The 230,686-nt window shown below is 44.5% G+C and carries 224 protein-coding genes, 5 tRNA genes and 4 pseudogenes (1 of these 233 only partly in view); 147 read left to right on the top strand and 86 right to left on the bottom strand.

The features are described 5' to 3' along the window. From gap to eno, 4 genes and pseudogenes are all read left to right on the top strand, one after another. Window positions 1-735, top strand: partial view of a type I glyceraldehyde-3-phosphate dehydrogenase gene (gene gap, locus H6759_03900; protein USN52149.1) — the 3' portion only. 273 nt of this gene lie to the left of the window's left edge; only the last 735 of its 1,008 coding nucleotides appear in the window; its start codon lies off the left edge, out of view; it ends in the stop codon at window positions 733-735. Between the two features lie 9 nt (window positions 736-744). Next, window positions 745-1,932, top strand: coding sequence for a phosphoglycerate kinase (locus H6759_03895; GenBank protein ID USN52148.1), 1,188 nt, complete (start codon window positions 745-747; stop codon window positions 1,930-1,932). A gap of 29 nt (window positions 1,933-1,961) precedes the next feature. Then, complete coding sequence (locus H6759_03890) at window positions 1,962-2,717, top strand: SIMPL domain-containing protein (GenBank protein ID USN52147.1); 756 nt, start codon at window positions 1,962-1,964, stop codon at window positions 2,715-2,717. A gap of 24 nt (window positions 2,718-2,741) precedes the next feature. Next, window positions 2,742-4,004: pseudogene (gene eno, locus H6759_03885) on the top strand (phosphopyruvate hydratase). Window positions 4,005-4,017: 13 nt separating this feature from the next. On the opposite strand, the gene H6759_03880 reads toward eno, so the two are convergent. Continuing rightward, a complete protein-coding gene (locus H6759_03880) occupies window positions 4,018-4,194 on the bottom strand; it encodes a hypothetical protein (GenBank protein USN52146.1) in 177 nt (58 codons plus the stop codon). A 56-nt stretch (window positions 4,195-4,250) separates the two neighbouring features. Between H6759_03880 and H6759_03875 the strand changes: the two genes are divergently transcribed. The 20 genes from H6759_03875 (at window position 4,251) to pyk (ending at window position 30,430) form a co-directional block, all read left to right on the top strand. Then, a complete protein-coding gene (locus tag H6759_03875; GenBank protein USN52145.1) occupies window positions 4,251-4,673 on the top strand; it encodes a hypothetical protein in 423 nt (140 codons plus the stop codon). Between the two features lie 11 nt (window positions 4,674-4,684). Beyond that, window positions 4,685-5,611 (top strand): tRNA (adenosine(37)-N6)-dimethylallyltransferase MiaA, encoded by a 927-nt coding sequence (gene miaA, locus H6759_03870; protein ID USN52144.1) that lies wholly within the window; start codon window positions 4,685-4,687, stop codon window positions 5,609-5,611. 4 nt (window positions 5,612-5,615) lie between these two features. Then, the gene (locus tag H6759_03865) at window positions 5,616-6,029 is read left to right on the top strand and encodes an EVE domain-containing protein (protein USN52143.1); all 414 of its coding nucleotides are present in this window, start codon (window positions 5,616-5,618) and stop codon (window positions 6,027-6,029) included. Window positions 6,030-6,077: 48 nt separating this feature from the next. Continuing rightward, window positions 6,078-6,686, top strand: a complete 609-nt coding sequence (lepB, locus tag H6759_03860) for a signal peptidase I (GenBank protein USN52142.1) — start codon at window positions 6,078-6,080, stop codon at window positions 6,684-6,686. A 4-nt stretch (window positions 6,687-6,690) separates the two neighbouring features. After that, the gene (locus H6759_03855) at window positions 6,691-8,073 is read left to right on the top strand and encodes a histidine--tRNA ligase (protein USN52141.1); all 1,383 of its coding nucleotides are present in this window, start codon (window positions 6,691-6,693) and stop codon (window positions 8,071-8,073) included. Window positions 8,074-8,269: 196 nt separating this feature from the next. After that, a complete protein-coding gene (locus H6759_03850) occupies window positions 8,270-8,512 on the top strand; it encodes a 30S ribosomal protein S21 (protein ID USN52140.1) in 243 nt (80 codons plus the stop codon). Between the two features lie 90 nt (window positions 8,513-8,602). Further along, on the top strand, window positions 8,603-9,040 hold the full coding sequence (locus tag H6759_03845; GenBank protein ID USN52139.1) for a GatB/YqeY domain-containing protein: 438 nt from the start codon (window positions 8,603-8,605) through the stop codon (window positions 9,038-9,040). 9 nt (window positions 9,041-9,049) lie between these two features. Beyond that, a complete protein-coding gene (locus H6759_03840; GenBank protein ID USN52138.1) occupies window positions 9,050-10,981 on the top strand; it encodes an Ig-like domain-containing protein in 1,932 nt (643 codons plus the stop codon). 6 nt (window positions 10,982-10,987) lie between these two features. Then, window positions 10,988-19,666: an IPT/TIG domain-containing protein gene (locus H6759_03835; GenBank protein ID USN52137.1), complete on the top strand. Its 8,679-nt coding sequence runs from the start codon at window positions 10,988-10,990 to the stop codon at window positions 19,664-19,666. Further along, entirely contained in the window at window positions 19,558-20,685 is a 1,128-nt protein-coding gene (locus tag H6759_03830; GenBank protein USN52136.1) for a hypothetical protein, read from the top strand. Before H6759_03835 ends, H6759_03830 begins: the two co-directional genes overlap by 109 nt. 6 nt (window positions 20,686-20,691) lie before the next feature. Further along, window positions 20,692-21,231 (top strand): hypothetical protein, encoded by a 540-nt coding sequence (locus H6759_03825; protein USN52135.1) that lies wholly within the window; start codon window positions 20,692-20,694, stop codon window positions 21,229-21,231. Window positions 21,232-21,248: 17 nt separating this feature from the next. After that, the gene (locus H6759_03820) at window positions 21,249-22,187 is read left to right on the top strand and encodes a hypothetical protein (GenBank protein ID USN52134.1); all 939 of its coding nucleotides are present in this window, start codon (window positions 21,249-21,251) and stop codon (window positions 22,185-22,187) included. Between the two features lie 3 nt (window positions 22,188-22,190). After that, window positions 22,191-23,570, top strand: coding sequence for a fibronectin type III domain-containing protein (locus H6759_03815; GenBank protein ID USN52133.1), 1,380 nt, complete (start codon window positions 22,191-22,193; stop codon window positions 23,568-23,570). Then, entirely contained in the window at window positions 23,567-24,004 is a 438-nt protein-coding gene (gene ybeY, locus H6759_03810; GenBank protein ID USN52132.1) for an rRNA maturation RNase YbeY, read from the top strand. Before H6759_03815 ends, ybeY begins: the two co-directional genes overlap by 4 nt. After that, window positions 24,001-24,372, top strand: a complete 372-nt coding sequence (locus H6759_03805; protein ID USN52131.1) for a diacylglycerol kinase — start codon at window positions 24,001-24,003, stop codon at window positions 24,370-24,372. Before ybeY ends, H6759_03805 begins: the two co-directional genes overlap by 4 nt. Then, on the top strand, window positions 24,369-25,628 hold the full coding sequence (gene ftsA / locus H6759_03800) for a cell division protein FtsA (protein USN52130.1): 1,260 nt from the start codon (window positions 24,369-24,371) through the stop codon (window positions 25,626-25,628). The genes H6759_03805 and ftsA overlap by 4 nt, the downstream gene beginning before the upstream one ends. A 130-nt stretch (window positions 25,629-25,758) precedes the next feature. Continuing rightward, window positions 25,759-27,285 carry a cell division protein FtsZ gene (ftsZ, locus tag H6759_03795; protein ID USN52129.1) on the top strand — a complete coding sequence of 509 codons (1,527 nt, stop codon included), beginning with the start codon at window positions 25,759-25,761 and terminating at the stop codon, window positions 27,283-27,285. A 5-nt stretch (window positions 27,286-27,290) separates the two neighbouring features. Then, the gene (gene nrdR, locus H6759_03790; GenBank protein USN52128.1) at window positions 27,291-27,776 is read left to right on the top strand and encodes a transcriptional repressor NrdR; all 486 of its coding nucleotides are present in this window, start codon (window positions 27,291-27,293) and stop codon (window positions 27,774-27,776) included. 15 nt (window positions 27,777-27,791) lie between these two features. Further along, window positions 27,792-28,985, top strand: a complete 1,194-nt coding sequence (locus tag H6759_03785; protein USN52127.1) for a trypsin-like peptidase domain-containing protein — start codon at window positions 27,792-27,794, stop codon at window positions 28,983-28,985. Window positions 28,986-28,996: 11 nt separating this feature from the next. Then, on the top strand, window positions 28,997-30,430 hold the full coding sequence (gene pyk / locus H6759_03780; GenBank protein USN52126.1) for a pyruvate kinase: 1,434 nt from the start codon (window positions 28,997-28,999) through the stop codon (window positions 30,428-30,430). 24 nt (window positions 30,431-30,454) lie between these two features. On the opposite strand, the gene H6759_03775 is transcribed toward pyk, so the two are convergent. From H6759_03775 to H6759_03765, 3 genes are all read right to left on the bottom strand, one after another. Further along, window positions 30,455-30,868 carry a histidine phosphatase family protein gene (locus H6759_03775; GenBank protein USN52125.1) on the bottom strand — a complete coding sequence of 138 codons (414 nt, stop codon included), beginning with the start codon at window positions 30,866-30,868 and terminating at the stop codon, window positions 30,455-30,457. 44 nt (window positions 30,869-30,912) lie between these two features. After that, window positions 30,913-31,761 (bottom strand): DUF4105 domain-containing protein, encoded by an 849-nt coding sequence (locus H6759_03770; protein USN52124.1) that lies wholly within the window; start codon window positions 31,759-31,761, stop codon window positions 30,913-30,915. A 73-nt stretch (window positions 31,762-31,834) separates the two neighbouring features. After that, window positions 31,835-31,911, bottom strand: a tRNA-Asp gene (locus tag H6759_03765). A 78-nt stretch (window positions 31,912-31,989) separates the two neighbouring features. On the opposite strand from H6759_03765, the gene H6759_03760 reads away from it, so the two are divergent. Together H6759_03760 and H6759_03755 are read left to right on the top strand one after the other, a co-directional pair. After that, a complete protein-coding gene (locus H6759_03760; GenBank protein USN52123.1) occupies window positions 31,990-32,430 on the top strand; it encodes an NUDIX hydrolase in 441 nt (146 codons plus the stop codon). A gap of 247 nt (window positions 32,431-32,677) precedes the next feature. Beyond that, a complete protein-coding gene (locus H6759_03755) occupies window positions 32,678-33,502 on the top strand; it encodes a C39 family peptidase (GenBank protein USN52122.1) in 825 nt (274 codons plus the stop codon). Window positions 33,503-33,555: 53 nt separating this feature from the next. On the opposite strand, the gene H6759_03750 is transcribed toward H6759_03755, so the two are convergent. From H6759_03750 to H6759_03725, 6 genes are all read right to left on the bottom strand, one after another. Beyond that, a complete protein-coding gene (locus H6759_03750) occupies window positions 33,556-34,533 on the bottom strand; it encodes a transketolase family protein (GenBank protein ID USN52121.1) in 978 nt (325 codons plus the stop codon). Between the two features lies 1 nt (window position 34,534). Beyond that, window positions 34,535-35,398, bottom strand: a complete 864-nt coding sequence (locus tag H6759_03745) for a transketolase (protein ID USN52120.1) — start codon at window positions 35,396-35,398, stop codon at window positions 34,535-34,537. Window positions 35,399-35,455: 57 nt separating this feature from the next. Beyond that, a complete protein-coding gene (locus H6759_03740) occupies window positions 35,456-36,244 on the bottom strand; it encodes a cupredoxin domain-containing protein (protein ID USN52119.1) in 789 nt (262 codons plus the stop codon). Between the two features lie 72 nt (window positions 36,245-36,316). Further along, entirely contained in the window at window positions 36,317-37,765 is a 1,449-nt protein-coding gene (locus tag H6759_03735) for a hypothetical protein (protein USN53048.1), read from the bottom strand. Window positions 37,766-37,781: 16 nt separating this feature from the next. Then, a complete protein-coding gene (locus H6759_03730; GenBank protein ID USN52118.1) occupies window positions 37,782-38,447 on the bottom strand; it encodes a hypothetical protein in 666 nt (221 codons plus the stop codon). 1 nt (window position 38,448) lies between these two features. Further along, window positions 38,449-38,895 (bottom strand): RpiB/LacA/LacB family sugar-phosphate isomerase, encoded by a 447-nt coding sequence (locus tag H6759_03725; GenBank protein ID USN52117.1) that lies wholly within the window; start codon window positions 38,893-38,895, stop codon window positions 38,449-38,451. A 49-nt stretch (window positions 38,896-38,944) separates the two neighbouring features. Here H6759_03725 and H6759_03720 point away from each other — a divergent pair, with 49 nt between their 5' ends. Next, entirely contained in the window at window positions 38,945-41,854 is a 2,910-nt protein-coding gene (locus H6759_03720) for an isoleucine--tRNA ligase (protein USN52116.1), read from the top strand. A 67-nt stretch (window positions 41,855-41,921) separates the two neighbouring features. Here H6759_03720 and H6759_03715 read toward each other — a convergent pair. Beyond that, a tRNA-Lys gene (locus H6759_03715) sits at window positions 41,922-41,998 on the bottom strand. A 118-nt stretch (window positions 41,999-42,116) separates the two neighbouring features. Between H6759_03715 and H6759_03710 the strand changes: the two genes are divergently transcribed. After that, entirely contained in the window at window positions 42,117-42,527 is a 411-nt protein-coding gene (locus H6759_03710; GenBank protein ID USN52115.1) for a hypothetical protein, read from the top strand. Between the two features lie 42 nt (window positions 42,528-42,569). Here H6759_03710 and H6759_03705 read toward each other — a convergent pair whose 3' ends face one another. Next, window positions 42,570-43,691, bottom strand: coding sequence for a protein phosphatase 2C domain-containing protein (locus H6759_03705; protein USN52114.1), 1,122 nt, complete (start codon window positions 43,689-43,691; stop codon window positions 42,570-42,572). A gap of 71 nt (window positions 43,692-43,762) precedes the next feature. On the opposite strand from H6759_03705, the gene H6759_03700 reads away from it, so the two are divergent. Continuing rightward, window positions 43,763-45,034 carry a hypothetical protein gene (locus H6759_03700; protein ID USN52113.1) on the top strand — a complete coding sequence of 424 codons (1,272 nt, stop codon included), beginning with the start codon at window positions 43,763-43,765 and terminating at the stop codon, window positions 45,032-45,034. A gap of 44 nt (window positions 45,035-45,078) precedes the next feature. Here H6759_03700 and H6759_03695 read toward each other — a convergent pair whose 3' ends face one another. From H6759_03695 to truB, 3 genes are all read right to left on the bottom strand, one after another. Beyond that, window positions 45,079-45,393, bottom strand: a complete 315-nt coding sequence (locus tag H6759_03695) for an HU family DNA-binding protein (protein ID USN52112.1) — start codon at window positions 45,391-45,393, stop codon at window positions 45,079-45,081. 81 nt (window positions 45,394-45,474) lie between these two features. Beyond that, window positions 45,475-47,010, bottom strand: a complete 1,536-nt coding sequence (rny, locus tag H6759_03690; protein ID USN52111.1) for a ribonuclease Y — start codon at window positions 47,008-47,010, stop codon at window positions 45,475-45,477. A gap of 115 nt (window positions 47,011-47,125) precedes the next feature. Continuing rightward, a complete protein-coding gene (gene truB, locus H6759_03685) occupies window positions 47,126-47,917 on the bottom strand; it encodes a tRNA pseudouridine(55) synthase TruB (GenBank protein ID USN52110.1) in 792 nt (263 codons plus the stop codon). A 62-nt stretch (window positions 47,918-47,979) separates the two neighbouring features. Between truB and H6759_03680 the strand changes: the two genes are divergently transcribed. From H6759_03680 to trxB, 3 genes are all read left to right on the top strand, one after another. Beyond that, complete coding sequence (locus tag H6759_03680; protein USN52109.1) at window positions 47,980-49,986, top strand: translation initiation factor IF-2; 2,007 nt, start codon at window positions 47,980-47,982, stop codon at window positions 49,984-49,986. Window positions 49,987-50,056: 70 nt separating this feature from the next. Next, a complete protein-coding gene (trxA, locus tag H6759_03675) occupies window positions 50,057-50,380 on the top strand; it encodes a thioredoxin (GenBank protein ID USN52108.1) in 324 nt (107 codons plus the stop codon). Between the two features lie 11 nt (window positions 50,381-50,391). Continuing rightward, window positions 50,392-51,309, top strand: coding sequence for a thioredoxin-disulfide reductase (gene trxB / locus H6759_03670; GenBank protein USN52107.1), 918 nt, complete (start codon window positions 50,392-50,394; stop codon window positions 51,307-51,309). A gap of 347 nt (window positions 51,310-51,656) precedes the next feature. Here trxB and H6759_03665 read toward each other — a convergent pair whose 3' ends face one another. Then, window positions 51,657-53,519, bottom strand: coding sequence for a VanW family protein (locus tag H6759_03665; protein USN52106.1), 1,863 nt, complete (start codon window positions 53,517-53,519; stop codon window positions 51,657-51,659). 50 nt (window positions 53,520-53,569) lie between these two features. After that, entirely contained in the window at window positions 53,570-53,950 is a 381-nt protein-coding gene (locus H6759_03660; GenBank protein ID USN52105.1) for an Hsp20/alpha crystallin family protein, read from the bottom strand. A gap of 92 nt (window positions 53,951-54,042) precedes the next feature. Here H6759_03660 and H6759_03655 point away from each other — a divergent pair, with 92 nt between their 5' ends. The 10 genes from H6759_03655 to H6759_03610 all read left to right on the top strand — a co-directional run bounded on the left by H6759_03655 (window position 54,043) and on the right by H6759_03610 (window position 64,920). Then, window positions 54,043-54,756, top strand: a complete 714-nt coding sequence (locus tag H6759_03655) for a hypothetical protein (GenBank protein ID USN52104.1) — start codon at window positions 54,043-54,045, stop codon at window positions 54,754-54,756. 54 nt (window positions 54,757-54,810) lie between these two features. Beyond that, the gene (locus H6759_03650; protein USN52103.1) at window positions 54,811-60,048 is read left to right on the top strand and encodes a hypothetical protein; all 5,238 of its coding nucleotides are present in this window, start codon (window positions 54,811-54,813) and stop codon (window positions 60,046-60,048) included. Between the two features lies 1 nt (window position 60,049). Next, entirely contained in the window at window positions 60,050-60,994 is a 945-nt protein-coding gene (locus H6759_03645) for a hypothetical protein (GenBank protein USN52102.1), read from the top strand. Further along, entirely contained in the window at window positions 60,991-61,359 is a 369-nt protein-coding gene (locus H6759_03640) for a hypothetical protein (protein ID USN52101.1), read from the top strand. The genes H6759_03645 and H6759_03640 overlap by 4 nt, the downstream gene beginning before the upstream one ends. Then, on the top strand, window positions 61,322-61,939 hold the full coding sequence (locus tag H6759_03635; protein ID USN52100.1) for a hypothetical protein: 618 nt from the start codon (window positions 61,322-61,324) through the stop codon (window positions 61,937-61,939). Before H6759_03640 ends, H6759_03635 begins: the two co-directional genes overlap by 38 nt. Beyond that, a complete protein-coding gene (locus tag H6759_03630; GenBank protein USN52099.1) occupies window positions 61,912-62,277 on the top strand; it encodes a hypothetical protein in 366 nt (121 codons plus the stop codon). The genes H6759_03635 and H6759_03630 overlap by 28 nt, the downstream gene beginning before the upstream one ends. Then, a complete protein-coding gene (locus H6759_03625; protein ID USN52098.1) occupies window positions 62,274-62,870 on the top strand; it encodes a hypothetical protein in 597 nt (198 codons plus the stop codon). The genes H6759_03630 and H6759_03625 overlap by 4 nt, the downstream gene beginning before the upstream one ends. Window positions 62,871-62,894: 24 nt before the next feature. Next, the gene (locus H6759_03620) at window positions 62,895-64,046 is read left to right on the top strand and encodes a hypothetical protein (protein USN52097.1); all 1,152 of its coding nucleotides are present in this window, start codon (window positions 62,895-62,897) and stop codon (window positions 64,044-64,046) included. Beyond that, a complete protein-coding gene (locus tag H6759_03615) occupies window positions 64,021-64,380 on the top strand; it encodes a hypothetical protein (GenBank protein ID USN52096.1) in 360 nt (119 codons plus the stop codon). The genes H6759_03620 and H6759_03615 overlap by 26 nt, the downstream gene beginning before the upstream one ends. Window positions 64,381-64,524: 144 nt before the next feature. Then, window positions 64,525-64,920 carry a hypothetical protein gene (locus H6759_03610; protein USN52095.1) on the top strand — a complete coding sequence of 132 codons (396 nt, stop codon included), beginning with the start codon at window positions 64,525-64,527 and terminating at the stop codon, window positions 64,918-64,920. A 170-nt stretch (window positions 64,921-65,090) separates the two neighbouring features. On the opposite strand, the gene H6759_03605 is transcribed toward H6759_03610, so the two are convergent. Further along, a complete protein-coding gene (locus H6759_03605) occupies window positions 65,091-65,792 on the bottom strand; it encodes a hypothetical protein (protein USN52094.1) in 702 nt (233 codons plus the stop codon). A 367-nt stretch (window positions 65,793-66,159) separates the two neighbouring features. On the opposite strand from H6759_03605, the gene H6759_03600 reads away from it, so the two are divergent. From H6759_03600 to H6759_03585, 4 genes are read left to right on the top strand one after another with little or no spacing between them, the layout of a single operon-like run. Further along, window positions 66,160-66,840 (top strand): class I SAM-dependent methyltransferase, encoded by a 681-nt coding sequence (locus tag H6759_03600; protein ID USN52093.1) that lies wholly within the window; start codon window positions 66,160-66,162, stop codon window positions 66,838-66,840. Window positions 66,841-66,849: 9 nt separating this feature from the next. Continuing rightward, on the top strand, window positions 66,850-67,398 hold the full coding sequence (cyaB, locus tag H6759_03595) for a class IV adenylate cyclase (GenBank protein ID USN52092.1): 549 nt from the start codon (window positions 66,850-66,852) through the stop codon (window positions 67,396-67,398). 37 nt (window positions 67,399-67,435) lie between these two features. Next, complete coding sequence (locus H6759_03590; GenBank protein USN52091.1) at window positions 67,436-67,915, top strand: hypothetical protein; 480 nt, start codon at window positions 67,436-67,438, stop codon at window positions 67,913-67,915. Beyond that, window positions 67,912-68,463, top strand: a complete 552-nt coding sequence (locus H6759_03585; GenBank protein ID USN52090.1) for a hypothetical protein — start codon at window positions 67,912-67,914, stop codon at window positions 68,461-68,463. The genes H6759_03590 and H6759_03585 overlap by 4 nt, the downstream gene beginning before the upstream one ends. 158 nt (window positions 68,464-68,621) lie before the next feature. Here H6759_03585 and H6759_03580 read toward each other — a convergent pair whose 3' ends face one another. Together H6759_03580 and H6759_03575 are read right to left on the bottom strand one after the other, a co-directional pair. Next, window positions 68,622-69,200 (bottom strand): GNAT family N-acetyltransferase, encoded by a 579-nt coding sequence (locus tag H6759_03580; protein USN52089.1) that lies wholly within the window; start codon window positions 69,198-69,200, stop codon window positions 68,622-68,624. Between the two features lie 62 nt (window positions 69,201-69,262). After that, a complete protein-coding gene (locus tag H6759_03575; protein USN52088.1) occupies window positions 69,263-69,670 on the bottom strand; it encodes an NUDIX domain-containing protein in 408 nt (135 codons plus the stop codon). 433 nt (window positions 69,671-70,103) lie between these two features. On the opposite strand from H6759_03575, the gene H6759_03570 reads away from it, so the two are divergent. Further along, window positions 70,104-70,862, top strand: a complete 759-nt coding sequence (locus tag H6759_03570) for a hypothetical protein (protein USN52087.1) — start codon at window positions 70,104-70,106, stop codon at window positions 70,860-70,862. Window positions 70,863-70,911: 49 nt separating this feature from the next. Beyond that, window positions 70,912-71,835: a succinylglutamate desuccinylase/aspartoacylase family protein gene (locus tag H6759_03565; protein ID USN52086.1), complete on the top strand. Its 924-nt coding sequence runs from the start codon at window positions 70,912-70,914 to the stop codon at window positions 71,833-71,835. A 58-nt stretch (window positions 71,836-71,893) separates the two neighbouring features. Here H6759_03565 and H6759_03560 read toward each other — a convergent pair whose 3' ends face one another. Continuing rightward, a complete protein-coding gene (locus H6759_03560; GenBank protein ID USN52085.1) occupies window positions 71,894-72,700 on the bottom strand; it encodes a hypothetical protein in 807 nt (268 codons plus the stop codon). A gap of 272 nt (window positions 72,701-72,972) precedes the next feature. Between H6759_03560 and nusA the strand changes: the two genes are divergently transcribed. From nusA to H6759_03515, 9 genes are all read left to right on the top strand, one after another. Further along, the gene (gene nusA / locus H6759_03555) at window positions 72,973-74,322 is read left to right on the top strand and encodes a transcription termination/antitermination protein NusA (GenBank protein ID USN52084.1); all 1,350 of its coding nucleotides are present in this window, start codon (window positions 72,973-72,975) and stop codon (window positions 74,320-74,322) included. Window positions 74,323-74,340: 18 nt separating this feature from the next. Beyond that, the gene (locus tag H6759_03550; protein USN52083.1) at window positions 74,341-75,105 is read left to right on the top strand and encodes a membrane protein insertase YidC; all 765 of its coding nucleotides are present in this window, start codon (window positions 74,341-74,343) and stop codon (window positions 75,103-75,105) included. 38 nt (window positions 75,106-75,143) lie between these two features. After that, window positions 75,144-77,189: a protein translocase subunit SecD gene (gene secD, locus H6759_03545; GenBank protein USN52082.1), complete on the top strand. Its 2,046-nt coding sequence runs from the start codon at window positions 75,144-75,146 to the stop codon at window positions 77,187-77,189. Between the two features lie 11 nt (window positions 77,190-77,200). Then, window positions 77,201-78,100 (top strand): protein translocase subunit SecF, encoded by a 900-nt coding sequence (secF, locus tag H6759_03540; protein ID USN52081.1) that lies wholly within the window; start codon window positions 77,201-77,203, stop codon window positions 78,098-78,100. 63 nt (window positions 78,101-78,163) lie between these two features. Then, window positions 78,164-79,489: a hypothetical protein gene (locus H6759_03535; protein USN52080.1), complete on the top strand. Its 1,326-nt coding sequence runs from the start codon at window positions 78,164-78,166 to the stop codon at window positions 79,487-79,489. Between the two features lie 72 nt (window positions 79,490-79,561). Beyond that, complete coding sequence (locus H6759_03530; GenBank protein ID USN52079.1) at window positions 79,562-81,826, top strand: type IV secretion system DNA-binding domain-containing protein; 2,265 nt, start codon at window positions 79,562-79,564, stop codon at window positions 81,824-81,826. Next, window positions 81,823-82,644 carry an undecaprenyl-diphosphatase UppP gene (gene uppP / locus H6759_03525; protein ID USN52078.1) on the top strand — a complete coding sequence of 274 codons (822 nt, stop codon included), beginning with the start codon at window positions 81,823-81,825 and terminating at the stop codon, window positions 82,642-82,644. Before H6759_03530 ends, uppP begins: the two co-directional genes overlap by 4 nt. 28 nt (window positions 82,645-82,672) lie before the next feature. After that, the gene (locus H6759_03520) at window positions 82,673-83,227 is read left to right on the top strand and encodes a L,D-transpeptidase (protein ID USN52077.1); all 555 of its coding nucleotides are present in this window, start codon (window positions 82,673-82,675) and stop codon (window positions 83,225-83,227) included. Between the two features lie 3 nt (window positions 83,228-83,230). After that, window positions 83,231-84,334, top strand: coding sequence for a peptidoglycan-binding protein (locus tag H6759_03515; GenBank protein ID USN52076.1), 1,104 nt, complete (start codon window positions 83,231-83,233; stop codon window positions 84,332-84,334). 67 nt (window positions 84,335-84,401) lie between these two features. Here the strand turns inward: H6759_03515 and H6759_03510 are convergent, their stop codons facing one another. Beyond that, window positions 84,402-85,415 carry a hypothetical protein gene (locus H6759_03510; GenBank protein USN52075.1) on the bottom strand — a complete coding sequence of 338 codons (1,014 nt, stop codon included), beginning with the start codon at window positions 85,413-85,415 and terminating at the stop codon, window positions 84,402-84,404. 143 nt (window positions 85,416-85,558) lie between these two features. Here H6759_03510 and rlmN point away from each other — a divergent pair, with 143 nt between their 5' ends. The 29 genes from rlmN (at window position 85,559) to H6759_03365 (ending at window position 114,543) form a co-directional block, all read left to right on the top strand. Continuing rightward, the gene (rlmN, locus tag H6759_03505; GenBank protein USN52074.1) at window positions 85,559-86,656 is read left to right on the top strand and encodes a 23S rRNA (adenine(2503)-C(2))-methyltransferase RlmN; all 1,098 of its coding nucleotides are present in this window, start codon (window positions 85,559-85,561) and stop codon (window positions 86,654-86,656) included. 1 nt (window position 86,657) lies between these two features. Continuing rightward, a complete protein-coding gene (mnmA, locus tag H6759_03500; protein ID USN52073.1) occupies window positions 86,658-87,818 on the top strand; it encodes a tRNA 2-thiouridine(34) synthase MnmA in 1,161 nt (386 codons plus the stop codon). After that, the gene (locus tag H6759_03495; protein ID USN52072.1) at window positions 87,808-88,536 is read left to right on the top strand and encodes a hypothetical protein; all 729 of its coding nucleotides are present in this window, start codon (window positions 87,808-87,810) and stop codon (window positions 88,534-88,536) included. The genes mnmA and H6759_03495 overlap by 11 nt, the downstream gene beginning before the upstream one ends. 60 nt (window positions 88,537-88,596) lie before the next feature. Then, window positions 88,597-89,811, top strand: coding sequence for a hypothetical protein (locus H6759_03490; protein USN52071.1), 1,215 nt, complete (start codon window positions 88,597-88,599; stop codon window positions 89,809-89,811). 293 nt (window positions 89,812-90,104) lie between these two features. After that, window positions 90,105-91,364, top strand: coding sequence for a rhodanese-like domain-containing protein (locus H6759_03485; protein ID USN52070.1), 1,260 nt, complete (start codon window positions 90,105-90,107; stop codon window positions 91,362-91,364). Then, complete coding sequence (locus H6759_03480) at window positions 91,348-93,144, top strand: hypothetical protein (GenBank protein ID USN52069.1); 1,797 nt, start codon at window positions 91,348-91,350, stop codon at window positions 93,142-93,144. The genes H6759_03485 and H6759_03480 overlap by 17 nt, the downstream gene beginning before the upstream one ends. Window positions 93,145-93,183: 39 nt before the next feature. Further along, window positions 93,184-95,034: an alanine--tRNA ligase gene (locus H6759_03475; GenBank protein ID USN52068.1), complete on the top strand. Its 1,851-nt coding sequence runs from the start codon at window positions 93,184-93,186 to the stop codon at window positions 95,032-95,034. 79 nt (window positions 95,035-95,113) lie between these two features. Next, window positions 95,114-95,737 carry a hypothetical protein gene (locus H6759_03470; GenBank protein USN52067.1) on the top strand — a complete coding sequence of 208 codons (624 nt, stop codon included), beginning with the start codon at window positions 95,114-95,116 and terminating at the stop codon, window positions 95,735-95,737. A 28-nt stretch (window positions 95,738-95,765) separates the two neighbouring features. After that, window positions 95,766-96,425 carry a histidine phosphatase family protein gene (locus H6759_03465; protein ID USN52066.1) on the top strand — a complete coding sequence of 220 codons (660 nt, stop codon included), beginning with the start codon at window positions 95,766-95,768 and terminating at the stop codon, window positions 96,423-96,425. Between the two features lie 440 nt (window positions 96,426-96,865). Then, a complete protein-coding gene (infA, locus tag H6759_03460) occupies window positions 96,866-97,096 on the top strand; it encodes a translation initiation factor IF-1 (protein USN52065.1) in 231 nt (76 codons plus the stop codon). A 39-nt stretch (window positions 97,097-97,135) separates the two neighbouring features. Continuing rightward, entirely contained in the window at window positions 97,136-97,252 is a 117-nt protein-coding gene (gene rpmJ, locus H6759_03455; protein USN52064.1) for a 50S ribosomal protein L36, read from the top strand. A gap of 15 nt (window positions 97,253-97,267) precedes the next feature. Continuing rightward, complete coding sequence (gene rpsM, locus H6759_03450) at window positions 97,268-97,654, top strand: 30S ribosomal protein S13 (GenBank protein USN52063.1); 387 nt, start codon at window positions 97,268-97,270, stop codon at window positions 97,652-97,654. A gap of 18 nt (window positions 97,655-97,672) precedes the next feature. After that, window positions 97,673-98,119, top strand: coding sequence for a 30S ribosomal protein S11 (gene rpsK, locus H6759_03445; GenBank protein ID USN52062.1), 447 nt, complete (start codon window positions 97,673-97,675; stop codon window positions 98,117-98,119). A gap of 28 nt (window positions 98,120-98,147) precedes the next feature. Next, window positions 98,148-98,762: a 30S ribosomal protein S4 gene (gene rpsD / locus H6759_03440; GenBank protein USN52061.1), complete on the top strand. Its 615-nt coding sequence runs from the start codon at window positions 98,148-98,150 to the stop codon at window positions 98,760-98,762. A 15-nt stretch (window positions 98,763-98,777) separates the two neighbouring features. Continuing rightward, window positions 98,778-99,485: a DNA-directed RNA polymerase subunit alpha gene (locus tag H6759_03435; protein USN52060.1), complete on the top strand. Its 708-nt coding sequence runs from the start codon at window positions 98,778-98,780 to the stop codon at window positions 99,483-99,485. A gap of 21 nt (window positions 99,486-99,506) precedes the next feature. Further along, window positions 99,507-99,860: a 50S ribosomal protein L17 gene (gene rplQ, locus H6759_03430; GenBank protein USN52059.1), complete on the top strand. Its 354-nt coding sequence runs from the start codon at window positions 99,507-99,509 to the stop codon at window positions 99,858-99,860. 4 nt (window positions 99,861-99,864) lie between these two features. Next, window positions 99,865-100,245 (top strand): 50S ribosomal protein L13, encoded by a 381-nt coding sequence (gene rplM, locus H6759_03425; protein USN52058.1) that lies wholly within the window; start codon window positions 99,865-99,867, stop codon window positions 100,243-100,245. 1 nt (window position 100,246) lies between these two features. Next, on the top strand, window positions 100,247-100,768 hold the full coding sequence (rpsI, locus tag H6759_03420) for a 30S ribosomal protein S9 (protein ID USN52057.1): 522 nt from the start codon (window positions 100,247-100,249) through the stop codon (window positions 100,766-100,768). Window positions 100,769-101,535: 767 nt separating this feature from the next. Continuing rightward, the gene (locus H6759_03415; protein ID USN52056.1) at window positions 101,536-102,342 is read left to right on the top strand and encodes a prohibitin family protein; all 807 of its coding nucleotides are present in this window, start codon (window positions 101,536-101,538) and stop codon (window positions 102,340-102,342) included. Between the two features lie 83 nt (window positions 102,343-102,425). After that, entirely contained in the window at window positions 102,426-103,298 is an 873-nt protein-coding gene (locus tag H6759_03410; GenBank protein ID USN52055.1) for a hypothetical protein, read from the top strand. A 6-nt stretch (window positions 103,299-103,304) separates the two neighbouring features. Then, entirely contained in the window at window positions 103,305-105,662 is a 2,358-nt protein-coding gene (locus H6759_03405; protein USN52054.1) for a methyltransferase, read from the top strand. 46 nt (window positions 105,663-105,708) lie between these two features. Continuing rightward, window positions 105,709-106,917, top strand: coding sequence for a hypothetical protein (locus H6759_03400; protein USN52053.1), 1,209 nt, complete (start codon window positions 105,709-105,711; stop codon window positions 106,915-106,917). Window positions 106,918-106,965: 48 nt separating this feature from the next. After that, window positions 106,966-108,423 (top strand): flippase, encoded by a 1,458-nt coding sequence (locus H6759_03395; GenBank protein ID USN52052.1) that lies wholly within the window; start codon window positions 106,966-106,968, stop codon window positions 108,421-108,423. Between the two features lies 1 nt (window position 108,424). Then, window positions 108,425-109,261 carry a glycosyltransferase family 4 protein gene (locus H6759_03390; GenBank protein USN52051.1) on the top strand — a complete coding sequence of 279 codons (837 nt, stop codon included), beginning with the start codon at window positions 108,425-108,427 and terminating at the stop codon, window positions 109,259-109,261. Continuing rightward, window positions 109,180-109,512, top strand: coding sequence for a glycosyltransferase (locus H6759_03385; GenBank protein USN52050.1), 333 nt, complete (start codon window positions 109,180-109,182; stop codon window positions 109,510-109,512). Before H6759_03390 ends, H6759_03385 begins: the two co-directional genes overlap by 82 nt. A gap of 2 nt (window positions 109,513-109,514) precedes the next feature. After that, complete coding sequence (locus tag H6759_03380; protein USN52049.1) at window positions 109,515-111,695, top strand: glycosyltransferase family 2 protein; 2,181 nt, start codon at window positions 109,515-109,517, stop codon at window positions 111,693-111,695. Between the two features lie 43 nt (window positions 111,696-111,738). Then, entirely contained in the window at window positions 111,739-112,188 is a 450-nt protein-coding gene (locus H6759_03375; protein ID USN52048.1) for a hypothetical protein, read from the top strand. A 65-nt stretch (window positions 112,189-112,253) separates the two neighbouring features. After that, window positions 112,254-113,039: a hypothetical protein gene (locus H6759_03370; GenBank protein USN52047.1), complete on the top strand. Its 786-nt coding sequence runs from the start codon at window positions 112,254-112,256 to the stop codon at window positions 113,037-113,039. Between the two features lie 37 nt (window positions 113,040-113,076). After that, complete coding sequence (locus H6759_03365) at window positions 113,077-114,543, top strand: CCA tRNA nucleotidyltransferase (GenBank protein ID USN52046.1); 1,467 nt, start codon at window positions 113,077-113,079, stop codon at window positions 114,541-114,543. Window positions 114,544-114,549: 6 nt separating this feature from the next. Here the strand turns inward: H6759_03365 and H6759_03360 are convergent, their stop codons facing one another. The 6 genes from H6759_03360 to H6759_03335 all read right to left on the bottom strand — a co-directional run bounded on the left by H6759_03360 (window position 114,550) and on the right by H6759_03335 (window position 119,921). Further along, complete coding sequence (locus H6759_03360; GenBank protein ID USN52045.1) at window positions 114,550-115,455, bottom strand: methionyl-tRNA formyltransferase; 906 nt, start codon at window positions 115,453-115,455, stop codon at window positions 114,550-114,552. Next, on the bottom strand, window positions 115,439-115,933 hold the full coding sequence (gene def / locus H6759_03355) for a peptide deformylase (GenBank protein ID USN52044.1): 495 nt from the start codon (window positions 115,931-115,933) through the stop codon (window positions 115,439-115,441). The genes H6759_03360 and def overlap by 17 nt, the downstream gene beginning before the upstream one ends. 15 nt (window positions 115,934-115,948) lie before the next feature. After that, window positions 115,949-116,191 carry a hypothetical protein gene (locus H6759_03350; protein ID USN52043.1) on the bottom strand — a complete coding sequence of 81 codons (243 nt, stop codon included), beginning with the start codon at window positions 116,189-116,191 and terminating at the stop codon, window positions 115,949-115,951. 297 nt (window positions 116,192-116,488) lie between these two features. Continuing rightward, a complete protein-coding gene (locus tag H6759_03345) occupies window positions 116,489-117,649 on the bottom strand; it encodes a hypothetical protein (GenBank protein USN52042.1) in 1,161 nt (386 codons plus the stop codon). A 3-nt stretch (window positions 117,650-117,652) separates the two neighbouring features. After that, window positions 117,653-118,444, bottom strand: a complete 792-nt coding sequence (gene amrB / locus H6759_03340) for an AmmeMemoRadiSam system protein B (GenBank protein USN52041.1) — start codon at window positions 118,442-118,444, stop codon at window positions 117,653-117,655. A gap of 1 nt (window position 118,445) precedes the next feature. Continuing rightward, window positions 118,446-119,921 (bottom strand): hypothetical protein, encoded by a 1,476-nt coding sequence (locus tag H6759_03335; GenBank protein USN52040.1) that lies wholly within the window; start codon window positions 119,919-119,921, stop codon window positions 118,446-118,448. Between the two features lie 18 nt (window positions 119,922-119,939). Between H6759_03335 and H6759_03330 the strand changes: the two genes are divergently transcribed. From H6759_03330 to H6759_03305, 6 genes are all read left to right on the top strand, one after another. After that, window positions 119,940-121,463, top strand: a complete 1,524-nt coding sequence (locus tag H6759_03330; protein ID USN52039.1) for a hypothetical protein — start codon at window positions 119,940-119,942, stop codon at window positions 121,461-121,463. After that, window positions 121,430-121,606 (top strand): hypothetical protein, encoded by a 177-nt coding sequence (locus H6759_03325; protein USN52038.1) that lies wholly within the window; start codon window positions 121,430-121,432, stop codon window positions 121,604-121,606. The genes H6759_03330 and H6759_03325 overlap by 34 nt, the downstream gene beginning before the upstream one ends. Next, entirely contained in the window at window positions 121,603-123,075 is a 1,473-nt protein-coding gene (locus H6759_03320; GenBank protein ID USN52037.1) for a hypothetical protein, read from the top strand. The genes H6759_03325 and H6759_03320 overlap by 4 nt, the downstream gene beginning before the upstream one ends. Window position 123,076: 1 nt before the next feature. After that, on the top strand, window positions 123,077-123,427 hold the full coding sequence (locus tag H6759_03315) for a hypothetical protein (protein ID USN52036.1): 351 nt from the start codon (window positions 123,077-123,079) through the stop codon (window positions 123,425-123,427). Continuing rightward, on the top strand, window positions 123,402-123,812 hold the full coding sequence (locus H6759_03310; GenBank protein USN52035.1) for an HIT family protein: 411 nt from the start codon (window positions 123,402-123,404) through the stop codon (window positions 123,810-123,812). Before H6759_03315 ends, H6759_03310 begins: the two co-directional genes overlap by 26 nt. A gap of 753 nt (window positions 123,813-124,565) precedes the next feature. After that, window positions 124,566-125,123, top strand: coding sequence for a hypothetical protein (locus tag H6759_03305; protein USN52034.1), 558 nt, complete (start codon window positions 124,566-124,568; stop codon window positions 125,121-125,123). Between the two features lie 62 nt (window positions 125,124-125,185). Here H6759_03305 and H6759_03300 read toward each other — a convergent pair whose 3' ends face one another. Continuing rightward, on the bottom strand, window positions 125,186-126,478 hold the full coding sequence (locus tag H6759_03300) for a PEGA domain-containing protein (protein USN52033.1): 1,293 nt from the start codon (window positions 126,476-126,478) through the stop codon (window positions 125,186-125,188). Window positions 126,479-126,514: 36 nt separating this feature from the next. Between H6759_03300 and murA the strand changes: the two genes are divergently transcribed. The 6 genes from murA (at window position 126,515) to H6759_03270 (ending at window position 133,088) form a co-directional block, all read left to right on the top strand. Next, complete coding sequence (gene murA, locus H6759_03295; protein USN52032.1) at window positions 126,515-127,807, top strand: UDP-N-acetylglucosamine 1-carboxyvinyltransferase; 1,293 nt, start codon at window positions 126,515-126,517, stop codon at window positions 127,805-127,807. After that, window positions 127,804-129,171, top strand: coding sequence for a S41 family peptidase (locus H6759_03290; protein ID USN52031.1), 1,368 nt, complete (start codon window positions 127,804-127,806; stop codon window positions 129,169-129,171). The genes murA and H6759_03290 overlap by 4 nt, the downstream gene beginning before the upstream one ends. Continuing rightward, entirely contained in the window at window positions 129,065-129,658 is a 594-nt protein-coding gene (locus H6759_03285; GenBank protein USN52030.1) for an NUDIX domain-containing protein, read from the top strand. Before H6759_03290 ends, H6759_03285 begins: the two co-directional genes overlap by 107 nt. Window positions 129,659-129,709: 51 nt before the next feature. Further along, complete coding sequence (locus H6759_03280; GenBank protein USN52029.1) at window positions 129,710-131,083, top strand: hypothetical protein; 1,374 nt, start codon at window positions 129,710-129,712, stop codon at window positions 131,081-131,083. A gap of 61 nt (window positions 131,084-131,144) precedes the next feature. Then, entirely contained in the window at window positions 131,145-132,515 is a 1,371-nt protein-coding gene (locus H6759_03275; protein USN52028.1) for a hypothetical protein, read from the top strand. A 54-nt stretch (window positions 132,516-132,569) separates the two neighbouring features. Next, window positions 132,570-133,088 carry an HD domain-containing protein gene (locus tag H6759_03270; protein USN52027.1) on the top strand — a complete coding sequence of 173 codons (519 nt, stop codon included), beginning with the start codon at window positions 132,570-132,572 and terminating at the stop codon, window positions 133,086-133,088. A 378-nt stretch (window positions 133,089-133,466) separates the two neighbouring features. Here the strand turns inward: H6759_03270 and H6759_03265 are convergent, their stop codons facing one another. Then, on the bottom strand, window positions 133,467-133,955 hold the full coding sequence (locus tag H6759_03265) for a hypothetical protein (protein USN52026.1): 489 nt from the start codon (window positions 133,953-133,955) through the stop codon (window positions 133,467-133,469). A gap of 6 nt (window positions 133,956-133,961) precedes the next feature. Then, entirely contained in the window at window positions 133,962-135,101 is a 1,140-nt protein-coding gene (locus tag H6759_03260) for a hypothetical protein (GenBank protein USN52025.1), read from the bottom strand. 91 nt (window positions 135,102-135,192) lie between these two features. Between H6759_03260 and H6759_03255 the strand changes: the two genes are divergently transcribed. The 29 genes from H6759_03255 to H6759_03115 all read left to right on the top strand — a co-directional run bounded on the left by H6759_03255 (window position 135,193) and on the right by H6759_03115 (window position 162,674). After that, on the top strand, window positions 135,193-137,874 hold the full coding sequence (locus tag H6759_03255; protein USN52024.1) for a valine--tRNA ligase: 2,682 nt from the start codon (window positions 135,193-135,195) through the stop codon (window positions 137,872-137,874). 21 nt (window positions 137,875-137,895) lie between these two features. Then, window positions 137,896-139,107, top strand: a complete 1,212-nt coding sequence (gene tyrS / locus H6759_03250) for a tyrosine--tRNA ligase (protein USN52023.1) — start codon at window positions 137,896-137,898, stop codon at window positions 139,105-139,107. Next, window positions 139,104-140,048: an arginine--tRNA ligase gene (gene argS / locus H6759_03245; GenBank protein ID USN52022.1), complete on the top strand. Its 945-nt coding sequence runs from the start codon at window positions 139,104-139,106 to the stop codon at window positions 140,046-140,048. Before tyrS ends, argS begins: the two co-directional genes overlap by 4 nt. A gap of 212 nt (window positions 140,049-140,260) precedes the next feature. Beyond that, window positions 140,261-140,854, top strand: coding sequence for a hypothetical protein (locus tag H6759_03240; protein ID USN52021.1), 594 nt, complete (start codon window positions 140,261-140,263; stop codon window positions 140,852-140,854). 26 nt (window positions 140,855-140,880) lie between these two features. Further along, a complete protein-coding gene (locus H6759_03235) occupies window positions 140,881-141,288 on the top strand; it encodes a polymer-forming cytoskeletal protein (protein ID USN52020.1) in 408 nt (135 codons plus the stop codon). Then, complete coding sequence (locus tag H6759_03230; GenBank protein USN52019.1) at window positions 141,260-142,015, top strand: hypothetical protein; 756 nt, start codon at window positions 141,260-141,262, stop codon at window positions 142,013-142,015. The genes H6759_03235 and H6759_03230 overlap by 29 nt, the downstream gene beginning before the upstream one ends. A 58-nt stretch (window positions 142,016-142,073) precedes the next feature. After that, window positions 142,074-142,160 (top strand) — tRNA-Leu (locus H6759_03225). A gap of 1 nt (window position 142,161) precedes the next feature. Next, window positions 142,162-142,238: transfer RNA gene (locus H6759_03220), tRNA-Val, on the top strand. 93 nt (window positions 142,239-142,331) lie between these two features. Next, entirely contained in the window at window positions 142,332-142,805 is a 474-nt protein-coding gene (locus tag H6759_03215) for a hypothetical protein (GenBank protein ID USN52018.1), read from the top strand. 106 nt (window positions 142,806-142,911) lie between these two features. Further along, a complete protein-coding gene (locus tag H6759_03210) occupies window positions 142,912-143,400 on the top strand; it encodes a DM13 domain-containing protein (GenBank protein ID USN52017.1) in 489 nt (162 codons plus the stop codon). An 11-nt stretch (window positions 143,401-143,411) separates the two neighbouring features. Next, window positions 143,412-143,873 (top strand): DUF1905 domain-containing protein, encoded by a 462-nt coding sequence (locus H6759_03205; GenBank protein USN52016.1) that lies wholly within the window; start codon window positions 143,412-143,414, stop codon window positions 143,871-143,873. A gap of 491 nt (window positions 143,874-144,364) precedes the next feature. Next, on the top strand, window positions 144,365-145,888 hold the full coding sequence (locus H6759_03200) for a hypothetical protein (protein ID USN52015.1): 1,524 nt from the start codon (window positions 144,365-144,367) through the stop codon (window positions 145,886-145,888). A 227-nt stretch (window positions 145,889-146,115) separates the two neighbouring features. After that, complete coding sequence (locus H6759_03195) at window positions 146,116-146,745, top strand: VTT domain-containing protein (protein ID USN52014.1); 630 nt, start codon at window positions 146,116-146,118, stop codon at window positions 146,743-146,745. Beyond that, window positions 146,699-147,169 carry a tRNA-guanine transglycosylase gene (locus H6759_03190; protein USN52013.1) on the top strand — a complete coding sequence of 157 codons (471 nt, stop codon included), beginning with the start codon at window positions 146,699-146,701 and terminating at the stop codon, window positions 147,167-147,169. Before H6759_03195 ends, H6759_03190 begins: the two co-directional genes overlap by 47 nt. A 10-nt stretch (window positions 147,170-147,179) precedes the next feature. Next, entirely contained in the window at window positions 147,180-147,716 is a 537-nt protein-coding gene (locus tag H6759_03185) for a tRNA-guanine transglycosylase (GenBank protein ID USN53038.1), read from the top strand. A 270-nt stretch (window positions 147,717-147,986) separates the two neighbouring features. Then, window positions 147,987-148,376 carry a hypothetical protein gene (locus tag H6759_03180; protein ID USN52012.1) on the top strand — a complete coding sequence of 130 codons (390 nt, stop codon included), beginning with the start codon at window positions 147,987-147,989 and terminating at the stop codon, window positions 148,374-148,376. A 76-nt stretch (window positions 148,377-148,452) separates the two neighbouring features. Continuing rightward, on the top strand, window positions 148,453-151,437 hold the full coding sequence (locus H6759_03175) for an ATP-dependent helicase (protein ID USN52011.1): 2,985 nt from the start codon (window positions 148,453-148,455) through the stop codon (window positions 151,435-151,437). Between the two features lie 18 nt (window positions 151,438-151,455). Next, complete coding sequence (locus H6759_03170) at window positions 151,456-151,773, top strand: DUF721 domain-containing protein (protein ID USN52010.1); 318 nt, start codon at window positions 151,456-151,458, stop codon at window positions 151,771-151,773. Further along, window positions 151,770-152,159, top strand: coding sequence for a hypothetical protein (locus H6759_03165; protein USN52009.1), 390 nt, complete (start codon window positions 151,770-151,772; stop codon window positions 152,157-152,159). The genes H6759_03170 and H6759_03165 overlap by 4 nt, the downstream gene beginning before the upstream one ends. 53 nt (window positions 152,160-152,212) lie before the next feature. Next, window positions 152,213-153,265, top strand: coding sequence for a rod shape-determining protein (locus H6759_03160; GenBank protein USN52008.1), 1,053 nt, complete (start codon window positions 152,213-152,215; stop codon window positions 153,263-153,265). A gap of 130 nt (window positions 153,266-153,395) precedes the next feature. Next, entirely contained in the window at window positions 153,396-154,070 is a 675-nt protein-coding gene (locus tag H6759_03155) for a rod shape-determining protein MreC (protein ID USN52007.1), read from the top strand. Next, window positions 154,067-154,585, top strand: a complete 519-nt coding sequence (locus tag H6759_03150) for a hypothetical protein (protein ID USN52006.1) — start codon at window positions 154,067-154,069, stop codon at window positions 154,583-154,585. The genes H6759_03155 and H6759_03150 overlap by 4 nt, the downstream gene beginning before the upstream one ends. Next, on the top strand, window positions 154,575-156,488 hold the full coding sequence (gene mrdA, locus H6759_03145) for a penicillin-binding protein 2 (protein ID USN52005.1): 1,914 nt from the start codon (window positions 154,575-154,577) through the stop codon (window positions 156,486-156,488). Before H6759_03150 ends, mrdA begins: the two co-directional genes overlap by 11 nt. Window positions 156,489-156,589: 101 nt before the next feature. After that, on the top strand, window positions 156,590-157,048 hold the full coding sequence (greA, locus tag H6759_03140) for a transcription elongation factor GreA (protein ID USN52004.1): 459 nt from the start codon (window positions 156,590-156,592) through the stop codon (window positions 157,046-157,048). Window positions 157,049-157,060: 12 nt separating this feature from the next. Next, a complete protein-coding gene (gene lysS, locus H6759_03135) occupies window positions 157,061-158,527 on the top strand; it encodes a lysine--tRNA ligase (GenBank protein ID USN52003.1) in 1,467 nt (488 codons plus the stop codon). A 4-nt stretch (window positions 158,528-158,531) separates the two neighbouring features. After that, the gene (gene serS / locus H6759_03130) at window positions 158,532-159,800 is read left to right on the top strand and encodes a serine--tRNA ligase (GenBank protein ID USN52002.1); all 1,269 of its coding nucleotides are present in this window, start codon (window positions 158,532-158,534) and stop codon (window positions 159,798-159,800) included. Window positions 159,801-159,803: 3 nt separating this feature from the next. After that, window positions 159,804-160,910 (top strand): alanine racemase, encoded by a 1,107-nt coding sequence (gene alr, locus H6759_03125; GenBank protein USN52001.1) that lies wholly within the window; start codon window positions 159,804-159,806, stop codon window positions 160,908-160,910. 37 nt (window positions 160,911-160,947) lie between these two features. Further along, window positions 160,948-161,898, top strand: coding sequence for a D-alanine--D-alanine ligase (locus H6759_03120; GenBank protein USN52000.1), 951 nt, complete (start codon window positions 160,948-160,950; stop codon window positions 161,896-161,898). Between the two features lie 2 nt (window positions 161,899-161,900). Next, on the top strand, window positions 161,901-162,674 hold the full coding sequence (locus H6759_03115) for a hypothetical protein (protein ID USN51999.1): 774 nt from the start codon (window positions 161,901-161,903) through the stop codon (window positions 162,672-162,674). A gap of 852 nt (window positions 162,675-163,526) precedes the next feature. Here the strand turns inward: H6759_03115 and H6759_03110 are convergent. Both H6759_03110 and H6759_03105 read right to left on the bottom strand, forming a co-directional pair. After that, window positions 163,527-164,296, bottom strand: a pseudogene (locus tag H6759_03110) (ABC transporter permease). Continuing rightward, window positions 164,293-165,015: pseudogene (locus H6759_03105) on the bottom strand (ABC transporter ATP-binding protein). Before H6759_03105 ends, H6759_03110 begins: the two co-directional pseudogenes overlap by 4 nt. Window positions 165,016-165,096: 81 nt before the next feature. On the opposite strand from H6759_03105, the gene H6759_03100 reads away from it, so the two are divergent. After that, the gene (locus tag H6759_03100; protein USN51998.1) at window positions 165,097-165,354 is read left to right on the top strand and encodes an MscL family protein; all 258 of its coding nucleotides are present in this window, start codon (window positions 165,097-165,099) and stop codon (window positions 165,352-165,354) included. Between the two features lie 301 nt (window positions 165,355-165,655). Here H6759_03100 and H6759_03095 read toward each other — a convergent pair whose 3' ends face one another. After that, window positions 165,656-166,132, bottom strand: coding sequence for a YdcF family protein (locus tag H6759_03095; GenBank protein USN51997.1), 477 nt, complete (start codon window positions 166,130-166,132; stop codon window positions 165,656-165,658). A 2-nt stretch (window positions 166,133-166,134) separates the two neighbouring features. Beyond that, on the bottom strand, window positions 166,135-167,187 hold the full coding sequence (locus H6759_03090; GenBank protein USN51996.1) for a DNA recombination protein RmuC: 1,053 nt from the start codon (window positions 167,185-167,187) through the stop codon (window positions 166,135-166,137). Window positions 167,188-167,260: 73 nt separating this feature from the next. On the opposite strand from H6759_03090, the gene H6759_03085 reads away from it, so the two are divergent. Together H6759_03085 and H6759_03080 are read left to right on the top strand one after the other, a co-directional pair. Further along, the gene (locus H6759_03085; protein ID USN51995.1) at window positions 167,261-167,584 is read left to right on the top strand and encodes a hypothetical protein; all 324 of its coding nucleotides are present in this window, start codon (window positions 167,261-167,263) and stop codon (window positions 167,582-167,584) included. Between the two features lie 95 nt (window positions 167,585-167,679). Continuing rightward, complete coding sequence (locus tag H6759_03080; protein ID USN51994.1) at window positions 167,680-168,048, top strand: hypothetical protein; 369 nt, start codon at window positions 167,680-167,682, stop codon at window positions 168,046-168,048. Window positions 168,049-168,158: 110 nt separating this feature from the next. On the opposite strand, the gene H6759_03075 is transcribed toward H6759_03080, so the two are convergent. The 14 genes from H6759_03075 to H6759_03010 all read right to left on the bottom strand — a co-directional run bounded on the left by H6759_03075 (window position 168,159) and on the right by H6759_03010 (window position 183,917). Beyond that, window positions 168,159-168,746: a pentapeptide repeat-containing protein gene (locus tag H6759_03075; protein ID USN51993.1), complete on the bottom strand. Its 588-nt coding sequence runs from the start codon at window positions 168,744-168,746 to the stop codon at window positions 168,159-168,161. A gap of 627 nt (window positions 168,747-169,373) precedes the next feature. Further along, entirely contained in the window at window positions 169,374-171,281 is a 1,908-nt protein-coding gene (locus tag H6759_03070; GenBank protein USN53012.1) for a ribonucleoside-diphosphate reductase subunit alpha, read from the bottom strand. Window positions 171,282-171,337: 56 nt separating this feature from the next. Continuing rightward, complete coding sequence (locus tag H6759_03065; GenBank protein ID USN53011.1) at window positions 171,338-172,300, bottom strand: ribonucleotide-diphosphate reductase subunit beta; 963 nt, start codon at window positions 172,298-172,300, stop codon at window positions 171,338-171,340. Window positions 172,301-172,328: 28 nt separating this feature from the next. Next, entirely contained in the window at window positions 172,329-172,805 is a 477-nt protein-coding gene (locus H6759_03060) for a hypothetical protein (protein USN53010.1), read from the bottom strand. 258 nt (window positions 172,806-173,063) lie between these two features. Continuing rightward, complete coding sequence (locus H6759_03055) at window positions 173,064-173,651, bottom strand: ribonuclease H-like domain-containing protein (GenBank protein ID USN53009.1); 588 nt, start codon at window positions 173,649-173,651, stop codon at window positions 173,064-173,066. A gap of 208 nt (window positions 173,652-173,859) precedes the next feature. Then, window positions 173,860-175,668 carry a translational GTPase TypA gene (typA, locus tag H6759_03050; protein USN53008.1) on the bottom strand — a complete coding sequence of 603 codons (1,809 nt, stop codon included), beginning with the start codon at window positions 175,666-175,668 and terminating at the stop codon, window positions 173,860-173,862. Between the two features lie 58 nt (window positions 175,669-175,726). After that, complete coding sequence (locus H6759_03045; protein USN53007.1) at window positions 175,727-176,749, bottom strand: hypothetical protein; 1,023 nt, start codon at window positions 176,747-176,749, stop codon at window positions 175,727-175,729. A gap of 15 nt (window positions 176,750-176,764) precedes the next feature. Beyond that, window positions 176,765-177,673, bottom strand: coding sequence for a hypothetical protein (locus H6759_03040; GenBank protein USN53006.1), 909 nt, complete (start codon window positions 177,671-177,673; stop codon window positions 176,765-176,767). Beyond that, the gene (locus H6759_03035; GenBank protein ID USN53005.1) at window positions 177,670-179,019 is read right to left on the bottom strand and encodes an MBL fold metallo-hydrolase; all 1,350 of its coding nucleotides are present in this window, start codon (window positions 179,017-179,019) and stop codon (window positions 177,670-177,672) included. The genes H6759_03040 and H6759_03035 overlap by 4 nt, the downstream gene beginning before the upstream one ends. A gap of 72 nt (window positions 179,020-179,091) precedes the next feature. Beyond that, a complete protein-coding gene (locus H6759_03030; GenBank protein ID USN53004.1) occupies window positions 179,092-179,568 on the bottom strand; it encodes a hypothetical protein in 477 nt (158 codons plus the stop codon). A 24-nt stretch (window positions 179,569-179,592) separates the two neighbouring features. Beyond that, a complete protein-coding gene (locus H6759_03025; GenBank protein ID USN53003.1) occupies window positions 179,593-180,531 on the bottom strand; it encodes a hypothetical protein in 939 nt (312 codons plus the stop codon). After that, entirely contained in the window at window positions 180,513-183,152 is a 2,640-nt protein-coding gene (dnaE, locus tag H6759_03020; GenBank protein ID USN53002.1) for a DNA polymerase III subunit alpha, read from the bottom strand. The genes H6759_03025 and dnaE overlap by 19 nt, the downstream gene beginning before the upstream one ends. Before the next feature lie 196 nt (window positions 183,153-183,348). After that, window positions 183,349-183,687, bottom strand: a complete 339-nt coding sequence (locus H6759_03015; protein ID USN53001.1) for a hypothetical protein — start codon at window positions 183,685-183,687, stop codon at window positions 183,349-183,351. Window positions 183,688-183,779: 92 nt separating this feature from the next. Further along, on the bottom strand, window positions 183,780-183,917 hold the full coding sequence (locus H6759_03010) for a hypothetical protein (GenBank protein ID USN53000.1): 138 nt from the start codon (window positions 183,915-183,917) through the stop codon (window positions 183,780-183,782). A gap of 12 nt (window positions 183,918-183,929) precedes the next feature. Between H6759_03010 and H6759_03005 the strand changes: the two genes are divergently transcribed. Continuing rightward, window positions 183,930-184,259: a hypothetical protein gene (locus tag H6759_03005; GenBank protein ID USN52999.1), complete on the top strand. Its 330-nt coding sequence runs from the start codon at window positions 183,930-183,932 to the stop codon at window positions 184,257-184,259. Here the strand turns inward: H6759_03005 and H6759_03000 are convergent. From H6759_03000 to H6759_02925, 16 genes are all read right to left on the bottom strand, one after another. Next, entirely contained in the window at window positions 184,249-184,635 is a 387-nt protein-coding gene (locus tag H6759_03000; GenBank protein USN52998.1) for a pentapeptide repeat-containing protein, read from the bottom strand. The two genes, H6759_03005 and H6759_03000, sit on opposite strands and share 11 nt — an antisense overlap. Window positions 184,636-184,727: 92 nt before the next feature. Continuing rightward, entirely contained in the window at window positions 184,728-185,168 is a 441-nt protein-coding gene (locus tag H6759_02995) for a hypothetical protein (GenBank protein ID USN52997.1), read from the bottom strand. 89 nt (window positions 185,169-185,257) lie between these two features. Continuing rightward, the gene (locus tag H6759_02990; protein ID USN52996.1) at window positions 185,258-185,776 is read right to left on the bottom strand and encodes a hypothetical protein; all 519 of its coding nucleotides are present in this window, start codon (window positions 185,774-185,776) and stop codon (window positions 185,258-185,260) included. A gap of 161 nt (window positions 185,777-185,937) precedes the next feature. Beyond that, the gene (locus tag H6759_02985) at window positions 185,938-186,501 is read right to left on the bottom strand and encodes a hypothetical protein (protein ID USN52995.1); all 564 of its coding nucleotides are present in this window, start codon (window positions 186,499-186,501) and stop codon (window positions 185,938-185,940) included. Between the two features lie 127 nt (window positions 186,502-186,628). Beyond that, window positions 186,629-187,471, bottom strand: a complete 843-nt coding sequence (locus tag H6759_02980; GenBank protein ID USN52994.1) for a hypothetical protein — start codon at window positions 187,469-187,471, stop codon at window positions 186,629-186,631. Between the two features lie 414 nt (window positions 187,472-187,885). After that, window positions 187,886-188,845: a hypothetical protein gene (locus H6759_02975; GenBank protein ID USN52993.1), complete on the bottom strand. Its 960-nt coding sequence runs from the start codon at window positions 188,843-188,845 to the stop codon at window positions 187,886-187,888. A 207-nt stretch (window positions 188,846-189,052) separates the two neighbouring features. After that, the gene (locus tag H6759_02970; protein ID USN52992.1) at window positions 189,053-190,435 is read right to left on the bottom strand and encodes a hypothetical protein; all 1,383 of its coding nucleotides are present in this window, start codon (window positions 190,433-190,435) and stop codon (window positions 189,053-189,055) included. A gap of 180 nt (window positions 190,436-190,615) precedes the next feature. Then, window positions 190,616-191,203: a hypothetical protein gene (locus H6759_02965; protein ID USN52991.1), complete on the bottom strand. Its 588-nt coding sequence runs from the start codon at window positions 191,201-191,203 to the stop codon at window positions 190,616-190,618. Beyond that, window positions 191,179-191,790, bottom strand: coding sequence for a hypothetical protein (locus H6759_02960; GenBank protein USN52990.1), 612 nt, complete (start codon window positions 191,788-191,790; stop codon window positions 191,179-191,181). The genes H6759_02965 and H6759_02960 overlap by 25 nt, the downstream gene beginning before the upstream one ends. Continuing rightward, window positions 191,754-193,031, bottom strand: coding sequence for a phenylalanine--tRNA ligase subunit beta (locus H6759_02955; GenBank protein ID USN52989.1), 1,278 nt, complete (start codon window positions 193,029-193,031; stop codon window positions 191,754-191,756). Before H6759_02955 ends, H6759_02960 begins: the two co-directional genes overlap by 37 nt. Before the next feature lie 345 nt (window positions 193,032-193,376). After that, window positions 193,377-194,444, bottom strand: a complete 1,068-nt coding sequence (gene pheS / locus H6759_02950; GenBank protein ID USN52988.1) for a phenylalanine--tRNA ligase subunit alpha — start codon at window positions 194,442-194,444, stop codon at window positions 193,377-193,379. Between the two features lie 12 nt (window positions 194,445-194,456). Then, the gene (locus tag H6759_02945) at window positions 194,457-195,614 is read right to left on the bottom strand and encodes a site-2 protease family protein (protein ID USN52987.1); all 1,158 of its coding nucleotides are present in this window, start codon (window positions 195,612-195,614) and stop codon (window positions 194,457-194,459) included. A 259-nt stretch (window positions 195,615-195,873) separates the two neighbouring features. Continuing rightward, window positions 195,874-196,641 (bottom strand): glutamate racemase, encoded by a 768-nt coding sequence (murI, locus tag H6759_02940; GenBank protein USN52986.1) that lies wholly within the window; start codon window positions 196,639-196,641, stop codon window positions 195,874-195,876. A gap of 1 nt (window position 196,642) precedes the next feature. After that, the gene (locus tag H6759_02935; GenBank protein USN52985.1) at window positions 196,643-197,998 is read right to left on the bottom strand and encodes a phosphomannomutase/phosphoglucomutase; all 1,356 of its coding nucleotides are present in this window, start codon (window positions 197,996-197,998) and stop codon (window positions 196,643-196,645) included. Between the two features lie 202 nt (window positions 197,999-198,200). Continuing rightward, window positions 198,201-198,407: a hypothetical protein gene (locus H6759_02930; GenBank protein USN52984.1), complete on the bottom strand. Its 207-nt coding sequence runs from the start codon at window positions 198,405-198,407 to the stop codon at window positions 198,201-198,203. A gap of 11 nt (window positions 198,408-198,418) precedes the next feature. Next, complete coding sequence (locus H6759_02925) at window positions 198,419-198,694, bottom strand: hypothetical protein (GenBank protein USN52983.1); 276 nt, start codon at window positions 198,692-198,694, stop codon at window positions 198,419-198,421. A gap of 586 nt (window positions 198,695-199,280) precedes the next feature. Between H6759_02925 and H6759_02920 the strand changes: the two genes are divergently transcribed. The 9 genes from H6759_02920 to radA are packed head-to-tail and all read left to right on the top strand — an operon-like array spanning window position 199,281 to window position 209,123. Further along, the gene (locus tag H6759_02920; GenBank protein ID USN52982.1) at window positions 199,281-199,835 is read left to right on the top strand and encodes a LemA family protein; all 555 of its coding nucleotides are present in this window, start codon (window positions 199,281-199,283) and stop codon (window positions 199,833-199,835) included. A 3-nt stretch (window positions 199,836-199,838) separates the two neighbouring features. Further along, the gene (locus H6759_02915; protein ID USN52981.1) at window positions 199,839-200,729 is read left to right on the top strand and encodes a M48 family metalloprotease; all 891 of its coding nucleotides are present in this window, start codon (window positions 199,839-199,841) and stop codon (window positions 200,727-200,729) included. Between the two features lie 10 nt (window positions 200,730-200,739). Beyond that, window positions 200,740-203,271 (top strand): ATP-dependent Clp protease ATP-binding subunit, encoded by a 2,532-nt coding sequence (locus H6759_02910; protein USN52980.1) that lies wholly within the window; start codon window positions 200,740-200,742, stop codon window positions 203,269-203,271. Between the two features lie 12 nt (window positions 203,272-203,283). Further along, a complete protein-coding gene (locus H6759_02905; GenBank protein USN52979.1) occupies window positions 203,284-203,892 on the top strand; it encodes a hypothetical protein in 609 nt (202 codons plus the stop codon). Then, window positions 203,865-204,116: a hypothetical protein gene (locus tag H6759_02900; protein USN52978.1), complete on the top strand. Its 252-nt coding sequence runs from the start codon at window positions 203,865-203,867 to the stop codon at window positions 204,114-204,116. Before H6759_02905 ends, H6759_02900 begins: the two co-directional genes overlap by 28 nt. A gap of 4 nt (window positions 204,117-204,120) precedes the next feature. Further along, window positions 204,121-205,359, top strand: coding sequence for a hypothetical protein (locus tag H6759_02895; protein USN52977.1), 1,239 nt, complete (start codon window positions 204,121-204,123; stop codon window positions 205,357-205,359). A 1-nt stretch (window position 205,360) separates the two neighbouring features. Further along, a complete protein-coding gene (locus H6759_02890) occupies window positions 205,361-206,032 on the top strand; it encodes a DsbA family protein (protein ID USN52976.1) in 672 nt (223 codons plus the stop codon). Between the two features lies 1 nt (window position 206,033). Further along, entirely contained in the window at window positions 206,034-207,701 is a 1,668-nt protein-coding gene (locus H6759_02885) for a hypothetical protein (protein ID USN52975.1), read from the top strand. A 45-nt stretch (window positions 207,702-207,746) separates the two neighbouring features. Next, complete coding sequence (gene radA / locus H6759_02880; GenBank protein USN52974.1) at window positions 207,747-209,123, top strand: DNA repair protein RadA; 1,377 nt, start codon at window positions 207,747-207,749, stop codon at window positions 209,121-209,123. On the opposite strand, the gene H6759_02875 is transcribed toward radA, so the two are convergent. Further along, on the bottom strand, window positions 209,106-211,175 hold the full coding sequence (locus tag H6759_02875) for an ATP-dependent DNA helicase RecG (protein USN52973.1): 2,070 nt from the start codon (window positions 211,173-211,175) through the stop codon (window positions 209,106-209,108). The genes radA and H6759_02875 overlap by 18 nt on opposite strands. Window positions 211,176-211,261: 86 nt before the next feature. Between H6759_02875 and H6759_02870 the strand changes: the two genes are divergently transcribed. Together H6759_02870 and H6759_02865 are read left to right on the top strand one after the other, a co-directional pair. After that, window positions 211,262-211,771: a hypothetical protein gene (locus tag H6759_02870; protein USN52972.1), complete on the top strand. Its 510-nt coding sequence runs from the start codon at window positions 211,262-211,264 to the stop codon at window positions 211,769-211,771. Between the two features lie 19 nt (window positions 211,772-211,790). After that, window positions 211,791-211,867: transfer RNA gene (locus H6759_02865), tRNA-Arg, on the top strand. Between the two features lie 102 nt (window positions 211,868-211,969). On the opposite strand, the gene H6759_02860 is transcribed toward H6759_02865, so the two are convergent. The 7 genes from H6759_02860 to H6759_02830 form a co-directional block, all read right to left on the bottom strand. Continuing rightward, on the bottom strand, window positions 211,970-212,725 hold the full coding sequence (locus H6759_02860; protein ID USN52971.1) for a hypothetical protein: 756 nt from the start codon (window positions 212,723-212,725) through the stop codon (window positions 211,970-211,972). Window positions 212,726-212,727: 2 nt separating this feature from the next. Then, the gene (locus H6759_02855) at window positions 212,728-213,261 is read right to left on the bottom strand and encodes a hypothetical protein (GenBank protein ID USN52970.1); all 534 of its coding nucleotides are present in this window, start codon (window positions 213,259-213,261) and stop codon (window positions 212,728-212,730) included. 367 nt (window positions 213,262-213,628) lie between these two features. Then, complete coding sequence (locus tag H6759_02850; protein ID USN52969.1) at window positions 213,629-213,988, bottom strand: hypothetical protein; 360 nt, start codon at window positions 213,986-213,988, stop codon at window positions 213,629-213,631. A gap of 2 nt (window positions 213,989-213,990) precedes the next feature. Then, on the bottom strand, window positions 213,991-214,464 hold the full coding sequence (gene bcp, locus H6759_02845) for a thioredoxin-dependent thiol peroxidase (GenBank protein ID USN53037.1): 474 nt from the start codon (window positions 214,462-214,464) through the stop codon (window positions 213,991-213,993). 219 nt (window positions 214,465-214,683) lie between these two features. After that, on the bottom strand, window positions 214,684-214,947 hold the full coding sequence (locus tag H6759_02840; protein USN52968.1) for a helix-turn-helix transcriptional regulator: 264 nt from the start codon (window positions 214,945-214,947) through the stop codon (window positions 214,684-214,686). 95 nt (window positions 214,948-215,042) lie between these two features. Further along, on the bottom strand, window positions 215,043-216,818 hold the full coding sequence (locus H6759_02835; GenBank protein ID USN52967.1) for an ABC transporter ATP-binding protein: 1,776 nt from the start codon (window positions 216,816-216,818) through the stop codon (window positions 215,043-215,045). Then, a complete protein-coding gene (locus H6759_02830; protein USN52966.1) occupies window positions 216,805-218,544 on the bottom strand; it encodes an ABC transporter ATP-binding protein in 1,740 nt (579 codons plus the stop codon). The genes H6759_02835 and H6759_02830 overlap by 14 nt, the downstream gene beginning before the upstream one ends. Window positions 218,545-218,657: 113 nt before the next feature. Here H6759_02830 and H6759_02825 point away from each other — a divergent pair, with 113 nt between their 5' ends. After that, on the top strand, window positions 218,658-219,401 hold the full coding sequence (locus H6759_02825; protein ID USN52965.1) for a hypothetical protein: 744 nt from the start codon (window positions 218,658-218,660) through the stop codon (window positions 219,399-219,401). 73 nt (window positions 219,402-219,474) lie between these two features. Further along, window positions 219,475-220,383: a hypothetical protein gene (locus H6759_02820; protein USN52964.1), complete on the top strand. Its 909-nt coding sequence runs from the start codon at window positions 219,475-219,477 to the stop codon at window positions 220,381-220,383. 40 nt (window positions 220,384-220,423) lie between these two features. On the opposite strand, the gene H6759_02815 is transcribed toward H6759_02820, so the two are convergent. Next, window positions 220,424-220,822: a cupin domain-containing protein gene (locus tag H6759_02815; protein ID USN52963.1), complete on the bottom strand. Its 399-nt coding sequence runs from the start codon at window positions 220,820-220,822 to the stop codon at window positions 220,424-220,426. 71 nt (window positions 220,823-220,893) lie between these two features. Between H6759_02815 and H6759_02810 the strand changes: the two genes are divergently transcribed. Next, complete coding sequence (locus tag H6759_02810) at window positions 220,894-221,286, top strand: hypothetical protein (GenBank protein ID USN52962.1); 393 nt, start codon at window positions 220,894-220,896, stop codon at window positions 221,284-221,286. 182 nt (window positions 221,287-221,468) lie between these two features. Here the strand turns inward: H6759_02810 and H6759_02805 are convergent, their stop codons facing one another. From H6759_02805 to rsgA, 6 genes are all read right to left on the bottom strand, one after another. Beyond that, a complete protein-coding gene (locus H6759_02805; GenBank protein USN53036.1) occupies window positions 221,469-221,591 on the bottom strand; it encodes a hypothetical protein in 123 nt (40 codons plus the stop codon). Between the two features lie 20 nt (window positions 221,592-221,611). After that, on the bottom strand, window positions 221,612-221,794 hold the full coding sequence (locus H6759_02800; protein USN52961.1) for a DUF1697 domain-containing protein: 183 nt from the start codon (window positions 221,792-221,794) through the stop codon (window positions 221,612-221,614). A gap of 13 nt (window positions 221,795-221,807) precedes the next feature. After that, the gene (locus H6759_02795) at window positions 221,808-222,638 is read right to left on the bottom strand and encodes a GIY-YIG nuclease family protein (protein USN52960.1); all 831 of its coding nucleotides are present in this window, start codon (window positions 222,636-222,638) and stop codon (window positions 221,808-221,810) included. Window positions 222,639-222,730: 92 nt separating this feature from the next. Further along, window positions 222,731-222,994: a YdeI/OmpD-associated family protein gene (locus H6759_02790; GenBank protein USN52959.1), complete on the bottom strand. Its 264-nt coding sequence runs from the start codon at window positions 222,992-222,994 to the stop codon at window positions 222,731-222,733. A 9-nt stretch (window positions 222,995-223,003) separates the two neighbouring features. Next, on the bottom strand, window positions 223,004-223,630 hold the full coding sequence (locus H6759_02785) for a DUF4386 domain-containing protein (protein ID USN52958.1): 627 nt from the start codon (window positions 223,628-223,630) through the stop codon (window positions 223,004-223,006). Window positions 223,631-223,643: 13 nt separating this feature from the next. After that, window positions 223,644-224,582: a ribosome small subunit-dependent GTPase A gene (gene rsgA, locus H6759_02780; GenBank protein USN52957.1), complete on the bottom strand. Its 939-nt coding sequence runs from the start codon at window positions 224,580-224,582 to the stop codon at window positions 223,644-223,646. Window positions 224,583-224,884: 302 nt separating this feature from the next. Between rsgA and H6759_02775 the strand changes: the two are divergent. Then, window positions 224,885-225,103, top strand: a pseudogene (locus tag H6759_02775) (VOC family protein). A gap of 51 nt (window positions 225,104-225,154) precedes the next feature. Here H6759_02775 and H6759_02770 read toward each other — a convergent pair. Further along, a complete protein-coding gene (locus tag H6759_02770) occupies window positions 225,155-225,673 on the bottom strand; it encodes a hypothetical protein (protein ID USN52956.1) in 519 nt (172 codons plus the stop codon). A gap of 575 nt (window positions 225,674-226,248) precedes the next feature. On the opposite strand from H6759_02770, the gene H6759_02765 reads away from it, so the two are divergent. Then, entirely contained in the window at window positions 226,249-226,620 is a 372-nt protein-coding gene (locus H6759_02765) for a DUF1801 domain-containing protein (GenBank protein USN52955.1), read from the top strand. 75 nt (window positions 226,621-226,695) lie between these two features. Here H6759_02765 and H6759_02760 read toward each other — a convergent pair whose 3' ends face one another. The 5 genes from H6759_02760 to H6759_02740 form a co-directional block, all read right to left on the bottom strand. Beyond that, window positions 226,696-227,178 carry a hypothetical protein gene (locus tag H6759_02760; protein ID USN52954.1) on the bottom strand — a complete coding sequence of 161 codons (483 nt, stop codon included), beginning with the start codon at window positions 227,176-227,178 and terminating at the stop codon, window positions 226,696-226,698. A 521-nt stretch (window positions 227,179-227,699) separates the two neighbouring features. Further along, window positions 227,700-228,008: a hypothetical protein gene (locus H6759_02755; GenBank protein USN52953.1), complete on the bottom strand. Its 309-nt coding sequence runs from the start codon at window positions 228,006-228,008 to the stop codon at window positions 227,700-227,702. A gap of 114 nt (window positions 228,009-228,122) precedes the next feature. After that, window positions 228,123-228,416 (bottom strand): hypothetical protein, encoded by a 294-nt coding sequence (locus H6759_02750; GenBank protein USN52952.1) that lies wholly within the window; start codon window positions 228,414-228,416, stop codon window positions 228,123-228,125. After that, window positions 228,413-228,793: a hypothetical protein gene (locus H6759_02745; GenBank protein USN52951.1), complete on the bottom strand. Its 381-nt coding sequence runs from the start codon at window positions 228,791-228,793 to the stop codon at window positions 228,413-228,415. Before H6759_02745 ends, H6759_02750 begins: the two co-directional genes overlap by 4 nt. 439 nt (window positions 228,794-229,232) lie before the next feature. Then, the gene (locus tag H6759_02740; GenBank protein USN52950.1) at window positions 229,233-230,213 is read right to left on the bottom strand and encodes a hypothetical protein; all 981 of its coding nucleotides are present in this window, start codon (window positions 230,211-230,213) and stop codon (window positions 229,233-229,235) included. Window positions 230,214-230,686 lie beyond the last annotated feature (473 nt).

Genomic DNA, 230,686 nt, shown 5'->3' with positions numbered 1-230,686 from the left:
GTGCTCGAATGCACCGGACGTTTTACGGATTTAGAAGGTGCTTCTAAGCATATTGAGGCTGGTGCAAAACGCGTCATTATTAGCGCGCCGTCAAAAGGCGGTGAGATCCCAACACATGTTATTGGTGTAAACGAAAAAGGTGCAGGCAAAAAAGCAAAAGTCATCAATAATGCGAGCTGTACCACAAATTGCATTTCGCCTGTTGCCGCGATCATGAATGATGTCTTTGGTGTAAAAAAAGCCATGATGACAACCATCCATGGGTACACCGCAGATCAAAATCTTCAAGATGGACCACATCGTGATTTGCGTCGTGCACGTGCCGCGGCAGAAAACATCATCCCTACAACAACGGGTGCTGCCATCGCCACAACCGAGGTTATTCCTGAGCTCAAAGGATTGTTTGATGGCTTATCGATTCGTGTTCCGGTACCTGTGGTTTCACTCTCAGATTTTACCTTTCTCTTAAAAAAGAAAACGAGTGTCGAAGATGTAAACAAGGCGCTCAAAAAAGCGGCCAGTAATATTCGTTACAAGGGTATTCTAGAAGTAACGAATGAACCCCTTGTCTCTTCTGATTTTATTGGCAATCCAGCAAGTTGTATTGTAGATCTAGAGCTCACCAAGGTTGTTGATGGTGATATGGTAAAAGTCATCGCTTGGTATGATAATGAGTGGGGATACTCAAATCGACTTGCAGAGATGTCGCTCGAGGTTGGTAAAAACCTTCGTTAATATCACACCATGAAACTTCGTACATTATCGGCAAAACATAAACTCGACCAACAGCCTGTCTTAGTACGGGTTGATTGGAATATCCCGCTCAATGGCTCGCTCGAAGCTGAGCATCATCTCAAGTTACAGCGTTCTAAGGTGCTTATTGGTGAGTTAGTGGAGCGTGGTGCAAAGCCAATTTTTTTAACGCATATCGGCAGGCCAAAAAAACGTGAAGCACCATTTTCTACCAAGAGACTCGTTCTTATTGTAAAAAAAGCGATTGGGATGAATATTGTTTATCTTGAGGGATCGGTCACGAAAGCAAAAGATCTAAAAGCGATGCAAAAACAGATCCAAGATGCAGAGCCGGGAACCTGTTTTCTCTTAGAGAACGTACGATTTGAAAAAAAAGAGATGCTGAATGATAAGTCGTTAGCAAAAGCTTACGCGTCATTAGGTGGGATATTTGTTAATGACGCCTTTGCTTCATGTCATAGAAAGCACACAACGGTCGTAGGTCTTGCATCGCTCATGGAGAGTTATGCGGGACCCGCTCTTATTGATGAAGTTACGAATTTGAGTAAATTGTTAAAGAAAACAGCTTCGCCTTATTTAGCGATCCTCGGAGGTAAAAAACTAACTACAAAAGCAAGTATCATTAAGTCATTAACAAAAAATGTGGATACGCTTTGTATTGGTGGAGCAATGGCAGCGTTATTTATAAAAATGCACAATCATTCGATTGGGGCGTCTTATTATGAGGCAGAGGCATTGCCGATAGTAAAAAAATTACTCAAAGAAAAAACGATTTTGTTGCCAGTAGATGTAATCGTAACAAAAAAACTTTCATTGCAGCCACGACTTCGCAAAGTAACGATAGACCAAATAGAAAAAGACGATATTATTGTTGATATTGGTCCAAAAACACTCCGTGAGTGGCACGGTCATATTCAAAAAGCAAAGACTATTGTTTGGAATGGACCTCTCGGATTAAGTGAGGTGTTCTCAACGGGATTTGGTTCGAGATTTATTGCAAAAAGTATCGCAAAACGCTCTGATGCTGCCTTAAGTATTTGCGGCGGTGGTGATACGATCCCGGTTATCGCGCAAGCGAAGGCATTATCACAGATAGATTTTGTCTCTACGGGCGGAGGAGCGATGCTTGAATTCCTTGCAAATAATGGTGACCTACCTGGATTAAAACAATTACGTTAAGATGTAGGTAAGATTCTTAAACGCACCTTATGGCTACTACAACAAAATCACCTTCAGCTGTTCATATTGCTGGGAGCATCGCACTAAGCGCTCTCACATTGTTTTTATTGGTGAGTACATTGAAGGTGTATAAAGAAACAAATGAAGTCGGTCAGGCTCCGAGAAGCCGTGATACGATTACGATTGACGGAAGCGGCTCCATTTCGAGTAAGCCCGATCTTGCTGATATTGACCTCGGTCTTTATAGCGAAGGAAGCGATGTTCCAACCATCCAAAACGAAAATACACAAAAGGTGAATAGTATTATCGCAGCATTACAACAGATGGGTATTGCCGAAGAAGATATCCAAACAACGAACTACAATATCTCACCACGTTACGATTATACAGACGGTGCGCAGCGCATTAGTGGGTACGCCGTCTCGCAAAACCTCCACGTAAAAGTACGTGATTTAGGCGAGGTAGGTAATGTGCTTGCTAAGGCAGGTTCATTAGGCGCAAATCAAGTAAATGGCGTCCGTTTTTCTGTAGATGATCCAACGGCATTAAAAGTACAAGCTCGTGCCGAAGCAATAGCTGATGCCCGCGAAAAGGCAGACATGCTTGCAAAAGCCATGGGTGTTTCTATCGTCCGTATCGTAACGTTCTCTGAGAGTTCTTCAAATGCACCAACACCTCCGATTTATACCTTCCGTGCTGAAGACGCTGTTGCACAAGCTCCTGATATTAAGCCAGGTTCACTTGATGTAGAAGCAGATATCTCGGTGACCTTTGAAATTCGTTAATAGGGTAATGAGTAAGCGTCCTTTATGTTTATTAATACAAAAATAAAATCTATCGTTGCACGAGAAATTCTCGACTCTCGAGGCAATCCAACCGTCGCGTGTCGCGTGACACTCTCTTCTGGTGCGTCAGCAGAATCGAGAGTACCAAGCGGAGCTTCTACAGGCTCACATGAAGCTTTAGAGCTTCGTGATGGTGGTAAGCGCTATGGTGGCAAAGGTGTTCTTAAAGCGGTAAAACACGTCAATGGACCTATTGCGAGCGCCTTAAAAGGCATGAATGCGGCAAAACTCACCTCTATTGATGAAAAAATGAGAGAGCTGGATGGCACAGCAACAAAATCCCATCTTGGAGCAAATGCGATGCTTGCGGTTTCGATTGCTTGTGCCGAAGCGGTAGCGATGCATCGTAAAGAACCATTGTGGAAAACCTTAAGACGTATCTACGCGTTTCCGCGTGCAGCAAAGATGCCTATCCCTACCATGAACGTTTTAAATGGTGGCGCTCATGCAAACTGGTCACTCGATGTCCAAGAGTGCATGATTGTTCCAAAACAACGCACTATCGAAGAGCGTATTCGAGCAGGCTCTGAAGTATTTCATGCCCTAGCGGGGATCTTAAAGCAAAACGGTTTTACAACGACGGTAGGTGATGAAGGTGGTTTTGCGCCACAGCTTCACACAATAGAAAATGCTTTTGATGTGCTGGTTCAAGCTATTAAAAAAGCGGGTTATAAACCCGGTAAAGATATCACGCTCGCTACAGACATTGCCGCCTCTGAATTTTATAACGCCAAAAAGGTGTCTACGAGATGAAGACTGAGGGTAAGACCTATACATCGGATGAGTTAACGCAACGGTATCTCGAGTTACAAAAAAAAGTATCCTCTCGAATCTATAGAAGATCCATTTGCCGAAGATGATTGGGCTGCCTGGATCAAAGCGTTACCAAAACTTAAAAAGAAGTCTGTTATTGTTGGTGATGATTTCTTTGTCACAAATGTCGATCGTCTTAAGCGTGGAATAGAAGAAAAAGCAGCAAATGCTATTCTTATTAAGCCAAATCAAATCGGTACAGTCACAGAAACGGTCGAAGCCATTATCATGGCTCATACCAATGGTTTTAAAACAGCGATCTCGCATCGCTCAGGAGAAACGTCGGATACGTTTATTGCTGACCTTGCTTATGCTTGCGGATCAGACTATATCAAAACCGGTAGTCTCTCTCGTTCTGAGCGCGTCGAAAAATACAATCGTCTCATGGAGATCTCGCTCGAGACACGCAAATAAAAAAACACCTCGGTTACTCCGAGGTGTTTTTGATGTGATCACGTATCGCTTGTTGGGTTTTTTCGTCTAGTTGATCAAGAACGGGGAGTGAACGCTCGATAAATGTTTTTTTTACGTCATGCAAGTCTTTATTGAGTTTTAGGTAGGCTTGCTTTAAGGCGGCTTGTTGTTGAGGGGTGGGGGATGCCATAGGTCTTTATTATAGCGCTTTTTATTGTCGTTGAGAATGTGTTACACTGTAGGCATATGCGTATACCAATGTTTTTGACCGAATCTCGTCAACGAGCAATTGCTATCTTGGTCATGAGTGCCCTTATTTTGGGAGGACTCTTTGTTTATACGTTCACCGCCTTACCTTCGGTTATTAACGGTGACTCTTACCAGGCTGTTTTTTTAACAAATGACCAAGTGTATTTTGGTAAGCTTGTCTCAACAAGAGGTTCGTACAAGCTAACGGATGTTTACTACTTGCAGTCAAAGCAACCCGTGCAAGCACAAGGTACCGAAGTTGGTTCAGAAGGAGACATGGCTCTCATTAAACTAGGTAAAGAGCTTCATGGCCCAGAAGACTGGATGCTCATCAATCGCGAACATGTGATTTTTGTAGAACAGCTCAAGAGCGATAGTCGTGTTGTGCAAGCCATCAAAAAAGCAAAAGCGGGTAATTAGTCAGAGGTAATGTGAGCTTACCAAAAATCCTCTGTATCGTTGGTCCAACAGCAAGCGGTAAAACTTCGCTGGGTCTTTTGTTAGCAAAAAGATTTGATGGAGAAATTGTGAGCGCTGATGCTCGTCAACTCTATAAAGATTTTTCTATTGGTACTGGTAAGCCCGAATGCGAAAGCGAATATCACCACGACGAACATATCTGTTGGGTAGATGATGTCCCGCATTATTTGATGGATTCGCAAGACCCTCGTGAGCCAATCAGCGTTGCCGAATATAAAGCGCTCGCTGAAGAACGTATTGAAGATATTTTATCACGTAATAAGCTACCTATCATTGTTGGTGGCACAGGTTTGTATATCAGCGCTTTGATCGATCAACCATTATTACCAGAGGTTCCACCAAACGAAGAGCTACGCAAAGAACTTGAGCAAAAAGACCTGCCTGAGCTTGTTCATGAGCTGCTAGAATTAGATGAAGATGCAGGCAATAGCATCGATTTACAAAATCCTCGACGTATTATTCGAGCGATAGAGCTTATAAAAGCACTCGACCTTCCAATAAACGAAATTCGTAAAAACGGTGATCCAAAATATGATGCATTGCAGTTAGCATTAAAACATGAGCCAGAGGTATTGCGTAATCGCATCGATACAACCATTGAACGGTTCTTTCATGATGGCTGGTTACAAGAGGTTCGTGATTTATTAACAAAAGATATTCCGCTCGATGTGCCGGCATGGTCTTCTATTGGGTATCCAGAGTTACGCCAAGTGCTTGAGGGACAATTAACAGAAAACGAAGCAAAAACCGCTATTCAATTAGCGACATGGCATTATGCAAAACGCCAACTTACTTGGTTTAAGCGGGATCAGCGCATCAAGTGGTTAGAGAGTGATCAAGAAGCACTTACCGAAGCAATTCGTTTTTTAAGAACATAAATCTATGAACTATTGGCTTATTAAATCCGACCCCGAAGAATTTGGTTGGAAAGAATTGCTTCATGATGGCAAAACGGCTTGGACAGGTGTACGCAGTGCGGCAGCAGCTTTGAATCTAAAAAAGATGAAGGTAGGGGACATCGCGCTTTTTTATGAAAGCCAAGGTCCCAAAAAAGTGGTAGGCCTCGCTTCAATAAAAAAATCCGCTTATCCGGATCCAACGAATACTGATCAAAAGCGAGATTGGGTGGCTGTGGACATCGTTCCAGTTAAAGCATTAAAGAAACCAGTGACACTAGCTGAGATTAAGGCAGATGCTTTTTTTGTTGACTTTTCGCTCGTACGTCAATCGAGGCTTTCGGTCATGCCGGTGACGATAAAACAATACGAAAAAATCATCGAAAAAAGTCAAAAGTAGAGGCTCGACAAGGGGTCTTTTTTAGGGTATGATAGGCCGTATTCCGCTATGTTTACACTATTTCGCAAAAAGACGGATGACTCGGTAAGCGAGGCATCATCATCTCCGCTAGGAGTTATCCTTGAAGTTGTTCAAGTATTGGCCATTTCTTTAGCGCTTATTATTCCGATTCGTTTTTTTCTCATCCAGCCTTTTTACGTTCAGGGTGCTAGCATGGAGCCAAATTTCTTTGATCATGAATACTTGATCATCGATGAACTCTCCTATCGATTGCATACGCCTGCGCGTGGTGATGTCGTGGTATTCAAGTATCCAAACAATACGAAAGAATTTTTCATTAAACGCATTATCGGTTTGCCAGGTGAAACGGTAGAAATCTCAAATGGTAAGATTAAGATCTACAATGATAAACATCCTAACGGGATGCTTATAAACGAAACAAGCTACCTCGATCAAGACTTCACGGCAAATTCACAAACCGTAACGTTAAAAATGGATGAGTATTATGTCCTTGGAGATAATCGTTCATCAAGTTTAGACTCTCGTTTCTTTGGACCAGTAAATAAAAGCTATGTCGTTGGTCGAGTCTGGCTACGCGGATTTCCGTTTGATCGCTGGAAACACTTCACTTCATTTGATTACGAATTAGACAAATAAACCTATGCCATCCAAACCAGTAAAAAAGACCGTTGCAAAAACAACGGCAACCGCAAAAGCCTCTGCAGAAGCAGCGACATCATCCAAAAAAGCTCCGCAACCGATTCAGATCATGCGCGGTATGCGTGATCTTGTGCCAAATGATCAGCCTTATTGGCAAGAAGTGCGTGACACCGTTGCAAGCATTGCAGGGTCATACGGCTTTGATCGCATTGATACACCAATCGTAGAAGAGACGGCTCTCTTTATTCGTGGCGTAGGTCGTGCAACGGATGTCGTTGAAAAAGAACTCTATCGCTTTGATACACTCGGTGGCGAAGACGCAGCATTACGTCCAGAAGGTACAGCGGGCGTTGTTCGTTCTTACATTCAACACGGCATGTTAAACGTGCCACAACCCGTAAAACTTTGGTACGAAGGTCCAATGTTTCGCTATGATCGTCCACAGTCTGGTCGATTTAGACAATTCTACCAAGCAGGTTTCGAATGTATTGGCGAAGAAGACGCGATTGTCGATGCGCAACTTATTGTTCTTGGCTGGAATGTGTTAAAGAGCTTAGGTATTGATGCAGTATTACGTATCAACTCACTCGGTACACCAGAATCTCGCGCAAACTATAAGAATGCTCTCGTTGCCTATTTCCGTGCAAAGAAAGCCAAACTTTCAGACGAAGACAAAAAACGTTTATTAAAAAATCCATTGCGTTTACTCGATTCAAAAGATCCAGTCATTCTTGAGTTAAAAGCTGAAGCACCGCAACTCGTTGATTGGTTGGATGAGGATTCAAAAGCGCACTTTATGCGAGTGCTCGAGTATCTTGATGAGTTAGGTGTGCCGTATCAGCTTGATCCATACTTGGTTCGCGGTCTTGATTACTACACCAAAACCGTTTGGGAGTGGTATGCAAGCACAGAGGATGCAGAACAATCACAGTCTGCTCTTGGTGGCGGTGGACGCTATGATGGTCTCGTTGAGTTACTCGGTGGCCGCCCTACACCAGCTGTGGGTTGTGCCTTTGGTGTCGATCGCATCATCTCTCGCCTAAAAGAAAAGAACCCACCTTCTCCTGATCAGCATCGTTATGCATCGGTAGATGTCTTTATCGCTCAACTTGGAGATATGGGTCGCAAAAAAGCCCTCGCTCTCTTTGAAGAGTTCCGCGAAGCAGGTATTCCTGTTGGTGAAGCCTTTGCCAAATCCAATATCAAAGCACAGATGGAAGTAGCAAATAAACGTCAGGCAAAATGGGCGCTCGTCTTGGGCCAAAAGGAAGTTCTTGACGGTACCGTCTTAATCCGTGATATGGATGCTGGTTCTCAAGAAACGGTAGATATCAAAAAAGCCGTCCACGAAATCAAGAAAAAACTACAGAATTTAAAGCCTTAAGAGAATCATCTCCCTCATTCCCTCTTCTTTATTAAAAGAAGAGGGAGGTCAGAGTCAGTCGCCCTTCTTTAAATAAAGAAGGGGCAGGGGATGATTCAGGCCCAATTTGACTTATTGACGTTTTGGCTAAGTTCAGCTATATTCTGGGCCAACGTATCAATTAGATACGAATTTACCCAGAAAGGAGCGTGTCACCATGGTACAAATCAATCGCAAGAAAAACGAAACATTTGACGCTATGTTGCGCCGCTTCCAGCGTCGCTTTCAGTCCAGCGGCAAACAAATCGAAGCCAAAAAACGTCGTTTCCACGATGGCGGTCCAAACCGTAATGGTCGCCGCTTCGGGGCTCTTCGCCGCGAATTCATGAGTCAACAGTACGAATACCTCATGAAAACAGGTCAGCTCAAAGAAGAAAAACGCAAAAAAGGACGCCGTTAAACGCATCCAAGAAGCTAGAGATTAGCCACTAGGTTACTAGTCGTTAATAGCTAGCTTCTTTTGTTCTTATCCGTTAAAGTAGTTCATACTATGACCGTCATCGAACGTATTGACCAAGACTTAAAAGAAGCCATGAAGGCAAAAAGCGAACAGCGCCTTTCGGTGCTACGCATGGCTCGCACTTCGTTAAAAAACAAACAAATAGAAATGCAAAAAGATCTCGATGATCAAAGCGCCTTTGCTGTTTTGAAAACCATGATCAAGCAATATCAAGACGCGATCTCAGATTTTCAGACCGCAGGACGCCAAGACCTTGTAGAAAAACAACAGCAAGAAATCGATATCCTTTCTGCCTATTTACCCCCAGCAATGCCGGTAGAAGAAGTAGAAAAAATCGTGAAAGAAGCTGTTGCAGGTATGCAGGCAAGTGATATGGGTAAGGCCATGGGAGCGGCAATGAAGGCTGTGGATGGAAAGGCCGACGGAAACACTGTCAGAGCCATTGTCCAGAGACTGCTTTCGGAGTAAGATGTGTACATGTTTGGATCCCTCCTTCCCATGCTTTCGGATGGTTCCGTAAGAAGCACCGCACGATCACGGATGGCGAGTATTTTCGCTGTCGTGATTGCGGTGTTTTTTTGCGTCGCTTTTTTTGCCGCCCCATCCGCCGTCTTTGCACAAACCGTTGACCCAGGTCTCACCGAAGTTGGTGCTGCCACCGGTTTAGAAACGCAAACGGATCTTCCTACGATTATTGGTCGTATCATCAATATCTTTTTGGGTTTCATGGGTATCGTATTGCTCGTTATTATCATCTATGCAGGTTGGTTGTGGATGACGGCGGGTGGCAATAATGAACAAATCGAAAAAGCAAAACTCTGGATTCGTAACGGTATTATTGGGTTAATTATCATCGTTTCTTCTTTTGCGATCACCGCATTTGTTATCGGGCTTTTAGCGGGCGATGGTGGTCTTGGCGGCGGATCCGGTACAGGTGACCCGTTTGGTAATAATGGTGGATTTCCTGGTTCTGCCGGTGCGCTCGGTGCAGGGATCGTCGAGTCTCATATTCCGGCTCGTGATGCAACCGGTATTGCGCGTAATACAGCCATCGTTATCACCTTCAAAGAACCAATCAAGCTTTCAACCATGATTGCTGGTTATGACGACAATGGGACACCTTCAAATCTTGCTGATGATGCTGGTCGCACGACAACCATCGGCTTAAATGCGGACATTGTAAAAGTATATCCATCCGGTAAACGTGATCAGGCTTTATCCACAACCGAGGCGCGTGTAAGTTTTACCGACGATCGTCAGACCTTTGTGATTCGTCCCGTGCAATATCTCGGTAGCCCAACCGTAGACACGGATTATACGGTTGAGTTTGTTGGAGGATTAAACGGTTTGCGTCGAGAAGATAATTCAGCTGCATTCGGAGGGAGTTTTAGCGCAGGATATAAATGGCAATTTCAAGTATCGACCATCATCGATAATACGCCTCCACGTGTAACTTCGGTTATTCCTACTGACGGCGGCTCCTATGCGCCAAACGTGATTGTGCAAATGCAGTTTAGCGAAGCGGTTGATCCTGTTTCTGCATCAGGAATGTTTCAAAATGGTTCAGGATTTACCAATGTTCAGGTGACGGCTGGCGGGACAACGCGTCCTAATGGCTCATTTAAATTATCAAATCAATACCGAACCTTAGAATTTGTCACCGATCAAAGCTGTGGCACAAATTCTTGTGGTTCAACAATCTATTGTTTGCCTGCGAGCACGGCTATTGCTGTGGTCGCAAAAGCAGCAACCTTGAGTGATAATCCACCAACAGCTGCCGTATCAGGTTCTCTGTATGATGGTATTGTAGATCTTGCGAGCAATTCTTTAGATGGTAATGGCGATAATCAAGCCCAAGGTTCTGATAGCGATGCTGTAGCAGGTAATGATGACTACGGTTGGACATTTCAGACGACGGACAGACCAAACTTAGATGCTCCGGTTATTCGCTCAACAAATCCACGCGCCGGTGATGCTGGTGCTTCGAGTAATCTTTCAGTTGATGCAATGATTGATGCGACGTTTGATACGCCTTTACGTGCATCAACGGTCAATAGTGACGAAGTTGTTCTGCAGACAAATGAGCCAGCACGTATGGCGGATACTTTTTGGTGGTCGGCATCCTATCAACCGCTTACATCCGCAGGTTCTGTAGCAGGCGTTGGTGACACAACATCGCTTGGTAAGATTACGATCGATCATCGTCTCTTTGTTGCGGCTACTGGTACAGGCGCTACAGCAATTGTGCCGATTTATCAACCGGTGCTTAATTCTGGCATTCAGAATCTGTATCAAAATTGTTATGTACCAGCCGCATCCGTGAGCTGTGCTGCAAATACGCAAAATCCTAATTGCTGTAATGGTCGTCCACAAGCGGGTGGATGTGTTGCTCCTATAAGACTTCCGTAATTTCACATGAAAAACAAACGTTTATTGGGCTGGATCGCCCCACTTGCCGCCATCATCGTCATGATGGCTCTTGCTGTTTATGCGCCATCAGTTCTTGCGCAAACACAAGACACGCTTGGCCTCAACGAAGTGGGTCAAACGGTAAACCTATCAGGAACAGATCCGCGCACCATTATCGTGCGTATTATCAATGCAACACTCGGAATTATCGGAATCATTCTTGTTTTGATTATTTTGTATGCGGGTTTTACATGGATGACTTCTGGAGGAGATGCAGAAAAAATCGCAAAAGCAAAACGAACCCTTACCAATGCCGTTATCGGTTTAGTGATTATTTTGTCAGCATGGGGGATCACGGCTTTTGTTATTAGTACGTTATTGTCTGCTACCAATGGGAATAATGGTGGTAGTGGCGGCTCTGGTGGTTCTGGCTCCGGTGGTGGCTTAGGTGGGGGAGGCTCAAGCCAATCTTTTCAAGTTCAAAGCATAACACCTACGGGTTCAGTGCCTTTGCGTAATGTTGAGCCTCGTATCGTTTTTTCTCGCGAAGTAGATGCGACGAATGCTGATATTCAGGTTGTTAAAACATCGGATCAATCAGCTGTCGAAGGTGAGTGGTTGCTTATCGGTTCGGTAGCAACCTTTGTCCCTACGGCAACATGTCCAGCACCAAACGAAGATCGTAAATGTTTAGAGGCAAATACAGGTTTTACCATTCGTGTTGGAAGCGGTACGCGTTCAGTATCAGGACTCGCGATTACATGTGGCGGTTTTGCACCAGCATGTACAGCGGATTTTGAAACAGGTGATCTTGTGGATACACAAGCGCCAAGCGTTAGTCTTGTCACACCATTAAACGGAGCGATTTTTGTGCAGGGCGACTCGGTTTCTGTATCTGCTACAGCAACCGATGATTCGGGTATCTCAATGGCAGAAATTCTTTTAGACGGCAGCACGAGAGGTAATGCCGTTATTTCTGGCACTGATAATGGGGTTACGACGCTTTCTGGTCAGATTGACTCAACGATTTTAACACCAGGAAGCCACACGCTCTCTGTAAAAGTCTTTGATTTAGATTCAAACTTTACCAATTCAAATTCAATAACAATTACCGTTCGTCCTGCTTACTGTGCTGATGGTTTATTGAATGGTGATGAAACGGCGATTGATTGTGGAGGATCTTGCGGCGCTTGCTCAGGCACTAGTTGTACTGGTAATAGCGATTGTTCTTCGGGCGCTTGTGTGAATAATATCTGTGTCGATGCGCCGCTCATTACAGGTATCTCACCTCTAGATGGTCGCCCAGGAACCGTCGTGTCAATTACGGGTCGTGGATTTGGTAATTCGCCTGGAACCGTTCGCTTTACGAATGGTGTCGTGGCGCAACCGGCGCAGGCTTGTCTTGCAAGCGGTGTTGCAACGTGGACGAGTAATTCAATTCTTGTAGAGGTACCTGCTGGCGCTGAGACGGGTGGACTTGATGTGCAACATGCAACAAATAATCTTACGGATTCTTCAATTGATACAAACGGTCCTGTTTTAGAGCCTTTTGTTGTTAATGATGTTGCTCATCCTGCGATATGTCAGATTTCACCAGACTCAGGTTTTAGTGGTGATCGTATCGAGATTCGTGGTATTGGCTTTGGTGCAACAGCCGGAAAAGTCTTTTTTGCTGATCGCGAAGCATCAACCGTGCAAACATGGTCCGACACATCGATTATTTTAAATACCCCTGTTTATACTCCGGCAAACTATCCGGTTTCTGTCGTATCAAACAATATCTCTTCAAATCAACGAGCCTTTAGAATCGATACGAGAACAGCTGCATCAGCGCCAAAAATTAATAGTATTACGCCGGATCGTGGTGCTATCGGGCAATATATTACCCTTCAAGGTACGGACTTTGGTAATACGGTAGGTAAGGTAACCTTTAAACGTGCTGATGGTGCAACGGGTATTGCAGATACAAATTTTCCAGCAGCTTGTGGTACAGGCTTTTGGTCAAATACAGCGGTCACCGTTAAGGTTCCTGCAAATGTCAGTGCGGGTATTGGAAACGAAGCAGTTGCTCCTGGGCCTTATACTGTTGTTCTTGAGCGTTCTGATGCTGTCGCATCTTCGGCGGCGAGCTTTGTGGTTGAGAGTGGTACGCCTACTCCTGGTATTTGTGCGATTCGCCCAGCATCAGGTCCTGTTGGAACACCTATCGACGTCGTTGGTGAGAATTTTTCAAATGCTGGTCAACTTACCTTTACGGGTACAGGCACCGCGCGCGTTGATGCAACAGTTGAAAGCGGGGATTGGACGAGTCAGACGGTTTCGTCTTTTGTGCCAGCGGGTTCACGAACGGGCAATGTGTCGGTAGCCGTCAATGCCGTAAACTCAAATGCGGTGCCTTTTGCCGTGCAAAGCTGTCAAGAAAATGCCGGTATTTGTGGTGCAAGCGAACAATGTTGTGCTTCAGGTGCTTGTTCGGTTGGTGGTGTCTGTGCGGCTGCTGTTACATCGGCTCAATTTGCTTGGACGGTTTCTACGGGTATTATCCCGGTTAATCCTTTGGTTATCGAAGAATGTAGCCAAAATAAACCTCCATCACCTTCGCCATGGAGTAACCATCAAGGCGGAAATAATGTTTGTGTAAATAGTGACGTGTATTTGCGCTTTAATACTCATCTAGATGAGACAAGCATTGTAGGGACCGGCTCATCCCGTACCATTCAGCTTTATCGTTGTACAGGATCAGGTGCTGACGCTTGTGTCACAAAAGAGTTGGTTGATTTTGCCCCAAACTACCCACGAGTAGGTACTAATGGTGACGAAGGATATATTCAAGCACAGGTTGTTGGTGGTACTTGGATCGAACAATCAACCTATCAAGTTGTTCTTACTACAGGCATCTTGTCCTCAACAGGTATTCCAATGGCAGAAAATACCGAGTGTGGCGCTGGTAATGCATACTGTTTTACGTTTAAAACACGTAACGAAGCGGATGTTTGTCTCTTAGGAAGTATTGATGTATTGCCAAATACAGCAGAGATGAGCACCTTAAATGAAACACGTGACTATACCGTTATTGGTTATCCAAGAGAGGATGCTTGTATCGTGATGAACTGGAATGGTCTTACGTATACAGCACAATGGTCTACTTCAGATGGTCGTGCATCTATCACAAATACTATTGATGGCCAAACACAGTCTCTTGATCAAGTTGCAACAGGTCTTGCTGATACGGGTAATGACCCTGTCAAAGTTGAGCTTGCTATCGTACTTGGTGGTGAAGATTATCTTGATACAGCCGATCTCTATATTCGTCCACAGCCTCCAACAATAGTTAATTATGGTCCGGGTTGTGACAGCGCCTGTAGCAATGCTGCCGTATGGGCTGAGTTCAGTGTGCCAATGAATGCCGCTTCTGTAGCAAATGCCTTTGAAGTACGTCGTTGTACCAATGAAAATTGCCGCACCTTTGATCAAATTTGGATGCCAAGTCAATTACCTTCGGCAACGCTTTCGGCGGTACCTGGCTCAAATGATCCAAAGCTACGTTTTGCAAAGCTAGACATGTTGGATAACCAAGGCAATACACTGCTTCAACGTGGTAAGTTCTATAAAGTTACGGTTCGTGGTGGTACTTTGCAGGGTGTGCGATCGGTTGATGGCTTACTCCTTACCGACTTAAATAGCCCTGAGGGATATACATGGACCTTCCGTGTAAAAGACTCAGATGACACGATGTGCGGTATTGCGGCTGTTGATGTTTCGCCGATGAAAAAGATCGAAACAGTTGTTGGTCAACGACAATTGTTTGCGGCAAGCACAAAATCCGCTCCTGATAGCTGTTCACAAAAAGGACAGATCCTCTCAAATAACCAGTCTTACAATTGGTCTATTGATCAAAGCGGTGACGTAAGTCGCTTTATTAATGGTGGTAACGGAAACGCTCCTTCTACAGGCTTGGTGAGTACATCAAAAAATCGTGCAGCAGGTTGTACAGACCGTTGTATCCAAACCGGTGCTACAGGTGTCGCAGGAAAAACGGCTTCTTGCGGAAACCGTATCGTCGAAACAAAAAATGCCGCCTACTGTATTAATGGGCGTACGATTTTTGGAGATAATTGTGTCATCTTGTCTGCAGATGCTATAGGTGGCGAAGAGTGTGACGAAGGTTCAGAAACAGCAACCTGTTCTTCGCAGTGTCTTTGGAAGCCTTCAGCGAGCGCACAATGTGGTAATGGAACTATTGATCGTGGGGAGCAATGTGACCCAGGTCCAAATGGTACACCGGGCTGTTCAGCAGATTGTCAGGTATTGGGAGCAAACGAAGGTGGTTCTACTTGTGGTAATGGAGACATTGCTGACGGGGAGTCTTGTGATGACGGTAATACGCGTAGCGGTGACGGCTGTAGCAGTATTTGTACCAACGAAGGATCAACAGCGGTTGTTGCGCTTTGTGGCAATGGTATTCAAGAAGCCGGTGAGACCTGTGAAAAAATCGGCGGTGTATGGCCTATCGCAGGCTGTGATGCAAACACCTGTCTCAAGACGGGTACGCAAGCATGTACCAGTACCAGTATCGGTGCTTGTTGTGGCAACGGTAATACAGATCTTACTGCAGGCGAAACCTGCGATGACGGAAATTCAGTAGCAGGTGACGGCTGTTCGAGTAGTTGTCTCTTAGAGGGTTCGTCTGCATCCTATATCAACCCTTCTTTCTGTGGTGATGGTGTCACAGGTATCGGTGAATCCATTATGTGTGAAAGTGCAGGTGCTGGTACAAGCCCAGATGCCATTCAGCTAGCTGAAATCGTAGGCGAAGCCAACCCAGATGCAAGCGGACTTATGAGCTCGGTGCTAAACGCAACCGTCACACAAAAAACAGGTTCAGCGGTCTATGGGTTAAAATGTGGTTATACGACGGAGCTGTCTTGTCCTAGTGGGACTGGCCTTGATCAATCGGGTTGCTGTGCGCCACGTCCGGATATTGTCTCGGCGACACCAGCTTCAGGCGCAACGGGTGTATGTCGCAATACAGCTTTCACTCTTAAGTTCAATACGCTAATGGATGAGCAGTCTATTACGAATCATTTGATTATTACTGAAGTACATTCAGGTACTGCGTGTCCTGCTGGTCTTGAGGATGTCACTATCGTACAAGCTTCTCCGCAAGGTTGGTTTGCAAAAATCAAAAACTGGGTAACCGCGTTCTTTGTAAAGCCAGCTCAAGCGGATGTGTATTGTGCAGGCAGTGTAAAAGGAACGATTTCTACAACAGAATCAAATGGTCAAACGACGGCATACTTGTATATCTCTTCGGCATTAAAAGCGAATACACAATACGGTGTATTGGTACGTGGCGACGTAAATCTTACGGATAACCCAGATGGTAAAACGGGCATTATGTCTAAGCGCGGTGTTGTAATGTCAGGATCACAATTCTGGCCATTTACTACAGGTGCAAGCATTTGTACGATATCGGATATTCGTGTTTCGGATACAAACGTTGATTCACCAGCTACCTTTACAAAAGTAAACGAGACCCATCGGTACAATGCTCAAGTTGTTTCGGTTCAGGCAGGGTCCGCTTCGCTCTTGTCACCTGTTACAGAATATAATTGGGAGTGGCAGCCATGGAGCTCTTCTGAAGAGCCGGTATTCTCTGTTGCTGGTATCGCCGGAAATCAGGTCGGTGGCACACAGGCAGATGTTTCTTCAAAAGACAAGATGGGAAGCTCGTATATTTCAGCTGAGTTACGTATTACAAACGATGCCGTCACAACACCTTCGTCAACAAATCAAATTATTCGAGGAGCATTATTGAGTACAGCTCTTCTTTGTGAAAATCCATGGCCAGCACGTAATCTGGGTGCATTTGCTGATGTAGAAAACTCTGATGCTCTTGCTCATTATGCTCCTGAAATAGCTAATGGCCCAACATTCTTTAACTTCTCTACGATGTATTGTCGCGATGGAGAGAGTCTTGATCTCACAGCAGATGATCTACCTTCGATGAATGCTGTTCATGTGGAGCTATCAAATGCTGATCGTGCACAAGGTGTATTACGTCAATATCTTCTTAGTTTTGATACAGCTAGCTCACCAGAATTAGCAGGGGATGGTATCGGTATTCGTGTGATGTCTAATCCACTGCACTTAAATATACGTGATTGGTTTGCATCAAAAGGGTTCTCGGGTTCACCGCAGTCAGCAACGGTCGATGGTTACGAGGCACTCAAAGATGGAGCTACTGTTTATGTTTCGGCAGCAAATACAAACGATCTTGCTAATGGCGACGTTTATCCAAATATCTACATCATTTCACGTAACCCCGATGCAAGTAAGATCACGCAAGGTATTTTTGATCAGCTTGTTGCAAACTTCTTCTTAAACGCAAATCTTCAAGATGATGTTCAAAATGCTTGTGAATATGCCATCGCTGAACCAGGTCATTCGGTAAGCGAAACCTATCGTGAAAACGGTGCTCGCGTCACTTGTACGGCAGATTGGGAGTGTTTACAAAAGAATACCAATCTACGTTGTGCGAGCTTTAAGCCTAAGTTACAGCGTGATCTTAAGCGTATCGCCGATATTTCTCGCATGAGTAATAATCTTGAGCTTACAAAAGAGCAAAACGGCACCTATCCAACGCTTGATAGTGGTAGCTTTATTCAGGGTATGTCGACGAGTCGTTGGCCGAGCTGGCAAACCGTCTTTGGTGATAACGGTGCTACGGATCCTGTAAATCGCTTCTTGTCTTGTGGATTCTGTTCTACGTCACAATCAGCGTGTATGACCGATTCAGATTGTGGTACTGGTCAAACTTGTAATGTACCTGCAAATCAAACAGGCCTCGAGGCGACAACGTGTTGGAACACAATCTCAAAGAGATATATGTGTCCTGTTTTGAATACCTCGTCACCACAAGCATCGGTATCACGTATTTATCAATATCGTGCCGTAGATGGTGGCCGTCGATTCGAACTCGGAACAGAGCTCGAAGCAGCAGATGCCTCACGTTATGTGCCATCACTACAAACAGAAGCTAAGCGTTGTACAAATATCGATAGCCCTTGTTCTGTTGATGCGAATTGTACCGTTACAAGCCCAACGGGCGCTCAAGTTTCTACGGGTCAATGTCTCACGGTTGGTGGCACTTGGAAGTACAGCGGTATTTGCCAAGGTACCGAGTACGGCCAAGACGATGTTTGTGGTAATGGTGTTATCGGTACAAACGAAGTCTGTGAAGTAGGGGATACGCGTGGCGCTTCTTGTTCTACAGCCTCCGGTGCAGCAGGGACAAAACTACAAGTCTGTAACGATTGTAAAGGCTTTGTTGATTCATCAAATGCTACCTGTGTTGCACAAAGCATGTGTGGCAATGGTCGTATTGACCGTGCACAGTGTCTTGGTGGTGAGGGGTTAAAGTATGGTCAAGCATGTACTAACGCAGGCAATGCAGCCGAATGTCAGTCACCGGGTGATCCGGTAGGTTCGAATATCACATGTACAGAACTACCTACTCTCGAAGTTTGTGATGACGGAAGTGCGCTTAATGGTACCTATGGTCGCTGTAATCGTACCTGTACAGGCTATGATAGTTACTGTGGTGACAACAAATTAGCACCGGGTGAGCTCTGCGATTTGGGTAATCGTAATGGTGAGTATTGTGGCCCGGGTTGTAATGCGGCATTAACCTGTTCTCAATCATGTCAGGGTGTTGCGCCATTTTGTGGTGATAATAAAGTCGACGCTCCGTATGAGAAGTGCGATGGTAATGTCGAAACAACAAAAGAAGGCTGTTCTCCTGTGAAATATTGTACCGTTAAAACTCCAGAGAATAACTTTGTTTCGTGTAATACAAATAGCGATTGTGCCTCTGTAGGCGGTACTTGCGCAGAGTACGAAACACAAAATATGCGTGTTTGTACGTCTCCAGGCTTGCAGAATCAGTGTCAATTTGCTGACTGGTCTGGCTGTAAACCAGTCGGCTCTTGTGGAGACGGTAACGTCGACCAAGGCGAAGAATGCGATGACGGTAATCGTAGCGATACCGACACGTATACAAATTCGTGTAAAAAGAATATTTGTGGTGACGGAAAAATTAACGCAGGCGTTGAGCAATGTGATCTCGGCTCACAAAACGGTGGCGCATGTCCAGATGGTGCCGACTATGGTTCAACGTGTCTCGCCTGTACGACTTCTTGTCAGCAAGTAGCGCAGTCAGGTGGGTACTGTGGCAATGGACGTGTTGATGAAAATAGCCCAGAGCAATGTGAAGCAGGTGTTGCTATTGATCCAAATGTAAGCTGTAAGGCGCTTGGGTATGACTTTGCGAATCGTCAGGTGAGTGGACGTGATGAAATTACTTGTAACAATACGTGTCAGTATTCTGGTTGTGCTAAATGTTCGGATGCAATTGGAGACGGTGTGATTGAAGGTCAGGTGCTTGATGCGTTGTATCGATATTACCCTATACCTGGAGCACGCGTTACACTCTTTAGCCGTGGGCTTCGTGTTAAGGATGTGATAGCAGATAAAGATGGCAAATATAGATTTGAAAACATTCTGAAAAATCCCGCATGTTCAAGCTACAAAATCGTGGTCGATTATTACAAAGACAATATTTGTACGGGGTCAAAACCGGAAGACCTTTTAATGGATGTGATGGACAGCCTTGGGGTGTATTGAAATACACAGTAAACAATAGCCCATACAGAATGCCTATCCCTGGGACAAACCCTGTTAAATTTACAGATTATGATCCAGCAATAAGCCCAGATGAACCATTCAAAAATATCCCAGAACCAGATGAGGGAGCTAATGGAGGTTACTGGCCATATGAATCAAATCAATTTTCGTTCAATAGTAGATCGGAGATTGCAAAGTTATATCTTGCGCCAAAAGTAGCTCAAAACGAAACCTACGTTATTCTTGATGGTACTGAGACTAGTGGTAATGAGCATCTAACCCAATACTTTACAAATAGGTTGTACTTGCCACCAAGTATGGGGCATCGTGATGGTAATGACGTAGCTTATGGTACTCGCTTATCAGCTAGTCCTTACAAGTTTGAGCCAAGTCACCCATGTAATTGGACATCGCAAAATAATCAAGACAATATTGATTGTTTCCGTGATTTTTATAGAGGAGATATGAATATAGATCTAGGGCATTGGCCACATGCCTATCTGGCTTGTTATACGCCTTGGTCACAAAAAGATAAGGTAAGTCCAGGTAGATATGTGTTACCAGATAATGCGTCTCCAAATGATAATTCAAATATAAATTTACACTGTAATTATCCATTTGGAATATCTAATTCTTTCCCACGTACAGACGCCTATCGTAGAGACCCTAGCTGGAATACAGGCACGGGCAACTATCAATATATCGTAGATTTCACTTATAAGACTGAGTATAATGATGGGACGTTCAGATTGCGTTACCCTGAAACCTATGCAGGATTGTTAGGGCTACGTGTTCGTGTGATCACATCGCAAAATATGTATACTCTAAATTATAAAGATATTGCGTCAAAGACATCGTGTGGTATAGGTACGTCTACGGACGTTCATGCGTGGCATGTCTTTTCACAGAACGAAAAAACAGGGGATATAACAATACAGAACAAGCTTATCAATTCTCAATGCCGGGTCACTGGAGAGGATTCTGGAGTGACGTACCTAAATTTCAGGGATGCAAGATAAAGTAATATGATCAATACAATCAACAAAAAAAACGTTTTTATCTTAACAGTGGTTACAGGAATTTCATTATTGTTGACGGGTATCTATTGGCTTAGAAATAGAGAGATAGCCGATGAAGGAGTGTCGGTTACGGTATCTGATGTCATATCTGGCACAAATAAAGCAACCTCAACGAATGATATACCGGTCTTGTCCGTGGAGAGGATAGCTAATCCGCCAAGCGAAGGGTTTTATACAGAAGGTCATGTAGAAGCTACTGAAGAAAACATTGCTACCACCATCAATGAACAATTAGCAAAAGCAGCCCTAAATCCACAGCCAGATGTATTAGAAGAGGTAAACAGTGATTTAAATGTGGATGAATCTAATAGCATAGATAGCTCGCTTGACTCAGACTCCGACTCCATCCCCGACACCGAAGAAGCCCGCTACGGCACCGATCCAAATAAGGCTGATACCGATGGTGATGGCTTCAATGATGCGGATGAAATCAAAAACGGGTATAATCCATTAGGAGAGGGAGATGCGCTGTATCAACCTGTATAATCAACGAATAAACGCCTATGAATCCGCCAAACAATTTACCATTTGCACCCGACGATGTATCGGACGAAGCATTAGAATCCATGGCAGCACCTGAGCCAACTCAGGTAGCAACACCTAGACCAGCATCAAACTCACCGACACCAACGCCGGTGCGCCCTTTGCCTGATGCGCTTAATGCTCCTGCGCCTGTTGCAGCTCAACGTCCAGAAATTCAGTCTATGCCTACGGAGGCTATGACAGATAAAGACATGTCTTCAAAGCCACAAGAGCCAGAAGATATGTTTGCGGATTCTGCGCCAACCCGTGCTCCTGTGCGTACACCGGTGATGCCTGCAATGGCGCCAGTACCGTCATCAACGGGCCCATCTATGGTGAAGGTCGCGCTACTTGCTTTATTGATTTTGGTTTTACTAGGTGGAGCTGCTTTTGGTATCTATACATTGATCAATAAAAACTCTAATGACACAACGTTAAAAGATCCTGTTGTAAACACCGTTCCACAGGCGACAACAACAAATGTGGTAACACCTATCCCAACTACGCCAACGAGTAATGAGACTACGTCAACGGATACAGAGGTTGATACAACAAAGGGCGGATTAACATTACCACCTCCGGTCACGATCCCTCCTTCTGGCGTTAATATCCCTTTACCATCCACATCAACACCTGTAGTGGTACCATCACCATCTACAACGAGCGTTGTTGATACTGATAAGGACGGTTTATCTGATCAACAAGAGATCGAGCTAGGCTTAGATCCAAATAATCCAGATTCTGACGGTGATGGTTTAACAGATGGTGATGAAAATAAAATTTACGGCACCAATCCTTTAAATAGAGATACCGATAAAGATACATATCCGGATGGTGACGAGGTTAAGAATGGTTATAATCCCCGTGGAGACGGAAAGTGCGCTACACCAACGTGTGAGGTGCCAAAACTCAACCCCTAATGTATGAATCCCTTTGAAGCGACAAAAGCGCCCACAGAAGCGCCATCGTCACCAAAACGATCCCCAGAGATCGTGGTGATGCCGGAGAAATACTACGGCGTCGCTTTAAAGATGGATGCGCGCGAAATGGAGGCCAAAGAAGCAACACCAACACCTGCTCCCGCTACACCACCGCCACCACCAAAGCCAAAACAGGCTTTGGTTCCTATGGCAGAAGAAAAGCCTTCGCCTTGGCCATATATTGCTCTTGCGCTGATTATTTTGCTTTTGATCGGTGGTGGTTTTGCTTATGTAAATCGCGAAGCGCTTTTTGGTAAAAAAGAACCTATTGTAACAACGCCTCCCGTTATTGAAACTCCTGTAAAGTCACCTCCACAAACGCCAGCAAATATCATGGCGACATCAGTGAGTGGTACACAAGCTATTACCTTAACTTGGTTGGATGCAACCAATGACGAAACAGGTTTCCGTTTAGAGCGCGCTACGGCGGATGGAGCTTTTGCTATTTTGACGAATCTACCTGCAAATAGCACATCTTTTCTTGATGTAAGTGTTTCGGCTGGTTTGAGTTATCGATATCGTATTTCTGCTGTTAACGAAGGCGGGGCTTCTCCTGCTTCTGCAGAAGCATTAGCGACGGTAGCTTCGGCGCAACCCGTGACGCCGTCTTTGCCACCTGGAGGACTTGATTCTGACTCGGATGGTTTGTCTGATAGCGAGGAGCTTGTCTTCTCAACAGATCCTCGTAATCCCGATACGGATCGTGATGGGTTCTTAGATGGTAACGAAGTATTCCATCTTTATAATCCTGCGGCACAAGCACCAGTAAAAATTTTAGATACAACCTTAGTAAAATCGTTTAAAGGCTCGATTGGTTGGTCGATTATCGTGCCATCCGCTTGGACGAGCTCGATGGATATCGCGGATGGCGAGAGAGCAAGTATTGTTACGGGACAAGGAGAAAGATTTTTGATCGAGGTAGTACCAAATACACAGCAGCTCTCGGCAAAAGATTGGTATCTTACAAAAAGTCCTACAACAACGGCTGATATGTTGCGTTCATTAACCACAAAGCAAGGTCTAGAGGGGATTTTGAGCCCAGATCGCTTAGAGGCGGTATTCACCTGGGGAGAACGCGTCTTTATCTTCAAATACAATCCAGATAGTAAGCCGTATATCAATTACCGCACGATTTATGAGATGATGTTGAACTCGCTAGAGCTCGAAGGCGCACCGGTACAAATGATCCCTCCAGAAGAATCTTTGTTAAATGGTCCTGGTGATGTTGTGGGTGCTACAACTACCACTACAGCAATAACAGAAAATACCGTCACGACAACAAGTACCGTCGATATTCCTAATGTCACAACAACATCACCATGATCCAATTCACACGAGTTACGGCTTTGCCAAAAGTGCTTTCTGAACGCGATATCACGCGCGCTGCAGAATTATTATCAAAAAAATTAAAAATACGAAAGGCAACCTTAGTGAGTCTTTCTTTTGTCACGCCAAAACGAATTCAGACATTAAATAAGCAGTATCGCAAGATAAATAAACCTACAGATGTGCTTTCATTTAACGCAGATCCAGCGATGCAATCACCCGTAGAATTTGAGTTAGGGGATATTGTTATTTGTCCTTCTTATGCCACAAGAGAAGCCAAGCGTCGTGCTATCTCAGCACGAGAAGAATTGCTTCGATTGATGATCCATGGGGTTTTACACCTTAAGGGATACGATCATGCTACTGAAGATGAGGAGATGGTGATGTTTCGCTTGCAAGAAGAGCTCCTAGAGAGGATCATGAACGTATGAACGGACGCAGTCTTTGGCGTAGCTTTCAGAATGCTTTACGAGGGATCGTAACTGCTTTTAGAACAGAGCGTAATTTTCGTATCCACAGCCTTGCTGCCGTCTTGGTAGTAATTGTTGTTTTTGCCTTGCCTTTTGAGCTTTGGGAGAGATTCGCGCTCTTGCTTGTGACAGTGCTTGTGCTCGTGCTAGAATTGGCGAACAGTAGTTTAGAACGCTTGGTAGATCTCGCGAAGCCACGCCTGCATGAATATGCCGGTGAAGTAAAGGATTTAATGGCCGCTTCGGTATTGATTGCCTCCGTTTTTGCCCTTTGTGTCGGCATTTTTATTGCCGGACCACGGGTTATTGATGTCGTATTTTCACTATGAGAGATCGCTTTATTGCCGCCATTGACCTAGGAAGTTCCGCAATCCGTCTTGCCGTTGGGCAAGTGACGGTAGATTCGGATCGCCGCGAAATTCTCTCAATGATTGGAGCGGACGAGGTATTGTCCGTAGGTATTTCGAAAGGCGCCGTTCAGTCTTTGGATGATGTAACAAGCGCTGTATCAGCTGTTTTGGATCGTGTTGAACGTAATATTGGTATTCCTGTTACAGAGGTCTATGTAGGTGTTGGTGGGGCACAAGTACAAGTAAAGCCAACAAAAGGCGTTGTCGGTATTTCTAATCCAGACGGTATTCGCGAAGAAGACTATCGTCGCGTGCTTGAGCATGCGGCTCAAAGTTCTCACTCTGCAAATTACGAAGTCTTACATCGTTTACCACAGAGATTCACCATTGATGGGCAACAATCCATTAAAGATCCTGTTGGTATGCAAGGCGCTCGTCTTGAAGCAGAGGTCTGTGTTATTCAGGGTCTCGTTGGACATGTGCGTAATATTACGCAATCTGTCATGCGTACCAATGTTGATGTTACTGGGCTTGTTTTTTCTCCACTCGCAACAGCAGAGGCATTTTTAACACCACGTCAACGCGATTTGGGTTCAGCGCTCGTTAATATTGGTGCCACTACAACATCTCTCGCTGTTTTTGAAGACGGAGAGCTATTACACGCGGTCATTTTGCCTATTGGTTCTGATCACGTTACGCGAGATATTGCGCTTGGATTACAAACTTCATTAGAGGTGGCAGAGCAATGTAAGTGGCATTTTGTGCATGGTGTTTCAGAAAATATGTCCAATACGGAGGCGATTGATCTGCAAGAGCTGGGTGCGCCAGAATCTGAATTTGCTTACCCGCGTTATATTTCAGATATCGCTGTTGCGCGTTTAGAAGAAATTTTTGAAAAAATAGAAGAAGAGCTCCAAAAAATTGGCCGTTCAGGAATGTTATCGGCTGGTGTTGTTATCACGGGCGGTGGCGCAAAAACACGTGGTATTGTAGACGTAGCGCGACGAGTATTGCGCTTACCAGCTGTTGTCGCTTCAGGCTCCACTATCCACACGCCACTTATCGAAATCGCAAAAGATCCTGCCTATGCTACGGTAATCAGTCTCTTGCAATGGGGATACGAAGATGAGCGTGGTGCTCAAGGTATTCGCTCAAGTGCTGTTGCAAGTGGTGACCAATTGCTAAAAAAGGTCGGCGGACCACTAAAAAAGATCTTTAAATCGTTCATTCCATAGGTAATCCCCTCTAAGGACGTACCCTTGACGGATCCGTCTTGACCCGATCCACCCCGGTGCGTAACGTAATAGGTAGGAACGATTTTTCTCTTAGTTATCACTCTTTTTGAACCTCTGATGTACTCAATCTATGGCCGAAGTCAAACCTGAAATTGAAACCTTTGCCAAAATCAAAGTCGTTGGCGTCGGAGGTTCCGGCGGATCTTCGATTAATCGTATGGTCGCGTCTAAAATCCGCGGCGTTGAATTTATTGCGATGAATACGGATGTGCAAGCTTTGCATCACTCCATGGCACAACACAAAATCCACGTGGGCAAAACAGTCACGCGTGGTCTTGGTGCAGGTATGGATCCAGAAATGGGTTTTAAAGCTGCCGAAGAAAGCCAAAACGAAATTCGCGAAGCGCTCAAAGGCGCAGACATGGTCTTTATTACCTGTGGTCTAGGTGGTGGTACTGGTTCTGGTGCTAGTCCTTATATCGCACAAGTTGCAAAAGAATTGGGCGCACTTACGGTCGCTGTTGTCACAAAACCTTTTGCTTTTGAAGGAGCACAACGTCGTACGATTGCAGATCAAGCCTACGAAAAACTTGCAGCCAATGTAGATACAATCATCACAATCCCCAATGATCGTATTTTACAAATTATTGATCGTCGCACTTCACTTATCGAAGCTTTCGAAACGGTTGATGATGTATTAAGACAGGGTGTTCAGGGTATTTCAGAACTTATTACCGTACCTGGTTTGATTAACGTGGATTTTGCCGATGTACGTTCGGTTATGGCAAATCGTGGTAGCGCCTTAATGGGTATTGGTCGTGGTCATGGTGATAATCGTGCGGGAGATGCGGCAAAAGCAGCGATCGCCTCACCATTGCTTGAAGTTTCTATTGATGGAGCAAAAGCCATTCTCTTTGTAATTACGGGTGGCTCAAATCTCGGAATGTACGAAGTTTCAGAGGCGGCGAAAATCATCACACAATCCGCAGATCCACAGGCGCGTATTATTTTTGGTACAACCGTGGACGAAGGCATGAAGGACGAGGTCAAAATTACCGTCGTCGCAACGGGCTTCGAAAAAGGCTTGCCGATTTCAAGCAAAGGATCAAAAGTTTCGGCACCTATTCCGCAACAGGTTCCTCCTCAGACGCCGGCTCAACAGTCAGCGATGAATTCTGCGCCTGCAGCTGCTCCGACACCAGCCCCAACACAGGCGCCGCAACAACACTACTCGCCGCGTTCAATGTCCCAAGCGCCAGCAGCGCAACCAATGCCACAAGAGCCTGTAGCTCCGCTTGAGCGTGCTCCAATTGCTCAGCCAAGACCACAGATGCCACCACAACAAGAGTCACGTGGAGGATTCTTTAGACAGGTTTTAGGTGGCCTTACGCAACAGCACGGTCAACAAGAGGATCTTGAAGAAGACGAAGAAGAATACGAAGAAGAGCTTCCACCAATAGAGCCAGTAGCAAAGCCAGCACCATCTCCTGCGCCAAGACAGCCGCATGTTGCTCAGCCAACCTACGCTCCAATGAATCCTCGTCAGTCACCAACGGGCTTTTCTCAGACACCAGCAGCACCAAAAAAATCTCCAACGCCTACCTCCGAAGAAGACGAGCTAGAAATCCCTGCCTTCATCCGTAAAAAGATGATGTAAGATCCATGCATTGTCCGGTATGCAATCATGCCGATACGCGCGTGATCGATACACGTCTTTCGCAAGATGGGACGTCTATTCGACGTCGTCGACAATGCGATGAATGTAGCTATCGCTTTACCACAGGCGAAGAAATCGAATTACTTACCGTTGCTGTCGTTAAGCGTGACGGCGTACAAGAGCCATACTCACGCGAAAAGCTGGTCCGTGGACTTAAGCGTGCATTAGAAAAACGTCCGTATATCGAAAGTGCTTTTCGTTCGCTCGTTCATGACATAGAACGTGATATTTTACGTGTAGACGGTCACGAAATACGTAGCTCAGATATTGGCGAAATTGTCATGAAACACATGCAAGGTTTTGATAAAGTTGCTTTTATCCGTTTTGCCTCAGTGTATCGACAATTTGAAGACGTAAAAACGTTTCAAGATACATTAGACCGTTTAACAGAAGCAGCAATGCAACGTAAAAAACGCACCTCAAAAAAATAACGAACCTATTACACTATGAAAACAAAATATCTCGTCGCCTCGCTTTTGGGGGCAAGTATCATCGGAGGCGCAAGCGGCGCTACGATTGTGGCGTTGCAGCCCAGATTGTTGTCATCATGGAATACGCAAGAAACCCCAGCGTTTACTCTTACAAAAGGAGGGTACGGTGTCGGTTCTGCAACCGTTATTGAACAAGACGATATTGTTGCCGAGCTTGTTGCGAAGGTTTCGCCATCAGTTGTCTCGATCGATATTTCAAAATCGCTAAAAGATACGCGTAAAGCCAATGATTTTTATACAGATGATTTTGTCTTAGACAATGGTGGAGATGATGAGCTATTACGTATTGGTGGTGGTTCTGGATTTTTTGTATCAGGTGATGGCCTTATTGTGACCAACCGTCATGTGATTGATGATACAGAGGCTTCGTACGTCGTTGTGACCCAGGACGGCACAGAGTATGAGGCAACCGTAGCTGGGATCGATCCAGTGCTTGACCTCGGTTTTTTAAAAATTGAAGGGTCAAATTTTCCTGCTATTGAGTTAGGGGATAGTGATCAAATTCGTATTGGTCAAACCGTCATTGCTATCGGCAATGCCTTGGCAGAGTTTCAGAATACAGTAACAAAGGGGATTGTTTCAGGTCTCGACCGCCGTTTAGAGGCAAGTGGTAGCGCAGGTGAGGAGCTTATCGAAGAGGCGATCCAAACGGATGCGGCTATCAACCCTGGTAATTCGGGTGGTCCGCTTATTGATTTGCAGGGACGCGTAATTGGTGTAAATACCGCCGTTACTGACGGAGCTCAGTCTTTAGGTTTCGCCTTGCCATCAAATGCTATACAGCGCGCCGTTGATAGTATGCGTAAGTATGGTCGTATTATCAGACCTTGGATCGGCGTTCGGTATATTCAAGTGGATGCAGACTACGCAAAACGAAACGCATTACCGTATACCTACGGAGCCTTGGTACAACGCGGTCAGATACGAGGTGACCTAGCTATTATCCCAGGGTCACCAGCAGATAAGGCGGGCTTAAAAGAAAACGATCTCTTACTTGAATTGAATGGAAAGAGACTAGACATTAAACATCCTCTAAGTTCGCAAGTCGCAAGATTTTCGCCAGGAGATGAGATCACGCTTAAAATATTCCGTGCTGGAGAAGAAAAAGAGTTAAAGATGACCCTTGAAGAACGTAAAGAAATAAGGTAAAATAGCCCACTATGGCACAAAAGCGCACAAAAATTGTTTGCACCATCGGTCCATCCAGTCATACAGCAGAAATGCTCACCAAGCTCGTAACCGAAGGCATGGATGTTTGTCGTTTAAATTTTTCACACGGCACACACGAGGATCACGCCAAGCTCATTGGACTTATTCGCGAAGTATCAAAAGCAACAGGTAAACCGCTTGCGCTTTTAGCGGATCTACAGGGTCCTAAAATTCGTGTTGGTAAGATCGGTGACGGTATCGAACTTGTTGCTGGTAACGAAGTGATCTTTACCTCAGAAGCAACATCTGTAGACGCAACCAAGCTTATCCCTGTTACCTATCCAAACTTGCATGAGGACGTAAAACCTGGCCAGCGTCTTTTATTGGATGATGGGTTACTCGAAGTACAAGTAACAAAGGTAGAAGGTATTCATGTGCATTGCACAGTGATTGTTGGTGGACTTCTAAAATCCAGCAAAGGTCTTAACCTTCCAGAAACAGAAACAAAAATTTCCGCCATTCCAGACAAGGATCGTGAAGACGTCGAGTTTGGCGTTCAACAAAATGTCGATTTTTTTGCGCTTTCATTTGTGCGTAAAGCAGAGGATGTACGTGAGTTAAGAACGCTCATTGAAGCGGCAGAAAAAAAGCACAATATCATAAATGATGTTCCTACAAAAATCATTGTCAAAATCGAAAAACCAGAAGCTGTGCGGGCGATGGATGAAATCATCGAGGCCGCCGACGGTGTGATGGTGGCACGTGGAGATCTTGGTATTGAGATGCCGGCAGAAAAGGTCCCATTTATCCAAAAGCAGCTTATCGAACGCTGTTTAGAAGTTGGTAAGCCGGTGATCGTAGCAACGCAAATGCTCGACTCGATGATTCGTAATCCGCGTGCAACACGCGCAGAAGTTTCGGATATCGCCAACGCTGTTGTGAGTCATACGGACGCCACGATGTTGTCGGGCGAAACCGCTTCGGGGAGTTATCCTGCTGAGTCAGTGCGTGCTATGGCAGCAACCATTCACGAAGTCGAAGAATCAACCATGGACGATATGCCAGCAACAATCGAGATTGCGGACAATGCTCAAGAAGCTATGACAAATATGGCATCCGTTCTTGCTCGCACAACAAATGCACGAGCTATCGTTGTGGCAACGAGATCGGGTGCATCGGCACGCTTTGTTAGCAGGTACCGTCCACAACTCCCTATTTACGCTGTCACGCCTTCTGAGCGCGTTATACGACAACTGGGGCTTTCGTGGGGTGTACAGGCCTTCCACGTCGATCATGATGGTGATTACCGTGAGCTTGTCGACGAGTCTATGAATATCTTGGTAAAAGCAAAGCTTGTGGCAAAGGGAGACATGATCATCGTTGTCGCAGGTGACCCAAGTATGGCATCAGGTAGCATCAATATGATTGAGCTGCGTACCGTATAAAACCATGCAACTAAAAACTCTCCGTTAGTCGGAGAGTTTTTGTATTGATTGCGTAGTGCGGTCTATGAGAAAGACGCTTGCGATGGGTATTTCTACAGGCGGGACGATATTCCAATGTATTGCCCAAAGACGAAAGATATTTCTTATGGTCGGCAAATGTGTGACGGCGATCGTATAGGTATTATCTAAAAACGGTGGACCATAACTTAGCGGATTGCTTGTTTCGGCTAAGCTTAAATCGACTTCGGTTTGTACATGGAGTCGATCGGCAATAATGCGCGCCATCTCGGTTGTTCGTTGGGCAGGGGAGTGAAAGATGACCGTAGGCTTCACCTGCCCTGATAGGTAATCACCGATGGCTTTTGCCTGCGCAATCCCAAGCTCATCTAGCGAGCCATCACGGATAGAGTAAGAACCGTGTCGGATAAGAATCAACATAAATAAAGGCTAGCATGAAAGAATAGGATAGCGTACACAAGGTATTATTCTTCAAATTGTCTTATTTTTTGAGAATAATCTTCAACGTCACCAATCTCTTGCGAGTGTTTGGTAATGGAGTATTTTTCACGAGCCTTTTCGATGGTGAGATCGGTATCGAGCAAACCGTGTTCTAGAGCGAAAACATCCGCATAACCGGTGACAAACCCTTGCCAAGGTTGATTGGGGATACGCCCATTTGTGACTCGGTTCACATGTTCTGCAATTCGGGATGTGCAATTATCTGTGATGGTATTGTACCACTGAGGTTTTATGGCAAGACTATTCATTTCTTCCAATAAACTTACGAAAAGCTCACGTCCTTTCTCGGTGCGTACAGGATAGAGATAAAGCTCACCCTTTCTGGTATTTGTACGTACAAGAAACGCGTCTCTTTCGTCAGCAGCTATGTAGATCAAAGGATATGTACGGATCGCTCCTTTTGCTAAGCTATATTTTTGACCCTTTAATTTGCGTGCTTCGATGGTAATACTTAAAAAATCACCATTAGAAAACTCGAAAGATAAAAAGGTGTGCGCTGCAAGATTATTGTTTTTAAAGGGCTCGCTGACATACCAAACCTTGGTAAGCTTCGTAAGGTCATACGTTTTGTCGTAGTAGTTTGGGATGATGCTGTCTTCTGTCTCTGAGCCATTATAACGAAAGTTACGAACATTTTTTACTGTAACAAGATCATCATTAAACTCTGCGGTTGAAAGTCGCGTAAACGGCGATTGCCAGTCTCCTGTTGTAGGCACTTGCTTTGTTGTCTGCCAAAGAAGAAATACCGCAAAGAACACTCCAAGAAGGACAAAGAGGCGAGAGAGATATAATCGCAATGTATCTCGAATCATAGAGAAAAGCATAGCATACAGTGACGATTTTAGAATACAAACAAAAACACCCCCTTTCGGGGATGTTTTTCTATGGCGGGTCCGAAGGGACTCGAACCCTCGGTCTTCTCCGTGACAGGGAGACGTGTTAACCAGCTACACCACGAACCCATAGATTTGTGGCGCCACAATAGCAGGTTTTTTAGGGGGATGCAAGAGCCGAGAAAACATGATATTTTGAGGTTATCTATGATCGTTTTTACGAAACCTGAGGCTTTTAACCCATCTTTTCGAGTGGCGGGATGTTTTTTATCGTTTGAGGGTCGCTTTTTGCTTTTGCAGCGTGCCGTGCATGACGAGAGTTTCGCCTCACATTGGGGAGCGCCTGGAGGCGGGATTGACGAAGGGGAGTCACCGGCTGAAGCAGTCTTGCGAGAAGTCCGCGAAGAGACAGGCCTTCATTTTGAGATCGCCGATCTAGAGGAGCTAGGCGCAGGCTATGTGACGATCGATGGTAAAGAAAAACAGTTTGAATATCACATGTATCGTATTCATATCGAAACAGAGCCCGAACTAAGCTTAGATGAGAACGAACACCAATCGCATGCCTGGGTAACCGCAGAAGAAGCATTAGAACTACCCCTTGTTGCTGATATGGATGAATGCGTAAGAGAGGTTTGGTTGCGATAGTATTTGAATTTTTTCTAAGTTTTTAGTAGCATCTACCTCGGTACTTTCAAGGAGTAGAGCGATGCTGAGTCACGAAAGACGAATAACGTTTGTAACGGCACTCTTTTTGAGTGTTTTTATTTCGAGCTGCTATGAGGACCCTTACTGCGGTGACGGGATTTGTCAAACCGATGAGATAGGGATTTGCGCTATAGACTGCGAAAGAGTTAGTGCGAATTGTGGTGACAATATTTGTCAGGGGTCAGAAATGACCACTTGCCCCGCAGACTGTATGAGTGACGGGTATTGCGGTGATGGGTATTGCGACCCTTCACGTGAACGTGTTGCGACCTGCGCTACTGACTGCGCTCCATCAGGATACTGCGGTGATGGGTATTGTGATCCCGCAACAGAAACGGCTTCATGTAGCGACTGTGCCTCAGTAATGGGGTATTGCGGTGACGGTATCTGTCAGTTCAATGAAAATTGCTCCAGTGACTGCCAAGTCTCTGATTGTTGGGCGCAAAATCAAGCGCCGAATTCAGACTTGGAGCTTTTTACAGGCGCGAACTACATGCAACAATCCTGTACGCAGTGGTGTTGGTCTGCGTGCATGACGATGTTGGCCGGCTATTTCAATAGCTTTGCGAGTCAGTGTACGTTAATGTCCTACAAGGCAGGTTTTCCTGATCTGAATACGTGTTGTAATTACGCAGCTTGTTCATATCAGCCCTGTAATACTCCAGCTCAAACGTCGGAGATCACCTACCTTATACAACAGACGTTTAATTTGAATGTTCAGTTTATATCGAGCGCAATTAGTGAGCAGGCTCTTATAAATGAGATAGCAAATAGGAGGCCGGTTGAGATTGGGTACCAGAGTTCGTTTGCTGGGCATGTCGTACTTGTTACGGGCATGCAATATCATGGACCAGGTCAATACACCTACACCGTCATGGATCCATACTATGGTATCCAGCAGTACGTGAGTTACCAGCAGCTACTCTATGGCTACATGGGCGGAGGTCAAAGCTGGGTCTGGGGAATGACTTGGTACCGTATTGCGCCTACGCAAGGCAATTGTCCTTTATAGCAAGTCACTATAGCAAAACACTCAAGTTCTTCTTGAGTGTTTTTTGCTACTTTTTATTTTCTTTTTAAGACCTTTGTTACAGCTTTTACGATATCTTTATCGGTCATCCCGTATTTTTTTAAGAGCTGTTGCGGTTCGCCGGATTCACCAAAAGAGTCTGGCATGCCGATTGGTTCAATAGGAACAGGATAAGTGCGCGTAAGCGCCTCAGCAACTGCACCAAAGAGTCCGCCGGTTGTTTGATGTTCTTCTACAGTCACACAGCATCCAGTTTTCTTAACGCTTTTTACGATGGTTGCCGCATCAAGCGGTTTAATGGTGTGTGAATTGATAACCTCACAAGAAATGCCTTTTGCTTCTAATTGTTTTGCAGCCATAAGCGATTCATACACAAGTGGTCCGCAGGCGACGATAGTAACGTCTTTTCCTGGTACTAAGACATTTGCTTTGCCAATAACAAAAGGTGTTTTCTTGGTGGTGATAACGGCTGTTTTTTCGCGAGCAAAACGAAAGTACGCCGGACCTTTTACATCTGCTAATGCGACGGTGGTTTTATAGGTTTCTTCGTAGTCGCATGGCACAACGACCGTCATACCTGGGAGTACACGTGTGATGGCGATATCTTCTAGCGCTTGATGCGTTGCGCCATCTGGTCCTACCGAGATACCCGAGTGTGCACCAGCAACTTTTACATTGGCATTGGCATAGGCTACAGACACGCGTAGCTGATCCCAGCAGCGCCCAGGGACAAATACCGCATATGAACTTACAAACGGTGTTGCGCCCGAGAGAGCCATACCAGCAGCGATGCCCATCATATTTTGTTCAGCGATACCGCATTCTACAAAACGTTCAGGATAAGCATTTTGAAATTGGTTCACGCGAGTAGACTCTGCGAGATCACCCGTTAAAACAAATACGTCTTTGTTTGTTTTGCCTAGCGCAAGTAATGCATCCCCATAACCATTACGGGTTGGGATTTGTTCAATCTCTTTTTTATAGAGATCGGGATTGAGAAATAATGATGCCATATTATTCGTGTTCGGATTTAATGCGCCCCTGGAGTGTGCGTAATTCTTTTAGGGCGAGTTTTGCTTCTTCTGGATTTGGTGGTTTGCCATGCCAAACATAATCACGTTCCATAAAGTGCACGCCTTTACCTGGTATAGTGTGTGCGATAATCACGGTAGGTTTTTCGTAAATCGCTTCGGCCTTTTGAAACGCATCTAAAATTGCACGAACATTATGACCATCGATAGAAATAACATGCCAGCCAAAGGCTTTAAATTTATCCGCAAGTGGTTCGAGCGGCATGATATTTTCTGTAAAGCCATCAATTTGAATATTGTTACGGTCAACGATAGCTACAAGGTTATTCAAGCGTTCTTTGCCGGCAAACATAAAGCCTTCCCAGCACTGACCTTCGTCGAGTTCGCCATCACCAGTCATAAGGTAGGTACGCCAATCTTGTTTTGTTTGTCTTGCGTATAAAGCCATCCCAACAGCTTGTGAGACGCCTTGAGCTAGCGGTCCTCCGCAAGTTTCGATGCCGATATTCCAGTGATTATTTGAGTGGCCTTGAAATGGATGACCGATTTTGCGCAGGTTTTTTAAAAAGTCTTGTCGATCACAAAAGCCTTTTCGAGCGAGTGTCGCATAGAGAATAGGGCAGATATGGGCATTAGATAGGACAAAGCGATCACGGTTGGGGAGATTGGGTTTTTTCGGATCAACATTCATGACCGAAAAATAGAGTGCTGCAAATAGCTCGGCAGTGCCTAGCGGACCAGCTGAGTGACCGGATTTTGCTTCTACGAGTGCCTGGATAACATCTTGGCGTAATTCGTAGGCTAAGAGCTCTAAGTCTCTTATAGAAAGGTGCGCACGTTTAGACATGATTCTATTGTAACACAAAACCCCCAACCAGAGGTCGGGGGTTTGCGAAGAAAAATCTTATTGAACGTTGATCGTACCCTGCATAACAGGGTTGATAGTGTCTGAGTAGTCGAATGATCCAACGGTGTTGAATTGTTTCGAGTAGCTGTCACCTGGTTTTACATCACCAGAGTTAAAGCCATTACCTACTACAGAGTGAACGACGATATCACGGTTTGTCCAGGTAACTGTCGTGCCTTTCTTTACCGTAAGCGTTGCTGGGACAAAGCCATTTGATACGCTACCAATCGTGATGGTTGCGAGAGTTTCATCAAATTGCTTGTCTTGCGAAATGGTTGTGGTAAGTGTCTTTACGTTTTCTGGGTTGTAATCAGAAGCGGTTTGGATCTGTGTACCTAAGCGATAGTTTACAAAGAACGCATCAGGGATATCATCAACTTGGCTGTTCCATGTTGGACCGTAAAGCGTTTGAGCAAGTTGCTCAGAACCAATTTGGCGAAGAATACCACCTTGATCAACAACGTATGTACGTGGATCAGTCGTGATCTTTACCATCTTGTAACCAGGGCGATACGTAACGTTGCCGCCTAGTGGGATGGATGAAAGTGCGCCATCAGAGATGGTACGTACACCGGAAAAATCTTTGTACCAAGTAAAGTAGGTCTTGTCGTTTGGAAAGACATAGCGCTTACCGTTAGGTGCAAAGTAGTAAACAGCTGCACCGGATGCCTTAATAAGGTCACCAGCGTTAAATGCACCTGTTGTAGCAGCGCCTGCAGCGAGTGGTGCTGCGAGCATAGAAGCTGTTGCAAGTGTTGCGACAGCGCGGGAGAACATGAGCTTCATAAAGAAGGTTGTTTATGTGAGATGAGTGAATAAGTGATCATAGGATGCCAACAATGTGGGCATCCCGTCAAACTAACGAACGTTGATAACCGAAATATCTGAAAGCCCGCTTTTGTTTTGAAGGTCGGTTGCGCGTACTTGGACAGATACAGATTGCGTTGTTGACCAAGGTCCAAGCATTGCAGAGCAACTCGCGGCATTGCATGTTCTTACCGCAACACCGTTTACAAGAATTTCCATTTTATCAATACCATCTTCATCGCTTGCTTGTGCGCTTATTTCTGTTTGCTCACCGGTAACAGGTAATAGGTTTCCGATGGATGTATAAATAATAGGCGCTTCATTTTCTACAACTTCGATCGTTTTTATTTCGGTTTCGTGTCGCTGTCCGCTTGGCTCAGTAATGACGGCTTTAAACTGGTGAACGGTGCCAATCGCTGAGCTTTCTAATTCGGATGATCGACATTCTTGTACATTGTCACAGGCTTTTATAATGGCACCATCCATAGTGATTTCAATGGTTCGAGCAATAATAGTCGAGCTTTCAATGCGTGCTACCACTTCTCTATAAGAGTCAGGGCGTACTTCTGGACGTGTTGTAGATAAGGTTAAGCCAGCAACACCAGGGATAACGGTAATGGTAGACGTTGTTTGATAGGTTGAAGCATCCATCCAATAAAATTTCGCTACAACAGGAACCGTGCCCTCTGCGTTTAGCAAGAGCGTTTCGTCAGTAGAGCATGGATTGTAGGCACATGTCTTAGTTAATATGCCATTAAAGAAGAGATCAACTTTGCTAAAGTTTGTGGCAGGATTTGCGGTAGCAAGAATATTGATTACGCCTAAGGGCTTTTCTGCGTTTTTTGACAGATAGAGCGTACCTTTATTTGTTGCGGGTGTGCTCGTGGGTGGAGTTGTTGGCTCTGTTGGAGTTGTTGGTGTTGTTGGCTCCGTAGGCCCAGTGATATTCTTATCTGTATCAATACTTGTTGCTTTTGCCGTTACGGTGACAGGGGAGTACTCAGCAGCATTCGTAATGCTAAGCCCGATGGAATAGTTTACAAAAAAAGCATCTGATAAATCATCAACATTTTTTGCCCACTGTTCTCCGTAGAGAATTTTGGCAACATCTTCGCTGCCAATCCAACGAAGGACACCGTTTGTGTCTACAGCGTAAACGCGTGGATCAGTCGTGATTTTAATTAAACGCGTACCTGGTCGATAGGTAACGTTTCCGCCAATGGAGATTGCGGCAAGTTCAGAGTCAGAGATTGTCTGAACAGAAGAAAAATCAGAATACCAAGTAAGGTAGGTCTTTTCATTCGGAAAGACATAGCGCTTACCATTAGATGAAAGATAGTAAACCGCAGGACCAGAACCTTTAATAAGGCTATTTGTAGCCGTTAGCCCCGAATAAAGCGTGGGTACGGCAGTCTCTGCATGACTGATAACAGGCATAGCAAAGAGCGCGATTGCCCCAAGTGGGCCGATCGTTTTATATAGAAGGGTCTTAATAGTCATAGACCCCCATACTATATCACGTTTGTTGAATCCCGAGTTTTTGCGTGAGATGCGCGAGGGTATTCGTTGGGCTAACGGCTTTAAAGATTGCGCTCGCTAAACAAAAGCGTTCTACACCCGCATCTTTGAGATCAAGGATATTTTGTCCATTAATCCCGCCATCAAATCCGATCGTAAACGTTTTATTAGGTGTGAGTTTTAATGCTCGAACCGTATCAAGGGTTTTTGGAATAAGTGTTTGACCGCTTTGACCTGGATGAACGCCGAGAACAAGGACTTCATCAATACGATCAAGGTAAGGTCGCAAAGCTTCAATTTTGGTATTCGGACCAAGCGCGATACCGCATTGCCAATTATGTGCACGACAATACTCAATAAGCTCTGCGTGATCCGCCATAGCCTCGATATGCCAAATAGCTCGTCTCGATTGTTTTGCGCTAAGCACACGCTGCCACTCTTCGATATGTTCTTTAGGATTCGCTACCATTAAGTGTAGTTCGATAGGATTTTCTGGTAATAACAATGACAAAGCATTCGCATCAGAAAATGACATAAAACGATTTAATGTACCGTCGAGAATATCAATTTGCATCCAGCCAGAATAATCACCAAGTTTGGTGATCTGAACGAGGGCATGCTCTTCGCTATTTACGAGTAAGGCGGGGATAATTTCGCAAGGCATATCAAACAAGATGGTCTAATGAGGCAACACGTCTTTTGTGTCGAGCGGCCGTCGATGGTTTAGTGGCAAGAAAACGTTCTATTATTTTTTGTGCGAGAGCGGGTTTCGTGACCCAGCCACCCAAGACAAGGATATTGGCATGATTATGTTCACGCGCAAGCACGGCATCATCTACGTTTCGAGCGACAATAGCACGGATTCCTTGGTAGCGGTTCGCGGCAATATCCATGCCATGACCTGTGCCACAGACAAGTATGCCAAGTGCATTTTGATTGTCTAAGAGAGCGAGAGCGACTTTTTGTGCATGAAGGGGATAGTCATCCTCTTTTTTTAATGCAGGAGAAAGATCGATAATTTCTCGATTTTTTTCTAAAAACGTCTTGATTTTCTCTTTGAGTGCAAAGCCTGCATGATCTGCGGCAAGATAGATAGGGGTTTTTTTGGACATAGGATTTTTCGCTTGACCTAAAGCAAAAAGACAAGCATTCTACCCTAGTATGTCAGACAAAAACCGTTCCGAACAGCCCAAAGCAGCACTCTTTCCAAAAATGGAAGAAGAAATCAGCGCCTACTGGAAAAAACAAGAGATTTTTCGTCGCTCGCTAGAAGAACGGCCAGAAAATAAAACATTCCATTTTTACGATGGGCCTCCTTTTGCGACGGGTTTACCGCATTACGGTCATCTCCTACAATCCGCGATCAAAGATGTTGTCCCACGCTATTGGACGATGAAGGGTTATCGCGTTCCTCGTGTATGGGGTTGGGATTGTCACGGCTTGCCAATTGAGAATATTGTTGAGAAGCAATTAAACCTTGGCACAAAACACGCCATCGAAGAATACGGTATTGGTAAGTTTAACGAGCAATGTCGTCAAAATATATTTACGTACGAAAAAGAATGGGAGCGCTATGTCCATCGTTTTGGTCGCTGGGTGGATTTTGAGAACTCCTATAAGACGATGGATAATACCTATATCGAATCGGAGTGGTGGGCTTTTTCTGAACTCGTCAAAAAAGAACTTGTTTATAAAGGTGTTCGCGTTTCTCAATACTGTCCACGTTGTGCGACAGCGATTTCTAATCAAGAAGTTTCGATGGGAGAATATGTCGAGCAAAAAGATCCAGCGCTCACCGTAACGTTTCCTTTTGTGGATGACGAAAAAACGGCCTTCTTAGCTTGGACAACAACACCTTGGACATTGCCAGCTAATACCGGTCTCACGGTCAATGCAAATCTAGAATACGTTGGAGTAAAACCAAAAGATTCAACGATGACCTATGTCGTTGTCGAAGCGCGCGTGGCGCATTATTTTGGTGAGGATCCTAGCGCCTACGAAATCGTTTGGAAGAAAAAGGGGAGCGAGCTTGTCGGTCAACGTTATGTGCCTGTTCTCGAAATAAAAAAACCAGAAGGTGATGCGTATCGCGTTGTGGCCGGTGAGCATGTAACAGACACGGATGGTACCGGTATCGTGCATACCGCTCCTGCTTTTGGTGAAGAAGATTTTCAGATGCATCAAAAACATCAGCTTCCTATTTTAATGACGGTTGATGATGAAGGAAATTTTGATGCAGACATGGGTGCTTTTGCCGGCATCGCTATTAATGATGCGCACGGTGTGGTGATTGATGCCTTAAAAACAGCAGATCGTTTATTTAAAAAAGAAAGTATCTTGCATAATGTTGCAACATGTTGGCGTTGTACGACGCGTCTGATGTTTAAGGCGCAACCAGCTTGGTATGTAGATATCAATAAGCTTCGCCCAACTATGATTAAGGCGGCAGAAGGCATTAACTGGCATCCAGAACATTTTAAAGAAGGTCGCTTTGGCAAAGGTCTAGAAACAGCACCAGACTGGAATATCTCACGCACACGTTATTGGGGTTCGCCAATCCCAGTATGGGAAACCGAAGACGGTGAACGTGTCGTAATTTCTTCGATTGAAGAACTCAAGAAGCGTGCTAAACCGGGTACAATGCCTGAAAAACTCGATCTTCATCGTCCAATGATTGATGAGGTGATTGTGCTTACAGATTCAGGCAAAGAAGCAAAGCGCATTCCAGAAGTCTTTGACACTTGGTTTGATTCGGGGAGTATGCCATTTGCGTCCATCCATTATCCGTTTCAGCATGCAAAAACGTTTGAGTCAGGCTTCCCAGCAGACTTTATTGGTGAGGCGCAAGATCAAACACGTGGATGGTTCTATTCATTGCATGTGCTTTCGTCAGCGCTTTTTGGTAAGCCGGCATTTAAAAATGTTATTTGTACCGGTCTAGTATTGGCAGAAGATGGCAAAAAGATGTCAAAAAGTCTCAAAAATTATCCAGATCCATGGGAGGTTTTTGAAACGCATGGCGTAGACGCTGTACGTTATTACCTCACAACATCACCTGTTGTAGAGGCAGAATCACTCAATTTTTCTGAACGTGATCTCCAGACTATTGTTCGTGGATTCTTGAATCTCTTTTGGAATATCAAAACGTTCTATCTTACCTTTGCAGAAGACACGGATGTAAAACTTGATAAGCCAAAGAGCGCGCATGTATTAGATCGTTGGATTCTTTCGCGTCTCAATCAGCTTACCGCGGAGATGACAGAGGCGTTTGACGCCTACGATCTCGTAAAAGCCGGTAGACCACTTCGCTTTTTTGTCGAAGATCTTTCGACGTGGTGGTTACGTCGCTCTCGTGATCGTATGAAGTCAGAAAATGCGTACGAAAAACTTGATGCGCTAAAAACGTTGTTAGAGGTATTACTTGAGACGTCTAAGCTCATGGCACCATTTACGCCGTTTATTGCAGAAAAAGTGTACCTCGAAGTTGGCGGCAAGCTCGCATCCGTACATCTAGAAAAATGGCCAAAAGCCGATGATCGCGTCATCGACGAACGTTTGATGCTTGATATGCAATGGGTACGTGACGCCGCATCTCGCGCGCACGAACTTCGCTCACAAGCCAAACTTCCTGTAAGGCAAGCATTGGCTTCACTCACCATCAAAGTAAAAGATGCAGAAGAGGCAGCAAGACTCATGCGACAAACAGATCTCTTAGGTATTCTTGCAGAAGAAACAAATGTAGAAGTGGCACGCGTTGAATCAGATAATGCGATTGATACAGCATGGACACTTGAGCTTGATACCGTTATTACCCCAGAATTAAAGAAGAAGGGCATGAAGCGCGAATTTATCCGTAACGTCATGAATCTTCGTAAAGAAGGTGGATTTGTTCCAACGGATCTCGCGATCGTTGAATGGGATTTTTCTGGCGAAGCAAAAGAGGTGATCGAAGCAGAAAAAGAAAGTCTTCTTAAAGAGCTACGTGCTAAAGAAGTAAGCTTTGTTGCGGATCTCGAGGGTGAAGAGGCGCAGGTAGGGGATGATAAAGGAAAGATCAGATTGAGCAAATAAGTGTATTCAGGTGGCCCCGCCACGTGAACCGCAAAGAAAAACCGCAGGTTTTCCTGCGGTTTTTACGTGGTGGATCGGCTGGGAATCGAACCCAGAACCTTAGGCTTAAGAGGCCTCTGCTCTAACCGATTGAGCTACCAATCCAATAATTGTGACCGGATTATAGGTAGTCGCTTGTGATTTGTAAAGTCGAAATGAAGCTTTATTGACAAAAACGCCTATTTTGATATGTTTCCTGCGTTCAAACGTTCTGGAGGTTTCGATGTCCGCAGTAAATAATGATACAGATCCAGTTTTGGATATTATCAGCGATGTGGCAATTCGGCCCGATGAATATGGAGGATGGCAAATCGTCCTGAGTATGTCGAGCGAAGAAGCTGTTATCCTCAGGGATGATATCTATCTACTTGTACCGTATATCGACGGTGAAGATCGTCTTACATGTCTTTCGCGATTGCGGATTTTGCGTCGCAATGGCAATGTGCTTATCGCGGCTATTATCCCAACGTTAGGACATGCTTTGCCTTTGTCAAAAAATAAAGAAGAATGTTTGTTTACGCCATTTAGCGAATTAGAAATTCGGTATAATGGGACAGCACGAACAATGCGCGATGTGTACTCTGCTGCGGACTTTCGTTTACGTGAAAATCCAGAAAATATCTTTAGTGGATAATATCCTGCTTCCTGAGCTGCCGCCCATAAAGGGCGGCTATTTTTATACGATAGCCATGACACTCACCGTCATATCATCCAACTTTGCACGAGGGTGAGTTGACATTGAGCGTTGGTTTGCAAACGTTGTTAAAAGGGTAGCTATATGTTCCGGGCTCCCTTTTGCACGTTCGATAATATCCGTCATTTCTTGATGTGTTAGATTATCTGTAATACCGTCGGTCATCGCTAAAAAGACATCGCCATCTTCCGCTTCTGTTGTTGTAATACGTGCTGCTAATGCGCCACGCAATTTGTTATTCATACTTAGTGTTACATAACGACGAATGCTTTCTACGGTTATCTCTTCTGGTGAGTCTAAGAGAAGATTTATGATATGCAAAAGGTTAGGGTCGGCAGGCTTCATGTTTTTAATAGCGTCTGTTTTTATTGTAAGCTGAATATAATCAGGCGCTTCTTTATTGTCTGCTGTCAGTGTAGAGTATTCTGCTTCGCTTGGAATAAGCTTTGCATCAACGAGCGAGGTGATATAAGAATCGTCTTTGGTTATTTTTTCGAGCTTACCGCTTCGTAGGCGATATACTGAGCTATCACCAATCTGAAAAGTGGTGATGTAGTGCTTATGATCTTCACTCGTCCAAAGTTTGGCCATAGAGACCGTTGTGCTAATGGCAGATGCAGCTAATTCAAAATAACTTTGGTCTTGTGGATTTGAAGGATCTAACTCCCGTTGTAGTGATTTTGAAAAGCGCTTGGCTGCATAATCAGAAATAGCTTTTTGTAAGTCGGGATCAGGATTTGAAGATAGATCGGTGAGCTTGCTTGTCATGCGCTTAAGTAATGTTCGACCTGCTTGCTTTACCTTTGCTTCTGTTAAAGGCGTCTCAATATTCTCAAAAAACGGCTGTATAAGATCATTTGATAATGCCGGATCTAAGACCGATCTCGCTTCGCGCGAAGCAAGGTGTCCGGCAGGGGCACCTCCAACACCGTCAAAGACAGCGATAATTCCAGCGGCTTTATTTAAATAAGCAGCGTCCTCATTTGGCTCGCCTTTTTGCTCATGTAGAAAAGAAGTAAGGGTTTTTAGCCCTGTTTTGAGCTCAAAACGTTTTTCTTTTTCTGTGGGGGAGCTGTTTTTATTATTTGATGGAAATTCGCTCATAGGGATAAGTCTATACTACTGCATGCGCTCGCTTGCGCGAAGTCTGGCGCGCCGTTATGCTTTGCGTATCTATGTTGTACTCGAAATTGGTATCAAAGACGTCTAAATCCGTCGCGCATGACGCGGATTCTATTAATGCAAAATTTTTATTACAAGCGGGTTTTGTTCGTCAAGAAATGGCGGGTGTTTATGCTTGGTTGCCATTAGGTTTGCGCGTTTTACGTAAGGTAGAAAATATCATCCGCGAAGAAATGAATGCATTAGGATCACAAGAAGTCTTATTGCCAGCGCTCCAATCAAAAGAACACTGGGACCAAACAGGTCGCTGGGATAGTGTTGATGTCTTGTTTAAGATTGAGAGTCAAACAAATAAAACGTATGGACTCGGCCCAACGCATGAAGAGGTCGTAACGCCACTCATAAAAGAGTTCATTCGTTCTTACAAAGACCTTCCTCTTTCGGTGTATCAAATTCAAACAAAGTTTCGTGATGAGCTGCGTGCAAAAAGCGGTGTCTTACGCGGACGAGAGTTTGGCATGAAAGATCTTTATTCTTTTCATGCAACGCAAGAGGATCTTGAAGCGTTTTATGAACAAGCATTGCAGTCTTATCTCACCGTTTTTTCTCGATGTGGGCTAAATGCAAAAGTTGTTGAAGCTTCGGGCGGTGCGTTTACGAAAAAGTTTTCTCACGAGTTTCAGGTTATTACCCCAGCCGGTGAAGATAAAATTCTTACAACCGTCGATGGGACATTTGCACAAAATATTGAGATTTCTGAACTTAAAGAAGGCGACCCTTCACCAGAAAACGGCCAGCCATTAGAGCTTCACACGGGTGTTGAGGTAGGAAATATTTTTGATCTCGGTACGCGTTTTTCAGAAGCTTTTGATGTTGCTTTTACTGCAGAAGATGGTGAGCGTATTATCGCGAAGATGGGTTGTTACGGTATTGGTACAACGCGTCTCGTGGGTACGATCGTAGAGGCGATGCATGATGACCGCGGTATGATGTGGCCAGCCACGGTAGCACCATATCACGTACACCTCGTAAGTCTTTCGAACAAAGACCCAGAAGTCCAAGAACGGGTTTGGCAAGCGTCACAAGAGCTTTACGAAGCATTGTGGGCACAAGACATTGAAGTGCTGTGGGATGATCGTACGGATGTAAGTGCTGGTGAAAAATTTGCTGACGCAGATTTAATCGGTCTTCCGTTACGTCTCGTTATTTCAGAAAAAACACTTACGCAAGAAGCGGTTGAATGGAAGTTGCGTGCAGAAAAAGAAGCAGCCCTTGTTGCTCTAGAAGATATTCAAGAAGCCGTAAGCACCGTGATGGCGCAATAAAAACCTTAGCAAAAAAACACCTCCAGCACTGGAGGTGTTTTTTGCTACAAGGTTGGAGCAGGAGGTTCAACAGGGGCATCGGTTTTTTTCAATGCATCTTTGAGTCCTTTGCCTGCTTTAAACTTTGGTACACGTACTTCGTCGATGTGGATTTTTTCTGTCGGGTTTTGTGGATTGACACCCATGCGTGCTTTGCGAGTCTTGGCCATAAAGGCACCAAATCCAGCGATATTCACCTCTCTGCCATCTTGTAGAGTTTTGGTGATGATATCAACAATAGCCTCGATGGAGTCTTCGGATTGTTTTTTGCTGATACCTACGGTATCGGATAAATAAGAAATAAGTTCTGCCTTGTTCATATGCGAGTTTTTGAAGAACAATGATTGATAAAGCAATAATACAAAATTTGGCTCAACTGAGCAAATACGCTCGATATTTTATTATCGTGCGTATTCGATTGTGCGTGTTTCGCGAATAACCGTCACACGTACTTCGCCAGGAAACTTCATTTCAGATTCAATCTTTTTGGCAATCGCGCGAGCAAGTTTTGCTGCCGAGTAATCATCGATAGCCGTTGGATTTACAAAGACACGAATCTCGCGACCTGCTTGAATGGCATAGACTTTCTCAACGCCTTCAAACGACATAGCTGCCTGCTCAAGATCTTTAAGACGCTTCACATAGAATTCAAGAGAATCTTTACGCGCACCTGGACGCGCTCCCGAAATAGCATCAGCGGCTTTTACGATAATAGCCTCAAGTGTTTTTGGATTGTCTTCATGATGCCCGATTGATTGATAGCAAATCTCTTCTGGGAATCCATATTTTTTCATGATCTGATAACCGAGTTCTGGATGTGAGCCTTGCATATCGTGATCAACGGCTTTACCGACATCATGAAAGAGTCCACCCATTTTACAGACCGAAACATCAGCGCCTAATTCTTCGGCGAGTAATCCTGAGAGTTGTGCAACTTCAAGCGAGTGCATTAGAGCATTCTGACCATAGCTCGTACGAAATTTTAAGCGACCAACAATCTGTGTAAACTTCGGATCAATGCTTCCGACCGGAATACCGATTTGAAAGAGGGCGTCTTCACCAGCTTTTTTAATATCCACGGCAAGATCTTTTTTTGCCATGTCGACGAATTCTTCGATACGACCTGGATGAATACGTCCATCGTTAATGAGATTCTGTAATGCGCGTTTTGCAACCTGACGACGGATAGGGGAGAAACCAGAAACCGTAACAGCACCAGGTGTATCATCAATAATCAACTCACAGCCAGTGAGTAATTCGATGGCTTTAATATTACGACCTTCACGACCAATAATGCGACCCTTCATTTCTTCTGAAGGAAGCTCTACGAGTGTCGTTGTTGTTTCGGAAACATGCGAAGACGCTTGCTTCTGAATAATCAATGACATGATGGACTTGGCTTTGCGATCAAGTTCTTCGCCGGCCTGTTCTTCGAGTTTTTTCATTCGTCCAACGAGCACTTCGTTGTGATCGGACTCAATGCGTTTGATCAAGTGTTCAACGGCTTGATCTTTTGTAAGACCAGCAACGCGCTCGACAGCAGCAATAGCCTCTTTTTTCGCCGCTTCTGCCGCCTCGTGTTTTTCGATGAGCTGTTGTTTGGATTGTTCGAGTTCTGTTTTTGCTTTCTCAATATCTTCGTGTTTGCGATGGATGCTTTCTTCGCGCTCAAGTAATGCATCTTGATGTTTACGCACATCATCAAGAGCGCGTTTCTCCTCGAGACGCGCGTCTTCTAAAATTTTGATAGCTTTTTCTTTTGCTTTTGCGAGTACTTCGGTTTCTTTTGTGGCAGCTGCAGAAAGAAGTTCTTCTGCGGATTTTTTTGCTTCGTCGAGTCCACGTAGGCTTTTTTGCTCACGTAGATAATAACCGATGCCTGTTCCGACCGCTGTTCCAAGCAAGACGAAACCGGCCCCAAAAAGGGCTTGGTTCATACAATTCTATTGTTAGTGCTAAATCCCAAAAAAGGGAGTGAAAGTTAAAATATGGAGCGCCAAATCATCAAGCGGCTCTTAATCAAAAAGTAGCAAAAGAAACGCAAATTGTCCACTATGGTTCTATCTCGTTTATTGGTAAGAGCTTCTCTAAAATATGCTCTCTATCATCTAGCGGTGTTACAGCTTGCTCTGCTTGGTAATGACCAATAGACAAGCGTCTCAAGGTAAGGCAGTAGCCACCAATCCCAAGTGCATGACCCAAGTCATCAGCGATAGAGCGGATATAGGTTCCGCTCCCACAGGTGATTTTGAGTGTTAGCTTTGGATAGGAGTAGTTGAGAGTCTTTATCTCGTCGATACGTACGAGTTTGCTTGGGCGCATCTCTTCAGTTGCTTTGCCTTCGCGAGCTAAATCATAAAGGCGCTTGCCCCTTATATGCTTTGCAGAAAATAATGGAGCCTTTTGTTCATACCCACCACGAAATTGATTTAGCGCCTCTTCGATCTCTTCCAGTGTGGGTACATTCAGAACCCCCGCATGCGTGGGGGCAGGGGGTTTTGCTGTAGTGGGTTCCGTCGGTGTAATCTCACCCTCCGTATCAAAAGTCGTACTTGTTGCACCAAGAAAAATAGTCGTTTCGTAAACCTTGGTTTCATGCATGAGCTTTTCAAGGTTTTTTGTGCCTTTATTGATCCCAAGAATCACGAGTCCGGTTGCAAACGGGTCGAGGGTGCCAGCATGTCCAATGCGCTTAATTCCAAGCACACCTCGCATTTTGGCAACGATATCATGCGAAGTCCAACCAGCTGGCTTATCAACAAGTAAAATACCAGAAAGCGTTTCTTGGGGATTCATGGCCTCTATGTATCCTTTTTTCTCTAAACAGACAATAGAATACGACATTTATACATATTTTATTGCTAAATCGTTTGACGTTTTGCTAAAATAAGCCTAAACTCGCGGGCATGAACGTTACTGAACTCGCACGTCGTCTACGCGTAACTCCGCAGCAATTGCTCGCCAAACTCCCAGAGCTTGGCTTTGACATTGGTGCACGCGCTATCAAAATCGATGATCGCACCGCCGATCAGATGTATAAAAAATGGTTAGAAAACTCTCGTCGTGAACGTTTTCGTGACAACTATAATAAACAGCAGGTTGTTGCCGCGACCGATGCTGATGGTAAGCCAAAAGAGGTTGCATTGCCTTCTGTTATTTCTGTTCGTGATTTTGCAGGGTTGCTTGGCATGCCGGTGACTCGTGTTATTCAACAATTGATGAAGGCAGGTATTCTCGCTTCACAAAATGAACGCATCGATTTTACAACCGCGTCTATTATTGCTGAGGAGCTCGGTTTTAAAACGTTGAGTCAAAACGAAACAGAAGCAGAGCTAGCACAAAACACCGAAAGCGAAGATCGTCTTAAAGAAATTCTTACACAACAAGATAAAGATGTGCTCGTTGCACGTCCGCCAGTTGTTGTTGTGATGGGTCACGTTGATCACGGTAAAACACGCACGCTCGATGCTATTCGTAAAACAAATATCATGGAGGGTGAATCTGGTGGCATTACCCAGCATATCGGTGCTTACATGGTAGAAAAGAAAGGCAAGCTCATGACCTTTATTGATACTCCTGGTCACGAGGCTTTTACGGTTATGCGATCACGTGGTGCAAAGGTTGCTGATATCGCTATTCTTGTTGTTGCTGCGGATGATGGTGTCCAGCCTCAAACAAAAGAAGCAGCAAGCATTATCCAAGCAAAAACTTCCTTTTGTTGTGGCATTAACAAAATTGATAAAGAAGACGCAGATCCAAATCGTGTCCTTGGTCAACTTGCAGAAATTGGTATCACGGTAGAAGAGTGGGGTGGCAAGGTTCCAATGGCAAAAATCTCTGCAAAAAATGGCACAGGTATTGATGAGCTTTTGGACTTGGTTTTATTGGTCGCTGATGTTGAGCAAGATCGTATCCGTGCAAATCCAAATGCACTCGCTGCAGGTACCGTTATCGAAGCTCACGTAGATAAAGGTGAGGGACCAGTAGCAACCGCTATCGTACAAAACGGTACGCTTAAGCGTAATGACACGATTGGTATTAATGGTAATGCCTATGGACGTGTGCGCATGATGAAGGATTGGAACGGAAACGTACTTGAAGAAGCAACTCCAGGTATGCCAGTAAAAATCCTTGGGTTCAAAGCAGCGCCATCGGTTGGTGATATTATTGAGATTCCAAAAGACCCAAGTACGCTTGAGTCGAAAAAAGTAAAAGCGGTTGTACGACAATCTGTCGAATCATTTACGGCGACAAAACAAGCAGTAAATGAGGACGAAGAGAAAAAACCAACGTTAAACATTGTCTTAAAATCAGATGTCCTTGGTTCATTAGAAGCGATTCTTGGTGTTCTTGAGCGTTTCCAACACGAGGCGGTGGATTTGACCGTGATTCAAAAAGGTTTAGGTAATATCACCGAGGCAGATATCGAGCGCGCAGCAAATGCAAAGCCATCGGTTGTGTATGCCTTTAATACCGCCATTCCTACAGCGGTTGCTGTTGCGGCACGTGAAAAAGACGTTGAGATTATTTCAACAAAAGTTATTTACGACTTATTTGATGATGCGGTTGTTCGTTTAAACGAGCTATTACCAAAAGAAGTTACAATCGTTGATGTTGGTAAAGGTGAGGTTGGTGCAATCTTCCGCACCGAACCGGGCCGCATGGTTCTTGGTATGCGTGTCAAAGAAGGTAAGTTGGTAAAAGGCGCTAAATTACGCATTTGGCGCGGCGAAGAGATTATCGGTGAAGGTAAGATTGAATCTCTTCAATCGGGTCAGTCTGCGACAAAAGAAGCTTCTGCGGGTACCGAGTGCGGTCTCAGTTATGCAGGTAAAGCAAAAATCCTTGTAGGCGATATTCTCGATGCCTACATCGAAGAATCCAAGGTCCGTAAAATCGACGCTATTCGTTAAAGAAACCGCTCCCTTGTCAGGGAGCGGTTTCATCTTTATTATCTATACACGATTCTTTATTGAACATCCTATGGCCAAACACTTTACAGAAGAAAATTTTGAGCAAGAAGTACTAAAATCCTCCGTCCCTGTTTTTGTAGATTTTTGGGCTGAATGGTGCCCTCCTTGCAAGGCCTTTGGACCAATAGTCGAGGAGTTTTCAAACGAAGTAGATCCATCAAAGTTGATTGTTGGAAAATTAGATGTTGATGCAGCGCAAAAGATTGCTATGGAATATCGCGTGCTCTCTATTCCTACATCTATTGTTTTTAAAAACGGAGAAGTTGTCGAAAAATTTGTAGGTTCAATGACAAAAGAAGCGCTTGCTGAAAAGCTTTCGGCTTATACAAAATAACGATCGTGCGTATGCAAGATATTATTATCGTTGGTTCAGGGCCGGCAGGTTGGACAGCGGCCGTCTATGCAGCTCGCGCAGAACTCAAGCCAACGGTTTTTGAAGGTGATGAACCAGGCGGTCAGCTCATGACAACAACCGAGGTAGAAAACTTTCCTGGTTTTCCAAAAGGTATCATGGGACCAGATCTCATGGCAGAGATGCGTGCGCAAGCGGCACGTTTTGAGACGAATATTATCTCAAAACGCGTTGATGCGATTAAACGCATCGAAGGTGGCTTTGAGGTAGCGGTTGGATCTGAGACGTATCAGTCAAAGACCGTTATTCTTTCTACAGGCGCAACGGCGAAGCGTATCGGCCTTGAATCAGAAAAGGCTCTTTACGGCAAAGGTGTAAGCGCATGTGCTACCTGCGACGGGTTTTTCTTTCGTGGCAAAAACGTGATTGTTGTAGGCGGTGGAGACAGCGCCATGGAAGAAGCAAATTTTCTTACGCGTTTTGCAGAAAAAGTCACCATCGTTCATCGCAGAGATTCATTTAAGGCTTCTAAAATCATGCAAGATCGCGCCTTAAATAATCCAAAGATTGATGTTATCTGGAATAGCGAAGTTATTGAGATTTTGGGCGTTGAGCAAGACATGGTAACAGGTGTAAAGCTCAAAAATAACCAAAACGGCAATATCACCGAAATGGCTATTGATGGCGTTTTTGCAGCTATTGGACATATGCCAAATACGAGCCTTGTTGCGGATTTGGTGGATCTCGATGATCATGGCTATATCAAAACGGTGCCAGGGACAAGCTTAACGAATATACCAGGATTATTTGCTTGTGGTGATGTTCAAGACTCTCGTTATCGCCAAGCAATTACTGCTGCAGGATCAGGCTGTATGGCAGCCCTTGATGCGGAGAAATATCTCGCACAGTAATCATCCCCCGGCCCCTTCTTTATTTAAAGAAGGGGAGTGACTGAACGATATTGTTAAGCCTCCCTCTTCTTTAAATAAAGAAGAGGGAATGAGGGTGATGATTTCAGAAAACAAAAAAGACAGCTACTTAAGCAATCCGCATTCAAGAAATCTTTCTATAGGGGAGAGCGAGTCGTGAGACCTGCGGCACCCTACGCAAAGATTCCATGCTTGTCGTGAACGCGGATTGCTTAAACGGCTGTCAAATGAGACCTGGAGTATACATGAGAAAGCCCAATCTGTCAAGATAGGGCTTCTTTTATGCGAAAAAAGGCTTTTTTTACGTAAATAGAGGCAAAATAGCCTTTTTAGTCTGCGAGAGGGACGGTTTCTGTAGGGTTTGTCACTGGTTCGGTGATAGCGGCAACACCGATCAAACAAACAGCTCCCCATGGGCGATAAACGCTGGTAAATCTGTTTGTAGAAGAGGTTCCGTCGCCGTAAGTGACTTTATAGTCAACATGAGCTGAGGCACCTGCATGTGCGGACTCAGTGCAGCGTTTTTGACCAGGTGCCAAGTCTGTTGTTTCAATATATTTTGTGGCTGGAGCTGGGACGATATTGTAGGCGCCTGAGAGCTTTTGCTCCGCTTTTCTGCCGTCATTCGTACCCCAGATTGAGAAATAGAGTCCATCGCCTTTCATATCAGCGGTAATTAAGATATGTGCAGCGGTATTGTTTCTGAAGCGAAAATCCGGTGAAGGCTCGTAGATGGTGGCATCGGTACCAATAGGCTCATAATAACGTACACGATAGCTATGATTGCGACGTTCTGTGATCTCAAGTCCAGCAGCCATAGCTGCTCTAAATGACGTAGATCCTACTTGGCAAAGACCGCCACCGTATTCTGGGACGGTTTTATCACCCTTGATAACAAGTTCTGGCAACCAACCATGTGCGCCGTCGATATCACCGAGCGTAGCTAATTGTGAAAATTCTTCACCTGGAGCAATAAGGACACCATTCATTAGATCTTTGCCTTTTGCGATGTTCTTACGACGATTTGCGGGCGAACCATCAAAATAGGAGGTCCCAACGCCTAATAAGTCGTGAATACCAAGTCTTTCGGCGTCTGCACCTTCGATGCGCGGTGTTACACGCTCCAATGCAACGGTAAGGGTCTTTTTTGAGCTCGTTGAAGCAATGCTATCTAAAATAACTTTCGCAGTACTCACACCATCTATAGCGACACCTTCTTTTGGTGCGGTAAACGTTTTAATGCCACCATTTGCATTAAGCTCAAGATAGCCATTTTTTGCTTCTTGCAAGATATTTGCTGCAGGTTGAGCAAGAGAATCTACAATAGCAATAGGGGAGAGTGTAAGCTCAAAGCCATTTGAGGTTGATGTTGCTGTAATCCAACTTGCAAGCGTACTCGTGGTTACAGTAAAGGGCGTTCTGTCGATTAATAACGAGATCGGTGCATGCTCAAGAATAGCCGGTGCCTGGTGAAGAAGAGGTTCTAATTGCGCTTTTGTGACTCTTGGGCGTAATTCGGTGCTCTTAATCACAATTGGCTGATACTGCATGCGTTTTGTCATCGCTTGCCATTGAGCTACGGCGGACTCAATATCAGCAGAAACACCAATAACTTCAGGATCGACTTGAATGGTTGGTGAAGTTCCGCTCGTAGAAACAGCCATTAGCCTTGCATCAACCGCTGGCTTGATCTCCGTCTCGAGTAATTGCTGGAGCTGTTTACTTAGTAGCTCCGTATTGCCTTCGCAGGGCACATCGAGACGTTTTGGATATACAGCCATACGTCCGCGTTCTAAGGCGTTTACAATAAAGCTTTTGCCGCGACCGCTCTCAAACGCTTCTTTTACAGCGATATCGGTTTGGCAACGTAATAAGTCTCGTGCGAGATCAGGGTCATCAAAAGGAATATTGGTCCGAGAAAGCGTATAATCTTTGCCTTTAAATTGAAAAACAAAGCCGTTTCGCGTTGCTGTGTCAACGGAATCTTCGATAAGAGCATAGGCTTTTTCATAGCTGAGGCCATCTAAGCGGTCGCTACCTACAATTACGCCTGGCAATATGCGTCCTTCAAAGACCTTGTCATAGGTAAAGGCGGCGACAAATCCTGTGGCAGAAAGTGCGAGTACGAGCCCACCGACAATAGCGATAATATATCCGGACTTTAAGAAAGCCGAAGAGATAGACTCTTTCATATTTGGTTAGAGTACAAGGTCTTTAGAGTTCAGACAAGATGGCAGAGTGCCTATTTTGCTTTAACGGGTATGGTTTTTGATGAGTGACGAATTGGTAGACGTATTTCGAGGATCCCGTCTTTCATGCTAGCTATAGCATGGTCTGCATCAACATCTAGAGGTAATACAAGTGATCGGCTAAAGGCACCCCAATAGCATTCTCGATGAAACCAGTCATCATCTGCGATCGTCTGCTGTTGTTTTCGTTCACCTCTGATGGTTAATAAGTCACCATCAACCGATAACTGTAGATCCTCGGCTTTAATGCCCGCAGCACTGGAGCGAATGACGAGTTGTTCTCCATCACGAAACACATCAACATGAAGCTCGCCCTCTTGTGGCTGATCTAACCAATCTTGACCGTCAGAAGTTTCGAGAAAAAAGTCTTGCATAGTTTCAGAATATCATAATAGCGACAAGATAGATGTTGATAACTCAGCCTCAAACGCTAGTGAGAGAATGGCTGGTATGGTATTATCATACTATGCCCCTTGAGTTTACCGATCGAATACGAACCCAGTGGCGAGAGCTCCCGCAAGAGAGTCGTTTTGCTATAGGGATTTTATGCATGGTCGGTTTTGGTGTGCTCGGTTTTTCTGCGGCGTATTTACGCTTAAGGGTGACCGGGCCTTTTTTCGTTCCATTGGCTACAATACGAGAGTCGGCAAACTTGTATGACGATCTCCTCACGCAAAACAATCAAGATCTTGAGCTAAGAAAAAAAGACACAGATCGAGACGGATTAAATGATTACAGCGAGTTGAAGATTTATAAAACGTCACCGTATCTCGCAGATTCAGACTCTGATGGATTCGCTGATGCTATCGAGATCGCTCAAGGCACAGATCCTAATTGTCCAAAGGGTCAGCAATGTATACAAGGTCTCAACAATGATCGAGTTACAGGAGAAGCAAATAGCGATTTACTTGAAGCAGACAATCCCGTTGAAGCCTTTATTCTCCAGGCGCCTGACCCTACACTGATAAGCTCAGAGCAGAAACGCCAATATCTTGTAGAGACAGGGTATGTGACAGCAAATGAACTCTCGGATCTGCCTAATGCGCAAATTGACGATATTTACCTTTCAGCTTTTGGCGAAGCGGTAAAGATACGTCAACAGTTACAAGAAGCAGCTAGCGCTTCATCAACGACATCAACGGTTCCTGTCATTCCTGTTTCTACCACCACCAATCCTTAAACGTATGAAGAATCATTTTCACAAAAGAGAGCGCTGTCCGCACTGATTGTTGCGATGACATTTTGGATTGCCATAGGTCCAATGGCGGCAGAAGTAGTAAATGCACAGGGCAAGGTAGTTGCCACAATTGATGCAGATATTCCGGATCAGGTAAAACAAGTCAAAGAGAAGATTGGTACAAAAATTCTCACGGCAGGTGTAACCATTTTTTATAATGCTTTGCAAAAATTTACCTCCCGTATTGCCTATGATGCAGCAAATTACATTGCTAATGGAGGCAAGGGTCAATCTGCGCTCGTGTTTAAAAAAGGGCCAAAAGCGTATTTAGCCGATGTCGCAGGTGATGCAGCAGGGCAGGTTCTTGGTGATATCTCAGATCTCTCCTTCTTTAGAGATTCTGGTATTAATCTTTGTACGCCACCAAATCCTCAGCAGTTATTGCAGTTGCAGTTAACGATTGGCGGTCAGTTTCCTGGCTTAGGACAGGGTAATTTTAATACGCAACCTCGTTGTGACTTTAAACAGGTCATTAGTAATTACCGCAATCTTTATACAACGCTTTCTAATACCGAGGTATTAGACTATATCTCCGAAGGTATCTCTTATAACGGTAGTGATCTTGGTGCGAGCTTACGTATTCTTGGCAGGTCTTATACATTAATTGAGCAAGACGTAGACACAGCGCGTGAAAACCGCAAAGAAACTGGAGCTTTTCAAAACCTTGAGGATATTGTGAGTGGTAATGTGCGCACGCCAGCAGCTGTGATACAAAGCACTTTTGATCAAGCGGTTGTTAAAGATCCAAAAACAGGTGAGGTAACAAAACAGCAGGGTATTATTGGAAATGCTTATAAAGCTGGTGCCGCTCAGCTCGGTATTTATACGGCTTCTGTCTTTTTGAATACACTCTCTTCAAAAGTCCTAAACAAAGTAATGCAAAAAGGCCTCATCAAAGGCCTTGTTGATGCATTTAAAGACAATAAGAAAAAAGGCGGTGTTTCATCACCGGATGCAGCCTTTGTAAAAAATGCCACAGATAATCGTTTAGCCAATATTGAGTTGCGTGATTTTAGTTTATTACGAACAAGTGATGTAGAGGTATTATCTGATCTTTACTCATGTCCTGATTCGGGTAGAAATATTTGGAACTGTGCGATGGATGAATCATTGGCACAAACGGTAACCGGTCAAGATGGTGAGGGTAATTTAACGATCGAAAAAGCACTCGAACAAGATCTCCTTAAGGGTTCTTGGCAACTCATCCCTGTTACGGATGCAAAACGTAATCAAGATTCACAATGTTATACCTATGGCTATTGTGCAGGTAATCTCGCAAAATTACGTGCCATGCGTATTATTCCGATTGGTTTTGAATTTGCAGCAAATTCGCAAGAGAACATCATTCGCTGTCAGAATCCAGCGGGTTGCGTTACGTTAAAAGAAGTGGTTGATGGTTTTTCGCAATGTAACGCTCAAGGCGAGAGAGATGCTCAATTTCCTTGGTGTAAACTTATTGATAAAAACTGGGTGCTAACCTCTTTTCCTCAACAATGTAAGCTAACGGGTTTTGGTGAGTCACTTATCTCATCGCGTACCGCTCCTGAACGTCGTGAAGAATGCCGTGATATCCAAACATGTTTACAGCGTGACGAAAACGGTCAATGTGTAGGTGGTTATGGATATTGTGTTGCAGAAAAAACAACGTATCGCTTTAACTCAACACAATGTTTAGAACGTAATGCGAGTTGCCGTTCTTACACAACGCGTACAGGCCAAAATGTTTCTTATCTACGTAACACGATTGAAAGCAGTGTCTGTAGTGCCGACAATGTCGGTTGTTCTGCGTACTTCAGCGAACTCAACCAAGATGGCACCTGGAACGAAAATGGTCCAAAATTCTACGCTGACAAAGCGCTTACCGCGTGTGCAGCAAACGATGACGGTTGTACAAAATTGCTTGCAGCAGAGGTGGGTGGTACGGCATTGAATTACTTAGAAAATGCTTCATTTGAATCATCTGAAAGCAGTCCAACGGCGCTCGACGGTTGGACAAGTGCGCAGTCTGGATATGAATACTCAGAACCAGTAGCCGCGGACGGTGACTCCGCTCTCGTTGGAACGCGTGCTTATGAGGCTACCAGTCAACCGCTTTCGCAGACGGTCGCAACGCTACCTGGTAATATCGTTACTATTTCTGCAAATGTTCGTGCTCTTGACGCTGGTGCAGCGAGCTTCCAAATGGAAGCGAGTACAAATGCTGCAGCTTCTGATTTAACGGCTATTTACCGTTCTTCGGGCTGTGTTGCTACAGGAGAGCCAGCAATCTCAACACAGAGCTTTGGTACAAATTGGCAACGTTTTGAATGTTCCTTTGTTATCCCACCAGGTGCTACGGCGACAAGAGTTGCTCTCACAGGTTCAAATGCTCTTGTAGATGCCGTACAGTTTGAAGAAAACGAATATGCCACGGCTTTTGTTGACGGAGTAAACAGATCTTTGCCGGTTACGCATATGAAGGTCGCGCCAGAAGAGCTTAATTGCCAAGGGCTTGATTCTGATCCTGAGCAATGTAAGAAATTTGCTCGTGTTTGTAAGCAAGTAGATGCGGGCTGTCAAGAATATTCAGAAACAAATAGTACAGATAAGATCCCGGCGATTCTTTCGCAAAATGATCTTTGTCCTCAACAATGTGTTGGGTATGCAGAATTCCGCAAACAAGCTTCAGCTTTTGATCTTGTAAAAGATGTGAATATTGACTTTAGCGATGAAGCAGACATCGCGCCAAGTTATTTCATCCCTTCAACAGCAAATAGCTGTAAACAAGAAGATGTTGGTTGTGAGACATTTACAAATGTTGAGCAAGCAGCACAAGGCGGAGAAACAGCTCAATCATTTAGCTATCTACGTGCTTGTCAAAAACCAGACCCACTTCGAACAAAATCTTTCTATGTATGGGAGGGTTCTGCTGAAGCTGGTTACCAACTTCGTACTTTTAGTTTGATTGCAGGTGCAGATATCTTGCCTAACGAGACTGCTGTAGGTCCTGATATTTTAGCGAAACGCGGTACCGATGGCATGGTAAAAGAACCAACATCATGTAACGAAGATCTTTGGAGAACGGGTGTTGATCCAGACTGTCGTCAATTCTACGATCAAGCAGGTAATACCTTCTATCGTTATTATTCTCAAACGGTTTTATCTACGGATCAATGTGTAGCTTTGCGTATCTCACGCTCAGGTCAAGCGGATGACTGTCGTAAAACAGGTGGAGATTTTTACCCTCAAACAGGGGAGTGTCTTTACAATGCTTATCTCGGCGAAAGTCGCAGCTGTCAATCAACGGTTGCAGGTTGTCGCGCCTTTAAGGGTGTATCGGCAGGAAGCGTACAAACAGTCTTAACAGAATCCTTTAAAACAGGTATCGGGAGCTTCTCTGTTGGTGAGAGTTCTGATGAATCTGTGCTCGTAGGCGATAAGTCCCTTCGTCTTACTGCAAGTGCAAATACAACCGTAGCAAATTATGCGAACGAAAAAGACGCTTACTATCGCGTGAGCTTCTGGGCTAAGTCACCTGGAGATGTTCCGTCTGTACTTCGGTTAACGGCACTCGCAGGATCAAACCCAACAAAAGAGATCGGTACCACTTCAGTAGGGTCTGACTGGCAACGCTATAGCCTAGGTCTTTACCAGGGTCCAGATGCAACAATTGCTCAGTTAGAATTTAGCGCGCAGATCGCTGCAGGACGCTCTGTCTTTATTGATGAAGTTCGTGTTGAACGCGTGCAAGATACGGTCTATGCCGTAAATCAATCATGGAATACCCCAATTCAGTGTGATACGTCCTATGCAGGTGCACCAGAACCACAAGCGATGTTGGGTTGTCGTGAATATAAAGACACCTTTAATAACACGGTTTATGCCCATCGCTTTACGCGCTTATGTAAGCAAGAGGCAATCGGTTGTCGTGCCTTTGTAGATACACGCAATAGCGACTCAGCCTATTCACAAACGTTTGTTCAAGCAGATCAAACACCTGTTCAGATCGAGAACGGCGTTACACCTGCGCCAACATACCCAAGTAATACCACCGTACGTCCTGCTGATCGCATGTTGTACTTGGTTTACGATACAACCAAACTTTGTAAGCCAGAAAACGCTTCGTGTCGTGCTTTTGGTAAGCCAAAATACTCACCGGATCGTAATACGGTTGATACCGTTTCAACGGTCTACCTCAAAGACGATATTACAAAATATGGTGAGGCGCTCTGTAAGCCTTCAGAAGAGTTCTGTGAAGAATTTAACTACCAGGCAGGCAAAGAATATTTCAGAGCTCCACAAGAAAAAGCGTGTGAATACAAAGAGGGGATCCGTTTGTCTTCAAGCGACTTCCCTAATGCATCCGCAACTTCGGTGTTAGCTGGGTTGCCAGAAGGTAATTACAGTGGTTGGTTTGTGCAAAATACAAACATGCCTTGTTACCCAGAGATTTTAGAAAATGGCAGTGTCTTTGGCATGGCTCAATCGGGGGATCCTGCCTATTCTGGTTGGACGGCAATGTGCCCTGCATCAGAGAATAGCTGTACAGAGTTCCGTGATGTAAACGACCTTACTGATCCAGATCACACCGCTGGTAAGCCTTATTTCTTTATCAATGATGATAATATTGATAAGTCTTCCTGTGGTGGCAAAATCGACCCAGCAAATGGCTGTGTCTTATTGCGCGATCTTGCAGACAATACGCTTCGTTATAATGCAAAAGCAACGGCTCTCGCCTACGAAAGAAGTGGTTATAACCCAACATCACCTATCGATTGTGTAACAAATAGCACGAATGAATTCTGTCAGCAGTTACCAGCAGCTGATCAGGGTAAAAATGATGCAAACTTAGTCGTAAAGGTAAATCTTGATCGTGATTGTGCGCAGTGGCTTGGTTGCCGTAGTTCAGAAACGGTCTTTGATCAAGCAACACGTTCGTATAAGGATGTCTGTATTGACCTTGCTCTTTGTGATAAATCTACCGGTAAACCAGGAGATATCTTCTGTGCAAATTACGTTGATCGAGCTGATACAGCAAAAGAGCAGGTCTTAAGCGAAGGCGTCTTCTTTGATTCAGCCGTATACGCATCACGTGAAGTCGGCCTCGGTGCAAAAGATTATTCAGGTTATGCCTTGCCTAACGCCTTTCAGATTTCTGATACGAAGACCTTGCGAGTAGGTAAGGACGGATTGAACAACCGCATTCTATCCAGACTCAGCAAATCGTTTTGGTTTAGATTATCGTTTGGCAGCTAAGGTGAAGATGGTCGCAGGCACCGGCCCAAATGCCGCAGGTACCCGCTGTGTTGCGCCGTCATCATCATCAATTTCATTTGCACGTCCTTTGGATGGTGACGCTATTGGGATTGCAAATCCGCTATTAAGTCTTTGTGGATACACAACAAAAGAAGGTAGAACGATTACAGGTTTTTATAACAAGAGTGAATGTCAGATAAACGCAACGTTCTACTGCTATCTTCCTGTTCAATCGACAAATGATTCTACAAACTTTGAAAAAGTGGCTGATAAATTCAGATTAGATGATCCAAAGTCAGATGCTAATCTTTCTACCGCTTATCCTCCAGCTGAATGTCGCTCTAATCCAGAAGCAGATTCGCCATTTGGCACGAGCTATGTAGAAGAGTGGGATTTTTCGAATAAACCACCACAGCCAAAGCTCATTGCGTCTGGTTTTGAAAACGCCAATATTTGCGAATACGGTGAAGACTGTAGTTGTACGTATAAACGTGTAACCTATAGTTCAAAATCAAGCTTCTTTGGTCCTGGTGCACAAAATGTTCCTCCTGGCGTTTGTAGCGGAGGTCAACGTGATGGACAAGCTTGTATCCCAAGCAGTCTTAACGAAGGCTCAGTGAGCGAAGGTGAGGGAGCGTCAGATATTACAAACCGTATTGTTTCTGCGCAATCAGCCTTTAGCTGCGGAGCGAATAGTCAATGCGTTGCCTATTCAAAACTCGAAATCATTAAGGGCGTTTTTGGTCAATGTTTAGAACGTGATTCGACGCAGTTTGCTGGCACAGATCAATCAAATCGTCCTTGTCTTACCTGGAATCCAAACCCAATTCTCTTTGGTGACAAGGATCCGTTCCATTATCAGCCAACGGCAGGATATGTGCCTCCGCAAAACTCTGGGCAATATTACTGTACTTCTGCAGCAAAAAACCAACAAAAGCCATTTTGACCTTTCAGCACCTTAGAAGGTATGAAAACGATGGGGCTGTAGCTAATGATCCGATGACCTATCGTGATAAGTTTGCTAATGAATGCTCAGGAGGATTGTTGGCAGGTATTACGGACTTCTTCTTTCCTGGTACTGGTGTATTTTCTGTGGGGCTTACCGAAGCAAATATTGGTGATTGTCGTGGTAACGATAGTCGTGATAAAAATGAAGCTGATGTACACTTTGCGAATCAATTTGATGGTGATGATAAGCCGAGTTATGTAGGTAAGATGCAACGTATTGATCTTGACCCTATCTGGGTTGATAAAGGCAGAGGCGGTTATCGTAATGTCGCAAAAAAAGAAAACGCCATATATCTCTATTGATGGCACGCTCGACTACCCATCCTATGAGTTATGTGATTATAGTGACGCTTACACCGTGCCAGAAGAACGCGGTACATCACCAGAATCATTGCGTCTTGTTGATGCGGGAGATGGTTATCGTGAAACGTTCTATCGTATCCATACACCTCTATTAATGAGAGATCTTGGTTATACGCCAACACTTGATACGATGAGGACATCTATAACAGATAATACGATTTCGTACTTTAAGATTGAACCTACGGTAAACGGTGAGGTGGGTCGTTTGGCTTGTGGTTATAATGCCGAGTGGGCCAATAACGTGCCATCAGTTGATTATAAGGATCAGTCTTCTCTAAGTGCTGGCGAATCCATATGGAGAACCGATGTGAATTCTCGTTTTGATCCTTTCTTAACGAGAGCAAATGAAGTTGAGATAAGAGATTCTGTTACAGACCAATGGAAATTCTCAGATTGTCTTGCAGAAAGACAGCCAGAGAGAATTAGCGGTAAAAACTACCAACAAATTTACGAGAAAACGTCTACAATTATCTTTATACAACTTATGATAATGTGGGTGGTGATGAAAGAGATGCTATAGGTCCAGTAACGATTGAAAAGTTTGAAAATAGCTTATGTGCCTTTAAATCATGGGATCTAAACTATCAAAATAATAGCAAAGCAGGGTTTAATGCGTTTAACGAAGGTCTATCACTAGACTTTATCCGCAAGTATCCATTGTCGAGTGATGATACTTGTACAAATAGCTCAGCTCCTTGGTTTACGGTTCGTGCTGTATTCCAATCACCTCAAGCAAAAGATCCAGTCACAGGCAATATTATTAATAATGGTGAACCTGATGGAACATGGACATTTGTTGGTTTTGGACCTCTGCGTGCGCCGGTAAATCTGGTGGCGATCACCGCTACATGTATATGAATGTAGAAGTAGGCACATCAGATATTTGCCGAGAGTTAGCAGAAGTAAAAAGTAAAGATACTAATTCTGATGCCGCCTTTACAGATCGTGTTTGGAAACAATCCGGTTATCGTGATCCAGCTACAGGTGCTACCTATTCAGAAACGAATGCCCCATTCTCGAGCGCGCTCAATACAGGCGTTGCTGGTATCGAGCCACTCTTTCAAAATGGTGGCGAAGAGGCAGGTTTTACTGGCTTAAAAACGCCAACCTTCTTACGGTCTGGTCTAAGAACGTATTACTCAAATGCACAGTTTCCTCGAGATAAATACGCGTACTTGAGCAATATGTTTGCACGTGTCTATCGTGTGTATCAGTTCCACCGCGCTCAAGTGTCACTTACGGATAAAGTCTGTTTGAGTGGTCCATTTAAGGGTAAAAACTGTAATACAGGTAGTCATAACTGTGACGTTAATGGACGATGTGACCCTAATGGGCTTACAGCATCGGATCGTGCAAGTAACAAGGTCTGTTATGTTGGGCCAGGCGCTGGTCAAAGCTGTTCTAACGACCTTGAGTGTAAAGGCTTTTGTAGCAAAATCAGTCACGACTGATAAACTCCTTAGCGCAAAAAATAAATGTATCATCTCTCAGAGTGGAGGGTAGACGGTAACGGTAGATATTCAAAAATAAATGCTGGATCAAGCCTTCAACAACTAACATTGAGTGCAGCGTCAGATGAAAAAGCTTTTGTCTGTGATGGAGCAGGTTCTTATCAGATCAATTGTAGTAAGCCTACTACGAGGGGATCAGATGATTGTTTAATAGTGACACGTGTGACTGTAGCGAATGTCCCACTAGATCCAGCTACAATACCAGGACCTGTTGCATCGTGTGTACGCAGAGACCCTTTAGTGAATGAAAAATTCTGTCGATGGACATTAGGAGACGCAGAGGGGACCGCGCTCTTAACTCAGGCATTTCGTGACAGTGGCATCACGATTGCAGAACCGGTAGCTGGGAGACCAAGTACACTCAATGGTAATTACGTCTCTTGTAACGAAGTTGCAGATTGTCAGGTCACGGTTGAAGATATAGTAAGCAACCAAAGATGCGCTCAAATCTCTCAAAGTGATTCAAATTTTGGTAGATGCGTGGGTGGATTACAAGAAGGTAGCCTTTGCCAAGTCGGTGGCGATAGTTGCGCCGTTCTTAATAACCCCTATTCAGGCTCAGGAGAGGCAGCTAATTGTGTCGTAGCGGGTAGCAGCGCAGCAAGTTCAGACTGTAAACCGCCAGATAATGCGCTTATCGGAGACCCAAATTCTACAGATCCAGACAAAGACAATAATATCTGTACCCATGGTATTGGCTATTATCCTCGTCTCGACCTCTGTCCAAATCCAGCGGATGAATATTGTGGGCTCGTCTCCTATAAGATTGGTGGCACAGGTAAAGTCGTTTCGCTTGACCCACGATCATCAGTCCCGCTACCTACGGATGTAACACTCGGTCATTACACACCATCCTTTTTGGGCTTTACTGCTATTGCTAGCCAAAACTTCAACTACATCACCTATTACACGCCTAGACCTCCAATGGTTGCAGCCCCAGATACACGCAATTGTGCTGTTCCTGGACAATGCGAAGTTGCACAAACTAATGCGTTTAACTTAAGCGGTCAAACATCAGGGGCCACTCAATGCAGGTGTCGGACAGTTTGTCGCAAGTATGCGTTTCTATGCTTGGGCAACACACAATCAAATGCCACTCAAACGTATCTATATTGATTGGGGTGATGGTCAAAGCACCAAGCTCGCAGACACAAAACTCAAAAACCATAAGCCATACTGTAACGTTCAAAGTGAATGTTCAGATCAGGTTCGCGCCTCTGGTCTTACCTGTAATTCTGACGGCGACTGCCCTGCCGGTGCCGGTCTTTGTAAGTCAACGGGTGTGTGTCAAAATCAACCACAAAAACCTGTTCAGCCGATGCAGAATGTGGGAGTGCTGATTATCCAAATGACAAATGTATCGTGCGTACCATGTTTGGCAATAGCCGAGACGCCTGTGACTCAAACTACTTTGACTTCCAGCATGTCTATGTCTGTAATGAGAGCATGAGACCGGCACCGGTTGGAGAGCCTAGAAAGCCTAATGAATTACCGGTTTGTCAGATAGCAGCTGGGGATATTGCTCACGTAATCCTTCAAAACTTGTACCGCAGATAGCGGCTGCGCCGCTGGTGATACTTGTATCGCAGAGCGTATGGCATCGGTAACAGGTGTAACGGATATCTCTGGATGTTTCGATACAACCACCAATTCCTGTTACTTCACTCCTCGTCTACAGGTAATGGATAATTGGGGATGGTGTACGGGTGAGTGTCGCGCTGATAACACTAATGGCGTTCTTGGGGATGTTTCTTCAAGTAAAATCCTGCATCCATACGGCGGCTGTTATGCTGGTGCGAATCCAGATCCTGAGGAGGTCAGTGATACGGGTGAGGTTCGACTAAATACCAATCTTACAAGGGAACTGCTCGATGTAAATGAAGATGGGCCGGCATTTATTAGAAACGAGTGTTCTATAGTGTCAGGCTCTCCAACCGCTAGACCGTGGGTTGTTTACCCAGGCGCTGTACAATTAAGGCCAGGTAACTAAAAAAGAAGCCCGTAAGGGCTTCTTTTTAGTTGCACTGAACTCTCCTTCTTCCTCCGTATGAGCGAAGGGTGAAGGAAGGCTTTGAGAAGTGTAGGATAAAAACCAACAGTATGAAAAAAGCCTCCGAACGTAGAGCGTTCAGAGGCTTGCATATAGACGTCAGTAGTCGGTTACTGACAATTATCGGTGACCGTGCGGGCATCGCCCGAGATGGTGCCGCGCTCGATGAGCCCGCTATCGAGAAGTCGGGTGAAGACCCCGCAAACTCGATTGACGAGTAGGCGTTCGCCATTGGGCCCAACCTCGGCTCCAAGAGGACAATCCGTCTGATCATTCCACTCTACGCCGGGCTCTAGGCCTGGCTCAATCGGACTGCTGTAAGACAGCGACCTTGCAGGGCAGAAACCGTCGCTTACGCGACAGCAGGTGAACATCTGCGGTCGATTGAGCACTTGGGCCATCGTCCCACTCATGTCGGTGGTGAGATCGTTCGACCACGAGAAGTCGAAGCAGTAGTCCATGGTGTTCCCGTGAATCCCATCAAGGATGTCTGGACCGTAGGCACCACCCGGGTGACACATCGGTGCGTCGCAGTCGGTGTCGTTGACTCCGGTCAGCTGATCGCAGTCGTTGTCGACTCCGGTGAGACAGGAGAACGTGTCTTCGGCGACTGGGGTGCAGTTGCCGACGTCTCCGCCATCGATGCTGTTGTCTCCACCCATCCCGGAGTCGTCCGGGCACACCCACGGTGTGTTCTGGCAGGGGCCGCCGTCCACGATGTGGTCGATGCCGTCGCCGCAGCCGAGGGTGAAGATGAAGAGAGTCGAGATGAGACCAGCCCAAAGTAGGGCCGAGCGCATGTTTGTGATCATGACACTGTCCTTTCGCCGGCTGTTCCGGCATTTTCTGTGGCCCTAGCCAAAGGCGGTCAACACCATGTTGACTGCTCTTAAGCAAGGAAAGTTAAGAAGGTACGTGACTAAAGGATATCATGAAAATATGCCCGCGTCTGTACAATATTGGACGCTAACAATATTTTAAGATTTTGTCAAGGTTTGTGTGGACGGATAGTTGAGATTTACTTTTGGTTTGTTGGGTGTTTCTCCTATTAAAAGATCCCACGTGGAGAAATTTTGTTATGGATTTGTATTTATTTGTCGATCTTTCCAATAAGAGGTATGAGGGCATACAATTAATCTAACTTAGAAACCAAAGACTAACTTTACCTATTTAGAGATCATGGAAAAAATACATAAAGGTTATCTAGAGCAAATTTCGAAAAATATGGACGAGAAGGTTGGGGACATTGTCGACTGTATTCAATCAGGAGATATTCCACGAAGGCGTGGAAGGGCTTTGATTTTGGAGCTGGGTATCGGCGGTGGAGAAGGGTTGAATCATCTAACAAGAGCTGCAAAAATTCTTGAATCGATAGACGTGATTGGTGTCGACAATGAAATTGCTTTGGTTGAGCTAGCGAAGCAAAAAGATTTAGTAGCTATACATGGCTCAGCAACAAGTTTACCATTTGATGATGAATCGGTTAGCGCAATAAACGCATCAGCTGTTTTTCATGAAGTGTTCTCATACTCTCAGACGGTTGGAATGACGTCTCGCGCAGCGCTGTCAAAGGCGTTTCGCGAGATCGATAGGGTTTTAATGCCAGGAGGTAAGCTGTTCTATAGGGATGTTCTCTGTCCGGACGGTATGAATTTGATGAAGTGCGTAATATATGAACGTGCGTCTTGGATATCTTTTACCAGAAAATTTCTGGAGCTATACCATCCAAAGGGAAAAGAGCAATACAGTTCAGACCCAATTCGAATCAATGATGTGGATGACGGATTAGCGATTGAATGTCCGATTGGTTTACACAGAGAGATTCAAAGACACTATCTCACAGTTATTAATTGTAGATAAAATTGATATATGGAAATTGAAAAGAAATATCGCTTAAGTCACGAACAGGCTGCAACCGTCCTACGTACTCTCAAAGAGAGAGGGGTGTTTAAAGGGTCTGATACCGAGACTGACACGTACTTCAATGTTGGTAGCCGTGACTCATATACCACGAAAGAGTGTCTTCGAATTAGAAGTCGCGGGGATGAATTTCATGAAATAACCTATAAGCCACCAACGATTGGTGATGATCAATTAGGATATTTTGCCAAAGAGGAAACGAATATGAGAATTCAAGACGCTATTGTGGCAAAAAAGTTATTACAAAGCCTTGGAAATACTGTCCTGGTAGAAGTTGAAAAGAATCGGCAGTACTTTGAATTTGAAGACTGTACGGTATGTTTTGATGAAATCCGAAGCGCTGGTATTTTTGTGGAGATTGAAGTAGAGGGTCAAGACGAGGTTGATGCGTTGACGAAAATAAATAAATGTGCAAACATTTTAGGGTTCACAGATGATATACTTGAGCGCATGCCGTATCGAGATATTGTCTGGGAATGCCAACACGAGAATTGTTAGTAACGTTTTGTTGCCTTCAGTGGCAAGAGGTTTTATCATGGAGAAATTCTACTTCACAAAGGAGGGGTTCGCACGAATCCTGGACGAGCGTGAGCGGGTTATAAAGAAATTGAGAGACGCTCAATTTCAAAAAGGCGAAGCTTCGGAAACTGGCGGCAACCAATGGCACGATAATTTTGCCTTTGAAGATCTGTGTCGCCAAGAAGACCAGCTAAATAATCAACTGGGTAAGATTGGCGAGTTGATTAAAAATGCTCTTGTTTTTGAAGAGGTTTCAGAAGACCTTACTCATCTTTCGATTGGACAGATAGCTGTGCTCGACGTTGACGGGACTCGGAAGGAGTTTTTTGTTGGTGGGTACGGCGATTCTGATATGAAAACGTTTCCGCAAGTAGTCTCGTATTTAGCTCCGATGGTTAAGCCGTTTATCGGCATGAGTATCGGAGCCGAAGCCGAAGTATTTGTTGCGGGTTCTTGCAAAACAGTTACCCTCATCGGAATTCGAGGTGTGAAATGATACTTGTTTTCGAAGGTGTAGACGCATCCGGCAAGACCACTGTCGGTAAGCAGCTCGCAAGCTTGCACTCTAGGGGTGTATATTACCCCACTCCACCACCTAGTTTGAAAGCGCTGAGAGATGCTGTTGATAGGAGCGCCTCAAACGAAGATCATTACTCATTTTATCTGGAAGCTGTGAAAGTTGCATCTAGAGAGATGGCGTTATTTGATCCGACTGCATTGGTGGTGGTAGATCGATATTGGCTTACTACCTATGTCTATCACCGCGCTATGGGTATGTCTGTTGACCGTGACGATTTTCTCAACTTACTCATGCCAGACTACACTGTCTATCTCGACGTTTCGCACGATGTACAGATGAGGCGGTTAGAGGTAAGAGGTATGTCGGCAGGCGATGTAAGGATACTCTCAAAGCAGAATGACATTCGATCGTACTATGACGAGCACCTTCATCTAAGAATGAATGGAGAAATTATTCGGTTCAACACGGATTTGTTAAGCCCCAATGAGTTAGTGGAGTTAATCTCGAAAAGGATCTCGGCCTAAACATATAGGTCCTTCTCATCGAGGTACGTACCTTGTTGCCACTATCTGCAAACCCGAATAATCGGGAGCTATCAAATCTCTCACGTATGCGGTCAAGAACCAACATCCGTGAGAGATTTTTGAATTCTAAAACCCTCCGCAGGGAGGGTTTGAGAATTTCAGTGGTGACGTCTCCTCCACTCCTCTTTGAGTATCGAGAAGCAGATGAGGTCTGTCCATCTGCCATTTTTGAATATAGCTTCGCGTTGCACACCTTCTTCTACATACCCGCTTTTACGAAGGTAGGCGAGTGAGCGGATATTGTCTGCCATCGCGCATGACTCGATGCGGTGCAAGCCGAGCGTGTTGAATGCGTATTCGAGTAAGAGCTCTTTGGCTTCGACGCCGTAGCCCTTGCTTCGGTACTTGTCCGAAATAATGAGAGCAGCGGTTTCAGCTTTGCGATCCAGCCAATTGATACGGAAGAGGCCCATATTACCGATTAGCTGATGGTTCTTCTTGATTACGATCGAGAAGATGGTCTGCGTTGGCGGTTGGCCTGGGGGATTCATTCGCTCGATGAATTCGATCTCTTGCTTGAAACTGATCGGAAAACGGTTCAAAAGCCATTGGCGAGTGAACGGGTCGCTGATGGCGCGTTGAAAGAGCGCAGCATCTTCAGGTTCGGGCGCTCTTAGGTAGAGGCGTTTACCCACAAGAAAAGGTGCAGATGTAGTTTCTTTAGGCTTTTTTGACATCAGTTACCTCGATTTGAAGGGAGCTACTTTTTCTATATCAAATTATTTGTTTATCGTCAACGTTATCTGTCTATGCTCGGTAGTATCGTATTTAGAAAATAGCGTTTCAAATTCTCATGCGTTAATCGTGCGAAAACATCTTTTTCTGGTATCCACGAAGGTGTTTCATCGCTTTCGGTTTTGGCAGAGAAATCATCGCTGTCACACATGGCTAAAAACATTTCTAATGCGATCTCTTTTTGTTTTCTACTCGTATAATGTAGGGGTTCTAAACGCTTTATGATAATCGGAGCTAGGCCTGTTTCTTCTCGGACTTCTCTAATGGCTGTTTGTAGTGTTGTTTCACCGTCTTCAAGATGTCCTTTCGGAAAAGACCAATCGCTATGCTTTTTTCTGTAAATCAACAAAAATTCTCTAACATTGTTTTTATTACGATAGATGACCATGCCGGCTTTTAGGACGATGCTCATAGGATAATGAGCAGTGTAATAGAGGGGAGTCAAGAAAACAAAACTATATGTCACTTTGACATGTTTCGTATGTTTGAATATGATCAAGACATTGTTCTTTCCATCTTAACGAAAACCGTTTGAATTCAAAGAAGTAGTAATTTATCGCTCCCTGGCGAGCGAGTGGGGGATAGTGTGAGCCCCATTATAGCGATAAACGAAATTGGACTTTGAAGAGGTGATTGTTGCTTCTTGTGACAATCCGGAAACCCACCGTCATCACAGGGAATGAGATCAAAGGTCTCTAAAAAGTTTTAATTCTTTTTGAGTTAAAAAATAATTGAGGTGGTACCACGGGCTAAAAACATCCCGTCCTCATGTACGTCATATTTTTGGCGTCATGAGGACGGGATGTTTTTATTGGACACCCGAGGTTTACTACAGCGAGGTTACTATGGATAAGCAATCGTTCTTTTCTCAGTTTCGGTTCAATCCTGTTCTTGCAGGTGCATATGGCGTAGAACGTGAGTTTTTCCTAACGGATGCTCATGGAATACCGGTGCCTCGTTCGCAAGAATTTCTTGCACGAGTTCAGGATCCTGCGTGGACATATGAACTCTCAGCATGTCAGGTAGAACATCGCACAGCTCCTGAACATTCGATCACAAAGATTTTGAGTAATCTTCAAATCGCTGATGCCCAGGCGCGCCGTACTGCTATGTTAATGGGTGCGGATATTGTAGCCTTAGAAGTCGCACAAGAGGATATGTCTATTGAAATCTATCCGGATAACAATCGATATAAAAAGCTCGTAAAGCATCTACCAAAAGAGATGCTTCGTGCCGCTTGTCGTGTTGCGGGGATACATATCCATCGTGGCGCAAAAGACCTAGATGACGCTATCTCTATGTATAACAACATCGTTAAATGTCTTGAAGACTTTATTAAGATGGGAGATCATAGCCAAGGTGAACGATTGAGGTTATATCGGCAGATGGCTCCAAATTGGAGTCCACCGCAATATACTTCTCGAGACCACTTTTTTGAGGTCGCGTGCGAGCAGGGATTTGTTAATAATCCACGCAACTGTTGGCATCTAGTAAGAATAAGCCAACACGGTACAGTTGAACTGCGTATGTTTGGAATGACTAACGATTTGTCGCGCATCCATCAATGGATATCTGTAATCGACAGGGTTGTTCTTAAGTATTAAGTCGCTATCTACTGAGAGTTAGAGTAATCTCTAACTCTCAGATTCTTTTATGAAAATACCATCATTTTGTTGCCGTATAATCGGTACTCAGCCAGGCCCATCGGTAGCTATACTCGGTGGCACTCACGGAGATGAATTAACGGGTATTGAGGTTGTAAAACATTTTTTACATACGTTTGGTATAGAGGATTGTTCTCGAGGTATCGAAGTATCAAAAGAGATAAAAGGTGAGCTTCTGTTGATATTCGGAAATCCTAAAGCAATTGCATTACGCCAACGAGGAACGACAGAAGGACGTGATTTAAATCGTTATTTTATTGACGAAGATCTTCAACGTGAACCATCAACAGAAGATCCATATGATTTGGTGCGTGCTCGTGAGTTGGCACCATTACTTGCTAGCGCAGATTTTGTTTTTGATATCCATGCGACGAGTGCTGAGTCACCTCCGTTTATCGTTTGTGGAAATGATTCATCAAAGCACAGAGAAATCTTTCAGATATTTCCCGTAGAGTATATTTTGATGGATTTATATAATGTTCTCGCTATGGATGAAGGGTTGAAACATCGGGCAACAACAGACGCTTATGTAGAGCAATGTGGAGGAGTAGCTATTGGATATGAAACAGGAAAAGAAGATGATCTTAGTCGCGTAATAGATATCGTTCAAGAAATGAATCGCGCTTTACAGCACGTCGGTATCTTTGAGCGGGAGGCTATAAAAATACATGAGGCTGTTTCTCAGCAACTTTATACACTTACGCATTCGATCCAGGCTAAAGATAGCTATTTTAAGTATGTTCAAGGGATGGATTCTGGATGGCAGCTTGTGCAAAAAGGCCAAATCATCGGGCATTATCTCAATGGAGAAAATGAATGCGCGCCAGAGCAAGGGATGCTACTCTTTCCTAAGTCGCCCCACAAGATAAAAAAGGATAAAAATTTGTATTACATCGCGAAGCCTGTAATCTAATTTTTACTAATCGAAACACCCGCCCCCTGTGTAGTCATGAGGGCGGGTGTGGCCAACGCTAGGCAGCGTTAGTCTTTTTGCGCAGGTTTTTTCTGCAAAGTTCTTTCATATATGATTCGAGCACCTTTGTTGGATGCTCATCATTGAAGAGCTCGACACGTTCTACGTAGCGGTGAGCATGAGCTCGCAGACACTCGATCCAGGTATCGTCGAGTGAAAGCTGCTTGAATGATCTGCGCAACAAGGCACAGGCTTCTGGATCCATTTGGATCACTTCTGCAATGGCGGGTGACTTTTCGCTCACAAAGTGGATGAAATAATCACGCTTTACGCTAGCAGAGCGTTGAAAAGGATCAGGCCAATGAAATACCCGGTAGATCTTGCTTGGTAGAATTGGCAAGAATCGATTATGTATCTCCATAAGGACTCCGATCTCTTTGCCGCTCGCCAAGACGATGAAGCGAGCCGAGGAATTCTCCATGAGGTGCTGTTGAATCACTCCCCAGTCATCTGTGCCATTTTTGATATCAGCAACGAGAATATCGGGTACATTTACGAGCACTGGCCCAATATGTTCATCAAGCTTACTGCAATCATGCAGTGCCTGAATGACGAGCAGTTCATCGCTTTTCCGTAGTCGGTCTTCGGTGTTCTCTTGTGAGTCGTACTCGGTGATCGTGTCACAGATCATCTTGATTGCGCAGGGCAATAGACAGGCTTCTTCGATCCACGGAGAGACGACAGAAACCATCGGGGACTTATCGTATAACCTACGTCGTCTGACGGCATCAGCGATATGCTTGATGAGTTGAGGGATGTCACCCTTCTTCTCGACGATCGAAAATTGCGAAGAAACGAGTTGCACGAATTCACTGTCCTTTCGCTGACAAAAGCATCAGCGAACGTAGAAAACACTATATTATAAGATTTGTCAACGCATCGTCCTATATATAGGTCAAAACTCAGAACCTCCACAAGCGTGGGGGCAGGGGGGTCACGTCTGTCAGGGGGTTTGTATGTGTTTGACGATTCAGTGACAGGGGAGTATCCTCTTGACCATAAGCCTGATCCGACGATCGGGCTTTTTTACTACATGTCGCTCAGAACTTAATCATTTGAGATGACTAGCACTACACTATGGCCTCACCAATTACGCTTGCGATGAAACAAATCGCTGACGAAAAGAACATTTCCTACGAATCCGTACTTGATACGGTGCAAACCGCGCTTGCGGCTGCCTATCGCAAAGATTTTGGTAATAAGAACCAAAATATTGTGGTTGAGTTTGATCCAGAAAAATACGACGGTCTTACCGGTGGTATTCGTGTTTTTGATGTCAAAACGGTTGTCGAAGACATGGAGCTCGACGATGAATACTTTGCTCGTCTAGAGGCAGCGCAAGCTCCAAAAAAAGATGAGAAAGGTCGCTTCATCCGCAACCAAGAAGAGATTACCGACGTCGCTCTTCAAGAAGAGTTCCGTTTTAATCCAAAAACAATGATCATGATTTCTGACGCTCGTGATCTTAAGCCAGACGCTGTTCTTAACGAAGAGATGCGTGTTGAATTGTCCGTACCTGCAGCTTTTGGTCGCATGGCAGCGCAAACCGCAAAGCAAGTGATTTTGCAAAAACTTCGTGAAGCAGAGCGTACCGTTATCTATTCTGATTTCAAAGGACGTGAAGGTGAATTGATGAATGTGACCGTGCAACGCCGCGAAGGTCGTATTGTGCTTATTGATCTTGGTCGTGCAACAGGTGTTCTTCTTCCAGAAGATCAAATCGAATCCGAGCGTTACTACCCAGGTACACGTCTTAAAGCTCTCTTACGTTCTGTTGAGATGACGGGTCGTGGTCCAGAAATTCGTTTGTCACGTACATCTCCTACGCTTATTTCGGCATTATTTGGTCAAGAAATCCCTGAGGTTTTAAACGGGACTGTAGAGATTCGTAATATTGTTCGTGAGCCAGGTTCTCGTGCCAAGGTAGCGGTTATGTCACCAGATGACTCCGTTGATCCAATCGGTTCTTGTATCGGTCAACGTGGTATGCGTATCCAGGCGGTTATCCGCGAACTTGGTGGCGAAAAAGTAGACGTTGTTCTTTGGCACGAAGATGCAAAAGAATATATCGAATCATCTCTTTCACCGGCTCGTGTTATTTCTGTTTCTTTGGATGAGGACGAGCATCTTGCTACGGTTTTGGTTCCATCGGACCAACTTTCACTTGCCATCGGTAAAGGCGGACAAAATGTACGTCTTGCAGCCAAGCTCACCGGCTGGAAGATCACGGTTCAAGAAGAAGGTGGCAAAGCCTTTGATGGTACCGAGCCAGTTATTGTTGCAGCTGAAGATATTACAGAGATCGCAGCTATCGCTTCAAGTGCAGCAGATGCTGACGAAGAAAATGCAGAGCCAACACTCGAAGAAGAGATCCTTGAACAAACACCTACGATTGCAGAAGCTGCTCCTTCGTCGGATGAAAGCTAATACGGCAATTCATATTCTATGACAGCACTCTTTCACAGCATCTTTTTTCAGCCGATCTTTAATCTTTTGATTTGGCTCTACGGTATTTTGCCGTACAAAGATATCGGTATTTCTATCATCCTCATGACCTTGATCGTGAAGGTGATTACGTATCCACTGGCACTTTTGCAAATCAAGCAACAGCGCGACATGCAAGAACTTCAACCAAAAATTGAAGAAATTCGCAAACGTCTCAAAGACAATCAAGACGAGCAAGCAAAAGAGCTCATGGAGCTTTATAAAAAAGAAAAAGTGAATCCAGCCGCCGGTTGCTGGCCGCTCTTGGTTCAGATCCCGATTTTCATCGCGCTTTACCAGGCGCTTAATGTCGGATTAAAGGCAGGTGGTTACGGCGACTTGTATGCCTTCGTCCCAACACCAACATCTATACAGACAATCTTTATCGGGCTTTTTGATCTAACAAAGCCAAACTATGTTTTGGCGGTACTAGCTGGATTGATTCAGTTCTTGCAAACAAGACATATCCTTAAACCACCTGCAGCAACAATCTCACAGCCTCCTGTTATTGTTGCAGAAACAAAAGGCGCCAAAGACGAAAGCATGGCAGCCATGATGAACAAGCAAATGATGTACATCATGCCGGTGATGACGGTCTTTATCGGTATCTCTTTGCCAGGTGGGCTTACTCTTTATTGGTTGGTGATGAGCGGTCTTACGCTTCTTCAACAGGTTTACGTTCTTCGTCGCATGCCGCCGAAAATCGAACCACAGTTGAAGGGTTAATGATGTTCCGCTAAGCTTCACGCGTTTATCCACAGATTATGAAACACTCAAAAAATAACACCCTTTCTCGCAAGACCATCGTGCAACGCACGCTTTGGCTCGTCTTGCTGTTTGTTCTCGCTGGCTCATACGCCTATCCAGGCCCAGCGAACTCACTTATCACTGCTTTTAATCAAGCAACGCATGCAAAGATACCAACGATTAGCTCAAAATTTGCGCTTGGTCTTGATTTGCAAGGTGGTACCAGTCTCGAATATGAGGCAGACCTTTCAAGAATCGCTCCAAGTGAACACCGCGATGCAATGGCAGGTGTTCGTGACGTTATCGAACGTCGTGTAAATACCCTCGGTGTTTCTGAGCCAGTGGTTCAGGTAACACAAGCAGGGGACGCTTGGCGCGTTCAAGTTGAACTCGCTGGCGTAAATAACGTACGCGATGCCATTAAACTTATTGGTGAGACACCGATTTTAGAGTTTAAAGAGCAAAGCACAGAAAAGCCTCGTGATTTAACCGAAGAAGAAAAGCAACAGCTTATACAAAAAAATGGAGAAGAACGAAAAAGCATTGACGAACTCTTGGTAAAAGCAAAAGCTGATCCAACAAGTTTTGAGGCGCTTGCTCGCGAAAACAATACAACCGCTGCACTTAAGTCTAAGGCAGGGGATCTTGGCGAGCTTTCTTTTGACTATAATGATGGTCCTAATGAAGCGATCCGTGTTGCTGCTATCGCGGCAGAACCTGGTACGGTTATTGATCGTGTTTTTGAACAACAGGATTCTTATACGATTGCTAAAGTAGAGTCCATTACAGATAATGGCACTGAAGTAAAAGCAAGCCATCTTCTTATCACCTACCAAGGTAATGAAGGCGGTCTTACATCAACGGTTTCAAAAGAAGACGCACGTAAAAAGATCGATGAATTAAAATCTCAGGCTACACCAGAGAATTTTGCTGATCTTGTACGTCAAAACTCCGTAGAACCAAACGCTTCAAGCACCGCTGGTGAGCTTGGATGGTTTGCGAAAGGAGATATGGTAGAAGCTTTCGAAAATACGGTCTTCTCACAAGAGGTAGGAACCGTTTCTGATGTCGTCGAGTCTCCTTTTGGCTTTCACCTTATCTTAAAGCAAGATGAGCGTGCTTCGAAAAAGGCAAATGTACGTATCATTTCGGTAAAAAAATCACAATCAACAGATATTGTGCCTGCACCAGAAGAGTGGAAGACAACACAGCTCACAGGTAAGCAATTGCAGTCTGCTGTTGTGGACTTTGATCAGCAAACAGGTCAACCACAAGTAGCGCTTCAGTTTGATGACGAAGGCGCAAAACTTTTTGGTGAGCTCACAAAGGCTAATATTGGTAAGCCAATCGCGATCTTCTTGGATGGTCAGCCAATTTCAACGCCAGTTGTTAATCAGGAGATTTTTGGTGGTAGAGCGGTTATTTCTGGCAGCATGTCTATCGAAGAATCCAAAACACTTGCTCGTCGTTTGCAGGCGGGCGCCTTGCCAGTACCGGTTGAGCTTGTATCACAGCAAAGCGTTGGCGCGACACTAGGCGCCGATTCTGTAAATGCTTCGTTGATCGCAGGCCTTTGGGGCTTTATCTTGGTCGCAATCTTTATGATCTTGATGTATCGCATCCCTGGTCTTGTGGCTGTTATTGCGCTTGCACTTTATGCAGCGCTCAATGCAACCGCCTTTAAAGCAATTCCTGTAACGTTGACGCTCGCTGGTATCGCTGGGTTTATTCTCTCGATTGGTATCGCGGTAGATGCAAACATTTTGCAATTCGAACGTCTAAAAGAAGAATTAAAGCTTGGCAAGGCATTACCTCAAGCGCTCGAAGAAGCGTTTCGTCGTGCTTGGCCATCCATTCGTGATGGTCATGTAACGGTGCTTATTTCTTGTGTTGTGCTCTTTGGCTTCTCATCATCTATCATCAAGGGCTTTGCGTTTACGCTTGCTATCGGTATTGGTTTGTCGTTATTTACGGCCGTTGTCGTTACACGAACCTTGATGCGCTATGCTATTAGCACCAAACTTAAGAAGTATCCGGCCTTGTTTCTCGACAAGCGTTCCTAATCTCTACGACTATGAAATCATTCGTTGTTAAATATCGTCACATTTGGTACTCGTTCTCTGCGGTACTTATCCTTGCTTCTCTTATCGGTATTGGTGGTTACGGCATTAAACAAGGTATCGACTTTACCGGTGGCTCTATTCTTGCTGTGCGTTTTGAGCAAAGACCTTCTATCGCTGATACTGATGCAGCACTTCGTGAAGCGGTACAAGATCTTGGTTCCGTTGTTATTCAACCAGCAGGGGAGAGCGATATCCAGATTCGTACAAAAGCCCTTAATGAAGATGAACATGCGGCTGTTATCGAAAAGCTCAGCCAATCATTTGGTACTTCAACCGAGCTACGCTTCGATGCCATCGGCCCTGTCATTGGTAAAGAGCTTCGCACAAAGTCTCTTCAGGGTCTTATTGTGACCTTGCTCTTGATTCTAGCTTATGTTGCTTGGGCCTTTCGTAAGGTTTCGGGCGTTGTAAAGTCTTGGCAGTACGGTGCGGTTACTATTATTGCTGCCTTTCACGATATCATTATCCCGCTTGGTGTCTTTGCCTTCTTGGGTCACTACTATGGAGTAGAAATCGGCACACCGTTTGTGGCAGCGATTCTTACGATTCTCGGTTATTCGATCACAGATACAATTGTTGTTCTTGATCGTGTACGTGAAAATCTCCGTACTCGCGAAGGAAGTTTTGCAGAAATTGTCGAAGCATCCATTCAACAAACAATGTTGCGTTCGTTTAATACATCGGTCACAACCTTGTTGGCCTTAGTCGCTATCTATCTTTTTGGCGGATCAAGTCTTCATGACTTCACCCTCACATTGATTATCGGTATTGCAGCAGGTACGTATTCATCGATCTTCATCGCATCCCCATTATTGGTAACGATGGACAAGTTCTCTCGTCGAAAAAAATAACAAAACACCCACAAATAACGCGCCCCGTGACGCAATGTCGCTGGGCGTGTTATCATTTCGTCTATGGACATCATGCAATGGCTTGTCGATATTCAGGCGCGAGCAATCCTTGTTATCAATGAGACCTTAAATATCGCTGGCTCAGATCCGATATCGGGTATGGGGTATCTTTTTATTAACGGGGGATGGATCATTTTCATTCCAGTCATTTGGTATATTTTAAAGGAGTCGTATCTCAACTATATTCAGAATAAGGCAGGCGCAAAACGACAATGGACACTGTTAAGAATCACTGTCCCAAAAATGCATGAACAGACGGTTAAAGCGGTAGAAAACCTCTTTGCACATCTTGCCGGTGCACACTCTTCGCCTAGTACAAAAGAAAAATGGATTGATGGTATAACGCAAGCGCCAATTTCAGTAGAAATCGTATCCATCGATGGTGTAACAAGTTTTTATGTTTATGCATTAAGCGGCTTGCGTGATCTCATCGAGTCTTCTATTTTTGCTCAATATCCAGACGCAGAAATCGAAGACGTATCAGCGGCTGACTACGCGAAAGTCCCTCCTACAAGCTACCCTGACGCAGAATGGGATGTCTGGGGAGCGGAGCTTACCAACGTACGTCCTGATCCATACCCGCTCAAAACCTACCGTGATTTTGAAGACATGGTATCAGGTGAGTTTAAAGATCCTTTGGCAGCGCTCTTTGAGGTGATGGCACGCTTAGGTAAAGATGAGCAATTATGGTTGCAATATATTTTATATCCAACCGATCAAAAAGAGCCGCTTGCACGTGCAAAAGCTGAGATCGAAAAGATCAAAGGTATTCCAAAGGTAGAAAAGGAGAGCATGTTGGACACGATAGTGCTGTTTCCGTTGCGCTTATTAGGTGTGCTACCGACACCAAGCGCGGGTAGTAAGCCCGAGCTTGATAAAAAAATGACAGGGCTCACATCTGGTGAAAAGACTGTTTTAGAGTCTATAGAGCGCAAAACATCCAAAATCGGCTTTGAGTGCAAAATACGTTTTGTCTATACAGGCAAAAGAACGGCATTTAACAAAGGTAAGGTAGCAGCGGCATTTATTGGTGCTATCAAGCAGTTTAATACCTATAATATGCAGTCATTAAAGCCAGACTTTAAGAAGACGGGTATCTCTGGTTCCATTATCTTGTTTAAAGATAAACGAAACAACGAACGTAAAACGGCGCTTATAAGAGCGTATCGTGCACGTTCGGCGGGCGTTGGTTTAGCGCGTTTCTTTATGTCGACTGAGGAGTTAGCAACATTATGGCATTTTCCTATTCTTCTACAGGCAAAATCACCTGCATTGCGTATTACAGAGTCTAAAAAGCAAGAAGCACCTTCGTATATTCCGTTTGAGTAAGCTTCATGGTAGTATCTTGTTATGCACTTTATCGCACGTCGCAAAACAACGCGGCGTTGTTGCTGACCCACTATGGCACCTGAATATAACCACGATCACGAAAACGAAATTACGCTCTTTGCAGAGACAAATTTTCGTAACCAAAAACGCAAATTCGGTATAAAAACCGACGACAGACGTCGTCATATTTATATTATCGGTAAAACCGGTATGGGTAAGACAACGCTTCAAGAGAACTTTGTCTTAGCTGATATTATGGCCGGTCATGGTTGTTGCTATGTGGATCCGCACGGCGATACAGCAGAAAAGCTTTTAGACTATATTCCGGCTCATCGCATTAACGATGTGATCTATTTTAATCCAGCGGACGTTGATTTTCCGATTGGATTTAATATTCTAGAAACAGAAAACGATGACCAAAAGCATCTTATTGCTTCTGGTTTAATGGGCGTCTTTAAAAAGATTTGGCCTGATGTTTGGAGTCCTCGCATGGAATACATTCTTATCAACTGTATTCACGCTCTTTTGGATTATCCAGGTGCTACATTACTCGGTATTAACCGTTTACTTGTCGATAAAGATTACCGCGCTCGTGTTATTACAAAAATCAAAGATCCTATTGTAAAAACATTTTGGGTAGCCGAGTTTACGCAATGGTCAGAAAAATACGCAACAGAAGCAATTGCACCGGTACAAAACAAGGTAGGACAATTTCTTTCTTCATCAATTATTCGTAATATTGTTGCACAGGTAAAATCTACAATAAATTTACGTCGTGTAATGGATGACGGAAAGATTTTGATTGTAAACCTCGCCAAAGGCCGTATTGGCGAAGATAATATGCGCTTACTTGGTGGGATGTTGGTGACAAAAATCCAACTCGCCGCACAAGAACGACAAAATGTACCAGAAAAAGATCGTCGAGACTTTTATCTTTACGTAGATGAGTTTCAGAATTTTGCGAACGAGTCTTTTGCGAGCATTCTTTCAGAGGCACGTAAGTTTCATTTAAATTTAACGGTTGCGCATCAGTATATTGAGCAGCTCGACGAAAAAGTCGCTGCCGCTATTTTTGGTAACGTCGGTACGATTATCGCGATGCGTGTCGGTGGCGCTGATGCAACAGCCATGGAAACAGAATTTGCACCTACCTTTACGCCAGAAGATCTCGTAAATTTGGCCAAATATCAGATCTATCTCAAGCTCATGGTTGATGGTGTCGCAACACCACCTTTTTCGGCAAATACATTAGCGCCAATCGCAACAAAAACAGACAATCAAGAAAAGGTTATCGCTGTTTCGCGTGAGCGCTATGCAGAGCCGCGTCATATTATTGAAGCGAAAGTTCTTCAGTGGAGTGGCATGGAGGCAAATACTCAGGCTCCAGATGCGCCTGTTAAAGCGGCGCCTATCCCTGCTGCCCTAGAGCAAGCAGTGCGCGAATTTGAAGAAAAGAAAAAACAAGGCGAACAAGCAGATATTATTCCTTCAGGGGATACAACATCTATTTTACCACCAGTTACCGCATCAGAAGAGCCAACGCTTAATGATGCAAATGTTAGCGATAGAGCAGTGCTTGTACCCGCCCAATCAATAAAAGAGAGTTCACTAGACCTTGGTGACGTTGATACAACAGAATACCTTAAGATTCGCCCAGAACGATTAGAGGCAATTAAAGCCTCGATCCCACAGGCACAAGGCAAAAAACAACGTCCTGACTTTCCGCATACCTGTTCGCGTTGTGGCAAGGTCTTTAATCTCGCTATTCAACTTGATACATCGCGCCCAATCTATTGTACGGACTGCCGTCCAATCGTAGCCGAAGAACGCAAGTCAAAGCAGGGGATGATTCGTAGTGTAAAACGTACAGCAGTGCCAGACGAAAAAGTCGCAGCAATTGTTCGCAAAGAAGATGAGGTTCGACCTGGGTTCTCATCAGCATCAGCTCAACCAAATCGTCCACGGATTATTCGTTCAGAGCAACCAGCGCCGCAAGTAAAAATCGTGCCAAAAGCTGATCAAGAAGATGAAGATCTCGATCTTTTAGCAGCTATTAAAAAAGCAAAAGGTGAAGATATTGTTACGAGTAAAAGCGCCCTCGAAGATCGCGCCGGTATGACCGAGGCTATTTCTGAGTTGATTACTAAGCCTGCAATGAACGCAAAGAAAAAGAGACGTCGTAGTCGCAATAAAAAACCACAAGAACAAGCTCAGCAAACATCTAGCTCAGCTTATGCAGGGCAAAAAAGTGATCCAGTAAAACGAGAAGTAGAGCCAACCAAGACTCATACGCTTACGCAAGGGGATAGAGTAAGGTTTGATGACATTGATCTATGATTCTATTTACGCAAATAGCACAGGGCGTTGTTTTGGGTGCGGTACAGGGCCTCGCCGAGTTTTTGCCTGTTTCATCAAGTGGGCATTTGCTCCTTGTTCCGGTGCTTTTTGGTTGGGAGGATCAAGGTCTTTCTTTTGATGTTGTTCTTCATCTCGGTACATTGATCGCTATTTTTTGGTGTTTTTGGTCAGATATTATTGGACTTGCAAAAAACGCTTTACATCCTGCTACAAATAAGAACGAACAATTACATGCGAGAGATGTAATTGTTAAAATCGCTGTCGCTGCAACACCAGCGTTATTGATCGGCTATGTGTTAAATAGCTGGCTCGAAACCCATGCTCGAAATGTGCAGCTCGTCGCGTTTGATTTAGTTGTTTGGGGTAGTTTACTTTGGTACGCAGATTCGCGTGCAACATCAAAAGAAAACATCTCGCTTCTAGAAGCAAAAATCAGCTGGAAACAGGTTTTGAGTATTGCTTTTGCGCAACCACTCGCACTACTCCCAGGAACGAGTCGTTCAGGAATTACGATTACCGCTGGACTATTATCCGGAATGTCCCGTGCTTTAGCGGCGCGCTTTTCTTTTTTTGTCAGTATCCCTGTTATGATGGCGGCAGGCGGTTATGGTTTGCTAAAGCTTTTTCTTGAAGGCGGAATGGAACATCCACTAAAGCTGCTTTCAGGATTCTTGACGGCGGCAATTACCGGTATTTTCGCCATCCGTCTGCTTTTAAGGTATGTTGTAAAGGAATCTTATGTCCCATTTGTCATTTACCGCTATGCGCTCGCGCTCATTATCCTATTTGCTGCCTAGTCTAGGCTTAATTGTTTTTAGTGCATTCGTGCTTTCGGTAACCGCACCTTCTGCTGAGGCGATTGCCGATGCAGATGGTGATGGTATTTCAGACGCAGTAGAGTTACGCTTTGGAACTGATCCACACAATCCAGATACAGACGGTGATTCATTTACCGATGGTCAAGAGATTTGGGCGGCATTTTCACCAACAAGTACTGAGCCAATTCGTTTGATAAAAACGATCAATGTTGATTTAAGTGAGCAAAAGCTTCAGCAACAATTGAGTGGTGTTGTGATTTCAGAATTTACGGTTTCAACAGGTAAGCCAGGAATGAGAACACCAACAGGCACGTTTAAGATTCTTAATAAGCACCCACGAGCATGGTCCAGATCTGCAAAATTATGGATGCCGTATTGGATGGCCTTTACAACGCGTGGCCACGGATTACACGAGTTACCAGAATGGCCTGGTGGTAAAAAAGAAGGCGAAGATCATTTAGGTAAGCCTGTGAGTCATGGTTGTATACGTCTCGGTATCGGTGCAGCAAAAAGACTTTACGAATGGTCAGAAATTGGTACGCCCGTTATCATTAAGCAATAGTCTATGAAACGAAGTGTATTAACAACCATTGTTACTGCAGCTTTCGTTAGCACCCTTTCTTTTCCTGCTACCGTTTCTGCTTCGTATCGACCCATCCCAAATGAGTTTGCGGCGGCGGCTATTTATGTACCGTCAACCAATAAGATGATCTATAGCTTTAAGCCTGATAAGCCACATGCGGCAGCAAGCTTAAGTAAGTTGGTCGCTGGTCTTGTTTTTCTTGATACTCGACCAAATTGGAATACCTCGATGAGGAGTATTCAAAAAGATGAAGTTGGAGGTGGAAGACTTAGGGTTGATGTTGGTACACGCCTCGCATTGCGTGATTGGTGGAACGCCGCCATTGGTGCCAGCGTAAATAACGCGATGAATGTTATTGCGCGTTCTACTGGATTGAGCGAGAGTGCTTTTGCACAACGCATGAATAGCAAGGTAAAGTCCTTAGGCACAACCCAATCCGTTTTTTATGAACCAACGGGGATGAATGAGCATAACATGACGTCCGCGGCTGATATGGTAAAGATCGCCAAGGCTGCTTTTGATCGGTCAGAAATTCAGTCAGCCTCTGTTGCAAGAGGGCATTACTATACGCTCGCTGGAGCATCGCGTTATTACAACACCACAAATGTGAGTTTTTATGACGATTCACAAGTATGGATGAGTGGCGCTAAAACAGGATATCTTCATGAGTCAGAGTACAATCTTGTAACCGAACTTGAGCCTTACTATCCAGACGGAAGTCATGATCCAAAAAAGAAAGTGATCGTTGTTGTTTTAGGCGCTCCAACAAAACAAGGGTCATTTGATAGTGCAAAACGCATGGCATTATGGGCGTGGACTCAAGAAGAAGCCTTTAAAGCAACAAAAGCACTTCCAGGCAATCGAGTTGTTTATGGTATGACGAATGCCGATGTGACTCGCGTTCAGACGATTCTTGCACGTGACAAATCTGTCTACGCCGATGGGCGTGTTACAGGGTATTTTGGCCCACTCACCCTCGCAGCAGTCAAAAAATTTCAAGAAAAATACGGCATCGCAAAACCTGGCGTATTGGGCTATGGCCAAGTCGGTCCAAATACCTGGGCAAAATTAGTAGAGATAGAATAAGAATAAGGCAGCACTTAATTAAAAAGCCATCACGCGAGGTGATGGCTAAAGCAAAGATAGTATGTGACTAGTTCGTTGGCATGCCTAGAGTTTGATGAAGCGTAGTGAGAAACTCCTCTTTCTCCCTATCTCCGCCACCCCTCTGTTCGATGAGATAGAAATTCACCGCCACGATGGCAAGCCCGCATCGAATTCCTAGTTCGGTATCTGATCGACTAGGAGCAGGAAACCCGACAAGGTCACGCCAAACAGGTGGGGGCGGATTGGTGATGACCAAGGGCTGGGCATTTGGTCCTAAGGCGTCCGCTGTTGTCTCTATGAGCCTCGCCATACCAGATTGAGTCAGAGCTCTTTTCAGTAGACGGATTTCAAATTCATAGGCTCGACGTTCACCGGAGGCATAGGTGGACTCGGTGCCGACAGTGGGCTCGATCCCGCTGATAAGGTGGTCATGCGCATGTGACAACTCATGAGCAATCCCCAAACCAAACCACAGTTCGGTAAAAAGATCCTCTTCAGGCAGGATTAGCTGCTGACGATCTCGTGCGTACTGCATTGTAGCGGGTACGAAGAACCTGTTCGCTCGAAGCTCTTCTGGATTCGAGACAGTGATCTCAAGGATCCTGGCAGTAGGGTTGTTGAACGAGTCTTCTTGAGACTCGGCCAACCGCGTTGTCACGCCGCTGCCAACAAAGATCGTGTAGTAGGCACGATCTTCTAGCATGCGCACGATCTGATATCCAAACATGTCATTCTCGGCGAGAGGTTTAAGAATATCGATATGTCGAGTATGCGTTTGGTGAAGTTGAGCCATTCTGGCGAAGCGTTCCGCAAAGATTTGTTCTCGTCGATCATTCGCAGTAAGTGTTTGATTAACGGCGTGTTGCGATTGCCACTCAGCAGAGCTTTGCTTCTTCCAGATGATCACGCCAAAAATGACAACGATCAGTACCAACAATACTTTGTATGAGAACAAACGTTTCTGAGGTATCTGATTCAAAGGTTCCGTATTCAAACGGGGCCGATCGCTCTTTCGATGTTTTGACTTTGCTAAAGAACGTTTACGTTGGTTCGTACTCATGCGTATCTCCTTTTTTAACTGAGAGTGAATCCATCCAAGGAGTTATCATAAAATGTAATATTTGTCAATATAATATTTGTCAAAAATGAGGATTCTGCGCATTGACATCGTGGTTGTATTTTGTTATAAACAAAGCCATTTTTATGGACATCCACGCCCTCGAAGAATTACTTAAAGAACGCAAAGAACCAGCCTTTCGCTTAAAGCAAGCGAAGCAGGCATATTTTGTGGAACTTGCCGCCAATTGGGACGATGTCACAACCTACGGTAAGTCTTTGCGTGAGGCTTGTGTGACTGCAGCTCCCTGGGACACGTTAAAGCTCGTTAAAACGCTTACAGCACCACATGGTGATACGGTAAAAACATTATTTGAATGTCATGATGGTCAAAAAATCGAAGCCGTACTCATGCGTCACGAAGATGGGCGTAATACGGTTTGTGTTTCTTCACAGGTTGGTTGCGCGATGGCTTGCGCTTTTTGTGCGACCGGTACTATGGGACTTACGCGCAATCTGTCAGCGGCAGAAATTTACGAGCAAGTGATTTACTTTGCTCGTTGGCTCAAACAAGAAGATAAGGGCGAGAGAGTCACCAATCTTGTATTAATGGGAATGGGTGAACCGTTTCATAACTACGATAATGTCATGAAGGCATTACGCGTCTTAAATGATGGCGAAGGCTTTAACCTCGGCGCTCGTCATATGAGTATTTCTACGTGTGGGATCGTGCCTGCTATTTTGAAATTAGCCGAAGAAAATCTTCAAGTAAACCTTGCGATCTCAATTCATGCTGGTACAGATGAGACGCGTAATAAGTTTATGCCGGTCAATACACCGTATAATCTCGAAAAACTTCTTGCAGCAGTCCATACCTATATGGAAAAGACAAATCGCAAAGTCATGTTTGAGTATCTTCTCTTAAAAGGGATTAATGATTCGTTCGAGGAGGCAAATGCATTGGCAGATATTTTAGGTCCAGATTATCGTCTAGTCCATGTAAATGTTATCAAGTTTCATCCAACCGAATCATTTGATGCGACCAATAAAGAAAATCGTATTGAGTTTGTTCGATGGCTCCATGATCGTGGCGTACCTGCAACGCATCGCGTGACATTTGGCGAAGACATTGACGCTGCCTGCGGTCAGCTTGCCGTAGAAGAATCCGAAGGCGTTACGCATCAAGGCCTCGAAGCAACGCGTATCAATCGCGCCAAAAAACAACACAAGGTCTTAAGTAAGTAATATGCTCGAAAATCGTTTACCGCCAAAAGGTGCTCGCGTCCTCGTCGGGATGTCCGGCGGGGTGGATTCGAGTGTCTCAGCGGCATTACTCGTTGAGCATGGTTGTATTGTTGAAGGTGGCTTTATCAAAAACTGGTCTGACTCCGTAGATCTTTGGACAGGTGAGTGTCAGTGGCGCGGCGAAAGACGTGACGCTATTCGTGTTGCTGCAAAACTCGGTATTCCATTACATACATTTGATTTTGAAGAGACCTATCGCGCACGCGTGATTGATCGCATGTTTGCAGAATACGCTGATGGCATCACGCCAAATCCAGATGTCTTATGCAATGAAGAAATAAAATTCGGACTCTTTTTTGAAAAGGCAAAAGAGCTTGGTTTTGATTATATCGCCACCGGCCACTATGCGCGTTTACGTGAAGATGAAGACGGTCAAACGTATCTCCTAAAAGGCGCGGATGAAAACAAAGATCAAACCTATTTTTTACACCGAGTTTCACAAGAAGCGCTTAGACAGTCCGTTTTTCCTATCGGTCACTTACAGAAAAATGAAGTACGTGATTTAGCTAAGAAATTTGAATTACCTACAGCGCAAAAACCTGATAGCCAAGGTATTTGCTTTGTTGGAAAAATTGATTTTCATGATTTTTTACGAAAAAAGAACAAGGCACAACCAGGTGATATTGTTGATAAAGACGGCAAAAAACTTGGCAAACATGATGGGCTTGATGCTTATACCATCGGTCAAAGACATGGCTTGCTTGTAACGAGCGAAAGCAAAAGCTGGTATGTCGCAAAAAAGAATATCAAAAAAAACGAGCTCATTATCGTAAACGACCGCGAAGACCCGCTCATGTATTCATCTGAGGCTTTGTTGCGTAATACTCATTGGATATCTAGAACCCCCACAAGTGTGGGGGCGGGGGGTTCAGAAGGGCCAGGGGATGATTCTGAGCGAGTGGAGGTAAAGTGCGCTATTCGTTATCGTCAAACACCGATGACGTGTTCTATCAAAAAACAAGGAGATTATTGGCATATTGTCTTTGCAGAACCGGTTTGGGCATTAGCCCCAGGTCAATCCGCGGTACTCTATAAAGACGACGAATGTCTCGGGGGTGGCTTCATGGAGGATTTATCAGTAGACTCACAGCATGAAGAATAAATCAGGACGATTTGCTTGGATGATAGCTATTTATCTTCTTTGTTTTGTATTGGCTATCTTTGCTCCATCGTTGCATTCACAAGGGCGTTTTGGGCTTTCAGAAACGGCATTAGAAGAATTTACCATTTTTCTCTTTGGAATGGTTGGCTTAGGTGTTTTTGTAGCCTATGGTCGTCTCATCGAAGAACACCTCGAAGAAGAAAAAGCAGAAGAGATGAATCACGATAAAACCAAACAAGAACTGATAGAGTCCTATGCTTATATCGGAACCATTAACCGAAAAATTGAATTATTAAAAAAGGTATCTAATCAAACCTCGTTAAACTTTATTCGGGGTAAGGGTTGGTCAAAAGATCTTTTTCAAGCACTTGTTACACATGCGAGCGCATCTGTTGGGGCAAAAGCTTGCTTGTTACGTATTATTGATACACCACACCTCAGAACCGAAGCAGAACATACGCATAGCACTGGGCATCAATTTGTCTTTAAAGTTTCAAATAAAGATCTTTTAGCTGTTCCTGAGCGCGGCGTAAGTCATGCCTTTATCGCCTCAGAAGATGGTAAAGAAGTTCTGGTGATTCCGTCAGAAGGTGTGCATTCGTCAAAGGCATTTTTACTACTTATCCTAGACGAAAATCAAATCCCAGAAGTTGATGTTTCTTTGTTAAAAGTATTTGCAAACCAAGCGGAGATGTTGCATCGGCAATCAAAGCATTGACAGAAACGTCATTTTGCTATAATAAAATAAACAGTTTTGCACTTTGAAAAGGAGTATCTGATGAAAAGAAGTAAGCGAGGATACAAAACTCCGCCAAGTGGTATTGATATCATAATGCTCACGAACTTTATGCAAGGGATTACTGACAAGTATCCCAAATACAAGAGACATTATAACCTCAAGAAAGAGGTCTGGAAAAAGACATTTGGCATGAATGATTATGTTCATGCCGTTAATGATCAGGTGTTCTCAGGCGCAGACACTAATCCTGTAGATTGTTTGCTGAATCTTCCAAAAAAAGAATCAAGTATTTATAGCGCGTTAGCGATAAAATGCATTGATGCCATTCTTCGGCAAGACGTTGAGGCGGACGCTAGTCTTATTAACGCATTGACCAAGTGCGTTGTTTTGCAGCGGCCAGTGCGCAGAGTGAATCATTCATTACGCAGTGTAAATAGCGTTGAAACGGTGATTCATGCCCAGGCCTTGCTTTTGAAAAAATCACAAGATAACGGCACGATCGCACGCACGGTGCTGCAATCCTTTGCGACGGAGCTTATAGACGTACCGCTCTACGAGCACGTGCTCATAATAGCGGAAGCGATGCGGGTGCTCTCGGTGACGCTATCTATGGATCCTGATGTGATCAAGAAATATGCACAAGTATGCGAGTCTCTCGGTGATATGAGAGAAATACTCCTTCACAACACCGATGTCACGACTCTAGGATCGGTGTCGCTCACAAAAGAGGAGCTTTGTCACTGGCAGGATGCATATCATGTCTATCAGGCTTGGCAGAAACCAGTCTCGCATTGTCGAACCGTCATCGATGAGCTAAATAGTTTGCACTATAGAGGCACAGGGCTCTACCTCGCGCGCCTTTTGTATCTCGAGCATCGAGATAAGTTTCGTCGGTACTTTAAGAATGAGTTACATCGTATCGAAGACGATGTAGTACGCGATGAGATACTGCTTCTGTTTTGCGGAAACTGTGATTTTTATTTGGATACGGCTCAGAGTAGGTTCATTTGCTATCTTGAGCAAATGTCAGCTACAGAGACAAAGATGAAGGCGTTAATCTGCGCCGTGCAACGGATGGAGCGGGTTTCTGACCTCGATTCAACGTTGCGATATCTCCTTGCTTTGAAGAATAAAAAAGAGCGAATCATTCTGATAGCAACACTGCTCTATAGCTGCGATATCAAGATTGAAAGCCTGCTCACAAATCAACGTCGCGATCATGAGCGTTACGATATTGTGCCTAAGCATAACTAGTAATGTCATGAAATGAACTAATGCCCCGGGTAACTGGGGCTTTTTATTGTCATAATGACGGGGCGGTGACGTTTAGGTAGAATAACGCTATGCAAAAGCCCTCCTCTTGAGCCTATTGGCTGTTCTACTTCTTTGGACGCCACAAAAAGCACAGGCGATACCTGCGCCAGAGATTGTTACCAGTGTTATCACGCAAGGGATGCAGTTATTCGGTTTTTTACAGCGCTGCTCTTAAGTTTTTGGCGGCTCTCTCTGCAAGATTTAGCGCAAGCAAATATAGAATGGTATTTATTGTGGTATTTTCTATCATCATTGGGATCCTTATCGGAGGTGGTATTTTGTATTGGTGGCTTAGTACGCGAACGCCATTAAAGGGAAATGATCCATATAACGCGACATCAACCATCATTACGGCAACCACGACCCAAACAAGCGTAACGAGCACGCAACCAATAACAGAGTTTGAGGACTACCAACTCTACAAAGCGCAAGAAGAGCAGCTTGTTGCGTCACTCGTATCAAAGTATAAAACATCACCGCAAGAATCTGCAGCGCTTTTAGGGATTGCTTATAGTCCTTTACCGCAAGACACAAATAGTCAATTTGTTGCCTCGTATTACGAAGCTGTTGATCATAAGCAATTTAGTAAGGCTTTTGCGATGACCGGAGCCGCAAGTAGCGAGGCTGAACTTATAAGCTGGTATCAAAACGCGCTTCATATTGATGTTTTACAAATGAAGCCAGTTTCTGCGACTCAGCGGCAGTTACTCGTTGCTATTCGTGAATATGGCGTATTAGATCTCTACGAAGTTGTTCAAGAGGTCTTGATGACCAATGGCCAACCAGCGAAATTAAAATTACTCTCTTCAAAGAAGATAAAAACCATTTCAGTTGATGAAAAGGCAGAAAATTCACCTCTTTCAATAAAGAATGCGGTCGTTGGTGATTGGATCAAAGAAAAGAAAGATATAGTGATTTTGGATGCGCGCGAAAACCTCGAACGAAAAAATGGGTATATCCCTGGCAGTATCCATGTGCGCGGTTTTGATGCGATCGAACATCCTGAATTATATTTACCGTTAGATAAACCTATTGTCGTTTATTGCTGGAGCGGTGGTCGCGGGAGTGAGATTGCCAGCGCTTTACGTGATAAGGGTTATCAAGCCTATGCATTAGAAAATGGTGTAAATAGTTGGGTAAATGAGTATCACGGCATCTGGACAGGAACGCTCTCATTTTTTGAAACTTACCCGCAATTCGCTGATATAAAATCAAAAAAGGATTGGCAAAAGAGTATGCAAAAAAATCCTGTCGTGATCGATGCTCGTGAAGAGTATCAGATTCTTGCTGACCCGCAGGATAGCATTGTTCGTATCCCGCTTTTCTCAACAAGTAATACCGATGTTGAAAATAGCCTCGCTTTAATCCCAAAAAACTCATCGGTTACGGTAATCTGTCAGCAATACGCGAACTGCTTTGGTGCAAAAATAATTGCACAAACATTGTATATGCGAGGGTATCAAGTACTAGGAGCTTATGATCTTTCTCGATAAAGATGATATCCAGCAAAACAATGTTGGTTCAAAAGCGTACCAGTTACATCGTCTTAAAGACGTAGGTTTTCGAGTACCAAATTTTCTCTGTATTGGTTTTCAGCAAATAAACCTTGTTGATTCTAAAAACGAATGGACTGATGAGGAGAGAAGCCGTATCCAAAATGAAATTGGGGACGGTCCTTTTGCCGTTCGTTCTGCTTCTGACATAGAAGATCAAGCAGGTCATTCTATGGCGGGGCAATTTATGACATTGCTACCAGTTGCGTTTGATGGGTTGCTAGATGCAATAAAAAAAGTGTCAGCATCAAATAGAGAACGCGCACCAAATGCTCGTCATGCGCTTATCGTGCAACATTGCCTTCTACCGGATGTCGCGGGCGTAGTATTTACAAGATCACCTATAGATCCATTTTGCATTCAGTGTGATCAGGTAAAAGGATTTGGAGAAATGTTAGTAGCTGGAAAGCAAACACCAGACACGAGCTTTTATCCAAGGCGTTATCAACCGGCATTAACGGGAGTTGATAAACGTTTATGCCAGCTCGCGTTAAGTGTTGAGCGATTCTTTGGCATGCCTCAAGATATCGAGTGGTGTGTGGTAAACCACGAGGCATATCTTTTACAATCACGGCCAATCACAACAATAAACGTAGAACAAGAACGATTTTTTCAAAAAATAGAAGAAACGCTGCCGCGCCATGCTTATGATTATGTGCAAGATGGTTATGCAGAGTTAGCGCCTCACGCGGATGCCTTTATGCTTGAGTTGCTACAAGGTCTTTTTCAAAAAGATGGACCTGTTGAACGCGCCTATAAACGATTCGGTATAAAAGGCACAATCACGAGTCCTTTACGTGTGATCGGGCAAACCGTTTTTGTTGATACGGCTATTGAGCGCGCTTTGTTTCAAGGTGGTTTGCGAGGATGGCTCAATCAAGCAAGATTACAAAGAGCAAAACTTCAAGCAAAGCCATTCATAAATGAGCTTCGTAATAAAATGCATTCTACTCAAGCGCCATTAGTAACTACATTAGATGAGATGTTGCATTGGATCTATCAAGAATATGAAAGTGTATTTGCAGCAAATCTTCTTTCTACGAGTCTATTGGAGGATGCAAAATTTGCAAAAAAGCGCTGGCCACATCTTAAGCCACATGAGCTAATCGATGCAGAAGATGTAATAGCGGCTCCAATGCATGTGATTGGCAATGTCTTTAGTCTCTCTGACACGAGCGTCTTTTTGCCTAGGCAGTTTCTTGTGAGACCAAAGAATAATCAACAATCTCTACGCTTAGAAGATCGATATTTGTCAGCAGCTATTTATGCGGATGCAATACGTGAATACGGTCGTTGGTATGCGGTAATGCTTATGAACGCATTACGAGAATGGTTAAAGCAATATCAACCAGACGTACTAACAACAAGGCAAGCAAAGCCACAGTATGGGCTACCGAGACGCCTATCGACGGCAATGTTTCGACCAAGTGAATCGCTCTATTTATCGGCAGGTAAAGCGAAGGGCATAATTGTGATGCTTGAACAGATCGATACAGTACAAGATCCAATACTCTTTACGCACGAATTAACGCCTGACTTAGCAAGCTATTTACCAAAGTTAAGAGGGATTATCACTTCAGTTGGTGGAACCTTGTCTCATATGGCGATCGTGGCACGCGAATATCATATCCCCATACTTAGACTTCCAATGATAGATGTTGATTGGGTAGGTAAAGAAATAACACTAGACTCTGAGGCGAAAGATCTATTCTTGCTCTAAACCCTTCTTTTCGGTAGGATCAGCACATTCCACTTTCTTATGACATTGTCTGAAATTCGCCAAAAATACCTTGATTTCTTTAAATCTAAGGACCACGTCATCATTCCTTCGGCATCGATTGTGCCTGAGAATGACCCTACCGTTTTATTTACGACGGCTGGCATGCAGCCGCTCGTACCTTTTTTGGTCGGTACTCCTCATCCATCAGGCAAGCGTCTTACCGATGCGCAAGTCTGTTTGCGTACCGATGATATCGACGAGGTAGGGGACAATCGTCATCTCACCATGTTTGAGATGTTGGGTAATTGGTCGCTTGGTGATTATTTTAAAGAAGAGTCAATCGGTTATTCTTTTGAATTTTTAACATCTGATAAAGGGCTTGCTTTAGATCCAAAACGTATTTACGTGACGGTATTCGAAGGTGATGCTGACGCACCTCGCGACGAAGAATCTATCGCGCTTTGGCAAAAAGCGTTTGCGTCAGCCGGCATTACTGCCGAGGTTGGTGTTTCAGAAAAAGACGAACCAACCAAAACAGAAAAGGGCGCACGTATTTACGCGTATCCAAAAAAGAAAAACTGGTGGGGTCCTGCTGGGTTAACCGGTCCATGCGGTCCAGATACCGAGATCTTTTATGATACAGGATTGCCTCACACAGAAGGCTTTGACGTTGTCTGTAATCCAAACTGCGATTGCGGTCGTTTTGTCGAGATTTGGAATAACGTCTTCATGCAATACAACAAAACGGCAGAAGGTACTTTTGAGCCACTCGCACAAAAGAACGTTGATACAGGCATGGGTCTTGAGCGTATCACTACAATCAAACAAGGTTCATCGACGGTTTTTGATATTGAAGTGTTTCAATCAATCTTTGACGCTATTAATGCGCTAGCTGAGAAAACTCCACAAGAGGCAGAGCGCTCTTATCGCATCATTGCGGATCATATTCGTGCAGCGACCTTTGTGATTGGTGATCAAAACGGAGTAGCGCCTTCAAATGTTGGTCAGGGATATATTGTTCGTCGATTATTACGTCGTGCAATTCGCGAAGGTAAACGCATTGGTATCAACGAAATGTTCACCGCTAAAATCGCTGATGAAGTTATTCGTCTTTTTGGTGATCACTATACTCAGCTTACAAACAATCGCGAACGCATCATCGAAGAGATGAACAAAGAAGAAGAAAAATTCGGCCGTACCATCGAGAACGGTATGAAGGAGCTCGAAAAGATGATGGCAAAAGGTGAGGTTTCTGGTGAACAAGCATTCTTGCTCTACCAGTCTTTCGGATTCCCAATTGAGCTTACCGAAGAATTACTTCAAGAAAACGGTAAACAAGTCGACAAAGAAGCTTTTGCTGCAGAATTTAAAAAGCACCAAGATCTTTCGCGTACGGCCTCTGCGGGTGCTTTCAAAGGCGGTCTTGCTGATCACAGCGAAGAAACCACGCGCTTACACACAGCAACGCACTTATTGCATAAAGCGCTAAAAGTCGTTCTTGGTGATCACGTCGAGCAAAAAGGTTCTAATATCACGGCCGAGCGTTTACGCTTTGATTTTTCACATCCACAAAAAATGACGGACGAAGAAAAGCAACGTGTAGAGGATATGGTTAATGACGCCATTCGTCGCGACCTTCCTGTTACCTCAGGAGCATATACAACAGACGAGGCAAGAGATATGGGTGCGCTTGGTTACTTTGCGGATAAATACGCTCAACTTGGTGGTAATGTCACGGTCTATACAGTGGGGGATTATTCAAAAGAAATCTGCGGAGGTCCACATGTCACACACACGGGCGAGCTTGGATCCTTTAAACTCGTCAAAGAAGAGGCAGTTTCGGCAGGTGTCCGTCGCATCAAAGCAACTGTAACTGGTCCACAAAAGTAAAAAGAAGGTCATTTGACCTTCTTTTTTCTTTAGCGTTAGATAAAAGCGACTGGTAACTTTAAACAAAGGCACAAAGATCATGACGCGAATTCACGACATCTTTTTCTTTGTTGAGGGTTGTTTGGTGATATTTCTTGATCCAGAGAGCCAGCAATTCTCGGGGCGGTATATCGCAGATAGTAATGCGCTTGCTTTGATGCTCAAAGATCATCGCGACTATTTACCTCAAAGATATCTAGAAGACATCGATCGCACGGTTCTCTCGGGTAAGGTATTCTCGTCACCTGCTACAGGTCTTGAACGAAGCTATAATCACGAGGAGTCGCGTTATCTCTGCAAGCGCTTGCAGAAAATGAAAGAGCTCTCATCGTCTAAGCAAATAGTAAAGACATTGTTATCAAGAAGAACGCAGCTCTGTGAGTTCAAGTTCTTTCATGGGGTAGAGCAAAAATACGTTGCTATTGGCATCAAATATTCAGATGCTCAGCACTCAGTTGCTCTACTCACATCATATGAAGATGCCACAGCGCTCTTTCGTTTGGTGGGTATGAGCGATGATGAATTGCTATTTTACCAGGGACTCCTATTAAAAAATGGATTTCCTGAAGTAAGACCCACTTCCGAACAAGTCTATTTCTGGGGTCAGATGGCTTTCATTATTAATGTGGTGGCGCTAAAAGAAAAGATAAGTGAACTCAACTAAGTACTTGGCGAAAAACAAGGAGAGAGCAATGGATATTCTTCAACCAGAAAACGCGATGCAAGTTCACTTGATTCGACATGCCGAATCAGAGGCAAATACAAAGCCTGGATACTTTGGTGTATATGATCCACCGCTTACGGCGCGTGGACGCGATCAGGCAGAGAGGCTAGGGGATTGTTTGCAACGAAATGGGCTACAGCCTGGATATTTTGCCAGCTCAGATCTCATGCGTGCTCACAGTACAGCGACGATTGTCACAACAAGGCTTGCTGGTATAGGTTATGAAATTCATCTTTCGCAGGATCTTCGTGAAATTCATCGAGGTGATTGGACGGGGAGATCTATCGAAGAGGTGAAGAACGAAAATCCTGATTTGTGGGCACAGTTCTCCGATGGCGATCTAGATTTCACCCCACCGGGTGGCGAATCGATGCGTACGGTTGGACTGCGTATGATGAAGGCATTCAATCTCGCCGTTAGCAAGATGTCGGACCAGGGCATAGAACATGGGATGATCGTGTCGCATGGCCGTGCCATCGGTGCATTTCATGCATTGTACTCAGGGTGTCGACCTGAGGTTGGATGGCGCTATATCATTCACAATACTTCAATCACGACGTTTGAATATCATCTAAAACATGGATGGGGGATACGTCGACTCAATTCAACCCCACATCTCGGACTTTAGTGAGAAGTCCTTTCTGACAAATAAGCTCCTCTGTAGTTTTTACTTGAGGAGCTTTTTTCTATGTAGCCATTCTTGACAAAAGAGCATGATTTGGCTAGCGTTTTCTCGTCAGGCACCCAGCTCACCAAATCTCATGGAATCATTTCGATGGTATTTGGAGAAGTGGGTGTCCTGGCCAGCACCTTTATGCTTTGAGCAGAACCTCTCCACGGCTGGTTAGATAATGCTTAAGCCTCTCAAGAGGTCTGAACACTGTTTTGTGCGTTATACCCACCCCAAACCCATCGACGCGTAAAAGAGGCCAGACTTCGGCTCGCACCCCCCGTAGATCAGCTCTCGGGGGGTGTCTCTATTTTATCTATTGGTTGACGCAATTATTTTGCTAGGTTATCATACTTTCATCTTTATTATTATTTTCATGTCTACATCTATCCACACCTATGGCCAAACCGTCCTCTCCTAACAAAGAATTCTTGGTAGTAAAGGGGACGATTGAAGAAAACCTCCCATCAGCAACCTTTAAGGTAAAGCTCGATAATGGACAGTCAATTTTGTGTTATCTTGCAGGAAAAATGCGTATGAATCGCATTCGTTTGACCCCCGGAGACGAGGTTCAAGTAGAGATAACTCCGTATGATTTGACAAAAGGTCGTATAACCTTTAGATTGTAGCCCACTGAAACATTTTATCTTAGCCAAAACTTCGTCATTATGAAAGTCCGATCCTCGGTCAAATCTATGTGCCGCGATTGCCAAGTAACTCGCCGAAAAGGTCGAGTGGTCGTGATTTGTAAAAAGAATCCGAAGCACAAGCAGCGTCAAGGCTAACCTTTATCCCATACTATGGCTCGTATTGCAGGCGTAAACCTCCCATCAGCAAAGCGCATTGATATTGCGCTCACTTATATTCACGGCATCGGCACCGTTACTGCTCAGCGCATTGTCGCTCAAGCAGGCTTGGATGCAGCTGTTCGTGTCAAAGACCTTCCAGCAGAAGATGCAAACAAACTACGTGAAATCGTAGAAAAGGAGCATCGTGTAGAAGGTGAACTTCGTCGTGAAGTTCTTGGTCACATCAAGCGCCTTAAAGAAATCGGTGCTTATCGTGGTACTCGTCACAATAAGGGTCTCCCTGCTCGTGGCCAACGTACAAAAACAAACTCCCGTACACGTCGCGGTAATGTCCGCAAGACAATGGGATCTGGTAAACGTAAGCTTGAAAAGACGTAAACTTCAATTGACTAATCTATGAGTGAATCAACAAAATCCGCTACCAAAAGCGCCGCAAAAGGCAAGGTAGCAAGCGCTAAAGCGAAAGCAAAAGCGAAAACCAAAAAAGCTCGAGGTCAAGTTGTTGAAGGAAAGGCGTTTATCCATGCTTCTTTCAATAACACGATCGTCACCCTTACTGACATGAACGGCAATACGCTTTCATGGTCCAGTGCTGGTGTACAGGGTTTCAAAGGTCCTAAAAAAGCAACTCCATACGCTGCATCTATGATCGTTAAGGACGCTGTCGAAAAAGCAGCAGACTACGGTCTCAAAGAAGTAAGCGTATTCATGAGTGGTGTCGGTCAGGGTCGCGAAGGCGCCCTCCGTGCCTTGAATGCAAACGGACTTGGTATCCTTACAATCAAGGATGTTACCCCTATTCCACATAATGGCTGCCGCCAACCGCGCCCACGTCGCGTTTAATCCATATTCTTAAAGGCTGAATGGTCCTATGAAAAAGAATCAACTTACCGCCAAAAAATCCCGTCGTGAGGGGATTGCGCTTTCCGATGCTAGCAAGCATCAGCGCGCCTTGACCAGACGTCCGTTCGCTCCGGGCGTACATGGCCCCGACAGTCGCACTCGCATGACCGATTACGGCAAGCAATTGCGCGAAAAACAAAAAGCGAAGCGTATGTACGGTTTGAACGAACGCCAGTTCTCCAATCTCTTTGCAGAAATGAAAAGCAAGATGGGTGATACTAGTGTCAAGTTCATCCAAGCGCTTGAATCTCGTCTCGATAACGTTGTGTACCGCTCAGGTTTGGTAAAAACACGAGCTGCAGGACGTCAGGCGGTTTCACATGCTCAATTCCTTCTTAACGGTAAAAAGCACAATATCCCTTCTTACCGTGTACGCGCTGGTGATGTCATCACTATCCGCGAAAACAAGCGCAACAGCGCCTTGTGGAAGGATGCTGAGGAAAAACTTTCAAAATCTGATAAACTGTCCTGGATTGCTGTCGAGCCTAAGACTCTCTCTGTGAAAGTCACAGGTGTACCGACGGATAAGGAGCTTCAGCAACCATTCGACGTCAAGATGATTGTCGAATTCTACTCTCGCTAACCCCTTGCCCCTTCTATGGACTCCATCCTTCTTCCAAATAAGATTAAGTTTAATCGTGGCGAACGCCCTCATGAGGGTGTCCTCACGGTTGAGCCTTGCACGCAAGGTTACGGGACGACGATCGGCAACGCTCTTCGTCGTGTGCTCCTTTCCTCCCTCTCTGGCGCAGCTATAACGTCAGTGAAGATCAAGAATGCCGATCATGAATTTTCGGTAATCAAGAACGTGAAGGAGGATGTGCTCGAAATCATTCTCAATCTCAAAGCGGTGCGTGTAAAGCTCTTCTCCGAAGAGCCAGTCAAGCTCACTCTTTCTGTCAAAGGCGATAAAGTCGTGACAGCAGGTGACTTTGTCAAAGACGCGCAAGTAGAGATTGTAAACCCAGACTTACAGATCGCAACGTTGACGGATGCTTCCGCAACGCTCGAGATGGAAGTGACAATCACCCCGGGTCGTGGCTATCGTTCAACCGATGACCGCTCAAAAGAAAAAGCCGAACTTGGCACCATTGCCATCGACGCTTTCTTCAGCCCAGTGCTCAATGTCTCTTATAAGGTAGAGGCGGCACGTGTCGGTGATAAGATCGACTTTGATAAACTCACGCTCCGCGTAGAAACAGATGGCTCACTTGATCCGCTCGACGCGGTCAATCAGGCAGTCACGATTCTGCAGGACAATTTCCAGGTTCTAAATAACTTGGCCTACGCCGAAGAAACGGCTTAATTCTAAACTTAACTTAAGGATATGCGACATCGACGAGTAAAAAAGACTCTGGACCGTAAAGCCGGTCCTCGCAAAGCCCTTCTTCGCGGTTTGGCCACGTCTATCGTTTTATACGAGCACGTGAACACAACCCTCGCTAAAGCAAAAGCCGTTCGCCCATTGGTTGAACGTCTCATTACTCGCGGCAAGGAGAAGAGCTTGCACAACCGCCGCCAACTCACAAAAACCCTCATGACCGAAACGGCTGTGAACAAGGTTCTTGAAGAACTTGGCCCACGCTATCAAACGCGTCCAGGTGGCTACACACGTATCATCAAACTCGGAACCCGTAAGGGTGACGGTGCTGAGATCGCACAGATCCAGCTTGTGAAATAATTATATGGCTTGGAAGAACACGAGCGGCATGCCGCAAATTAACCGCGAGACGGTTACCATCGACGCTACTGGACAAGTAGTCGGTCGTTTGGCTACAAAAGTAGCAAACATCCTCGTTGGTAAAAACAAGGCTACGTATGTCCCACATATCGATGCGGGTGCTATCGTAAAAGTCACAAATGCTGACAAACTTGTTCTTACCGGCAAAAAGCTGGAGACAGCTGTTCACTACCGCTCCTCTAATCGCCCAAGTGGTGTAAAGGCGCGCCCAGTGTCCAAAATCATGAAAGAGAACCCAGGCGAAGTATTGATTCATGCTGTGAAGTACATGCTTCCTAAAAACAAGACTCAAGTCGATCGCTTGAAGCGTCTCATCATCGTTTAATATGGCTACTACTACAGAAACAAAAAAGAAGACAACGACTGCTGCAAAGCCTCGTGCTGCTGCCAAGAAAAAAGAAGCGCCAGCAAAAAAGGCTCCAGTAAAAACCGTTGTTGAAAAAACCGTTTTCAAAGATGGTTCCTATATCTACGCCTTGGGTCGTCGCAAGACATCCGTTGCAAAGGTCTATCTTATCAAAAACGGCAAAGGCCTCTTTACCGTCAATGGTCGCCCGATGGAAGAATTCTTCACCACCTACGAAGGTCGCGAAATTGTTCGCGGTCCTCTCAAGGCTTCCGGTCAAGAAACAGCTGTTGATGTCAGCGCTCAAGTCATTGGCGGTGGTATCAATGGTCAGGCAGAGTCCATTCGTCTCGGCATCTCACGTGCCATGGTCGAATTGAATCCAACCTACCGCACGGTCTTCAAGAAGCTTGGCTTCATGTCCCGTGATCCACGTGCAAAAGAACGTAAAAAGTTTGGTCTCAAGAAAGCTCGTAAGAGCCCACAGTGGAGCAAGCGTTAATCTGCTTCATCCGAAACAAAATCTCCCAGAAAGGGGAGTTTTTATATCTCTTCGTAAATTGACAAAAGAGGCAATTTATGGTAATACAATACACGTACATTTATACAGCGGTGGCTTAATTCAGGGCGCTAATGACTAGAGCGAAGTATAAGCCAGTGCGAAAGGATAAATTTGGAAACAATACAGCAAAAATCAGGGTAAGTCGGTATTCAAGGTATTTGTCGTCTACGTTCAGCCAGAGTTCGTGGAGTTAGAGTGTCGATTTCCTAACTACCTTAACTCGGGCTACAAAACGATCACTAAGCCGGGTCGAGAAACTCGCAATCAGGATAGGAGGCTTGTTCCGATTGAGTTTTGTAAGAATGTATCAACGAAGAATCGCGAGATTCTATTCGAGTATGTTCGCATTAATGATTTAGACTCGTTTAGTGAAGTAATGGGGTTAATGTTTTACAATAAAGTTCGGCCGGCTCTCTATGAAGAGCTCATGAGCTTCGATAAAGCGTACCCCGATGAGAGATTAAAGCATCGGATACTCGCTCTCGGTTCCATAACGAGATTTTCCGAAGCGCCCTTCTTATGCAAAGAAGGCCTTGGTCTGCAGCTGTATGATACCTGTGACAACCACGGATTCAACGGTAGCTATCGATTTCTTGCAGTGCGTGAATAGTCTCATCTCTCGACCTCGTCCGACACCTCGCCTACTTCTGGGTGGGTGTGTCGGGCGGGGTCATTTGATTTCTTGCATTTTATCCATAATAATCCTAATGTTAGCGTATATGAGTACTCCTAAAATTATTGCGTGGGTTGTTGGTGGCCTTTTGGCTGTTATCTTGTTTTTCTCTCTTATTCCGTTTGGCATGATCCCTGCGGGTAGCCGTGGTGTGATGTTGCGTTTTGGCGCTGTTACAGGCCGCGTAGTGTCTGAAGGTCTTTATTTCAGAATGCCTATTGTTGAGAGCGTTGCCGTAATGGACGTTCGTCTTCAAAAAGAGCAGGTTGAGGCGACAGCAGCTTCAAAAGACTTGCAGAGCGTACAAAGCACCGTAGCTGCCAACTTTCATATTAAGCCAGAGATGGTTGTAGCGATGTATCGTGATGTCGGACCTGAATACAAAGTAAGAATCATCGACCCTGCTCTTCAAGAGACGGTTAAAGCAACAACAGCCAAGTTTACAGCAGAAGAGCTCGTGACTCGTCGCGAAGAGGTACGTGAAGAGATGAAATCACTCCTTCAAACAAAACTCACGCCTCGTGGTATCGAAATCGATGACTTTAATATTGTAAACTTTGATTTCTCTGAGTCATTCAATGCAGCTATTGAAGCCAAGGTTACGGCTGAGCAAGCTGCGCTTACAGCGCGTAATCGTCTTGAGCAGGTAAAGTTTGAGGCAGAGCAACGTATCGCAGAAGCTCGTGGTAAGGCAGAAGCGTTGCGCGTTGAGTCAGAGGCAATTAAATCCAGTCCAGCGGTACTAGAATTACGCGCCATTGAAAAATGGGATGGTAAACTCCCATCAGTTATGGGTAGCGGTGCGACACCATTCGTAAATATCGGTAGTATTAGTCGTTAAACGTAGGCAACAGTCAATATAAAACCCTTCCGATTGGAAGGGTTTTATATTGTAAGATCGGGTGCTATCATTGGGTTATTGCTATGTCAGAGTCTCGCTTTCTAAATCCATTTCTTACTCACTCTGCAGAGACTGCAAAAAGTATCTGGCATTATTTTGATCAGTACAAGACTTCGGGAGAAGGAAAAGCAGTAGAACGTCCGAATATAGAGTCGTTTACGCATGTTTCAGAGACATCAAAGCTAAGAGATAGTGTTTTGTTGCAGAAAAAAATGAGTCGTGGTGGCTTGAGCCAGCAGTTTACTGATGGCCCGGATGCTTTTGCGTTTGAAAATTTTTTAACAACGGTCGCTATGAAGCATCAATGGTTTGGCGGAGAGATGTCTCCAACAACGGATTATGATGATTGGATATCAGGAGCAGATGCCTACGTAGAATGGCTTGATGATGACCAAAAACCTATAAGGATGGCGATAGACTTTACCTCAACAAAACATTTTAGAGTGTTTATGAAGAAAAGTGAGAAAATAGAAGCAAATTGTCAGATCAAGTATTTACGGTCACGTATCGAGTATGAACACGACAAACCAAAAGAGCTAAGAGCATCTATGCCTATCGTTGTGCTCGGAGCAGAAGAAGATACATTCAAACTCGTTGCAAAGGAAGATAAGCCCATAACAGAAAGTCATCCACTAAGGCGCTTACTCGTCGAACAAGCGTATTCACAAATACATTTACAAATGGAGTTATTACATGAGCTCCAGCAAGATGAAAAATCGAAAACAGCAGACACTCAATCAAAAACGGCGGCTAAACGCCAACAGCGATATGAAGATCTACAGGCCATAAGAAGTCAGCTACAGAAAGTGCTCCGACTTACTCAAGATATTGCCCTAGAGTCTGAATGGAAGAATGTAGCAGAATCATCCATAACACAGCGTACGCTTTCAACCTAAAATCCTATGAATAAAGAAAATCCATTTGTACCAAAAGCAACGACTCCTTCTGATATAAAGGAGGTTGTTGGTGAACAGCTTGATGCTTTTGCAGAGAAGTACGGCATAAAGTCCCTCCAGGATCGTTTACGTATAGGGTTAAATGAAGTTGGTATATTAGCTTATAATGAAACAAATTCGCTCGTAAAAGATGTCGTAAAAAAGCTCGGAGCTACGCCAGAAGAATCTAAGCGTATTTACAATGAGTTAGTAGCGCTTTGTGTTGGTATCCAGCAAACAGGGCCATGGGGATATGCAGCGGAGCTGGCAAAGCCAGAATCACCAGAGATGAAGGCGTGGTTTATGTTGGTTGGAGCTGAAACGATAGGATATGAACGAGAGCGGGACTTAAACGACGCAGAATTTAGCAAGGATATCGAAAGAATAAAATCACAGCTTACTCAGGCAAAAAATGATCCCGAGGAATATTTTGCGCATGCCCAAAATCAACTTTTAGAACAAGCAGCGAAAAATATTCGTTTTGAAAAAGACGATACAGAAAAAAGTGTACCTATTGGTGAGGGTTTTGCTTCTTTCTTGCCTATGGCGATTAGTGGATACGAAGCGGGTATTGTTCAAGACGCAGAAGGTTGGGTCTATGTTGGAGCGCGTCAAGAAATAGATGATACTCGTATTGAATCAGTTGGTTTAGAAAAACTCGTAGCACCGGATGAACGTGATCCAGAGAGAATGGTAACGTATTTTGTTAATAGTGAAGGTCAAAAAGTCATTAAAAAGGTGCATCCTGGTCTTTTAGTTATTCTCACAAGAAGCTTTGATCTTGCTTCTTCGATAGTAAGAGCTACGAATGAAAAAAGAGAAGCGATCGAAATTGCAGAAGATGCGCTTGGCCACACGCGCATAATGCAAACAACCGAAGCCGCACGTGAAGAGCTTGGGATGCGAGAAGATCGTTTACCGGAAGGTTTTCTACGTCGTTCAAAAGACCCTGTTAAAAAAGAACTCTCTTCATCATTGGCTTTATCTCGTCCAAGAGACGAATTTTACAATCAGCTACATTTTATCCGCGCGAATTATGTCTTTATGGATGCGCAAAGGCAATTAGAGAAAAAGCGTCAAACTCAAGGCAAAAAAGTCTCGGAGCAGGACCGAGAATTATTACGAAAAAAGATATCAGAAAAAATGGCGCAAAAAGTCGATGAGTTAAAGCATGTGAGTGAGCTCATGGCTGCAAACTTTGATGTATTGCCAGATAATATTCATTCTGTTGTAGACATGGCTGGTGGAGCGGGAGATTTAGGGCTGGCAGTGACAACGGAGCTGCTTTCTCGTGGCAAAGATATTACTCATACAGAAATCGTAGATCCGCAAGAGGGCGTATCAGAATTTATGAATACAATTATCGACTATCTTCCTTTTCGCGAGGATTTAGAAAAGATCGTTGTTCATAATACCGGCTATTTACAGGATGCGCATATAACGCCAGACGCGATGGTTGTGGCAAAGCATGCTTGTGGGACGCTTACGGATGATATTATCTCTCAGTGGAGAGAATCAGAAAGCGGTATGTTAGTAGCGATGACTTGTTGTCAGGGTAAAGCGGCGAGTGAGCCTGCGCGCTATGGATTTAGTCAAAATGAATGGGAAGACCTATGTCATAGCTCTGACCTTACAAATACCGAGATACCTGAGCAACCAGGAAAGGCAAGAGAACGGGCGCTAAGACGTCTCGAAGAGGGCAATCGTGCGATGAAGAAGATTGATATGGCTCGTGTTGAGTATCTGCGTAGACATGGATTTGCCGCTGAGTTATCAACGACGGATAAGTTTCCAAAAGGAGACGTTATCATGGCACGGAGACTGCCAAAAAACTTTATGAAAAGACTGCAATCATTGCAGGAGCTTGAAGAAAAGGAGCCTCTTGTGTTTGACGCAATGATGCTCAAAATAGACATGATGTCTATAGGGAGAGAAGTAAAAGGCTTAGACAAAGCTAACTTTGGTGATGACTGGACAGAAAAAGATTTTCAAGAAATTTCTAGAAGGTTTATTGCACCTGCATTTGAAGAATTTTCGCCGGTCGAGGCGAGTGACGAAAAAAGCATCCGCACCAAACGCTGGTCAAGAAAACTCAGAGGCAAAAGAACAGCAAAAGAAGCGTTTAAAAGAGGTTTTTATGATACGAGCGGTCGCATTGATCTCTATATTAATAAACGCGTTTCGGAATCGGGCAAGTCATTTGAAGCGAGCTCAACAGGTAAGTTAGTTAAAATGATTAAAAATATCGCATTTCGTGACCTTGATCAGCCGTCTCCTGATGCACGCAAGGCTATTGATGCTATAATGACAGAAATGGGTTATTAAATTAGTTTTAATTAAATATAACATTAATATCGTATGACACAGCAAAATGAAGGTAGTGAAAAGAAGGAGGGTTTTAAATTTCTTACACCTGAGCGAATTGCGGCAGAAAAAAGAACAGAGACCAGGGCGTCTAGAGCGACTTACGGCTGAAGTAGAGCGATTGTTTTCTGGTGAAAATTATGAAGCGCTACGCGAAAAAATTACGAGAAGCTTTGAGGTGCCGCAATGGGGTGAATATCACAACGAGGGTATATTAATGGATACTCATCTAAACAGAATGATTGAAGTGATCGAAAGTTTTGACCGTGGAGAGGGAGGTGGCAACTTGCCTGAAAAAACACGTGCTTCGTTTAATGAGCTTGTGAAGCAATATGGAGATACGCTTAAAAAGTATGTTTTTTTGCACGATATTAGTAAGCCGGATCTACTTCGTATTCAGTGGGATCCTAAAGCAGGCGAAAAGAAGGGACGAGCATGGGAAGGAAATATCGAAGAATTTCGTTCCGAACATGGTTTAAGCAATGAAGAGACGTCAGATCCTCAACGGATGGCCGAATTTTTCTCATCTCAAGGTATCAAAGGAGTCTCGTACTACCATCAAGGAATAGAAAATGAAAATGGACGTAAAACAGAAAGCGCAAAGCATGGTGAGCATGGTGCTGAGCATGTTGGCGATGAATATGAAGGAGTAGTCGATGTAGAAATATTGAAAGCAATTGAGCTACATGAGGCGGCTTATCAATTTGAAAAGGTAAAACCAGATACCTATAAAAAACTTTTTGGTGAATTAAGTGAAGAGCATAAACAGTTAGCGCTTTTTGCCTCATACATTGACACCGCATCATCATATCGCCAAGAAGGTGAGCCAGATCTAACGAATTTTTCGTTTCTACTTACATCCAAGGACAACGCAGAATCTATCGAAGAAATAACGAGCGAGTTGTCCTTAGTAGGTGGCTTGGATAAGAAAAAACTTGAAAGTTATTTACGGAGCCTTCTTGCTGAGCAAACAACATTAAATATTGGTAATGCAGTTGAAAAAGGAAAGAAAGAAGCAAAGACAACGGAATATTCGTTAGATACGTTAAAACTTACGCTAGACGAGGTTGCAGAAAAGGGAGAGATTACGAATGAAGAGGCGATGAAGGTCTATGAATTGGTAAGTACCGGGTCTATTAGTGAAATAGGCAGGACTTTTGGAAAAAAGATGAAGATCATCTCAGCAGTACTCAAAGCTAGCGAAAAACAAGATTAAAATACTAAAACCCTTCCTTAAAGAAGGGTTTTTCTATACCCTATAGGCATGTCTCAAGCGGCTTCCGTGGCAAGAAATGCCGCCTTATTGATGGTGGGGAATGCGGCGCAAAAAGTGCTGTCATTTTTGGCTTTTACTTGGATTGCGCGTTTAGTAGGTAAAGAGGTAACGGGTTCGTATTTTCATATCGTTTCTATCACGTCGATCTTCGTCACATTTACGGATCTTGGGCTTACTTCAGTTATTATCCGCGAGAGCGCACGTGATGCATTGCTTGGGCGCCGATTTTTTCGTTTTGCATTGCAGTTAAAGGCATTTTTGATCCCAATCGCTTGTTTGGCGGCTCTTAGTTATGGCTGGACGATTGGGTTACGTGATATGGAGATTTGGGCATTGGTGATATCAGCGCTCGTCATGTCGGCTGACTCGCTCTCAACGTTGTTCTATGGTGTTATACGTGGCTATCGTGACCTGCGCTTTGAAGCGATCGGAATGCTCGTTGGTCAGACAGTGGCAGCGATTAGTGGAGTAACGGCAGCGTATTTTGGTTATGGGGTATTTGGTTTGATTGTAGCGCTGTTGCTCGCAAGTAGCTGGAATGTCTTTTGGAGCTCAAAGACGCTCTACAGGCTACATCTAACGCCGCAGGTGGGTACTGGGGCAAGTATGCGCGATATGTTGCTTATGGCAGTTCCATTTGGCTTGTCGGGCATCTTCGTTAAAGTCTACTCCTATATCGATTCTCAGATCATCTTTCACTTTCATGGGGATGCAGCACTTGGTGAATATGCAGTTGCCTATAAGTTAACCTATGCACTGCAGTTTTTGCCGATGGCCTTTGTTGCGGCGCTTTACCCAAGCATGAGTCATGCCGCGCGACATGAAAAAGAATCCTTGCCAGTATTATTAATGGGTTCATTGCGTCTTATGGTGCTGTTTGGCGTATCGATGGCGGCATTGCTCGCAGCGCTTGCACCTGTGCTTGTGCCGTTTTTATACGGCGAGACCTATGCTGTGTCAGCACATATTTTGCAGGTATTAGCTTGGGTATTAATTCCGATTTTCTTAGATTTTCCGATCGGCTCCTTACTTAATGCGACGCATAGAGCCCATCAAAAGACGGCTGCCATGGGTATTGCGATGGTGATTAATGCGTCGGTAAACTGGATACTTATCCCGACCATGGGTGCCGTAGGTGCGGCATGGTCGGCGATAGCAAGTTTTGTGACCCTTTATTTGATTGGTATGTGGTATGTCCGCCATGAAGTCATCTGGACCTCATGGATTCGTCTTCATCTACAAGGTGCAATTGTGGCGGCTGGTATTTGGCTTTTTGTAGATTGGGCAAGCTATTTTGCACATCCGCTTATTGTGACGGCCTGCGCTGGATTTGTAGCTTTAGTTCTTAATTTTGCTGTACGCTTAGTGACGATTTCTGACGTTCAACGTGTGGCTGGCTGGCTGTTTAAGCGATACGCTGGATCAAAGCCTATCGAAACGATTTAATATGAAAAAAATTGCCCTTATTACTATCGATTATCCACCTCAGCAAGGTGGCGTTGCTCGATATCTTTGGAATCTTGCCAAGGCATTAGGTAGTTCTACGGTTACGGTTTTTGTAGATCGTACGCATCCAGATTCTATTGATGCGCCTGCAGAAAAAATCCGTTTATTTGCTCCTGGTCCTTTTGGATGGTGGATCTCTATTTTTCAGATGTGGGCCATGCGCGGACGAGGGTATGACGGTATCATGGTGAGTCACGTCTTGCCGTTAGGTACAGCTGCGATGATCGCACGCTATTTTGGCGGTGTTCCATATATTGTATTACTACATGGTCTTGATATTCGTTTGGCAAAAAAGTCTCGTATTAAGCAATGGCTTTTTCGAAAGATCATCAAAAAGGCAAAGCTTGTTCTCGTAAACTCACAACGTGCAGGTGAAGAATTGCATTCAATTATAAAAGGACAGTCGTTCAGAGTATTACTGCCTGCTGTGGAGCAAGATCAAAAGCTACCGGACAAAGCCTCTTCGAGAGCGAAGTTTGGCATTGGAGCAGGGGACACCTTGGTTCTTTCGGTGGCTCGGTTGGTGCCACGAAAAGGAATCGACCGCCTCATTGAGTCTATGAGCTTTGTAGATGCATCCGTTAAGTTAGTTGTCTTAGGTGATGGTTCTGATCGCGAACGCCTCGATCGTCATGCACAGCATTTTGGTGAACGAGTACAATTTGTATCCAACGTATCTGATCAAATAAAACAAGAATGGTATGCGGCGGCAGATCTTTTGCGCTACCAGTACGCGAAGAAGAAGATGATATTGAAGGGTTCGGCATCGTCTTTTTAGAGGCGGCGCTTTTTGGTCTCGTTGCAATCGCGGGCAATAGCGGTGGTGTACCAGAGGCTGTATTGGACGGAGTAACGGGTTTGCTAGTAGACCCGCATCACCCGCGTCGTATCGCTGATGCGATTGAAGCATTACGAAAAGATTCGCAATTAAAAAAACGTTTAGGAGAAGCAGCGCGCAATCGTGCTATCAAAGATTTTCGTTGGGAGGATCGTGCTCGTGTTTTGCGTACGTGGATGTCGCAACTATAAGTATGTCGCCAAAAGTTTCTATTGTTATTCCTGTTCTCGAACACCGCGAAGAGTTGCGGGCGTGTTTAGCGTCACTTGATCAACAAACTGAAAAAGCGATCGAAGTCATCGTTATTGATGACGGATCCATCGATCGAATCCAACAAGAAGATCTGGATGGATTTGCTTTTGCCGCCAAGCTTATTCGCTTTGAAGAAAACCGTGGTGCACCTTTTGCACGTAATACAGGTTTGGATTCAGCAAATGGCGAATACATTGTCTTTTTGGATGCCGATGCTCATTTGCCTACGGATGCATTAGAGGTGTTAATCAAAGCGCTCGTAGATCATCCAGAGGCAAGTTTTGCGTATCCAAATTTTCGGTTTGGGAAGAAAGCGTTCAGAGGTCGTCCATTTGATGCAGATGCTTTACGTGAGAAAAACTATATTCATACAAGTGTTCTTTTACGAAAAAATGAAGCGATACGTTTTGACGAATCACTCAAAAAATTTCAGGATTGGGATTATTTTCTACAGCTAGCACAGCAAGGAAAAAAAGGTATTTGGGTAGATCGTGAGCTCATGGTTTTTGAAGAGCGAAAAGCTGCTGGTATGAGTCGTTGGCTCCCATCATTCTCCTACGACATTCCTTGGCAAGCTATTGGTTGGACGCCAACATTTATTGCTTGGTATCTCAAGGCTGATGATATTATTCGCACAAAACACGATCTCGCACCACGTAAAAAATCTTGGTTGGGCGAAGGGTTGTTTTTTGGTGCGTGGCTAGGACTGCTTTTTCTTGCCACGATCATCGCAAGAATCGTTCCTCAAGCGAATACCGTGTTAGCTATTCTAGTGACTCTTATCTTTAGCAGGGTTACTTATAAATCACCAGCCCATGGTTTTGCATTGATGGCTTCTGAATACGTTATTGGTTCAAAAGGCGGTATGCTCAAAATTGGAGCAGACATCGTAAATGATGGTGGTCTCGGCATTCGTCAGCTCTTCTTTTTTGCCTTCTTGGGTCTTTGGTTTTTTGGAGAAAGATGGTCAGTCTATTGGAAGTATCATACGGATTGGATCAAGGAGCGTACAATTTATCTTTTATTAATACTCACTATTGCTTACGGCGTGCTACGTGGTTTTGCATTAGATCAGCCATTCGTATTAGCAGATGCGAATAACTGGGGAGTTCTATTGCTAGCATTTCCGCTCTATCAGCTTATTCGTCAAAATACGGCGGATATCGTGCGACCTATGGTGGCGGCGCTCACGGTCGGTCTAGTGGTAAACGCGGGTCTGAGCTTCTTGCTTTTCTATATCTACTCTCATGATACAGGCGCTATCCAAGTCCCGGTCTATCTCTTTATCCGCCGCTCAGGGATAGGGGAGATTACGCGTATTTTTGCGGATGGCTCGCTTTATCGCGTCTTTATCCAATCGCAGATTTACTGGGTATTCGCTTTTGTTATCGCTTTGTTTGCGCACAAGACTCTGTCCAAAAAGCTTCGTCTTGGGCTTTTGTCTATTGGTACCGCGATTATTGTTATTTCATTGAGCCGTAGCTTCTTTTTAGGCGTAGGCGCTGCTGTTGGCGTCTGGGTCTTAAGTATGGCAGTCGATGCTTTCCGTTTAAAGAATATGAAAGAGTCTTTCGCGAATGTGGGCTGGACGACTATTGCTGGCATCGCTGGGGTAATATTGATAGCCATCCTCGCATTTTTCCCAATTCCACCAAGCAAGAACGGTGCCCTCGATGATGCGCTCTTGAACCGCTTCGACACCGGCGAAGCTGCCGCTCAAAGTCGCTGGATTCTTTTGCCCGCTCTCACGAAGGAAATTGCGAAAAACCCGATCTTAGGCTCAGGTTTTGGTAAAACTGTGACCTATAAAAGCGCTGACCCACGAGTAGCAGCAACAGGCAAAGAATATACGACGTATGCCTTTGAGTGGGGTTGGCATGATCTTTGGTTAAAGTTAGGGGCTGGAGTTTTGGTTGTTTTGTCCTGGTTATTATTTGTCGCAAATGAGATTCGTAAGTCTACTATTGAGTCAGATCTAAAACGAGGGCTTATTGCCGCCATCTTGGCATTAGTCGTTATCCATGCCTTTACCCCCTATGTGAACCATCCATTAGGGATTTTGGCGGTGATTATGATGGAGGTCTACGTATCTGCCCGAGCGTTGACAAAAGTAGTAATATAGTGTAATAAAATGAACGTACATTTACCACTGAACAGGAGCTAGTGTGAAAAAACTTATCAAAGTGGTGCCAGAATTTGCCGAGGACGATATTCTCTGTCTTCAGGGCTTGGCCAGAAAGGACGAGGGCGAACACGGTAAGGTCTATATCGAGCTTACGATCAATAGATCGTGGCACTTACAAAAAGGTTTGTGTCTCATCCTTTGGGATGATGGCGAGCGTGAGTATGAGTTCGTATTTCCGAATACGGATGTATCCAGTATTATTAGCGGCTGGACCTTTGACCTTGGTAGCTGCTACGAGGATAGTGAAGGTCCAAGCACAATAGAAGAGATGAACCGCAGTCTTTTGAGTTCGATTCTCAGCCAAGACGGGTCGCTCTTCATTGGGCATTCGTCCGGAATGATCAACATCGTCTTGAAGTTGGGTGAAGTCGAATATCGCCAAAGCTTCGTGTTGAACCAAGTGATTCAAAAGCTCTTTGACGTCATCTAGCCTTACAGTGAAGCCGATCGGATCCTCCGGTCGGCTTTTGCGTTTGTCTGGTATACTAGAGTCATATGAAAAAACTCCTCGTTCTCTCGCTTAGCGTCGCGTTATTAGGCGCAGGCTGCAGCACATCACCTTCGCGACCCTCGGCTGAAGGTCCTGGTCCTTCGATAGCAGTTGGTGAGCCAAATCCGAGCGCTCCATCGAGTGCTGCTTGTGCGAATGTTTACTTTCCTTCAAAGCAGGATCAAAGCATCACCTATCAATCAAATACTCCTGATTCGGGAGCATTTACGCAACGCATCACCAAGGTTGATGATGAAACGATCCACATGGAAATAACCTTTTCAGAACATCCAGATATCACGTTGCAGGCGAGCTATCGTTGCTCGGGAGAATCAATTGTCGCAGAGGGCTATCTTGACCTTTCGGCGGCTCTCTCCGGAACAGACGCTTCTTTTGAAACACTTTCTCAAGAAGGTGTCTTTCTCCCGAAGGATCTTCGCGTAGGTTCTGAGTGGGATACGACCTATGCTGTAGAGGGCAAATTCACGACTCCGGCAATGGGTAATCAGCCAGTAAATATGAAGCAATCCATCGCTATGCAACAAAAAGCTCTTGCAGAAGAATCAGTGACGGTGCCAGCAGGAACCTTTACCGCTATCAAAATAGAACAAAAAACGACAGTGACTATTGATTTTGGAGCAAATGCTATAATGCAACAATTTGCATCACAAATGCCACCTATCACCACAACAAACTATCTTTGGCTTGTAAAAGGAGTGGGTATGGTAAAAAGCGAATCTGTCTATCAAGGAGAGACAAGTCGTGTAGAGGCGATCTCGATCAACCGTTAACCTTCGCGATGCAATAAAAAAAATGTTTTTGAGACCTATGGAACAATCTTTTGAAACGGTTAACCCTTTTAGCGCCTCCGAACGCTTGCCCGAAAAACAGGATCTTCCTCAAGATATGGAGGACCTGACAGATCCGGCTGTTCATCGCGAAAGGTTGTTTTCTCAAGACAAACGTATTTTAGACGCTGTCAGCGCGCTTGCAACCAAGGTCAAATCTTGCCCGCCTGATCCGAAATATCCTGACAATGATCCGGCATTACTCATCGTCGGAGGATTCGCCAGAGATTCATTAATTGGAAAGCACCCTAAGGATGCAGACGTCGAAGTTTATGGTGTCCCGGCAGCACGTCTTGAAGAATTTTTAGATCAACTCTATGGCAATAAAGTAAATAAGGTTGGACGAGCATTTGGTATTTTTAAAGTAGCCCTCGGGGATGGCCTGGATCTCGACATATCAATCCCACGTCGTGAATCTAAGGTGGGTGCCGGTCATAAGGGTTTTGAGATCCATGGAGACCCAGCCATGAGCATCAAAGAGGCGGCTCGACGACGTGATTTTACGTTTAATGCGTTAGCTGTTGACCCACTTACCGGAAAATATGAAGATTATTTTGGAGGGATAGAGGACTTAATATCCAAAACATTACGCGTCACTGACGAAGAACGTTTTCAAGATGATCCACTTCGTGTCTATCGAGCGATACAATTTGCTGCACGTATGGATCTACGAGCAGAAGAGAAGTCATTTGCTCTCATGCAAGAAATGGTAGACAGGGGTGATTTAGATGAGTTATCCAATGAACGAATTACGGAGGAGTGGAGAAAGCTTCTTTTAAAATCAGAGCGCCCTTCAATAGGGCTTCGCTTGAGTAAAGAGCTTGGTATTATTGAGCGTTATTACCCTGAACTTAATCTTACGGATTCTTGGGACTCGCTAGCGCAACGTGTAGATCATGTCGCTGAAACGATACATAATGATGAACATGTCTTTACAGAAAATGAGCAGCTGCAGGCAATGTTAGGGGCTATCTGTTCGATGATAGATAGAAAAGAAAATGAAGCAGTACAGAATTTTTTAAAGAAAACAAGTTTTTCTAAAAAAGATGTCGTGAATCCAATTAATGCTCTTTTGAGCGAGCGGTCTGAACCGCTAAGAATTTGGAAGGCGCTTGAAGCAAATGAGCTATCAGAGAAGCAGTTAGCAAATGAAGTTCGTAAAGTTATTAAGCGAATCTACCCAGCCTCTCTAGAAACGCTACTTGCGCTATCTGGGTCTGGAGATGATCGTCCAGCGCTCTTATTGCGAGAGCAGCTTTCACAAAATCCTGGTTGGCTTGACCCTAAAAAGAACCAGTTAATCAATGGAGCAGATCTGAAGTCGCTCGGCATACCTCCAGGGCCAGAAATGGGAAAGACATTGGCTCTTGTTGAAGAGGCACGCGATCGTGGGGAGATCTCAACACATGAAGAAGCAATAACTTGGCTTTCTGTAAGAAATGGATGAGGTAAACTATAATTCACCTTTATACCCTCTTAAAAAATCTTCACCATTCATCGCGTTTTTTCCTTCGGGTTGCACGGTTTTAAGAGCAAGAATCTTTTGATCTTTACCTATTAGACACGGGAGAGAATCATCTTTGAATTCGCGTAGCTCGGCTTCGAGAATCTTAAGACGTTTACCGTCAGCAAGAGCAATGGATGTGCCTGGCCATGGTCTAAAGGCACGTATACGACGCTCCATCTCTTCGGCTGTCATGGTTTTTGGGTCGAGATAGCCGTCTTCACGCTTTAACATCGAAACAACGGTTGCTTGCTCATGATCTTGCTCTTTGGCAGGAATAACACCCTTGAGATAATCTTGAAGATCACGAATAAGTAAGTTGGCGCCTATTTCAGCTACACGTTCGCCAAGGCTAATTGCATCATCATTTTTGGTGATAGGTGTTGTTTCGATACTGATGATTGGTCCATGGTCCATCTTTGCATCCAAAACCATCAATGAAACACCTGTTTCTGTATCACCATTCGCTATCGCCATATTAATCGGACATGAGCCACGATACTTTGGCAAAATCGAAGCATGGATATTGATAAACTTATTTGGTGCCAAATCTAATACCGTTTGTGGGATAATTTGACCAAAACTCACAACAACAGCAGCTTGAAAGCCTGTGACCGAAAGAGAAAGATAAGCCTCTTCTGATTTTACGCTCTCAAATTGAAAAACAGGCACATGCAATGCTTCGGCCGCCAGTTTAACGGGCGGCGACTGCATCTCGCCTTTACGCCCAATAGGGCGGTCAGGTTGAGTGACAACGCCAACAACCTCAAAGCGCTCGTCATTGACGAGCGCACGTAAAGCCGGAACAGCGATAGATGATGTACCAAAGAAAAGGATTTTAGTGGCTGTGTCCATGGTCGTGGGTATGTGTATCTTTTGCTTTATCAAAAAGAATGCCATCGAGATGGTCTATCTCATGCTGCATCACAATAGCAGGAAAGTCTCGCAACTCGAGGGTTACTTCGCGTCCAAGGCGATTGAGAGCTTTGACCGTTATCTTGCGATGACGTTCTACATCTCCCCAAATCTTTGTGGAGCCATCTTCATTGTAGACGCTAAGACAACCTTCTTCGCTAGAAACTTTTGCTTCTGAGGCCTTGGTCATAACAGGGTTGATATAGCATTCTGGACCGTGTTTGCCGTAGTTCACAACAATGGCGCGGATATTGCGACCAACTTGTGGTGAGGCAATACCAACACCATCCTCAGCGAACATGGTTTCGATGAGTTCATCAAGATAGGCCTGAAACTCAGGTGTAGTGACCTCTTTTGGATCAACTTCTACCGAGCGTTCACGTAAGGTCTTGGTTGGGAGTTTAACGACTTCAAACATATAATTTGCCTTACATTAGCGAAAAAAGGAGATAGGGTCAAGATCAATGTACATCTTTTCGGTGATCAATGACGCGAGTTGGTCTAAGAAGGCTTCGCTTAAACGATTATCTTTTGGAAGAATGTGTAGGCAAAAACGCAAGCTACTGCCTTTGGTACGAAATGGAACCTCAAATGGTCCACGTGTGCTAATAGTGTCACCAAAGATTTTTTCTATACGATGAAGCCAGTCAAAGATCGCGTGCTGCGTACCATCCATAAGCACCTTTATAACCCGTTGCGATGGGGATATTGAAAGAGCTCACGCGTCTTTCGTTCATGTGTTCGCCATTTTGTATACCCTTCTGTTGTGAGCCACGGGCCCCAAAGATGTGCTGATTGTTCAGATGTTTGAATAGAGAGTGAGCCTTCTGCTTCTTGTACGGAGGCAGCTAAACGACGAAAAGCGTGGCAAAGTCTTTCGTTTTTACGAATATCCTCTGCGCCCGCAAGCAGGTCGCCATCCGTAAGAAGGACGATCGCCTTTTGGGGAGAGGACGATCAAGTTCTTCGGCGCTTACACCACGCCACTCGATGGCGATGTCTGGGTGCTTTTCATTCCAGACGCGTTTAAGCCGATCGATGCCAGGCATGCTTTTACCGAGATCAATGCTACTACACTTGCCACATTGCTCTGGCATATAGGTTGATTATTACCACAGCGCTTACAATGAGCCTGGCCTTGATGTGACGAGAGAACATAGTCACAGCGCTTACAGAGCGGTTGCCAACCACAATCACGACAGGTGAGTTTTGCGAGCTCAAATTTTATTGGATGAAAAACAACAGCCGTTGCACGATCTTCGTCTAAAAGCTTTTGGTAAGCGATTTCTTGAATCATCGGGATACGAGAATAGCCAGCACGTTGTCGTATGATGATTTCATGGCGGACATTGATACTTGGCGCTGATTCATCAGAATGCAAAGGGGGATTTAACCCAAACGCACTTACAGAGACACGTTTAAGCTCAGCTAAACGTAATGCGATTTTACGAGCATCAAAACGAGGAGCGAGCTCATCTTGCTTATGGTCGTCTTGCTCAGGGATATCAAGAAAGACATGATCGGCAAATTGTCCAATCCAAGCACCAACACGCGTTGTCACAAGACCTGGCGTTTCTCCGGTGGCAAAGTCTGTCCAGGTACGATAGGCGTCACCTGCATTCAGCTCGCTCGTAAACTGAGGGATATCTAATGACGAAGCAAAATCCACGGCACGATGTTTCCATGGTGTTAAGATCAAGATACGCTCGTTTTTTTCAAGCGCTTCTTTTGCTGCGTTAATGAGTGCCTCTTTTGCTTCTAATCGCCAGGTAGCGTTGATCTCCGTTTTTTTACGTTTTGTTGGATAGCGAACGTTCGTTGTTTTAGGTTTTTTGGGATAATCGCGCAACCAGCTTTTCCAAATGCTTGGCAATGAAGTAAAAGTTTGTTTTGCGAGCCATTGACTAAGCGCGAGCCCGTCTTCAGAAAAATGCAAATCTGCATAAGGTCCAAGAATCGTTTTTAACTCACGAATCGAAGAGCTTTTTGTTTTTTCGAGGACAATCCCCAAGGTCTTGCCTTTGCGAAAGGGGATCCAGACAGCGTCACCCGGTTGATAGTTGCTCTCAGAAGCATAATCAAAAGCATCAACGCCATGGGGCGTTCTCATCACAGGTATGACGCGATACGGCATGTATTAAGCAAGATCAAATCTGATAACGCTATAACCTACGCCAAATGGAGCCTCATATGAGAGCTCGCTTGCTTTTAGGTTAATACCTTCTAAGGCGCCAAGTAAAATAGCTAGCGGTTTTTGGCCACATTGGCCCGCGGCTTCGCATTTAGCTGAGTCCATCTCTAAGAGAGATTGAAGATTCTGTGTAAGCGCAGCTTCTCGGACGGTTGTTTCAAACCAAGCACCCTCTGCTGTTGCACCTTTTGGCGAAGCTTCATTTGCATGATGCGAAAGATCCGCAGAAGCGATAATAGCAATACGATGTGTTTCTTGACGTACGATATTAGCGAGCTCGCGACCAAACTGTGCATGCTCGGCAACGCCAAGCATCGATGTCGAAAGCGGTGCGAGTTTTACATTAGGTAGATGTGTCGTAAGCAGTGAATAAGGGATACTAATACCATAGTCCAGCTCTTCAGATGAACTCAATGTAAAAGGCACTTTGTTATCACGCATCGCGCGATGAATATGATCGAGTAAAAGAAAATCCGCCTTTGCTTCAAAAAGCGGTTCAAAATCCCCAAAGGCTTTTAGTGATCCAATGTATTTTGGAGACATGTTTCCACTAAAAGCATCTGGATACATTTGCGCATGTGGAGAAATGATAATAATCGTATCTGGTTTTGCTAGATAAAGCGCCTGCTCAATTTGTTCGTAGGCTTTTAATGTTTGCGCTAAAGCATCTCGATGTTCTTTTCCAACACTTGGGATAAGTAATGGCGAATGGGGGACCATGGCTGCAAAGACAATCATATTAGTTGTTTGTGATGGTTGAGATGGTGAGTGACGCTTCTTCGGCGGGAGGTGCCTCTGCTGGGGCTGTGTCTAGTGTAAAAGCTTTGCCTTTTTCTGCATTAGCAACAAAGGCGTCTGATACAACGACGACGTTTCGCCACTGCCAACCAACGCGTTCAAAAACTTCACCAGAGACAATAGGTCTTAATTTGCCAAGCTCTACAACATAAACAGCGGGATGTGTAACGCTTCGCACGAGCTCACCGTCACGCAAAGCATAGGGAGCGATGGTTTTGTAGCTATCTACCGTCGCTTGATCAAGGATCTTTGCTTTTCGGCCTTTAAAGTAAATTCCTAACAAAGCAGGGTCGGCGATGCGTTGTTTCGTATCATCTTGCACATACCAATAGTTCTTTTTTGGATCTTGAACCAGCAACCCTGTTGGGTATTGTTTTTCTGAAGAGATATCTGCACCTAGCTCATAAGAGCTGAGGTTCTCATCTTCGATAACGATAATATCATCGGTGATAAAGCCGAGCTTACGAAACACATCTTGGCTTTTGATGAGACGTTTTTTACCATCGGTAAGAAGGTAGAGTTTGCCAGAAGGGGTCTCAACGATGGAGTAATTAGGATATTCAATGCTTTCACCTGTTGGATAGCTGATGAGATCGCTCGTGCTCACTTGGATGATTTTGGATGAATCAATCATGCTATAAGCGACCATCTTAGAAGCGAAAGGTTTTTTTGTGCCAAAGCGGATGAGGTAGATTTGACCATCATCGGTTTGAGCGATGGTGCCGTCGGGGAGTGTGAGCGAAAACCAACGTTGCCAAATACGCCAAAGGTTTAGATTACCATGGATATGTGGCGTATAGGTATAAAGCATGGCCGTTGCATTATTGACCGGTGTTACTGCTGAGCCACTAATAAGCACTGTCTTGCCTGGAGCATGTCCTGAGATAGTGGTACCACGTCCAAGTAGCTGCATGTAGTAGCGTTCGCGATGTTGCTTGGCTGCGTAATCAAGTTGGTTGGCAAAACCTTTAAAATCTTGAATACGTGGATCGTCTTTGGCGCAGCTATCACAAACACCAAAACCAGTTGCCCAATCAAGAGCACGTTGAGTAATGTTTTTTGTTTCTACAAGGCTTTGTTCTTTTTGAAGTAAAACAAGAAGATACTGCGGATTGATGCGATAGCTATTAGCGACTCGCCAAATGACCTCAGCAGGTTCTTTTTCTACGCCATCGATATCGACGACGCGAATTGAATTTAAGCTACCATGCGCCTTTAAGAAAGCACGGATAGAAGCTAGATCCATTCGGGTTACATCAAAAATATCATCGTCCGTTAAGATGGCGTTTGGGTTAAAACCATTCGCGAGGTCAGCGGCGGGGATTTCATAGCCGGCGGCAAAGGCTGGGCTAGCGAGCGACCCTATTTGCGCTGAAATGAGCGTCAGGACCGAGAGAATGACAAAATACCGTTTCATGGGTTAAGGTTATCACAAATGTCTCTCCCCGAGAACAAGAAGGACCGGGTTATTGCCTGGGGACTTTTTGCCGCTACCTGGCTGGTTGGCTCGTCTTTGCTATGGTTTGGCGGTAAGACACTTTCGTCACCAGATGAGACGGCTGTACTCATCACCGCAAAGCATATGGCTAGCACCTATAGTGGTGCACTGGAGGAACCGCTCGTGGCTCAGGCAGGATGGCTTCATCCGCGTAGTTGGGTATCTCAGGGTGAGGTGATTGTGCCGGTGGGCTTTTTGGGTTGGCCTTGGGTACTATCATTGTTCATAATTATTTTTGGTACAGCGCTTACAAAGTGGGTGAGTGTCGGTATTGCTGCAAGTATCGTCCCTGCGATGTATGTGCTTTTGCGTAAAGCGTTTTCACGCCCGGGTTCATTGCTCGGTATCTTGGTACTGCTTTGTTATCCGCCGTTTCAACTTTATCTCAATCGTAGTTTGTTTCCGAATCCATCCATCATTGCCGCTGTATTATGGTTAACATACGCAATGCAGTCTAATACTAAATTGGACACAAATAGTACTCAATTAGAAAAAAGGTCAGTTATTGCAAAGTATTTTGTTTCGGGGGTGCTATTCGCTTTGATCTGTATCATTCGTCCTATTGAGCTCTTTTGGATAGGGCCATGGTTACTGGGTGTTCTAGCAGCACAAGGTCATCTTACGAAAAAGAGCTTGCGCTCATTGCTTCGTCAAAAAACACCTTTATGTGCTGTGATCGCAGGTTTGATGATTGTCCTTTTGCCTATGGGCATCATAACGACCCGTACCTATGGGGCGCCTTGGCGTATCGGATATTTCTTACGTGATAATAGCGTATCTTTAGTCGGAACGGATCAAATAGTAAGTGAGCAGAAAGGTCAGAGCGTTGTATCGCTTTTTGCCTTCGGTGTTCATCCTCGTAATATCTGGTGGAATATCAAATCATTTGCTCTTGGCTATGCCTTGCCTTGGACGATAGTACTAACGGTCATCTCGCTCTATTATCTGTCACCTTGGATTCAGGTGAGTATCAAATACCGCAAGAAACTTCGTAGCGTATGGAAGGAAATTGTCTTGCCGGATTATCGATTTATAGCAGCGGCTCTTGGTCTTGGATTATTAGTCGCTTATTACGGCAATGGTCTTTACCAAGATCATATTCGCCCAGGTTCAATAACAGTAGGAAACTCTTTTTTACGTTACCTATTGCCCGTAGCTTTGCTGTCAGCATGGGCGGTAGCGTGGTGCTTTGATCGCATTGATAAACAGTATCAAAAAGCGCTCATCATTTTCGTGGCATGTGTATCACTCTTTGGAGGTTATCACGCGATTCTTGGTGATGATGAAGCAATCGTGTCAGTCATCCGTTCTACACGTCTCAATGATCAGACACGAGAGAAAACGGCAGAGGTCTTACCTCAAGGAGCGATCGTTTTTCGGATCGTTCAGATAAGATTTTCTTTCCTGATTATCGCGCTGTTTCGCCCATGCCTCCTATTGAGCAAATCTCAAAAGCTCTAGAGCAGATTGATACACCGTCAGCATATTATTCACGTCCATTATCACAAAAACAAAAAGATGAGTGGCGCGCGCAGGGGATGCAGCTCGAAGAGCTTTTCGCTTTTGATCGTTTTGTATTGTACCGTATCCAGTATCTCCGATGAGTGAACTGTCATTGTTTGCGCGCAGTCTTATGCGCTTCGTTGCTTGGACACTTTGTGCAAGCGTTATTGCCTTTGTATTATTGCAACAGTTTCCGCCATCAGGAATGATTGAGAAATCCTTTCGCTTTGATGGGAGTAGTATTTGGCTGTATCCATTTCAACCTGGCGAGCGTGTTACATCACCTGGCAAGCAACCAGATCAATGGGTGGGGCAACGTATTACCGCTGAGCCTGTTTATACAACGGTGCGTTTACCAGGGCCTTTTGATCGGCTCGAAGTCGCCTTTGATATTCGCGCAAAAGATCAGCCACTTGCAGAACTCGGGATATTGCGTGATGAAGAAGCATTTCAATTTGAGTATAAGCCATTTTTTAGCGAGCAATTAACCAAGGGATGGCAAGAAGCCGAGTATCAAGGAGTGCATGGTTTTATTCGTAATGACGGCGTGCCTTCGGATCTTCTTTCAAAAGATCCGCAACGCGTTTTGGTTTGGGGAGCGGATTCTCCAAAATTTGAACTAAATGATACGGTGCCACTTTCTCGTTCGATTGATATCAATTTACGCGGGACACATGAATTTTGGATCGTGCCAGTAGATGGTGTGATTGACATGAGCTTTGTTTTACAAGACGCTAATCGTGCACGTGCAGGGACGCAAAATGTATCGGCATTTGTCTTACGCAAGGGGAGCGAAATCATCTTAACGGAGCCCGTGTCTGTAAGTGGATCTTTGGATGCAAAGATGAGCCAACCATTTACCAAGCGTATTTTTGCTAGCGGATTATCTTCTGGGATTTATCGGTTAACCTTTCAATCAGATGATGATTTTTTCATTCGTCATATTGAGTCTTCAATGCGACGCTGGGTCGTCGGTCCGCGTTTTTATGCGGGAGATTCGGTGGGGTATAAAGAAGGTCAAGCATCAACAACTTGGCTCACAAATTCGCAACATATTACCGCCGAAGTGCGTCATGCGGACTCATTACAAACCATTTCGTTTGGCGCATTACGTCAGCCTATCGAAAGAACGCATACGGTTTACGCCTTATCACGTGATGCAAAAGACGTATCTGCGCCATGGCTCACTGTAAGTCAACCGCTTAGCAATATTCGTATTATTGGAGATGGTTATTTTGCTGTTGATGAACAAGCCGCATTTGTCCCAACGCTACGACGATTAACGGCAGAAACAAAACCTTTAGAAGAGGGGATTATAGCGATCCGCACGCCTTATAAAACGCCAATTAGTCTAGGTGATAATTGGTATCAAGTCTCAACGTTCTTTGATTTACCCGATACATCAGAATCTCAAAAACTTTCACTAGGATTACCGGGTATCGAAAGTCGTTTAGGCGCTTTTGATATTCGTTCTGTAAGATTAAGATTCACGCGTCCGTCACTGAGCGCTCAAGAATTCTGGCAAACAATAAAAGCTGAAGCCCGCCGTGCGTATAAGCGCTTACAATAATATGCTCATCATACAATATGCAAAGTTTTTTCTACGTGCCCTCGCTGAGGGGGGTATTGTCGTTTGTGCATTGCTTGTCGCAATCGAGTGGCTTCTCCCAGGCTCTGTATTGCCCTATATACCGTTGCCCGTCTTGATCATGGGGGTTTTGACGCTTTGCTTCTTTGCACGCGGCCAGGGCGCATTAGCAGGCTTTCTCGTGGCGATGTTTTTAGCGCTTATGGGTATCATGCTTTTTGCTAGTATTCTTCTTGGCGCTGGTTGGCATGCATTTGGTGTTCTTGGAGCAATTGCCATAACCTTTGTATTCATTCTTTATTACGCTTATGAAAAACACCCAACTCTTTCTTGATATTATCGCTGGTAAAATCCCATGCGAAAAAGTGTATGAAGACGATCACGTCTATGCCTTTTTAGATATTCATCCTACAAATAAAGGTCATGTGTTAGTTGTTCCGAAGAAGCACTCAGAGAATCTCGTTGATATTGATAACGAGACGCTTAGCGCTTTGATTATCGCCGTGAAAAAAATCGCCGCCGGTGTCATGCAAGCAACTGGAGCTCAAGGATTCAATATCATCCAAAACAATAATGAAGCAGCGGGACAAGTGATTTTTCACACCCATTTTCACATTATTCCACGTTTTGAGAATGACGGATTCAAACATTGGCCAGGCAAACCGTATGAAGAGGGAGAGGCAAAAGAGGTGGCAGAGAGTATAAGGGCGTCGCTGTAGAGTCACGAGGAAAAAATCATCCCCCGGCCCCTTTCTTTGTTTATATAAAACGCATTGACGTTAAGGGTATTATAGTCTAAAAAAGACGGGATTTTGTACTTTTCGACAAAGAGGTAGTCATGAAGCGGCTCATAGAATTTTTGCGTAGCGCATTCTTTTTTCGTGAGAACGAGTCGGTATTAGGGTCTCACAAGAAATCCCCGTATCGGGATCCCCCGGAGGGATGGGATAACCAGCGGCCCGTACTAAATGCGAGTGTGGTGGCTACGCTGAGCAAAGACGCATACAGAGTCTCAGATGTTTTTCTTCTCGATCAAGATCGACTCATGTCGTGCAAGAAGAGTGATTGTCCTTGCGAGGAGCATGAGATGGTCAGCTACTGGCTGCTCAAAGGTTCAATGCTAAAGATTATAAAGGTTCTCTCGGCGGACACTTATCGTGTGGTGCACAGAATCACTGACAGGTGTCACCACAGATACCAAGATCGATATATTCCCTTGACCTCTTCAGATGAGAGTGAGAAAAGATATGCTAGTGACGATCATGATTTTGCGCCAGACCGTCAAGAATTTATTGTAAATCTTGTAATGCTTTCTCACATGGAAAAAAGGGAGCGCTATGATACAGAAGGCCTTGTAGGTGCTTAGTTCCGCTGCTGCCGTAGACATAACGAAAAAACGTTCGTCTACGGCGTTTTTGTTTGTGCTAAATACATTGACAATGGTGTAATTTTACGCTAGATAAGTGTGGGTCTTGTACTTCTACAAGAGAGGTGATCTTGGCGAACTTCGTTGCGTCCTTGAGCAGAATTGTATTTTTTGGCGTAAATCAAAGCCCTGTTTACAAGGGGATAGAAATTATCGCGAAAAGCCGATTGGCTTTATGCCGGATCAAGTATCCTTCGCTGAAGGGACTTGTGCTTCTACGTACAACGATTCTCCCGATAGGCCCATACTTATTGGCGATGAATTTGTCACGCTTATAACCTATGGAAATACCTCTACTGATGAGAAGAGTACGAGGGATGAGGTAAGCGCAAAGCATTTATCTGCAAGGAGTGTCGTTATTATGAAGGGATCGGTGTTGACCGTCATCAGTATCGATAACTTCAAGGATGTGGTGTTTTTGCGCCTTTCTCTTTCTGCTAAGTTACAGTTACGCTATAATGCTCATCTAGCAGATTCTTCTGTGGGAGTTGTTGGAGACGATGGTGAGCTTATAAGAAACCCTGCTATTCCTGGCTCAATCATTTGTTTCATGAAAGATGCTCTACGAAGAGAAATGAGACAGACGGATTATGGGCGGCTGTAAAAGCAATGCTATCAGAGCCGTAGACAAGCTATATGCGAATCTACGGCTTTTTTGTTTGATGCTTATTCAAGATCCAAACTCCACACGCCTGTCTTACCGTCTTTTGTTCCAAGAATAATGAGATGATCATTTACCGTCGCGAGATCCGTAATAGACTCAAAAGAGGCGAGCTCTGTCCGTTGTCTGCCATCGCGATTATCAAGTTCAAGTGCAAAAACTTGCGTCTTGGTTGCGTAAAAAATTGTACCTGCTTTTGGATGCCAATCAGCGCTAATAATAGCATCACTATTACGCACAAGAAGTTCAGGATTTTGGTCGATTTGCCAAAGCCAGAGCTCATTTTGATTGAGTACGAGAGCCGTTGGAATATCGGTGTTTAATAGCCAAGACTGTATTTTGCCGTAGCTTTCTTGTGCGACAGAGCTTTTATTTTTTACGGCTAGCAAGCGCTGCCCATCCTCTAGTAAGACAAAATCTTCCTCTATGCTATGAATAAGCCAATTGCCACGAGGAAGCGAGAAAGCGCGGTTCGTGTCGTTATTCCAGGTGAGGAGTTGTAGGTTGGTGCTGGTGCTTTGCGTTAGTGTCACAGGAGCAAGTTCGTCATTGCCGTCTGTAGTCACGATACTCGAGAGCTGTTTACTACGCGGATCATAGGTATAGCGACGTTCGCTATTTAAACCCGTAAGTAGATCATTGTGCCAATGGTATTCGCCAGGAGGGAGTTTGTTTTGATTTGTTGTAGAGCGAATATCTACCCAGTAGCTATCGTCGGAGGATTCAATATTGGCAACAACGGCATCATCAGCTTCATTCCAATCCACTGAATGGACCGGTGTTTTAGAGGTAAGCTGAATACGTCGAGACAAGTTATCATTATCAAAAACAAGTAATTCTTGAGAAGTGGTTGTGCTTTCGGCAACAACAAAACGTTGCTTCTTGTTACTGCGCGAAAGAAGTTCGGTCGTTGATTCTAAGAGAAGTTTTGGTTCGGCTTGTTTCCAAAGGTAGACTTTATTTGCAAACGTCACTTGCTCGGCTTTTACCTCTAAACGTTTATTCCATGAATGGTAGCCTGCTCTTTCAAAGCGCACCTGATAAGTGCCGGGATTCATGTTTTGGATGGTAGAAGCTGTTTTTTCTGCACGCTCCTGATCATTTAAAAAGATGCGTGCACCTCCAGGGGTAGTATCTAAGATAAGGGTGCCATTGCGCTCAATGACACGTTTATTTGGGTTTAGGCGATACCCTGCGGTATAAAAGAGTAGCGTGGGCGCGAGAACAATAAAAACAATCACAAAAACCCAAGGGATAATGCGCCGATGAAATGGCGGCTGACGGCGAGATCTCGACATGATGATGGGTAAAGGATACACTTTTTTCGATCCAATATGAAATTTGCAATAAAAGGCGGCCGTCGTCTAAGCGGAAACGTGTCTATTTCAGGCGCAAAGAACGCAATCGGACCATTAGTTGCAGCATCACTCCTTGTGAAAGGACCGGTGCGTTTTACCGATGTCCCTCGCTTGAGTGACCTTCAACAACTTCTTGATATTATCGCTGGTATGGGTGGTAAGGTTGAGTGGACAGGGGAGAATGAGCTCACGATCGACACGAAAACCATCAACCCAGCCAAGCTTGATAAAGCGGCGATGAAGCGCATGCGCTTTTCTATTTTGCTTCTCGGTCCAATGTTGGCGCGCTTTAAGTCGGTTGCTGTATCAGAGCCAGGCGGTTGTACGATTGGCAATAGACCTATCGACACACATTTGTTTGCGCTTACAGCTCTTGATGCGACAATCGAGCCAGATAAGCATGGCGATCAATATGTCATGAAGACAAAAGGCCTAAAAGGCGCCTATATCATTTTGCCAGAGTTTAGCGTGACGGCTACAGAAAACTTAATTATGGCGGCATGTTTAGCAAAAGGCACGACTTTCATTCGTTTAGCTGCGGCTGAACCCCATGTGCAAGATCTTTGTCGTTTTTTGGTTGCATGTGGTGCGAAGATCAAAGGCATTGGCTCGCACGAATTAGAGGTTAAAGGCGTTGGCTCACTTAAAGCACCTCGCAAAGCATGGAGTGTTGTTCCGGATATGTTAGAGGTCGGTACATTTGCTGTGGCGGCTGCATTAACGAAGGGTGATATCACGATGTCTCCGGTTGTGCCTGAACAGCTTGATGCCATCCGCTCGCTACTCACCAGAATTGGGGTAAAGCACGAACTTATCGGCAAGAACAAATTTCGTGTTCAGGGCGTTGGTCGCATGGAAGCCGTGCCAAAAATCCAAGCACTTATCTATCCTGGCTTTCCTACTGACTTGCAAGCCATCTTTGGTTTATTAGCAACGCAGTGCCAAGGAACAACCATGGTACAAGATCCGCTTTTTGAATCACGTATGGGATATGTGAGTGAGCTTATTAAGATGGGAGCAAATGCAATTGTCGCTGATCCGCATCGCGTTATCATTACAGGTCCAACACCACTTAAGGGTACGGAAATTCGTTCATTAGATTTGCGCGCCGGTGCAACCATGGTACTGGCAGGTATGCTCGCTGATGGCGAAACCATTATTCATAATGCCGAGCTCGTTTATCGTGGGTATGAAAAACTTGATGAGCGTTTACGTAGCCTTGGTGCAGACATTGAAGTTATTCACGACGAAACATCAAACACTCTATGATCTCTAGCTATCCTCCAGTTTTACCTCCAACGCCACCAAGTAAGCACAAGCCTTGGATGACGCTTACCGCTATTTTTATTGGCGGTCTTGTTATAGGTGTCGTTGCAGGTAAAGCCAGCGTTTCAAGTTCTGCTGGTTTAAACTCAACCTCTACGGCATTTGGTGGTTCTGTATTGGGTATCGGGCAATCAGCGCCTAATAGCATTGATAAGGATGTTGAATTTAAACAATTTTGGGAGGTGTGGAGTAAGTTAAAAGAAAAGTACTACGAAGATACGGTGACAGATAAGCAAATGTTCTATGGTGCTTTAGAGGGTTTGGCAGGGAGTATGGGAGATCCGTATACAATGTACTTTGATCCAAAAGAAGCAAATGATTTTCAACAGGCTTTATCAGGTACGTTCTCAGGGATTGGTGCCGAGATCGGTTTGCGTGATAATCATGTCACGATAATCGCGCCATTACCCGAGACTCCAGCAGAACGAGCTGGCCTTAAGTCGGGGGATATCATTGTGGATATCGATGGCACAGACGCAACGGGTATGAGCGTAGAAGAAGCTGTTACCAAAATTCGTGGAGAAAAGGGGACTAAGGTAGTTTTGAAGATTTACCGTCCATCAACAAAAAATGACCCTTATAATGTAGAAATTGTACGTGAGACGATCCAGGTAAAGAGCGTTCGAGTGAAGTGGCCAGAAGAGCAGATTGCGGTCATCGAAGTAACGAATTTTAATACAGACACAAAAGAAGGCTTTGATAAGGCTGTTTCGGAGGTCTTGAAGAAGGATCCAAAAGGTATTATCCTAGACCTCAGGAATAATCCAGGTGGATTCCTTGATACCGCCGTAGCAATGGCGGGCGAATGGCTCGGAGATTCGATCATCGTGAAAGAGCGTCGCCAAGGACAAATAATTGAGCAGCTTCGTAGCTCGGGCAATGCCCGCTTACGAGGCATTCCGACCGTTGTCTTGGTTAACCAAGGCTCTGCCAGCGCGTCCGAAATCGTTTCGGGTGCCTTGCAAGATGAAAAAGCAGCAACGGTTGTCGGTATGAAAACGTTTGGTAAAGGATCGGTGCAAGACTATCTGAATCTTTCTGATGGTTCTGCGCTTAAGGTCACTATTGCTGAATGGCTCACTCCATCTGGAAGAACCATTAATAAAACAGGTCTCGAACCCGATGTGGTCGTAGATCGTACTGAGCAAGATTATGAACAGCAAAGAGACCCACAACTCGAAAGAGCCCTCGGGATCCTCAATGGCACCGCGACCAGCTCGCCAGCCACAGCCGCGGACTCCAGCGCATCGAACAGCGCAGAGTCAGCCGCAACGGAAACCGGGTCCTCGAACGAAATTTCGCACTGAGCTATCTGCCGGCGGGATTATTTTTCGTCGCAAAGCAGGCTCGGTAGAAGTCTTCTTTATCAAGGATCCATATAATCGCATGACCTTTCCAAAAGGCCATCAAGAATTAGGGGAGTCTTTAGTAGAAACAGCTGTGCGAGAAATCAAAGAAGAAACAGGTTTAGAAGGTTTGCGCTATATAGCCCCTGTTGGCCGAACGCTCTTTCGTTTTCGTAGAGAGGGGACGACCATCGAGAAAACCGTTTATTTCTTCTTATTTGAGGCACCATCAGATGCACAAGAGGTATTAACAGGTGAGGGTGCGATTTGGGAGGCTCAATGGGTGAAAGTTGATAAGGCCTTTGCTACAAGCGGGTATCGAAATCTTGATAGGTTGCTCTCTAAGGCTTTGCGTATTGTCTTTCATGAAGGTAAACAGTCACAAAAACCCGTTGCGCGAGGATATGCCGATGGACAAAATAGACGTCGTCCTAGGGTTATATTTTAAACGAATGCTTATCAACAAGCATTCGTTTGTTTTTTATGTTAATATGAGTAAATGCTCAAAGTGAAGCTCTATCTCATTTTAGGAAGTCTTGGTTTATTGTTTACCGCGGGGCCAGTATTGGCGTCTGAATCTGTTATTGATCAGAATTTTTTCGTTCCAAAACCGATCTTTACAGACACACGTCCTTTGCCTACGCCAACGCTTATATTGTCGCCTGTAACATCAGCGCCAAAGACTGCGCCTACAGCACCTGCAGTATACTCAGGTCCTTTTGTGCCTCCTCCTATTTTTACAGACACGCGTCCATTGCCAACACCGGGGACGTCAGTGTCACCGACATTACCTTCAAATCTACCAAAATTATTGCAGGTAGCATTAAACGCACAATCAACCTTAGAGCAGGGCGTGAGCTTAACGGCGGTTACACGTAAAAATCTTACGCAAATGCAACAGCCGCGAGAAATATCTTTTGTACTTTATGATACACAAACAACCGAAGTTGTACGTGTTGATGGTCTTTTTGATGGCAAGTCTTGGAAGCCGGTTACCTACACATCGCCAAATTTTCCTGTAATGACCGTTAAGGTGAGTGGTTTGGCGAGCTATACCTACTCATTTCCAGGTAACCGTTACATTATGATGGCGGTTCGTTATCCTCGTTGGACCGAGGTTTTGAGTGCTGGTAAACGTATTGGTGTTGATGAGCAAATTGCGATCAAGACACCGTATCAAAAAGAATTTCAAACTCCTGACGTAGCTTCTGCAGGTGCTGATATGCTCAATGCTGTCGCAGATGCCGCTATCGCGGATCTCTCTGCGCGTAACGTCATTTCAAGAGCTCAACCAGGTCAGAAGCTCGCAAGCGTTGCTGATAAAAATATGCTCTTTACTCTTTATGTTATTGAGCACTCAAGTTTAGCTGCTGTCCAAGCAAATCCGGATGCAGCTGTTGAGCGATTTCTTGTGAACTATGCTATCAATCCAAAAACAGCGTATAGCAATCAATCATCCCATATGGGTGCACAAGGCATCGCGCAGTTTATGCCAGCAACCTACACGGGTTTAGCAAAACACACTGAGCTTGGGCTTATTCAAGATGTACAACAAGGCACGAGTGATCATGTAAATATTAGCAAAGCCGCCTTTGCGCTTATGGATGCGATGGAAGCAGATTTGCCTGATAGTATTTATGCGGCAGGGTCTATTCGTCTTGCCGAAGCGATTGCTGGTTCATATAACGGTGGTAGTAATCGTGTAAAAACGCTCATTGAGCGCGATGTCTGGTACGACCAAATCGATGGTGTCTTGCAACGTCACCAAGTAAAAGCGCGTTCGCGTGTACCAACCGAAACACTTGATTATGTAAAAAAATTACGTCTGGTTTTACCCGCTGTAAAACGTAAGACACAGCCAATGCAGATCTAGTGTCATAAGCAATATCAAGTAACGTTATAGTAGTTGTAGATATTATTCTTCATTTTTTACTATGAAAAAACAAATGGTTTTTCCGCTCCTTCTATTAGTAGCGATAGCAACTTCTGTAGCAGCCGCTCCTGCAACCGAAGCGGCGATCTTTCGTACAACAAAAGGAATCAAAATTACACGCTTAAAACAAAGCCAGGCTTTTGGTTCAATCGCGAACTCTAGTAATGGCAGTGTAACGTCCGCTGGACGATCTGCGATACCAGAAGTTGTTTCTCCGATGGGTGGTGGTATTGCGCCAAGTATGCTGGATAGCAAAATGATTGCTCCATATCCTGGCGAAGACCGTGATTATACGCAACTAGAAACAGATTATCACTGGGCAGGGGAGTTGCCTTCTATGCCTGCGTCAGCCGATGTCTATCATGTTATTCGTGCAAAAATCGACACAGGTCTTACAAAATCTCTTCTTAAGTCCGCAGGCCTACCTTCGTCATTAGCGGATGCATTAAATGATGTGCAATCACTCAATGCTTCATGGAAAGGGAAGAACGGTATTACTTGGAACTTTGACGCAACAAGCAATAATCTTTCGTGGTGGAAAGAAAATACCTTACCACAAGACGCCGAGGGTCAGCCTACGCTCGACAAAGATCGTGCGATCAACGTTGCCCAAGACTTTGTAAAAGCACATGGTCTATCATCCTACGTTACAACAGCGCCTGAACTTGAAAACGCGCCTTGGATTATGCCGCTCATGGAGCAATCATCCATGCCATGCCCAGTAACACGTTCAGAAGGTGTCACAGCTTCAGAGTCTGATGCGATGCCAATAATGATCGAGCCATCCGTTGAAGAAAAAATTGCGCCATGTTTCTGGTACCCACGTACGGTTAATATTGTTTATCCTGATAAACGTGACGGTAAGCGTGTTACCGATGCTTGGTCTGGGTATCCTCAGCAAGCTCTAACAGTCACGGTCTCACTCGATACGTATGAGGTTACAGGAGGTTATGCAAATCTTCCTACATCCCTCGAAGCCTCATCTTATCCGATGATCGATAAAGGCGCTGTAGAAGAAGTGCTTAAAAACGGCGGTCGTTCTCCATACTATGGTTGGGGCAAAAAAGGCACTCGTGTTCAGATCCAATATGATGCCTTTGAACTCGTGGTGATGCGTTACGACTCCTGGAAAGACAATAAAAATGAAACCTACTTTGTCCCAGCGTTGCTTGCGACAGGCAAGGTAGACGCGGGTGATGGCAACGGTCTAAATGATTATCGTACCATCGTGCCGCTCATCAAAGCAGAATTTTTAGAAGATGTCCCAAGCCCAATCATGTACATGAAGGGAGATGTGACAAGCGGCTCCGAAGGTACAGTGACAAATATGATGGCCCCAGCGCCAGACAGTGCACCAGTGCCAGCAAGATAAGAAAACAAAAACATCTTTCCAGAAATGGAAAGATGTTTTATACTCCGCTTTTCTATGATGACACGCCAACAAGTAGAGCAGCTCGTCGCAGAGCGCATCCCAGGTACACGCAAAGGCTCAGATGAGCCAGCCTATCTACACTCTATTCGCGTTGGTCAAACGGTGGAGAAATTTGGCTATAGCAAACCGGTGATTATCGCCGCCATTCTTCATGATGTGATTGAAGATGGGGGAGTAACGTATGAAGAGCTCGAAAAGCTTGGTTGTACCGAAGAAATTATCGAACTCGTCACCCTCTGCACCCACGACGACATGATCGAAGGCGGCGATGGTCGCTGGGTCGATATGATGGCCGGCCTCGTTCACGCTTATAATCCTGACGCATGGGCAATTAAAATAGCTGACGCTTGGGACAATATGAAAGGTGCCGAAACCATGGACCCTACCCGCCGCCGCTTCTTGCGCCAGGCCAAGGCCCCGATGCTCGCGGCCATCTCACATGACCTTATGAAAGACACGGCGATCTGGAAGGCGTACAAAGAAGATCTTGAGATCTATCGTGACCGTGTATAAAAATCACAAATTAAAGCCCCGCATCGACAGATAGTCTTTGCGGGGCGGTTCTAGTTTATGCTGTAAGGAGGATCATCCTTGAAGCATTGGATTACTTCGCAGGACAGTTCATCATGGAAGTCGTCCATCTCATTCTTCTGGTTCGTTTGGGGATATGCCGGGGTTCTGTAGATGCCCCCGCTCGTGTTTGTAAGTGGCTCGGGCTCTGTGCGTCCACCCATGAGCCGATTCATCATCTCTCGAGTTGTCTGCGAGAGCATGTTAAAAAACCTCGAGATCATTCAATACTCCTGGTATCGATTTGCAACGTGAATGTGCAAAAACGTAGAGAGATCATAGCAGATTTTGCGTAAAATGTCAATATAATACAAATCCCACCTAAGCGGTGGGATTTCGATATATTGCGGTAATTTCTCTTTTTGGTGTGCCATCTTCTTGTGTGCCAAACGTCAGATGATGTTGATTTGGATGGCGAAGTTTGGTGCTATTGCTAATCGCTTGATCACCTCCCAAAGAAAATCCGATATGGGTATGAAGCATGTCTGAATCATGTTCATGAGAAGGACCCCAAACGATCACGTCACCTTCTTGAGCTTCGGTGACAATGGTCCAACCAGATTCGAGGAGATCTTTTTCGATGCCTTTTACCGTAAGATGTGGTTGTTTGATATATTGAAAACGAAAGAGGATCCACGAGACATAATTACCACAAGCGATATCACCGCCTTTGAGCGCATCAAATAATTCACCTTGCTCATTTTCAAGATAAAACTCCTGAAACATCTGCGAGCCAAGGCTGTTTTTGATTGCAAAAAGATAGCTGGCAAAAACCGCCTTTGAACTCAAGATGGGTTTGAATGACTCCATAGGTCTCTATGATACCAAATACTTCTTAATGCTGTTGAGTGTTTGGGCTTTTTGTTCGGCGAGTGAGCCATGAGCTAGGTCAGTTACAAAGCGAGCCTGTTCTTGATTACCTGTTGGCAAAAAGTCTTTTGTGACTTCTATAGCGCTATAGGGAGCATGCGCATGTAAATCTGCCTGCCACAATGAGCCACGTTGTTGCAAGAGTAAGATCGCCTTGGTATTTGGCGTGTAAGAAAGGAGCTCTCGTAAGAGTCCGTCTAAAGCATTCGTATCGGCTTTTAATTCTAGGAGATCTGTATCGGTAATAAATGTCCAAGCAAGACCGGTAGTTTGGTCTTGTTCGAGTCTTGCAAGAGCGCGTCCCCAAAGTTGTAAGGCGGTAACAGAATGTGTGCGCCATAGTGTTTGCACAATCTCCTGACGACGAGCACCTTTTTCAAGCAAAGCAGAGGAGCGTTCGAGGGTTTTACCTGAGAGATGTGGCGTACGGAAACCTTTTGTTGCTGCGATCATACCCGCAAGAAGCGCTGTGGCAATATCAGCAGTTAATTGCTGTGGGTTCCATGCTTCAAACAGCGTATAGAGTGATTCGCAGGCAGAGGATCGCGTTGGATTTACAAGGTTAATTGTACCCCATTGTTCATTAGCAGGAGACGAGTCGATATTAATGGTGATGATTTCTTGTAGCGTATTGAGCTCGTGTTTAAAGATCGGCTCAAGACTATGGCGATCAGGGGCTCCTACAGCAATAACAAGGTCATAGCGTGCATCACCACTCATGAAACCCACGTCTTGTGGCTTCCAGGCTCCATGCTTTGGCACAACCGTGATATCAAGCGCGCCGTCACGTACGTCATAAGAGAGCTCAGAAAGAGGTGTCTCTTTGACATTGAGTGTGATTTTTAACGAGCGCAAAGAACCAAGACGCGTAGCGATTTCAGCACTTTTTGGTAAATACGATGGATAGAGCTTATTTTCAAAATCAGGAATGACAATATCAAAAGATTTATTTTGATGTTTAAGCCAAAAAGCGAGGGCCAGAACACTACAAAGATCATCTACCGAATGGGCCGTTCGGGTAATAAGGAGAAGATGTTTTGAGCGGCCGATTGCTTCGATCGCTTGTTGTTCGAGATTAAGGGCCATCAACCTTCAAGCTATAGAGGTTTTGCCCTTCTGTCAATCAAATGACCCATTCACAAAACCTGTATTCTTCGCTATATTTCGCAGTATTCCTATGTCTGTATTTGAATCGTTTCCGAAGGCGTATCAAGCCAACGAGGTAGAAGATCAGTTAAATGAGCTCTGGGCGAAGTCAGGATATTATAATCCAGATTTATTGCCTGACCGTAATCAAGCAGGGGAGCCGTATTGTATCGTAATGCCACCTCCAAATCGTACAGGCACCCTGCATATGGGGCATGCCACTATGCTTGCGATTCAAGATACGTTAATGCGCTTTGAACGCATGCGTGGCAAAAAGACGCTTTGGGTACCGGGTACCGACCATGCGGCTATCGCCACCCAAGTGAAAGTCGAACAACTCCTCATGAAGGAGGGTTTTAAGGATCCACGCAAAGAGCTTGGTCGTGAAAAATTCTTAGAACGCGTGGTTGCTTTTGCGGATGATTCTGCGAATACCATTCGTACTCAAGTTAAAAAGATGGGTTCTAGTTGTGATTGGTCACGCGAAGCCTATACCTTTGACGAAGAACGCAATGCAGCGGTCAATCAGATTTTTCTTTCGATGTACGAAGATGGTTTGATTGAGCGTGGCTTTCGTATCGTTAATTGGGATCCACAATTTCAAACAACGTTATCTGATGACGAAGTACAAACAAAAGATGTTAAAGCAAAACTCGTTACGTTTAAATACGATAAAGATTTCCCGATCACAATTTCTTCAACACGCCCTGAAACTAAGTTTGGTGATACAGCGGTTGCTGTGCATCCAACAGACAAACGTTATGCGCAATACGTCGGTAAAACGCTTTCAGCAACGTTTTGTGGTAAGCCAATAGAATTAAAAGTTATTGCCGACGAAGCCGTTGATCCTGCATTTGGTACAGGTGCACTTGGCGTGACGCCAGCGCATTCGATGATTGATGCAGAGATGGCAACGCGTCACTCGCTTCCAACGATTCAAGTCATCGATCAAGCAGGACGCATGATGCAAAATTGTGGTGAACATTTTGCTGAACTCACGACCGAAGAAGCACGCATAAAAGTGATCGCAGATTTAGAAGCAGCTGGTCTCGTAGAAAAAATAGAAGAGGTTGACCAGGCGCTACCAATCGCTGAACGCGGCGGCGCGACGGTTGAGCAATTACCGAGCCTTCAGTGGTTTGTTCGTGTGAACAAAGAATTTACTCTAAAGCGTGACACCTTAAAACAAAAGGCAGGAGAGACAACAACGCTTAAGCGTTTGATGCAAGATGCTGTACGAGGCGGCTCAATCACTATCGTTCCTGATCGTTTTGAAAAGGTGTACTTTCATTGGATCGATGGTTTACGCGATTGGTGTATCTCTCGTCAGATCTGGTTTGGACACCGTATTCCGGTTTGGTATAAGGGCGACGAACAGGTGGCTTCGGTTGAACCACCTGGAGAAGGGTATGTTCAAGACGAAGACAGTCTCGATACCTGGTTCTCTTCTGGATCATGGAGTTTTTCGGCACTTGGTTGGCCAAATAAAGAAGTCTGGGAAAAGAACAAAACGTTTCATCCAACAAATGTCCTTGAAACGGGTCGTGATATCTTGTTCTTTTGGGTTGCTCGCATGGTCCTCATGTCGACCTATGCGATTGGCGAAGTCCCATTTAAAGACGTTTATCTTCATGGCCTCGTTATGGATGATCAAGGACGCAAAATGTCTAAGTCGTTAGGCAATATTCTTGATCCTCTTGAGCTTATCCCAAAATACGGCACTGATGCCGTGCGTTTGTCATTGATGATGGGTACAGCTCCAGGGCAGGATACGCGTCTTTCTGAAACCAAGATCGAAAGCTTAAAACATCTCGCAAATAAGCTTTGGAACATTAGTCGTTTCATGCTTTCCCAGATCCATCCCCCAGTCCCTTCCTTTGGTAAGGAAGGGGAGCCTGCAGAATCCTCCTTGCCAAAGGAGGGCAGGGAGGATCTCTCACTCGCTGATCAATGGATCAAAGCACGCTTTGCAGAAACGGCATCGTCTATCACGAAGAAGCTTGAAACTTATCAATTCAGTCTCGCAGCAGAAGAGCTTCGTGATTTTACCTGGAATGATCTAGCGGATTGGTATCTTGAGATTGCAAAAGTCGAAGGTAATAAGTCCGTTATCTTAAAAGAGCTGCTTTCGGGCATGTTGCGGCTTTGGCATCCATTTATGCCATTCGTGACCGAAGAGATTTGGCAGCGTGCTGGGTTTGATAGATTATTGCTCGTTGCAGAATGGCCACAACAGAAAGCTTCAGTTGTACCAAGCGAATTTGAAACACTACGTACTGTCATTGGCGATATGCGTCGTTTGCGCGCAGATCAAGGTGTAGATGTGACGAAGAAGGCGATATTCGCTTATCAAACAGATGACGCCACGGCTGAGTTGATTAATACAAATAGCGCTTGGGTATTACGACTTACGAATAGCTCGCAATTTGATCGCGTAGACACATTACCTTCTGATTGGCCGGTAGTGGCTGGCAGTGTGAGCGTGGCTATGAGTCTCGAAGGGCTAGTAGATATCGAAAAAGAAAAAGCCAAGATCCAAAAAGAACTTGAACAACTCGCCTCCTATATCACTTCGACAACGGCAAAGCTCGCGGATCAAGAATTTCGTGGCAAAGCACCGGAGAAGGTGATTGCTGGGATGGAGTCAAAACTCGAAGAAGCAAAGCAAAAGCAAGAAATGTTAAGCTCGCGTATTGCGATGATGGTAAAATAAACGTAGTATTCGAACGAAGTTATGAAGATCAATACCGACAAAAACGCCATTGGGCAGTTTCTTTCTCATGGGATAGAGCGTGTACTACCAACGACAGAAGGACTTAAAGAAAAATTGTTAAAAGGCGAGCGTATCTCTGCTTATTTAGGGATGGATGCTACCGGTCAATTGCATTTAGGTCATGCGCTCATGATGAGTAAGCTTGCCGAGTTGCAAGCATTGGGTCACCACGTCATTTTATTGATCGGTACCTTTACCTCCATTATCGGAGATCCAACAGATAAAACGGCGGCACGTGTGCAACAAACGCCGGAGCAAGTTAAAGAGTATGCAAAAAACTATCTCAAACTCGCATCACGTTTTCTTTCTTTTGATGGTGAGAATCCATGCGAGGTTCGTTACAATGGTGACTGGTATAGCAAGATGACCTTTGAAGAGGTGATCCAGTTATCATCACATTTTACCGTTCAGCAAATGCTTGAGCGCGATATGTTTGAAAAACGCATGAAAGAAGATAAGCCGATTTACCTGCACGAATTCTTTTATCCGCTTATGCAGGGATACGACTCCGTTGTTCTAGACGTGGATCTTGAGATTGGTGGTAACGATCAGACATTCAATATGCTTGCTGGACGTGATCTTATGAAGTCCATCAAAGGCAAAGAAAAATTTGTGATGGCGCATCGACTCCTTGTTGACGAGAATGGCAAAAAAATGGGCAAGACCGATGGCAATGGCGTCAATCTCGAAGATGATCCAGTTGATGTTTTTGGTAAGGTGATGCGCTGGCCAGATACCATGCTTATTCCTACCTATGAGCTTTGTACAAAGCTAGACGCATCAGAAATTGCTGTGATTAAAGACTCTCTAGCAAAAGGAGAAAATCCAATGCAATACAAAAAAGACCTCGCTTATCGTGTAACCAAATGGATTGCAGGCGAAGAGGCGGCCGAAAAAGCCCAACAGCATTTTGAAACCGTCCATCAAAAGCATGAGAAACCAGAAGATATTGCGGTTTTTGAGATCCCGTCAGGGGAGCATGCGCTGGTTGAATTGCTCGTATCTACCGGACTTTGTTCTTCAAAAACGGATGCACGTAAACAAATTGAGCAAGGCGGCGTGCGCGTAAAAGACGAAGTTACCACAGAGCCAAAAACAATGCTTCAAATTGACAGCGAAGGTCTTTTGATTCAAAAAGGCAAAAGACATTTTGTTCACGTAAAAGGCGTATGAAAACCGTATTAGATATCTGGAAGTCCGAGCTCGCAAAACAACTTACGGAAAAGTTGGGTATTGAAGTACAAGAACAACAATTTGTCTTACCGCCAAATCCAGAAATGGGGGATATATCCATTGGTTGTTTTGCTTTTGCAAAAGCTATGGGCAAGTCACCGGCAGATATTGCAAAAAGCCTTGCCTCAGAGCTTGTGCCAGAACACGAAGGAATCGTAGCTTTTGAAGCCGCAGGACCGTATCTCAATGTTCGTTTTTCTAATGAGGTGCTCGTACGACGTACCATTTTGGATATCGAAGAAACAAAAGATACTTACGGCGCGGTAAATATTGGTCAGTCAAAAAGTATTCTCTTGGAGTACGCTTCGCTCAATACGCATAAAGAGATTCATGTAGGACATTTGCGTAATCTCTTTTTGGGGCGATCTGCGCAGCTTCTATTAGAGAAAGCGGGGTATCATGTAATCCCTGTGAGCTACCAAGGTGATGTTGGGGCTCATGTCGCAAAGTGTTTGTGGTACTTTGTTAAAGACAGAAAAGTCGATCTTGCTCTTACAGTAGAGAGCGTAGACGCTTTATTAAAAGACGTGAGCCCAGAGCAAGCAACCGGTAAATATCTTGGACATGTATATACGCAGGCTTCGGCAGCTCTCGAAGAACATCCAGAATATAAAGACGAATCATCAGCGGTATTAAAAGCTTTAGAATCAGGTGAGCCTGCATGGACTAAGCTTTGGCTCGAAACGCGTCGCTGGTGTCTTGAAGAGATGCTACGTAATTTTGATGAGCTCGATGTACGTATCACGCGACAATATCTCGAATCAGAGGTGGTAGCACGTGGCCAAGAAATGGTAGATGTTCTTATCGAAAAGGGCGTAGCCACCGAGAGTCAGGGGGCAACGGTCGTTGATCTTGAAGATGTAAAGCTCGGTGTTTTTTAGTGCGTAAATCTGATGGTAATTCTCTTTATTCAACAAAAGATATTGCGCTAGCTGAGCTTAAGAAAAAGAATTTCCACTAGTAGATAAAAGCATCATCTTGGTAGATAATCGTCAGTCATTTTACTTTAAACAATTGTTTGAGGTATTAAAGCGAATGGGGTTGAGTACAAATGATGTACACGTCGGATACGACTTTGTAACCCTCAAAGAAGGTGCCATGTCGAGCCGTAAAAGGCAATATCATCACCTACCAAGATTTTGTTGAAAACGTAACGGACTTTGCACGCGCTGAAATTATTAAGCGTCACGAAGACTGGTCAGAGGGTAAAGTAACCCATACGGCTTGGTGTCTTGCGCAAGCGGGTCTAAAGTTTGGCATGTTACGACAAGATAATGATCGTATTTACGTCTTTGATATGGAACAGGCGATGGCCTTTGATGGCGATACCGGCCCATATTGTCAGTATGCGGCAACACGTTTGCATTCGATTATTCGTAAAGCAGGCGGTGTGCCAAAGGGCTCAATTCAGTCAGCGTTTTCGCATCCGTCAGAAAAGATTCTTGCTCAAGAGTTATTGCGTCTACCAAAATGTGTTGAACAAGCAGCTGCGGAGTTACGACCAAGTGTCGTCGCGCAATGGTGTATTGATGTCTCGCATGCAATCAATGCCTTTTATCGTGATGTCCCAGTCATCGAAGCATCACCAGAAGATAAGGCAGCTCGTTTACGTTTATCGGCCGCTGCGCTTCAGGGCTTAAAGAATGGTCTTGCACTCCTTTCGATCCCACTACCAGAAGAAATGTAATTGCGCTAAAATAGTCTTATAACCCTATGTCTATGTTTGGAAAATCCACCCCTACAACGATCGAAGAGCCTACTCAAAACAATGAGTCCGCTGCAGTAACGACTATTATCGCTAAAGGCGTTCGTGTCGAAGGGGATTTTTCGAGTGACGGTAACGTCACCATAGAGGGCGAGTTAAAAGGCAAACTCAGCACTATTGGGCGTCTTATTGTTGGCAAAGATGCCGTTATTGACGGTATTGTAAAAGCAGGATCAGCGAGTGTTGCGGGCCAATTAACGGGGCCTCTTACCGTAGACGAAGGTCTCGATTTATTAGCAACGTCCATTGTAAAAGGAGATATCGTAGCAAAGACGCTCTCTGTGGAGCGGGGGCTACCATCGACGGTAAAACAACGATCACTGGATCATGACCTATCAGTATGCCTATCTCTTTGACGCGAAACTCTCGGATCGTTCGCAAGAGAGGTGGGTTTCGCGACTCGAAGCAGAATTATCGCGAAGACAGCTCGAGGGGCAAACCCTTCGAGAAGGCGCATTTCGTGGCATAAAGGAACTTGCCAAAGAAGCGCTTTCGAAAGGCGCCGCAACCATTATCGTTGTTGGTAATGATGCTACGTTGATAAAAATTTTGCCGATTATTGCAGAGGCGAATGTGGTGATAGGGTATATCCCTTGTGAAGCCTCACCGATAGCGCAACAATTATTGATCCCAGAAAAACTAGAAGAAGCAGTAAACTGTTTAGCGGCTCGTTTTGTTCGGCAAGTGGATTTAGGCTTCATCGGCGACCGACCATTTCTTACTGAGGTTGTTATTCGTGATCCTAAGGCGCTTTTAAGTATTGAGGGTAAGTATACTATTCAATGCCAGCAAGATGGCGCTATGAGGCTTGTAAACCTCAAGCAGGGGTCTGATTGTAATGATGGTGAACTCGATGTTTATGTTGATATTGATGAATCAAAAAAATCGTTTTTTAAACACGTTAAACAAACGGCTAGAACGCATGTTCGTGCGAAAGCAGGACATATTAAGTCAGATAGCCAAGTTGTATTAATGGTAGATGGCGTTGAGCTTAATGGCGTAAATATCGATTTTTCTCTGCAACATAGCGGTTTAAAGTGGATTGTGGGTCGTCAAAAGCGAGAGGACTTGCAAGGCAAGTAGCTATTTGGTATCTTCTCGCCACACCACGTAAGGGTTTACCGTTTCGTGGAGAGCCCCCGCTGAGGTGGCGAAACTGGCAGACGCACTACCTTGAGGTGGTAGCACCCGCAAGGGTATGGAGGTTCAAGTCCTCTCCTCAGCACCATGGACACTTAGCTCAGTTGGTTAGAGCACCTCGTTTACACCGAGGGGGTCGTAGGTTCGAATCCTACAGTGTCCACCACAAAAACACCGTCCGAAAGGGCGGTGTTTTTTATTGACATACAAATTTTATTATGAGAGGTTCCCTCTGTACCTTTTGCACGGGAGAGAAGTCATGCAACGTATTCGCAACTGGTTTGCGCAAAAGTTTTCAAAGCGTGTAACGCCGGCGTGCGGACATGTATCGGCGCTTGTCGAAACACGAGAAATTTTCGGTGAGCTTTATACCGATTTACAGCTTCCTGGCGGAAAAGATGGAACGGCAGAATACTGTTTCGACTGTCTGGCAGGCATGGCTATTCAATGCCCGTGGTGTGACCGTCCTATTGTGGTTGGTTATGATGTGACGCTCTATAGCCCTAAAGAGCGTCACAAAGACACATATCTTTCTAAGCAGAATATTGTTGTATATAGCAAAGAGCCTCTGCGCCTCGTCGGTTGTCCAAGAGTGGATTGTGCTGATACTGGTATGCATTATGCAGGAATATGGATTCCTGATGCACAGGGCAAAGGACATGTTCAACGCTATCGCTCTGGAATGGAGGAATTGATGCAAACTGACGCACCGTTTGTGTTGCGTAACCTGTGAGTTATCTTGAGGTCTAATACTGGCATAGACATACTCTGAAACACCGCTCGAAAGGGCGGTTTTTTGTTTCTCTTGTTATGAAACATGAGTTATACTGCATCATAATATGACGAGCAAAAAAATACTTTGGCCAGCTATAGTTATATGCGCCATTTTGGTTGCAGGTGTAGCCTATTGGCTTATTTCGCCTTTTTGGATCAGTAACACGGTAGAGGAGGCGCTGCCGATTGTGCCGACGTCAGAAGAAATGGGAGCAGGCATCATCACAACGTCGACGGTAGAGACCGTGTCACAAGGGTCATTTACGGGTTTTGATGCCGTCCACTACGGAAGTGGTACAGCACGTATTATCACGGTGGATGACAAAACCTATGTGCGTTTTGAAGAAGATTTTTCTGTCGCAAATGGTCCTGATTTATTTGTTGGCTTTGGAAAAGACGGAGAATATAGCAAAAAGTCTGAAGTGGGACGTTTAAAAGGAGACAAAGGCTCTCAAAACTATGAACTTCCTAATGGATTTGATAGCGAAAAAATACAACGAAGTATGGATTTGGTGCAGAGCTTTTGGCGTTCCTTTTGCAAAAAGCTGAGTTAAGGTAATAGCTTATGAAGCTGGAGTTTACAGCAAAGATTTGGCTCTATCCGGGCGAGTCGGCAAATTGGCATTTTGTCACACTCGATAAAGCAAGCGCAGAACAGGTAAAAACATCTCAGGAGCGTGTAAAGCGCAGAGGGTGGGGAGCGGTTAAGGTAAAGGCGACAATTGGAAAGACAAGTTGGGACACGTCGATATTTCCAGATAAACAATCGGGGAGTTATTTGTTACCAATAAAAGCAAGCGTCCGAAAAAAAGAAAAAAGTAGGGCAAGGATATTCAGTAGATATTGTTTTGACGCTTTCATAAAACCGTGTAATCTCGGGTCACGGAGGTATCATGAACGAAATTGTCAGTGTCTCAGCTCCCAAGAAGCATCAAAAGAAGTTCGGGCGTACGCCCAAGGCTCGGCCAAACGACTATTGGGTGCGATGGCTACCTCAGGCAGAGGGGTTGGTCACGGCCTGGTATGAGGTCTTTGCCCTCGAAAAGCCAGATCGTACTCATCGGATGCTGCATTGCGCAGTTGGTAAGCGTGGCAAGAGGTATACACTTGGAAGAATCGGAAGCTCACGACTCGAGTTTCCCTCCGATAAGGCTATGAAGACATTGCCGGATCCCGTAATCTATTTACGGGAGAGAATCGTAGCCGAGTCCGATCGTGCCAAGAACTTTATCGACTATGTCCTTGCTCAGAACGGCGTCATCATCGATGAACATTGGAAGTGGATCTGGCCAAGCAGTTGCTACTTCGTTATGACTTATGAACCGCCATTTCCTGAAGCAGGATTTCGGGGCGGTCGATACAAGGGGATAATGGCTCCTAGGTTTGGTCTGTTAGGGTGATGGCTCAGCGCAGCTTCACTATCTTATGAAAACCGCTCATACTATGGGCGGTATTCTTTTTTAGACGGCTAAGTCCATTCGACAAATAGCGGTATTATTGCTACTGTTTGCCGATTCTATGGAGACGATTTCGAAGGCAAAAATAGATCTGCTCACAAAGGCCGTCCAGCCCACGGAGCTTGAGCTTGCCACCGAAGGAAGACGCTTAATCGTTCATACCGCGATCAGTCGTTTTTCAGTATTTTACGAGCGTTTACGTACGGCAATTGATTATAAAGAAGAGCATCTTTTACGCCGAAGTGCCATCGTTCGAATTTTAAAACGACAATTTAGTTTAGAAACAGAGGCAGAGCAGATCGCCTCACAAACGTTACGTGAACTCATTGCAGCCAAGTATCTAGCGAATGATCATCACGCCGAAGAATTAATAAAAGAGATTGCTGCAATGGTAGCAAAGTTTTTAGCTGTTAAGCGCATCCATTCAAAAATACCGGATTTTGAAAAATGGTTACTAGAGATTTTAGCCGCAGAAATAGACGAGGTCGTTACGGATCAAAAAGAAGAAAAGATTTTTCTTAATCTGCTCTACGAACAAGTTGGAGAAAAGATTCGCTTAAAAAATAACGAGCTTACTGACGAAGAACGACGTTTGCAGATATTTGTTGCCTGCTTACGAAACTTTTTAAAAGCAGACGATGCGCTTATAAGCTATAAGCTTTTGCGTATATTTGAGCCACGTTGGCTTCGCCCCGAGCTTTGGACAGGGGAGGTGCATGAGATGGTAGCTTGTTTAGAGTCTTCACATAAGCGCATACAGGACATTTTAAAGCATCCTTACCATCAGAAGTTTTGTAATGCAGTAAAACCTTGGAGCGTCTCGTTAACCGTTCTAAGAGCGGCATTAAACGAGGAACCGACCAAAGCTCGCGAACTCCTAGAAGATCCAAGTGCCTTAAAGAAGGCGATTGAACGTGTTGCAGAAGTACGTATTCAAGATTCGAAGCGTCGTTTATCTCGAGGTATTGTAAGAGCGATTATCTATCTCTTTTTAACAAAGATGCTTTTTGCAGCGGTGCTCGAGTATCCAATTGAAATTGCACTTTACGGTAAGCCTCATGTACAAGCACTGCTTATCAATATGCTGTTTCCACCGGTACTTATGATTATTGTAGGTGCGATGATTCGTCCGCCCGTTAAAGAAAATGTCACACGTATTGTAAACGGCGTTGAAGAGTTATTGAGTATCGAGGGCATTACGGCGATAGAGCTACGCGGTAAACGTCACTACTCAACGTTTGGTGCCACGATGTTAGCCTTGGGCTATATCTTTATGTTTGTCGTTTCTTTTGGTTTGATTTTCTGGCTCCTGTCACTCATCGGTTATACCTGGATTAGTATGGCAGTATTTGTATTCTTTTTATGTGTCGTGAGTTTCTTTGCGTATCGTTTACGATTAGCCTCAAAAGAGTATGTTGCCTATGAAAAGCAAACGGGTGTCGGTGGTTTGATTATCGACTTCTTTTCGTTGCCTGTTTTGAAAGTGGGTCGTTTTCTCTCCGAAACCGTTTCGAGGTTTAATGTGATCGTATTCTTTTTGATGTTGTGCTTGAGGCTCCATTCAAGATTTTCTTGCAGGCACTAGAAGAATGGTTTTATTATATGAAAGATAAAAAAGACCAATTGTAATATGGAGTCTAAACGCGAACATTATGTAAAATTAGCTGTCCTTGGCATCTATCTCGTGATTCTTGGGTTGATGTATCTATTTATGACGGTGCAAGGACTCTCTTTCGAGATCTCGCAAATCTTATCCAGATCAGTCATTCATCAGATCTGGAGCTTGGGGTCCAGTTATGATGACGGGAGTTTATGCTGTATCAACTATTGTTACCTTTTCCAACAACGGGTTTTGCCATCGTATCTGGTGCATTATTTGGTCCATGGCTTGGTTTATTGATAGCCGTCTTTGGTGTAAATCTTACCGCTTGGATTTCATTTGGTTTAGCGCGTTTTTTTTTTGGTCAGCACTTTGTGCAAGAAAAAGAAAAAGGCTGGGTAAAAGAACTTGACCATCTTCTTACAGCAGAAGGATTTATCCCGGTGATGTTGATGCGGTTATTATTTGTGCCTTCTGATTTTGTGAGTCTTGGTTCGGGGCTTACGCGGATGCCCTTTAAAACATTTCTTATGGCGACCTTTGTGGGTACACTGCCGGCAACGATTGTGTTTACCCTTCTGGGTGAGGCGGTCCTTAACCCTGCTGGTAAATTGCTATTAGCATCTCTCGCGATTGCATTATTGGCCACGATCTTGATTCTGCGTAGAGTGCCAGCATTAAAAAGTATATTCCGAAATAGCATACATATGAGTTTTGAATTATTTGGACGAACCAAACAGGGGAGAACGGGCATGCTAAAAAGTCCCGCATGCAGATTTAGCGACGCCGTTTTTCATGCCTATCGCCACCAAGGGCGCGGTAAAAACACTTTCATCTTTTGATATTGAACGACTTGGCTCACCTATCCTTCTTTCTAATACCTACCATTTGTGGCTACGACCGGGCATGGAGATCATGAAGGAGATGGGAGGGCTGCATAGCTTTATGAACTGGAACGGAGCGCTCTTAACCGATTCTGGTGGCTTTCAGGTCTTTAGTTTAAAAGGTCTTCGTAAGCTCACTGAAGAAGGTGTAAAGTTTCAATCGCATATTGATGGCGCCAAGATGATGCTCACGCCTGAGCTCTGTATGGATATTCAGCGTACCATCGGTAGTGATATCGTGATGGTGCTAGATGTTTGCACGGAGTTACCTGCAACACGCGAAAAACTTATCGAAGCATTAGAGCTGACCACGCGTTGGGCAAAACGTTCAAAAGAACAATTCGAAAAAAACGCGCGAAGGCTCATTAAATCCAGGTGCTAAGCTTTTTGGTATTATTCAGGGTGGCACAGATATTGATTTACGTATCAGAAGTGCCAAAGAGTTGATGGAGATTGGGTTTGATGGATATGCTATTGGCGGTCTTTCTGTTGGGGAGCCATTCGAAGAAGCATGTAAAGTTCTAGAAGCTCTTGATGAAATCTTGCCAAAGGATAAGCCACGTTACTTTATGGGTGGTGCGCAACCACATGAGATCGTTGGATACACAGCGCGAGGTATTGATATGTTTGATTGTGTGCTCCCAACGCGTAATGCTAGACATGGATCGATCTATCTAAAGAAGAGTACAGATCTTACTCAGCGAGATTTTTACGAAGTCGCCAATATCCATAATGCCAAATGGAAGGATTCAAAACAGCCACTCGTAGAAAAAGACGATATTCATACACCGGTCGACGAAGAGCTCTCTCGCTATACAATGGGGTATTTACGTCACTTGTTTACGGTCGACGAAATGCTTGGTCAACGCTTAGCAACGATGATGAATCTAAGGTTTTATTTGCGCTTGATGGAAGAGTTAAGAAAATAGGCGTCATTGACGCCTATTAAAATATCTATTAAGTTTCTGCCAGCTCATTACCAACGGAGGTCAACGTGGATTCGATTAACAATGCGCTCGATCGTCATGTACAGCAGATGCTCAAAGATCTTGATATCGCAGAACTCAAAGTACATCCCAGCGAATATCGATCCCTCAAAAACTCGACGAGATCTTCAATGGGGTATCGACCCAGTCTTGAGGGAGTCAAAGAACTTGATTGAGCATCCAACGCGAGATCGGCAACGTTCCACAAAAGGGATGGTTGAGTATAAGGTCTTTCGTCAACCTGAACGTAAGATGTTTTCAACAGACCAGGTGCTTTATGAACAGCAAGGTCAAGGCTTTTGTCCAGCCAATCTCGCTGAGATGTGTCGATATATCGAGTATCGCAATGAGCAGGTAAAAGATCCTAAGTGGAAAACACTGCAATCTCACGGACGTTGGCACACACAAGAAGAGTTGATTTGTTTTGGCTCAACCGTGTATATCGAGCATAAAATGCATATCCTCACGTGTTCTGCAGAGTTTGTTCAAGCCCAGGACAAGTATATCTATCGCCTGAGGCTTACTCCCGAAAAACGAATCTGGGGACTTGGCGAGTGGTTTATCTTCGTAAAAACAACTATTAAGACCCCTGTTTTCTACTGAACCGCGTTTTTGAACGCGGTTTTTTCGTTCTTAAATAAGAGTGGACGAGCCATTACCTAACTGGCATATTCTGCACATGAATCTTGATCTCGAACGATTGAATGATGCGCAACGTGAAGCTGTTCTTCATGAAGAGGGTCCGCTTTTGATAGTGGCTGGGGCAGGCACAGGAAAGACAACGGTTCTTGTAGATCGTTATCTTCACCTATTTGAAAAAATGACAAAAATACTGAGCGCATTCTCGCCCTCACCTTTACCGAAAAAAGCCGCCGGAGAAATGGAGGATCGTGTCGTCACAAAGCTTGAGACGGGTACTTATGATTTTTGGATTGCGACCTTTCATGGATTTTGTCAGCGCATTCTTGAACGTCATGCGTTAGAAATTGGCTTACCAAATCGTTTTCGTTTACTTACTGAAACTGACGCTTGGCTCATGCTTAAGCGTCATGTAGACGAGTTGCCGCTCAATTACTATCGACCTCTCGGTAACCCTGTGCGTTTTTTGCGTGCCATTCTTTCGCATATCTCCCGCGCCAAAGACGAAGGTATAACGCCAGAGATGTATAAGGCCTTTGCAGAAACAGCCAAGCTTGAATGTGAAGAGGATGTGATGGAGGAAGAACGTGCGCGATTATTAGAGATCGCGGCAGTGTACGAAGTCTATGAGCGCCTCTTGCGTGAAGAGGGTGCAATGGACTTTGCTGATTTATTGATGCAAACACGACGCTTATTTACAGAGCGTAAAGCAGTCTTGAGACAATACCAAGAACAATTTGCGCATGTCTTGATTGATGAATACCAGGACACAAATACGTCGCAGTATGAGCTCGTAAGAATGTTATTACGAGATGATCAGGCTATTACGGTTGTCGGTGATGATGATCAAGCGATTTACAAGTTTCGCGGGGCATCGCTCGCAAATATTCTAAAGTTTCGCGCGGATTTTCCGGAGGCGCGTACAATTGTTCTGAAAGAGAACTACCGTTCTTATGGGGAGATTTTAAAAACGGCCTATCAAAGTATCCAGCAAAATAACCCACATCGCCTTGAGGTTCAGCTAGCTGATCTGGGACTCACAAAAGAGTTAATCCCGGCACGCGGTGAAGGCGGTGTCGTGCAGTTATTTTGGGAGCATTCCGTGGAGGATGAGGCAGAAAAAGTCGCCAAAGAAATCCAGCGCATTAAATCGATGGATCCAACGGTAACTTGGAACGACTTTGTTATTTTGACGCGTTCAAATGATGGAGCCGAACCATTTGTGCAGGCACTCGATCAAACAGCGGTCCCATATCAATTTTTAGCGTTACGCGGTCTTTATACTAAGCCGATTGTTTTAGATCTTGTGGCCTACATGTCTTTGTTAGACGGCTATCATGAGCCATCGGCTGTTTGGAGGGTTTTAAAGATGCCCAGTGTAAATATTTCGAGTAAAGACCTTGCTAGTCTCATGATGTATGCCAAACGTAAGGGGAGAGCCTTGTGGCAAGTCGTCTTGCTCGCATCACGTCAACCAATGGAAGACCCGACAGAGATCATCGAAGAAGAAAAAACAGATCGCATCTTTATCTCTCAAGATGGGCGCTTAATCTTAAAGCGCTTGGTTCATGGAGTCGAAAAGTTGCAAATAAATATACGTCAGTTTTCACCAATAGCTGCTTTAAAGCACGTGCTTGATGCCACCGGATATCTCGAGATGGTGATGAAGAATCCAGACAATATGAAGCGTGAGCAATTGCAGCATCTTCAGGCATTCGCTGACCGTATTAAGCGTTATGAGATTGCTACTGCTGATGCATCGTTACGAGGCTTTTTGGATGAACTTCATGTCGAAATGGAATCCGGAGAAGAGGGAAGCTTGCCATTTGATCCAGATACTGGCCCAGAGTTTGTAAAAATCATGACGATTCACGCCTCTAAAGGGTTAGAGTTTCGTTATGTTTTTGTTGTTTCGCTGGTTGATCAGCGCTTTCCGGCACGTGCTCGCAGCGAGGACCTTCCATTACCAGCAGGGCTCGTGACAGAAAAGAAACCAACAACACAAGATCATGTCGAAGAAGAGCGCCGTCTCTTTTATGTTGCTGTGACTCGTGCAAAAGACGGTCTTTATCTTACCGGGGCAACCAACTATGGCGGGACACGTGCAAAAAAACCATCCGCCTTTTTGGTCGAGCTTGGATTAGATGCTCAAATACCAAAAACGGTTTTAGATAAGACAGCACATCGTCTCAGAGTGCCAGAAGAACCAAAACCTGTCTCTGACGTGTTGCATTACGAATTAAAGAAACGGGTGAGCTTTACGCAGCTCGCCGCTTTTCGCTCATGTCCTCTGCAATATAAATACGAGCATATTTATCGTATCCCAAAATTTGGCAATCATCATAAGAGCTTTGGTCAGGCCGTCCATTTAATGTTTCAAAATATGCTCGAGTTACATGCACGTCGCGCCTCGCCACAGCAAGCAGATCTTTTCTCAACGCCAGCTGGCCTTAAAAAAGACGGATTTCTCGTAACACTCGAGGAGGCAAAAGCACTCGTGGACGAGTGTTGGATTGACGAATGGTTTGATTCACGTGAGCGACATGATGAATATTACGAATTAGCTCAAAGCGCTGTCGAAAAGTTTTGGAAGGATTGCCACGAAAAAGTGCCTAATGTTTTTGCCGTGGAGCAGGACTTTACCTGGGTGCTCGGCACCTACTCGATGAAGGGTAAAATAGATCGTATTGATAAGCTCCCCGACGGAACCTTTATGATTATCGATTATAAGACAGGTAATCCAAAAACAAAATTAGCGGCAGAAGAAAAAGAACAACTCTATATCTATCAATGCGCCTTTGAACAACGAGGTTGGGGCAAGGTGAGCCGTATGGTCTATCGCTATATCCAAGACTGGTCAGAGCTTGATGTAGAAGTCTTGGATGAGGCAGGGAAAACAGATTTTGCCGATTCATTAAACGAACGTATCGAAAACTTAGCCACCTCTGACTTTCAGGCAAAGCCTAGCGTCTTTACCTGTAAACATTGTGACTTTAGAGCTATTTGCGATCAGCGTGCTATTTAGCCATAGTAGAACCATCTTATGGCATGGCAACCAATACGGCGTATCCTTCCGGGCGCTATCATGAATCGAGAGGTCGCCAAAAAAGTTGAGGCGACTCGGGTTTTGCAGATGGCTCATGATTGTCTCGTAAAGCTTTGGGGAGAAGAAAAAGCTGCTTATGTACAGTTTCAGTCTTTTGCCGAAGGTCAATTAACGGTTTATGCATCCGCTCCTGCGGCCGTTCAAGAATTGCGTGTGAGCGAAATGCGTTTACGAAACGAGATAAACCGCATGGTTGGGATGAAGGCCGTCTTGTCATTGAATATCAGGCACGGATCCCTTACAATGCTCCCATGAGTTTTCGTTCATTTTTGTTTGTCCTTTTGCTAGGAACATTGTTGTCCTGGGCAACCCTACTATCGGTGCTCTTTTTTGTTGATCCGAATCAGTCCGGTATTTTTGGTCTCCTCGCATTTTACCTCTCGGTTTTTATTGCGGCACTCGGAACATTGTCTTTTATCGGGACGATTTGGCGTGTCAAGGTAAGACGTCGTGAGGACGCCTCATTTCGTGAGGTTAAGGTTGCTTTTCGTCATGCTCTTTTATTATCAGCGTTTTCGGTTATTCTTTTAGTGCTATCTGCACAAAATTGGCTAAGTTGGTCTATTTTTCTCTTTTTACTCGCCGCTATTGGTGTGATTGAGTATCTTTTATTACTGATTGACGAAGGTCATCGAGGCTAAACCCGTTGACATAATTGGTCAGATTGTTCACGGCCTATTAAGATGTGCGACATATGTGGCTTTCATTTCTTTCAGGACTCACCAAGCAACTCGGCATTGATCTTGGCACAGAAAATACACGCGTCTTTGTCAAAGGACAGGGGATTGTTATTCAGCAGCCATCCGTTGTGGCGATCAACAAAAGAACCAACCAAGTGATGGCGGTAGGTGAGCAGGCATTAGCGATGATTGGTAAGACACCGGCATCTATTCATGTTAGCCGTCCTTTGCAACGAGGTATTATTGCAGACTTTGAGGTGACAGAAAAACTCTTACGATACTTCTTTGATAAAGTACACGAAGACACGTCGTTAACGATTCCGCGTCCACTCGTTGTTATTTGTGTTCCGCTCGATGTTACCGAGGTAGAACGCAAAGCCGTAGGTGATGCGGCAACAAGCGCCGGTGCACGTGATGTAATGGTGGTAGAAGCGCCACTCGCGGCCGCCTTAGGTGCTGGGATCAATATTGGAGAAGCTGTTGGCCAGATGATCGTGAATCTTGGGGCAGGTTCAACCGAGATCGCCGTTCTTTCACTGAACGGTATTGTAACGTCCAAGAGCATCCCTATCGCAGGTGAAGAGCTGAACAAAAATATTACTCAGTACGCACGTGACGTATTCAACCTACTTCTTGGTGAACGTGTTGCTGAACAAATTAAAATGAAAATAGGTTCTGCCGTCGAGCTCGAAGCTCCCATGACCGCGAAGATGCGCGGACGCGATCTGCTCTCGGGTTTGCCTCGTGAGATCGAAGTAAATGACTCACAAATTCGTGAAGCTATAGCTCGTTCTGTAAAAGCTATTGTTGATCAGGTAAAATCCATTCTTGAAATCACGCCTCCAGAACTTGTGGCAGATATTCAGCAGCACGGCATTGTCTTAACGGGTGGCACAGCATTATTACACGGTCTTGATACGGCTATTAGTCGCGGTACCGGTTTACCGGTGCGTGTGGCAGAAGATACGGCAAATTGTATCGTAAAAGGTACCGGTATCCTTTTAGAGGACGAGCGACTCCTTAATGATATCGGTATCTCTGCTACCGAAATGATGAAAGGTCTATAAGTAAACAACTGGCATGACAACGATCCCACGATGGCTACGATATACGCTGGGTATAATCTTACTCGGAGTTTTTGTCATGACTGGGATTTTTCGCCCTATTCAAAATTGGGCGCAATCCCTTTTACTCCCCATGAGCCGTTGGTTTGTTGGAGTGAGTTCTTCGATTTCTACCTCTCAAAATCCTGATGATCGTATTCAGGATCTAGAAAATCGCCTCACGGCGGTTACAGCGGATTATGTTCGCTTACGTGCGCTAGAAGAAGAAAACCGTGGATTAAAAGCACAGGCACGTTTCTTGGATCGTTCTGGTTACGACTCAGTAGGAGCACGCGTTATTCGACGTGAGTTAGAAGGTCAGCGGGCATCCTTTCTTATTGATCGTGGTCGTGATGATGCGCTTGAAATCGGCCAGGCTGTTATTACCGATAACGGTGTGATGATTGGTAAAATTTCTCAAATCTACGATCGTGTTGCCGAGGTCGTCTTACTTACGGATGCAAAAAGCCGCGTAGCAAGCGCCTTGCAGGGAGAAGGGCGTTTGACAGGTGTTCTTGAGGGTAAGGGCAATGGGGCAATGATTTTGACCTATGTTCCGTCGTCAGCACAATTAAAAACAGATCAATTGCTTATTACTGCAGGAACCGAAGAAAAAGTACCTGCCAATCTACCAATTGGATTTGTCAGTATTGTGCGAGGTCAGCCAACAGATCCATTTATTGATGCTTCTATTGAGTCATTAGTGCGTTTTGATGAGGTAACGCTTGTTTCTGTTTTGCGTCCAACAGCGCTCGCACCAAAGCTATGATTATTCGATGGATACTCTTTTTGCTTGGTGTCCTTCTTTTTGCCATGTGGGATATTAGTGGTGCGAGTTTTTTGCCGTCTTGGATCTCTATTCGGCTTATTGTGCCGTTTGCATTCTTTTGTTTTTTTACAGAACGATATCGTCATGCTTTTATTGCGCTATTTGTTGGTGCTGCCGTACAGGATATTTTTCGTTGGGATGGCTTCGATAGCGCTCTCTTACGCTGGACGATTATCTATGGACTGATGCAATGGTTGGCAGAGCGCTTCTTAACGAATCGCTCGCTCTATGTTGTATGTTTTTTGGTGCTAGCGTTTCAGTCACTCGATTGGTTCAGTGCATGGATGCTTTCTGGCATCGGTATCGTATTAGGTTTTTCGTCTTCTTTTAGTTTGCCAGATCATTGGATTTCTATTCTTGTATGGGAGGTGCTTTTGACCGTTATTGGTTATGGCATTATCTCCTGGAGTGATGGACGATTAGTGCGCTTTAAATCAAAAGGATATGGGTCGTAATATTTTAAAAAAGCTTTTTCAGCGTGGCTTCGGAGCAGACCTACAGCATGAGGTCTTATTTGAGCAAGATATTACTTCTTTGCGCGGTAGACAGCTTTTTGTTGGTGGATCATTTGCGCGAAAGCGTTTTATTGCATCCTCTGGTTTTGCAGTAATGATCTTAATCGCTTTACTTAGCCGTGCAGGGTGGATGCAAGTGGTGCAAGGCAAAGATTATCGTGCAAAAGCTGAAAACAATCGTCTACGTAAAGAATCACTTTTTGCGAGAAGAGGGATTATCAAAGATCGTAATGGTGTTGTGTTGGCAGAAAATATCCCGCGTTTTCAAGTTGCTTTTACGCCATCACGCTTACCGCTCGATAAACAAGCAGCCGATGACATGATTGGTCGAGCAGCACGAGTATTGGGTATATCAATTAATGATATTCAGCCTTATGCTGAGGCGAACTCTTCTGTTTTTGATGAGACGGTTGTTGTTGCAGAAGAAGTGGGTTACGAGCAGTCATTGGCTTTTGCTATCGAGCAACCAAATCTTCCTGCTTTTGAGTTGCAGGTAGCGGCGCGTCGTAAGTATCCAGAGAGTGGTGAAATTGAATCATTATCACACTTGCTGGGTTATGCTGGCATCATCACACAAAAAGAATTAGACGTGTTAAAGGTAGATGGCTATAGCCGTGTAGATACTATCGGTAAGACAGGTTTAGAAAAAGCGTATGAGTCATTGTTAAAAGGCGAAAAAGGCTTTCGTACCTCAGAAGTCGATGCACGAGGCAGAGCAGGTGTTCTGGTAGGCGAGCAAGCGGCAATTGATGGCGCAGATCTTGAACTGAGCTTAGACACAAGATTGCAAAAAGTAGCAGAAGATTCACTTAAGGAGTGGCTCGCGACAGCAAAAGCTGAGAGAGGTGCGGTTATTGCGCTCGATCCACGTGATGGATCTGTGCTCGCACTGGTTTCGTGGCCTGCTTATGACAATAATCTGTTTTCAGGAAAAGTCTCTTCGACCGTCTATTCGGCCTTGCTTACAAATGAGAATCGTCCGTTATTTGCTCGTGCCTGGCAGGGGAGTCATCCGTCTGGATCAACGGCGAAGATTATTGTTGCTACAGCGGCATTAGCTGAACAAATCGTCACTCCTAATACAACCGTTCTTTCTACAGGTGGTATTCGTATTGGCCAATGGTTCTTTCCTGACTGGAAGGCGGGTGGTCACGGGGTTGTTAATGTCCGAGGAGCAATTGCGAATTCGGTGAATACGTTCTTCTACACTGTTGGCGGTGGATATGGCACCATCACGGGTCTCGGCGTTGATAAGATGACAGACTGGATGCGACGCTTTGGACTTTCAGAAAAAACGGGGATAGATCTTACGGGTGAAGATGAAGGCTTCGTACCTTCTCAAGAGTGGAAGTTAGAAAAAAAGAATGAGCGTTGGTATGTTGGTGATACGTATAATCTCTCGATTGGTCAGGGTGATTTATTGGTAACACCAATACAAGTGGCCGCGTATACAGCAGCTATCGCAAATGGAGGGTACCGTGTAACGCCACACCTTAAACGAGATACAGGTACAGAGACACTCTCAAAAGAGCGTATTGCTAATGAGGATATTATCAATACGGTAAGAGCTGGTATGAGAGATTGTGTTACGGTTGGTTCGTGCCGCCGCCTTTCTACAATGTCTGTAGATGTGGCCGGTAAAACCGGTACCGCTCAGTGGGCGACTGATAAGCCGAATCACGCCTGGTTCACGAGCTTTGCGCCATATGAAAATCCAGAGATTGTTGTAACGGTATTACTTGAAGAAGGAGGAGAGGGTTCGTCGGTTGCAGTTCCGGTAGCGCAAAAAGTATTACAGGCTTGGTGGGACATGCGTAATTCCTCAAGTGTAACAAGCCAATAAGAAGCCGGATTGACAGCTTAATCTGCTAAGGCTACTATCGAGGAGTTAAGAAAACGAGCGGGAAAGCCGCCGTTTTTCTTTCGTTATATCCCTAAAACCCTATGAACAATACCCAATACGTAAGCCCTGAATTTCTTGAAAAAGTAAAAGAAGAGCTCCATCAGTTAAAAACCGTAAAACGCCGTGAACTTGCTCTTCGTATCGAGGAAGCAAAGGCTCTTGGTGATCTCTCAGAAAATGCAGAGTATCATGAGGCTAAGGACGCGCTTGGATTTGTTGAGGGTCGTATCCTTGAAATTGAAGATATACTCAAGAATGCGGTTATTGTTGAGGCACAAGTTGGCGGTGCTGTACGTATTGGCTCAACCGTAAGTGTTTCCGTAAACGGCAAAGAAAAAGAATTTACGATTGTAGGTTCAAATGAAGCTGACCCGCTTGCAGGCAAAATCTCAAACGAGTCCCCAATCGGCGCGGCATTATTGGGTGCGACCAGCGGTCAAAAAGTCCCTGTGCAAACACCTTCTGGCACAACAGTGTACGAAGTGAAGCAAATCCGTTAATCTTGGCGTCGTATGATCGACGAACGCAGAGTCCGCTTAGACAAGCTTGAACGGGCAAAAGAATTAGGAATGGATCCTTATCCAAAACAAGCAGAGCGCTCGCATGAGATCTCTGCTGTTCTTGCTGATTTTGATTCACTAGCAGAACAAAAAACCGAAGTTACTATCGTTGGACGTTTAATGGTGATGCGCGTCCATGGCGGAATGATGTTTGCTGATTTGCAAGATGGTACAGGAAGAATGCAAATCTCTTTTCGCCAAGATGAGATGGGCGAGGAGTTGTTCTCGTATTTTCGCGATCTCTTTGATGCGGGTGACTTTGCACAAGTGACGGGTATTCCATTTATTACCCAAAGAGGGGAGAAGACGATTGCCGTCTCTTCTTATCGCATGGTCTCAAAAGCTCTTTTACCATTGCCTGAAAAATGGCATGGTTTGCAAGATGTGGAGATGCGCTTTCGTCAGCGTGAATTAGATATTCTTACAAACGCCGATGTTCGTAGTCGTTTTGTTTTACGCTCTAAGCTCGTATCAGCTTTTCGGGATTTCTTAAACAAAGCAGATTTTCTCGAGATCGAAACACCGATGCTTCAAGCCATGCCAGGTGGAGCTAACGCTAAGCCTTTTGTGACGCATCATAATGCGCTCGATATTGATCTCTATTTACGTATTGCGCCAGAACTTTATCTTAAGCGTATGCTTGTGGCGGGCTTTGAGAAGATCTATGAAATTGGGCGTTGTTTTAGAAACGAAGGCATCGATCATTCGCATAATCCAGAGTTCACTCTCCTTGAGATGTATTGGGCATATGCAAAAAAAGACGAGTACCTCTCGTTCTTGGAGCAGATGGTCGCTCAAGCGGTACAATCAGTACTTGGTACAACCGAAGTTGAACATGCGGATGGTAACCTTTCGTTTAAAGCGCCTTTCCCGCGACTTACCTTCCGTGAAGCTATTTTAAACGCCTGCAATATTGATATTGATACGGTAAAGGATATTCCAGGACTTATCACCGAGATTAAGGCAAATAAAGTGAAGGTCGATTTTAAAGGCTGTGTCGGTCTTGGTGAGTACTTGGACGAGTTATATAAAAAAACCGCGCGTAAGGCAATTGTGGGCCCTGTGTGGGTGCTTGATTATCCGGTTGAGATGAAGCCTTTGGCAAATCGCGCCGAAGATCCAACAAAGTCTGCAGCAGCACAGCTCATTATTCATGGCGCCGAAGTTATTAACGCGTACTATCACGAGTTAAATGACCCTATCGATCAACGTTCGCGTTTTGACATTGAGGCAAAACAAGCAGAGGCGGGGAGTGAAGTCGCTCAGCCTAAAGACGAAGAATTTTTAGAAGCGCTTGAGCATGGCATGCCACCAGCGGCTGGTATGGGTATAGGTATCGATCGTTTTGCTGCTATCTTGGCCGGAGTACCGTCTCTCAAAGAGATTATTCTTTATCCAACGCTTCGTCCTAAACAATAAAACTATGTTAGATATTAAATTTTTGCGCGAAAACGCTGAGCTCGTAAAAGATCATGCAGCCAAAAAACGCATCACATGTGATGTGGATGGTGTTTTAGCACTCGATGAACAACGCGTTAGCCTACAAAAAGAAGTAGACCTGCTTCGCAAAGAACGCAACGAAATCGCCGCACAAACACCAAAGGCAAGCGCTGAGGATCGCCCAGCACTTATCGAAAGAGGTAAGGCGTTAAAAGAGGCTATCGCAACAAAAGAAGCCGCGTATGCAGCCGTAGAGACTGAATGGAAGGCGGCCTTTTTGTTGATTCCAAATATTTTACATCCTGATGCACCAATCGGTTCTACAGATGATGATAATAAGGTATTACGTACCATCGGCGAGATTAAGCAGCTTAGCAATCCAAAGAGCCATGTTGAGCTCGCGGATAAGCTTGGCTTAATCGACTTTGAACGTGCAGCAAAAGTTTCAGGAGCAAAGTTTTATTTCTTGAAAGATAAGCTCGCCATACTAGAGCAGGCGCTTATCCTTTGGGCAATGAAAGAAATCAGTGCCGAGGGCTATATGGCGATGTCTACGCCAGATGTAGCGCGTGATGAAGTATTGGTTGGAACGGGCTTTAACCCTCGCGGTAACGAGACGCAGACGTACTCTATTGAAGGTACCGATCTTTCACTTGTTGGTACGGCAGAGATTACGCTCGGTGGTTATCATAAAGACGAGGTACTCACTGAAGAGCAATTGCCATTGAAATATGTTGGTGTATCGCATTGCTATCGTACTGAGGCGGGTGCTTATGGACGCGAATCCTATGGTCTTTATCGCGTACATCAATTTGCAAAAGTGGAGATGTTTATTTTTTGCACACCAGAGCAAAGCGAAGCGCTTCATCTCGAACTCTTACGGTTAGAAGAACGCATTTTTACTAAGCTCGGTATCCCTTACCAGGTGATTGATATTTGCTCGGGTGATCTTGGTGGTCCTGCTTATCGTAAATACGATCTAGAGGCCTGGATGTGGGGTCGCGGTGACGGCAAAGGTGGTTATGGCGAAGTAACATCAACCTCAAACTGCACAGACTACCAATCACGTCGTTTAAATGTTCGTGTGAAGGGCAAAGACGGTACATTGGCCTATGCGCATACACTCAACGGAACGGCTATTTCACTCGCACGCGCTTTGATTGCCGTACTCGAAAACTACCAACAAGAAGATGGTTCGATTAAGGTTCCTGATGTACTGGTTCCTTATACCGGTTTTGATACGATCCAATAATCTATGCGTAGCTGGGTTGAGATTTCACGTTCTGCTTGGCAGCATAATTGGAAGGTAATAACAGACGCTATCCAACCAGCAAAACCAATAGCCATGATCAAAGCCAATGCTTATGGTCATGGTCTTTTGGTTAGCGCAAAGCTCGCACAAGAAGTCGGTATTGCTTTACTAGGCGTGGATTCAATAGAAGAAGCACAGCAGTTAAGAGGGGAGGGTATTGATACACCAATTATCATCATGGGTTTTATCCCAGAAGATCAGCTCGTTGATTTAGATGCTTTGGAAAATGTCTCTATAACCTGTTATCACCGTGAATATTTACGTGTTCTTAGGCAATTAAAGAGGCAAGTGGGGATCCATCTTCCAATTGAAACTGGCCTATCTCGCCAAGGGATTACACTCAAAGAATTGCCTGATTTTTTGGATGATATAAAAAAGAATGACCTTTTTCTTGAAGGGCTTTATTCGCACCTTGCGAACGTAGAAGATGTTGCAGATAGAGACTATACCGATAAGCAAAATCGAGAACTTCAAAAAGCTATTGAAATTTTAAATGAATACAAATTTGATTCAGTAAGTATTCATCTCTCTGCCAGTGGTGCGGCGTTGATGTATCCAGACATTCGTTATGATTATTGTCGAATTGGTATCGCGCAATACGGTCTTTGGCCTTCAGAACGTATTCGTGAACAATCCACATTCACCCTACGGCCGGTACTCTCGTGGAAAACACGTATCGCACAAATCAAACAACTCAAAGCGGGTACTCCCGTAAGCTACGGTTTGACGGAGGTGGTAGAAAAAGATTCTGTCATTGCCGTTTTGCCTATTGGTTATTATGACGGGTTTGATCGTGAGGCTTTTTCATCACGCGCTTACGTTTTAATTGGTGGTAAGTGTTGCAAAATCATTGGGCGCATATGCATGAATATGTGCATGGTGGATATTACAAACATTCAATCAGTACAGGTTGGCGATGAAGTCGTTTTACTCGGTAAGCAAGGCGATAATGAAGTAAGTGCAGATGAGCTAGCAACGTTGGCCAAGACCATTCATTATGAAATCGTAACGCGTATTAGCCCGCACCTTTCGCGTATTGTTGTAGACTAGTTACGATGTGCTTGTTTCTGCGTTATACTCCGTACATATGGTAAAGAAGCCAGCATTACGAGTTGCCGTCATCATGGGTGGTGAATCTGCAGAGAGAGAAGTGTCGCTTATTACAGGGGCTGCTGTCATAAAGGGATTGAAAAATGCTGGGTATCGTACAAAAGCTTATGATCTCATAGAAGATCTTGAAGTGTTTTTTCAGGCGTTAAAAAAAGCAAAGCACGATGTTGTTTTTATTGCTTTGCATGGACCGGGTGGCGAAGATGGCAGCATCCAAGGAATGCTGGAGCTTTTGAATGTCCCATATACAGGGTCCGGTGTTCTTTCGTCAGCATTAGCCATGGATAAGAGTCGAGCAAAGGATGTCTATCGTACCTACGGTTTACCAGTGGCGAAAGATCTCATTATCGACAGAAGAGCATGGAAGGATGATAGGCAAAATATTTTACGACGCAAGATCGCGACGCTTGGCGGTGCTATTGTCGTTAAGCCTATTAGCGATGGTTCGAGTGTTGGAGTCTCTATTAATCCACCAAAGACCCAATGGGAGGCAATCATCACAAAGTTATTGCGTAAACACGACAAGATTCTTATCGAAGAATATATTCAGGGTCGTGAACTTACGGTAGGTGTATTAGGCGAGAGCGCTTTGGCGCCGGTAGAAATTCGTGCAAAAAATGGTCAATTTACGTATGAAGCTAAATACCACGATACATCGACCGAAGAGATTTGTCCGGCGCCTATAAGCGCAGCTCTAACGCGTAAAGCCCAAGCCCTGGCTTTAAAAGCGCATCAAGTATTGGGTTGTTCATCCTACTCTCGAACGGACATTCTTCTTCATCCAAAAAAAGGGCTCGTATTACTTGAGACGAATACGTTGCCAGGCTTAACGCCCGCGTCATTATTGCCACGTGAACTTAAGGTCGCTGGTATTACCTTTGAGCAGTTTTTGAATATCTTGATTCAAGATGCCATAATGAAGTCCTAACCATGGATATACCACGAAGATCGGTTCGATATCGAAATAGTGAACTTAATGATTTTTTGCGTTCACGAAGTTTTTCGCGTCGCGATACGGTTTTTGGGTTGTTTGGCATTATTGCAGTCATCGGGTGGTCATACGTCATCTTGATGTCTGACGCGTTACAGATTAACGAGGTTCGTGCGACAGGCCTACAGGCGCTTGATGAAACTGACGTAACAAAAGAAGTATTTCGTATTCTTGATGATCGCCAGCAATGGCGACCTTGGCCAAAGCGACATTCGTGGTTTCTCGATGAGAAGGCACTTGAGACGGTATTACGAGAACGACTCTTTGCGGCCAATGTAACGGTAAAAAAACACTTTGGTCAGTCTATCGATATCACTGTAGAAGAACGAGCGAAGCGCATTATCTTTCATTCACGACAACAGTACGCCTGGGTAGATTTGCACGGTATTGTTACTTCAGAACTTAATGAAACAGAAAAAAAAGATGCACAAGCAAGACTCCTTGGGCATCGTGCAGCCAACGCAAATGATGCGCCTATTATCAAACGCAATCTCGACGAAGGTATTTCACAGGGTTTTACCACAGGTGATGTACGAGAAGTAAAAGAATGGATTGAGCTTCACGATAGTTTACGCAAAGCAGGCATGGAATTTCGTGAGTTTACACCGCCCACAGTATCAAGCACGCAGTTAGAGGTGCTCGCGCAAAATGGCGAAGAAGTCATTATGGATATCACAGCCTCCATAGATATGCAGGTAAAGACGTATCAATAATTTAAAAAAACAGATGAAGGCGAGAAAAAGCTTTACGATTATATCGATGTACGCGTACCGGGACGCGTCTATGTGAAAGAATAAAATTAATAATAAATTACACAAGTAGAGGAGTGGGGTAGTGGGAGAGAGTAGGGGGGCTATATAAAAGGGCCCCTCTTTTTGTAGAGCAAATATTTTTACATCAGTAGCAGAAATATCACTTAAAATACTATTGTGGATAACATTTTAAGATATAATCTGGTTTTACCCTTGTATACGAAGCGCTTCGTATAGTATGATAAAGACATGGATACAGAGATACGAAAAGCTGCCGCGTTATTAGGTAGTAAAGGAGGTAAAAAAACCTCTAAACAACTCAAAGAGAAGCTAGGCCCTAAAAAGACCTCCTTACACTTCTCCGAGCTGGTTCAGCTACGCTGGGATCGTCTCAGAGCCTCTAAGGCATCCCAGGCTACCAAAGGGTCTAAAGCCCAAGGTACTAGGAGACCTGCAAAAACAGCCTAGGGCATCCTAGCGGCTCGTAAAAATACTTGTCTGGGTCGAATATCAGGAAAAGGCATTTTTAAAGGCTTATTGGCTTAAATCCCACCCCTTATGTCGTATAAGATATATTGTGCGACGCATAGCTATGGTTTTAAAACACGATTCCCTAGCTAATTTTCTTATCAGATTCTATTAGTTTCTACCGATGTTAAAAACACTTGCTTGTCATAAATCCATGGCGCAGCTCTATTCTCTCAGCTCAACACGCCTTTAGAATGTCTAATTTATTATTATTTTTAAGCAGTATAAAATACGTATTTAAATACAAAAAGCCCTCGAGATTTTGTCGAGGGCTTTAATAATTGATTATGATCGTATTCCCGTCCCCTTCTTTAGTAAGTAGAGGTTAGTACCTGCTAAGAGGCCGATAACGACAATTAAGAATATAATACCATTTACTGGGTTCGCCTGACTAAAGCCATAGAAGCCATATCTGAATCCATCCACCATATAGACGATAGGATTGCCGTACGACAGTGTCTTAAAGAACGGTGGAAGCATGTCTAGTGAATAGAAGACGCCTCCGAGGTATGTTAATGGCGTGAGTACAAATGTGGTAAAGATATTGGCATCGTCAAAGGTCTTGGCATAGAGCGCATTTAAGAATCCTCCAAGGGCAAAAACAATCGCCGTAAGAAGTCCGAACAATAAGACAATGAACGGATGTTCAATCGTAGGTCTGATAAAAATAAATGAAACAATAAAGACCATTGATCCAGTAATGAATGCGCGGATCACTCCTCCTAAAACATAGCCAGATAGAATGGTGTAATACGAAACAGGTGCGACAAGGAGTTCTTCGATGTGACGTTGAAACTTCGCTCCAAAAAGGAGAAGACAACATTCATATAACTAGCCGTGATCATCGACATCATAATGATTCCGGGCACAATATACGCCATGTAGGATACACCGTTAATCGGTCTAATTTGCGATCCGATAAATGTACCGAAGATCAAAAAGTAAAGACCTTGTGTAATTACCGGTGGTAAAAATGTTTGCGGCCAAATACGAAAGAGACGAATAATTTCTCTTCGTAAAATTGTTTGAATGGCAATCAGTTGAGTTTTGATCATAGAGTTTCGTTTGTAATGGCGAGGTAAGCCTTCTCAACGCTTTGATATTTTTCGATAATACTTTGTACAGATGAGCGATGAACGATCTCCCCTTTCTTCATGATAGCGACGTTCTTACAGAGTCTTTCTACTTCTTCAAGATAATGGGTAGTGAGTACAATTGTTGTTCCGCTGGCATTTAGCTCTTTGAGGTAGTCCCACATCTCTAAACGGAGTTCAACATCGACTCCAGCGGTCGGTTCATCTAATAATAAAATCTTAGGCTTATGCACCAGAGCTCGCGCTACCATCAAACGGCGCTTCATTCCTCCCGAAAGGGTACGAGCAGGAGAATGTCGCTTGTCCCAAAGTCCAAGCGCCTTCATAAGCTCCCCTGCTCTCTCAAGGGCGATCTTTTCGGCACTCCATAGAATCCTGCTTGATCAACAATAATATCCTCAACCTTTTCAAAAATATTAAAATTGAATTCTTGTGGCACAACACCGATTTGTGACTTTAAGCCGTCGACATCTTTATCAAGATCATGGCCTAAAACTGTTACCTTGCCCCTGTCTTATTAACGATACTCGTCAAAATACCAATAATGGTTGTTTTACCAGCGCCATTCGCGCCTAATAAGGCAAAAAATCGCCATCTTCAATCTTGAGATTAATGCTCTTGAGAGCTTGTGTACCCGTAGCATAGATTTTTGCTAAATCTTGTAATATAATAGCTGACATAGTTGTTGAGCAGAGTATAGAGCAAATCTCTTTTTCGTCTTGCCTTGCAACTTTTACGTATTTTCTTAATAATCCTGTCATATGGAAAACATGCAAGAATCCCCAAAGGTTGTAGGGCCAGTTGATGCGACCGTCATCTCCCCTGCTCCACGACTCGATGTAAAAAAGAAATTAAAAGAATCCATGCTCGAATTTGCGACGTTTATTCGTGAACAAGGTATTATTGGTCTCGCGATTGCCTTTGTCTTGGGTGGTGCTGTAAACAAACTTGTGACCTCGCTTGTGCAAGATATTATTCAACCAGCGATTGGAATGATTTTGGCTCTACACAAGGGTTAAAATCCTTTAAGATTGGTTCAATTATGCTTGGTAACTTTGCGGTTAACGCCATAGACTTTGTTATTATTGCTTTTGTTGTCTATTTTGTCTTTAAAAAACTTCATCTCGAGCGATTGGATAAAAGAAATCTTAGTAAAACACACGCTACTTGCGTGTGTTTTTTACACCGGCGCATTGGAGCCTGAATCCGCGTATCCCACCAAGCCTTAGCACTCGAGAGCAAGTCTCTGCTTATAAAAAGAGGTTTCTTTGATAGCTCTGTCTATCAGCGCTAAGTCCCTGAACGTCAATAGAAAAGAAATCACAGAGATAAAGAGAGCGAGCCAAGTGAAAGCGCTGTGTTACGACAATCGCTTTTTGATGTCATAGATTTGATTCGCGCGCTTGCAGCTTTCGTAGGTGCGATAGCCTTGTCCATCAACAATAATATCTTTCTCGGTACGCCTAGCTCCATCGCGACACGCTTCATGGCAGCTACTTCGTTTAAATGGTAGGCACCGCCATCACCCGTCATAAGAAGGGTCTCTACCTTGCCTGCTTTGATGAGCTCACTACCGAGGTAGATACGGTCATACAGGGCATCAGAAGGCGTGCCATTACTTTTAACGCTAGCACCAAGAATAATGGCATATGGCGCAGGTGAAAGCGTATCAATATCCGTATGTATTTGCTGGATATGGGATAGCTGAACATAACCGATAACTCCTGCAACACAAAGTAATCCCGCACCGATGGTTACGGCGCTATAGAGGGCTAGGCGTTTTAGGAGCAGTTTCATGGCTATACGTCCTCGCCAGGCTTATCAATAGAGATAGGTTCAAATCCAATACCTTGGCCGGTGATTTTAAGAACATCTTTATCAATTTTTACGAATTCTTTGCCCGCAAAGTTATATTGACCTACGGCTGTACCAAGATGTTTACCTAGATTGGTGAAGTGTTGCTCGTAAGCCGTCATATGTCTCTGGAGGTCTTCTACGCGTTTACGGATCTCTTTTGCTTGTTCTTCGATATGCATGGCGCGTAAGCCTTGTAGAACGGTTTGTAGATAGGCTGTAAAACTCGTTGGTGAGACGATAATCACATGCCATTTAGAAGCTGCGCGTTGAATAAGACTTTCGGCATCCTCCCCTCCTTCACCAATCTTATTAACTAACAAATCATAGTAAACAGCCTCGTGCGGAATAAACATAAATGCAAAATCCATGGTACCTTCGCCTGGGCGGATATACTTTGCGGTCTCTTTGATACGATTCTTAAGATCATTTACAAAAGCCTTCTCGAAGGTTGCTCTTTGCGCAGGATCTTGAGCCTCTACAAGGCGATTGTAGTTTTCTAAGCTAAATTTAGAATCAATAGGGACGATTTTGTCTTTGACGAATACGGCTGCATCAACAATTTCTCCGTCTTTAAATTTATATTGCATTTGATACTGATCTGGAGCAAAGATCGTACGTAAGAGTGTCTCAAGATAATACTCCCCCAAAATACCACGTTGTTTTGGATTGGTAAGAATTCTTTGTAATTGGTCTAGCTGACCTGAGAATTCGAGTACCTGTTTATTGGTTTCTTCGATTTTAACGAGGCGTTCGGTGACATCACGCACTGCTCCTGTCATGTGGTGGCTTGCTGTTTGTTGTGTGCGGTTTGATTCTGTAAGTGTTTGACGCATGTCGCGATCAAGCGACTCTAAACGCTCATGCATAAACTGCAGTAATTGCGGATCAATAGCAGGTTGCTGGCTCTTTAATTGCCGAAAAATCGCTACAATAGCTACCGCTACGCCGAGTAGCAAAATCCCACCTAAAACCAACAAAATGTCCGTCGTGCTCATAGAGGCTAAAGGTATCAAATCTGGCGCCCTCTTGCAAAGCAAAGGCACATACGTTATATGTGTGAACATTCATATGACAGCACTCCCCCTTAACGTAGGTCCTTCTAGCTGGGACCGCGACATGGCCGGTCTCGACGAAGACCCGGACGACGCAAAGCTCGCTGAGCTTGGCATGCACCTCGAAGGTGACAGCGACAAAGAAGAAGAGGAAGAAGAAGACGACGGCCTCGACACAGACGCTGTAGCGACAGCTGCTGCTTCTGATGACGACGAAGAAGACGAGGACGATGAAACGGGTATCGAAGAGCTCGATGAGCTCGCCGAGCTTGATCGTCTAGAAAAAGAGATCGACACGGTAACAGAACGTGAAGACTTCGTTATCGAAGACGAAATGTAGAAAAACAAAAACACCACCGCTAAGGTGGTGTTTTTGACAATACATTATAGACATGCTATAGTCGGCGTCCTTTTTACCAAGGGAAGGATGGTGGAATGCACGTACCAACGACATCGGGTATTGCCTCTGGTAATCAAAAACAGAGGAAATCAATTGGGGGTGATCACGAAACGTTGTATCTCAGCGTTATCGCAGCGGTTGCCGAGGAAAGACTCGAAGAGATGATCAAGGGTCGATTTGGCAGGTCATCAACAAGCCAAGGCGTCGCTTCATTTAAACTGGTAGAAAATCCAGAATACAAAGAAGCTTGGGCGGCAATTCATCAGCACCTGCTTAAAAGCGTGAGCCACATATCCGAAGGGTTGTTGATGGTAAGCACAAGAACCCATACTCTTGCGGTGAGGTTCTTTCTCGCCGAAGGCGAAGTGCTCTTTGTTCTACGCTCTCGTGAGAGCAAAAAATAACAGGACTTGTTATAGAGTCTGCCCCGTCGAGCTTTACTTGCTCCGGGGCCTTTTTTCTTTTTTTAAACAAAACACCCACACAAAGCAGATATCTTCGCGTGGGTGATGGGTCAGCTCCGAAAGGAGTTTTTGAAATGTGAGAGGATATGCTCTTGCTGTTCGGGCCTGAGACGAGCCTTCCAAAAAGACGCAGCGTCGATATCTAGCTTACTGATGTCCGCCTCGCGAAGGTCAGCACCGTCAAAGCGCGCACCATGAGCAAGCGCTCCTGTGAGCACAGCCTTTCGAAAGTCGGCTTCGTCAAATTCGGCACGAGTCAAACCGGCTTCTCGAAACGTTGCATGTTGCAAGTCGCATTGTTTGAATTTGGCATAAGCCAAGTCCGCCCCCGTAAAGTCAACGCCACGACAATCAGACTTGTCGAAGATCGTTCTCCAGCAGGAGGCTCCTCGTAGATTCGCCCCTCTTAATTCGCATCTCGTTAGATCAAGTCTAATGAGCTCGATTCTGGTTGAGGGGTTTTTTTGGCGATACTCGTTGAATCGCTGTACATCGAGCACCAGACGTCTTCGTTGACGTAGGTCCTTGTGAGAGAAATGTTTGCGGATGAATTTTTCATCCATGACCGCAATCTTAGGAGGAGCGCTTGGCTTGAAATGCAGCAAAAGATTCAAACCTGGTACCATAGCCGTATTCATACCGTCTCCAAATCACATTCTTGGGTTGGAAAGTGCGTTTAGCCGCATCTTTTTATCAAGCGGTACATGTCACGTCAAAAAAATAAAAAAACACCCACCGAAGCAGATGTCTTTGTGTGGGTATGAAAAGAAAACTCCCCAGATTGTGTTTTAAGCAATCTGGGGAGATCCAGGGAGAAAGTAATCACTAAGACGCACCTCGCACAGTACTCGTGGTTTTCCAGGCCTACGAATCAGGTGATGCAGCTTGCTCCCATTTGGAAATGAGATTGGGCCTAGTCTTAATGAGGCAGTACACGCCTCGGCGAGCAGATGGAGTGTGAACACCCACCTCTGGCCTATCGTGTACCCGAGAGTATGCCGAAGTAAACTAGTACTTCGTACGTAATTACTAACCAGCTTGCGCTGAAAGTTATCACGTAAGGGCATGCCAATGCCCAGAAACTCTCTGGGATTACCAACAGGTTAATTACGTCTGTCGATATCCAAATAAATTTAGAAGAGCTATTTGCTCGACTGGCGGTACAATAGCAGATCTTGTTAATTATGTCAAGTGTTTGATTGTCATACTCTGGGTTAATGCTTTCATTAAATAATACACCCGCTTTTGCGGGTGTTTTATTCATTTTACTGACAAACGGCACATTCTTCACTAGCGACGTCTCTTTTGACAGAATTTCCGTCAATGCGTTCTGCTTGGATCGGTGAGGCTGAGCGGAGGTAGTACATCGATTTTACGCCGAGTTTCCAGGCGAGCATGTGAACGTCGTTCAAGTACTTACCGGAAATAGGAGTAGGAAAGAAGACGTTTAATGACTGCGCTTGATCAATAGCCGGCTGACGATCTGCGGCTTGTTGGATGATTTCGCGCATATTCATCTCATACGCGGTGCGGAAGACAGCGCGTTCTTCGTCATTGAGGCCTTCGACATTGGCGACGCTTCCTTTATCAGCGATGATTTGCTTCCAGATCTCGGTGGTATTCATCCCCTTCTCTTCTAAGAAGCGTACGAGATGTTTGTTTTTGTACAAGAAGCTACCAGAGAGCGTTTTTTGTAAGAAGGCGTTACCTGAGATTGGCTCAATTGAGGGCGTTGCTTCGTTACAGATAAAACTCGTTGAAGCTGTTGGTTGAATAGAGGTGACATAGCTATTGCGACGTGTGCCGCCATCAAGCGGGAGTCCGCGCTCTTTGCCGAGTCTCTCTGATGCAGCACGTGCGTATTGAGCAAACTTCGTAAAGATTTCTTTGTTAATATTACGAGCCATCATGCTTTCAAATGGCACCATCTTAGACATGAGGTAGCCATGGTAGCCCATAGCGCCAAGGCCGATAGAGCGTTCGTGCTTAACTGAGTTGATCGCTTTCTTAAATTCGACAGGATCTGCCATCTCGATAAAGGCTTCGAGGTTGTTGTCGAGCGCGGTCACGATGTCGTAAGTGATTTGCTCGATGTCTTCGTTCCATTCATCCCATTTTTCGATATTGAGATTACCAAGGCAGCAAACCGCGGTACGTGTCTCGTCTGTAGGAAGCACGATTTCGGTACAGAGATTACTTTGACGCACCATAAGACCAAGATCTTTGTGATGTTGCGGACGAGCATTGTTTACCGTATCGATAAAGATAATATACGGCTCACCTGTTTCTGCGCGCATCGTGAGGATTTTGCGCCAGATTTCTTGTGCATTGAGTTGTTTGACGACCGTTTTGTAGTGAGGATCAATCAAATCATAGTCTCTCCCCTCCTCTACGGCTTTCATGAACTCATCCGTGACGGTGATGCCATGATTCAAATTTAAGCACTTACGGTCAATATCACCACCGGTTGGTTTGCGCATCTCCAAGAAATCTTCGATATCTGGATGGTCAATGCTGAGGTAAGCAGCAGCTGCGCCACGACGAATCCCGTTACGGCTGATAGCAATCGTTTCGGAGTCCATGATCTTCATAAATGGGATAACGCCCGATGAGCGCAATCCTGAGGACTTTAACGGGGAGTTCTGACCACGGAGCTGTGACCAGTCAGTACCGATACCTCCACCGTATTTTGATAAGAAGGCGTTTTCGCGATAAATATCAAAGATTCCTTCGAGCGTATCTGGAACAGTGTTTAAGAAACAAGAAATCGGGAGGCCTTTGCTTGTGCCGATATTCATCATGACGGGAGTTGCCGGCACAAACCAGCAGCGAGTCATGTAATTATAGAGGCGTTGAGCAAGCTCACGATCACCACGACACATGCCTGTTGCAACGCGTGTATAGAATTTTTGGATATCTTCACAGATCTCACCGTCGGCACCGCGCAAAAAATAACGATCACGAAGATTTTCGAGACCAAAGTATGTTGCGAGCGTCTCAAATTCATGAGTAACCTGAATACCCTCTTGGATAGAGCGATCGGTATTATAATGAGGGCAGTCCCAGCTATTACGATTTTTTGTTGTCTCTTTTACTTCGCTAAGTAAAATATCACGAGCGGCATTAAGGTCGTTTGCAGAAACAGCGTCGATGACAGAAGCGTATGTGGCCATAAGGGATAAGTAAGGGTGAAAAGAATGAGCGAGAAAGTACGAGTTATTATGTCTGTTTACCAGTCAGCTACCACAGCGCCTTTGGCGTATTCAGTAGCACGATTTTCGAAGAAGTTTGCGTGTTCTTTGGCGTTTACCATCACATCAAGCCATTGAAGCGGATTCTCGACATGATAGACCTTGTCGAGACCGAGGTCATGAAGTTTTTTGTCGGCAGTGTAACGGATATATTGTTTTACATCTTCAGGCTTAAGACCTGGAACCGAGCCAAGTGAGAAGCAGGTATCGATAAAGTTATCTTCGAGTTTTACCATGTCATCACAGGCTTTATAGAGTTTGTCACGAAAGTCTTGCGTCCAGATATGTTTGTTTTCGTTGACTAAATCACGAAAGAGTTGGCATACGCCCTGGCTATGAAGCGTTTCATCACGAATGCTCCAGGTAATGATTTGTCCAACGCCCTTCATTTTGCCCAAGCGAGGAAAGTTCATGAGGATAGCAAAGGAAGAAAAAAGGCTGACCCCCTCCATAAAGGCACCAAAAACAGCAAGATTCATAGCAAGATCTTCTACACTGTCCACGTCAAAGCCTTGGATATATTCATACTTTGCCCGCATAGAATCATATTCTAAAAATGCAGAGTATTCTTTTTCTGGTAATCCTAGCGAATCATTGAGATACGAGTAGGCCCACACGTGCACACCTTCCATTGCGGCAAAGGCAGAGAGCATCATCTTGATTTCAGGCTTCGGAAAAGCTGGGATCAAATGTGAGTTGTAGTTATTGTTTACTTCAAGATCACCTTGGGTAAAGAAACGTAAAATCTGGATAACGAGATTGCGTTCTTCGTCTGTCATTTTAAAACGAAAATCTGAAATATCAGACTCCATAGGCACCTCAATAGGTAGCCAGTGGGCTTGATTTTGTTTTTGAAAGAACTCGAAGTATTGGGGGTATTCGAATGGGCGGTAGAAAGGCCGATACGTGAGCATCGGACAAGCTCCAAAGAGTGGGCTCATAGGCAAAGGACGGTATCGTAGAATTAAGTTACTCTACCTGCAGAAAGGTCTGGTTGGAATTATTAACGGGTACCTGATGATGATTGCGTTCGCCTACAACGCCGATGGTTTGGCGTTCTTCTGGAGTGAGAAAGCGCAGAGCAAGCCAACGAAAGATATAATCAACAATGGACTCTGCATGTGGAATATTTGGATTTTGTGTAGGACCAGAGGGTTCGTATTTTGCGTGAGCAAATTTATTTACCAGAACTTTTAGGGGCACGCCATACTGTAATCCGATAGAGATGGCGGTAGCGAGTGAGTCAACCATGCCGGCAATAGCGCCGCGTTCTTTTGCGAGTCTGATAAAGATTTCTCCAGGCTGACCGTCTTCGTAAAGACCAACCGTAACATACCCTTCGCATGAGCCAACTTGAAACTTATGGGTGATGGCTTTGCGCTCATCTTGTAAACGACGACGGCGTGGAACAAAAGCCTCGCCTGTGGAATTGTGAGGAAGTGTCATAAAAAGGGTTGCAAAAAAAGACTTTTGCGTCGAAGCGCAAAATCGCATGATCAAGTTCGGGTGCCCTTTTCACCCTCCGTGAGGACGTCTTTATGAGGCAAAAGCCTCAAGAATGACGGAATTCACAGAAGTTAGCGTGTGAGTGAAGGTCGCCCAACCACTAGATCTAGTGGCTTAATCAGAATTATACCACAAGATCTAGTGGTCGAACGATCTTACGATGTGGATAATCGAAGTTCGAACAACATTTGTAGGGGCTTAGAGACCAAGGGATAGATTGATGGTTTGTCTTGGCACAGCTTCAACGGGTTTGATGGTGAGTTTTACTTCCATTCTTTGTCCCTGTCGGTTATTTACCGCGATAAAACCTTTTTCCATGGCATGTTCGTAAACATCCTTGGTTACTTTTACATCTTGAAGACAATAGTCTCGGAGCTTGTCTATCTCTCCTTTTTTCCAGTATTCAACGGCCATGAGACCGTGGCCTGACTTCCCTACTCCGAGTGTTGCTTGTGCAACATCATCGAGCTTTACTCTAAAGCCTAAGGACTTTTCGATTTCTACCAAGACATCAACCGTGGGTAGCTTCATGATGTCTCCCGAGTAATATTGCTGCATACAGGGGTAATCGAATCCTATGAGATTATAGCCAATAATGCGGTCAGCGCGTTCGAGTCTTGGCCAAAGCTTTGGTAAGTCCTCCTCTAAGAAAGACTCATAGGTGTCCGTTTCGTAAAAATAACACCCAATAAGGGATATTTTTAATAAGGAAGGATTATAAGCACCTACGTCTTGAAACGTATTACGAGTCTCGATATCTAAAACAACTTCATTTCTTGTAGACATAATGAAACGTTCAAAAGAATAACATAGCGAGGTAGGCTGTGCACCCTTCGATTTATTGAGTTTTTAAGCAAAAAGTGTGTGCCTGTGGAAAAACTTTCAACACCATGAACATGGTAAAAAAACGCGCAAGTTTTCGATTATAATACCAGAGTTTTGATCATTTTCTATTTAAAAAACCCTGTCAAAAGACAGGGTTTTTTATGGGTGATTAACCGCGAGATTGTTGATCGCGTTTGCGTTCAAATTCTTTTAAGTAGGTTTTACGAATGCGAAGATTTTCTGGGGTGACTTCGAGGAGTTCGTCTTCACCAAGGTATTCAAGTGCTTCTTCGAGACTCATGTCACGTGGAGCATTGAGACCATCGGCAACACCAGAACCTGCAGAACGCATATTGGTAAGGGCTTTTTGACGACAGACGTTTACAGCAATGTCTTCTGCTTTGGCATTTTGGCCAACCACCATACCTTCGTAGACTTTTGTGGCAGGTTTTACAAACATGATACCGCGCTCTTGAGCGGCGATAAGTCCGTAAGCCGTTGTTTCGCCTGTCTCATGAGAGATAAGTGAGCCATGAGGTGCAGCATCAATGCTACCAACAAACGGTTTGTAGCCAAGGAAAAGTGTATTAATAATACCTTGTCCACGTGTGTCCATCATAAATTCGGTACGGTAACCAATAAGACCACGAGTTGGGATTTCAAATTGGAGATAAGCAATACCATTTTCAACACGCATGTCTTTCATTTCACCTTTGCGACGACCCATCTTTTCGATGGCTGCACCGCTGTAAACCTCTGGACACTCGATAGAAACTTCTTCAAATGGTTCGAGCTTTTGACCGCCTTCTTCTTTAAAAATAACTTGAGGACGGGATACCTGGAGCTCAAAGCCTTCGCGACGCATTTTTTCGATCAAAATAGAGAGATGAAGCTCACCACGACCGGAGACAATAAAGCTCGCATCACCGTTACCAGGATCAACGCTTAAAGCAACGTCGTTTTGTAGCTCGCGAGTTAAGCGATCTTTGATATTACGTGAGGTGGTAAATTTACCTTCTTGACCAGCAAATGGTGAAGTATTTACACCAAAGGTCATTTTGACGGTTGGTTCTTCGATCTTAATAACAGGTAGTGCTTCTGGGTTCGCAACATCGGCAACAGTCTCACCGATATTAAGTTCAGGAATACCTGCAAATGACACAATGTCCCCCGCCTTTGCTTCTTGGATTTCAACTTTACCAAGACCCATAAAGCTAAAAAGGTTGGTGATTTTTGCAGGAGCTTTTACACCCGCGCGATTGATCCAAGTAACAGGACCAGGACGAAAAACGCCACGAACAATACGACCAATACCCATCTTACCTTTATAGTTGTCGTAGCTTACATTCGCTACGGACACTTGAAGTGGGCCATTTTCGTCTGCGTCTGGTGCAGGGATTTCTTTTACAACCGTTTCAAAAATAGGTTTGATATCAGTCATTTCATCAAGAACCATGCCTAGACCGGCTTTACCGTTTTTTGCGGATGCGTAAACAACTGGGAAGTCAGCTTGCGCGTCAGAAGCGCCAAGGGTAACGAAAAGATCAAATGTTTGATCAAGTACCCAATCAAGACGAGCTTCTGGTTTATCAATCTTGTTAATAACAACGATAATGCGATGACCTGCTTCGATCGCCTTCTTTAATACAAAGCGCGTTTGAGGCATTGGACCTTCTTTTGCATCAACAAGCAAAAGAGCGCCGTCTACAAGGCTCATGATACGTTCTACTTCACCACCAAAGTCCGCGTGACCTGGAGTGTCAACAATATTAATCTTTGTGCCGTTGTACATAACGGCAATGTTCTTTGCGAGAATGGTAATACCACGCTCACGTTCGAGTTCATTAGAATCAAGAATAGCCTCACCTTCAAGACCTGCGTCTTTAAAAGTATCTGACTGTTTCATGAGGGCGTCGGCGAGGGTTGTTTTACCGTGGTCAACGTGGGCGATAATCGCAATATTTCGGATGTCTAACATAGAGAATGCGCGGATTATAAAGAAATACGCGATAATTGTCAACTCAAAGAATTTTAGATTATTGCGCTAGATTTACGCGTTCTTTTATCGCATTCCAATAGTCAGCATTCCCCTTTTGCGTCTTCATCCAATACCACCATTCAGCTCCCCAGAGATCAATCTGCTGGTAGCCCATTTTTTCCGCATAATCAAAGTGCGCATCAACATCTTTTACGGAAAAGGTCTCATTATTCTCTTGTGGGGTGGCCTCTCGAATATCCGTTGTCGCCCAAGGCTCCATCTGAAACTCACTTACGTAAGTTTTTTTGATAAATGGCGATAGTAATGCGGCTTTGCGTCCATAGAACCATGGAGGTACGAGAGTGTAGCGAAATACCCAACCAGAAGGCTGACGTACCACACGATAAACACTAAAACCAATTTGATCGGCGTTCATTGCAAAAGTAAGCCAGCTTGTTAGCTCTCCGCTCTCGGTTGTGACAATAGGTCTTGGGTTTGGTCTTGATTGCTCCATGGCTCGTATACGGTCGATCTCTTGTTTTACAAATGCATTATCGTTACCTCGACATTTCATAAATGAGCGTAGGTTAGCTTCGTTTTCTATTTGCCAGGCGCTGATAGCCGGATGGTCTTTAAGCGTCTCAAAAACATGATCAATATAAACCAGCTGGGCGTCTTTCTGTTCTTGCTCTGTTCGTGCCAGCGCCCAGTCAGGGATCCAGCATTCTGGCCAGCGCGGTTGACGAGCGCCTAATACAACCGTCGCTTTTGCTCCGTTTTTTTCTACAATGTCTAGCTGTGCTTTTAGCCAAGCAGTCTGTAAAAGATCTGGTGACGGTTCTACGAGAGGCCAGTAAGCAGGAAGGCGTACATGTTTTATGTTCATTTCCGTTAAAACGGCAGATAGTCCATCCTGTGAGTCAACGCCTAAAAACTGCGCATACGGGATGCTCCAAGTGATGCCATAAGTGATGTGCTTTGTTGTCTTTGGCCAGCCAATAAAAAGAAATGCGAGCAGAAGTCCCAGCGTGAAAATAAAGACGCAGAGAAAACGATACCGCCAAAGAGAAAAACGTTTCATAAATACAATACTGTATTACTTTGTGATCAGTGACAAGCCAAGTGCCGCAAAAACCAATGCTAAAATCTTAAGGAAGGCAACCATACCCGACCAGTGTTCTTTGAGAGCATGTGGAAGCCACTTGCCGAATAGCCCTGTTATAATCGCTAATGCACCAAACTGAACGGCCTGAAGGGCGTTTACAACCGATGCTGATCCGTCTGGCAACGAAAGTGCATACTGCACGCCAAAAAATCCTACCGCTCCAATTGCTTGCCCCACGAAAAAGAGCTTAAATGGTTTCTTCTCTTTTGCTTTTTTCTGGAAAAGTTCAGTTCTTACATCCGTAATAAGTACAAGGGCGAGTGCTACACAGATAAGTACAGCAACACGTGACAAGAAAAATCCTTGGACGAAATCTGTTTCATGATAAAGAAACGTTGCATTTACCGATGAGATGGCAAAGAACGCAGCACTTTCTAATGACGGCTGCAACGCAACGGTTTGTCCAGAGGTTCGATTTGTAACGGCGATCAATAACATCGAAGAGACGAGCAAGACGATACCTCCCAAAAGCATTGGATGTGTCGTGAAGGCAGTAAAGTCCCAAGCGAGAAAGACTTCGAGTGAAAGGCTAAATAGTGCGACAGCGGCTGCTGTTAATGGCACAAATGATCCTGCCTCTGTTTTCTTTAATCCCGCAAAGAATCTCCATAGCCCTAGAAAGAATCCTGCGCCAAATAAAATAGCATGCGCAATGATTTGCCAGCTTAACGTTGGAAAGCTGAAAAATGGCCAAGCGAATAAGGTGATTGTAGAGAGCCCACCTATTGCAACCGCATACGTCGCAGGGTGTTTAAAACCAGTCTCTAAAAGAAGTTTATCAATGAGCGAGGCAATGGCATTGGCAAGATGCCCAATAATGGCAAAAAAGATAGCGCTCATACGGTAAAGCTATCACCATAACGTGGCGCGTCACTAATAATACCAAGTTCTTTTTGTAAACGCGTCGCGAGGGCTATTGCCGCGCCCTCTTCTCCATGGGTGCAGAAAATACGCTTAGGTTTTGCCTCAGCATTTGCTACCCAGCTCACAAGTTTATTTTGATCGGCGTGAGCACTATACGCCCCAATACTTTCGATCTTTGCTTTTACACTTACCCGCTCCCCATAAATCTCTACTGACTTGTCTCCGTGATAGAGTTGTCTGCCTAGCGTACCTTCGGCTTGATAGCCAATAATTAATACCGTCGTTGATGGACTGCTCAAATAACGAATCAAGTGATGTAATACTCGGCCGCCATTCATCATGCCAGAGCCAGAGATGATAATCTTTGGTTTTGGTGCAGAGTTAATAAGCTTGGATTCGTCTTTTGTTAGTGCGAGTGTTAAGCCCGGAAAATCAAACATATCGTCACCACTTGCGACAAGTTTAAATGCTTCTTGATCGTAATATTGTGGGTACTCTTTTACGATGTCGGTCGCTTTAATGGCCATTGGGCTATCTAAATAGGTATCCACGCGTGGGATAATGCGATTTTCGACAAGATGATTCATCTCATAGAGTAATTGCTGGGTGCGTTCGATCGCAAATGCTGGGATAATAAGAACGCCTTTTTGTTTTATTGTTCTTTCAATGACCGTTCTTAATTTAGACTCCCTTGTCTTCTCGTCTTCATGGATACGATTGCCATAGGTGGATTCAATGATAAGTGCATCTACAGCGCCTAGGGCATTTGTTTCTTTTAAAATCTGTGCACCGTCATTGCCTAGGTCGCCCGAAAAAGCAGCTGACCCTCCATTTTTCTCGCGTACTTCGATAAATGAACTACCAAAAATATGACCCGCGTCTTTAAAGGTAATAGTGAGGTCTTTGATGGTAATAGGTTTTAAATACTCAACGCCAACGAAGCTTTTGAGAGCTCTCGCAATATCCTCTTCTTCGTAGAGCTTTGGTCGATATTCGCGTCGATAATCCGAATCCATGATTTTGTAGGCGTCTTCTAATACAAGAGAGGCTAGTTTTACTGATGGAGGTGTCGCATATACTTTACCGCGAAAACCGGCCTTCATAAGCTTTGGGATACGGCCAGTATGATCTAAATGCGCATGAGTGATGCAAACCGCATCGATTTCTGAGGCATTAAAAGGAAAGTCAGCAAAGTTTTGCGCTCCGCAGAGTTTACAGCCTTGAAACATCCCGCAATCAATAAGGATTTTGCCTTTTGCGCTTTCTACAAGGTAACAAGAGCCAGTGACTTCACGTGAGGCGCCAAAAAAAGTTATCCGCATACATTGCATAATAGCATGCCGTGCAGACAGAATCACCCCTAGCACATTTTTATGACTCAAAAACAGAACACACTACCGAGGTAGTGTGTTCATGGTTGTTTCTAATGACTGACAAAATACTTCTATTCCATATCTTGGCGCCATACATTCTCGCTCGAAGACAAGCATTAACATGGCCTTGTTTCCGGTAGATCCAAAGAGAACAAAGACCAGGAATATTGTTTGTATCATTAGGAGGACGGCGCCAGAAAAAATCGCTAGACGATAAGAAAACTCAGGATGGTCAAAGCGTTCTTTCCAACTGGGATGAAACATCCACAGACGGCCATCGGCAGCTGCATTGGCAAAGAGCACCGCAAAACAAGCGACGACACCGGTGATGAACGCTTGTAATGATGAGGCATTCGCAGCGCCTGCTGCTAACAGCCCTATGGGAAAAGCAATAATCGTAAGCACCGCCCAAAAAGTGGTGCTTTTTTTCGACATGCCAAAATGATGATCTACATCATGTTGAGTGGGTGAAGAACGTTTCTTCAAAGTGCGAGCCATAGTCAAAGCGGATTATACCACAGTTCACTCCCCTGTTTCTACCTTTACGGTGTCAGGGCCAAGTGTCTGCTCTAACTCTTTAGAGATCGCATCATCAAAACGAATACGATAACTTGATAAGACCTTTTGCTTGCCTCCAGCATTATCAACGACAAAGTAAACGCGGTAACGGCCCGGATTCTGATCAAAAAGCTCACGAATACGATGGAGAATGCTTGGTGGTAAATGCGCTCGTAAATAGATCGAGATGGCTTGCTCAGCACGCTTTTTGGGGAGCGGTGCGTCTGGTTCTAATCGTGGATCAATGCGCTTACCACTCTGTGTTTGTAAGTGATCAATGACAGTATCTATATTATCAGGTGTAAGTGGATAACCGGATTCAACAAGAAACTTCCATTCGCCGTCTTTATCTTGAACGCGCCCATGGAGCACAACGGAATTATCGGTATTCCATAGCTCGGGCTTTTCTTTATAGGTTCGTGGAAAGATCACGGCTTCGATATCCCCCGTCATATCTTCGAGCTTGGCAAAGACCATCGGCTCTCCTGCTTTTGTCAGGATCTTTTTTGCGATGGTAAAGGTTCCTGCGGTGCGTACGGACTTTTCGGCAACAAATTTTGGTAAGTTGGAGATTGGATGGACAAGATCGCCAAGTCTATCGGCGTATTCTTTAAACGGATGAGAAGAAAGGTAGAGGCCTAATAGCTCCTTTTCCCATGTAAGAATGTCTCGTGTGATGGCTGGAGGCGCAGGTTTTAAAGTGAGTCTATCGCGTGCCGCTGTTTCGCTTGAGAGCGCAAAGAGATTAAATTGCCCCGAATTTGTTTCTTGCGTCATGCGTTTTTGATATTGCAAGATAATCTCAATGTTAAAATAAAGTTGATTGCGATCCTCAAAACGATCAAGCGCACCAGATTTAATAAGGGCTTCTAGTGACCTACGATTTAAACCAAATGGATCCATGCGCGTAACAAAGTCCTCGAGATCTTTAAATGATCCATTGGTTTTTTCTTCTTGATGATTGCTTCAGAAATATCTTCACCGAGCCCTTTTACCGCAGCAAGACCAAAGCGAAGCGAGTTTTTGCCCTTAACAACGGCAAAGCGCGCGAATGATTCATTTACATCCGGTGGTAATACCGGCATATTCATGCGCTTACACTCCTCGACCTCGATCGTAATACGATCAATATTGTTAATGTCGCTATTTAAGAGCGCCGCCATAAATGCATCTGGATAATGCGCTTTTAAATAGGCTGTTTGATAAGCAATCAATGCATAACAAGCCGCATGTGACTTATTAAAGCCATAGGCAGCAAACTCTTCAAACTGGGTAAAAATCGCCTCAGCTGTTTTTGCCTCCACGCCTTTTTTGATGGAGCCTTCGATAAACTTTACGCGTAGCTCGGCCATGAGTTTTGCGATCTTCTTACCCATCGCTTTACGGAGGGTGTCAGCTTCTCCAGGAGTAAAACCGGCCATGTCTTTGGCCACTTGCATCACTTGCTCTTGATACACCGGAATACCATAGGTGTTTTGAAGGGCGCTTTTGGTGAGCTCATGCATGAAGGTCACCTTTTCGCGTCCATGCTTACGATTAATAAAGGATTCGATAAATTGCATCGGACCAGGACGATACAGCGCCACCATAGCGATAATATCTTCGATGACAGATGGACGTAATTCACGGATATACTTTTTCATGCCATCTGACTCGAGTTGAAAAACACCAGTCGTCTCCCCTTTTCCTAATAGCTCGTACGTTTTTGGATCATCAAGTGGTATCTCGTTAATATCAATCACGTCACCATAAACCGCCTCTGTAATCTCAAGACAATCACGGATGACTGATAAGTTAGAGAGACCCAAAAAATCCATCTTTAATAATCCTGTCACTTCGGCGGAATGGTTGGCATATTGCACAACCTGATCAACATCACCACCCTGTGCCTTTTGGAGTGGGGAGAGTTCAGAGAGCGCCTCAGGAGCAATCACAATGCCACAGGCATGCTGTGAGGCATGGCGTGTTGTACCTTCGAGACGAATCGCTAAATCGATCAAACGCTTAATACGTGGATCGTTTTGGTACATGTCACGCAACTCCGGCGCTTCTTCTTTAGAGACTTTTAATGGGATATGTCTACCTTGTTGAGGTGGCGGAATCGCTTTAGCTACTTTATCGACATCAGCATAAGGCATGTCTAATACACGACCCACATCACGCACAGCAGCACGAGCCGCCATAGTACCAAAAGTAATAATACCCGCTACACGGTCAGCTCCGTATTTTTGTGTCACATACTCAATAACATCTTTACGTTTTACATCATCAAAATCGGTATCAATATCAGGCATTGAGATACGATCCGGATTTAAAAAACGCTCAAAGAGTAATCCGTAATAGAGCGGATCTAGGTTTGTGATTTTTAGCGCATAGGCAACAATGGAGCCTGCGGCTGATCCACGGCCGGGCCCTACAATCACATCGTGGTCTTTTGCCCAGTTAATATAGTCCGCTACAATCAAAAAGTAGGCAGCAAAACCCATGCGCTCAATCGTCTCAAGCTCAAAGGTAAGACGTTCTTTTGCTTTTACGAGTTGCTCAGGATCCGGATAACGTTCAAGAAGGCCAATCTCACAAAGTTTTTTTAATTGAGTAAACTCCGTCTCCCCTTCTGGAACATCAAACTTAGGCAAGTGGTTTACCCCAAGTTCAATTTCGACATTGCAACGATCAGCAATCTTTCGTGTATTTTCGATGGCCTCTGGTAAATCTACAAATGCCTCCACCATGTATTCGGGTGGACACATCGAGAGATCAAGGCTCGACATGGTAGAACGACGTGGATCATCCAAGATTTTACCATCGTGAATACAGCATAAAACATCTTGTGCTTCGCGGTCTTCTTCTACCAGATAATGAACATTACGCGTTGCAACAACGGGGAGATCGGTTTTTTTGGCTAAAGCAATAAGTCCTTCATTGACTTCATTTTGTGTTGGAGACTCTGGATGATGAATGAGTTCGATAAAAAAACAATCTGGACGAAAGATCTCTTTAAACTCCTCAACAGACTTAAGCGCTTTTTCTTCGTCATGCATGTGGATTGCTTTTGGGATTTCGCCCTTGAGACAACCCGACAATGCAATGATGCCTTCGTTGTGTTTTTTTAAAAGCTCTTTATCAACACGTGGACGATAGTAAAAACCATCGATATTTGAAATAGAAACTAAACGCAAAAGATTGTGATACCCCTCATTGGTTTCTGCGAGTAAAGTGAGATGCGTGGTATGTTGATCAATACCAGCGCGTTTATCCGTATGTTTATTTGGTGCGACATTAACCTCTACGCCAACAATGGTTTTGAGACCGTGCTTTTTGCCTGACTCGTAAAATTCGATCGCAGAATAAAGTCCATTGTGATCGGTAAGAGCTAGTGCATCGTATCCAAGGCTTAGGGCATGCTTTACGATGTCATCAGGACTCCCCATAGCATCAGATAATGAATACATCGAATGCGCATGAAGCTGCACAAATGGAGAACGAGGCTTTATTTCAGCCTCTTGAGGGATTTGGTCAGCCATAGGGTATGTTTCCGCTGTCGGCGCAAGGCCTGCGGAGAAACAGATTTAGTAACAAAAAGGTACCCGTTGGGTACCGCTTTTGCAACCTACTTATTCTTCGTAACCGAATCATCCCCTGCCCCTTCTTTGTTAAAGAAGGGCGACTGATTCTGGCCTCCCTCTTCTTTATTTAAAGAAGAGGGAATGAGGGAGATGATTACTCCTCATCTAAATCCGTTAGACTTGGCATCTTTCTTTTGGCTCTTTTTTTTGTTGGCGCGGAGTCTGTCTCCATATGGTCCATGATATATCCAAGCACCTTCTCCCCTGCTTTTGCTGCCATACCTGAGTATCCAGCAAGACCAGTAAGCTTATCGCCAACGAGATTTACAAGGTCTTCTGCTTTTTCTGTGCCTCGGCGGATAATATTTGCAATATAGTTTACGTTACGAAGTAGACGCGCTGCTTCATAGAGTGTCCAGCTTAAAAAACCAGCAACAAACAACAAAGAGACGATGCCAGCAATAAGTAAAAGATCTTGAAGAGAAATGTACATATGAAAAGAGTATAGCAACATTGCAGAGAAAGAAAAAGAATCTAGAAAGAGAAACAGCGCACGAGTTGTGCGCTGTCAGTAGATTTTGCTCGTTAAGCGTGAGCTGGGTCGCTATGAGCATCAACCGTCGAAAGCATTTTATCAGCAAGAGCTTTCTTTGCCGTACTCTCGTCAGAAAATATTTGTAGAGCAAATAACTTAAGAGGCTCGTCCTTTATTGGTTGTCGCAAAAAGATTGCCTTGTGATCAACGAGCCGTTGCAAGAAGGCTTTGGGTTGGCTGATATCGAGGATAAAAGGCTCTCCATTGTGCGCAGGCTTAATCGTCAGAGTAGCTTGTTTCTCGAAAGATCTGAATACACCAATGGTGACATCAGAATCTTCGCCATTATCAACGACTGTGTAGATTGGGAGAATAAGACGACTCACACATCACCTTTTCTATTTGATTTAGGAACCGGCCACATTTTTGCAGCAGGCAAGACAGTAACTGATTTTGATGTTTTTGTCTACACTATTGAGAACAATAAAACGGATGCAGGAGGCATCCGTCTTGTCAGGATTAAAGCATAGAAGAACGTGACGTTCGACAAAGTGCACCATTGAGAAATTCTTTGCCTTGAACAGTAGCAAGTGAAGTATCAACAATAGTGACAAAAGACGACTTAACGCCATAAAAATTTGCACCATCAAGCGTACAGCGATAGATATTGACGAAACGTAACGATGATAGCTGAAAGTCAGCATCTCTAAAGTTTGTACCTTGAAAACGTGCATTGTCGAGGTTCACTTTTGAGAAGTTTACCTTGCTTAGATCTAGGTAGTTAAGATTTGCCCCAGATAGATCAATAATCTTGTCTGGATGATCTTTGCGCCAGGTATTCCAGGCAGGAACTCCTTGGTCGAGCAAGTTAAAGTAAAACTCATATTTACTGCCTCGTTGGCCCATGACACCGCCCTTTCGGGGAAACGCTTGTCTATAATCTATTACCTTTATTCAACGCTTTTGTCAATAAGAAAGAGAGCGTTTGTCGCGCTCTCTCAGTGTGAAGTCTTACAAAGAAAATCGTTTTGCCAGGTCATAGCATTTTCGGACGTGTCAAAGATCATAACACGCGCTTGATGTTTTTCACCGAGGTCGTCGATATGTTCATAGCGTGCACCGATACCACTTGTTAGTTTTCTTTCTAGGCTCACCACCGGCAACGAATCAAGTTCGATGTCGAGAGAGGTAAAAAAGAAATGAGACTCAAGTTGGTAGTGTCCATGTCTAATATAGAGCTTGCCTGTACAATATTGCGGCGTTGTATTCTCGTGAAGAATAAGAACATGTACTTTATAGAGTGCAATTTTTGCAACGCCTGAATCTTTGCTTGATATCGGCGCGCCAATGTCAGAGTGTGACGTTGGAAGAATTGAGCTCGTAGGTTTGCGCTGATATCGCGTCACAATTTCTCCTTTCGACAAAAAGAATTTTAACATGAAAAAATTTCTCTTCAGAAAAATTGTGTGGACAAAAAACTCCTCCGAAAAATATCGGAGGAGTTTTTGTTTTCACAAATTAATTTTTTTTATTGTTTATTCACTGTTGCTTCCCAATACTGTTGTTTGCCTGTGATACGATCAGTGATCATGTAACGTGTATACACTTGAGCATCGGTTTCCCAGAGGATTGACGGGATTACTTGGTAAACGGCTTCAGGGCCAAGATGACCAGAAGCTATACCGTGAATCAAGTAGGCGTCAGTTTTGCCAAAGTATGGGTAGCCAAGGTAGTAGCTTTCAAGGGTCTTAGCACCTGAAAACATCGTGACACCTTTATCGTACGTGATAATCACGGAGCGACTCTCGAATGGCAAAGAATCTACAACAGAATAACGGGCCTCACCATTGCGAATACGATAATAGGTGATCTTTGGCGCAGCTCTGTCCACTGTATAGTCATATGTTGTTTCAACAACACCATAGCCGTCAGATAAGCGGTAGAAGTTCGCGTAAATTACTTTGGTATCACTTTGTGTAATCTGTGTGAGGTCTCGATAATGAGGCAATGTATGGAGATGAAAACCGTTTTTTACGTCCGCTGACATCACTCTACTGTCGCCAGTAGTTTGATAGCTAGTGTATCCTACCGTTAACTGCCCAGGATATTGCTTAATACCGTCAACGATAACAGACTCCGTATTGTAGTTATTAGGAATTTGCGCAGCTCCTGTATTCCAAGAATTTGAATTTGCAAAGCCGTTATAATTTACGGTTTTAAAAATCTTGGTGCGTAGTATGGACGCTCACTCTCTAAATCTCTTACAGAGTACTCCAAGACAACGTCTTTGTTTCTACAAGAAAAGAATGGCTCCGTTGAGTAGCGAACATTTTTCGTTGTATCAATATGCCATTTCACCTCCTCGGGTGTTCTTGCTTCAAAAAGATATTTCTGTTGCTCGTAAATACCGTCTGCATCTTTATAATAACGAGAATAAGGAAGTAACGTCGGATGATTTTTTCTTTCCGTCTCTAAATCAACGGTTACAGACCATGCGCGATACGTGACGCCCGAACAGTCTTTTTCACCTATAAAAACAGGAGGATTTGTTTTTAGATTCGTAAAGTTTTCAAATACTGGCTGACCAAGTTTTGTGCTTTTTTCTGTCGGGAGACGCCACAAGGACTTCTCCGCTTGTGAGATAATAGATGTTGGAACAGTTGGTAATGACAAACGTTTTTTATACACAACACCTGGCGCTGCAAGCGCTTGTGAGCTAATCGTTAATGTACCGATAATAGCCAAAGATAGGGATGACAAGTATTTATTCATGGCAATATAATACCATAGAATAGTCATTTTGTCAAGTAAGTTGTTGACGTTAATACATATATTTAAATAATAGAAATCCCCCACCCTCGTCATTCCAGAACGGAAATCGGAGGGTGGGGGCTCGAAGTTAGTTGAAGTACACGATGACAGGCGCGCTGTCCGTGTACACGGGGATGTCAGGGTTCCACTCCCAGCGCGGAGTGAAAAGTACCGCCTCAGCGGCCTCTGTTGCCGCGTTCACGCGGCAGTAAAGGCCAATCCAGACCATCTCGGATGCCGGGATTGACACGGCGTCGAAGTTCAGGATGAGGCCTTCCTCGCTAAGCTCCAGTCCCTCTATCGGTTCGTACACAAATTCTGTGTAGTACCGATAGTCGGCTGTTACCTCGGCACAGTGGCCGAGGGCGGTCGTTGCGCCGAAGTCGAGTTCGTCGATGACGAACTCGCTTCCAGAATCATTGATGATCTGGAACGTCCCCAATAGCTGCGGGGACTCGATCTCCGTCGAGATTGTTGTCGACGAAACATAGGGAGCGGCATACTCCCCGTACATCCTTTGCGTGCCGAACACGATTGTGCTCACACCGCCCAGACGGACGGTATGAATACAAGTGCCTTCGTCGCAGGTGTCTGCCGACGACGCGTTGTCGTCAGCATACTCTGCATCGGTGAAGCAAGGAGGTGCTTCGACCTCCGTCACGTTTGTCGTGACGTAGCGACAAGCGCCCGTCTCTTGGATGCACGAGGCGATCGTGTCATCGCCATACGCCTCGTCGCAGTCCGCGTCGGACTGACAGCCCGTATCCTCGTGGATGTAGACATCCACCCGGTGGTCCTGGCAGCCCATGAGGGCGAACGCGGCGCAAAGCGCCAGGAAAAGCTTGCTGGAAAAGGACATTCGAACCCTCTTTCTGCCGTGAAACGGCGTTAAACCAGAGATGAAAGCTCTACTACCATGTAAAGCCTTCATTGCTGATCCCCCACCCTCGTCATTCCAGAACAGAAATCGGAGGGTGGGGGTCTTCAGAGTTGTTGGGCTGACTAGCGGGTCAGCGTTGTGACCCATGTGAGGGTCCCGATAGAAGTTGTGCCGAAGCAGGAACCATTCATTCCGAAATCGTCCCATACGATGGCAGAAGTGCGCCAGACGATCGGATTGGTGTCGGGACCGCGGACGATAGTACCGTCTGTTCCACAAACACCATCGAGCCCTACTCCTCAATTGTCGTGCTCAGCGAGTCTCCATCTACAAAACCAGATGTAGAAGCCGAGAGAGTTAGAACGATGCCGCTGCTCGTGATGATCAACGGCTCCCGAAAGATCACGTTGATCCAGAACTCCGTATCACTAGGTGACACTTCTATTCCAGAAGCAAGGCTCGTTTTTACCCACTCACCGGATTCGTGGGCCCAATAGACGATCTCTGCATCCTCGTTGGGAATTTGGACCGCCCTCTCCTTAGAGAGAAGTTTCCGACCGTTCCGCCGAGCGTAGATCCGTTGAGGATAAAGTTCAGTGAGTAAACACGAACGGGTCCATTTGGATCGGCAGTGATTTGCACCCGGTAGAGATCTTGCTGTGGACCATTGCTGATCCTCGTTGTTGCGATGGCCTGCCTCAATAGGCTAGGCTTGCTGCGATGAATCACACTCACCGACGGACGAGAGAACGGATTCCCGTAGAAGGTTTGGCCATTGCGATCACTGATCGCCGCAAGGGTGACTCGTGCCGCCACACCGTCATCAGGGAAGATGGCGTGGTAGGAAGGGTTGACCTTAGCCCAGAGCTCTAAGGATGCGGAATGCCCAGGGGCTAGCTCCACGAAGAAATCTGGCGTGAAGAACTCAACTCGGTTAAGGCCCGTATTTGGGGCTGTCACGCGAACGTTACCTTCCTGCGCGAGTGCAAAAGAATCAAAAATTCGATCTCCTACAAAGGCTGTGTCAACAATACCGGTACCTGTCTCAAGATCCATTACAACTGAATTTAGAGCCAGGTAGTCGATACGACGCGTGATAGCGCTGACGAGTGTGACCGTACCGATTTTCTGCCACACCTCGCTATTGCTAGTCAGGACGCTACTAATGGGCTCGAAATAAATTTCGAGCCCAGAAAAAACATGTCTACAGCCGTTTGCTTCACATGAATCCAGAGATATCGGGTCGCTGTCATCGCAGTCTTGGTCGCTTACACAGCCTGGAGCTTCACGATCAAAGGATGTTTGATAGTGGCAGGTGCCGCCATCCGTGCTAACGGTGCACCAAATACGGGTATTGGGCCCGTACTGTAGGTCGCAGTCTTCACTTGTTTGACATCCTGCCGACTCATGGATGAATTCCTCCATAGGAGCACTATTGCAGCCAATGGTAAGGGCGCAGAACATGAGGGCGAACCTGTAAAAGGACATATAAACCTTAACTTTCTGCCGTGAAACGGCATTGAAACCAGAGATGAAAGCTCTACATCGTTGTAAAGCCTTCATTACTGATCCCCCACCCTCGTCATTCCAGAACGGAAATCAGAGGGTGGGGGTAGTGAGTTGTCGGGCTGACTAGCGGGTCAGTACTTGGACCTGAGTAAGGTCCAAGATATCGTAGTCGCCGTAAGCCCAGTGACCAAGCGTGTCGCTGAAGTTATGGGCACCGTCACGCCAGACGATTGAAGAGGTATAGACCTCCTCGCTCGAGAAGACGAGACGTCCGGCGGCATTCATCCATCCGCTTGCGACGTGTCCCCAAGGCGCACTGGTATAGGGGCGGATCGTGACCTGATCGCCGCTCTGTGTACCAGAGATAGTGGCGCTGAGCGTCAGAACCACTCCCGAACCCGTCACAATTTGCGGATTGATGAAGTGGATGATGAGAATAGCTCCATCTCCCAACGCTAGTCCGCTCGTCCTATAGTCGGTGAGTCCAACCTCGCCGCGAACGGTGTAGTCGCTGGGAGGGAGCGGTTGGCTGCCGACGCGGACTTCGAAGTGTGATAGTGCGAGATTTGTCGAGTTGCCGTCGAGCTCGAAGGCGAGGCTATGCACCTCGACCGAGCCATGGGCGTCGGCACTGATCTGCATTCTGTACAGATCCTGTGTCGTATTGCCGAGCGTCGTGGTTGCGAGCGCTTGGCGCGTCACCGTGGGCTTGGTTTTGCGTAGCATGGTCCAGAAGGTACCGCTCTCTTCAGAGACGATGATATCTTCTGCGTTGCCATTCATACGCAAGCCATCGAGTGAGAGCGAGACGGTCGGATCCGACCTCGACGTCGAGGTGAAATACGTCTCGTCCGTCTTGCCCCAGACTTGGTAGGTCATCGTTTCGCCAGCCGCTAGGAAGAGGCTGTCGAAGTTGAAGACGATACTGCTTCGAAAGGAGCCGGTGGACACCGGAACGGCCGTATTCACGACCGCTCCGTTTTGCGCCAGAGCAACTCCCGACCACGCGCCGGCGTTCGCGCCACTGAAGACGATGCCAAGGATTTGGCGTCGTCCAATGGTGTTATTGGCCGTGATGGTGAGATCGCCGAGGTGACCCCAGGTGTTTCCGTCGACGATCGTGAGCCGTCCTTCGGTGGCAAATGTTGCGGTGATGTTGGCTCCTTCGGAAGGAGCCGAAACCTCGATGACTTCGACTTCACGGATCACGTGCGTACACCCATTAGCGTTACACGTGTCGGATGAGGTGCTGTCACCGTCGTCGCAGTCCAGATCGCTGTAGCAATTCGGAATCTCGTACTCGTAGTACGTTTCGTAGTGACAGGTGCCGTTGCCGGCCTCCATGTCGCACCAGGTGAACGTGTCACCGCCATAGACGGCGTCGCAGTCCGCGTCGGACTCACAGCCGGTTGCTTCATGGATGTAGACATCTACTCTGCGACTTTCGCAGCCCATGAGGGCAACGAAGGCGCAAAACGCCAATAGAATCTTGCTTGAAAAGGACATTCGAACCCTCTTTCTGCCGCAAAACGGCATAAATCGTGATGACTTAGAAGCAGAATACTCCTGTAGTCAACGCGAAATAATACCATAAAATGACACTTTTGTCAACAGTAAAATAGACATAATTGATATAGTAAAATGGCTTTATGTAGCAAAAACGCCTTATCGGCGTTTTTAATTGAACTAACTTCTGCTTTCTGCACGATACTCTTTGGTAACGTGTTCTTTTATGTCTTCAATGACTTTCTCGGTTTCGCTTGATTCAAGTGTGCGCTCGGTAGATCCGATCGTCACGCGGATAGCGACAGATTTTTTGCCTGGTGCAATCCCCTTGCCTTTATAGGTATCAAACCATTCTGCTTGTCTGATGAGTGGATTGAGTTGTTTGATAGAGTCTACAATCGACTGAACCTCGATGGAGCTATCCAAGATAAAGGCGAGATCACGCTTAACCTCAGGGTAGGCATTCATTGGTTGATAGTCAGCGTGGGAGGCAAGCTCAGCTAATTCTTTGACGGAGATATCGGCTAAGGCAACACGACCTTCAAACTTATAACGCTCACGAAGTTCTGGATGGATTTCACCAATTGTTGCGACGAGATGTTCGCCAACAAATCCTTGAGCAGAACGTCCTGGGTGCCAGAATGGATCGCTTTCATGTTTCTTCCAAGTCACATTTTTAATGCCGAGTTCTTTTAGAAGATGTTCAGTAGCGCCTTTTGCTTTTTTCCAGGCTGCATCATCGCTCAAAATACCAAGGGATAATTGCATGGTTTCTTGAGGAGATCATTCCATGTACCAGTTTCACTCGTATTGAGGTAGATATGTGCCATCTCAAAGAATGCGAGCTCTTTGCGACGCTCATGATTTTCGCTAATCGTTTCGAGCATGGATGGTAAGAGCGATGCACGCATGAACTCAAAGTCGGTGGTGAGAGGGTTATCGATTCTCAACATGTGACTTGGATCAAAACCTGCTTTCTTCATCATGTCTCCTGACACAAATGAATAGGTAAACGCTTCGCTTAAACCAGCGCCTTTAAGAATCGTGCGTGTCTTTTTCTCGATAACTTGTTGCTTGGTAATACGACGATTCGAAATACCCGCCGGAAACACCGCCGGTAGATGCGCATAGCCACGCAAACGTGCAATCTCTTCGATAAAATCACGACCTGACTCGATATCGTGGTCACGCCACCAAGGTACTTCGGCTGTTAAGACACCTTTTTTAATGGATGCATCAAAGCCAAGCTTCTTGAGGGAGCTCAACATCTCTTTGTCTTCGATAGGTAAGCCAATGAGCGTGGTAACCTGCTCGGTTTTTACGGAGAATTCTTGAGGTTTATAGACGTGAGCCATCTTGTCGACGATTTCGCTTGAAACATCTCCTCCACAAAGCTCCTTACACATCTCAATGGCACGAGCGAGCGCGCAAATTCTGGCGCTTGTGTTGAGAGGCCTTTTTCGAAAAGTTTTTGCGAGTCGCTGTAGACATTGAGTTTACGCGCACTTCGACGAGTAAAGACAGGATCAAATGTTGCCGCTTCAAAAATAACGCTCACGGTATCAGTCGTGATAGCAGAGTGTTCGCCACCCATAATGCCTGCAATGCATTGAGGTTGCTCATCATCAGCAATAACAAGATTTGTTTCGCTTAGTTCGTATGTAATGCCATCAAGTGCAGCGATCTTCTCTCCTGCTTTGGCTTTGCGAATGTGAAGCGTATCACCAACGAGTTTGCCCGCATCAAAAGCATGCATCGGTTGGCCAAGCTCAAGACGAATCAAATTTGTGATATCTACGACGTTATTATGTGGACGTACTCCAGCACCAAGCAGGAGACGTTTAATCCACCATGGAGAGTCGGTGACCTTTACGCCATCCATACGCACCGCCATATAGCGAGGTGCGAGCTCTTTTTCTTCGACGTTTACTTCGAGCTTTTCGCAAACTTTGATTTTTGATGGGAGTTTTGGGGCTTTCCAGGTGAAGTCTGCGTCTAAAATGGCAGATGCTTCACGCGCCATACCGACCATTCCCATCGCATCAGGACGATTGGTCGTAACTTCGATGTCCATGACGGTGTCATCAGATAATCCAAGCGCATCAGCAAGTGGTGTGCCAAGTCCAACAGATAATTCTGGGATGCTTTTACCAAGATCTAAAATTTCTCCATCTCCGTGTGGAAACGCGTCAAATAAACCAATCTCATTTGCCGCACAAATCATCCCTTCGCTCTTTACGCCGCGAATTTCGATTGGTTCAAGCACGATTAGCTCCCCTTCTCCGTGCCAACGCACACTTGCGCCAACCAGTGCCACCGCAACAAGCTGACCTTCGACGATATTGGTACCACCGCAAACAATGGTGAGTTCGCGTCCACCAATATCAACAATCGGCAAGCGTAATTTTTGTGCTTTTGGATGCTCTTCGATGCGAAGAATTTTACCAATAACAATATTCTCAAGATCTTTGCCTTGAGGGATAAGCTGCTCTACGCCCGGACCAGAAAGCGAAACGCGTTCAGCGAATTCTTCAGCTGTTGTTTTGCCAAGGTCAACGTATTCACGCAACCAGCGATAAGAAGTGAGGAGGTTCATAGGTTAGAAATCAATAAAGCTAATTACGATGAAGAAAAGGCCGGTAAAGACAAGGAAAATGTCACGAACTAAGATAGAATTTTTATCGTCGCTCAATGCTCTAGTGATAACTGTTCTCATATCATCGTGCCCGAGCCCTTTTGCGCGAAATATCAGCAGTATCCGACTAAGAAAGAGTGCCACACAGCCGCAGCCTACCGTAAATTCTAGTTGACCATAGGAGGATAATTCAAGGATATCTGCCAAGCGATAAATACCGAGGAAGAGTATCAGTACAAAGAGCTTTGCGATGAATCTACCTACATGGTGTAGAACACGGTCAAGAGCAGTGGGCTGGGGCATACTCTAGAATTGTTCCAAGAAACGCACGTCGTTCTTGTAGAGGGTACGAATATCGTCGAGGTTTAAGCCTTCTTTCATCATGTAGGTGCGTTCGATTCCCCAGCCAAAGGCAAGACCAGAATATTCGTCCGGATCGATACCGGCTGCTTTTAAGACATTTGGATGAAGCATGCCAGCGCCGCCAAGTTCGAGCCAGCCATGTTTACAGATACGGCATTTGCTTTCGTCTTTGAGTACACCCGTTCCGTCACAAGCAGCGCAGGAAATATCAATTTCAAATGACGGCTCAGTAAATCTAAAGTGATATGGGCGATAACGTGTCTTGCGTTCTGGACCAAAGAATTCGTGAACGAAGTAATCAAAGAGTCCACGTAAATGTGTGATCGAAACATTTTTATCTACGTAAACACCATCAAATTGATGAAACATTGGCAAATGACGAATACCCATTTGGCGACGATACGTTTTTGTGATGTTGATGGCACGAATCGGTAATTGTTTTTCGTTTAAGATACGTGCTGTGCCACTTGTTGCATGAGGCGTTAATAACATCTTTCCAAATTGTGGATGTGAAGGCGCATCCATAAAGAAGGTTTCCCATTCATCACGTGCAGGATGGTCTTTAGGCATGTTTAAGCGTTCAAACGCAAAATCATCCCATTCAACTTCTGGATAGCGTACGCGTGTAAAGCCAGCCTTGGTAAAGATGCCTTCGATTTCATCCATGGCTTGATTCATGACATGAATATGACCACGAGGCGGCATGATGCCAGGTTCAGTGATGTCCTCGGTCTCTGAGGCAAGACTTTCATTAAGTGCCTCGCGCTTTAGTCGTGATTCGGTATCAGAAAAGAGCGCTTCGAGTTCGACTTTGATCTCGTTCGCCATGGCGCCGAGTTTTGGGCGCTCTTCGGTAGTTGCTTCGGCCATTCGCTTCATGAGCTCTGCGAGTTGACCTTTGCGTCCTAAGAAGTTGGTTTTGGCCTCCTCTAAGGACTCTAGTGTGGAGATTGCAGGCACCAGGTCACGCGCTTCTTTAGCAAGAAGGCGCAATGCTTCATCGATATACATAGGATATGCTGTTTATATACCAAATACGCCTAATAATCCACTCCAAATTGAGGAGCCGTACTTTTGGAGGTCTTTAAGGGTCACAATGAGGATTAAGCCCAATAAAACGAGAAAACCGATCTGATGGACGGCCGCCTCGATACGAGGATCGTTCTTTTTGCGACGTAGCGTCTCAAAAATGACAAAAAGCGCACGTCCACCATCAAGAGCTGGGATTGGTAAGAAGTTGATAACAGCAAGGTTTAACGAGAGGATGGCGGTAAATTGTATCAATGCCCAAAAGCCACGTTCTGAGACTTGGCCAGTAATAATTGCGATACCAACAGGTCCGGACACATCTGCTGCCTGACCACCGCCAGAAAAGAGATCATGAATGAGCTGTCCGAATCCTGCGATAATCGCACCTGCATAAGAGGTGGCTGTCACAAATCCTTGTCCAATTGCCGAGAAGAACGGAAACTTTACAATACCAATATCTGTAATCGCGATACCAAAGCCCGCACGCTCAAGTTCGGGTAAGAATTTTGCTGAAGTTGTAATCACTTTTTCTTCGCCATCACGTCGAATAGTGAAATTAATGGGTTGATTTTCGCCGTATCCTTTTAGGATGAGTTGAGCGTCGTCTGCATTTGTTGGTTGACGGTTATCAAGTGTCAAAATGTAATCTCCTGCTTCAAGGCCTGCTTCGCGTGCGGCACTCCCGGCAACAATCTCGGTGATTTCGATATGTTGGTTGGTGATAATCGCGTTTTGCGGCAATCCTGAAAGCTCAGCTGGCACTCCAGAGGCAAAGCCAAAAGCAAAAATCGCCGATGCGAGTAACCAATTCATAAAGACGCCAGCGGCAAGAATGATAAATTTCTTCCAACCAGCTTTTGATTGAAACGAGTCCGGTTGATCTGTACCGTCACCTTGTTCGCCTTTTAATTTCACAAATCCACCTAAAGGCAACCAATTAAGAGACCAGACGGTATTTTCATAGTTACGTTGGTCCGAACCAGAAACGCGCTTCCATTTTTTACCGACTTTTACAAAACCAATAGCACGAGGAGGAAAGCCATAGCCAAACTCTTCGGCCTTTACGCCAAAAATACGAGCGGCAACATAGTGACCAAGCTCGTGAACAAGAACAAGAACCGATAAAATGAGGAGAAAAATCAAGACAGACATGGGGAGAAAATAGCAAAAATAACGTCTTTCGTACAGAGGAGGTGAAAGGTGCATCCGCCCTCGCTTCGTTATCCTCCCTGTCCCTCCGTGTGAACGAAGGGTTACGCTTCCGTCATGCCGACCGACGACGTAAGGAGGAGTGGAGGCATCTGCCCGTGCTGCGAGATCTCTCCACTTCTTCGCTTTGCTCAGTCGGTCGAGATGACAGTAAGGCCGTGTACCTCTTCGCTCCGCGGCGAGGCTGGAGAGGATCGAGAGACTAAGAAGGTACGTGCGAGATAACACCTTCATCGCAATTCAGCCATCTCTGCGCGAGATCTTTTGTATGTGTAGGTAAATCGGTGAAATAAAAGCTTTGTTGCGCGCTCTTTCTCGTAGAAGGGGGTAAAGGAGTTTGAAGTGAAGCCGCGAAAAGCGCAGGACCGTTTAAGATCTTTGTTGATGGTAAAAGCTCAGCGATGACCTTTTCTAAAAAAGGATAATGAGTGCAGCCAAGCACGAGAAGCTCCGGTGGATGTTCTCTAAGCGGGGCAAGGTATTTTTTTGCGATACTAAGCACTTCTGGCGAGTCACTCATCCCCTCCTCCACAAATGGGACAAATAATGGACAAGCGATCGCTTCGATACGAATGTCGCTTGTTATTTCGCGAATAGAATCTTGGTAAACGTGTGAGGCAAGAGTCCCACGTGTGCCTAATATCGCTACGGACTTTGGTTGTAGTTTTTTGATTTCAGAAATCACCGGCTCAATCACATTATAAATAGGTATTTCTGGAAATGTTTCTCGCAAGAGTTCGGTAGCCGCTACCGAAGCGGTATTGCAGGCAATGCCAATTGACGTTGCGCCATGTTCAATCAACCAACGCGCATTTTCTAATGCATATTGTTGGATGAGCTCACGGCCTTTATTTCCGTAAGGTGCGCGAGCCGTATCACCAAGATAAAGTAAATCTGTGTCAGGAAAAGCTTCGAGCACCGCTTTTGCTACGGTAAGTCCGCCTAAACCCGAATCAAAAAGCCCGAGCATACTAGTAAATAAGATCAGTCAACTCTTTTTTATGCGCCTCCATCTCTTCTACGGTCTTCGCTTCAAGATTTAAGCGTAAAAGCGGTTCCGTATTAGATGCGCGTACCGAAAACCACCAGCCTTCAAAGTTCATGCGCACACCATCAATGGTAATAATGTCTTTTGCCTTAGATACAAAATGTTCTTGAATCCGCTCGATAGTTGCTTGTGTATCAGCGACTTTAAAATTGATTTCGCCTGAATGAGCGTACTTTTTTAATGGCTTCCAAAGTTGAGAGAGAGGTTTGCCTTCACGCTGCATGAATTTTAAGACAAGGAGCAAGACAAGATCAGTGGCTTCGGATCCGCGTAAATCACCAAAGTAAAAGTGCATGGAGAGCTCACTAGCAAAAGCGGCGTTTTCTTCAATAAGTTGTTTTTTAATGTGGGCATGACCGACGCGACACATTTTTGCTGTGCCACCTAGTGATGTGATGAGTTCAGGTAGGCTTGATGATGAACGCAAATCATAAAGAATGGTTGCTTGTAGATGATCACGCAAAATCTCTTGGGATAAAAGCGCGCCCAACATATCGCCCGGAATCGGGGTTCCTTCTTCATCAACAACACCAATACGATCACCATCGCCATCAAAAGCAAAGCCAACGTGGCATTGATGTTTTTTCATCACAGCGCGCAATGCATCCAGCGTTTCTGTTTTTACAGGGTTTGCTTCGTGATTTGGAAAACGTCCGTCAAGGTCCCAATAGAGCTTTTCGATATGCGCACCATGCAAGCGTCCAAGAAGTTTTGGTAGGGTGTGACCATTCATGCCATTGCCCGCGTCTACAGCGATACGTAAATCAGAAAAATCACCTGCTAAACCAGAAAGCTGCCACATCTTTTCGATATAATGCTCTAATACGTGCTCATCATCAGTAACAGATCCGGTTTGTGCTGCATGCGGGATAGGCATCTCAGAGCAAGCCATGTCACGAATGTCTTCCATGCCACTCCCCTGACCAATGGGTAAGCCATTACCTAGCATCATCTTGAATCCATTATACTCAGACGGATTATGAGATGCCGTAACCATCACGCCTAGATCTACACTCTCTCGTGCTTCGGTCATGGCAAAATAAAACATCGGCGTTGAGCACAATCCTATTCTAACGATATCAGCGCCTTGTGAACGCAAGCCTTCTATCAACGCTTCCTCAAGCTCTTGTGAAGTTGTACGCATATCATGTCCAACTATCACGCGTTTTGGTTTATAGATCGCTCCGAGCGTTCGCCCAATCCTCTCCGCATCAGAAATCTCAATTTCTCCTGGCGAAAGCGCACGAATATCGTAAGATTTAAATATAGATGGCTGCATATGGGGAGAGGATAGCATAAGGGCAGTAGACACTCGAAAAAAGGCAATAATAGAGCTTACAGCACGACTTCAATATCTGGAAAGTCTACTTTTAGTTGATCGATGAATGCTTTGTCTTTTGCAAGAGAGATATTCGATAAGTCGAGACAAAAAAGCTCACCTTTTGGAGAGAAAAAGGTAAAAATATTCCCCAATATGATCTTCACGTCTGACTCCCTACCCGTCCAACCAACTCTTTAAAGAACTGACGTGTTTTAAAGTTCATATCGACACCCAGAAATTCCTCAATCAAGTATTTGCGTTCAAGATCATCCACTACCTCGGCAGTGGCTCGTATCGTTTTCTTCTTTTCTTTAGCAAACATCGAAACAGAAGGGAGGTTGTTTTTAGCGAAAGGGTTGAATTCCATAGTTTGGGGTATCAAGAAACATGAGCAATGATCTCTAAGCCTGGACGCTGTGCTTTTAGCTCTGCTTGATACTCTGGATCTAGCGCGATGGGATTCCAAGAGCAATCGAGCACGAGAAGCGATGAGGGTAGGTTGGGTAGCCGAGGAATCTCAGTACTTGTAAGAATAAGTTCTTCAAGGCCTTCTGGAAGTGTAGGAAGAGATTTTATTCGCGTACTACCTTCGATATTGAGTGTTTTTAGTCCTTCTGGTAGCTCCGGAAGGGTTTTTAGCTCGAACAATAGCAATAAAGACTTTCAAGAGTGGACGGTAATTTGGGAAGCTGGGCAATTTCCAGGTTCCCGTAATTAAAATGTGTAAGTGCGCCATCTTCATTTATTGCACGCATTTTCTCATTTTTTCTCTGATAACCTTCTTTACTAACGACATAACCTCCTCTTCTCCCCTTGGTCTATCAGAGCCTTTAGAAATGTCCGCGTCTCATAATCCATCTTCACGCCCAAATACTCTTTAACGACAAATCTATCCTCAAGATCAACCATAGTTTCAGCAGAAGCTTGTGGTATTTTTTGGTTTAGGTTTGTTCCTCTCCGCAAAGAACGAAGTCGACTTTTTCTCGCTTGGTGGAATGAACGGATTTTCAATATTACGCATAAAATCTAATGCTAGATGACCTCATATAATAGCAGGATAGCACAAGGGCGGAAGTCGCTCGATCTATGACAAAGTTCCTCATGAAAGGGTGTAGCTCTTCGTTCACACGGAGAGTAGGGAGAATATTATAGAACAATAGTGTTGACCCCACCTGTAGTCATGCTATTCTATAGGTAAGCCTTTTAGGCGCTAAATATTTAGCTTACTTTAGCCAAAAATATGATTGTATTGTGGATTTTACTCGGTGTCTTGGTTGTTGCTGCGCTTTGGGCAATTGGTGTTTATAACGGTCTCATCACACTTCGTAACCAAACAGACGAAGCTTGGTCAGATATCGATGTTCAATTAAAGCGTCGTTATGATTTGATTCCTAACCTTGTTAACACGGTAAAGGGATACGCCACGCATGAGTCCGGTACGCTCGAAAAAGTCATCGCCGCTCGTAATGCTGCAATGAATGCAACTGGTCCTCAAGCAAAAGGTGAAGCAGAAAACATGCTCGCTGGTACGCTTAAGTCACTCTTTGCTGTTGTTGAGGCATATCCTGAGCTTAAAGCAAACGAAGGTTTCTTAAAGCTTCAAGACGAATTGTCTGACACAGAAAACAAAGTGCAAGCTTCACGCCGTTTCTACAATGGCAATGTTCGTGACTTCAACACAAAGTTGCAGGTCTTCCCTACTAACTTGATCGCTGGCATGCTTGGTTTTGTAAAGCGTGAGTTCTTCGAACTTACCAATGAAGCAGAACGCGCAACGCCAAACGTTCAGTTCTAAACAATGTACAACCACATCGCATCAAACAAACGCAAAAGCGTTTTACTGATCGCGGTCTTCACGGGTGTGCTCGCTGCGGCGGGTTATGTCTATGGAGCGCTAAACGGGTCCGGTTATGCCGGACTCGTCTTCGCTTTATTGATTTCACTTGGTATGACCGCGTTTTCTTGGTTTGCTGGTGATAAGGTTGTGCTTGCGACAACAGGCGCTAAACAAATCAAGTCACGTGATCAATATCCTTATCTTTGGAATATCGTTGAGAATCTGACGATTACCGCTGGCATGCCAATGCCTAAGCTTTATGTGATCGAAGACACGGCGCCAAACGCATTTGCTACCGGCCGAAATCCTGAGCTCGCATCTGTCGCCTTTACGACAGGAATTATCTCCCTGCTCGAAAACGAAGAGCTCGAGGGTGTGGCTGCACATGAGCTTTCTCATGTGCAAAATCGTGACACGCTCTATATGGTACTCGTCGCTGTTATGGTGGGTGCATTGTCACTCATGGGTGATCTATTCTTTCGTATTGGTTTAGGTGGTAATAGATCCAAGAATAATAATAGCGGCGGTGGTATCTTTATGATTCTCGGTATCGTATTTCTCATTCTCTCCCCTATTATTGGAGAAATCATTAAGCTCGCTATTAGTCGCCAACGTGAGTATCTTGCAGACGCATCCGGCGCATTGCTTACACGTTATCCAGATGGTCTCGCTTCGGCACTTGCAAAAATCTCAGCTAATGCACAGCCACTCGCAAGGTCCTCTACGGCAACATCGCATTTATGGATTTCGAGTCCATTCGGTAATAGCAAAAAAATTGCTTCGCTTTTTTCAACACATCCTCCAGTAGAAGAACGTATTAAGAGATTGAAACTCATGGGCGAAGCCCGTTAACCCTCCACCTATGCTGCAACCAGACCTCCTTTCACGTTTTACGCATCACCTCAAAGAAGCTTTGCAAAAGTCTTTGGCTTTTACGATTTCTTCTGGTCGTGACCAGGTTTCGCCTGGTGATTTGATTGTGGGTCTTTTGCAAGAGTCCTCGTCTATTGCAGCCGAAGTCCTTAGCAAAGCATCAATGCTAACAGAAGAAGCAGAACGTGAGTTTCGTGGCACACCTACGCCCCATGAGCCAGGAGCCGCGATTGCTCCTGATCTTTCGGCGATCGTAAAGCGTATTCTCGAAAAGGCTGTCCTTCTCGCGCATCTACACGAACATCGTTACATAGGTACCGAACATTTGTTATTGGCGATTATTGAAATCGCACCAGAAGACGTCATTATCTTTTTAAATAGTCATGGATTAGATCAGCAACTCGCAAAGGAGCAATTGCGTGGCGTTTTACAATCAACGTCTCGTTTTCCAGAATTTACAGAAAAGATGGCCGAGAATACCATCGAATCCGATGAAGACGGCGAACCAGCTGACCCATCGCCCGACGCTGGACCAAATCCAAGTTTTAGTCGACAAGACCCGTCACTTGCTTCAACACGTCCAGGACGTGAAAAAAAGCCAAAAGCTCTCGAAGTCTTTACGCGTGAGTTAACGGCACCTGAGCATGTTGCAACACTCGACCCCGTTATTGGACGCGATAAAGAAACGGATCGCTTGCTTGAGATTTTATGCCGCCGCACAAAAAATAATCCAATTCTGCTTGGGGAGCCAGGTACGGGTAAAACAGCTATTGTAGAAGGCTTAGCACAACGCTTAGCGGCTGGTGAGGTGCCAGATATTCTTTTCGGAAAGCGTCTCTATGCTGTTGATTTGGCGTTGATGGTTGCCGGTACCATGTATCGAGGTGAATTTGAAGCGCGTTTAAAACAACTCGTAGAAGAAGTAAAACAAGATAAAAATGCTATTTTGTTTATTGATGAAATCCACACGCTTATTGGCGCTGGATCAACATCAGGGTCTATGGATGCGGCAAATATGCTAAAGCCTGCGCTTGCGCGTGGGGAGATTCGTTGTATCGGTGCTACGACAAATGCAGAATACAAAAAGCATCTAGAGCCAGACGCTGCGCTCGATCGTCGTTTTCAACCAATTGACGTAGAAGAGCCGTCTGTAAAAGACACACTCACGATGTTGAAGGGTATTAAAACCCGTTATGAAACACATCATGGCGTGAAGTTCTCAAAAGGAACATTAGACTACGCCGTCAATCTTGCGCATCGTTACCTTACGGACCGACACTTTCCTGACAAAGCAATCGATGTTTTAGATGAAAGCGCCGCGATCGTAAACGCACGGCGTTCTTCGCATACAGAAATGGAGATGCTACGTTCGCTTGAGGTGGGCATTGGAGCAACAGAAATGCTCAAATCACAAGCAATCGAAAAAGGTGATATGGAAGCTGCTTCAAAAGCCGCAAAAGATGTAGAGCGCTTGAGAGCGCAGTATAATGACTATCAAAAAACCTTTGAAGCAAACCGTAAAAAAGATCGTGCATCTGTTGAGATGAGCGATATCTCACTTGTGGTATCTCGTTTATCACGTGTCCCGCTTGAGATTATCGAGCAAACCGAACAAGCGCAGCTATTAGATCTAGAAAATATTCTTGCAAAAGATATCGTTGGACAAGATGAAGCCATTCAAGATGTTGCACAAATTGTGCGTCATGCACGTTTAGGCCTAACAGATAATGCCCGTCCACGTGCAAGTCTTCTCTTTGTCGGTCCATCAGGCACTGGTAAAACGGCGATGGCAAAAGCTCTTGCAAAGTCCCTTTTTGGTAAAGAGGATGCTCTCGTTAAGCTTGATATGTCAGAGTTCTCCGAGGGGCATTCTATCTCTAAGATGCTTGGCTCCCCTGCTGGTTATGTCGGTTATCGCGAAGGTAATCGTCTTTCTGACACGATTCGTAAACATCCTCACGCTGTTTTACTATTTGATGAATTCGAAAAAGCACATCCAGATGTACAAAACTTGTTATTGCAGGCTTTGGAGGATGGCTATATGACCGATGGCGTGGGCAAAAAAATCCCATTTAAGCATTCGTATATTGTGTTGACGTCAAATGCTGGCGCCGAACTCGCAAAACGTAAATCCCTCGGATTTGGTGATGCCGATGCAAGAGGATTTACAGCAATGATCCAAGGAGAATTAAAAGAACGCTTTAAACCAGAGCTTCTTAGTCGTTTGGATAAAGTGATTGTCTTTCAGCCATTGGATCAAAAGTCCCTCAAAAAGATTTTACGTAAAGAGGTTGATGCGCTAGCAAAACGCCTTCGTGAATCTCGAAAAGTTGCTCTAACGCTTTCTGATGACGTTCTAGAATGGCTTTTGCAGCGTCCAGCATCTACACAAGAAGGCGCACGTTCATTACGTAGCGTCGTTGAACGTGAGTTGATGACCGTACTTGCCCCTCACCTCCTAAAAACAACCAAGAAAAAAGCCTCAGTAAAACTGACCAAGCAAGGATTGAAGGTTTCATGATATCATTAGGGCATGGCTGAGCCAGCGCGTAAGCTCCCTACACCTACACGGCAACCAAATAGCGTACCAACGGTACGCCAGCTTGGTAATATGCCAAGACAAAGCGGAGATACCGAAAGAGCGCTTTCGTATCTTCGTGATCGTCAACGTCCAGCAAATCAAAATAGCGGTCAAACGGTGCTTCCTACCCTATCAAATCCCGCATTACAGCCACAAGAAGAAGAAAATGACGAAGATATCTATGGCGCAGAACAAAAAGCTTCTGATAGCCGTATGCAAGCGATCCACAGCAGTGGTGCTAATGAAGAGTATAGCGATGAAGAAGAGGTCTATCCCGAAGAACCGCAACAAAATGAATACGCTGATGAATACGCTTATGAACAAGAGTACGATGATCGTCAAACATATGATGCTCCGCAGAGCATAGAAGAACGAGATCAGCAAAATGCCATTGCCTTTGCTCGATCGCAAGCAAATTTTATAAAAAGATTCCTGCAAGAAAAAGCGCTTCAAGACGCTGATACAGACGATGAGACGGAAAAAACAGAAAAGCCATGGCAAGAAAAGCTGGCAAGAAGTGGCTCAAAGCGACCATGGCAGGAACCGGCATCGGTTTATTAGCCGTCTTTGCTATTTGGAACTACGAAGTCTTTATCGAAGGCAAACAACCAGCTTGGAAGATATTGCTTACGATTCTTGTTGATATCGTAAGTATACTTTCTATGATTTGGGTCATTATTCAGCCGATCGTCTTTTTCTTAGCGGTTTTTGCTGCTGCTCGCGCTATTCTCCCTGAGCCAATCCGTGCCGTATTCGATAATGCCCTGTCATCCGTGTTACAATAAGTCTATGAATGAGAATTTAAAACGCGCACTTTTTATCTTCGCCTTTCTTGTAATCGTGATTGGCGCAGGATTTGGTCTCTATATCCTCTTTTTTAAGGGAGAGTCCCCTATTTTACGCCCACCATCATCCACTTCAACAACGCCTGGACAATTGCCTACAAGTGGTCCTGGCGGTGTCTCAACAACGGGTACTGATCCTGGTGGTACGGGTGTTTTGCCGGTTAATCAAAGACGACCCTTTAATCCATTGTTGCCAACGGGTATTCCGACCCAGCAAAGATCAACCGTACTCCGATCTGACGTCTCACGAAATATTGCCATGTCAAACTCGGGTGCGTTACGAGGTTATGACCCGCTTTCTGGTAAGTTTTACCGTGTTAATGCTGATGGTAGCGTAACCGATCTTTCGTCGCAGACATTTTATGGTGTTGATCAAGTTGCTTGGGGAAACAACTCGGATAAAGCAGTTTTGAGTTATCCGGATGGTAATAATGTGCTGTATGACTTTCAGACACAAAAACAAGTCACACTCCCTAAGCACTGGGATGATTTTGATTTCTCGCCACAGGATGATGCTATCGCAGCAAAAAGCCTTGGTATCAACGAAGATAATCGTTTCTTGATTATTTCTAATCCAGATGGAACAAATTCACAGCCTATTCAAGAATTAGGAAATAATGCAGATAAAGTGCATGTGAGCTGGTCTCCTAATGATCAAATTGTTGCGTACTCATTTACAGGTAACCCACTAGGCTTTGATCGACAGCAGGTGCTTCTTTTGGGCAAGAATCAAGAAAATTTTCGTGGCTTAGATGTTGAGGGACGTGGTTTTATTCCAAACTGGTCCCCTTCTGGTAATAACCTTCTTTATAGTGCCTATCAATCAGGGAGCGGTTATTTGCCTTCGCTTTGGGTGAGCGGTGCCGTTGGTGATGATATCGGCACAAACCGTCGTGAACTTCAATTAAATACTTGGGCTGATAAATGCACCTGGAGAAACGAATCAGAGATTATTTGCGGTGTACCAACGAGCTTGGGTACAGGCGCTGGATTACAGCGATCACTCTTTGCAAATACGCCAGATCAATTAGTACGAGTAAATGTTGATACAGGAGAAACCGTTGTCTATGGATCCCCTAGCGTTAACGATGTTGCAATTCAGCAAATGGTAGCGACACCTGATGGTTCAGCCGTTATTTTTACCGATACAATTTCTGGTCAACTAATACGTTTTGAATTGTAGTATGGAGAATCATCGAATGGTCTGGATTGCCATAGGCGGGCTTGTCGTACTTTTTGCCTTAGCGTCCTTAGAGTTCTTAGTACGATCAACGTCCTATTTTCCAGCGGGCTCTAAACCTGCGCTTACTTTTTTGCAACCATCAAACGATGCAAAACTCCCTCCTAATCGCGAAACCGATCCTTGGACAGGTTCATCGTCTACTAATGCCGTAGTTGTTACGATTTTTGGTGATATGACCGATCTTTCTACCAAGTCTCTTGAGCCAGCTGTCGTGGCTATTATTAACGAAATCCCTGATACACGAATCGTTTGGAGAGATCTTATTTTAGCCTCAGACAATCCTTCGGCCATCTTAGCCGCAGCTGCTGGACGTTGCGCAAATGACCAACAACGTTTTTGGGAGTTTCGTGGACTTGTTATGGCAGCTACGGGTGATTTAACGGTTGATAGACTTCAAGAATATGCGAGAACCGCAGGTATGAATGTCAGTGGATTTAATACCTGTCTCGCAACAGGAAAAGATGCCGCTATTATCCAACAAGATAATGCTTTGGCAGCGCAGTATAATATTGGGACATCTCCAACGATTTTTATTGAATCCAAAGTGATGCCACAAGATATCAGTGTAAATAGCTTGCGTTGGGAGGTATTTAAGGCACGATTAAAAAAGTAGTATGAGATATTTTCAACGAATAGCGGCTATTTTTGCCGTCGCCGCTCTTGCGCTGCCTTCCGTTGCATTTGCTGATGTGGCGGTAAAGTCTTGTTGTATTTTGTTGTCTGAGTCAACAGTAAATTCATGCTTTCAGTTTACAGATGTTTTGCCTGGATCTCCCTCTGAAGATGAAAAGAGTGTGATGCGTAATTTTCAGCAATATAAATGCTTGAATGTACCCCAGCACTATGTAAATTATCAAGGTCAAACAGCAAATTGGATTGTTAATGATGCTAACAACTCAGGTGTTTGCGGCACTGCCACAACGCGATCGGCTACATGTGCAACAGTAAACTCTACGCCGCTTACCGCACATGCGCGCTGCGAAACAGAGGCTGATTGCGGAGCTGGCACAGCTTATGCGTGCGAAGAAAATTTCTGTAAATTAAAAGAAGGTCAATTGTGCTCTGGTGATTCAGGCACGCAGGTAAATTGCGCGAATGGCCTCGCTTGCCGTCCAACAGATGGAAGTAAGAAATGTTTAGCAGATGTAGCGACGTCATCCGGGGTATCAGAGTCAGCGGATTCTGGAGAAGCTCCCTTCGTCCCTATTGTTCCAGTGTTAGGCGTAGAAATCCCTGGCTTCTCTTTTACACCAGCCACAGAGTCAGGTGGTATTGTTTCTGTTCCCTACCTCGGGCAATACGTAAATGCGCTATATCGCTATCTAACGGCTATTGTTTTAACGGTGGCTATCGTAATGGTGGTTTATGGCGGTTTTCAATATTTATTAGCAGCAACGCCTCTTGGTGTTAAAAATGGTAAGAAAACAATCACTGACGCACTTATCGGTATGGGGCTAGTTCTCGGAGCTTATGTAATTTTGAATACCGTGAATCCAGCGCTACTCTCACTAGAGACATTGAAATTTAAGAGAATTGATCCTGTAGAGTTTCAATTAATTCCATTGGATCAATGGACAGCAATAACATCTCAATCATCCTATAGTTCAGGGGCAGCACCCGCCAATGACAGTGATGCGTCTCGTCAGGCGGTTGCCCTAGCAAGGATCGCTGCCAGAGAAGCTGGCATTGATGAATGCTTTATCGTAGCCACTGTTCAGTCAGAGTCTGCAGGGCGTTTTCGGGCTATAGGACATGATGAAAATGTCACAAGAAAATCAACCGTTGCTCGCGGTAGGTACAAATTTCTCCATCGTACGTATACAGGCGTTCAATTTTCTCCAAATGATCCTCCGAGGAATGATGACCATACACTTGATCCGTCAAAGCCAGATTTTGGACTGGATATGGAGATGTCCCACGGTATTGGAATAGGCCAAGTCACCATTGGGCATTCAATGTGTCGCAAAAATAGAGAGCGAACTGCTACGGATGATAATCTGCATCCGACCTGTAATTCATATCAATGTATGAAAGATGGTCAACTTGTTTATGGTAAGAATATTAACAATACCTGCTATTCAATTGCTGATCTTTTAAGTATTGAAGGGGGCATTCGTGCCCTGACTTACGCAGCTAAATCAACGTTTAGAGCGGCGAATGGCAATGTTGCAAGGGCTCGTGCACTTTATGTTGGTTATGCAAATAGCCCTAGTTGGGAAACCGATTCAAGAACAGTTAGTTTTATGGCAAAATATAATGCTTGCCGCAGTGGAGGAGGTTAAAGGAGGAGTATTGACACCTTTTGCACAGCCCGTGACCATACTTGTATGAAATCTTCTTCCGTCTTCGTGTGCTCAAAATGCGATGGCCAATTTACCAAATGGTCTGGCCAATGCTCTGAATGTGGCGCTTGGGGCACTGTTCACGAAGACGGGGCTGCTGTAGCGAACCCTTCTTCAGGCACAAGAGGTAAAGCAAAACCGGCTGGTAAGGTCGGTTCTTTTGCTGCGCTTGATGAGACGCTTGCAGTCCCCGTCCCAACAAAGCTTTTATGGTGGGATGAGCTTCTTTCCGGTGGTATTGTAAATGGCTCGGTTACCCTACTTGGTGGTGAGCCCGGAATTGGTAAGTCTACGTTAACGGCACAACTCGCGATTCAGATAGCACGACAAAATAGACCCGTGCTTTATGTGACGGGAGAAGAATCTCCATCACAAGTTGGCTCTCGATTAAAGCGTCTCGTAGGTGCAACCATACCTGAGACGCTCTCTTTTCTTGATGAGACGGATGCTCTAACGATTGCAGCAACTATTCGCGCGCAAAAACCGGCTCTAACGATTGTAGACTCTATTCAATCAGTGCGAATGCCAGAGGTTACGGGTGAGCCAGGTAATCCAACGCAAATAAAAGCATCATCAGCTATTTTAAACGAAGCAGCAAAAGATGTGGGTGCAAGTGTTATTTTGGTTGGACAGGTCAATAAAGATGGTGATATTGCTGGACCTCGCCTTCTCGAGCATCTTGTTGATACTGTTTTGATGATGGAGGGTGATCGTGGCCAGTCACATCGCCTTTTAAGAGTTTTTAAACATCGATTTGGCTCAGCGGATGAGACGGCTATTCTTGACCTCTCAGAACGCGGTCTCGAGCCGATTCTTGATCCGAGCGCTGCATTATTGTCGCATCGTCCAGCGAAAGCCTCGGGCACTATCGTAACGCCTATTGTTGAAGGTAATAAAACCCTCCTAGTTGAGTTGCAGGCACTTGTTACGGCAGCTGGCTATGGAACGCCATTACGCCGCACTTCTGGTATTGATACGAATCGCGCAAGTCTTCTTTTGGCGGTAATGGCACGTCGGGTTGGTGCAAGCTTTGGTGATCAAGACGTTTTTGCCAATGTCATTGGTGGATTTTCGGCCGCAGAAAATGCTTCTGATCTCGCGTTTTGTCTTGCGGCAATATCAGCAAAGCAAGATCAAATCATTGATCAAAGTGTCGCCGCTTTTGGCGAGGTAGGTCTTGCTGGCGAATTACGTCCTGTCTCACGCATGGATATGCGTGTGCGCGAACTTGAACGTCTAGGTTTTTTAACGATCATTTTGCCAAAATCAGCCAAGCTCCCAAAAACGACAAAAGCGAAGCTCGTCCCCTGCTCTACCGTACGCGAAGCTTGTGAGTCTCTTGGCTTATTCAAAGTGCGTTGATTCTTGCAATTGGTGAACAGCTTTTGCAATTGTCGGGTAGGCTTCTAAGCCGCCTTCTTTTTGTAAAAAGGATTTTACGTCGTCATTCGCTTTTTTCATGAGTGGAATATCGGTGAGCTGGATATAACGGAAACCAAGATCGCGTCCACTTTGGACGGTGCCAAGAATGCGTCCGCTTCCACGGAGTTTGAGATCTTCTTCGGCAAGAGCAAAGCCATCTTGAATGCGTTCCATGAGTTGTAAACGTAAGAGCTTATCCCCTTCTACATCGGTTGCTAAGAAACATTGGCTCGGTAAGAGCGCGCGTCCAACACGGCCACGTAATTGATGAAGTTGTGCCAGTCCAAAGCGTTCAGCGTTTTCAATCATAATAATCGTCGCTTCTGGTACGTCCACACCAACTTCGATAACCGTTGTTGAAAGTAAAACGGGTGTTCGGCCATCTTTAAATTTCGCAAATGCTTCTTCTTGTTCTTTGACCTTTTGTTTGCCATGGACGATCCCAATCCCCAACCCTTCGAGTGGACCTTTTGAAAGTTCTTTATAGGCATCTAATAATGCTTGAGCGCCTGTTGTATCCGATGCTTCGATGAGCGGAAAAACAATATAAGCACGTTCTTTTTTACTTACTGCATCACGAATTGCACGATAAGCGCGCTCACGACCATTGCCTATGCACACATGGGTCTCAATCGGTAAGCGACCTGCCGGTTTTTCGCGCAAGAGCACGTGATGTAAGTCGCTATACAAGGTAAGCGCGAGTGTACGTGGGATTGGTGTTGCCGTCATTGAGACAAGATGTGGTACGAGTCCATCAACGCGTGCATTTTGAACAAGCGTTTCTCTTTGTCCAACTCCAAAGCGATGTTGCTCATCAATAACAGCGAGTGCGAGATCTTTTGGAAGCCGTCCATCAACAAGAATGGCGTGCGTACCAATAATCACAATATTACCTCCTTCGATCTCGGCGAGCGCTTCGTCTTTTGTAAGCAGTTCTTCTTTTCCTTGAAAGAACCGCTTTTTTACGGTTCGCGTAAAGAGAATCACCGGAATAGTCGTGCCAGCATAAAAGCGCTGAAAAGAAACCGAATGTTGTTGAGCGAGCAATTCAGTTGGCGCAAGAATAGCAACGCTCTGTTCTTTGCGATGTACCATGGCTGCCAAAAAGGCAGCAACGGCCGTTTTACCAGAACCCACATCACCCTGAAGTAAGGCGCGCACCGGTTCTGGTTTCTCCATCTCTTGCAGCAATAGCCATACAGCTTTTTTCTGATCACCCGTTAATGGAAAAGGGAGGCTCGCAGCAAAACGCTTTGCTGCGTCTTCGTGCACTGGAATCATTGGCGCGCCTGCTTTTGCTGCTTTTGCCACCGCCGTTCGCATAGCAATCTGATAAATCATGAGCTCGATATAAGCGAGGCCTTCTCGTGCTTGCTCGAGATCAGTACGCGCCTCCGGCATATGAAGTTTTTTAAGGAGATCAAGATACCCGGTTTGCGCGCCTAACTCTTCTGCAAGCTTGGGTACCGTGGATTCGTCGAGTAATTCAAAGCAAGTTTGCACTAAGCGTCGATAGGTTTTTTGCGCGAGTGTCCCGGCGAGTCCATAGACTGGCGCAATACGTCCACTGGCGATTTGCTTATCACTCGGTTCCCAAAGGGGATGATTCAGTTGTTTGCCAAAAGTGGCATGTACGCCAACTTTTCCAGAAAGAAAAATTTCACGACCTTCGGTCATCTCATTCACAAGCCAAGGCTGTTGAAAGAAGGTCGCTGTAATGGTTCCTGTATCATCCTTTGCAACAAGTTTAAAAAGCTGGATACGCTTACGAAATGTTGGCTGTTTTTTAAATGAGACCACCGTTACTTTAAAGGTAGCGACATCACCATGAATCGCATCCGCAACCGTAATCGTTTGAGAATAGTCGTCATAACGCTTTGGTGGCGTTTCGAGCAAATCTCCAATGGTACGAATCCCAAGCGCCTCCCATGCACGACGGATGGGGGTTGTGGCGCCTTTTACAAATCCAACGGGATCGGTCCAATTTAGCATAGGTTTATCCTAGCAGTTTTGCAGTAATCTACCATCCCCGCCTTCCATAGAAGGCGAAAGGAATAATGTGGTATACTATGTCCTATATGGCGTCTCTTTCAAAAGAAGTGCAAGAAGCGGTGATTCTCGACCAAGATCAATTTGTTTGGGAGACTGTTTCTTTCCAAAAATACGAACGTAGTAAAGCGTGGTATTTTGCCCTAACCGTTATTACGATGCTATTGGTCGCGTACTCGTTGGTATCTTCGAACTTTTTGTTTGCCTTTATTATCGTTTTAACGGTTATTCTCTTACTTCTTTTAGGGTCACGTGAACCACGTCCTATTTTGGTACAAGTAGGTCAAGATGGCCTTGTATGGGATGGCATCCTTCACCTCTACGAAGACATCGAGCAATTCGCGATTGTGTATAACCCACCTCACACAAAAACCCTTTATATCGACTTTGTAAGCGGTGTAAAACCACGCCTTTCTATCTCCCTCGAAGACGTTGATCCGGTCGAATTAAGAGGCTTTCTTAGCCAATTTGTGGCCGAAGACGGAGACTTGCGCAGTGAGCCATTTTCTGATATAGTCGGGCGGCTTCTGAAGTTTTAGACCAAATAAAGAGGTTTTTGCACCCGTAGCTCAGCTGGATAGAGCGCTTCCCTGCGGAGGAAGAGGTCTGACGTTCGAATCGTCACGGGTGCACCACGTAAAAGCCGTCGCGAAAAGCGCGGCTTTTTGCGTACGGCTCACGTGGCGCAGCCATCAGATATAAAAACACCGGCCATTGGCCGGTGTTTTGTATTGGTATTATTTTCTTCGCAGTATAAGTCGCTCGGTGTCTCCGCCCTTTGATTCGTCAGGTATAAGAGTTAGAGTTTCATCGCTGATTACGACCTCTTTATACCAATAGTTCGATAACCAATCATCTTGTCTTTCATTCGTGCTTAACAAGGGCTCGCCTTCCCAATTAGCGCATTCAATATAAATACCAAGAGGCACATCTTTACCGTTGATTCGGGGCATAACACGAAATTCATAATTGCATTCCACGGGTACATCGGAAGATATGTTCTTGATTTGCAGATCTTCTCGACCTATTAAGAATGGCGAGCCTCTGTCTTGAAGATTGCTTACAGAAAACATAAATTCATAGCCGTTCTTAGGGCTGATTGTGTACCATGTACCTTGGATGCGGCCATAATCTGCTCTCCAAGCATCGTTTAAGCGTTCCATTGACTTTATATTTTGATATATAAGAAGTTTTATGCCAGCTATACTTAACACTACTGACATAATAAAAAAGACAATAGCCCATCTTCTGAGTAAAGTTTCATTTGAACTTTTACGAACTAAAGTAACAAAAAAATGAATAGATACAAACAGAATTGCAGTCATTGGAAGCGCGATACCGAGCAAAATGCCACCGCCAAGTCCTACAACAGTAAAAGCTTGATAAATCATCAAAGGCCCTCTGATCGTCGCGCCTACAATTAAGCCGAGTGCACTGGCGAAAACTAAGCTTAAAGTAGCGCGTAACGTTGTTATCTGTGGCTTTGTATTCATATCTATTTCTTCAAAATGAGGGTTTTATGCTCATTTGTACTCTGGCTTGGAATAAGAGTTATCGAATTATTTTTGATAGAATCGGTTTTAAAATACCAAGTTCCTTTGGCTTTATTTTCATATCCGGCATACATACCTTCCTGTATCTTCGTGTCGCCGAGTAGTTCTCTGGCTTGAAGATAAGGACACCTCACTCCTATCTGATAAGGCATCGTGTCTCTATATCTGGTAGAAACATAAGCGAAATGATATGAACAATCAAAGCTAAGATTGTCGGTAAGATTGGTCACGAGTAATTTTTGATAACGATTGAAGCCGTTCGTATATGGATCGAGTGTTGTATCTACAGAAAAGGCGAGCTTATATTCATTATCGACGCTAGAAACGTGCCATGTACCAGCTATATCATGGTAAGCCTTTTCATAAGTCATCGCGCTTTCATTGACGCGCACTTGCTCTTTATACTTAAGAAAAAGTGAACCTATTACATATAGAAGGGCAGCTAGAATGAAGATGGCGACTAACCCTTTTTTCATCTTTGATCCACGAGGGTATCTGCTAAAAATGAACCCATGATAGAGGATTAAAGCCGCGAACCAACCAACAGAAAACATTATCGCAAAAGGAAGAAAGAGTAGAACGACCACGTCTCCACGTCCCGTTTGTGGCCAACCAAAAACACCATCAGCATAATTTGGATAAGTGCTAGAGGCCCAAACTGTGTTAGCGGGATGATAAGCGTCCCCAAGATGGCCGTGAGAATGGTATCTAAGATTGGGCGTGTCGTTGTAATGGGTTGTTGGATCTTCATAGTAAGCCTGTTATTCTATTGAGTTTGATGGGAATGTGCTCTCATTAATGAGATTGATTGGTGGCGAAGGAAGATTGATGCCTCGCGGAGGGTTAGATTTTTGGTTTACAAGTTGGTGAGCCGAAGGCTCCGTCGATCTGACAGAATGCCCAAATAAAGATTGAGAGCCAAGCGACAGTAGAGATGGCTAGGGTGAGTCTGTATTTCCATTCAGCCCGCTTAAGGAGAAGTGTCATGAGAATAAACATCACTATGGTCACAAATATAAACGCTCCCCAGACTGAGCCTGAGCCAGCAGGACTTTGAGTGATGAGCGAAAAGACAAGGTCTATAATTGGGACCGTGACGATAACGAGAAAAGTAAAAGGATCCCCCAAAGAGGAGGGAAGCAACGAGAAGCGCCCCTTGAGAATCTTCTCATAGAGATCTTTGTTAATACGCTGAGAAATCATACTTACTTTTTCAGCTCCTTCATATCCTTCAAAATTTCCTCTACATGTTCTGCAGGTTTCACGTTCTCGTAGATCTTTGCGATTTTACCTTCTGGATTGATGAGGAAGGTCCAGCGCAAGATGCCCATATATTCACGGCCCATGAATTTCTTGAGCGACCATACGCCATAGTCATTTACGGTCTTCTTTTCTTCATCAGAAAGCAAAGTGAATGGCAGGTCATATTTATCCGCAAACTTTTGATGTTTCTTTTGGCTATCAACACTTACGCCATAAACAGTGATCCCTAGTTTTTTAAATTTAGGAAGGTTATCGCGAAAAGAGCAGGCTTCTACCGTGCAACCAGGTGTATCGTCTTTGGGGTAAAAATAAAGCACGACCCACTCCCTTTTTTTATCCGCGAGTTTGTGCATGACACCGTCTTTATCAGGCAAGTTAAAGGCAGGTGCCTTTGATCCAATTTTAAGCATATGGATGAATGATAGCATGAAACATCGCATAGCATGCCCCCTACCCCGGTTTCTTTCTACGGTATTGAATTTACGATGTACAAAAAAATACCCCTTCCCACACTTGTGGAAGGGGTTACGGAATCCAAAACCCCTTCCCGAATGGGGAAGGGGTCAACGGCTACATACCGTACATCATCAATATATCTAGTCGTTGGGGGTAGGGTGTATGGCAGATTTTTGTCTTTAGACCAAGAGATCTTCTACGCGGCAACCAAAGACCGTGCTGATACCCATAAGGGTTTTAACGGTAGGGTTTTTGTTCGCGCCTGATTCAAGCTTGATGATGGTATTGTAGTTTACCTGTGCTTTCTCAGAGAGCTCGCCACGCGTTAAACTCATAGCTTTGCGGCGTGTTTTAACGTTAGGGCCGATCTTTGAGATGTCGTATACAGGAAGCTCTGGGCTTACTGCTTCAGGCATTGCCTGGGTGATAGGTGTTTCAGTCATAATAATCAATTGCTATTAATATGTCGGGAGTATGGGGTCTATATAATTTATTGTCAAGACTTTGAGATCCGAATTTGTACAGATTATTGTTGACACTAACTTTCACGCTTGCCGCTCATTAAGAGCTTTACGGCCTCATCAAAAGAGCCTGCTGGAGTGATTTTGCCACCATTCACAAAGAAAATTTCGTCAGCATTTTCGATGGTATTAAGGCGATGAGCGATAATCACGCGAGTGGTTTTCTTCGGGAGGGCTTGTAAAGTTGTTTCGAGTAATTGCTCTGTGACGGTATCAATGTTTGCGGTGGCCTCATCTAAAATCAATAGATCAGGCTCGCGAAGGACGGCGCGCATAAAGGCAATGAGTTGTTTTTGACCAAGACTCATACCGTCGCCACTACCATTGATTTGCGCTTCTAACCCTCCATCAAAACGCATGAGAAGATTTTGTAGGCTAGAAGCTTTGAGTGCCGCAATCTTTTCTTCAGTTGTTTTATTTTCATAGAGATCGTTGCCGTAAAAGATATTATCAAGCAATGAACCCGTAAATAAGAATGGTTCTTGAAGGATAAAGCCAATGCGCTTTGCGCGTTCTGCGGGCTCATAGGTACGGATATCTTTACCGTTGATAAAGACATGTCCTTCGGTTGGGTCATAAAGACGTGCCATAAGGGAGGCCGTTGTTGTTTTACCACCACCCGTAGGTCCTACGAGCGCATAGGTTTTGCCCGGAGCAAGTTGAAAAGACTCTTTGTGCAAGACTTCCTTGCCCTTAGTGCCATCTTCGCTATCTGGATAACGAAACATCACATCTTTAAATTCAAGAACAAAAGCTTCATTTGCTTTTTCTTGAGAGGCTTTTACTTCGAGGTCATTAACCTCTTCGAGAATAGCGGAGACACGGTCCCAGCCCGCTAGCGCAATTTGAAGCGATGACCAAAGTTGTGCAATCTGACGCAATGGTTGGTAGAAGCGATCCAAGTAGATTAGAAAACTCAATAAGGCACCGATAGTAAGATTGCCAGCGATGATAAACGAGATCGCCACACCGATAACCGAAAGCTGAGCGATATTTGATGCAAGATCATAAACCGGTGAGAAGATACCATTTGCAAGTCCTGCATTAAGAGATGCCTTGAAATTGTTTTCGTTTACTTGTGCAAAACGCATTCTAAAGTAATCACGACGATCAAAGGCGACAATCACCTTAAAGTTATCGAGACTTTCTTGAAGCGATCCACTCATGGCGCCTGTTGCCGCAAGACTTGCTTTGCTCTTTGCTTTGATCCAACCAGAAATAAGCTGCGTAAAGAGGAGCGTCACAATTGCCGGAGCAAGCGCAATAAGACCTAATTTCCAATTAATCACCAAGATAAAGACGGCGGTACCGATCAGAATAAAGATACTGCCCGTAAAGCGCATGATAGTTTCAGAAAAAAGTTGGCTGAGTTTTTCTGTGTCATTATTAATGCGCGAAATCAAATCCCCTGCTTTGTTGCGGTTAAAATACGAAATTGGTAGACTTTGAAGTTTTTCGAAAATCGTATTGCGTAACTTAAAGAGCATGCGTTGTCCGATGCTGCCCATAAGTTTCATTTGCACATAGCCTGTGCCAAATCCAATCGCGAATAATACAAATAACGCCGCAGCGACTTTTAAGACACCGTCAAAGTTTTTCTCGGCAATAAAGTGATCGACCGTATAGCCAAAGAGCAATGGCGCAGAAACATTAATGCCAGAGACGGTTAAAATCGCGAGCAAAGCAAAGAGAAGATTACGTCGTTCATTGTCCATTAATGCCCAAATGCTTTTTGCGGCTTGTAATGCGCTCCCCTTTTCTTTATGTTTGGGTTCAAGATTAGTCGTTTTCATAATGATTGGTGCTACGTTGTGAGCGTTCGATTTGAACGTATTCTGGAGAAGTTTTCATAAGCTCATCGTGTGTGCCACGAGCAAGCAGTTCGCCTTCCATAAGAAGTAAGATCTTATCGTAATCAACGACAGGCGCGATTTTTTGCGTGACGGAAATTAATGTGAGATGCGGATAGTTTTTACGAATATTTGCTAGGATACGCGCTTCTGTATTGCCGTCTACACGAGCGGTGAAATCATCCAAAAGTAATACATTTGGATCTAAAGCAAGAGCGCGTGCAAGCATAATGCGTTGCTTTTGACCGCCAGAAAGACTCGTACCACGCTCTGAGACGAGCGTATTGAGCCCTTCAGGCAAAGTGGTAATGAAGTCTTGAAGTTCAGCTGTTTCGATAGCTTTTTGGACAGCTTCTTCGCTCGCATTGCTACTAAAGGCGATATTTTCTTGAAGAGACAAGTTAAACATCACACTGTCTTGAAAGACGATAGCAACGGCAGAATGAAAATACGTGGATTCGTATTCGTTAATAGAATGTCCATCAAAAGTAATTGTCCCCTCTTCTGGCAAGATAAGACCAGATAAGACATTAAGCAATTGTGTCTTGCCAGCAGCCGTTGGACCGATAATGGCTGTACGTGTCCCAGCTTTGACCTCGAAGGAAACCTTTTTGAGAATCGGTTTATTATCAAAGGTTAATGACACATCACGAAAATCAATATCTCCGCGTAGATCTTTTGTGATGGTACCTGTTGGTTTCTCTTCTGGAGCCTCAAGCACTTGAACGATACGTCCATAGGAGGCGCCGGCACGAGCCATCATATTGCTCATAAAACCAATCATGATGATTGGAAAAATAAGCATCGCAAGATAGCTATTAAATGCGGCAAGGTCACCAAGACTCATTGAGCCCTGGATCACAAAATGACCACCGAGCGTCAAAATAATGAGACCAGCAATATTTGATACAAAAGTAACAATCGGAATCATGGCAGCAAACATCGTGAGAATTTGCATCCCGATGCTCTTTGCTTCGGTATTTGTTTTTAAGAATTTTTCGTATTCACTTTGTTGCGCATTTAATACGCGAATAAGGGCCGCACCAAGAATGCTTTCATTGATAATCTTATTTAAGCTATCAACAACGCCTTGTGACTGTTTAAAGAGTTCTCCGGCTTTAGAGAAAATAAGCGCAAAGGTAATACCTACTAAAGGTAATACCAAAACAACGGCAAGGGCGAGTCTCCAGTTTGTTGTAAAGAGTAAGATGCTCGCACCAATAATCAAGAAGACTGACGATACAAGCGTTACAATACCCATAGAAACAAACATCTTAATCCCATCTACATCAGAGGTAAGATTGGTAAGTAGTTTTGAGGACGTTTGTTTTTGAATCTCACTAAAGGATAAGTGCGACACTTTGTCTGCAATATTCTGGCGCAATTCTCGTGCAACGCGTTCTGATGCATAGCTTTGCAAAATATTTTGCAAATACGTCATAACCGAGATAACGAGAGCAATGCTTAAAAACGTGACAACAAAAGTTGATAAGACAAAATGACCGGCCGTAAAGCTGTCGATGGCTTTTGCGATCACTTTTGGTACAGCTAGATTTAGCCCATTGCTTGCAATCGTGAACAGCAACATGCCAAAGATAAGCCAACGATATGGCTTAAGTAAGCCAAAAATACTTGGTCCTTTTGGCTTTCGTTGTTTCGTGTTTTTCATAGGAAAGGACCATAGTTAAGCATAATATGAGAAAATAATCTAGTGGTACCCTATGTTTTCATAGAGTGGATAAACAAGTTGCCCCAGTTGGCGATAATTGGTACATTTGATTCATGTCTATCAAACATTTCTCTACAACCAAAAAATCTACCTTATCCATTGCGGCTTTTGTCGCTGTCCTTCTTGTTCTTGGTGTTTCGGAAGCTGTGTCTGTACACGCCGAAACCGTACCAACAACAAAGTGCGTAACCACAGCAACAAAGAAAACGCGCGACGCTGCTGTGGCGCAGATGGAGAAGGATATTGCTCCTTATAAAAATAGTGCAGATTCATCAGGTGTAATTGCCTACTATAAAGAAGAGTTAGACATAGCTTGGGAGGCAATGGAATACCCTTACTGTGGTTTTGGCGCATATGGCACTACCTCAGCGATAAAATCCTATAACAAAACGATTTCACGAGCGCGCTCAAAATTTCTTACGGATATCAAATCAAAGAAAGTGGTCGCAGAAAAAGTGATAGCTCCAGCTGTAGAAAAAGCTCCTGTAAAGACCGAGGTAAAAATTGAAGCCAAAGCTGAGGCAAAAGCCTTAGTAGCTCCAAGCCCTAAACGAACGCCAATCGTACGAGGTTTGCACCGAGGCCAACGCTCAGAGCAAGTAAAGGAATTGCAGCGCAGACTTGTTGAATATTTTAAACTCACGCCAGAGAGTGATTATATTACCGGGTACTTTGGTCCACTCACGCAAAAGTATCTCATCAAGTATCAAATAGAGAAAAAGGTTATCAAATCAGAAAAAGAAGCTGGCGCTGGTCTCGTTGGTCCAAAGACCACGGCAACGCTTAACGCAGAGTAGTCACCCCCCAGGGGTGACTTTTTCTTTTGTTTGTGATAAGTCGTGGATAGCGTTCTTTACAAAGAGGTGTGTGATGTCAGATTTACTCGAGAAGGTCAAAGGTGGACAGGTAATCGAGGCTGTCTTTATTGAGATGGTTCGCAATGCGATGGCGGTGATTAGGAAGCAGAGAACCTATTTCACAACAAAAGCCAAGCTTGGATTCTCTGGTGAGCTAGACGATGTCTGCACATCGGCGGACCTTGCAGCTCAAGCAACCTATACAAAGACACTGCGCGAGCTGTTTCCAGACTACGGCATTATCGCCGAAGAATCAGATTTGCGCTTCGAAAGTAGCGCTTCGCTTGATGAGGCCGTTTACTTCACGATTGATCCCCTTGATGGGACGAAGGCCTTTATCCGGTCACAATCTCATGGGATCGGTACCATGATCGCGCTTGTGCGCGGGAGCGAGGTTGTTGCGAGTTGCATCGGCAATGTAATGACGCAAGAGCTCTATAGTCAGGCACCTGAAGACGCCGGCGCATGGCGTATTGATCATTTGAATCATCGTCAACCACTGGTGCCAGAATTCGAGCAACCGCTTTCACAACAGTATGCGCTGATTCGTGATCGACCTGAGATGCATTCGACCATGGTGAAGCGAATGCTCGAGATGCGAGCAAACGGTGGTCTTTGCAAGAGCTTTCAGACTGCCGACGGAAGCGTCGGTCTTAGTATGGCGCGTCTTTGGAACGGTGAAGTTGGACTCGTCGTCCAACCACCTACTACCGAGACGCCTTGGGATGCGACGCCCATTATCGGCATCAACCAGCGTCTCAATATTCTGCAACTTCAACAGAATGACGATGGCTACTTTGTGCCTAAGCCGTATCGCCTCATCACGTCTCCTGTTGATCAGGATGAGACAATCTATCTACATCGGTCACATCTCGAAGAATTCATGCTTTGGCAAGAAAAAACATTCGAGCGATTTCGATGAATAAAACAAGACCTCCCGCTACTCGGGAGGTTATTGCTTTCTATGATTGTTCTGTTGTATGACCGTCAAAGTGTTCTTCGGCGGCATCTGCTTCGGCTTTGGTGTGATGGACTGTACCGTCTTCGTGCTGAGGAGGGGTATAGATGCTGTAGAGTTTTAAGTCTTCATCACCCGTATTTATGACATTATGTAGAGTGCCTTCTGGGATCAAGATTGCAGAGCCATCTTCTACTTCATGTTCAACGCCATCTAGAATGACCTTGCCTTTTCCTGCTTCGACGCGAAAGAATTGGTCGAGGTCATGGGTTTCGGCGCCAATTTCTTCTCCTGCTTTTAACGACATGAGAACAATTTGGCTTTTGGTACTGGTATAAATAACGCGACGAAAATCGGTATTCTCAAGAGCGCTTTTTTCAATATTTTGGACAAATCCGTGCATAGATATCGTAATGAGTGGATTAGTCCGTCAATCTTAACACAGAATGAGTATTCGCGTGCTATACTCCAAATATGAAGAATGAATATATCCCAGGTGTCTGTAATATTGGTCGCGAAGAGATTCGTATGCGTTGGGTAACGGGTTGGGTTGGGTTAGCTATTACTGTAGCGATTTGGGTTGGTCTAATGGTGAGCCAATCCCCTGCGCAGCGATATGTCTGGCTCTTTGTGCCTGCTTTTGTATCTGCTTTAGGCATATTGCAAGCCTCGATGCATTTTTGTGTTGCCTTTGGCGCAAAAGGATTATTCAATTTCAAGCCACAAATTGGCAAAACAGAAACGGTTGATCAAATGGAGTTTCGTGCCAAGGATCGTGCAAAAGCCATTCGTATTATGCTTTACGCCTTTGGAATCGCCACGATCGTTACCGGTATCGCCTACTTTACCGCTGGTTGGAGTAATTGAGCGAGTTTTCTGACGGTATTTACATTACGCGCCGTCATGTTTTTGTAGACCAAAGTGCCAATGAACTTATTCATGGCACTTTTTTATAGTTGTCACGATCGATATGCCAAATAATAGCTCCAGGTACGTATAAAAGCTCATCAATCCCCTCTTTTGTATCAATAAGGTTGATCGTAGACTTTTTATCGTAGTCGTCCCAGAGAAAAAAGTATATCGGTTTTCTGCTCTTTATCGTTCTCCCAATCTTTTGGAATTTTCTTAGTAACATTTTTAATATTCTTTGCTGATCGTACAATAACCGGAATAACAAACTTAAATACCTTTTCTAAAAAGGTTCAATGGTATCAAAATTTTCCTTTGTTGAAGAAAAGATAACGTTACCAGAATTGATATAAGTTGAGACGTCCGTATAACCCATCTTTTCAAAAGCCATTTTCAACTTTGGCATTTCTACTTTGTGGTTTCCACCGACATTAATGCCGCGGAGTAAGGCGATGTATTGAGGCATAGGGCTTTCGATTTTACGGCTCTAGTTCTTTAAGTGTCTTGTTCTCTTTTGTCTTCCATTCAGTCAAGCCGTTGCTAGAGGTGCCTCTAACCATTGCAGCGGCTAAACTTGGGGACGAGAAAAGATGATCTTGAGTAAATACTAGATGTTTAGACCCTTGAGGTACTAATACTCCGTTCTGTAGAAGTTGTTTGTAGTATCTATAGCAAGGAAGCTTTTCAAAGCTTGGGGTATGTGCTTTTCGAGCCAGGCTACCTTTCATCACTAAAAGTCCATCTTGATTGTAAAAGCCATTTGCATTTGAGTCTTTACTGTTTAGTATAACTTCAAAACCTTTCTCCTTTGTGCGTGTCTCGATATCTTCATTTACGCCTAAAATCGTGTAGCCAAGGCTTAGCAGTATATCTGAAGCTCGGTCCACAAAATCATCTAAAGCATCTTTATCAGATGCTTTGATTGTAGGGCTTTGTGGCGAGGTAGCATTTTCTAAAGTTGCAAGCCCGTCTAATTTTACACGTTCGGCTAATACGTATTCTAAATATTTTACATCAGTTTTACCAATTTCTGGTGAAGTAAAGGCGATAAACGTGGTCCAATCTGCTCGATTTGCATTATGTTGAGATAATCTATCACTAAGTGTATCAGTTTCTCCAATGTAGATCTTATTTTCATCACTTAATAAAAAGTAGACAGCAGGCATATTCCCTTCAGGAAGTGTCTTTAGCCGCTTCAAGGCTGATCTAGGTGCGATAATTGCTTGGCCGTTCCAATTCGCTAGTTTAGCGATTTTAATTCCATAAGGTGAACCATCCAACAGAACGATTGTGATAGATTTTGAGCGCATATATTAGTTAAGGATAAATGATTTCTGTGAAGCAAACATTTGTTGAAGGATACCTACTTTGCATGTTCTTCAAAACAAAAAAACGATCGTTGTTAAAGATTTTTAATACGATGACTACATCCAGGCCAACAGCAAGGACGACGCTTACCTTTTAACAAATCTTCTTGAAGACGCTTGAGGTGGTTGAGGCGGGTTTCTTCTTTTTTAAACGCTGTAACCCAACAAATCCACTCGTTACGTGCGAGCGGTGTGAGACCATTCCAAAGCTCAAGGACTTTTGGTTTAGACGTAAGAATATCCGCTAAATCTTTTGGGATTCTGTGAACGACTCCTGTAGCGATCTTTTCTTTAGGCATAATTAAGATTTATTGTACCTGAATTTCTTGACGCGGTAATGTAAATCCTTTGAGAATAAGCCAAAGAGCCAATAGCATCTCAAAGAGTCCACCAGCTATCACAAAGGTAAGCCCTGTTTTGACACCAACAAACTCTAATACAACTCCCAAAAGAAGTGAGCTATACCCAACGATTCCCCACATCGCCAAAAACGGTGGGATCATTTTTGTTTTAAAAAGCGTTAGCGTAAAAGGAATACTTCCAGCAGCGAGAACAAGCATGGCAAATTGATACGCATAAAAATTGCCTTTGATGGCAAGTTGAGAGCTGATATTGGCATCAGCGCCAAGCAATAACCAAATAACGCCAATAATGAGCAAGGTTGCTTCGATAATACGTGCGCTAAGATACCCATTTGCTATCACCTCGCTTGATCGTTTTAAGATGGGATAAAAAAGTACACCAATAGTAATAACAAAAAGAGAATTACACGCCATCAACAAAGCGCCGATCCCAACAAGCATCCCGCCTCCCCTACTTGTAACAGCGTCTGATAAGAGACTGTTGCCGATACCGTAGGCAAAGATCGCGCCAAGAAAAAGTGCGCCGATCATTTTTGCTGTTAAAGATTCTGTATTGATGTTTTTGCGTATCATAGTTTAAAACAAGTTAGCGTTTCTTTTTTGGTGATGCAACGCGTTTTCTATCGCGAGTCTGTTCTTTTTTTGCCGGTTCATTTTTTAGCTTAAGATAGTTCGCTAGCTGACGTGCGGTGATTTTACCTTCTTCGACAGCGGCTAAAACAGCACATCCTTTGCTCTTCACATGATCACAATTGCTAAATTGACACTCATTTGCGAGTTCGTCGATGGTGTTAAAGGCAGTTGTTTGCTCATCTGATTCTTCTGAAATCATCCCTAATTCGCGCATTCCTGGCGTATCAATTAGATAGCCACCATTTGGCAGAGTAAATAGCTGTCTAGCAGTGGTTGTATGTTTTCCGCGACTATCATCACTACGAACATCTTGGGTTTCTTGTTTTTTGTCATCAAGTAACCAATTGGTAATGGTTGATTTTCCTGCACCAGAAGATCCAAGTAAAACAATAGTTTGTTTTTTCTTGAGGTATTCAAGAAGTACGGTCATATTAGCGCCTGTCTTTGCGCTTACAAAATGAATTGGCGTGTGACCGGCGATTTTACTGACGGCTTCTAGATAGGTAGAGACATTGTCTACTTGATCAACTTTATTTAAGACAATAGCCGCCGCTGTATGACTTTGTTTTGCTAGCTGCAAGTAACGTTCAATACGACTTAGATTAAAGTCACCATCTAACCCCATGACAATAAAAATACGATCAACGTTAGTGACAATGATTTGTGTCTTATGTGTTTCTGGATCACGACGAGAAATAACAGATGTTCGAGGCAAGATTTCTTCAATCGTCGCTTTGTCATCATCCGCCATACTAAATGTCACGTAGTCCCCCACTTTTGGAAACGTCTTTTCGGTAAAAAAGTTTCCGCGTACATTCGCGAGGTATTCTTTACCTTCGGAGAAAATACGATAATTCGTTTTATTTTCTGTTATAATTCGGCCTCTTTGCATAAGGGTTATTATAGCAGTATCACAGTCTTATTGGTAGAAAACATCTTAATGATTGGGAATTGGACGCTTAAAGTACATGCTTGCGCATAGAGCTAAAAACTTATATTATAAGTCACAAGCAATTTAAATGAGAGAGATTTGCGATTATTTAAGATTGATCATAAATACAAACTTAAAGAAAAGCGATTCAAAGGTTTGGCATAGAAGTCCTGTTTGGTTTTTAGACGGCAATCCTGTGGTGGCATACGCCATCAGAAAAGCTGGCAACGTTTCGTTGATGTTTTTTAGTGAAAAAAGCTGAAGGTGCGGCAGGACCTTTAGTTAAAATGAAAGGATTCACAGCGGGTGGTAATAGCACCATCGTGTATTTTTCTAGCGAAGATTGCAGCATTGAAGATGCTCGTGTTGTAGAAGCTGGTGGAAAAATTCATAAACCAAAGCTATCTATCGGCGAATATGGACATATGACTCTCGCGAGTGACACTGAGGGTAATATGATCGGTATACATTCAATGAAATAACTGTGACAAAAATAATAAAACCCACTGACAATCAGTGGGTTTTATTGTGGGTTAAAGACTGCGAATATATTCTTCAATTACGTAGTCTCTAGCTTCTTTTGAGGCTTTGTAATATTCCACAACATCCCCATACTCTTTAGGAACATCAAAAATACTATGTTTAATGATTGGGCCCCATGACCATTTTGAAATAACAGTATTCTGGCCATCTACAAGGCCAACATGAGAGATAGACCCATCATTTGCACGATAGAGAATCATGTCCCCTTTTTCTGGCGAAAGACTTATCGTCAAAATTTTTTTGTCTATCATAGCTTCAAAGGTAGTGCCCAGATTGCGCGTAAATTCCCAGCCAGCATTACCGAGAAAACGTTGGTCGTTTTGAAGGCCTAGAGCATAAAGAAAACAGTTATAATTTTTCTCTTCTTCGGGTGGAAAATCAATTATTTTGAGTTCGGATGGAATTTGCGAAAACGTATATTTTCTAAATAGATCGGTTCTCCACCAACGATCCTCGTTTTCTGAAGAAACTAATTCACTGAGTATATTGCGGATTTGTTCATTATTCATAGAGCTCCCTAATATTGAGTTTGGTTAGTATAAGTTAAGTGGAAGAGTAAAGACAATGAATTCATAATTTGCTAGGCTTAAAGAATGAAAAAGACCTTGTTTAAGTCTGATAAATACAAAAAAGCCCGAGGTGGTTACTCTCGGCTTCTTCAAATTTCATGCGAAAAGTGTAATGAAGTCATCTTCATGTATCAAAAAGATGGGCCAGGATTTTAAAACGGATATATATTGATCGTATCATCGACCTAAAAATATCATTAACGAATAAGTCTCTTGATTGCCCTGCTTGCAATGAGGTATTGGGAGTACGAATGATCTACAAAAAGAACAACGACAAGCCTACCGCCTTTTTGCTGGCTCGATCGCCAAGAAAATCGTAAATTTGCAAATATAGATTATAGTAAAAAGTTTGTAAATTATAAAGAAAGCTCTTCACAGATGTTCAAGTTCACCAACAAATGGATTAAGCACGCGCTCTAGGTCTATAGGTTTTATAGAAAATAACGCCTTAATAAGGCGTTATTTTCTATAAAAATATTTGATTCTACGCAACAAAGCGCCTATCCTATATCTATATGGCCATCCCAAAACCAACAACGGTCACCGAATTTATCAACGCTGCTCCAAAAGAAACGCGCGCAAAGATGCGTGAATTGCGTGCCATCATCCGCAAAACAGCACCAGACGCCGTCGAAGGGCTTAAATGGAGCATGCCATCCTATTCATACCGAACCATCTTGCTGAACTTTGGGCCGGCTAAGACACATATCGGTATTTACCCGGGCGCTGAACTCATCAAAACATTCGCCAAAGAACTCACAAACTACAAAACAAGCGCGGGCACCATTCAGTTTCCGCTCGATAAGCCGTTGCCGAAAATGTTGATTAAGAAGATTGTGAAGTATCGCATGAAGCAGGTGAAGGATGGGAAAGTTTGGAAGGGGTAAGTAAAACGACCCGGGAGGGTCGTTCAAAGTGAAGGTAATTAAACGGCGCACGACTCTCGGGTCGTGCGCCAATGGCTAGCTGGACTGTACGCGACGCGCATAAATCCAGAAGAAGGTGAAAACGTGGTAGTTGCCCGGAAGCATGATAGTGAACTGACGCTTGTTTTCGGCGTATGGTCCATAGACCAGATCTGGCGGAAAACCTTCGCAATAGACACCATGGACGGCTTTCTTTGGATCGAAGAGCTCCATGAAGTCAGCGTCGAAGTCTCGAGGCGAGTTCACGGACACCTTCCAATCGTTGAAGTTATGCCGCATTACGAACACGGTGCCGTCTTCGAGCTCCATACGAATGACCGGTAGGCGTACGGACTTAGACGTGTGGTCGGCGATCACGGTCAAGTAATCTTGAAGAGTCAGATACTCCTCGTAAGACTTGGTGACGAGACGAGCGATTCTGTCTTGAATGAAATCGATTTGCTCGGTGTATCCCGCCGCGTAGTACAGTTCTTTGTTTGGTACATTGGCCTCAGCCCAGTCTTTGAGTAGTGCGCTCATCTGTTAGTCTCCCTCGATTGGTAGCGAATGTGCAAAGCATTGAACGTGAACCGTTCATATCAGAGCTTCGTAGACAAAACACATTCTGTCAATATCATTTATATGTTTTAACAAAAGAAAATACCATCGTTTAAACGATGGTATTTTATGGCGGTGTGTATTGGACAAAGTTCGAATGTATTTCGGGCAAAATCCGCAGGATTTTGACGAATAAAACTTGCGCCTCGGCCGCGCTCGACAAGCTTGCGCGGGGCAAAACCAAAAATTTCCTATCATTTTTTTTGCGGCTCCCGTCGGCGCGAGGCGCTCCCGTCTCCGCGTTCTTTGGTAGTCCTAGCGTCCGCTCACACTTCGCAATCACCTCGCATTGGCCGTTCGCTTCGCTCACAATGCCTGCTCGGTGTTGCTCCGTGTTCGCTCGACGTACTTGCTAATATTAATATTATTTTATTATTAAAAATCTATCGTTATGATGGAAATCGTATAAAAACCAGTAATAATTTAATGTCCACTTATTACCTTTAAAAAGACAGATAAGGGCACAAAATATGTCCAGTTACTGACTTCCAGAGCGTGTTTGGGAAAATAATATTGTGTTTTTTCCAATTCTCAGGAATACTTTTCTGTTCATTCAAAAGTTGCTCTGCTAGATTTTGATTTCCATACGCAGCAACATTTTTTGCTCTATTGAGCATCATGTCCCAAGTGGCATATTCCTCTGAGTAGGTTACAAATGGATAAAGTGAGAATTTGTCGATATTTAGTCTATCCTGGTCTTTATCATTCATCATATTCCACCCAAGATTTAATAATGTGTTGCTTTGATTCATATTTGTGTAATTATAATATATCAAATAAAGTTTTTCTCTCTTCGCGATCAAATATCAAACCGCCCTTTAGGATTTCTTCTAATGTCTGGTAATCGTTTATTGTGTGAAAATTTATCAGTCCTGTAATTTTTGAATTTGTTCATGTGTAATAAATTTATCTTTCTCTAACCGTTTCCTTATTTGTGTCCCAAACGGTGTTTTTAAAAGTTGTCTATTTAAAAATTTATTGCAAGAAATTTGATATATTAATTCCTCATTCAGTGAAAGTATTTTTTCAACTTTACCCATCAGCTCATTTGAAACCATCTTGATGATTTTTATTCTCCTTTTTACATCCATCTCGGTAAACGAACGGACTAGCATTGCATCGTGTATATTTTTCTGAAAATTACTTGGTTGATATTTCAAATCAAAAGACTTTTTAAGCTTCCACTTATAGTGAGGAACAAATTTTTATTGATAATAAAAAGTAGATCAATAAGACTCTCTATCCCATTATTAATAATCTGGTGTGAAAGCTCAATCTCGCCCCTTTTTAATTGCTTTTCAGGATTTATAAGACAGGAAGGAGGTATTTTGATGTATTGCGTCATCAACTTTTGCTCATATTCTGGTCTTGTAATCCGCAACTTATTTTGCAAAAAGTTCGATAACATCTTCTCTTTTTCGTAAAGAACGAGGCCGTTACTGTACGCATCTTTTTTCGCATCATCCCAATAAGCAGACTTCTCTTTTTTAAAATTTTGTTGATGAACATTGAAATGAATTCTTTGACTATCGTGCATGAAGATATTAAATTCAAATTCTGGGAGCCAATCTGGTTGATTTCGCTTTTTCCACTTATGAAAAGTGATATGTCAACGTCAGATAATTCATCGAAATGCTGCTTTTTACCCAATCCTCCGAGCAATATTATGCCCACCAAACCATCTTGCGTTTTTATTTCTTTTACAAAAGTTCTTATAGCCCTATCGACATTTCTTTTATACTCAGGAGTAATCATAAATTCATTTTGGAAACACTATTCCTTCGCCAGAATTTTTTTTTTTTGTTTCATTAATATTATTTTGCATATTTCCATCAAACTTCTGTTTTGTATCGTGTAACTGTGTCAATGCTACTTCCAATTTTTTTTCTCATTTATCTCAACTGACATTGGATACAATTTAAGCGCAGGAATATCAATACCATCAATAGAATGCGAGTAATTAGAGACATAACCAATTACCGGAGAATTCTCTCCTTTTGAGAAGATATATATTCAAATAACTCGTAACAATAATCTCTGATTTCTGATATTCCCTCCTCTGAATCATTCTCTAGATTACTATATAAACCAGAATAAAAATTCGGTTTTGGAAATAAGACTACGGGAAACCCTAAGCCGTGCGGATTTATAATTTCAAAACTTTTTCTATCAATGTTATGTTCGATGTAATCATGAGCTTCCATCATTTTTGCGATATATTGCCTAAACCCATCAATCCCAATTTCTTGCAGAGAAATATAGGCGGAAATTATCCCATCGCCACTTCTACTATGCTCAATTGTGAAGTGCTGAAGGAAGTTATCGCCATATTTTTTTTGAGAATTGTCTTGCAATACATTGGAATTCAATGACAGCAATTCTTTATTTGACTTGCAAAGATACATACTTGATATATAAGACGCGAAAGCGTTTTTGTGAAAATCGATACCAATCGAATCTGCAAGCTTTAATTCGATTAGCCTTGTGTTCATTTTTTTGAATTTTTGCGAGGGCCCCGTGTTTAATATTGAGATCATTTTTGAAAAATCATATCCATTAAACATTAACCATAACCATCCGATAACCGTATCTACATGAACAAACGGTTTATAACTTAGATTAAATTTTTGCGTTACATTTTCAATGTAACTAACAACTTCTTTTATAGGATCAACCGTATTATTCAGTGAATTACCTCCAGATAATATGACGCATACTATCTTTTTATTTTGCTTGAGTAGTCTCTCAGCTGTTTCTTGGAACGTCTTAAAATCAATCAGTCCTTCATTGTCTACTGGTATACGTATACACGCCTTCTTCCCCAAACCAAGAAGATTACAAATGTATTCTATTGAATAGTGGTTTGACTCAGACGTAAGGACAACCATATCCTTGTCAATACCATTGATAGTATTATTAGGATCACACCTATTAATTCCTAACTTAATCGCGTACATTAATGTCCCTTTCCTCCAAAGGTAAAAACACCCTTATAATCACTTGAATACCCGACCAGATTTGCGATTTGGTTTGAAACAGAATTTTCCATATCGATAAAATGGCCGCTCACATAGTCCCAAATACAATTTGGATTGTAGAGGTTGGTCAGTGTTTTTGCTGCAACCCCATCGATTAATGATGGAGAAGTAATATTATGTAATACCCTCGGATTGTTCCAGTGAATTATATCTTTAAATGCAGGTATTATTTCTCTTAGAACATCATTTGATTTTTTCCCAATTTCAGGGACTTCATTAGAAAAATTGGTTTTGATCGATTCGTTGTGAAAAACAGCACTACTTTTTGAAAAAAAAGTTTTATCTAATCCATCAAAAGAAAAATAATTGAGTTGATGAGTTTTTTAAATCGCCATCTTTTTGACCGACAAATAGTTTTTGATAGTTTTTAAAATATCTGTCCATAAATTATT

The organism is Candidatus Nomurabacteria bacterium (assembly GCA_023898425.1).
Lineage (GTDB): Bacteria > Patescibacteriota > Patescibacteriia > 2-12-FULL-60-25 > 2-12-FULL-60-25 > HK-STAS-PATE-2.
The sequence above is the reverse complement of the archived record's forward strand: the minus strand, read 5'-3'. Positions and strand labels throughout refer to the sequence as shown.

Excerpts from the sequence above, each read along its gene's own strand:
- mnmA (USN52073.1), top strand. The coding sequence starts at position 86,658 with ATGCTCGAAAATCGTTTACCGCCAAAAGGTGCTCGCGTCCTCGTCGGG.
- H6759_02995 (USN52997.1), bottom strand. The coding sequence starts at position 185,168 with ATGTTAAAATTCTTTTTGTCGAAAGGAGAAATTGTGACGCGATATCAG.
- ftsA (USN52130.1), top strand. The coding sequence starts at position 24,369 with ATGAGAGATCGCTTTATTGCCGCCATTGACCTAGGAAGTTCCGCAATC.
- H6759_03490 (USN52071.1), top strand. The coding sequence starts at position 88,597 with ATGAAAAGAAGTAAGCGAGGATACAAAACTCCGCCAAGTGGTATTGAT.
- murI (USN52986.1), bottom strand. The coding sequence starts at position 196,641 with ATGCTCGGGCTTTTTGATTCGGGTTTAGGCGGACTTACCGTAGCAAAA.
- H6759_03840 (USN52138.1), top strand. The coding sequence starts at position 9,050 with ATGTTTGGATCCCTCCTTCCCATGCTTTCGGATGGTTCCGTAAGAAGC.
- H6759_03865 (USN52143.1), top strand. The coding sequence starts at position 5,616 with ATGAACTATTGGCTTATTAAATCCGACCCCGAAGAATTTGGTTGGAAA.
- H6759_03085 (USN51995.1), top strand. The coding sequence starts at position 167,261 with ATGACAGCACTCCCCCTTAACGTAGGTCCTTCTAGCTGGGACCGCGAC.
- H6759_03570 (USN52087.1), top strand. The coding sequence starts at position 70,104 with ATGGATAAGCAATCGTTCTTTTCTCAGTTTCGGTTCAATCCTGTTCTT.
- H6759_03875 (USN52145.1), top strand. The coding sequence starts at position 4,251 with ATGCGTATACCAATGTTTTTGACCGAATCTCGTCAACGAGCAATTGCT.
- H6759_03150 (USN52006.1), top strand. The coding sequence starts at position 154,067 with ATGATTATTCGATGGATACTCTTTTTGCTTGGTGTCCTTCTTTTTGCC.
- H6759_03895 (USN52148.1), top strand. The coding sequence starts at position 745 with ATGAAACTTCGTACATTATCGGCAAAACATAAACTCGACCAACAGCCT.
- H6759_03825 (USN52135.1), top strand. The coding sequence starts at position 20,692 with ATGATCAATACAATCAACAAAAAAAACGTTTTTATCTTAACAGTGGTT.
- ybeY (USN52132.1), top strand. The coding sequence starts at position 23,567 with ATGATCCAATTCACACGAGTTACGGCTTTGCCAAAAGTGCTTTCTGAA.
- H6759_03820 (USN52134.1), top strand. The coding sequence starts at position 21,249 with ATGAATCCGCCAAACAATTTACCATTTGCACCCGACGATGTATCGGAC.
- rpsD (USN52061.1), top strand. The coding sequence starts at position 98,148 with ATGAAAAAGAATCAACTTACCGCCAAAAAATCCCGTCGTGAGGGGATT.
- H6759_03115 (USN51999.1), top strand. The coding sequence starts at position 161,901 with ATGGATATACCACGAAGATCGGTTCGATATCGAAATAGTGAACTTAAT.
- H6759_02825 (USN52965.1), top strand. The coding sequence starts at position 218,658 with ATGTCTATCAAACATTTCTCTACAACCAAAAAATCTACCTTATCCATT.
- H6759_02815 (USN52963.1), bottom strand. The coding sequence starts at position 220,822 with ATGCACGGATTTGTCCAAAATATTGAAAAAAGCGCTCTTGAGAATACC.
- H6759_02795 (USN52960.1), bottom strand. The coding sequence starts at position 222,638 with ATGCGCTCAAAATCTATCACAATCGTTCTGTTGGATGGTTCACCTTAT.
- H6759_03550 (USN52083.1), top strand. The coding sequence starts at position 74,341 with ATGACAGCACTCTTTCACAGCATCTTTTTTCAGCCGATCTTTAATCTT.
- H6759_03585 (USN52090.1), top strand. The coding sequence starts at position 67,912 with ATGATACTTGTTTTCGAAGGTGTAGACGCATCCGGCAAGACCACTGTC.
- H6759_03740 (USN52119.1), bottom strand. The coding sequence starts at position 36,244 with ATGAAGCTCATGTTCTCCCGCGCTGTCGCAACACTTGCAACAGCTTCT.
- H6759_03590 (USN52091.1), top strand. The coding sequence starts at position 67,436 with ATGGAGAAATTCTACTTCACAAAGGAGGGGTTCGCACGAATCCTGGAC.
- tyrS (USN52023.1), top strand. The coding sequence starts at position 137,896 with ATGAAGATCAATACCGACAAAAACGCCATTGGGCAGTTTCTTTCTCAT.
- H6759_03180 (USN52012.1), top strand. The coding sequence starts at position 147,987 with ATGGTTGAGTATAAGGTCTTTCGTCAACCTGAACGTAAGATGTTTTCA.
- H6759_03835 (USN52137.1), top strand. The coding sequence starts at position 10,988 with ATGAAAAACAAACGTTTATTGGGCTGGATCGCCCCACTTGCCGCCATC.
- rny (USN52111.1), bottom strand. The coding sequence starts at position 47,010 with ATGAACCAAGCCCTTTTTGGGGCCGGTTTCGTCTTGCTTGGAACAGCG.
- H6759_03080 (USN51994.1), top strand. The coding sequence starts at position 167,680 with ATGCACGTACCAACGACATCGGGTATTGCCTCTGGTAATCAAAAACAG.
- H6759_03025 (USN53003.1), bottom strand. The coding sequence starts at position 180,531 with ATGGATCCATTTGGTTTAAATCGTAGGTCACTAGAAGCCCTTATTAAA.
- H6759_02895 (USN52977.1), top strand. The coding sequence starts at position 204,121 with ATGAATGAGAATTTAAAACGCGCACTTTTTATCTTCGCCTTTCTTGTA.
- H6759_02905 (USN52979.1), top strand. The coding sequence starts at position 203,284 with ATGGCTGAGCCAGCGCGTAAGCTCCCTACACCTACACGGCAACCAAAT.
- H6759_03730 (USN52118.1), bottom strand. The coding sequence starts at position 38,447 with ATGCCTTGCGAAATTATCCCCGCCTTACTCGTAAATAGCGAAGAGCAT.
- H6759_03530 (USN52079.1), top strand. The coding sequence starts at position 79,562 with ATGGCACCTGAATATAACCACGATCACGAAAACGAAATTACGCTCTTT.
- H6759_03755 (USN52122.1), top strand. The coding sequence starts at position 32,678 with ATGACCACTTGCCCCGCAGACTGTATGAGTGACGGGTATTGCGGTGAT.
- H6759_03720 (USN52116.1), top strand. The coding sequence starts at position 38,945 with ATGTCAGACAAAAACCGTTCCGAACAGCCCAAAGCAGCACTCTTTCCA.
- H6759_03045 (USN53007.1), bottom strand. The coding sequence starts at position 176,749 with ATGAAACGTTTTTCTCTTTGGCGGTATCGTTTTCTCTGCGTCTTTATT.
- H6759_02910 (USN52980.1), top strand. The coding sequence starts at position 200,740 with ATGCTGCAACCAGACCTCCTTTCACGTTTTACGCATCACCTCAAAGAA.
- H6759_03575 (USN52088.1), bottom strand. The coding sequence starts at position 69,670 with ATGAGCATCGTCCTAAAAGCCGGCATGGTCATCTATCGTAATAAAAAC.
- H6759_02955 (USN52989.1), bottom strand. The coding sequence starts at position 193,031 with ATGAACCTCCTCACTTCTTATCGCTGGTTGCGTGAATACGTTGACCTT.
- H6759_02930 (USN52984.1), bottom strand. The coding sequence starts at position 198,407 with ATGGAATTCAACCCTTTCGCTAAAAACAACCTCCCTTCTGTTTCGATG.
- H6759_03760 (USN52123.1), top strand. The coding sequence starts at position 31,990 with ATGATCGTTTTTACGAAACCTGAGGCTTTTAACCCATCTTTTCGAGTG.
- H6759_02860 (USN52971.1), bottom strand. The coding sequence starts at position 212,725 with ATGAATACAAAGCCACAGATAACAACGTTACGCGCTACTTTAAGCTTA.
- H6759_03735 (USN53048.1), bottom strand. The coding sequence starts at position 37,765 with ATGACTATTAAGACCCTTCTATATAAAACGATCGGCCCACTTGGGGCA.
- H6759_03255 (USN52024.1), top strand. The coding sequence starts at position 135,193 with ATGTCTGTATTTGAATCGTTTCCGAAGGCGTATCAAGCCAACGAGGTA.
- H6759_02760 (USN52954.1), bottom strand. The coding sequence starts at position 227,178 with ATGAGCGCACTACTCAAAGACTGGGCTGAGGCCAATGTACCAAACAAA.
- H6759_02960 (USN52990.1), bottom strand. The coding sequence starts at position 191,790 with ATGGCTCACGTCTATAAACCTCAAGAATTCTCCGTAAAAACCGAGCAG.
- argS (USN52022.1), top strand. The coding sequence starts at position 139,104 with ATGAAAACCGTATTAGATATCTGGAAGTCCGAGCTCGCAAAACAACTT.
- H6759_03195 (USN52014.1), top strand. The coding sequence starts at position 146,116 with ATGCTGTATCAACTATTGTTACCTTTTCCAACAACGGGTTTTGCCATC.
- H6759_03155 (USN52007.1), top strand. The coding sequence starts at position 153,396 with ATGAGCCGTTGGTTTGTTGGAGTGAGTTCTTCGATTTCTACCTCTCAA.
- lepB (USN52142.1), top strand. The coding sequence starts at position 6,078 with ATGTTTACACTATTTCGCAAAAAGACGGATGACTCGGTAAGCGAGGCA.
- H6759_02890 (USN52976.1), top strand. The coding sequence starts at position 205,361 with ATGGAGAATCATCGAATGGTCTGGATTGCCATAGGCGGGCTTGTCGTA.
- H6759_03695 (USN52112.1), bottom strand. The coding sequence starts at position 45,393 with ATGAACAAGGCAGAACTTATTTCTTATTTATCCGATACCGTAGGTATC.
- H6759_02985 (USN52995.1), bottom strand. The coding sequence starts at position 186,501 with ATGAATAAATACTTGTCATCCCTATCTTTGGCTATTATCGGTACATTA.
- uppP (USN52078.1), top strand. The coding sequence starts at position 81,823 with ATGATTCTATTTACGCAAATAGCACAGGGCGTTGTTTTGGGTGCGGTA.
- H6759_03495 (USN52072.1), top strand. The coding sequence starts at position 87,808 with ATGAAGAATAAATCAGGACGATTTGCTTGGATGATAGCTATTTATCTT.
- H6759_03075 (USN51993.1), bottom strand. The coding sequence starts at position 168,746 with ATGAATACGGCTATGGTACCAGGTTTGAATCTTTTGCTGCATTTCAAG.
- H6759_03205 (USN52016.1), top strand. The coding sequence starts at position 143,412 with ATGAAGCTGGAGTTTACAGCAAAGATTTGGCTCTATCCGGGCGAGTCG.
- H6759_03515 (USN52076.1), top strand. The coding sequence starts at position 83,231 with ATGAAACGAAGTGTATTAACAACCATTGTTACTGCAGCTTTCGTTAGC.
- H6759_02980 (USN52994.1), bottom strand. The coding sequence starts at position 187,471 with ATGAAGGCTTTACATGGTAGTAGAGCTTTCATCTCTGGTTTAACGCCG.
- H6759_03095 (USN51997.1), bottom strand. The coding sequence starts at position 166,132 with ATGAAACTGCTCCTAAAACGCCTAGCCCTCTATAGCGCCGTAACCATC.
- H6759_02885 (USN52975.1), top strand. The coding sequence starts at position 206,034 with ATGAGATATTTTCAACGAATAGCGGCTATTTTTGCCGTCGCCGCTCTT.
- dnaE (USN53002.1), bottom strand. The coding sequence starts at position 183,152 with ATGGCTGACCAAATCCCTCAAGAGGCTGAAATAAAGCCTCGTTCTCCA.
- H6759_02785 (USN52958.1), bottom strand. The coding sequence starts at position 223,630 with ATGATACGCAAAAACATCAATACAGAATCTTTAACAGCAAAAATGATC.
- H6759_03635 (USN52100.1), top strand. The coding sequence starts at position 61,322 with ATGTCGCAAAAAAAGAAAACGCCATATATCTCTATTGATGGCACGCTC.
- H6759_03345 (USN52042.1), bottom strand. The coding sequence starts at position 117,649 with ATGCCGTATCGCGTCATACCTGTGATGAGAACGCCCCATGGCGTTGAT.
- H6759_03855 (USN52141.1), top strand. The coding sequence starts at position 6,691 with ATGCCATCCAAACCAGTAAAAAAGACCGTTGCAAAAACAACGGCAACC.
- H6759_02975 (USN52993.1), bottom strand. The coding sequence starts at position 188,845 with ATGGAGGAATTCATCCATGAGTCGGCAGGATGTCAAACAAGTGAAGAC.
- H6759_03065 (USN53011.1), bottom strand. The coding sequence starts at position 172,300 with ATGAGCCCACTCTTTGGAGCTTGTCCGATGCTCACGTATCGGCCTTTC.
- H6759_03775 (USN52125.1), bottom strand. The coding sequence starts at position 30,868 with ATGTTGATTCTTATCCGACACGGTTCTTACTCTATCCGTGATGGCTCG.
- secF (USN52081.1), top strand. The coding sequence starts at position 77,201 with ATGAAATCATTCGTTGTTAAATATCGTCACATTTGGTACTCGTTCTCT.
- H6759_03000 (USN52998.1), bottom strand. The coding sequence starts at position 184,635 with ATGGGCCAACGAGGCAGTAAATATGAGTTTTACTTTAACTTGCTCGAC.
- H6759_03705 (USN52114.1), bottom strand. The coding sequence starts at position 43,691 with ATGAGCGAATTTCCATCAAATAATAAAAACAGCTCCCCCACAGAAAAA.
- H6759_03380 (USN52049.1), top strand. The coding sequence starts at position 109,515 with ATGTCGCCAAAAGTTTCTATTGTTATTCCTGTTCTCGAACACCGCGAA.
- H6759_02850 (USN52969.1), bottom strand. The coding sequence starts at position 213,988 with ATGATTTCTCAGCGTATTAACAAAGATCTCTATGAGAAGATTCTCAAG.
- H6759_02755 (USN52953.1), bottom strand. The coding sequence starts at position 228,008 with ATGAATCAAAGCAACACATTATTAAATCTTGGGTGGAATATGATGAAT.
- rplM (USN52058.1), top strand. The coding sequence starts at position 99,865 with ATGGCTTGGAAGAACACGAGCGGCATGCCGCAAATTAACCGCGAGACG.
- H6759_03435 (USN52060.1), top strand. The coding sequence starts at position 98,778 with ATGGACTCCATCCTTCTTCCAAATAAGATTAAGTTTAATCGTGGCGAA.
- H6759_02855 (USN52970.1), bottom strand. The coding sequence starts at position 213,261 with ATGAAAAAAGGGTTAGTCGCCATCTTCATTCTAGCTGCCCTTCTATAT.
- H6759_03415 (USN52056.1), top strand. The coding sequence starts at position 101,536 with ATGTTAGCGTATATGAGTACTCCTAAAATTATTGCGTGGGTTGTTGGT.
- H6759_03285 (USN52030.1), top strand. The coding sequence starts at position 129,065 with ATGGCACCGCGACCAGCTCGCCAGCCACAGCCGCGGACTCCAGCGCAT.
- secD (USN52082.1), top strand. The coding sequence starts at position 75,144 with ATGAAACACTCAAAAAATAACACCCTTTCTCGCAAGACCATCGTGCAA.
- H6759_02945 (USN52987.1), bottom strand. The coding sequence starts at position 195,614 with ATGTCTGTCTTGATTTTTCTCCTCATTTTATCGGTTCTTGTTCTTGTT.
- H6759_03060 (USN53010.1), bottom strand. The coding sequence starts at position 172,805 with ATGACACTTCCTCACAATTCCACAGGCGAGGCTTTTGTTCCACGCCGT.
- H6759_03160 (USN52008.1), top strand. The coding sequence starts at position 152,213 with ATGTGGCTTTCATTTCTTTCAGGACTCACCAAGCAACTCGGCATTGAT.
- H6759_03120 (USN52000.1), top strand. The coding sequence starts at position 160,948 with ATGGTAAAGAAGCCAGCATTACGAGTTGCCGTCATCATGGGTGGTGAA.
- H6759_03475 (USN52068.1), top strand. The coding sequence starts at position 93,184 with ATGACATTGTCTGAAATTCGCCAAAAATACCTTGATTTCTTTAAATCT.
- H6759_03210 (USN52017.1), top strand. The coding sequence starts at position 142,912 with ATGACGAGCAAAAAAATACTTTGGCCAGCTATAGTTATATGCGCCATT.
- H6759_02840 (USN52968.1), bottom strand. The coding sequence starts at position 214,947 with ATGACTGAAACACCTATCACCCAGGCAATGCCTGAAGCAGTAAGCCCA.
- H6759_03410 (USN52055.1), top strand. The coding sequence starts at position 102,426 with ATGTCAGAGTCTCGCTTTCTAAATCCATTTCTTACTCACTCTGCAGAG.
- truB (USN52110.1), bottom strand. The coding sequence starts at position 47,917 with ATGTCGTATTCTATTGTCTGTTTAGAGAAAAAAGGATACATAGAGGCC.
- H6759_03710 (USN52115.1), top strand. The coding sequence starts at position 42,117 with ATGTCCGCAGTAAATAATGATACAGATCCAGTTTTGGATATTATCAGC.
- H6759_02800 (USN52961.1), bottom strand. The coding sequence starts at position 221,794 with ATGCCTCAATACATCGCCTTACTCCGCGGCATTAATGTCGGTGGAAAC.
- H6759_02915 (USN52981.1), top strand. The coding sequence starts at position 199,839 with ATGTACAACCACATCGCATCAAACAAACGCAAAAGCGTTTTACTGATC.
- H6759_03480 (USN52069.1), top strand. The coding sequence starts at position 91,348 with ATGATCTTTCTCGATAAAGATGATATCCAGCAAAACAATGTTGGTTCA.
- H6759_03830 (USN52136.1), top strand. The coding sequence starts at position 19,558 with ATGTTCAAGCTACAAAATCGTGGTCGATTATTACAAAGACAATATTTG.
- H6759_03845 (USN52139.1), top strand. The coding sequence starts at position 8,603 with ATGACCGTCATCGAACGTATTGACCAAGACTTAAAAGAAGCCATGAAG.
- pheS (USN52988.1), bottom strand. The coding sequence starts at position 194,444 with ATGTATATCGATGAAGCATTGCGCCTTCTTGCTAAAGAAGCGCGTGAC.
- H6759_03315 (USN52036.1), top strand. The coding sequence starts at position 123,077 with ATGCTCATCATACAATATGCAAAGTTTTTTCTACGTGCCCTCGCTGAG.
- nrdR (USN52128.1), top strand. The coding sequence starts at position 27,291 with ATGCATTGTCCGGTATGCAATCATGCCGATACGCGCGTGATCGATACA.
- H6759_03035 (USN53005.1), bottom strand. The coding sequence starts at position 179,019 with ATGCGGATAACTTTTTTTGGCGCCTCACGTGAAGTCACTGGCTCTTGT.
- H6759_03270 (USN52027.1), top strand. The coding sequence starts at position 132,570 with ATGATGACACGCCAACAAGTAGAGCAGCTCGTCGCAGAGCGCATCCCA.
- H6759_03385 (USN52050.1), top strand. The coding sequence starts at position 109,180 with ATGGTATGCGGCGGCAGATCTTTTGCGCTACCAGTACGCGAAGAAGAA.
- nusA (USN52084.1), top strand. The coding sequence starts at position 72,973 with ATGGCCTCACCAATTACGCTTGCGATGAAACAAATCGCTGACGAAAAG.
- H6759_02790 (USN52959.1), bottom strand. The coding sequence starts at position 222,994 with ATGCCTAAAGAAAAGATCGCTACAGGAGTCGTTCACAGAATCCCAAAA.
- H6759_03620 (USN52097.1), top strand. The coding sequence starts at position 62,895 with ATGTATCATCTCTCAGAGTGGAGGGTAGACGGTAACGGTAGATATTCA.
- H6759_03175 (USN52011.1), top strand. The coding sequence starts at position 148,453 with ATGAATCTTGATCTCGAACGATTGAATGATGCGCAACGTGAAGCTGTT.
- H6759_03615 (USN52096.1), top strand. The coding sequence starts at position 64,021 with ATGCCACTCAAACGTATCTATATTGATTGGGGTGATGGTCAAAGCACC.
- H6759_02745 (USN52951.1), bottom strand. The coding sequence starts at position 228,793 with ATGCACGATAGTCAAAGAATTCATTTCAATGTTCATCAACAAAATTTT.
- H6759_03680 (USN52109.1), top strand. The coding sequence starts at position 47,980 with ATGAACGTTACTGAACTCGCACGTCGTCTACGCGTAACTCCGCAGCAA.
- amrB (USN52041.1), bottom strand. The coding sequence starts at position 118,444 with ATGATTGTCTTTGCAGCCATGGTCCCCCATTCGCCATTACTTATCCCA.
- H6759_02810 (USN52962.1), top strand. The coding sequence starts at position 220,894 with ATGAAGAATGAATATATCCCAGGTGTCTGTAATATTGGTCGCGAAGAG.
- H6759_03580 (USN52089.1), bottom strand. The coding sequence starts at position 69,200 with ATGTCAAAAAAGCCTAAAGAAACTACATCTGCACCTTTTCTTGTGGGT.
- H6759_03190 (USN52013.1), top strand. The coding sequence starts at position 146,699 with ATGCCTATCGCCACCAAGGGCGCGGTAAAAACACTTTCATCTTTTGAT.
- H6759_03850 (USN52140.1), top strand. The coding sequence starts at position 8,270 with ATGGTACAAATCAATCGCAAGAAAAACGAAACATTTGACGCTATGTTG.
- pyk (USN52126.1), top strand. The coding sequence starts at position 28,997 with ATGGCACAAAAGCGCACAAAAATTGTTTGCACCATCGGTCCATCCAGT.
- H6759_03665 (USN52106.1), bottom strand. The coding sequence starts at position 53,519 with ATGAAAGAGTCTATCTCTTCGGCTTTCTTAAAGTCCGGATATATTATC.
- H6759_03090 (USN51996.1), bottom strand. The coding sequence starts at position 167,187 with ATGAGCACGACGGACATTTTGTTGGTTTTAGGTGGGATTTTGCTACTC.
- H6759_03370 (USN52047.1), top strand. The coding sequence starts at position 112,254 with ATGAAAAAACTCCTCGTTCTCTCGCTTAGCGTCGCGTTATTAGGCGCA.
- H6759_03465 (USN52066.1), top strand. The coding sequence starts at position 95,766 with ATGGATATTCTTCAACCAGAAAACGCGATGCAAGTTCACTTGATTCGA.
- H6759_03360 (USN52045.1), bottom strand. The coding sequence starts at position 115,455 with ATGGACACAGCCACTAAAATCCTTTTCTTTGGTACATCATCTATCGCT.
- rlmN (USN52074.1), top strand. The coding sequence starts at position 85,559 with ATGGACATCCACGCCCTCGAAGAATTACTTAAAGAACGCAAAGAACCA.
- H6759_02990 (USN52996.1), bottom strand. The coding sequence starts at position 185,776 with ATGTCAGCGGACGTAAAAAACGGTTTTCATCTCCATACATTGCCTCAT.
- H6759_03335 (USN52040.1), bottom strand. The coding sequence starts at position 119,921 with ATGAAACGGTATTTTGTCATTCTCTCGGTCCTGACGCTCATTTCAGCG.
- H6759_03350 (USN52043.1), bottom strand. The coding sequence starts at position 116,191 with ATGGATGGTACGCAGCACGCGATCTTTGACTGGCTTCATCGTATAGAA.
- H6759_03200 (USN52015.1), top strand. The coding sequence starts at position 144,365 with ATGGAGACGATTTCGAAGGCAAAAATAGATCTGCTCACAAAGGCCGTC.
- H6759_03365 (USN52046.1), top strand. The coding sequence starts at position 113,077 with ATGGAACAATCTTTTGAAACGGTTAACCCTTTTAGCGCCTCCGAACGC.
- serS (USN52002.1), top strand. The coding sequence starts at position 158,532 with ATGTTAGATATTAAATTTTTGCGCGAAAACGCTGAGCTCGTAAAAGAT.
- H6759_03655 (USN52104.1), top strand. The coding sequence starts at position 54,043 with ATGCCCCTTGAGTTTACCGATCGAATACGAACCCAGTGGCGAGAGCTC.
- H6759_03215 (USN52018.1), top strand. The coding sequence starts at position 142,332 with ATGCAACGTATTCGCAACTGGTTTGCGCAAAAGTTTTCAAAGCGTGTA.
- H6759_03805 (USN52131.1), top strand. The coding sequence starts at position 24,001 with ATGAACGGACGCAGTCTTTGGCGTAGCTTTCAGAATGCTTTACGAGGG.
- H6759_03880 (USN52146.1), bottom strand. The coding sequence starts at position 4,194 with ATGGCATCCCCCACCCCTCAACAACAAGCCGCCTTAAAGCAAGCCTAC.
- H6759_03390 (USN52051.1), top strand. The coding sequence starts at position 108,425 with ATGAAAAAAATTGCCCTTATTACTATCGATTATCCACCTCAGCAAGGT.
- murA (USN52032.1), top strand. The coding sequence starts at position 126,515 with ATGAAATTTGCAATAAAAGGCGGCCGTCGTCTAAGCGGAAACGTGTCT.
- infA (USN52065.1), top strand. The coding sequence starts at position 96,866 with ATGGCCAAACCGTCCTCTCCTAACAAAGAATTCTTGGTAGTAAAGGGG.
- H6759_02870 (USN52972.1), top strand. The coding sequence starts at position 211,262 with ATGGCGTCTCTTTCAAAAGAAGTGCAAGAAGCGGTGATTCTCGACCAA.
- H6759_02935 (USN52985.1), bottom strand. The coding sequence starts at position 197,998 with ATGCAGCCATCTATATTTAAATCTTACGATATTCGTGCGCTTTCGCCA.
- H6759_03260 (USN52025.1), bottom strand. The coding sequence starts at position 135,101 with ATGGCCCTTAATCTCGAACAACAAGCGATCGAAGCAATCGGCCGCTCA.
- rplQ (USN52059.1), top strand. The coding sequence starts at position 99,507 with ATGCGACATCGACGAGTAAAAAAGACTCTGGACCGTAAAGCCGGTCCT.
- H6759_03070 (USN53012.1), bottom strand. The coding sequence starts at position 171,281 with ATGGCCACATACGCTTCTGTCATCGACGCTGTTTCTGCAAACGACCTT.
- H6759_03650 (USN52103.1), top strand. The coding sequence starts at position 54,811 with ATGACATTTTGGATTGCCATAGGTCCAATGGCGGCAGAAGTAGTAAAT.
- H6759_03625 (USN52098.1), top strand. The coding sequence starts at position 62,274 with ATGAATGTAGAAGTAGGCACATCAGATATTTGCCGAGAGTTAGCAGAA.
- typA (USN53008.1), bottom strand. The coding sequence starts at position 175,668 with ATGTTAGACATCCGAAATATTGCGATTATCGCCCACGTTGACCACGGT.
- H6759_02970 (USN52992.1), bottom strand. The coding sequence starts at position 190,435 with ATGTCCTTTTCAAGCAAGATTCTATTGGCGTTTTGCGCCTTCGTTGCC.
- H6759_02830 (USN52966.1), bottom strand. The coding sequence starts at position 218,544 with ATGAAAAACACGAAACAACGAAAGCCAAAAGGACCAAGTATTTTTGGC.
- H6759_02770 (USN52956.1), bottom strand. The coding sequence starts at position 225,673 with ATGAATAATGAACAAATCCGCAATATACTCAGTGAATTAGTTTCTTCA.
- mrdA (USN52005.1), top strand. The coding sequence starts at position 154,575 with ATGGGTCGTAATATTTTAAAAAAGCTTTTTCAGCGTGGCTTCGGAGCA.
- H6759_02740 (USN52950.1), bottom strand. The coding sequence starts at position 230,213 with ATGTACGCGATTAAGTTAGGAATTAATAGGTGTGATCCTAATAATACT.
- H6759_03235 (USN52020.1), top strand. The coding sequence starts at position 140,881 with ATGTCTATGTTTGGAAAATCCACCCCTACAACGATCGAAGAGCCTACT.
- H6759_03395 (USN52052.1), top strand. The coding sequence starts at position 106,966 with ATGTCTCAAGCGGCTTCCGTGGCAAGAAATGCCGCCTTATTGATGGTG.
- greA (USN52004.1), top strand. The coding sequence starts at position 156,590 with ATGAACAATACCCAATACGTAAGCCCTGAATTTCTTGAAAAAGTAAAA.
- H6759_02835 (USN52967.1), bottom strand. The coding sequence starts at position 216,818 with ATGAAAACGACTAATCTTGAACCCAAACATAAAGAAAAGGGGAGCGCA.
- H6759_03785 (USN52127.1), top strand. The coding sequence starts at position 27,792 with ATGAAAACAAAATATCTCGTCGCCTCGCTTTTGGGGGCAAGTATCATC.
- H6759_03290 (USN52031.1), top strand. The coding sequence starts at position 127,804 with ATGATCTCTAGCTATCCTCCAGTTTTACCTCCAACGCCACCAAGTAAG.
- H6759_03165 (USN52009.1), top strand. The coding sequence starts at position 151,770 with ATGAGTTTTCGTTCATTTTTGTTTGTCCTTTTGCTAGGAACATTGTTG.
- H6759_03565 (USN52086.1), top strand. The coding sequence starts at position 70,912 with ATGAAAATACCATCATTTTGTTGCCGTATAATCGGTACTCAGCCAGGC.
- H6759_03100 (USN51998.1), top strand. The coding sequence starts at position 165,097 with ATGGAAAACATGCAAGAATCCCCAAAGGTTGTAGGGCCAGTTGATGCG.
- H6759_03230 (USN52019.1), top strand. The coding sequence starts at position 141,260 with ATGACCTATCAGTATGCCTATCTCTTTGACGCGAAACTCTCGGATCGT.
- H6759_03300 (USN52033.1), bottom strand. The coding sequence starts at position 126,478 with ATGTCGAGATCTCGCCGTCAGCCGCCATTTCATCGGCGCATTATCCCT.
- H6759_03040 (USN53006.1), bottom strand. The coding sequence starts at position 177,673 with ATGAGCGCTATCTTTTTTGCCATTATTGGGCATCTTGCCAATGCCATT.
- H6759_03725 (USN52117.1), bottom strand. The coding sequence starts at position 38,895 with ATGTCCAAAAAAACCCCTATCTATCTTGCCGCAGATCATGCAGGCTTT.
- trxB (USN52107.1), top strand. The coding sequence starts at position 50,392 with ATGCAAGATATTATTATCGTTGGTTCAGGGCCGGCAGGTTGGACAGCG.
- H6759_03700 (USN52113.1), top strand. The coding sequence starts at position 43,763 with ATGTTGTACTCGAAATTGGTATCAAAGACGTCTAAATCCGTCGCGCAT.
- H6759_02920 (USN52982.1), top strand. The coding sequence starts at position 199,281 with ATGATTGTATTGTGGATTTTACTCGGTGTCTTGGTTGTTGCTGCGCTT.
- H6759_03660 (USN52105.1), bottom strand. The coding sequence starts at position 53,950 with ATGCAAGACTTTTTTCTCGAAACTTCTGACGGTCAAGATTGGTTAGAT.
- rpsI (USN52057.1), top strand. The coding sequence starts at position 100,247 with ATGGCTACTACTACAGAAACAAAAAAGAAGACAACGACTGCTGCAAAG.
- lysS (USN52003.1), top strand. The coding sequence starts at position 157,061 with ATGATCGACGAACGCAGAGTCCGCTTAGACAAGCTTGAACGGGCAAAA.
- rpmJ (USN52064.1), top strand. The coding sequence starts at position 97,136 with ATGAAAGTCCGATCCTCGGTCAAATCTATGTGCCGCGATTGCCAAGTA.
- H6759_03815 (USN52133.1), top strand. The coding sequence starts at position 22,191 with ATGAATCCCTTTGAAGCGACAAAAGCGCCCACAGAAGCGCCATCGTCA.
- H6759_03600 (USN52093.1), top strand. The coding sequence starts at position 66,160 with ATGGAAAAAATACATAAAGGTTATCTAGAGCAAATTTCGAAAAATATG.
- H6759_03535 (USN52080.1), top strand. The coding sequence starts at position 78,164 with ATGGACATCATGCAATGGCTTGTCGATATTCAGGCGCGAGCAATCCTT.
- H6759_03605 (USN52094.1), bottom strand. The coding sequence starts at position 65,792 with ATGATCACAAACATGCGCTCGGCCCTACTTTGGGCTGGTCTCATCTCG.
- H6759_03405 (USN52054.1), top strand. The coding sequence starts at position 103,305 with ATGAATAAAGAAAATCCATTTGTACCAAAAGCAACGACTCCTTCTGAT.
- H6759_03770 (USN52124.1), bottom strand. The coding sequence starts at position 31,761 with ATGATTCGAGATACATTGCGATTATATCTCTCTCGCCTCTTTGTCCTT.
- H6759_02820 (USN52964.1), top strand. The coding sequence starts at position 219,475 with ATGTCAGATTTACTCGAGAAGGTCAAAGGTGGACAGGTAATCGAGGCT.
- H6759_03400 (USN52053.1), top strand. The coding sequence starts at position 105,709 with ATGAAGGTAGTGAAAAGAAGGAGGGTTTTAAATTTCTTACACCTGAGC.
- rpsK (USN52062.1), top strand. The coding sequence starts at position 97,673 with ATGAGTGAATCAACAAAATCCGCTACCAAAAGCGCCGCAAAAGGCAAG.
- ftsZ (USN52129.1), top strand. The coding sequence starts at position 25,759 with ATGGCCGAAGTCAAACCTGAAATTGAAACCTTTGCCAAAATCAAAGTC.
- H6759_03510 (USN52075.1), bottom strand. The coding sequence starts at position 85,415 with ATGAGTACGAACCAACGTAAACGTTCTTTAGCAAAGTCAAAACATCGA.
- H6759_03265 (USN52026.1), bottom strand. The coding sequence starts at position 133,955 with ATGGAGTCATTCAAACCCATCTTGAGTTCAAAGGCGGTTTTTGCCAGC.
- H6759_03055 (USN53009.1), bottom strand. The coding sequence starts at position 173,651 with ATGTCTACAAGAAATGAAGTTGTTTTAGATATCGAGACTCGTAATACG.
- H6759_03890 (USN52147.1), top strand. The coding sequence starts at position 1,962 with ATGGCTACTACAACAAAATCACCTTCAGCTGTTCATATTGCTGGGAGC.
- H6759_03320 (USN52037.1), top strand. The coding sequence starts at position 121,603 with ATGAGTGAACTGTCATTGTTTGCGCGCAGTCTTATGCGCTTCGTTGCT.
- trxA (USN52108.1), top strand. The coding sequence starts at position 50,057 with ATGGCCAAACACTTTACAGAAGAAAATTTTGAGCAAGAAGTACTAAAA.
- H6759_03170 (USN52010.1), top strand. The coding sequence starts at position 151,456 with ATGGCATGGCAACCAATACGGCGTATCCTTCCGGGCGCTATCATGAAT.
- H6759_03015 (USN53001.1), bottom strand. The coding sequence starts at position 183,687 with ATGTACATTTCTCTTCAAGATCTTTTACTTATTGCTGGCATCGTCTCT.
- H6759_03745 (USN52120.1), bottom strand. The coding sequence starts at position 35,398 with ATGTCTAAACGTGCGCACCTTTCTATAAGAGACTTAGAGCTCTTAGCC.
- alr (USN52001.1), top strand. The coding sequence starts at position 159,804 with ATGCGTAGCTGGGTTGAGATTTCACGTTCTGCTTGGCAGCATAATTGG.
- H6759_02900 (USN52978.1), top strand. The coding sequence starts at position 203,865 with ATGGCAGGAACCGGCATCGGTTTATTAGCCGTCTTTGCTATTTGGAAC.
- H6759_03470 (USN52067.1), top strand. The coding sequence starts at position 95,114 with ATGACGCGAATTCACGACATCTTTTTCTTTGTTGAGGGTTGTTTGGTG.
- H6759_03030 (USN53004.1), bottom strand. The coding sequence starts at position 179,568 with ATGGCTCGCACTTTGAAGAAACGTTCTTCACCCACTCAACATGATGTA.
- cyaB (USN52092.1), top strand. The coding sequence starts at position 66,850 with ATGGAAATTGAAAAGAAATATCGCTTAAGTCACGAACAGGCTGCAACC.
- rpsM (USN52063.1), top strand. The coding sequence starts at position 97,268 with ATGGCTCGTATTGCAGGCGTAAACCTCCCATCAGCAAAGCGCATTGAT.
- H6759_02875 (USN52973.1), bottom strand. The coding sequence starts at position 211,175 with ATGCTAAATTGGACCGATCCCGTTGGATTTGTAAAAGGCGCCACAACC.
- H6759_02765 (USN52955.1), top strand. The coding sequence starts at position 226,249 with ATGGCCATCCCAAAACCAACAACGGTCACCGAATTTATCAACGCTGCT.
- def (USN52044.1), bottom strand. The coding sequence starts at position 115,933 with ATGTTTGAAGTCGTTAAACTCCCAACCAAGACCTTACGTGAACGCTCG.
- H6759_03610 (USN52095.1), top strand. The coding sequence starts at position 64,525 with ATGGCATCGGTAACAGGTGTAACGGATATCTCTGGATGTTTCGATACA.
- radA (USN52974.1), top strand. The coding sequence starts at position 207,747 with ATGAAATCTTCTTCCGTCTTCGTGTGCTCAAAATGCGATGGCCAATTT.
- H6759_03325 (USN52038.1), top strand. The coding sequence starts at position 121,430 with ATGCCTCCTATTGAGCAAATCTCAAAAGCTCTAGAGCAGATTGATACA.
- H6759_03275 (USN52028.1), top strand. The coding sequence starts at position 131,145 with ATGAAAAAACAAATGGTTTTTCCGCTCCTTCTATTAGTAGCGATAGCA.
- H6759_02965 (USN52991.1), bottom strand. The coding sequence starts at position 191,203 with ATGCAATTATCCCTTGGTATTTTGAGCGATGATGCAGCCTGGAAAAAA.
- rsgA (USN52957.1), bottom strand. The coding sequence starts at position 224,582 with ATGCAAAGAGGCCGAATTATAACAGAAAATAAAACGAATTATCGTATT.
- H6759_03310 (USN52035.1), top strand. The coding sequence starts at position 123,402 with ATGAAAAACACCCAACTCTTTCTTGATATTATCGCTGGTAAAATCCCA.
- H6759_03280 (USN52029.1), top strand. The coding sequence starts at position 129,710 with ATGCTCAAAGTGAAGCTCTATCTCATTTTAGGAAGTCTTGGTTTATTG.
- H6759_03750 (USN52121.1), bottom strand. The coding sequence starts at position 34,533 with ATGGCATCATTATTTCTCAATCCCGATCTCTATAAAAAAGAGATTGAA.
- H6759_03330 (USN52039.1), top strand. The coding sequence starts at position 119,940 with ATGTCTCTCCCCGAGAACAAGAAGGACCGGGTTATTGCCTGGGGACTT.